General features: G+C 63.7%; 192 protein-coding genes, 3 pseudogenes and 1 riboswitch (2 of these 196 cut by a window edge). Of the genes and pseudogenes, 85 read left to right on the forward strand and 110 right to left on the reverse strand.

All coding sequences use genetic code 11. The annotated features are described in order from the left end of the window. Nucleotides 1-59: the 3' end of an SDR family oxidoreductase gene (locus tag LJX93_RS15525; protein ID WP_227696158.1), read on the forward strand. The gene continues 799 nt to the left of window position 1, outside the view; only the last 59 of its 858 coding nucleotides appear in the window; its start codon lies beyond the left edge, outside the window; its stop codon occupies nt 57-59. 21 nt (nt 60-80) lie between these two features. Here LJX93_RS15525 and LJX93_RS15530 read toward each other — a convergent pair whose 3' ends face one another. Beyond that, nucleotides 81-314 (reverse strand): hypothetical protein, encoded by a 234-nt coding sequence (locus LJX93_RS15530; RefSeq protein WP_033698508.1) that lies wholly within the window; start codon nt 312-314, stop codon nt 81-83. 244 nt (nt 315-558) lie between these two features. Here LJX93_RS15530 and LJX93_RS15535 point away from each other — a divergent pair, with 244 nt between their 5' ends. Next, nucleotides 559-867, forward strand: coding sequence for a hypothetical protein (locus tag LJX93_RS15535; protein WP_033698510.1), 309 nt, complete (start codon nt 559-561; stop codon nt 865-867). Between the two features lie 57 nt (nt 868-924). On the opposite strand, the gene LJX93_RS15540 is transcribed toward LJX93_RS15535, so the two are convergent. The 8 genes from LJX93_RS15540 to LJX93_RS15575 all read right to left on the reverse strand — a co-directional run bounded on the left by LJX93_RS15540 (nt 925) and on the right by LJX93_RS15575 (nt 8,814). Further along, on the reverse strand, nt 925-2,472 hold the full coding sequence (locus LJX93_RS15540; protein WP_033698512.1) for a sensor histidine kinase: 1,548 nt from the start codon (nt 2,470-2,472) through the stop codon (nt 925-927). Nucleotides 2,473-2,672: 200 nt separating this feature from the next. Continuing rightward, nucleotides 2,673-4,610 carry a response regulator gene (locus LJX93_RS15545; protein ID WP_227696159.1) on the reverse strand — a complete coding sequence of 646 codons (1,938 nt, stop codon included), beginning with the start codon at nt 4,608-4,610 and terminating at the stop codon, nt 2,673-2,675. Next, entirely contained in the window at nt 4,600-5,475 is an 876-nt protein-coding gene (locus tag LJX93_RS15550) for a sensor histidine kinase (protein ID WP_227696160.1), read from the reverse strand. Before LJX93_RS15550 ends, LJX93_RS15545 begins: the two co-directional genes overlap by 11 nt. After that, on the reverse strand, nt 5,468-6,484 hold the full coding sequence (locus LJX93_RS15555; RefSeq protein ID WP_227696161.1) for an ATP-binding protein: 1,017 nt from the start codon (nt 6,482-6,484) through the stop codon (nt 5,468-5,470). Before LJX93_RS15555 ends, LJX93_RS15550 begins: the two co-directional genes overlap by 8 nt. Continuing rightward, the gene (locus LJX93_RS15560; RefSeq protein WP_033698519.1) at nt 6,475-6,879 is read right to left on the reverse strand and encodes an ATP-binding protein; all 405 of its coding nucleotides are present in this window, start codon (nt 6,877-6,879) and stop codon (nt 6,475-6,477) included. Before LJX93_RS15560 ends, LJX93_RS15555 begins: the two co-directional genes overlap by 10 nt. Next, nucleotides 6,876-7,238, reverse strand: a complete 363-nt coding sequence (locus LJX93_RS15565) for an STAS domain-containing protein (protein WP_033698520.1) — start codon at nt 7,236-7,238, stop codon at nt 6,876-6,878. The genes LJX93_RS15560 and LJX93_RS15565 overlap by 4 nt, the downstream gene beginning before the upstream one ends. Before the next feature lie 4 nt (nt 7,239-7,242). Continuing rightward, the gene (locus LJX93_RS15570) at nt 7,243-8,094 is read right to left on the reverse strand and encodes an STAS domain-containing protein (RefSeq protein ID WP_033698521.1); all 852 of its coding nucleotides are present in this window, start codon (nt 8,092-8,094) and stop codon (nt 7,243-7,245) included. 255 nt (nt 8,095-8,349) lie between these two features. After that, entirely contained in the window at nt 8,350-8,814 is a 465-nt protein-coding gene (locus tag LJX93_RS15575; RefSeq protein WP_081874722.1) for an Lrp/AsnC family transcriptional regulator, read from the reverse strand. Between the two features lie 154 nt (nt 8,815-8,968). Between LJX93_RS15575 and LJX93_RS15580 the strand changes: the two are divergent. Beyond that, nucleotides 8,969-9,202: pseudogene (locus tag LJX93_RS15580) on the forward strand (branched-chain amino acid ABC transporter permease); the annotation flags it as partial. Next, the gene (locus tag LJX93_RS15585) at nt 9,187-9,384 is read left to right on the forward strand and encodes a hypothetical protein (RefSeq protein ID WP_050506073.1); all 198 of its coding nucleotides are present in this window, start codon (nt 9,187-9,189) and stop codon (nt 9,382-9,384) included. The pseudogene LJX93_RS15580 and the gene LJX93_RS15585, both read left to right, overlap by 16 nt. On the opposite strand, the gene LJX93_RS15590 is transcribed toward LJX93_RS15585, so the two are convergent. The 5 genes from LJX93_RS15590 to LJX93_RS15605 all read right to left on the reverse strand — a co-directional run bounded on the left by LJX93_RS15590 (nt 9,370) and on the right by LJX93_RS15605 (nt 14,135). Next, nucleotides 9,370-9,912 carry an AAA family ATPase gene (locus LJX93_RS15590; RefSeq protein WP_033698523.1) on the reverse strand — a complete coding sequence of 181 codons (543 nt, stop codon included), beginning with the start codon at nt 9,910-9,912 and terminating at the stop codon, nt 9,370-9,372. The genes LJX93_RS15585 and LJX93_RS15590 overlap by 15 nt on opposite strands. A 96-nt stretch (nt 9,913-10,008) precedes the next feature. After that, the gene (locus LJX93_RS15595; RefSeq protein WP_227696162.1) at nt 10,009-11,190 is read right to left on the reverse strand and encodes a M20 aminoacylase family protein; all 1,182 of its coding nucleotides are present in this window, start codon (nt 11,188-11,190) and stop codon (nt 10,009-10,011) included. Nucleotides 11,191-11,205: 15 nt separating this feature from the next. Further along, nucleotides 11,206-12,414, reverse strand: coding sequence for an APC family permease (locus tag LJX93_RS15600; protein ID WP_265106047.1), 1,209 nt, complete (start codon nt 12,412-12,414; stop codon nt 11,206-11,208). After that, nucleotides 12,384-12,836 (reverse strand): APC family permease, encoded by a 453-nt coding sequence (locus LJX93_RS27315; RefSeq protein ID WP_265106048.1) that lies wholly within the window; start codon nt 12,834-12,836, stop codon nt 12,384-12,386. Before LJX93_RS27315 ends, LJX93_RS15600 begins: the two co-directional genes overlap by 31 nt. 75 nt (nt 12,837-12,911) lie before the next feature. After that, on the reverse strand, nt 12,912-14,135 hold the full coding sequence (locus tag LJX93_RS15605) for a diaminopropionate ammonia-lyase (RefSeq protein ID WP_033698526.1): 1,224 nt from the start codon (nt 14,133-14,135) through the stop codon (nt 12,912-12,914). Between the two features lie 249 nt (nt 14,136-14,384). Between LJX93_RS15605 and LJX93_RS15610 the strand changes: the two genes are divergently transcribed. The 6 genes from LJX93_RS15610 to LJX93_RS15635 all read left to right on the forward strand — a co-directional run bounded on the left by LJX93_RS15610 (nt 14,385) and on the right by LJX93_RS15635 (nt 22,014). Next, entirely contained in the window at nt 14,385-14,849 is a 465-nt protein-coding gene (locus tag LJX93_RS15610) for an Lrp/AsnC family transcriptional regulator (protein WP_227696163.1), read from the forward strand. A 208-nt stretch (nt 14,850-15,057) separates the two neighbouring features. Next, nucleotides 15,058-16,404 (forward strand): OprD family outer membrane porin, encoded by a 1,347-nt coding sequence (locus tag LJX93_RS15615; RefSeq protein WP_033698528.1) that lies wholly within the window; start codon nt 15,058-15,060, stop codon nt 16,402-16,404. A 37-nt stretch (nt 16,405-16,441) separates the two neighbouring features. Continuing rightward, on the forward strand, nt 16,442-17,785 hold the full coding sequence (locus LJX93_RS15620) for an amidohydrolase (protein WP_050506074.1): 1,344 nt from the start codon (nt 16,442-16,444) through the stop codon (nt 17,783-17,785). An 80-nt stretch (nt 17,786-17,865) separates the two neighbouring features. After that, nucleotides 17,866-19,293 (forward strand): amidase, encoded by a 1,428-nt coding sequence (locus tag LJX93_RS15625; RefSeq protein ID WP_033698530.1) that lies wholly within the window; start codon nt 17,866-17,868, stop codon nt 19,291-19,293. 4 nt (nt 19,294-19,297) lie between these two features. After that, a complete protein-coding gene (locus LJX93_RS15630) occupies nt 19,298-20,347 on the forward strand; it encodes an ornithine cyclodeaminase (protein WP_033698531.1) in 1,050 nt (349 codons plus the stop codon). Between the two features lie 104 nt (nt 20,348-20,451). Then, nucleotides 20,452-22,014, forward strand: a complete 1,563-nt coding sequence (locus tag LJX93_RS15635; RefSeq protein WP_227696164.1) for an APC family permease — start codon at nt 20,452-20,454, stop codon at nt 22,012-22,014. Here the strand turns inward: LJX93_RS15635 and LJX93_RS15640 are convergent. The 7 genes from LJX93_RS15640 to LJX93_RS15670 all read right to left on the reverse strand — a co-directional run bounded on the left by LJX93_RS15640 (nt 22,011) and on the right by LJX93_RS15670 (nt 32,335). Further along, complete coding sequence (locus tag LJX93_RS15640) at nt 22,011-22,901, reverse strand: LysR family transcriptional regulator (protein WP_095064545.1); 891 nt, start codon at nt 22,899-22,901, stop codon at nt 22,011-22,013. The two genes, LJX93_RS15635 and LJX93_RS15640, sit on opposite strands and share 4 nt — an antisense overlap. Nucleotides 22,902-23,072: 171 nt before the next feature. Further along, nucleotides 23,073-24,719, reverse strand: a complete 1,647-nt coding sequence (locus tag LJX93_RS15645) for a fatty acid--CoA ligase (protein ID WP_227696165.1) — start codon at nt 24,717-24,719, stop codon at nt 23,073-23,075. A 45-nt stretch (nt 24,720-24,764) separates the two neighbouring features. Further along, nucleotides 24,765-27,290 carry an efflux RND transporter permease subunit gene (locus tag LJX93_RS15650; protein ID WP_033698536.1) on the reverse strand — a complete coding sequence of 842 codons (2,526 nt, stop codon included), beginning with the start codon at nt 27,288-27,290 and terminating at the stop codon, nt 24,765-24,767. A 29-nt stretch (nt 27,291-27,319) separates the two neighbouring features. Further along, on the reverse strand, nt 27,320-28,399 hold the full coding sequence (locus LJX93_RS15655) for a WD40/YVTN/BNR-like repeat-containing protein (protein ID WP_033698538.1): 1,080 nt from the start codon (nt 28,397-28,399) through the stop codon (nt 27,320-27,322). A 65-nt stretch (nt 28,400-28,464) separates the two neighbouring features. Beyond that, complete coding sequence (locus LJX93_RS15660) at nt 28,465-29,823, reverse strand: DUF1329 domain-containing protein (protein ID WP_033698539.1); 1,359 nt, start codon at nt 29,821-29,823, stop codon at nt 28,465-28,467. A 32-nt stretch (nt 29,824-29,855) separates the two neighbouring features. After that, nucleotides 29,856-31,721: a DUF1302 domain-containing protein gene (locus tag LJX93_RS15665; protein ID WP_156311477.1), complete on the reverse strand. Its 1,866-nt coding sequence runs from the start codon at nt 31,719-31,721 to the stop codon at nt 29,856-29,858. A gap of 47 nt (nt 31,722-31,768) precedes the next feature. After that, complete coding sequence (locus tag LJX93_RS15670) at nt 31,769-32,335, reverse strand: RBBP9/YdeN family alpha/beta hydrolase (protein ID WP_047583380.1); 567 nt, start codon at nt 32,333-32,335, stop codon at nt 31,769-31,771. Nucleotides 32,336-32,595: 260 nt separating this feature from the next. Here LJX93_RS15670 and LJX93_RS15675 point away from each other — a divergent pair, with 260 nt between their 5' ends. Beyond that, nucleotides 32,596-33,651 (forward strand): AraC family transcriptional regulator, encoded by a 1,056-nt coding sequence (locus LJX93_RS15675; RefSeq protein ID WP_033698543.1) that lies wholly within the window; start codon nt 32,596-32,598, stop codon nt 33,649-33,651. A gap of 462 nt (nt 33,652-34,113) precedes the next feature. On the opposite strand, the gene LJX93_RS15680 is transcribed toward LJX93_RS15675, so the two are convergent. The 10 genes from LJX93_RS15680 to LJX93_RS15725 all read right to left on the reverse strand — a co-directional run bounded on the left by LJX93_RS15680 (nt 34,114) and on the right by LJX93_RS15725 (nt 43,037). Then, nucleotides 34,114-34,440 (reverse strand): Rieske (2Fe-2S) protein, encoded by a 327-nt coding sequence (locus tag LJX93_RS15680; RefSeq protein WP_033698544.1) that lies wholly within the window; start codon nt 34,438-34,440, stop codon nt 34,114-34,116. Next, nucleotides 34,437-35,105, reverse strand: a complete 669-nt coding sequence (locus LJX93_RS15685) for a DsbA family oxidoreductase (protein WP_033698547.1) — start codon at nt 35,103-35,105, stop codon at nt 34,437-34,439. The genes LJX93_RS15680 and LJX93_RS15685 overlap by 4 nt, the downstream gene beginning before the upstream one ends. Then, nucleotides 35,102-36,436: an MFS transporter gene (locus tag LJX93_RS15690; protein ID WP_047583383.1), complete on the reverse strand. Its 1,335-nt coding sequence runs from the start codon at nt 36,434-36,436 to the stop codon at nt 35,102-35,104. Before LJX93_RS15690 ends, LJX93_RS15685 begins: the two co-directional genes overlap by 4 nt. Nucleotides 36,437-36,593: 157 nt before the next feature. Next, nucleotides 36,594-37,646 (reverse strand): 3-keto-5-aminohexanoate cleavage protein, encoded by a 1,053-nt coding sequence (locus LJX93_RS15695; RefSeq protein ID WP_033698550.1) that lies wholly within the window; start codon nt 37,644-37,646, stop codon nt 36,594-36,596. 29 nt (nt 37,647-37,675) lie between these two features. Beyond that, nucleotides 37,676-38,524 carry a TauD/TfdA dioxygenase family protein gene (locus tag LJX93_RS15700; RefSeq protein ID WP_033698551.1) on the reverse strand — a complete coding sequence of 283 codons (849 nt, stop codon included), beginning with the start codon at nt 38,522-38,524 and terminating at the stop codon, nt 37,676-37,678. Nucleotides 38,525-38,536: 12 nt separating this feature from the next. Continuing rightward, complete coding sequence (locus LJX93_RS15705; RefSeq protein ID WP_033698552.1) at nt 38,537-39,517, reverse strand: quinone oxidoreductase family protein; 981 nt, start codon at nt 39,515-39,517, stop codon at nt 38,537-38,539. 181 nt (nt 39,518-39,698) lie between these two features. Next, a complete protein-coding gene (locus tag LJX93_RS15710) occupies nt 39,699-40,901 on the reverse strand; it encodes an acyl-CoA dehydrogenase family protein (RefSeq protein ID WP_156311553.1) in 1,203 nt (400 codons plus the stop codon). Nucleotides 40,902-40,922: 21 nt separating this feature from the next. Further along, nucleotides 40,923-41,633, reverse strand: a complete 711-nt coding sequence (locus tag LJX93_RS15715; protein WP_095064548.1) for a histidine phosphatase family protein — start codon at nt 41,631-41,633, stop codon at nt 40,923-40,925. Next, nucleotides 41,626-41,991, reverse strand: a complete 366-nt coding sequence (locus LJX93_RS15720; RefSeq protein WP_156311552.1) for a DUF6285 domain-containing protein — start codon at nt 41,989-41,991, stop codon at nt 41,626-41,628. The genes LJX93_RS15715 and LJX93_RS15720 overlap by 8 nt, the downstream gene beginning before the upstream one ends. After that, nucleotides 41,988-43,037, reverse strand: a complete 1,050-nt coding sequence (locus tag LJX93_RS15725; protein ID WP_227696166.1) for a phosphotransferase family protein — start codon at nt 43,035-43,037, stop codon at nt 41,988-41,990. Before LJX93_RS15725 ends, LJX93_RS15720 begins: the two co-directional genes overlap by 4 nt. 575 nt (nt 43,038-43,612) lie before the next feature. Here LJX93_RS15725 and LJX93_RS15730 point away from each other — a divergent pair. The 11 genes from LJX93_RS15730 (at nt 43,613) to LJX93_RS15780 (ending at nt 60,643) form a co-directional block, all read left to right on the forward strand. Then, nucleotides 43,613-46,270, forward strand: a complete 2,658-nt coding sequence (locus tag LJX93_RS15730) for a LuxR C-terminal-related transcriptional regulator (RefSeq protein WP_227696167.1) — start codon at nt 43,613-43,615, stop codon at nt 46,268-46,270. A gap of 109 nt (nt 46,271-46,379) precedes the next feature. Beyond that, entirely contained in the window at nt 46,380-48,167 is a 1,788-nt protein-coding gene (locus LJX93_RS15735; protein WP_033698559.1) for an acyl-CoA dehydrogenase C-terminal domain-containing protein, read from the forward strand. A gap of 84 nt (nt 48,168-48,251) precedes the next feature. Further along, nucleotides 48,252-50,351 (forward strand): 3-hydroxyacyl-CoA dehydrogenase NAD-binding domain-containing protein, encoded by a 2,100-nt coding sequence (locus tag LJX93_RS15740; RefSeq protein ID WP_227696168.1) that lies wholly within the window; start codon nt 48,252-48,254, stop codon nt 50,349-50,351. A 33-nt stretch (nt 50,352-50,384) separates the two neighbouring features. Then, entirely contained in the window at nt 50,385-51,569 is a 1,185-nt protein-coding gene (locus LJX93_RS15745) for an acetyl-CoA C-acyltransferase (RefSeq protein ID WP_156311471.1), read from the forward strand. Nucleotides 51,570-51,622: 53 nt separating this feature from the next. Then, the gene (locus LJX93_RS15750; protein WP_033698563.1) at nt 51,623-52,396 is read left to right on the forward strand and encodes an SDR family NAD(P)-dependent oxidoreductase; all 774 of its coding nucleotides are present in this window, start codon (nt 51,623-51,625) and stop codon (nt 52,394-52,396) included. A gap of 12 nt (nt 52,397-52,408) precedes the next feature. Continuing rightward, on the forward strand, nt 52,409-53,992 hold the full coding sequence (locus LJX93_RS15755) for a sigma 54-interacting transcriptional regulator (protein ID WP_227696169.1): 1,584 nt from the start codon (nt 52,409-52,411) through the stop codon (nt 53,990-53,992). 118 nt (nt 53,993-54,110) lie between these two features. Then, nucleotides 54,111-55,616 (forward strand): PLP-dependent aminotransferase family protein, encoded by a 1,506-nt coding sequence (locus tag LJX93_RS15760; protein ID WP_227696170.1) that lies wholly within the window; start codon nt 54,111-54,113, stop codon nt 55,614-55,616. A 113-nt stretch (nt 55,617-55,729) separates the two neighbouring features. Continuing rightward, complete coding sequence (locus tag LJX93_RS15765) at nt 55,730-56,791, forward strand: sugar phosphate isomerase/epimerase family protein (RefSeq protein ID WP_227696171.1); 1,062 nt, start codon at nt 55,730-55,732, stop codon at nt 56,789-56,791. A 33-nt stretch (nt 56,792-56,824) separates the two neighbouring features. Next, a complete protein-coding gene (locus LJX93_RS15770) occupies nt 56,825-58,090 on the forward strand; it encodes an MFS transporter (RefSeq protein WP_227696172.1) in 1,266 nt (421 codons plus the stop codon). Between the two features lie 106 nt (nt 58,091-58,196). Continuing rightward, nucleotides 58,197-60,050 (forward strand): ABC transporter ATP-binding protein, encoded by a 1,854-nt coding sequence (locus LJX93_RS15775; RefSeq protein ID WP_033698570.1) that lies wholly within the window; start codon nt 58,197-58,199, stop codon nt 60,048-60,050. A 128-nt stretch (nt 60,051-60,178) separates the two neighbouring features. Continuing rightward, entirely contained in the window at nt 60,179-60,643 is a 465-nt protein-coding gene (locus tag LJX93_RS15780) for a MarR family winged helix-turn-helix transcriptional regulator (protein WP_033698571.1), read from the forward strand. 167 nt (nt 60,644-60,810) lie between these two features. Here LJX93_RS15780 and LJX93_RS15785 read toward each other — a convergent pair whose 3' ends face one another. The 8 genes from LJX93_RS15785 to LJX93_RS15820 all read right to left on the reverse strand — a co-directional run bounded on the left by LJX93_RS15785 (nt 60,811) and on the right by LJX93_RS15820 (nt 71,351). Continuing rightward, complete coding sequence (locus LJX93_RS15785) at nt 60,811-62,553, reverse strand: acyl-CoA dehydrogenase (protein WP_047583395.1); 1,743 nt, start codon at nt 62,551-62,553, stop codon at nt 60,811-60,813. Nucleotides 62,554-62,566: 13 nt separating this feature from the next. Next, nucleotides 62,567-63,808, reverse strand: coding sequence for a thiolase family protein (locus LJX93_RS15790; protein WP_227696173.1), 1,242 nt, complete (start codon nt 63,806-63,808; stop codon nt 62,567-62,569). Next, nucleotides 63,805-65,664, reverse strand: a complete 1,860-nt coding sequence (locus LJX93_RS15795) for a feruloyl-CoA synthase (RefSeq protein ID WP_033698575.1) — start codon at nt 65,662-65,664, stop codon at nt 63,805-63,807. Before LJX93_RS15795 ends, LJX93_RS15790 begins: the two co-directional genes overlap by 4 nt. Nucleotides 65,665-65,742: 78 nt before the next feature. Then, nucleotides 65,743-67,191 (reverse strand): aldehyde dehydrogenase, encoded by a 1,449-nt coding sequence (locus tag LJX93_RS15800; protein ID WP_227696174.1) that lies wholly within the window; start codon nt 67,189-67,191, stop codon nt 65,743-65,745. A 47-nt stretch (nt 67,192-67,238) separates the two neighbouring features. Further along, complete coding sequence (locus LJX93_RS15805) at nt 67,239-68,069, reverse strand: p-hydroxycinnamoyl CoA hydratase/lyase (RefSeq protein WP_227696175.1); 831 nt, start codon at nt 68,067-68,069, stop codon at nt 67,239-67,241. Nucleotides 68,070-68,158: 89 nt separating this feature from the next. Continuing rightward, nucleotides 68,159-68,698, reverse strand: a complete 540-nt coding sequence (locus LJX93_RS15810; RefSeq protein ID WP_033698580.1) for a DUF3237 domain-containing protein — start codon at nt 68,696-68,698, stop codon at nt 68,159-68,161. Continuing rightward, complete coding sequence (gene mhpT / locus LJX93_RS15815; RefSeq protein ID WP_033698581.1) at nt 68,695-69,927, reverse strand: 3-(3-hydroxy-phenyl)propionate transporter MhpT; 1,233 nt, start codon at nt 69,925-69,927, stop codon at nt 68,695-68,697. Before mhpT ends, LJX93_RS15810 begins: the two co-directional genes overlap by 4 nt. Nucleotides 69,928-69,959: 32 nt before the next feature. Continuing rightward, nucleotides 69,960-71,351: an alginate export family protein gene (locus tag LJX93_RS15820; RefSeq protein WP_227696176.1), complete on the reverse strand. Its 1,392-nt coding sequence runs from the start codon at nt 71,349-71,351 to the stop codon at nt 69,960-69,962. Between the two features lie 283 nt (nt 71,352-71,634). Here LJX93_RS15820 and LJX93_RS15825 point away from each other — a divergent pair, with 283 nt between their 5' ends. Both LJX93_RS15825 and LJX93_RS15830 read left to right on the forward strand, forming a co-directional pair. Further along, nucleotides 71,635-73,299, forward strand: a complete 1,665-nt coding sequence (locus LJX93_RS15825) for an arylsulfatase (RefSeq protein WP_033698584.1) — start codon at nt 71,635-71,637, stop codon at nt 73,297-73,299. Between the two features lie 20 nt (nt 73,300-73,319). Continuing rightward, entirely contained in the window at nt 73,320-74,333 is a 1,014-nt protein-coding gene (locus LJX93_RS15830; RefSeq protein WP_227696177.1) for a formylglycine-generating enzyme family protein, read from the forward strand. 4 nt (nt 74,334-74,337) lie between these two features. On the opposite strand, the pseudogene LJX93_RS15835 reads toward LJX93_RS15830, so the two are convergent. Further along, nucleotides 74,338-75,822, reverse strand: a pseudogene (locus LJX93_RS15835) (PLP-dependent aminotransferase family protein); the annotation flags it as partial. Between the two features lie 90 nt (nt 75,823-75,912). Between LJX93_RS15835 and LJX93_RS15840 the strand changes: the two are divergent. Beyond that, on the forward strand, nt 75,913-77,613 hold the full coding sequence (locus LJX93_RS15840) for a M24 family metallopeptidase (RefSeq protein ID WP_156311464.1): 1,701 nt from the start codon (nt 75,913-75,915) through the stop codon (nt 77,611-77,613). Between the two features lie 370 nt (nt 77,614-77,983). On the opposite strand, the gene LJX93_RS15845 is transcribed toward LJX93_RS15840, so the two are convergent. Then, nucleotides 77,984-78,754 carry a helix-turn-helix domain-containing protein gene (locus LJX93_RS15845; protein WP_052040678.1) on the reverse strand — a complete coding sequence of 257 codons (771 nt, stop codon included), beginning with the start codon at nt 78,752-78,754 and terminating at the stop codon, nt 77,984-77,986. 175 nt (nt 78,755-78,929) lie between these two features. On the opposite strand from LJX93_RS15845, the gene LJX93_RS15850 reads away from it, so the two are divergent. The 4 genes from LJX93_RS15850 to LJX93_RS15865 all read left to right on the forward strand — a co-directional run bounded on the left by LJX93_RS15850 (nt 78,930) and on the right by LJX93_RS15865 (nt 83,651). Then, the gene (locus tag LJX93_RS15850; RefSeq protein ID WP_227696178.1) at nt 78,930-79,880 is read left to right on the forward strand and encodes a PDR/VanB family oxidoreductase; all 951 of its coding nucleotides are present in this window, start codon (nt 78,930-78,932) and stop codon (nt 79,878-79,880) included. 31 nt (nt 79,881-79,911) lie between these two features. Then, entirely contained in the window at nt 79,912-81,021 is a 1,110-nt protein-coding gene (locus LJX93_RS15855) for an aromatic ring-hydroxylating dioxygenase subunit alpha (RefSeq protein ID WP_033698592.1), read from the forward strand. Between the two features lie 46 nt (nt 81,022-81,067). Further along, on the forward strand, nt 81,068-82,318 hold the full coding sequence (locus LJX93_RS15860; protein ID WP_227696179.1) for an OprD family porin: 1,251 nt from the start codon (nt 81,068-81,070) through the stop codon (nt 82,316-82,318). Nucleotides 82,319-82,424: 106 nt separating this feature from the next. Beyond that, the gene (locus tag LJX93_RS15865; RefSeq protein ID WP_371925449.1) at nt 82,425-83,651 is read left to right on the forward strand and encodes an MFS transporter; all 1,227 of its coding nucleotides are present in this window, start codon (nt 82,425-82,427) and stop codon (nt 83,649-83,651) included. 56 nt (nt 83,652-83,707) lie between these two features. Here the strand turns inward: LJX93_RS15865 and LJX93_RS15870 are convergent, their stop codons facing one another. Beyond that, entirely contained in the window at nt 83,708-84,205 is a 498-nt protein-coding gene (locus LJX93_RS15870) for a RidA family protein (RefSeq protein ID WP_033698594.1), read from the reverse strand. Between the two features lie 81 nt (nt 84,206-84,286). After that, on the reverse strand, nt 84,287-85,702 hold the full coding sequence (locus LJX93_RS15875) for an NAD(P)/FAD-dependent oxidoreductase (protein ID WP_033698595.1): 1,416 nt from the start codon (nt 85,700-85,702) through the stop codon (nt 84,287-84,289). Between the two features lie 746 nt (nt 85,703-86,448). Here LJX93_RS15875 and LJX93_RS15880 point away from each other — a divergent pair. After that, nucleotides 86,449-86,859: a c-type cytochrome gene (locus tag LJX93_RS15880; RefSeq protein ID WP_152604614.1), complete on the forward strand. Its 411-nt coding sequence runs from the start codon at nt 86,449-86,451 to the stop codon at nt 86,857-86,859. Here the strand turns inward: LJX93_RS15880 and LJX93_RS15885 are convergent. The 20 genes from LJX93_RS15885 to speB all read right to left on the reverse strand — a co-directional run bounded on the left by LJX93_RS15885 (nt 86,845) and on the right by speB (nt 111,831). Further along, complete coding sequence (locus LJX93_RS15885) at nt 86,845-87,243, reverse strand: MerR family transcriptional regulator (protein WP_033698596.1); 399 nt, start codon at nt 87,241-87,243, stop codon at nt 86,845-86,847. The genes LJX93_RS15880 and LJX93_RS15885 overlap by 15 nt on opposite strands. Then, a complete protein-coding gene (locus tag LJX93_RS15890) occupies nt 87,182-87,895 on the reverse strand; it encodes an NAD(P)H-dependent oxidoreductase (protein WP_227696181.1) in 714 nt (237 codons plus the stop codon). Before LJX93_RS15890 ends, LJX93_RS15885 begins: the two co-directional genes overlap by 62 nt. 72 nt (nt 87,896-87,967) lie before the next feature. Continuing rightward, nucleotides 87,968-89,392, reverse strand: coding sequence for an aldehyde dehydrogenase family protein (locus LJX93_RS15895; protein ID WP_033698599.1), 1,425 nt, complete (start codon nt 89,390-89,392; stop codon nt 87,968-87,970). Between the two features lie 10 nt (nt 89,393-89,402). After that, a complete protein-coding gene (locus tag LJX93_RS15900) occupies nt 89,403-90,443 on the reverse strand; it encodes a homoserine dehydrogenase (protein WP_095064563.1) in 1,041 nt (346 codons plus the stop codon). 234 nt (nt 90,444-90,677) lie between these two features. Beyond that, nucleotides 90,678-91,115 (reverse strand): Lrp/AsnC family transcriptional regulator, encoded by a 438-nt coding sequence (locus LJX93_RS15905; protein WP_227696182.1) that lies wholly within the window; start codon nt 91,113-91,115, stop codon nt 90,678-90,680. Further along, on the reverse strand, nt 91,112-92,500 hold the full coding sequence (gene thrC, locus LJX93_RS15910) for a threonine synthase (RefSeq protein ID WP_156311136.1): 1,389 nt from the start codon (nt 92,498-92,500) through the stop codon (nt 91,112-91,114). Before thrC ends, LJX93_RS15905 begins: the two co-directional genes overlap by 4 nt. A gap of 15 nt (nt 92,501-92,515) precedes the next feature. Then, complete coding sequence (locus tag LJX93_RS15915) at nt 92,516-93,406, reverse strand: LysR substrate-binding domain-containing protein (RefSeq protein WP_033698604.1); 891 nt, start codon at nt 93,404-93,406, stop codon at nt 92,516-92,518. A 49-nt stretch (nt 93,407-93,455) separates the two neighbouring features. Then, entirely contained in the window at nt 93,456-94,895 is a 1,440-nt protein-coding gene (locus LJX93_RS15920; protein WP_033698605.1) for an amino acid permease, read from the reverse strand. A gap of 123 nt (nt 94,896-95,018) precedes the next feature. Beyond that, nucleotides 95,019-96,278: a cystathionine gamma-synthase family protein gene (locus tag LJX93_RS15925; RefSeq protein ID WP_227696183.1), complete on the reverse strand. Its 1,260-nt coding sequence runs from the start codon at nt 96,276-96,278 to the stop codon at nt 95,019-95,021. Nucleotides 96,279-96,537: 259 nt separating this feature from the next. Continuing rightward, nucleotides 96,538-97,512 (reverse strand): lipoyl synthase, encoded by a 975-nt coding sequence (gene lipA, locus LJX93_RS15930; protein ID WP_095064565.1) that lies wholly within the window; start codon nt 97,510-97,512, stop codon nt 96,538-96,540. Nucleotides 97,513-97,580: 68 nt separating this feature from the next. Beyond that, the gene (gene glyA, locus LJX93_RS15935) at nt 97,581-98,837 is read right to left on the reverse strand and encodes a serine hydroxymethyltransferase (RefSeq protein ID WP_047583408.1); all 1,257 of its coding nucleotides are present in this window, start codon (nt 98,835-98,837) and stop codon (nt 97,581-97,583) included. A 66-nt stretch (nt 98,838-98,903) separates the two neighbouring features. Further along, nucleotides 98,904-101,774: an aminomethyl-transferring glycine dehydrogenase gene (gene gcvP, locus LJX93_RS15940; RefSeq protein ID WP_227696184.1), complete on the reverse strand. Its 2,871-nt coding sequence runs from the start codon at nt 101,772-101,774 to the stop codon at nt 98,904-98,906. A gap of 14 nt (nt 101,775-101,788) precedes the next feature. After that, nucleotides 101,789-102,166, reverse strand: a complete 378-nt coding sequence (gene gcvH / locus LJX93_RS15945) for a glycine cleavage system protein GcvH (protein ID WP_033698613.1) — start codon at nt 102,164-102,166, stop codon at nt 101,789-101,791. A gap of 260 nt (nt 102,167-102,426) precedes the next feature. Continuing rightward, nucleotides 102,427-103,959 (reverse strand): sigma-54-dependent transcriptional regulator, encoded by a 1,533-nt coding sequence (locus LJX93_RS15950; protein ID WP_095064567.1) that lies wholly within the window; start codon nt 103,957-103,959, stop codon nt 102,427-102,429. Nucleotides 103,960-104,040: 81 nt separating this feature from the next. Further along, entirely contained in the window at nt 104,041-105,465 is a 1,425-nt protein-coding gene (gene cycA, locus LJX93_RS15955; protein ID WP_047583411.1) for a D-serine/D-alanine/glycine transporter, read from the reverse strand. A gap of 435 nt (nt 105,466-105,900) precedes the next feature. Continuing rightward, nucleotides 105,901-107,589, reverse strand: a complete 1,689-nt coding sequence (betA, locus tag LJX93_RS15960; RefSeq protein ID WP_095064568.1) for a choline dehydrogenase — start codon at nt 107,587-107,589, stop codon at nt 105,901-105,903. Nucleotides 107,590-107,593: 4 nt separating this feature from the next. Further along, on the reverse strand, nt 107,594-109,063 hold the full coding sequence (locus LJX93_RS15965; RefSeq protein WP_033698617.1) for a cytosine permease: 1,470 nt from the start codon (nt 109,061-109,063) through the stop codon (nt 107,594-107,596). Continuing rightward, nucleotides 109,060-109,239, reverse strand: a complete 180-nt coding sequence (locus LJX93_RS15970; RefSeq protein ID WP_033698618.1) for a hypothetical protein — start codon at nt 109,237-109,239, stop codon at nt 109,060-109,062. The genes LJX93_RS15965 and LJX93_RS15970 overlap by 4 nt, the downstream gene beginning before the upstream one ends. A 96-nt stretch (nt 109,240-109,335) precedes the next feature. After that, nucleotides 109,336-110,844, reverse strand: coding sequence for an aldehyde dehydrogenase family protein (locus tag LJX93_RS15975; protein ID WP_227696185.1), 1,509 nt, complete (start codon nt 110,842-110,844; stop codon nt 109,336-109,338). A gap of 15 nt (nt 110,845-110,859) precedes the next feature. Then, nucleotides 110,860-111,831 (reverse strand): agmatinase, encoded by a 972-nt coding sequence (speB, locus tag LJX93_RS15980; RefSeq protein ID WP_033698620.1) that lies wholly within the window; start codon nt 111,829-111,831, stop codon nt 110,860-110,862. Between the two features lie 289 nt (nt 111,832-112,120). Between speB and LJX93_RS15985 the strand changes: the two genes are divergently transcribed. Then, nucleotides 112,121-113,032 (forward strand): LysR family transcriptional regulator, encoded by a 912-nt coding sequence (locus tag LJX93_RS15985; RefSeq protein ID WP_047583414.1) that lies wholly within the window; start codon nt 112,121-112,123, stop codon nt 113,030-113,032. An 11-nt stretch (nt 113,033-113,043) separates the two neighbouring features. Here the strand turns inward: LJX93_RS15985 and LJX93_RS15990 are convergent, their stop codons facing one another. Next, a complete protein-coding gene (locus LJX93_RS15990; RefSeq protein WP_095064569.1) occupies nt 113,044-113,943 on the reverse strand; it encodes a LysR substrate-binding domain-containing protein in 900 nt (299 codons plus the stop codon). Nucleotides 113,944-114,068: 125 nt separating this feature from the next. Between LJX93_RS15990 and LJX93_RS15995 the strand changes: the two genes are divergently transcribed. Both LJX93_RS15995 and LJX93_RS16000 read left to right on the forward strand, forming a co-directional pair. Then, on the forward strand, nt 114,069-114,704 hold the full coding sequence (locus LJX93_RS15995) for a glutathione S-transferase family protein (protein ID WP_156311142.1): 636 nt from the start codon (nt 114,069-114,071) through the stop codon (nt 114,702-114,704). A gap of 23 nt (nt 114,705-114,727) precedes the next feature. Next, the gene (locus LJX93_RS16000) at nt 114,728-115,756 is read left to right on the forward strand and encodes an LLM class oxidoreductase (protein WP_156311143.1); all 1,029 of its coding nucleotides are present in this window, start codon (nt 114,728-114,730) and stop codon (nt 115,754-115,756) included. A 183-nt stretch (nt 115,757-115,939) separates the two neighbouring features. Here the strand turns inward: LJX93_RS16000 and LJX93_RS16005 are convergent, their stop codons facing one another. The 3 genes from LJX93_RS16005 to LJX93_RS16015 all read right to left on the reverse strand — a co-directional run bounded on the left by LJX93_RS16005 (nt 115,940) and on the right by LJX93_RS16015 (nt 118,065). Beyond that, nucleotides 115,940-116,644 carry an SDR family oxidoreductase gene (locus LJX93_RS16005; protein WP_156311144.1) on the reverse strand — a complete coding sequence of 235 codons (705 nt, stop codon included), beginning with the start codon at nt 116,642-116,644 and terminating at the stop codon, nt 115,940-115,942. 122 nt (nt 116,645-116,766) lie between these two features. Then, the gene (locus tag LJX93_RS16010; protein WP_152604615.1) at nt 116,767-116,964 is read right to left on the reverse strand and encodes a hypothetical protein; all 198 of its coding nucleotides are present in this window, start codon (nt 116,962-116,964) and stop codon (nt 116,767-116,769) included. Between the two features lie 132 nt (nt 116,965-117,096). Continuing rightward, nucleotides 117,097-118,065: an AraC family transcriptional regulator gene (locus LJX93_RS16015; protein ID WP_047583417.1), complete on the reverse strand. Its 969-nt coding sequence runs from the start codon at nt 118,063-118,065 to the stop codon at nt 117,097-117,099. Between the two features lie 103 nt (nt 118,066-118,168). Between LJX93_RS16015 and LJX93_RS16020 the strand changes: the two genes are divergently transcribed. Then, nucleotides 118,169-119,419 carry an MFS transporter gene (locus LJX93_RS16020; RefSeq protein ID WP_033698644.1) on the forward strand — a complete coding sequence of 417 codons (1,251 nt, stop codon included), beginning with the start codon at nt 118,169-118,171 and terminating at the stop codon, nt 119,417-119,419. A 181-nt stretch (nt 119,420-119,600) separates the two neighbouring features. Here LJX93_RS16020 and LJX93_RS16025 read toward each other — a convergent pair whose 3' ends face one another. Then, a complete protein-coding gene (locus LJX93_RS16025) occupies nt 119,601-123,992 on the reverse strand; it encodes a response regulator (protein ID WP_227696186.1) in 4,392 nt (1,463 codons plus the stop codon). A gap of 43 nt (nt 123,993-124,035) precedes the next feature. Beyond that, nucleotides 124,036-125,193, reverse strand: a complete 1,158-nt coding sequence (locus LJX93_RS16030; RefSeq protein WP_033698641.1) for an HD-GYP domain-containing protein — start codon at nt 125,191-125,193, stop codon at nt 124,036-124,038. A 315-nt stretch (nt 125,194-125,508) separates the two neighbouring features. Between LJX93_RS16030 and LJX93_RS16035 the strand changes: the two genes are divergently transcribed. The 5 genes from LJX93_RS16035 to LJX93_RS16055 all read left to right on the forward strand — a co-directional run bounded on the left by LJX93_RS16035 (nt 125,509) and on the right by LJX93_RS16055 (nt 130,046). Beyond that, nucleotides 125,509-126,087, forward strand: a complete 579-nt coding sequence (locus LJX93_RS16035) for a TetR/AcrR family transcriptional regulator (RefSeq protein WP_227696187.1) — start codon at nt 125,509-125,511, stop codon at nt 126,085-126,087. A 63-nt stretch (nt 126,088-126,150) separates the two neighbouring features. Next, on the forward strand, nt 126,151-127,254 hold the full coding sequence (locus LJX93_RS16040; protein WP_095064576.1) for an alkene reductase: 1,104 nt from the start codon (nt 126,151-126,153) through the stop codon (nt 127,252-127,254). Between the two features lie 139 nt (nt 127,255-127,393). After that, a complete protein-coding gene (locus LJX93_RS16045) occupies nt 127,394-127,780 on the forward strand; it encodes a nuclear transport factor 2 family protein (protein ID WP_047583420.1) in 387 nt (128 codons plus the stop codon). A gap of 259 nt (nt 127,781-128,039) precedes the next feature. Continuing rightward, on the forward strand, nt 128,040-129,173 hold the full coding sequence (locus tag LJX93_RS16050; RefSeq protein WP_047583421.1) for an aminotransferase class V-fold PLP-dependent enzyme: 1,134 nt from the start codon (nt 128,040-128,042) through the stop codon (nt 129,171-129,173). Between the two features lie 321 nt (nt 129,174-129,494). Then, a complete protein-coding gene (locus LJX93_RS16055; RefSeq protein WP_033698634.1) occupies nt 129,495-130,046 on the forward strand; it encodes a hypothetical protein in 552 nt (183 codons plus the stop codon). 140 nt (nt 130,047-130,186) lie between these two features. Here the strand turns inward: LJX93_RS16055 and LJX93_RS16060 are convergent, their stop codons facing one another. Together LJX93_RS16060 and LJX93_RS16065 are read right to left on the reverse strand one after the other, a co-directional pair. Continuing rightward, complete coding sequence (locus LJX93_RS16060) at nt 130,187-131,083, reverse strand: LysR family transcriptional regulator (RefSeq protein WP_033698646.1); 897 nt, start codon at nt 131,081-131,083, stop codon at nt 130,187-130,189. Between the two features lie 164 nt (nt 131,084-131,247). After that, nucleotides 131,248-132,240: a zinc-dependent alcohol dehydrogenase family protein gene (locus LJX93_RS16065; RefSeq protein ID WP_033698647.1), complete on the reverse strand. Its 993-nt coding sequence runs from the start codon at nt 132,238-132,240 to the stop codon at nt 131,248-131,250. Nucleotides 132,241-132,663: 423 nt separating this feature from the next. Between LJX93_RS16065 and LJX93_RS16070 the strand changes: the two genes are divergently transcribed. Together LJX93_RS16070 and LJX93_RS16075 are read left to right on the forward strand one after the other, a co-directional pair. Beyond that, complete coding sequence (locus tag LJX93_RS16070) at nt 132,664-132,948, forward strand: hypothetical protein (protein WP_227696188.1); 285 nt, start codon at nt 132,664-132,666, stop codon at nt 132,946-132,948. 418 nt (nt 132,949-133,366) lie between these two features. Then, the gene (locus LJX93_RS16075; RefSeq protein WP_095065522.1) at nt 133,367-133,876 is read left to right on the forward strand and encodes a ProQ/FinO family protein; all 510 of its coding nucleotides are present in this window, start codon (nt 133,367-133,369) and stop codon (nt 133,874-133,876) included. Between the two features lie 21 nt (nt 133,877-133,897). Here LJX93_RS16075 and LJX93_RS16080 read toward each other — a convergent pair whose 3' ends face one another. After that, nucleotides 133,898-134,614 (reverse strand): tellurite resistance TerB family protein, encoded by a 717-nt coding sequence (locus LJX93_RS16080; RefSeq protein WP_033698659.1) that lies wholly within the window; start codon nt 134,612-134,614, stop codon nt 133,898-133,900. A gap of 108 nt (nt 134,615-134,722) precedes the next feature. Beyond that, a complete protein-coding gene (locus LJX93_RS16085; RefSeq protein WP_095065560.1) occupies nt 134,723-135,271 on the reverse strand; it encodes an adenylate kinase in 549 nt (182 codons plus the stop codon). Between the two features lie 222 nt (nt 135,272-135,493). Between LJX93_RS16085 and LJX93_RS16090 the strand changes: the two genes are divergently transcribed. From LJX93_RS16090 to LJX93_RS16115, 6 genes are all read left to right on the forward strand, one after another. Continuing rightward, nucleotides 135,494-136,720, forward strand: coding sequence for an MFS transporter (locus tag LJX93_RS16090; protein WP_095065562.1), 1,227 nt, complete (start codon nt 135,494-135,496; stop codon nt 136,718-136,720). 461 nt (nt 136,721-137,181) lie between these two features. Next, complete coding sequence (locus tag LJX93_RS16095) at nt 137,182-137,424, forward strand: hypothetical protein (RefSeq protein WP_227696189.1); 243 nt, start codon at nt 137,182-137,184, stop codon at nt 137,422-137,424. A gap of 833 nt (nt 137,425-138,257) precedes the next feature. Beyond that, nucleotides 138,258-139,244: a DUF1852 domain-containing protein gene (locus LJX93_RS16100; protein ID WP_227696190.1), complete on the forward strand. Its 987-nt coding sequence runs from the start codon at nt 138,258-138,260 to the stop codon at nt 139,242-139,244. Nucleotides 139,245-139,270: 26 nt separating this feature from the next. Further along, a complete protein-coding gene (locus tag LJX93_RS16105; protein ID WP_033698666.1) occupies nt 139,271-140,302 on the forward strand; it encodes a methionine synthase in 1,032 nt (343 codons plus the stop codon). A gap of 25 nt (nt 140,303-140,327) precedes the next feature. After that, a complete protein-coding gene (locus LJX93_RS16110; RefSeq protein ID WP_033698668.1) occupies nt 140,328-140,837 on the forward strand; it encodes a flavin reductase family protein in 510 nt (169 codons plus the stop codon). 16 nt (nt 140,838-140,853) lie between these two features. Next, a complete protein-coding gene (locus tag LJX93_RS16115) occupies nt 140,854-141,768 on the forward strand; it encodes a LysR family transcriptional regulator (RefSeq protein WP_095065527.1) in 915 nt (304 codons plus the stop codon). Nucleotides 141,769-142,174: 406 nt separating this feature from the next. On the opposite strand, the gene LJX93_RS16120 is transcribed toward LJX93_RS16115, so the two are convergent. Continuing rightward, nucleotides 142,175-142,408 (reverse strand): hypothetical protein, encoded by a 234-nt coding sequence (locus LJX93_RS16120; RefSeq protein ID WP_095065529.1) that lies wholly within the window; start codon nt 142,406-142,408, stop codon nt 142,175-142,177. 215 nt (nt 142,409-142,623) lie between these two features. On the opposite strand from LJX93_RS16120, the gene LJX93_RS16125 reads away from it, so the two are divergent. Then, nucleotides 142,624-143,529, forward strand: coding sequence for an alpha/beta fold hydrolase (locus LJX93_RS16125; RefSeq protein ID WP_047583784.1), 906 nt, complete (start codon nt 142,624-142,626; stop codon nt 143,527-143,529). Nucleotides 143,530-143,545: 16 nt separating this feature from the next. On the opposite strand, the gene LJX93_RS16130 is transcribed toward LJX93_RS16125, so the two are convergent. Genes LJX93_RS16130 through LJX93_RS16145 form a run of 4 tightly spaced genes read right to left on the reverse strand, consistent with a single transcriptional unit; the run spans nt 143,546 to nt 148,497 of the window. Next, nucleotides 143,546-144,565: a FecCD family ABC transporter permease gene (locus LJX93_RS16130; RefSeq protein WP_047583783.1), complete on the reverse strand. Its 1,020-nt coding sequence runs from the start codon at nt 144,563-144,565 to the stop codon at nt 143,546-143,548. Next, on the reverse strand, nt 144,562-145,530 hold the full coding sequence (locus LJX93_RS16135) for an ABC transporter substrate-binding protein (protein WP_033698675.1): 969 nt from the start codon (nt 145,528-145,530) through the stop codon (nt 144,562-144,564). The genes LJX93_RS16130 and LJX93_RS16135 overlap by 4 nt, the downstream gene beginning before the upstream one ends. After that, entirely contained in the window at nt 145,527-146,312 is a 786-nt protein-coding gene (locus tag LJX93_RS16140; protein ID WP_047583782.1) for an ABC transporter ATP-binding protein, read from the reverse strand. Before LJX93_RS16140 ends, LJX93_RS16135 begins: the two co-directional genes overlap by 4 nt. Before the next feature lie 46 nt (nt 146,313-146,358). Continuing rightward, complete coding sequence (locus tag LJX93_RS16145) at nt 146,359-148,497, reverse strand: TonB-dependent receptor (protein ID WP_033698677.1); 2,139 nt, start codon at nt 148,495-148,497, stop codon at nt 146,359-146,361. A gap of 107 nt (nt 148,498-148,604) precedes the next feature. Further along, nucleotides 148,605-148,812, reverse strand: a riboswitch (cobalamin riboswitch). 125 nt (nt 148,813-148,937) lie between these two features. Here LJX93_RS16145 and LJX93_RS16150 point away from each other — a divergent pair. Then, nucleotides 148,938-150,284 carry a cation:proton antiporter gene (locus LJX93_RS16150; protein ID WP_095065531.1) on the forward strand — a complete coding sequence of 449 codons (1,347 nt, stop codon included), beginning with the start codon at nt 148,938-148,940 and terminating at the stop codon, nt 150,282-150,284. Between the two features lie 46 nt (nt 150,285-150,330). Here LJX93_RS16150 and LJX93_RS16155 read toward each other — a convergent pair whose 3' ends face one another. The 4 genes from LJX93_RS16155 to LJX93_RS16170 form a co-directional block, all read right to left on the reverse strand. Further along, on the reverse strand, nt 150,331-151,137 hold the full coding sequence (locus LJX93_RS16155) for a DUF3618 domain-containing protein (RefSeq protein ID WP_227696191.1): 807 nt from the start codon (nt 151,135-151,137) through the stop codon (nt 150,331-150,333). After that, the gene (locus tag LJX93_RS16160; RefSeq protein WP_033698681.1) at nt 151,134-151,562 is read right to left on the reverse strand and encodes a phage holin family protein; all 429 of its coding nucleotides are present in this window, start codon (nt 151,560-151,562) and stop codon (nt 151,134-151,136) included. The genes LJX93_RS16155 and LJX93_RS16160 overlap by 4 nt, the downstream gene beginning before the upstream one ends. Then, nucleotides 151,562-152,161 carry a hypothetical protein gene (locus LJX93_RS16165; protein WP_033698683.1) on the reverse strand — a complete coding sequence of 200 codons (600 nt, stop codon included), beginning with the start codon at nt 152,159-152,161 and terminating at the stop codon, nt 151,562-151,564. Before LJX93_RS16165 ends, LJX93_RS16160 begins: the two co-directional genes overlap by 1 nt. A 240-nt stretch (nt 152,162-152,401) precedes the next feature. Beyond that, complete coding sequence (locus LJX93_RS16170; RefSeq protein WP_227696192.1) at nt 152,402-153,172, reverse strand: IclR family transcriptional regulator C-terminal domain-containing protein; 771 nt, start codon at nt 153,170-153,172, stop codon at nt 152,402-152,404. A 172-nt stretch (nt 153,173-153,344) separates the two neighbouring features. Between LJX93_RS16170 and LJX93_RS16175 the strand changes: the two genes are divergently transcribed. From LJX93_RS16175 to LJX93_RS16190, 4 genes are all read left to right on the forward strand, one after another. Beyond that, a complete protein-coding gene (locus LJX93_RS16175; protein WP_033698685.1) occupies nt 153,345-154,154 on the forward strand; it encodes a shikimate dehydrogenase family protein in 810 nt (269 codons plus the stop codon). 86 nt (nt 154,155-154,240) lie between these two features. Then, nucleotides 154,241-154,561 (forward strand): NIPSNAP family protein, encoded by a 321-nt coding sequence (locus LJX93_RS16180; protein WP_033698686.1) that lies wholly within the window; start codon nt 154,241-154,243, stop codon nt 154,559-154,561. Between the two features lie 33 nt (nt 154,562-154,594). Next, entirely contained in the window at nt 154,595-156,274 is a 1,680-nt protein-coding gene (locus LJX93_RS16185) for an FAD-dependent oxidoreductase (protein ID WP_033698687.1), read from the forward strand. A 166-nt stretch (nt 156,275-156,440) separates the two neighbouring features. Further along, on the forward strand, nt 156,441-157,766 hold the full coding sequence (locus LJX93_RS16190; RefSeq protein ID WP_033698689.1) for an MFS transporter: 1,326 nt from the start codon (nt 156,441-156,443) through the stop codon (nt 157,764-157,766). A 111-nt stretch (nt 157,767-157,877) separates the two neighbouring features. Here the strand turns inward: LJX93_RS16190 and LJX93_RS16195 are convergent, their stop codons facing one another. The 3 genes from LJX93_RS16195 to LJX93_RS16205 form a co-directional block, all read right to left on the reverse strand. Next, a complete protein-coding gene (locus tag LJX93_RS16195; RefSeq protein ID WP_227696193.1) occupies nt 157,878-158,693 on the reverse strand; it encodes a sugar phosphate isomerase/epimerase family protein in 816 nt (271 codons plus the stop codon). A 55-nt stretch (nt 158,694-158,748) separates the two neighbouring features. Then, nucleotides 158,749-159,801, reverse strand: a complete 1,053-nt coding sequence (locus LJX93_RS16200; protein WP_227696194.1) for a Gfo/Idh/MocA family protein — start codon at nt 159,799-159,801, stop codon at nt 158,749-158,751. Nucleotides 159,802-159,964: 163 nt separating this feature from the next. Then, nucleotides 159,965-160,741, reverse strand: coding sequence for an IclR family transcriptional regulator (locus LJX93_RS16205; RefSeq protein ID WP_033698693.1), 777 nt, complete (start codon nt 160,739-160,741; stop codon nt 159,965-159,967). 184 nt (nt 160,742-160,925) lie between these two features. On the opposite strand from LJX93_RS16205, the pseudogene LJX93_RS16210 reads away from it, so the two are divergent. The 3 genes and pseudogenes from LJX93_RS16210 (at nt 160,926) to LJX93_RS16220 (ending at nt 172,172) form a co-directional block, all read left to right on the forward strand. Continuing rightward, nucleotides 160,926-162,638 (forward strand): annotated as a pseudogene (locus LJX93_RS16210) (FAD-dependent oxidoreductase). A 90-nt stretch (nt 162,639-162,728) separates the two neighbouring features. Continuing rightward, a complete protein-coding gene (locus tag LJX93_RS16215; RefSeq protein ID WP_227696195.1) occupies nt 162,729-171,365 on the forward strand; it encodes a GH36-type glycosyl hydrolase domain-containing protein in 8,637 nt (2,878 codons plus the stop codon). 75 nt (nt 171,366-171,440) lie between these two features. Beyond that, nucleotides 171,441-172,172 carry a Crp/Fnr family transcriptional regulator gene (locus LJX93_RS16220; RefSeq protein WP_033698699.1) on the forward strand — a complete coding sequence of 244 codons (732 nt, stop codon included), beginning with the start codon at nt 171,441-171,443 and terminating at the stop codon, nt 172,170-172,172. 199 nt (nt 172,173-172,371) lie between these two features. Here the strand turns inward: LJX93_RS16220 and LJX93_RS16225 are convergent, their stop codons facing one another. Continuing rightward, nucleotides 172,372-172,620 (reverse strand): hypothetical protein, encoded by a 249-nt coding sequence (locus LJX93_RS16225; protein WP_033698701.1) that lies wholly within the window; start codon nt 172,618-172,620, stop codon nt 172,372-172,374. 187 nt (nt 172,621-172,807) lie between these two features. On the opposite strand from LJX93_RS16225, the gene LJX93_RS16230 reads away from it, so the two are divergent. The 3 genes from LJX93_RS16230 (at nt 172,808) to LJX93_RS16240 (ending at nt 176,815) form a co-directional block, all read left to right on the forward strand. Further along, nucleotides 172,808-173,329, forward strand: coding sequence for a sigma-70 family RNA polymerase sigma factor (locus LJX93_RS16230; protein ID WP_033698703.1), 522 nt, complete (start codon nt 172,808-172,810; stop codon nt 173,327-173,329). Beyond that, on the forward strand, nt 173,326-174,300 hold the full coding sequence (locus tag LJX93_RS16235; protein ID WP_033698704.1) for a FecR domain-containing protein: 975 nt from the start codon (nt 173,326-173,328) through the stop codon (nt 174,298-174,300). Before LJX93_RS16230 ends, LJX93_RS16235 begins: the two co-directional genes overlap by 4 nt. 172 nt (nt 174,301-174,472) lie before the next feature. Continuing rightward, nucleotides 174,473-176,815 carry a TonB-dependent siderophore receptor gene (locus LJX93_RS16240; protein WP_084213372.1) on the forward strand — a complete coding sequence of 781 codons (2,343 nt, stop codon included), beginning with the start codon at nt 174,473-174,475 and terminating at the stop codon, nt 176,813-176,815. Nucleotides 176,816-176,855: 40 nt separating this feature from the next. Here the strand turns inward: LJX93_RS16240 and LJX93_RS16245 are convergent, their stop codons facing one another. Both LJX93_RS16245 and LJX93_RS16250 read right to left on the reverse strand, forming a co-directional pair. Next, nucleotides 176,856-178,955: a putative bifunctional diguanylate cyclase/phosphodiesterase gene (locus tag LJX93_RS16245; protein WP_033698706.1), complete on the reverse strand. Its 2,100-nt coding sequence runs from the start codon at nt 178,953-178,955 to the stop codon at nt 176,856-176,858. A 315-nt stretch (nt 178,956-179,270) separates the two neighbouring features. Next, the gene (locus LJX93_RS16250) at nt 179,271-180,758 is read right to left on the reverse strand and encodes an aldehyde dehydrogenase family protein (RefSeq protein ID WP_033698707.1); all 1,488 of its coding nucleotides are present in this window, start codon (nt 180,756-180,758) and stop codon (nt 179,271-179,273) included. Nucleotides 180,759-180,959: 201 nt separating this feature from the next. On the opposite strand from LJX93_RS16250, the gene LJX93_RS16255 reads away from it, so the two are divergent. The 8 genes from LJX93_RS16255 (at nt 180,960) to LJX93_RS16290 (ending at nt 187,888) form a co-directional block, all read left to right on the forward strand. Further along, the gene (locus tag LJX93_RS16255; RefSeq protein ID WP_186666466.1) at nt 180,960-182,111 is read left to right on the forward strand and encodes an amine dehydrogenase large subunit; all 1,152 of its coding nucleotides are present in this window, start codon (nt 180,960-180,962) and stop codon (nt 182,109-182,111) included. Nucleotides 182,112-182,126: 15 nt separating this feature from the next. After that, nucleotides 182,127-182,663 (forward strand): MauE/DoxX family redox-associated membrane protein, encoded by a 537-nt coding sequence (locus tag LJX93_RS16260; protein WP_033698710.1) that lies wholly within the window; start codon nt 182,127-182,129, stop codon nt 182,661-182,663. A 3-nt stretch (nt 182,664-182,666) separates the two neighbouring features. Beyond that, entirely contained in the window at nt 182,667-183,296 is a 630-nt protein-coding gene (gene mauD / locus LJX93_RS16265) for a methylamine dehydrogenase accessory protein MauD (RefSeq protein ID WP_095065553.1), read from the forward strand. A gap of 14 nt (nt 183,297-183,310) precedes the next feature. Beyond that, on the forward strand, nt 183,311-183,832 hold the full coding sequence (locus tag LJX93_RS16270) for a methylamine dehydrogenase light chain (RefSeq protein ID WP_027595339.1): 522 nt from the start codon (nt 183,311-183,313) through the stop codon (nt 183,830-183,832). A 4-nt stretch (nt 183,833-183,836) separates the two neighbouring features. Continuing rightward, nucleotides 183,837-184,355, forward strand: coding sequence for a cytochrome c (locus LJX93_RS16275; protein WP_033698713.1), 519 nt, complete (start codon nt 183,837-183,839; stop codon nt 184,353-184,355). A gap of 571 nt (nt 184,356-184,926) precedes the next feature. Continuing rightward, nucleotides 184,927-185,841 carry a transcriptional regulator FeaR gene (feaR, locus tag LJX93_RS16280; RefSeq protein ID WP_047583773.1) on the forward strand — a complete coding sequence of 305 codons (915 nt, stop codon included), beginning with the start codon at nt 184,927-184,929 and terminating at the stop codon, nt 185,839-185,841. A 145-nt stretch (nt 185,842-185,986) separates the two neighbouring features. Next, nucleotides 185,987-186,385 (forward strand): c-type cytochrome, encoded by a 399-nt coding sequence (locus LJX93_RS16285; RefSeq protein ID WP_033698716.1) that lies wholly within the window; start codon nt 185,987-185,989, stop codon nt 186,383-186,385. A gap of 183 nt (nt 186,386-186,568) precedes the next feature. Beyond that, entirely contained in the window at nt 186,569-187,888 is a 1,320-nt protein-coding gene (locus LJX93_RS16290) for an alginate export family protein (protein ID WP_227696196.1), read from the forward strand. A gap of 52 nt (nt 187,889-187,940) precedes the next feature. Here the strand turns inward: LJX93_RS16290 and LJX93_RS16295 are convergent, their stop codons facing one another. Both LJX93_RS16295 and LJX93_RS16300 read right to left on the reverse strand, forming a co-directional pair. Continuing rightward, nucleotides 187,941-188,450 carry a nuclear transport factor 2 family protein gene (locus LJX93_RS16295; protein ID WP_047583771.1) on the reverse strand — a complete coding sequence of 170 codons (510 nt, stop codon included), beginning with the start codon at nt 188,448-188,450 and terminating at the stop codon, nt 187,941-187,943. Between the two features lie 13 nt (nt 188,451-188,463). Beyond that, nucleotides 188,464-189,588, reverse strand: a complete 1,125-nt coding sequence (locus LJX93_RS16300; RefSeq protein ID WP_033698721.1) for an amidase — start codon at nt 189,586-189,588, stop codon at nt 188,464-188,466. Nucleotides 189,589-189,762: 174 nt separating this feature from the next. Between LJX93_RS16300 and LJX93_RS16305 the strand changes: the two genes are divergently transcribed. Further along, nucleotides 189,763-190,242, forward strand: coding sequence for a MarR family winged helix-turn-helix transcriptional regulator (locus LJX93_RS16305; RefSeq protein ID WP_033698723.1), 480 nt, complete (start codon nt 189,763-189,765; stop codon nt 190,240-190,242). Between the two features lie 29 nt (nt 190,243-190,271). Here the strand turns inward: LJX93_RS16305 and LJX93_RS16310 are convergent, their stop codons facing one another. From LJX93_RS16310 to iacA, 7 genes are read right to left on the reverse strand one after another with little or no spacing between them, the layout of a single operon-like run. After that, nucleotides 190,272-190,769 (reverse strand): flavin reductase, encoded by a 498-nt coding sequence (locus LJX93_RS16310; protein ID WP_033698724.1) that lies wholly within the window; start codon nt 190,767-190,769, stop codon nt 190,272-190,274. Nucleotides 190,770-190,780: 11 nt separating this feature from the next. Continuing rightward, a complete protein-coding gene (locus LJX93_RS16315; RefSeq protein ID WP_033698726.1) occupies nt 190,781-191,740 on the reverse strand; it encodes a PDR/VanB family oxidoreductase in 960 nt (319 codons plus the stop codon). 49 nt (nt 191,741-191,789) lie between these two features. Then, the gene (locus tag LJX93_RS16320) at nt 191,790-192,542 is read right to left on the reverse strand and encodes an SDR family NAD(P)-dependent oxidoreductase (protein ID WP_033698728.1); all 753 of its coding nucleotides are present in this window, start codon (nt 192,540-192,542) and stop codon (nt 191,790-191,792) included. A gap of 10 nt (nt 192,543-192,552) precedes the next feature. Next, complete coding sequence (locus tag LJX93_RS16325) at nt 192,553-193,029, reverse strand: aromatic-ring-hydroxylating dioxygenase subunit beta (protein WP_227696197.1); 477 nt, start codon at nt 193,027-193,029, stop codon at nt 192,553-192,555. Between the two features lie 14 nt (nt 193,030-193,043). Beyond that, complete coding sequence (locus LJX93_RS16330; protein WP_033698731.1) at nt 193,044-194,318, reverse strand: aromatic ring-hydroxylating oxygenase subunit alpha; 1,275 nt, start codon at nt 194,316-194,318, stop codon at nt 193,044-193,046. Nucleotides 194,319-194,333: 15 nt separating this feature from the next. After that, on the reverse strand, nt 194,334-194,696 hold the full coding sequence (locus tag LJX93_RS16335; protein WP_033698732.1) for a hypothetical protein: 363 nt from the start codon (nt 194,694-194,696) through the stop codon (nt 194,334-194,336). A gap of 17 nt (nt 194,697-194,713) precedes the next feature. Then, a complete protein-coding gene (iacA, locus tag LJX93_RS16340; protein WP_227696198.1) occupies nt 194,714-195,883 on the reverse strand; it encodes an indole-3-acetate monooxygenase in 1,170 nt (389 codons plus the stop codon). 522 nt (nt 195,884-196,405) lie between these two features. Between iacA and LJX93_RS16345 the strand changes: the two genes are divergently transcribed. The 7 genes from LJX93_RS16345 to LJX93_RS16375 all read left to right on the forward strand — a co-directional run bounded on the left by LJX93_RS16345 (nt 196,406) and on the right by LJX93_RS16375 (nt 204,633). Next, nucleotides 196,406-197,323 carry a LysR family transcriptional regulator gene (locus LJX93_RS16345; RefSeq protein WP_047583997.1) on the forward strand — a complete coding sequence of 306 codons (918 nt, stop codon included), beginning with the start codon at nt 196,406-196,408 and terminating at the stop codon, nt 197,321-197,323. Nucleotides 197,324-197,762: 439 nt separating this feature from the next. Further along, nucleotides 197,763-199,037 (forward strand): aromatic ring-hydroxylating oxygenase subunit alpha, encoded by a 1,275-nt coding sequence (locus LJX93_RS16350; RefSeq protein ID WP_227696199.1) that lies wholly within the window; start codon nt 197,763-197,765, stop codon nt 199,035-199,037. Nucleotides 199,038-199,051: 14 nt separating this feature from the next. Beyond that, nucleotides 199,052-199,528 (forward strand): aromatic-ring-hydroxylating dioxygenase subunit beta, encoded by a 477-nt coding sequence (locus LJX93_RS16355; protein WP_227696200.1) that lies wholly within the window; start codon nt 199,052-199,054, stop codon nt 199,526-199,528. A gap of 10 nt (nt 199,529-199,538) precedes the next feature. Continuing rightward, nucleotides 199,539-200,498 (forward strand): PDR/VanB family oxidoreductase, encoded by a 960-nt coding sequence (locus tag LJX93_RS16360; RefSeq protein WP_227696201.1) that lies wholly within the window; start codon nt 199,539-199,541, stop codon nt 200,496-200,498. 111 nt (nt 200,499-200,609) lie between these two features. Continuing rightward, the gene (locus tag LJX93_RS16365) at nt 200,610-201,854 is read left to right on the forward strand and encodes an OprD family outer membrane porin (protein ID WP_033698740.1); all 1,245 of its coding nucleotides are present in this window, start codon (nt 200,610-200,612) and stop codon (nt 201,852-201,854) included. A gap of 22 nt (nt 201,855-201,876) precedes the next feature. Next, a complete protein-coding gene (locus tag LJX93_RS16370; protein WP_052040608.1) occupies nt 201,877-203,184 on the forward strand; it encodes an MFS transporter in 1,308 nt (435 codons plus the stop codon). A 90-nt stretch (nt 203,185-203,274) separates the two neighbouring features. After that, nucleotides 203,275-204,633: a spinster family MFS transporter gene (locus LJX93_RS16375; RefSeq protein WP_033698743.1), complete on the forward strand. Its 1,359-nt coding sequence runs from the start codon at nt 203,275-203,277 to the stop codon at nt 204,631-204,633. Nucleotides 204,634-205,012: 379 nt separating this feature from the next. Here LJX93_RS16375 and catA read toward each other — a convergent pair whose 3' ends face one another. From catA to LJX93_RS16390, 3 genes are read right to left on the reverse strand one after another with little or no spacing between them, the layout of a single operon-like run. Continuing rightward, complete coding sequence (gene catA / locus LJX93_RS16380) at nt 205,013-205,948, reverse strand: catechol 1,2-dioxygenase (protein WP_033698744.1); 936 nt, start codon at nt 205,946-205,948, stop codon at nt 205,013-205,015. A gap of 43 nt (nt 205,949-205,991) precedes the next feature. Continuing rightward, nucleotides 205,992-206,282 carry a muconolactone Delta-isomerase gene (catC, locus tag LJX93_RS16385; RefSeq protein ID WP_033698745.1) on the reverse strand — a complete coding sequence of 97 codons (291 nt, stop codon included), beginning with the start codon at nt 206,280-206,282 and terminating at the stop codon, nt 205,992-205,994. Nucleotides 206,283-206,313: 31 nt separating this feature from the next. Next, a complete protein-coding gene (locus tag LJX93_RS16390) occupies nt 206,314-207,435 on the reverse strand; it encodes a muconate cycloisomerase family protein (RefSeq protein WP_033698746.1) in 1,122 nt (373 codons plus the stop codon). Between the two features lie 134 nt (nt 207,436-207,569). On the opposite strand from LJX93_RS16390, the gene LJX93_RS16395 reads away from it, so the two are divergent. From LJX93_RS16395 to LJX93_RS16405, 3 genes are all read left to right on the forward strand, one after another. Further along, nucleotides 207,570-208,442, forward strand: a complete 873-nt coding sequence (locus LJX93_RS16395) for a LysR family transcriptional regulator (RefSeq protein ID WP_047580946.1) — start codon at nt 207,570-207,572, stop codon at nt 208,440-208,442. A gap of 144 nt (nt 208,443-208,586) precedes the next feature. After that, nucleotides 208,587-209,354, forward strand: coding sequence for an SDR family NAD(P)-dependent oxidoreductase (locus tag LJX93_RS16400; RefSeq protein ID WP_033698749.1), 768 nt, complete (start codon nt 208,587-208,589; stop codon nt 209,352-209,354). Nucleotides 209,355-209,382: 28 nt separating this feature from the next. Continuing rightward, nucleotides 209,383-210,654: a D-arabinono-1,4-lactone oxidase gene (locus LJX93_RS16405; protein ID WP_033698751.1), complete on the forward strand. Its 1,272-nt coding sequence runs from the start codon at nt 209,383-209,385 to the stop codon at nt 210,652-210,654. 59 nt (nt 210,655-210,713) lie between these two features. Here LJX93_RS16405 and LJX93_RS16410 read toward each other — a convergent pair whose 3' ends face one another. Together LJX93_RS16410 and eutH are read right to left on the reverse strand one after the other, a co-directional pair. After that, nucleotides 210,714-211,514, reverse strand: coding sequence for a helix-turn-helix domain-containing protein (locus tag LJX93_RS16410; protein ID WP_227696202.1), 801 nt, complete (start codon nt 211,512-211,514; stop codon nt 210,714-210,716). Between the two features lie 116 nt (nt 211,515-211,630). Beyond that, nucleotides 211,631-212,863 (reverse strand): ethanolamine utilization protein EutH, encoded by a 1,233-nt coding sequence (gene eutH / locus LJX93_RS16415; protein WP_033698753.1) that lies wholly within the window; start codon nt 212,861-212,863, stop codon nt 211,631-211,633. 184 nt (nt 212,864-213,047) lie between these two features. On the opposite strand from eutH, the gene LJX93_RS16420 reads away from it, so the two are divergent. Continuing rightward, on the forward strand, nt 213,048-214,379 hold the full coding sequence (locus LJX93_RS16420) for a D-serine ammonia-lyase (RefSeq protein WP_033698754.1): 1,332 nt from the start codon (nt 213,048-213,050) through the stop codon (nt 214,377-214,379). On the opposite strand, the gene LJX93_RS16425 is transcribed toward LJX93_RS16420, so the two are convergent. Together LJX93_RS16425 and LJX93_RS16430 are read right to left on the reverse strand one after the other, a co-directional pair. Continuing rightward, entirely contained in the window at nt 214,376-215,773 is a 1,398-nt protein-coding gene (locus LJX93_RS16425; RefSeq protein WP_227696203.1) for an amino acid permease, read from the reverse strand. The two genes, LJX93_RS16420 and LJX93_RS16425, sit on opposite strands and share 4 nt — an antisense overlap. Before the next feature lie 82 nt (nt 215,774-215,855). Then, complete coding sequence (locus tag LJX93_RS16430; protein WP_033698756.1) at nt 215,856-216,887, reverse strand: histone deacetylase family protein; 1,032 nt, start codon at nt 216,885-216,887, stop codon at nt 215,856-215,858. Between the two features lie 123 nt (nt 216,888-217,010). On the opposite strand from LJX93_RS16430, the gene LJX93_RS16435 reads away from it, so the two are divergent. Continuing rightward, nucleotides 217,011-217,493 carry an Lrp/AsnC family transcriptional regulator gene (locus tag LJX93_RS16435; RefSeq protein WP_033698757.1) on the forward strand — a complete coding sequence of 161 codons (483 nt, stop codon included), beginning with the start codon at nt 217,011-217,013 and terminating at the stop codon, nt 217,491-217,493. 313 nt (nt 217,494-217,806) lie between these two features. On the opposite strand, the gene LJX93_RS16440 is transcribed toward LJX93_RS16435, so the two are convergent. Then, a complete protein-coding gene (locus LJX93_RS16440) occupies nt 217,807-218,718 on the reverse strand; it encodes a LysR substrate-binding domain-containing protein (RefSeq protein ID WP_033698758.1) in 912 nt (303 codons plus the stop codon). A gap of 98 nt (nt 218,719-218,816) precedes the next feature. On the opposite strand from LJX93_RS16440, the gene LJX93_RS16445 reads away from it, so the two are divergent. From LJX93_RS16445 to LJX93_RS16465, 5 genes are all read left to right on the forward strand, one after another. Next, complete coding sequence (locus LJX93_RS16445) at nt 218,817-219,908, forward strand: tartrate dehydrogenase (protein WP_033698759.1); 1,092 nt, start codon at nt 218,817-218,819, stop codon at nt 219,906-219,908. Nucleotides 219,909-220,101: 193 nt separating this feature from the next. Then, entirely contained in the window at nt 220,102-221,700 is a 1,599-nt protein-coding gene (locus LJX93_RS16450; protein WP_320326830.1) for a BCCT family transporter, read from the forward strand. Nucleotides 221,701-221,827: 127 nt separating this feature from the next. Continuing rightward, nucleotides 221,828-222,949, forward strand: coding sequence for an aromatic ring-hydroxylating oxygenase subunit alpha (locus LJX93_RS16455; protein ID WP_156311223.1), 1,122 nt, complete (start codon nt 221,828-221,830; stop codon nt 222,947-222,949). A gap of 76 nt (nt 222,950-223,025) precedes the next feature. After that, nucleotides 223,026-223,997 (forward strand): PDR/VanB family oxidoreductase, encoded by a 972-nt coding sequence (locus LJX93_RS16460; protein WP_033698763.1) that lies wholly within the window; start codon nt 223,026-223,028, stop codon nt 223,995-223,997. Nucleotides 223,998-224,103: 106 nt separating this feature from the next. After that, nucleotides 224,104-225,183, forward strand: a complete 1,080-nt coding sequence (locus LJX93_RS16465; protein ID WP_033698764.1) for a helix-turn-helix domain-containing protein — start codon at nt 224,104-224,106, stop codon at nt 225,181-225,183. 105 nt (nt 225,184-225,288) lie between these two features. Here LJX93_RS16465 and LJX93_RS16470 read toward each other — a convergent pair whose 3' ends face one another. From LJX93_RS16470 to LJX93_RS16490, 5 genes are all read right to left on the reverse strand, one after another. Then, nucleotides 225,289-226,122 (reverse strand): helix-turn-helix transcriptional regulator, encoded by an 834-nt coding sequence (locus LJX93_RS16470; protein ID WP_033698765.1) that lies wholly within the window; start codon nt 226,120-226,122, stop codon nt 225,289-225,291. Nucleotides 226,123-226,175: 53 nt separating this feature from the next. Then, nucleotides 226,176-227,588: an aminotransferase gene (locus LJX93_RS16475; protein WP_033698766.1), complete on the reverse strand. Its 1,413-nt coding sequence runs from the start codon at nt 227,586-227,588 to the stop codon at nt 226,176-226,178. Between the two features lie 34 nt (nt 227,589-227,622). Further along, entirely contained in the window at nt 227,623-228,726 is a 1,104-nt protein-coding gene (locus tag LJX93_RS16480; RefSeq protein ID WP_033698767.1) for a polyamine ABC transporter substrate-binding protein, read from the reverse strand. A gap of 232 nt (nt 228,727-228,958) precedes the next feature. Beyond that, nucleotides 228,959-229,660 (reverse strand): NAD(P)H-dependent oxidoreductase, encoded by a 702-nt coding sequence (locus LJX93_RS16485; RefSeq protein WP_033698768.1) that lies wholly within the window; start codon nt 229,658-229,660, stop codon nt 228,959-228,961. Between the two features lie 63 nt (nt 229,661-229,723). Then, nucleotides 229,724-230,686, reverse strand: the 3' portion of a protein-coding gene (locus LJX93_RS16490; protein WP_227696205.1) for a pyridoxal phosphate-dependent aminotransferase. 228 nt of this gene lie beyond the right edge of the window; the window shows 963 of its 1,191 coding nt (coding positions 229-1,191); its start codon lies beyond the right edge, outside the window; the stop codon is at nt 229,724-229,726.

Genomic DNA, 230,686 nt, shown 5'->3' on the forward strand with positions numbered 1-230,686 from the left:
AGGCCAGCTATATCTCTGGCGCGCGCTACGCAGTAACGGGCGGCAAGCCTGTGCTGTGAAATGCCCTGGCCTTTGCCAGCTCAACCGCTGCCGGCGAAGTTCACATCATTGGCATCGTCGTAAGTGTTGCGGGTTGCACATTCGAACTCGGCTTCGGCGCGTGTTGAAAAACTCAAACTGAGGCGGATCTTGTCTTGTGTGTCGTATAAGTCGTAGCCCTCGCCCAGGGCACTGGGGAAACCGATGCGCCGAGGCAAGATCTCTTTCTGACGAGGTACGGCGGGAACCACAACAAATCGCCTATGCATGATCAGCCCTCTTCCGGCAGTTCTTTAGTATTAGTCTGACTATGACAAAGACTCAAGACGACTCATGCAAAGTTTTTTAATTCGCAGCCTCCAATGCCAACAGCACCGAGGCTATTGGAGCCACAAATGCCGCTCCCCCAGTTGTTCAGGCGTTTTGTCTGAATCTGGCGCAATAAATGAACAGCCTCAAACGGTCACGGAGTCACAACTGAACACAGACCTTCCTGTGTTCGAATAGAGGTATGCGGTCATGGCTAACAATCAGGACAGGGGCGCAAATCAAGGCGACAACGCCGACTCCAAGGCCGGCGATGCAGGCCAAAGAGGTGGCCAGGGTGCAGGCGGTGACATGCCCGACAAACAAAAAGGCAGCCAGCAACCTGGGCAAAAGCCTGAAGACAAGATGAACAAGGATTGGGAACGCTCCAGCGACACCGGTAGCAAGGGAGGTCAGGCAGGTACTGATCAACCCACCGGGCAAAACCCGTCTGACCCTGGCCGTATGGGCGGCGGTCAAGCCGATCAAGGCGATACGCAGCACCAGGACAAAAATCGTTGATGCCATTGACCCCGGGGTGGCATTGCTGCCCTGGGGCCAGAACGCAGGCGCATGTCGCTAGAGTTTGAAGCGCACGTGAATCGTGCTTTTACGTTCACTGCGATCCACCGTGATCGCCAGGCTGCCATAGCCCGAATAGCTTTTTACCAGGCGCATGCCCAGCCCGGTACCGGTAGGTTTGGGGTAAGACTCCGGAAAGCCATCGCCCTCGTCCGATACCGTGATCAGGGCATGATCACCGTGGCCCATTACGCTGACATCCACCGTGCCTCTTCCATACTTCAGCGAGTTAGTGATCAGTTCGGATATCACCAGGCCCAGTGGCGCCATTCTTTCGGGCGCAAGAATGAACGTGTCAGCATGCAGCACTATCTTGCGGTCGGCCAATGCCTTGCCCAGATCACCCAGTAGCGCCTCTAGATAATCCGAGACGCGCACGTGTTGCGTTTCAGCATTCTGATAAAGACGCTCATGGACGCTGGCAATGGTCAATACCCGGGTCGCGGCTGTTTCCAGTTGCAGTTTGACCGCTTCATCAGCGGCCATGTTTGCCTGCAACAGCAATAAGGTGTTGACCAAGTGCAGGCTGTTCTTCACCCGGTGGTGGATTTCTTCCAGGTGCAGGTCGGTTTTATTCAACTTGGTATTTTGTGCATCGATCAACGATAACAATTGGGCTTCATGATGCCGACGTTCGGTAATGTCACGCGACACGGCAATAATCTTTGCAAATTCGCCCTGCTCGCCAAATATTGGCGCCACCGTCACATCCCACCATTTCGGCTCATTCTGCAGGGTCGGGCAGAACGCCTCGAAGCGCGCTGACTCCCCACCCGCTACTCTTCTGATAGCGTCCAGCACCACACTGCGGGATTCATCTGGCCAGATCTGCGGCCACGCCACCCCACGTATCTGAGCGAGGTCGCCGATGTGCAACAGGCACATGCCAGCATCGTTCATGAACTCGATATCGCCGCTCGCCGAGAGGATTTTCACGCAGTCAGGGCTGGCGTTCAGCACACTTTCGGAATACGGGTCCGTAGACTGCATTTCTGCGCCTGCCGTGATCCTTTCCACCGCCATGGAGATGACATTGGCAATGCCTTCCAGGAACACCAGGTCGCTTTCGATGAAGTCTTCGCCATTGCTGCTGTCCGCTTCGAGTACACCAAAGGGGGCGGTGGTGCCTCGAATAGGCACGTTGATCGCTCGCTCGATGCCGTATTTCTTGAGCAGCGAGGGGGTTCTGAAACGTTGCTCCTGCCCCAGATGGTTCGACAGCACAGGCCTGTAGGTCGAGATGGCGTAGCCCGCAGGGCTGGCGATATCGCCACCCACCGTGGCGTGCCCGATATCAGCGTCATCCCAACCCACACCATGGGACAGCAAAAACTCATCGCTGTCGGGTATCGGCGTAAGCACCTTGGCAAAGCGGGTGTCCATGCCCTTGGCCACGGCAGAGCAGGCTTGGGTCAGCAACGTATCCAGGTCAGACGACTTGAGTGACATGACGCCGTACTCGACCACCAGTTCATGCTGGCGATGAAGCCTGGCGTGCGACTTCTGCAACGCGGCGCGAATCGTTTCGTCAGGGGTTTGATGCATGGGGACGATATCCAAAGCTGGTTGAGATGCACGCTGAAACGGTTGCGCCGCTGTGCCAGACGTCACGTAACATAGCAGCAGATGCCAAGCTAAGAACATGGCTGACAGACGTGAATTCAGCTATCTGGTTTATCACCGCTCATCGCCTGGGCGCAACGACGAAAACAGTCTAACTGCGCGGCAAGCAGATGCGCCCTGCGCTACCCAAGGCCTATTCGCACCTTATGGAGCAGGTCACTGACCTGAAACGGTTTGATCAGCAGGTCCATCCCGGTATCCAGGAACGCCTGACGATCCAGCGCAGTCTCGGCGTAGCCGGTTATGAACAGCACCGGTAGCGCCGGGCGGTAACTACGCGCCATATCCGCCAGTTCGCGGCCGCTCATGCCTGGCAGCCCGACATCGGTCAAGAGCAATTCGATACTGGCGTCTTCACGCAAGCAGTCCAGCGCCTGTTCGGTGGTTTCCGCCAAGGTGCAACGATAACCCGCATCGGCCAGCACTTCTGCCACCGACAGGCGTACCGAGGCCATGTCTTCGACAACCAGCACATGCTCGCCGGCGCCCTGGTGGTTCAACGGCGACGCTTGCTCCTCACAGGCCACCTGACGGCTACTGGCCGGCAACATCAACGTCACCTCGGTGCCCTGCCCTGGCACGCTGCGGATCGACACATGCCCGCTCGATTGGCGGGCAAAGCCGTAGATGGTCGACAACCCCAGCCCGGTACCTTGGCCGACCGGTTTGGTGGTGAAAAAGGGGTCGAAGACCCTTTCCAAAACCTCAGGCTCGATGCCAGCGCCATCGTCGCGTACGGTCACCGCCACATAGGGGCCGTCTTGCAGGTAGGCATTGCCGTGCGACCAACTCGCGGCAGTGTTGACCCAGATATGCCCACCCTGGGCCAAGGCATCACGGGCGTTGATCACCAGGTTGAGCACTGCGCTCTCCAGCTGGATCGGGTCGACCAGGGCAATCGTCGGCTCGCTGGAAAGCGCCAGCTGCAGCACGATACGTTCGCCAATGGTGCGGGTGATCAGCTCTTCAAGCGAACGAACCCGTTCGTTGACGTCCACTGGGCGGGTGTCGAGCGGTTGCTGACGTGCGAACGCCAACAGCCTGTGGGTCAGCGATGCCGCGCTCATGGCCGAACTGAGCGCAGCGTCTGCGTAGGTGGGGATTTTCTCCAGTTGGTTCTGCCCCACCCGTTTGCGGATCAGTTCCAGGCTGGTAATGATACCGGTCAGCAGGTTGTTGAAATCATGGGCGATCCCGCCTGTGAGGCTGCCCAGGGCATCCATCTTCTGCAATTGCAGCAATTGCGCCTCGGTCTGCGCCCGCTGCGCCATTTCCCGCGCCAGGCGGGTATTGGCGTCGTCCAGGCGCGCCAGGTGCGAGCGCTCACGGTGGCGATGCTCGGTGACGTCCTCGACAAACACCAGGCATAACCCCGGCGCCCGGTAGGGCGAGAGCTGCCATTCGGTGTCGCGTTGCAGGCCGCGCACGCTCATGCCCAGGGTGCCACGCCAGCGCCGGCCATCGGCCATGTGCTGGCGCAAGGCGACAATGGCGGCATGCTGGCCGTCGACAAAGCACTCCTGCAGTGTGTCGGGGTTGCGGTTGTCCTGGATCAGCTGGGCAAATGCACGGTTGCACTCATGCACCTTGAGCCCGGCATCGAGCACGGCGATCGGTGCCGACACATTGTTGAAAATTTCCCGGAAGTTGGCCTCGCTTGCGCGCAGTGCCCGCTCGGTATCGCGCACCCGCATCAGGGTCCGCAGGGTGGCGACCAGTACATCCGGGTCCACCGGGTGCACCAAGTAGGCGTCGGCACCGGCATCGAGCCCGGTAATGATGTCGCCGGTCTGGATCGACGCCGCCGACACGTGAATCACCGGCAGCAAGGCGGTCTCAGGGTCGGCACGGAGCAACCGGACAATATCGAAGCCGCTCATGTCGGGCAGGTTGACATCCAGGATCAACCCATCGATCTGCTCACTGTGGATCAGTGTCAACCCCTCGCCACCGGTGCCCGCTTCGAGGATCTGGTAGCCATGCAACGCCAGGCGCCGGCGCAGGGCATAGCGGGTGGCTGCGTTGTCGTCGACGATGAGCAGGCGAATGTCAGGGTTCATCAGCGCCCTCCTGAGCCAAAGCCAGCGGAATGATGACAAAGAACGTGGAACCGGCGCCCGGCACGCTCTCCACCCCCACCTCGCCGTCCAGCAAGGCAGCGAAGCGTTTGCACAGTGACAGACCAAGGCCGGTGCCGCGCAGGCGTTTTTGCAGCGGCGAGTCGATCTGGGCGAAGTCTTCGAACAAGCCACCCAGCAGCTCAGGGGCGATGCCGATGCCGGTGTCGGTGACAGCGAAACGGATCTGGTCGCTGCCCAGCAGTTGCGCCGACACCCGCACCTCACCGCGGGTGGTGAACTTGAGGGCATTGGCGATGTAATTGCGCAGGATCTGCGCCAGTTTCTTGTCATCGGTGTAGATCCGCGGCAACCCCTCCGGCTCTTCGAAGATCAGGTCCACGCTACCGGTGTCGACAATCGGCCGGAACATCCCGCGCAAGGCGGCGAACAGGTCGAGCATGTCGAACCAGGCTGGCGAGATGGTGATACGCCCGGCCTCGATCTTGGCCAGGTCGAGCAGGTCGTCGACCATGTCGCTGAGTTCGCGCGTTGCAATGCTGACGAAGGCCACCTGCAATTGCTGCTCCTTGCTCAGCGGCCCGTCCACCTCATCGGCGAGCAGGCTGGTGATGCTCAGGATCGAGCCCAGCGGCGTGCGGAACTCATGGCTCATGTAGGAAAGGAAGCGGCTTTTCAGGTCCGATGCCTGGCGTAACTGCTCGGCTTGGGTGTCCAGCTCTGCGTAGAGCGCCAGCACCCCCTGGTTGGTTTCTTCCAGTTCTGCGCGCAGCGCTTCATTTTCGGCCTGCAGGCGTGCCACACAGGCAGCCTGCGCGGCGCGGTTTTCGGGCGTTGACTCAGGCATGCACGGTCTCCAGGTCGAGCAGCAGCACAGTCACATCGTCCCGCCCACGGCAGAAGTCGCGATGCAGTACCGCAGCGATCACGGCCGGGTGGCGGTGCACCAGGCCCGGGTAGGCTTGGAGGTTCCAGCGAGATTGCAGGCCGTCACTGAACATGATCAACAGATTCCCCTTCACATGAGCGTAGTCGAACACTTGCCCCTTGCGGTACTGACCACCGACGATGCCCGGGTGAGAGGCCAGGCCACGCGGTCTATCGCCACCGACCAATGTTGCGCCAATGTTACCGATGCCGATGAACTTCACGCTGTCGTGCCCCCCTTCATACTGGGCAATCGCAACAGCCCCACCGCGCGTACCTGCCATGGCCTGGTGCAATTCGCCCAGCAGATGAAGCGGTGCACTGAACGGGCTCTGGGCGAACGCCTGGGCACCGGCCTTGGCGGCGCGTTCAGCCTCCTCGCCATGGCCCAGGCCGTCGATCAGCAACGCACTCAAACGCTGCTCGCCGAGCGTCACGTGCCACGTATCACCGCAGGCCGGGTCGTCATGCAGCGAATGCTGGCTGATACCCAGGCGAATGTCCCTGGGCGTATCAGCCTGTTTATAAAGGCGCGCCAGCACCACGGCCCCTTGGGCATCGCTGTGCACATCGAATACCTGCGCCAAGCGGCTGACAGCGCCCAGGCCAATACCCGCGGTTGCGCCGGTGGAGTAACCGTCGACCAGGCAATGGTTGAGGTCGAAACCTTGGCCGCGATCCACCGCCATCAGTTCGATGCCAGGCTGGCTGGCAGGGCCAAGCACGCGCAGGTGCAGTTCGCCGCATTTGGCATGCTTGAGCACATTGCTGGCCAGTTCGGTCGCGACAATGGCCGCCCGGCCCGCATCGGTGGCGTCAAAGCCCTGCTGTTCGGCGAGTTTCTGCACGACCCGTCGGGCGTGCCCGACCTGGGTAGCATCGTCAATGCGCAGGACCTGGGTCAGGCTTGCAGTCAGGTTCATATCCATCGGGTGATCATTACCCGGGTGCCTCGCCCGGGAGCGGTATCCAGCTCGAACTCATCGACAAGGCGTCGCGCCCCGGTCAGGCCCAGGCCCAAGCCACTGCCGGATGTCCAGCCATCGGTCAACGCCAGTTTGATGTCGGCAATGCCTGGCCCCTCATCCCGGAAGACCAGACGTACACCCGTACGGCCGGCCTCTTCGATGACCTCCCAGTCCATGTCGCCACCCCCGCCGTACACCACGGTATTGCGGGCCAGTTCACTGACGGCCGTGACCAGCTTGGTCAGGTCGACCAGGCGCATGCCGCAGTCACTGGCGAGCTTGCGCGTCAATTGGCGGGCCAGCACGACGTCCTGTTCGATGCGTACCGGCTGGCTGCCATGCTCGCGAATGGTCATGGGCGGCCTACCCGCTTGCGCAACAGGTGCATGCCACGATCGACATTGAGTGCAGTGCTGACCCCGGGCAGGGTTAGCCCGAGCTCCACCAAAGTGATCGCGACCGCTGGCTGCATGCCGACCAGGACGGTCTCGGCATCCATGATCCGTGACAACCCCGAAATAGTGGCGATCATGCGGCCGATGAACGAATCGACCATGTCCAGCGCCGAGATGTCGATCAGCACGCCCCGGGCGCTGGTGTGTTCGATGCGATCGGTAAGATCGTCCTGCAGGCGCAGTGCCAGTTGGTCATGCATGTCGACCTGGATGGTCACCAGCAGGAACTCGCCCATTTGCAATATGGGGATACGCTCCATTGCCTCACACTCGCTCGCCAGCAGTGGTACCCAGGCGCGACAGCGCCAGTTTCAGCGCATCGGCCAGGTTGGACTTGGTGGTCAGGGTGCCCAGGTCCAGGCCCAGGTGCACGATGGTTTGCGCAATCTGCGGGCGCACGCCGCTGATGATGCAGTCGGCGCCCATCAGGCGGATGGCGGTTACGGTCTTGAGCAGGTGCTGGGCCACCAGGGTATCGACCGTCGGCACACCGGTGATGTCGATGATGGCGATTTCCGAGCCTGTGTCGACGATGCGTTGCAACAACGACTCCATCACCGTCTGGCTGCGCTGGGAGTCAAGCGTGCCGATCAATGGCAGCGCCAGTACGCCCTCCCACAGTTTCACCACCGGGGTGGACAGCTCCAGCAGTTCCTCTTGCTGACGCTTGATCACTGCCTCGCGGTTTTTTTGGTAGGTGCGGATGGTGTGCAGCCCGAAGGCATCGAACAGTGAAGATATTTCCCAAAGCTGTTCGGCCAGCAGCGCGGGCTGCTCGCGGTAATGGGCTTGAAGCAGGTCGAACAGCGGCCCTTTCAGGGCAAAGATGAAGAACGCGGTCTGGTGGGATTCCTGACCGACCTGCGCACGGCTGGCAGAGAGTTTTTCCAGGAAGCGGCGCGTCTCCTCCCAGCCTTCGGCGCCAATGTGGGTGCTGCTCTCACGGCCCAGGCCGTCGATCACCAATTGCAGGAAATCACGGGTCTCCTGGCGCAGGTCCTGTTCACGGATATTACGCGCCGCCCCCTTGGCTTCGAGAGCTTCAAGCCAACTACGCTGCAACTGCGCCTGATTGCCGACAATCGCTTCCAACGTACTGCTTTGCAGTGCTGCCATGTCAAGTTCGCTCCGATATGCCTAGCCGGTGCCCCGAGAATCGTGCCGGCTCCGGAAAGTGACATTTGCCGATGAGAATAGTTGTGGCGATCGGCAAATAATTGCATTGCGCCACCGTGTGTGGGACTAACTTTAGGCCAAGTTTGTGGGGTGCGTTGGTGGCGACCGTCTTCGAGATAGGGTGGCGGCGGCTAGTGTTCTCCCCTTATCTCCCGCCAAGCACATCGCAGCCCTACTACCTTTCCGAAGCGCCTTTCAAACCGGCAACTCGGTCGTCAACTTGATCTTCTCCATAGGCACTTCAGTCTTGACGTTCTGCACCACGCTCAGGCTGGTCAGGTGCGCGATCTGGAACCGACGGTAAGCGTCCAGGTCCGCCGCGACCACCCGCAGCAGCAAATCGCAATCGCCCGCCATCACATGGCACTCCACCACTTCGGGCAGCAGGCGCACTGCCTCGACGAATTCATCGGTGGTCTGCTGGTCCTGGCGCTTGAGCCACACCCGCACGAACAGGGTCAGGCCCAGCGCCACCTTGGCCGGGTCCACCAGCGCCACGTAGCGCTCGATCACCCCCGCTTCTTCCAGCAGGCGCACCCGCCGCAAGCACGGCGAGGGGGATAGCCCCACCTGCTTGGCCAGCTCCTGGTTCTGTAGACGGCCGTCGCGTTGCAGCGCCCGCAGGATACGGCGATCGATAGCGTCGAGTTTGATTGGCATGCAAAACCTTTAAATGGAGTTTCTCGGCATCTGATGCCAAATCCTCGGCGCATGCGCGCAACTACGCAAGCCAATTTCAGCGATACATTGAAATAATTTGCCTCCACTGGAGGAAGCCATGACAACCCTTGAACCCTTACTGAACGCTTCACCCGCGCTGGTGCTGCCGCTGCTGGGCGACCTGCGCAGCTACGGATTGGACATGGCCTTTAGCGCAGTCTTGCTGGTGCTGCTCAACGGCATGTGGCGAGGCGTGCACGCCGCCATGCCCTGGCTGTTCAGCCTGATCACGGCTGACCTGTTCTACCTGCTGATTCCCGGTGCCTGGTACGTGCTGGCGGGTACGCTGGCGGGCCTGGTCGGCGCTTATCTATGGGCAAAGCCATGATCGGCGCCGCGCCGGGCTGCCTGCTGGTCGCCTTGCTAGCGCCCTGGTTGGTCTCTGGCTCCCCAGCCGACCTCGTCGCCCTGGCGCTCACCGCGTATGCCGCTTCACGGTATTGCCTGTTACCGGTGGTGCTGTTCGCCATCATCGTGACCGCCGCGTTGCGGGCGCTACTGCCCGCCTGAGGCGAGCATGCCGGCTGCGGGCAAGCTTTCTAGAAATGCATCGATCTGCCGGCCGCCGCGCAAGTGCACGGTAGGAACATCGGGCCCGAGCGCCTGGCGCAGTGCATCGATACCTGGGCGGTAGCCACGGTCGAACTGCCACACGAAATTCAGGAACGTCAGGAACGCCCGGTCGAGCTTCTCTGTACACCCCGCGGGCAGGTCCGACCGGGGCCGGTTCATCACGCTGCGTACGATCACCCGCTTGAAGCAGGTCAGCCGAGGCGTATCGAGCCAGATGACCAGGTCGGCACGGGGCAGGCGCAGGTCGAAGGTGCGCCGGGCATAGTTGCCTTCACACACCCAGGCCTGCCCCGCAATCGCTGCACCCACCCGGGTGCGGAACTGCTCGGCGTCAGGCTCGACCCAGCCGGGCTCCCAGAACAGGGTGTCCAGGTGAACCACCGGCAGGCCGAGGCGCTTGCCCAAGGCGCGGGCAAGGGTCGATTTGCCGCTGCCGGCATTTCCCAGAATCACAATCCGTTGCATGGCGGCTTCCTGTGGCGAAAAAAGCCGGCGATTGTGCGGGTTTTGGTCGGGCAACCCAAGACCAGAATGCGATCACAGGCGCCGAATTACACTTTCTTACTCTTTCACGTGTGTTCCAGGAAGACTGACCCTCACCAACTCGGCAAAGTACCGCGCACCGGTCACCAGTATTTCATCGTTGAAGTCATAGCCGGCATTGTGCAGGGGCGTCGCTCCGTCCTGCCCCTCTGCGCCGTTGCCAATGAACACGAAGTTGCCTGGCACCGTCTGGAGGAATGCGCCGAAGTCTTCGGAAATCATCATGGGTGACACCTCTGGGTCTACGGCCTTGTCACCCACCACATTGCGTGCAGCTGCAATGGCAATGTCGGTATTGTTCGCCCAGTTCACGGTCGGCGCAAACTCGTGGCTGTACTCGAACCTGCAGGTGGCGCCATGCATTCGGCAGATGCCTTCACTGATCTCGCGCATGCGCTGCTCAAGCAGACGCTGCACCTCAGGGCTGTAACTGCGGGTGTCCCCTTTGATCGTCACATGCGTGGGGATGGCGTTGCGAATACCGTCGGTGATGAATTCGGTGCAGGAAACCACTGCAGGCAAGCTGGGGTCGACGTTGCGCGAAACGATGGTTTGCAACGCCAGTACGATCTCGGCGCCAATCACCAAGGGGTCGATACCCATGTGCGGCCGAGCCGCATGGGTGCCCCGCCCTTGGATATGGATGACGAAGTTATCTTCGCTGGCCATGATCCCCCCGGCGCGCGTGGCGATATGGCCTGCCGGCATGCCTGGCATGTTGTGGGCACCGTAGATGGCATCCACCGCAAAGCGCTCGAATAACCCGTCCGCCATCATCGCCTTGGCACCGCGGCCGTGCTCCTCGGCCGGCTGGAAGATGAACCTGACGGTACCCTCGAAGTCGCGCCGACTGCACAGAAGCGCTGCAGCGCCCAGGACCATTGCCATGTGCCCGTCGTGGCCACAGGCATGCATCTTTCCAGGGTTGCAGGACGCGTGAGCGCGCCCTTTCGCCTGCTCGGTGATGTTCAAGGCATCCATGTCGGCGCGAATGCCGATTACCCCACGCCCTTCCCCGACTGTCAGGCTTGCGACAACCCCTGTTCCGCCTATTCCCCTGTGCACTTCCAGGCCTAGACCTGTGAGGATGCTGGCAACCTCGTCTGCTGTCGTGAACTCTTCGAATCCGGTTTCAGGGTGGCGATGGAAGGTGTGCCGCCATTGCTTGATGCGCTGCTCGAATGCTTGCTCGTTGCTCATGCTGGAAGTCTCCTGTTACTGGGTCAGCGAAGGGTGTCGATCAGACGGTTGAGGTATCGAGTGCGCCGCGTCGTCGTTGTGCCAGACACTGCTCTCGGCCAGATACGGGGTGCGGTAGCCACTGCGAACCCCCAAGCGATAGAACGCGAATGCGACAGCTGCCACGACGGCCATGTCCACACCCTCAGGCAAGATGCCAAGCCCGCCAAATGCTTCACTGCCGATGCAGGACACCAGCGCCATGGCCGGCAAATAGCCGATCAACCACACTGCGGCACGCACCTCACGAGCAAACCCCGTCCAGCCGCTTTTGGCCTGGTAGTAGAAGTACAGGGGCAAAGCACCGATCACCAGCAGGATGACCTGGCCGGTCAATGGCCAGCGCGCCCAGTACAACACCAGCGATGCACAGATGAAGGCAAATGGCGCTATGACGGGCATGCCATTCAAACGCAGAGGGCGTTTGACATCGGCTGCATGCACCCGCAAGGACATCACGCTGACGGGGCCTGTCAAAAACGAAATGATCACCGCGACAGAAATCACCGCAGCCAGCGTGCCCCACCCCCGGAAGAAGAACAGGAAGACAAAGCTCACCGCCAGGTTCAGCCACATCGCCTGACGCGGGACGCCATACAGGGGGTGGAGGTTGCCGAACACCTTGGGCAGCGTGTTGTTCTTCTCCATCGCATAGATCATTCGCGCAGTGGTCGCGGTATAGATTGCCCCCGTACCCGATGGGCTCACGAACGCGTCCAGATAAAGCAGCATCGCCAGCCAGTTGAGGTTCAGCGCCAAGGCCAGCTGCGCCAACGGCGAGTCAAAGTTCAGGCTGTGCCAGCCCGAAGCAATGCTTTCAGGGCTTACTGCCCCGATGAAGGCCACCTGCAGCAGCACGTAGATGATCAAAGCGATCAGCACCGAGCCGATCAACGCGAACGGGATGCTACGCCCCGGGTTGCGGGCCTCCCCGGCGAGGCTGACCGGGCTCTGGAAACCGTTGTAACTGAATACGATGCCGCTGGCGGCAACGGCCGTGAACACGGCTGACCACCCATAGGGGGCGAAACTGGAGACTGAACCGTCACCAAAGTTCTCGCTGTTGAAGCAGGCCATGCTCAACGCCACCGCAGTCAATGCAGGCACCACCAGCTTGAACACGGTAATGGCCGTGTTGGTCTTGACGAACAGTTTCACCCCCCAGTAATTGAGGGCGAAATACACCAGACCAATGCCCCGCTGCCGACCAGCCCTGTGCTGGTCAGTTCACCCTGATGCACCAACGCCCTCGCCCAGGGGAATGGCCAGGAGGCCATGTACTGGACCGAGGCAATCGCTTCGATGGGGATGACTGAAACGATCGAGATCCAGTTTGCCCATGCGGCCATGAAACCCACCAGCGATCCATGCGAGTACCGTGCGTAGCGCACCATGCCGCCTGATTCCGGGAACATGGCGCCCATTTCGGCATATGTGAGGGCGATCGCAAGGACGACGACTGCACCAATCACCCATGCCAGGATTGCAGCCGGCCCGGCAATGGCCGAAGCGTGCCAGGCGCCAAACAGCCAGCCTGAGCCAATGATGGAGCCGAGGCCGGTCAGCATCAGCGACCACGGGCTGATGTCTCGTTTTATCGTGTTCATGGAGTCTCCGATTGTTGTTCTTGTGTGGAGCACCCAAGCGCTTGGCCCAAGCCCTTGGGTAAACCTGCCTAGGGCTCAGGCGGCGGGCGCCCAGGCGCTCTGGCGGGCCAGCACCGACTCCGCGCTCTCGCCGAGCAGCTCGGCGTAGACACCGGGGGCGGTGGCGCCTTCGGTGCTGATCAACAACACCCGTGAATTGGCGTTGATGCCCAGGTCTGTAGCGCGGCCTGCGCCTTCGACCAGGCAACCGAGAGCAGCCAGCCCGGCGACACTCGATTCACCCGCCACCAGTGGAATGTCCCGCGCACTGCCAGCGGCCAGGCGGCGCATGGCTGCGATGGCCTGGTCATCTTCGATGGTCATGAAGTAATCGACACTGGCGGCCAGGAACCGCCAGGCCAACGGCGAGGTTTCGCCACACGCCAGCCCGGCCATCACCGAGTCCACCGAGCCGGTCGCCCGTGCCGGTCTGCCGGCAAGCGCACTTTGGTACAAGCAATCGGCCTGCACCGGCTCAACCATGATGAAGGTCGGCCGGTCTGCCCCGTACCGCTCCCACAGGTAGCTGACGATGCCTGCCGCCAGGCCACCTACCCCGCCTTGCAGAAAAACATGGGTGAAAGCAGGTTGTGCCGCAGCCGTAGCCGTCGCCTCGACGATTTCCGCCGCGATAGTGCCGTAGCCCTGCATGACATCACGGGGGATCACCTCGTAACCGTCGTAGGAGGTATCGGAAACCACCACCCAGTGGTTGCTGGCGGCCAGGGCAGCAGCGTGCTCGACAGATTGGTCATAGTTGCCAGTGATCCGCACGATCTGTGCGCCGTAGGCGGCGATGGCCTGCTCGCGCTCGATACTGACCTGCGCATGCAGCACGATCACGCAGCGGCAACCCATGCTTTGCGCGGCAGCCGCCAGCCCTTTGCCGTGGTTGCCATCGGTGGCACTGACCACGGTGAAGTCCGCCAGCACCCCGGCGTATTTACCGTCCAGCAGCCCATGCGGGTCAAACTGCTGTTCAGGGAAGGTCCGCAAGACCAGCCGCACCAGCGCGATGGGTGCGCCCAAAGCCTTGAAACTGCCCAACACCGAGCGCACGGATTCGTCTTTCACCATGATCTGCGCCACACCAAGCGCACCTGCCAGGTCAGGCAGGGAATACAAGGGTGTTGCTCCCGCATTGAGCTGTGACCAGTGGGACAGCCACTGGCGGCTTTCATGGGCCTTGGCGATGCTCATGACCGCTTTTAGCGAGTCCGGGTAAGGCTGGCGGCTGGCCTTGGGGTTGGCGATAAACATGCAGCACTCCTTTCAACAGGCAACAAGACGCCCCTACCGCTGCATTCAGGCCTCAGCGGGTTGGGATCGAGAGAAGGAATCAGCCGATGGTGCGCAAACGGTGCCGGAAGCCCCGGTCTTGCACCCTGATCAACCTATGGAGAAATTCTATTCAGCTGCTGCGCACTAGAATCTTGATTTTCAGTGAAGACATGAACTTCTATTACGATTTACATCACTCCACACCCTTTCCATTACGGACTATTCACCATGCCCCTCGATCACTTCGACCTGGCCTTGCTCGACGCGGTGCAGCGCGACGCTGGTACTTCACAACTGGACCTTGGCAGCCAGGTCAATCTCTCCTCCGCAGCGGTAAACAGGCGGCTGAAAAAGATGACCGAGGATGGCGTCATTCGCGGCACCGTTGCACAGGTAGATGCGCAAAAGCTTGGCTACACACTCACGGTCATCGCTCAGGTGGAAGTCGAGAACGAGCGACTGGATTTACTCGACGCCATGAAAAAGACCTTTCTGGCCTGCCCGCAGGTGCAGCAGTGCTTTTATGTCGCCGGCGAGTGCGACTTTGTGCTGATCCTGCTGGTGCGCGACATGGAGCAGTACACGCAGCTCACGCGTGAACTGTTTTTTCAGAGCAACAACGTGAAGCGGTTCAAGACGCTGGTCTCGATGAGCAATGTGAAGACGGGAGTATTCGTACCTACCCTGGATTGAGGCGCGCACAGGTGCGCGGCGACTCTGCCCCCTAGGTACCAACCTGTATGCCGTAACAGCATGGTAATAAAAGAATATTGGTATTAGACGGCATAGTTATGCCGTTTTAGTCTTCCCCTCACCCGGCGGCCTTGCATGTGCACACATGTTCCTAGCCCGCCCCTCCCTGTTGCGCCCTGCCACAAAAATAACTAACAGGCACTCACCGATGCTTAACAAACAGGCTAACGCTCGCTGGCTTGCCGGCACCCTTGCGACTTTTTTCTCCCTCTCCCCGGTTATGGGCAAGGCCCAGCCAGGCTTGCTCGAAGACAGTTCGCTGACCATGAACCTGCGCCATTGGTACTCCCATGAGACAGGCCATAAAAGCACCTATTTCCTGGCTCCAGACAAAGGAAGCGCGAAGCCGGTCAACGACCGTACGGCTTGGTTGCAAGGCGCCAGGCTCGATTTCGTCTCAGGCTATACCCAAGGCCCGGTTGGCCTGGGTATCGACCTGTCGCTGTATGGCGCGGTAGCGCTTGAACGCAGTGGGTTGGCGGCAGCCGGCGGCAGCAGCAGGCTGCTCGTGGAGCGCGACGGCGATGTGGTCGACGACTGGGGCAAGGTCGGTATCGCAGCGGCCAAACTCAAGGCCGGCCAAACCGTGATCAAGGTCGGCAGGCAGCAGGTACGCACCCCCGTCATGGACTATGCGGACACCCGGACCTTACCTGCGTCGTTCGACGGCGTGTCGCTGGAAAGCCACGACCTCGGCGCACTGACGCTCAAGGCGGGCTACTTCGACCGGGCCACGCCACGCACCGGCGCAGGCAGCGAAGACCTGACGTCGACCATGACCACGCGCAAGGTTGAAAGCGATTGGGTTGCCTATGCCGGCGGCGATTACAACCTGAACACGGCAGCAACGGCCAGCCTCTATCTTTCCCGCTTCGATGCCATATGGGACCGCGCCTATCTGGGCTTCAACTCCCGCCACGAGTGGAACGCTGCCTGGGCTAGCGAAGTGCAGGCCGACCTGTATCACACCCGTTCCAGCGGGCGTGAACTGGCCGGGGCAATCGACCAACAGGTCTACGGCCTGAGCCTGACCCAGCGTTACCTCAACCACTCGGTGAAGTTCGGGCTGCAGCAGGTGGTCGGGGACGAGTACTTCGATTATGTCGGCGAATCCAACGCCATTTCACTGCCCAACACCATGCTCTCTTACTACAACGGCCCCAACGAGCGTTCGTTTCAAGTCAAGTACACCAATGACTTCACCGCCTACGGCGTGCCCGGCCTGAAAACCATCCTCTGGTACATCAAGGGCTGGAACATCGACGGCACCGCTTACGACGGCGGCGCCAACGCAGCCTACGGCTGGGCGTCGAGCCAAAACGGCGAGAGCCACTACGAAGTGGGCGCCTTTCTCAACTACGTGGTGCAGTCCGGGCGCATGAAGAACCTCAGCGTCCTCACCGGCAACGCCTGGCATCGCGCGAGCCGCAACCAGATCGAAGGCAATCTCGAAGAGTTCCGCCTCATCGTCAACCTGCCAGTGAAGCTCTTCTGAGCGCTGCAGCAACGCCCCCCTTCTAAGGAGAACCTCCATGAAACCCTTGTTTGCCGTACTGATCGGCTCCCTGCTAGGCGCGCCAAGCGTGCAGGCCTGGGCCAGCATGCCTGATGGCACCTGGGTAAAGCACGCTGCCTTGAAGGTCGAGGACGAGGTCGTGCGGATCCGGCGACAGATTCACCAGCATCCGGAGCTGGGCAACCAGGAGTTCCAAACGGCCCAGCTGGTTGCCAAGCAGCTACGTGAACTGGGCATCGAGGTGCGCACCGGCATTGCCCGTACCGGCGTGGTCGGCGTGCTCAAGGGCGGTAAGCCTGGGCCGGTCATGGGCTTGCGTGCCGACATGGATGCTTTGCCCGTGCAGGAACAGACCGGCCTGCCGTTTGCCAGCAACACGGTTGCCCAGTACCAGGGCAAATCATCCCCAGTCATGCATGCCTGTGGCCACGATGCCCACACGGCCATGCTGCTCGGGGCGGCACGGTTACTGGCCGAGCATCGCGAACAGGTGGCCGGGACCGTGGTGTTCATCTTCCAGCCGGCTGAAGAAGGTGGCGCGGACATCGACAATTTCACCCAGGGTGCCGAGGTGGGGGCACGCAAGATGATCGCCGAAGGCGTGCTGACCGACCCGCCGATCGAGGCGCTGTTCGGCCTGCATGTGGTGGCTGGCATCCCGACCGGTGAGCTGCGCTACCGCCCCGGCGCGACCATGAACAGCGCCGATGGGGTGCGTATATCGCTGCAAGGTGTGCAGGCCCACGGCTCGATGCCGTGGAAGAGCAAGGACCCGGTAGTCGCCGCAGCGCAGGTGGTCACCAGCTTGCAAACCCTGGTAAGCCGCCGGGCAGACCTGACCCAAGGCATGGCAGCTGTCACCATCGGCAGCATTCACGGTGGCACTGCGCCGAATGTCATCCCGCAGGACCTGACGATGCTGGGCACCCTCCGCACCAGCAACAACGACATCCGCAAGACCCTGCTCGGCGACTTGCCAAACCTGGTGGAGCACATCGCCCTCGCCCACGGGGTGGCCCCCAAGGTGGAGCTGTCGGAATACGCCCCCGTGCTGATGAACGACCCAGCGCTGACCCAGGCAATGGTTACGGCGCTGCAGCGCGCCTCCGATGGCAAGGCAGCGCGGCTGGATTACACATTCTCCGCCAGCGAAGACTTTGCCCACTATGCCACCCAGGTGCCCAGCCTGTTCGTGCTGCTGGGTGCCACCCCTGCCGGCCAGGACATGAGCAGCGCACCGGTCAACCACAGCCCGTCGTTCACTGTGGATGAAGCCACGCTGAGCACCGGTGTACGCGCCCACGTCGAGTTTGTGCTGGCCTACCCGGCCTACGCCCAAGCGCGCCAGGCCGTGCGTTGAGTTTGCTTCAAGCCCACCCGCTACGCGCGCGCTATCACCCCGGGTGCCGCGCCGCGCAGCTTTGATCAGAGAGATGAACAATGCAAATCTGGAAGTGGAGTGCCACCGAAACGCGTGCACGGATCGCGGCAGGTGAAGTCAGCTGCACAGAAGTCGTCACGCAGCACATCGATCGCTGCGAGGCGATCAACCCCAGCATCAACGCTGTGGTCACCCGCAACTACGAACAAAGCCTCGCGCAGGCTCGGCGGATGGACCAGCAGCGCCGCGCCGGTGACACGCTGCCGCCACTGTTCGGCGTGCCGGTCACGGTAAAGATCAATGTCGACCAGGCAGGCTACGCTAACTCCGATGGGGTTCCCGCCCTGGCCGCGCAACGCTGCGAACACGACGCACCCGTAGTGGCCAACCTGCGCAAGGATGGGGCGATCATCATTGGCCAGACCAACACGCCGGAGTTCAGCACCCGCTGGTTCACTGACAACCCGCTGCACGGTGCCACCTCCAACCCCTGGAACGCGGCGCTGACGCCGGGTGGCTCGTCAGGTGGCGCAGCGGCGGCCGTGGCGTCAGGCATTGGCTGTATCGCCCATGGCAACGATATGGGCGGCTCGCTGCGCTACCCGGCGTACTGCTGTGGCGTGACCACCTTGCGCCCGTCCATGGGCCGCATCGCGAACGGTTCGCCCGCCTGTGAACAGGGCCGCCCGCCGATTTCCCAACTGTTTTCGGTGCAGGGTCCGATCGCGCGCAATGTGCAGGACTTGCAACTGGCGTTTGCGTCGATGAGCCAGCCCGCCGCCCTCGACCCGGACTGGCGCGCCGGGCGCAACGCCGGGCGCATCGATCGCCCCATGCGCGTGGCCTGCTGCATCGACCCGTTCGACAGCGGTGTCAGCCCGGCAGTGGAACGTGCCATAGCCACCGCGTGCCTGGCGCTGACCGAGTCCGGGCACCAGGTAGAACAGGTTCGCCCGCCACTGGCCCTGGAAGGCGCGATGCTTTGGGGGCGATTGGTCGCCGCCGAATCCACTGCATTGTTCGTAGAGGGTGTCGCACGCCATGGCTCAGCGCAGATCAACGAGGTGGTCAACGGCATGAATGCCCACTTCGGTGCCTCCGATGCCGGTCAGCTGCTGCGCGACTTGCGCCTGCGCAACCTGATCCGTCGCCAATGGAACCTGTGGCTGCAGGCCTACGACGCCGTGCTGATGCCGGTCTCGGCCCAGGCGCCGTTCGCGGACAACTATGACCTTGGCGCCCCGGCACAGCTTGAAGCGCTGCTTGAGGCCCAACGCGCGCTGTACTTGGTGAACCTGCTGGGTTTTCCAGCGGTTGCCGTGCCGACCGACGTGCAGGCAGACGTACCGCAAGGTGTGCAACTGATCGGCGCCCCCCTGGAAGACGAGCGCTGCCTGCAACTGGCAGCAGACATCGAACGCCACTGCGGGGTGTTCACGCCCGCACTGTGGAACAAGCAACAATCCTTCAGCAACAAGAGCCTTTGACATCATGACCCGATTCATCAGCGTTTCAGACCTCAGCGAGTACTTGTCCGGTCATGGGGTCGATACCCTGCTGCGCCGCCTGACCGACTACATCGAAGATGATTTCCGTCGATGGCAGGCCTTCGACAAGTCTGCACGGCTGGCCAACCATAGCGATGTCGGCGTCATCGAACTGATGCCCATCGCCGATGCCGGGCGTTATGCCTTCAAGTACGTCAATGGCCATCCAGGCAACATCGAGCACAACTTGTCCACGGTCATGGCCTTCGGCGTGCTGGCCGATGTCGCCACCGGCTACCCGCTGCTGCTCTCGGAACTGACCCTGACCACTGCAATCCGCACCGCTGCCACTTCAGCACTGGCGGCCAGGTACCTGGCCCGTGACGACGCGAAGGTGATGGCCTTGATCGGCAATGGCTGCCAGAGCGAGTTCCAGGCCATCGCGTTTCACACCCTGCTGGGTATTCAACGGGTGCAGTGTTTCGATGTGGACCCTCGCGCCACGCAAAAGCTGCTGCACAACCTCAAGGACTATCCAGGCCTTGAGGTGGTTGCCTGTGAATCGGCCGAGGCGGCCGTGCACGGCGCGGATATCATCACCACGGTAACCGCCGACAAATGCCTGGCCACCATCCTCACCTCGGACATGGTGGCGCCAGGCATGCACATCAACGCCGTGGGCGGCGACTGCCCCGGCAAGACCGAGCTTGACCCGCAGGTGCTGCGCCAAGGCACGGTGTTCGTCGAGTACGAGCAACAGACGCGTATCGAAGGCGATATCCAGCAACTGCCCGGTGATTTTCCGGTTACCGAACTGTGGACCCTGATCGCCAATGACCGACACGGTCGCACGAGCAAGGACGAGATCACCGTGTTCGATTCGGTGGGCTTCGCCCTTGAGGACTACTCGGCCCTGCGCCTGCTCTACGAGCTGAGCAGCCAGGAAGGCCTTGGCAGCAGCATCGAACTGGTCCCTGAACTGCCCGACCCCAAGGACCTGTACAGCCTGACCAAAGATGGCCGGGCAACGCGCAGCCTGCACAAGGTTGCCTGACTTCCGGCACACGTGCGACCGAGGCCCACGTGCCCGGTCGCCGACAATCAGCGCTTTGCCTGCGTCGCCAACAAGAACAACATATTCCAAACAGTGGGGCATCCATGAGCAATACGGCTACCTTCAAGCGCAACCTGGGGCTGCTCGACCTGACCCTGATCGGCGTCGGGTCAATGATTGGCTCAAGCTGGCTGTTTTCATCGCTACTGGCGGTGAAGATCGCCGGTCCGGCCGCCTGGATTTCCTGGCTGATCGCTGCATTCGCCAGTTTCTTCATCGCCATGACCCTGGCCGAACTGGGCAGTGCGCTGCCCAAGACCGGCGGGTTGGTCCGATACCCGGCCATGACCCACGGGCCTCTGATCGGGTTTATCGTCAGCTTTGCGGCGTTCATCATGTACTCGTGCGTGGCCGGGCTCGAGGCCGTGGCGGTGCGCACCTACGCCAGCGCCTGGCTGCCCGCGCTGGGCGGTGCAGAACCCACCCTGCTCGGCTGGTGGTTCCAGGCCGGCTTGATCGGGGTGTTCTTCCTGATCAACTACTTCGGGGTCAAGTCGTTCGGCAAGGCCAATTCGCTGGTAACCGTCATCAAGCTGGGGGTGCCGGCGGTGGTGATCGTGACCTTGGCCTTGCATTTCGAACCCAGCAATTTCACCGCCCATGCGTTCGCGCCAAACGGCGTCAGCGGTATCACCGCCGCCGTTTCCACTGCGGGGCTGATCTTTGCCTTTGGCGGGTTCCAGAACATCGTGATGTTCAGCGCCGAGGTCAGGAACCCCTCGCGCACCATTACCCTGGCGATCTTCTTCTCGTTGCTGATCACCACGCTGGTGTATGTGCTGCTGCAAGTGACCTTCATCGGGGCGGTGCCCAGTGCAATGCTGAACCAAGGCTGGGGCGCCCTGCAGATGAGTACGCCATTCGCCGACCTGGCCAGCATGCTGGGCCTGGCATGGCTGGTCAAAGTGATCATGGCCGATGCCCTGATCTCACCCGCCGGCACCGGCAACGTGTACCTGGCGGCAACCGCACGACAGGTGTATGCATGGGCGCGCAATGGCACGTTCTTCAAACGCTTCACCGCACTGGACGCCAACACCGGCGTCCCCCGGCTGGCCCTGTGGCTGTCGCTGTTCATGGCGCTGCTCTGGACGTTGCCGTTTCCCTCCTGGGAGGCCTTGGTGCAGGTGAACTCGGCAGCTGGGGTGATGCTGTTCACGCTGCTACCCATCTGCGTGATGACCCTGCGCCTCAACGCGCCCGACCTGCCGAGGCCTTATCGGATCCGCGGCATCGGCCTGATCGCGCCACTGGCATTCGTGAGTGCAACGTTCATCTTCTATTGGGTGGGCTGGAAGACCCTGTCGTGGATGCTCGGCGCGTTCCTGCTATTGATGCTGGTCTATTGCCTGGTGGCCCGAGGCAGACAAGTCGCGGGGGTTGGCTTTGCCCAGCAGCTGCGCTCAAGCGCCTGGATCGTCGCCTACTTCCTGGGCTTGATGCTGATCAGCTGCCTTGGCAACTTCGGTGGCAGCGGGCTCATGCCGGCGCCGTGGGACCAGGCCTTGGTTCTGGTGTTGTCGCTGGCATGCTTCTATTGGGGTGTCGTGTCTGGCATCGCGCGCGCGCCACAGCAGGTGAGGCTGGCCACCGTGCCCGGCGCTTAATCGATGCTTTGCAGAAAGCCTGCCAGCCGCAAGGCGATGGCCTCCAGGGCTTGCGGGCAGTAATGTTCAGCGCTCCAACCGGCGTGCAGGTCAATGCCCAGGTAAGGTTGCGCAGGGCTGGGTAGCGGGTCAATGACCCGCAGGCTGTACGCACCGAAGCGCGGCAGGTCGGTCACGATACCAATGCCGCGCCCGGCTGCGCACAGCGCTTGCAACACAGTGGCGTGGCCACATTCGCTCACCCCACGGTAAGCCAGCCCTGCACGAGCCACCGCCAGGTCCAGCTGGATGCGGCTGATGTTCTGGCTGCCGAGCAGCAGCAAGTCGTGTTGCAGCAGCTCGGCCAAGGCTATCTCGCTGCGCCCTTCGAGCGCCCATGGGTGCGCTGCCCAGACATAGGCGCGCAAGGGCGCCCGTCCCAGGTAAAGGCTACGCAGGTCGCTGTCGAGGGCGCTGGGTGTAACCACCATGTCCATGCCTTGATGAAAGCGCTCAAGCAGATCGGCATGAGGCGCATCCACGGTGAGGATCATCGGGTCGTCCCTGCCCAGCGTAGTGATGAATGGCGCGATCAACTCACTGATGGTGGCAGGCGTGGCGGCGATGCGCAGGTCGCGCAGTTGGCCGCTGGCCAGGCTTTGCGCGGCAATGCGGATACTGCGCGCCTTCTCCAGCAACTGCCGCGCCAGCGGCACCAGGGTATGGCCCGCAGCAGTCAGGGCCAAGCGGTTGCGATGGTGCTCGAACAGCTGCAGGCCCAGCTCCTGCTCCAGGGTCTGGATCTGACGGCTCAGCGCTGGCTGAGCCAGGTGCAGTTTATGAGAGGCCGCGGTCACGGTGCCTAGATCGACCACTGCAAGAAAGCACTCGATCCGCCTGATATTCACTGTGCAGGTACTCTTAGGCCAATGCAGAACGTGCCCATGAACAGGTCATCACAGCTAGGAAGTCATGGGCTCGCATGGCGCGCATCATAACGGGCTTTGCAACATTGCTACAGAGGCTTGCGGATACGCCGACGGCGCCACCTTGAAGGCAGCACCGCCTGCAACGGCGCCTCAAGCCCCCGTGTGCATCTCGCGAATCAGCTTCTTGTTGATCTTGCCAATGCTGGTCTTGGGGATATCGGCAACGAAATGCACCTGTCGCGGAATCGCCCACTTGTTGATCTGCCCGCAGTCGACGAACTGCTTCAGGTGCGCCTCGAGCATCGGCTGGTCAAGGCTGCCGCCTGATGCACGCACCACCAGGGCGATAGGCCGCTCGCCCCACTGCTCGTCAGGGATGCCGACCACCGCCACGGCGCTGACCGCCGCATGCTGGCTGATCAGGTTTTCCAGGGTCAACGAGCTGATCCACTCCCCGCCGGTCTTGATCACGTCCTTGATCCGGTCCTTGATCTCCAACACCCCGTGGCGGTCGATCGAGCCCATGTCACCGGTGTGCAGCCAGCCGTCCTGCCACAGTTCGGCGCCTTTGAGCGGCTCGTGCAGGTAGCCCTGGGTCAACCAGGGTGAGCGCACCACGATTTCACCCAGCGACTCACCGTCGTGGGGCATGGCGTAACCCTGGGCATCGATGATGCGCAGGTCGACCATCGCCACGGGGGCGCCGGTTCTGATCCGCTGCGTGACCTGCTCGGCCATGGGCAAGGCCAGGTCGGCTTCGCGCAAGTGGGTCAGGGTCAGCAGCGGGCAGGTCTCGGACATCCCGTAGCCACTGTAGATCAACATGCCACGCTCGCTGGCCTGGCGGGCCAGGCCGTGGGTCAACGCGCTGCCACCGAGCAGGATCTTCCAGCGGCTGAAATCGGTGTGCTGGCCTTGCTCGCAGTCCAGCATCATCTGCAACAGGGTCGGCACGCAGTGGGAGAACGTCACCCCTTCGTCGCGGTACAACCGCACCAGGGTGTTCGGCTCGTAGCGCCCGGGGTACACCTGCTTGACCCCCAGCATCGTGGCCACGTAAGGCACGCCCCATGCGTGCACATGGAACATCGGCGTGATGGGCATGTACACGTCGCTGGACCGTAACAGTGGCTGGCCATCGTAGGCGGCGAAGGTGCCCAGTTCGTTGAGGGTGTGCAGCACCAGCTGGCGGTGGGAGAAGTACACCCCTTTGGGGTTGCCCGTGGTGCCGGTGGTGTAGAACAGCGTCGCCACCGAGTGCTCGTCGAAGTCGTCGAACTCGGCTTCAGGGCTGGCGGCGGCCAGCAGCGCTTCGTACTCGCCCAGCACGGGCAACGAAGTGGCCGGCGCCTGCGCGTCCGTAAGCTGCACGTAGCCGCGCACGGTCCCCAGCTGACCGTGAATCTGCTCCAGCAGCGGCACGAAGTCGTCATGCACCAGCACCACTTCGTCTTCGGCGTGGTTCATGGTGTAGGCAACCTGCTCGGGGGACAGGCGCACGTTCACGGTGTGCAACACCGCACCCAGCATCGGCACGGCAAAAAAACACTCGAGCGAGCGGTGGCTGTCCCAATCCAGTAGCGCCACGGTATCCCCGGCCTGCACCCCGGCCGCACGCAGCGCATTGGCCAGGCGCCGGACCCGCTGGTCGAGGTCGCGGTAGGTGTAGCGCAGCTTGTCGGCGTAGACGATCTGCTGTTCCGGCTGGTGGCGGACCCCTGACATCAGCAGGCGTTTGATCAGCAGGGGGTAGGCATAGGCACCGGCTGCCGGCGGCATTATTTTTGTCTTGGCCATGTAGGTAGCTTCCAGTTATTCGTGTTCGGTTCGACTAAAAGGCACTCACGCGCTCATCCGCGTGGGCGCCTGGGGTTGGCACACGCGCTCGTCAGGTGGCGTCGGCGCAGCACACGTCTCGGGCTCGGCGGCAACAAAGCGCTTGTCCGGCAGCAGGAAGTACGACAACGCCGGGATCAGCACCAGGGCACCCAGCATGTTCCACAGGAACATGAAGGTCAGCAGGATGCCCATGTCGGCCTGGAACTTGATCGGCGACCAGGCCCAACCGACCACGCCCGCCGCCAGCGTGATGCCGACCAGGCCGACCACCCGGCCTGTGAAGGCCACGGCGTTCTGGTAGGCCTCGCCCAACGAGCGGCCCTGGCGCTGGTAGTGCAACTGCACGCTGAGCAGGTACAAGGCGTAGTCCACGCCAATCCCGACACCCAGGGCGATGACCGGCAACGTGGCCACTTTCACGCCAATGCCCATCGCCACCATCAAGGCCTCGCACAGCACCGAGGTCAGCACCAGCGGCAACAGCGCCACCAAGGTCGCCCGCCAGCTGCGGAAGGTGATCAGGCAAAACAGCGTGACCGCCAGGTAGACGAACAGCAGCATGGTGCGGTTGGCGTCACGGACCACGATATTGGTTGCCGCCTCGATGCCGGCGCTACCGGCCGCAAGCATGAACTGGCGCTCTGGGGTGCTGTTTTCGCGGGCAAAGCGGTCGGCGATAGCCACCACATCGTCGAGGGTCTGGGCCTTGTGGTCCTTGAGGTAGGCGATCACCGGCATCAGCGAACAGTCGTTGTTGAACAGCTCCGGGGCGTTGACCGACGCTTGTTGGGCGGCATAGTTGAGCATGTCTTGGTTGCGCTGCAGGCTGCTCATCTTCGGGTTGCCCTCGAACGAGCCTGCGGTGATCTGGCGCACGGCGTTGACCAACGAAACGGTGGTCTGCACGCCCGGGTACTGCTGCAGCTCCCAGGCCAGGCGGTCGGCGAGCATCAGCGTCTGGTAGCTCAGGCAGCCTTCGGGTGGGGTCTTGATCATCACCGCAAACAGGTCGCTGGACAGTGCGTAGTGGCGGGTGATGTAGGCGTTGTCGCGGTTGTAGCGCGAGTCGGCGCGCAGCTCCGGCGCGCCGCTGTCGAGGTCGCCGATCTTCAGCTGCAGGCTTGCCCAGAAACCAACTGCGCCCATCAGCACGGCCACCAGCACCGCGCCGGTCGCCCACTTGCGCGTGGTGAAGCGGTCGAGCGCATCCCACAGCTTGCCGAAGCCGCGGTGCTCGGCGGCGCGGCGGTCGATGCGCAGGGCGCGCTCGGCGGCCTTGCGGCCCACGCCGACATACGACAGCGCCACCGGTATCAACAGCAACGAGGTGAAGATCAGTACCGCAACCCCAATGCTCGCGGTGATCGCCAGGTCCTTGATCACCGGGATGTCGATCAGCATCAGCACGGCAAAGCCCACGGCGTCGGCCAGCAGCGCGGTGACCCCGGCCACGAACAGGCGCCGGAAGGTGTAGCGCGCGGCTACCTGCCTGTGCGTGCCGCGGCCGATGTCCTGCATGATGCCGTTCATCTTCTGCGCCGCATGCGAGACGCCGATGGCGAAGATCAGAAACGGCACCAGGATCGAATAAGGGTCGATGGCATACCCCAGCCAGCCGACGATACCCAGTTGCCACACCACCGCCGCCAGCGAACAGCACACCACCAGCAAGGTACTGCGCACACAGCGGGTATACAGGTAGATGATCAGCAGCGACGTGCCCACCGCCAAGGCGAAGAACATCATCACCTGGACCAGCCCGTCGCTCAGGTCGCCCATCAGCTTGGCAAAACCGATGACCCGCACCTTGTACTTGCCGTGGCCCTCCTCGCCTGCCCTGCGCGCCTTGCTGTCGCCGGCGTACTCGTACTTGTCGCGCAGTTGCTGTTCGAGCATCTGCGAGAACTGCCGGTAGTCGATGCCGCGGCCGGTGGCCAGGTCGTGGTCGAGCAGCGGCACCACCAGCATGCTCGACTTGAAGTCGGTCGCCACCAGGCTGCCGACGATGCCGGCACGGTTGATGTTCTGCCGCAGCTGCTCGATGTCGGCCGGCTTGCCCTGGTAGTCGTCGGGCATCACCGTGCCGCCCTGAAAGCCCTCCTCGGTGACTTCGGTCCAGCGCACCCCGGGGCTCCACAACGACTTCATCCAGGCGCGGTCCACGCCCTGGGCGAGAAACAGCTCGTCGTTGATCTGCTTGAGCACAGTCAAGTACTCAGGGTCGAAAATGTCGCCCTGGGTGTTCTCCACCACCACCCGCACCGAGTTGCCCAGGCCGCGCAGCGATTTGCGGTTGTCCAGGTAGTTCTGGATGTAGGGTTGGCTCTGCGGGATCATTTTCTCGAAACTGGGCCGCAACTCCAGGCGGGTCAGCGCCAGGTAGCCCAATACCCCCGTGACCAGCACCATGAACAGCATGAACAGCGGGCGGTAGTTGAAGACCATGCGCTCCAGCAGGTTGCCGGAGCGGGGATCGAAATCCTTCAGGTCGCGGATCACCGGCAGGGTGTCTTGCTTGATGTTGGCCATCACGAGTTCTCTTCGAATGCTTGGGGTTGTTATCGGGCCGGCAGCACGCGTACACCGCGTTCACCCACCAGTACGGTGCCGTTGCTGCGGGCCTGCACCGCAGCGGTCACCGGCGCCGGCGGCACCTGCGGCTGCACGGCAAAACTCAGGCCGCCGTCGCGGCTGCGCAGTACCTGGCCGGCCTGGCTGAACAACCAGTAGTCGCCGTTGCTGTCGATGCTGGCAGCCGTGATGCTTTGCGTAACCCCCGTGTTCACCCGGGCCCAGCTCTGCCCGCCGTCACTGCTGCGCGCCACATGGCCACGCAGGCCATACGCAAGCACTTCGCCGGGTTTACCGAGCACCCCGAACCAGGTCCCTTGGTAGGGGCTGGGCAAGCTGACGAAACGCTGTTGCCCAGCCTGCCACTTGAGCAGCAAGCCCTGTTCACCGGCCACGTACAGCTCATCACCGATTGCATGGATGGCATTGAGGTGCAGGCCTTGCGGGTTGTCGGTGCGGTCCTGCATCGGCACCCAGCTGTTGCCGCCGTCGTCGGTGCGCAGGATCAGGTTGAACACGCCCACTACGTAACCGTGCCGGGCGTCGACGAACCACACGCCAAGCAAGGGTTTGTCGGCGCCCTCCTCCACCAGCCGCTGGCCTTCGGCGGCAAATGCCGGCCATTGGGGGTCGTCCGGATGCGCCTTGGCCAAGGCCTGGTAATGCGCCTCGACCAGCGTGCCGATCTGCCGGCCGTCAAGCTGCCGGGCCCAGCTCGCCCCCCCGTCGCGGCTGTGCAGGACCACGCCATCGTTGCCCACCGCCCAGCCTTCGCGCGCATTCGCAAACACCAGGGCGTTGAGGTCGGCACTGACCGGCACACTGGCCTGGTGCCAGTCCTGGCCCTGGTTGTCGGAATACACGATGTGCCCACGCGGCCCCACCGCCACCAGCCGATCCCCCGCCCGCGTCACATCGCGCAAGGGGCTGAGCACCGCCAGCGCGCTCGGCTTGGCCGGCAAGTCCAGCACATCGACATACCCAGCCGCCCGCGCCGGGCCTTGAACGCCAGCCACAGCCATGGCCAACGCCAGCGCCCAGGGCGCCCATTTTCTTGAACAAGCCATGCCACATCCTCTGCAGACTCTGCCGGCTGCCCTTCTGGCGCGGCCGGCAGGTTGATCGTCGGGGGTCAGCGAATACCGGCGCCGGCGAGGGCTTCGGGCGACCACTGCGCCTTGGACAGAGGGCTGATGTACTCGATACCACCGTGCGGGCCGATCAGGCCGTTGATGTTGTAGCTGCCGCCGACCAGGTCGTAGACCACATGCGGGTTGTTGTTGGGGATCTGCACGTCGTAGCTCTGCGTGAAGAAGCTGTAGGAGCCGCGATACAACTGGCCTCGGGCGTCGTACTGGTCGGACGCCAGGGCGAACCAGCTGTCCTCGTCCAGGTAGAAGCGGCGTTTGGCATAAATGTGCCGGGCATTGCCCTTGAGGGTGCCCTCGACCACCCAGACCCGGTGCTTCTCCCAGCGCACCTGGTCTGGCGCCAGGTGGTTGGGCGTGGTCAGGCTTTTCGGGTCGTGGATGTAGGTCAACCGGTAGGTGTTGTACGGCACGTACATTTCGCGCTTGCCCACCAGGTGCCAGTCATAGCGGTCCAGCGCACCGTTGAACACATACACATCATCGAAGGTACCGGAGCCGGCCGTACCGGGGTTTGGCGTGTCGTAAGCCAGGTTCGGTGCCAACTTCACCCGGCGCTGGCCCGGCAGGTACTGCCAGGCGCGGCGTTCCTGCACCAGAGGGTTGGCGGCATCCTTGAGCATCATCGACTCACCGGCACGGCGTGCCGGGCCTTCGAAGTACAGCTTGGTCTGGAAATAGATGTCCTTGGCTCCGATGACCTTGTTCAGGTCCTCGTAGATCGGGTAGGCGTTGTAGGCCAGGCCCGTGGTGGCCAGGGCTGCCACACCGGCTGCGTCGACGTTCCACGAATCGTACTTGGCCTTCTGCGCTACGCCCTGGTAGCGCAGCAGGTGGTTCCACATGGCTTCGGCGCCCGACTGCGGGATGGGGAACGGCACGCCAGGCAACACATTCTCGATGGCCAGGCCATCCTCTAGCGACTTGGCGTTGGCGGCATTTTTCAGGGTGTTGTCCAGCAGCGCCTTGGGCAATGCCGCCGTACGGTGGCTCGGGTAGACCTCGATGCGGAAGGTGGGGAAGCGCTTGGCCAGCTCCACCGTGGTGGCGGTCAGCGAGCCCTGATACTGCTCGACGTTCTTGCCATCGATCACCAGCAGTGGCTTTTCCGCCGTGTAGGGGTCAGGCCGCAGGGTATCGCCTTGCTTGAAACCGGCAGGCGGGGTGTTCAGGCCGCCCTCGTAGGGCGGGATGGAGCCGTCGGCGTTGCCCGCCTGGTCGGCCCCCACCACGGTCAGGTCCTTGCCCAGCCGGGCGACGTCCTGGGCCGGTGCGCCCGCGTGGGCATGCCCGGCGAAGATGACCGCCAGCGAGGCGCACAGCAGGCTGTTGAGATGCTTCATCGCGTTTCTCCGCTTGTTGTTGTAGTGGCGTTTCAGAAGGTGGTCTTGAACGATGCGGTGACCATGCCGCGGTCCTTCAACAACGGCGCCAGGCCTGCCTGCGAGGTAATCTGGCCGGGGATGCACTGGTAGCGCCCGTTGGTGCCTGGGGTGTTGTTGTCGGTACCGGTTTCGCAGGTATCGAACTTGCCGAAGGAGTCGACATACTTCAGGTCGAACTTGTACTTCTGGTAGACATCGGCGGCGATGCCCACCGAGTAGCTGCCCGAATCCTCGTTGCCGCCCAGTTGCACGGCAGAGTTGCCCTTGAGGCCAACGTTGTAGGACAGCGGCATGGAGATATCGACCCCAGGCAGCGCCTGGAACCAGGTCGGCGTGAAGTTGACCGCCAGGGTGTAGGCGTTGGTGGTGACCTTGTCGACACCCTCGTAGCTGGAATCACCCTTGAAGGTCTGCTCACCCTTGTCGACGCTGACCAGGTGGGTCATGGCGCCCTCCACCGCCAGCGACGAGGCGTCCCACAGTGGCGTGGCACCGAACGTGACCAGGCCGTTGAGCACCACATGCAAGGTCTTGCCGCGGGCCAGGCCGGTCTCGCCGTTGCCCGGCACCTCGCCGATCAGGTTGGTGCCGCCCGCCGTGCCCACCAAGGCCTGGTACAGCGGCCCGTTGATGGTGGTGAAGTTGCTGATCAGCGGCATGTTCTCGCGGTAGTTGACGTCCAGCCCGACACTCACCGGCCCGACGTTCTTCGCCAGGCTGATGCCGTAGATATCGATGTCGTCGGCGTAGGCCGCCATATAGCTGGTACCGTCCAGGCTGCCGGTGTGCAGGTTGGGCGCATTGATCAGCACGGCCGGGGTCGGGTCGGAGGTGTTGCGGTAGTAGAAGCCCAGGGTGCCGTCGAGCCATTCCGGGCTCCACTTGGCCATCAGGCCGAAGTCGCCCGCGTTGCGTGGCCGGATGTCATGCCCGCGGGGTGCACCGTAGAACGCACCGGCCCCGCCAACGGCATTGGGCACCGGCAGCCAGAAGATATCGCCACCCTCGCCGAGCATGTCGTAGGCGCCCATGTAGGTACCGCCTTCGGGCAGGCGCGAGTTGTCGAACTCGAGGAAGTACTGCGCCGCCAGCGTCAGCTCGGGGTTGACCGTGAAGCTCAACGACAGCTGCTTGCGCGGCAGGAACAGCTCTTTGGTTTCGGTGCCCGGCACGTTGTACAGCTTGGCCAGGTCCAGTGCCGACTGGCCATAGTTGATGCCGTTGGCGGCGTTGAACAATGTCTCGCCCCAGTACACTGAGTGCCAGCCAAGCTTGCCACTCAACATCGACTCGTCGCCGATCTCGGTGTTGTAGAAGACGAAGGCATCGAGAAACTCGCCGGACGGCCCATTGTAGTAACGGTCGCTGTAACGGCTCAGGCCATGATGACGCGCCGGGCCGCCGGCCAACACGGTGCCCGCCGGCAAGCCTGCGGCCGGGCGCGCCAGCACCAGGTTGCCGGCATTGCCCTGCTGGCCGGGGAACGGGTTGCTGTTCGAGCCGACGTCGTCATAAGCATGGTCGTACCAGCTCGCGGCGCTGACGCGCATGCCCATGCTGCCCTGATAGACGATATCCAGCTCGGTGAGCAGATCCAGGCGCTGGGTAACCGCGCTACCCACACTGAAATTCTTGTCGCCGTCATTGAGATTGGAGGTGCGGGCGACCTTGGCGTTTTCGCCTTCGACCCGCTGGCCGTAGCTCAGCTTGGCGGTGTTGTCGAAGCGCACGCTCCAGTCGGGGTCGGCGATGTCCAGCTGAAATGCCTGGGCAGCGGGTGCACCGGCGATCAGCAGCAGCGTGGCCATGAGGTTACGGCGGGGAAGGCAGAAGAGAACGTTCTTATTGTTGTTCATGCGATGTCTCTGCTTGGGTGAGTCTCTGCTTGGGTGATAGATGCGCCCTAGTAATCGAGTTGCCGGATCAGGGCCTCGGCATGGGGCCATGGGCCGTAGCCCGAGGCAGGGTTGAGGTGGCCGACGGCACCGAGCTCGACCAGCTCGCTGCCCCACTGCGCGGCCATGCCGGCCACTGCGGCGGGGCTGGCCAGGTGGTCATTGCTGCTGGCCGCCAGCAGGCTTGGGAAAGGCAGCGGGCCGCCCGGCAGCGGCGCCCAGCCGTGGGCGCGCAGGCTGTCAGGGCTGGGGTAGCCTTGCGGCCAGTCGCTTTGCAGGTCAGGGGGGGCGGCGAGCAAGGCGCCCTTGATCGGGCGCTGATAACGTGCGGCCCAGTGCACCACCATCAGCACACCGGCACTGTGCGCGACCAGGATCACCGGGCCATCGATTGCGGCCAGTTCACGCTCGATCGCCTCGACCCGCGCCGTGCAACTGAGCGTGTCGGTTGTCAGCGGCGGCACGGCACGCACCTTGGCCAGGCGAGCCTGCAACAGGGTTTGCCAATGTTCTGCCACATGGTCGCGCAGACCGGGAACGATCAGCACGGTAGCGGCGGTTTGCAGTTTTTCCATGTCAGGGCCCTTTGCTCTGGATCACTCGGTCGATTGCCGACTGCTTGAGGGCCAGAGTAAAGCGTCGTTCCGGCACACGCTTTACATTGCGCGTCAGCCATTTTTCAGTTGATGACACAGTTGGCATGGCGGCCCGCACGCCCTTGGTGAGTGGGACCAGCGGTCTGAAAATGGCTTTGCATCCGATGACACAAACGCTATAAGTGACTACCCGCCAGCGCAGCGGGACGCCCATCAAGAACACGTGGAAAACAACAAATATGACCGTGCTCGCCCGTGCTGCTTCGCTGACCAATTACCTGGAAGTCTCCCGCCATCTGGGCCTCAATGGCCATGGGCTGCTGGCCCAGGCTGGCCTCAGCGCTTCATTGCTCGAAGCCCCCGACCAGCGCATTCCAGTCGCTGCTGCCATCAACGTGCTCGAAGAGTCGGCGCGCCTGAGCGGCTGCGAAGCCTTCGGCCTGCGCATGGCCGAACTGCGCCAGTTGTCGGATTTTGGTGAAGTCAGCCTGCTGATCAGCCACCAGCATTCGCTGCGCGATGCGCTGCAGGTGATCGTGCAATATCGCCATGTGCTCAACAATGCCCTGGCGATTCACGTCGAAGAAACCGGCAAGACGGTGATCATTCGCCAGGAAGTCATCACCGAGCAGCCCATGCACAGCCGCCAGGCCATCGAGCTGGCCATTGGTGTCATGCACCGCTTCTGCTCGGCGTTGCTGGGCGCGCACTGGCACCCGGTCAGCGCCAATTTCACTCACGCTGCCCCCGCCGACCTGGCCATCCACCGCCGCATCTTCGGCTGCAAGCTGGAGTTCAACAGCGACTTCAATGGCATCGTCTGTTCCGCCGCCGACCTGGACACGACCAACCCACAGGCCAACGAAGCCATGGCGCGGCTGGCCCAACGCTACGTGTGTGCCCTGCAGGATGACGGCAACCCTTCGCTGGTGCACGAGGTGCGCAAATCGATCTTTCTGCTGATGCCGATGGGCCGCGCCACCATCGAGCACATCGCCCAGACCCAGGGCATGAACGTGCGCACCTTGCAGCGCCGCCTGGAAGAGGATGGCGCCACCTTCAGCGAGCTGGTCAACAGCGTGCGTCGCGACCTGGTGCTGCGCTACCTGGAAAGCCCCGGCTATTCACTGGGGCGTATCGCCGACATGCTTGGCTATTCCATGCACAGTTCATTCACCCGCTGGTTCATCAACCAGTTCGGCCAGCCACCGGCCACCTGGCGTGTGCAGCATGACCTGCACACGCCGCACAAACGCGCCCGCAGCGCCGCGCAAGGGCCTGTCACCACGCGTTGAGCGCCTGGTGTAGTGGGAGTTGTGGATGCCTGGAGATTGTATTTGGGGCCACCAGGTGCCTGGCTTGGCATTTTCAGCGCTTATCAGATCGAGCGCCGCCCGCGCGGCGCATCGCGACGCAAGGCCGCTCCTACATCTGTTTCGGGCCAATTATTCCTGAGGCATTTGCGCGCGGCCCCTTGGTGCCCGCCTCAATGTTGCGTCGAACAAACAAGGCGGTCGCGCGCTTTTGTCACAGGCATAACTGGCCCGAAACAGATGTAGGAGCGGCCTTGCGTCGCGATGCGCCGCGCGGGCGGCGCTCGATCTCCGCCCCACCTCCAAAGCGAAGACAGGCACCTAGCCGCCATCATCCTATCTCCCGACAAGCACCTACCAGCCCCACTTCCCCAACATTCCGTGAAGAAACCTAAAAAGCCGAGGGCATCCTGGCCTCCATCGCCTGGGCAAGCGCCAGGCTGTTCATGACAGGGTCTCCTGGCAGGCCATCACGATGAACACCCGGTCACCCTCCACCTCCACGGGGTAGCTGGCCACCTTGAGCGCCGTGGAATTGAGCAGGTAGCCGCTGGCCAGGTCAAAGCGCAGGCCATGGGCCCGGCACTGGATCACACCACCGTCCAGCTGGCCGGCGCACAGCGACGACCCTTGGTGCGGGCAGTTGTCGTCAATGGCCAGCAAACGCCCGGCGATATTGAACAGCGCCAGGCTTTTGCCTGCATGCTCGAACAACGCGCGCCCGCCGACCGTGGGCACGCGCTGGGCCGGCACCTCGATACGCTGCGTCATGCGCCGGCCCCCGCTGCTGCCGAACGCGACAGCGCCAGTTGCATGGCGTCGAGCAACGCCTCTGGCGGCTGCGCACCGAACACGGGCAGATGATCGTCGAACACGAAACACGGCACACCCCGGCTGGCGATGTTCGCGCTGGCACTGGCAAACGGCCGGCCATCGCCGCGCAGGCTGCCGGCCAGCGCGGCAGGCGCAAAACCGCACTGCTCGGCAATACGCAACAGCGTGGCGCGGTCGCCCAGGTCTTCGCCCAGCCGGAAATACGCTGCAAACAGCCGCTCCAGCAGCGCTTCGAGCTGCTGCTCGCTGCCCAGGTCGGCAGCATGCAACAGCAAGCGATGGGCGTCTGCAGTGTTGGGCATGCGCGCAATGCGGCTGAAATCGAGCTGTTCACCTACCGCACTGGCGGCCTCCTGTACCTGGGCCTGGCGTTGGCGCACCGCCTCGTCACTGCCCAGGCGGCGCCGGTAGAACGCGGCGAACGGCTGGCCGGCCACAGGCAGGTCGGGCAACAACTGCACGCCCTGCCAAGCCAGGTTGATCACGACCTCTGGCCGCGCTTCGCGCAATTGCGCCAACGCACGCTGCAATTGCCGCTTGCCGATCAGGCACCACGGGCAGATGAAATCGACGTACACATCAATCGACAATGAAGGGTTCACGTTCGGGCCTCCAGTACAGGCTCGACAGGCGCTGGCATGCTTTCGCCCAGGGCCAGGCGCGCCATGTCACGGTGGTAGTGGCGCTTGGCGTAGAAGAACACCGCCGCGGCGGCGATGCTGATCAACGGCACCAGTTCAAAGGCGGCCTGCAAGCCGATCAGGTCGGACACCTTGCCGGTGATCAACGGGCCGGTGGCCAGGCCGAGCAAGTTGTTGCTCAAGGTCAGGGTGGCGAAGGCAGTGCCATGCACCGTGTAGTGGGTCAGGTTGGCGACCATGGCGCTGGACGGGCCATTGGTGCCGGCGGCTATCATCATGCCCAGGCAGATGAGCACCAGTTGCGGCATGCCCGCCGGCAAGGCGAAGGCCACCGACAGCAGCACGCAACTGCCCAGGCAATAGGCGATGGCCAGGCTGATCTTGCGATCAGGGCGGTTGCGCCCCATGCGGTCGCACAGCATGCCGCACAGCACGATGCCCACCCCACTGCACAGCACGATGAGCGCCGCCACCGCGCCGGCCTGGTCGGTGCTCATGGCGTAGTAACGGTTCAGGTAACTGGGGAACCAGACGATCACCGTGCCGCCGACGAACAGCTGCAAGCCGCTGCCCACGTAGGCGCTGATGACCGAACGGCTGGAATACAGCGTGCGCAACGGCCGCAATGCCTTCAGCGCAGCCTTGTCGGCGGCATCGGCCAGGCCCCTCGGGGCAATGCGCGCCTCACGCACGATCAACGGGTAGAGCACCGCCAGGGCCAGGCCAAAGAACGCCATGCCGGCAAACGCCCAGCGCCAGCCCAGGTGCTGGGCCATCACGCCGCCCAACGCCATGCCCAGCACCGAGCCGAACATGCCACCGGCCATGAACGAGCCGGCCAGGGTGGCGCGCATCTCGCGCGGGAACACCGCCACCACCACGGCGATGCCGACGCTGCCGTAAGCGGCCTCGCCGACGCCGACCAGAAAGCGCGCGATGAACATCTGCTGGTAGTTCTCGGCGACAGCGCAGCCCAGCGTGGCCAGGCTCCACATCACCGCCATGAAGGTCAGGCTCTTGATCCGGCCGATGCGGTCGGCGAGCAAGGACAGCGGAAAGGTCAGCAGGCCGACCATCAAGGCGACGATGCCACTGAGCAGGCCGAGCTGGCTGTCGCTGAGCTGCCACTCCTGCTTCAGCAGGGGGAACACGGCATTCAGCACTTGCCGCGACATGTAGTCGGAGATCAACAAACCGAAGGTCAGGGCAAAGACGATCCAGGCGTAGCGCCGGGGGATGCCCAGTGATGTATCAGCGCCGGGTTCTGACGCACTGGCGTGGTAGGTGGCCATGCTGCCTCCTCGGGTATCTGGCTTGGGTTGTTTTTGTTGTTATGGGTAACAGCCGATCAGGTACTACTGGAAGAACAACAGCGCTCTATGGGCCCTGCAAAAACATGTGGGAGCAACTGCCTTGCTCAAGCGGCTCCCACAAGCCCCTGCTCATTCATCACGCGCGCTGTGGCACGCCCTTCTGCCCTGGCCGGCGGTTCGGCGCCATGCCGTTGGCCAGCAAGGTCTGCTCGACGGTCGCGTACTGCTCGCCGATGCGGTAGATGGCGCGCGCTTCCTTGCCGCTGGCCACCTCACGCCCCAGTTCGTGCGCCACGCGCACGGTCTGCTGAATCTGCTGCACCGAGGTGAACGGCTTGCCGTGCTGGTCGATGATGGTGTCTTCGATGCCACAGCGCGGGTGCAAGCCCATGGCCAGAGCCATGGTGTTGAACGGCAGCACGTTCTTGAGCAACGACTCCGCAGTCAGGGTGCAACCGTCCGGCGCCCGGTGCACGAAATTGAAGAAGTTGAACGGGTTGGGGCCGTCGAAGCCGCCACCAATGCCGATCCAGGTCAGGTTCAGCGGGCCTTTGTAAACGCCCTTGCGCACCAGGCGCTCGAGGGTTTCCAGGGCATGCATGCCAGTCAGTTGGAAGTGCGGCTGGATGTGGCTCGCCTGCAGGCGGCGCAGGTGCTCTTCGACCCAGGCCGGCCCCGCAGGCACGGTCATTTCACTGTAGGCGGCCTGGATCCCGGGGCTGGCCAGCGATGTGCCTTCCAGGTACTCCGGGTACAGCAGCTCCATGATGTTCATCTGGGTGGTGTTGATCGCCACCGTCACCTGGTCAGGCTTGGGGGTCAGCTCGGCCAGCATGTGCCGGGTGTCGTCGCTCAGCCACTTGGCCGCTTCGCCTTCGCCTTCGGGCGCAAAGGAAATCGAGCCACCCACCTGGATGATCATGTCCGGTACCGCTTCGCGGACCCCGGCGATCAGTTCGTTGAACTTGGACAGGCGCTTGGAGCCGGTGCCATCGAGTTCGCGCACGTGCAGGTGGAGCACCGTGGCGCCCGCTTCATAGCAGTCGACTGCCTTTTGCACCTGCTCATCCATGGTGACCGGGATGTCCTGCGGGAAATCATCCGGCATCCACTCGGGGCCATAGGGCGCCACGGTGATGACTACCTTTTCCATGTTTTCCGGGTGCAGCGAGTCGTCGAAGAATTGCATGTCTGATCCTCAGTCTTGTTCTTGTCTGTTCAGAAGGTGCTGTCGCCCATGATCCCGGCACGCTCCATCTTGCGATGGCAGGCCGGGTAGTCCATGACGGCGTAATGCTGGGTGCTACGGTTGTCCCAGATGGCGATGCTGTTGGGTGTCCAGCGCCAGCGCACCTGATACTCGGGGATATACACTTGGCTCACCAGGTAGCGCAGCAGGTCGGCGGCACCGGGGTTGGCGTCCTGGCCGAAACGCACGCGTTCGGGGGTGTGGTAATTGCTGAAATGGGTGGCGAAGGCATTGACGAACAGCACCTTCTCGCCGGTTTCCGGGTGGGTACGCACCACCGGGTGCTCGGCGTCGGGGTAACGCGCCTTGAGCGCAAGGCGCTTGTCCAGCGGCATGGCCGCACCAAAGCTGGCCTCGATGCTGTGCCGGGCGCGCAGCCCTTCGACCCTGGCCTTGATCTCGGCCGGCAGGTTGTCGTAGGCCAGCACCATGTTCGCCCACATGGTGTCGCCGCCTACCGGTGGGCATTCGACGCAGCGCAGCACGCAGCCCATCGGCGGCGCTTCGCGCCAGGTGGCGTCGGTGTGCCAGGCGTTCTCATAGCGGTCGGCCGGCTGGTCGGGGCGCTTGTAGATCTGCACCAGGCCAGGGTGCTCCGGGTCGCTGCCGGCGACCGGGTGGTCTTCCAGCTCGCCGAAGCGGCGGGCAAAGGCCACATGCTCGGCGCGGCTGATGGCCTGGTCACGCAAGAACAGCACCCGGTGCCTGAGCAGTTGGGCGCGGATCTCGGCGAACAGGCCGTCATCATGAATGGCATCGGCCAGCCTGACGCCCACCAGTTCGGCACCGATGGCGCAGGTCAGTTGTTCGACTTGCATGGCAGTGCCCCCTCAGATGACGAAGATCGACGAACCCGTGGTCTTGCGTGACTCCAGGTCACGGTGGGCCTGCACCGCATCCTGCAGGGCGTAGTGCTGGTTGATCTCGATGCGGATGCGGCCACTGCTGACATGGTCGAACAGCTCGCTGGCCAGGCGGGCTTTTTCCGCCGGCTCGGCGATATAGTCGGCCAGGGCCGGCCGGGTCATGAACAGCGACCCCTTGATCGCCAGGATCTGCGGGTCGAACGGTTCGATGGGGCCGGACGCAGTGCCCACGCAGACCATCAGGCCGCGGCGCTTGAGCGAGTCCAGCGAGCCCATGAAGGTGTTGCGGCCGACGCTGTCGAAGACCACGTTGACGCCCACGCCGTCGGTCAGCTCACGCACGCGGCTGGCCACATCCTCGTGGCTGTAGTTGATGGTGTGGTCGCAACCATGGGCGCGTGCCACCTGGGCCTTGGCGTCGGTGGACACCGTGCCGATCACGGTCAGGCCCAGCAGTTTGGCCCACTGCGAAACGATCAGGCCGACGCCGCCCGCCGCAGCGTGCAGCAGGATGCTGTCACCCGGCTTGAAGTCGTACAGGCGGCGCATCAGGTACGACGCCGTCAGGCCGCGCATGGTCATGGCGGCGGCGGTCTCGAAGGATAGGGTTTCCGGCAGTTTGATCAGTGCTGCTGCGGGGATCAGGCGTTCGGTGCTGTAGGCGCCGAGGGTGTTGATAAAGCCGGTGTAGGTCACCCGGTCGCCAACGGCCACATGGCTGACGCCCTCGCCCACCGACTGCACCACACCCGACGCTTCCACGCCCATGCCATTGGCCAGCGGGATCGGGTAGGTGCCGTTGCGAAAATAAGTGTCGGCGTAGTTAAGGCCAACCGCCACGTGGCGCAGGCGCACCTGCCCAGGGCCCGGCTCGCCGACTTCGACGTCTTCGTAGCGCAGGACCTCAGGCCCTCCGGTTTCGTAGAAACGTACCGCTTTGGCCATGCCAATCTCCTTTCTTGTCGTTCTTGTTAACCGATAAACCGCGTGTTGAAGGGCAATTTAGGCCGTTGCGCCAAGCGGCGCTTATCATCGGACGACAACGGTTTTTCAGTTGATGACAGCGCGCATGGCACAAGCGCTCAGAGCGCTGAAAGGCCACCATCGACGGCGATGGCCTGGCCGGTCATGTAGCTGTTTTCGCGGGCACACATTGCCCGCCCCCCGTGGCGGCACGGGCGAGGATCTTCTTCGCCAGGCTCATCCGGTGCACTTCGTTGGGGCCGTCATAGATACGGAAGCTACGGGCATCACGGAAGATCCGCTCGACAATCGATTCGCCCGTGACGCCCTGCCCGCCCAGCACCTGCACGCAGCGGTCGATCACCCGCCAGATGGCCTCGGAGCTGAGCACCTTGGCCATGCTCGACTCGAAATTGCCACGCTCGCCCTGGTCCAGTACCCAGGCGCAATGCCAGATAGCCAGGCGCGTGGTATGCAGGTCGATTTCGTTGTCGGCGAGCATGAAGCCCACGCCCTGATGCTCGCCCAGCGGCTTGCCGAACGACATTCGCCGGTTGGCATAATGGCAGGCCTCGTCATGGGCGCGGCGGGCCTGGCCCAACCAGCGCATGCAGTGGGTCAGGCGGGCCGGCGCCAGGCGCACCTGGGCGTAACGGAAACCTTTGCCCACCTCGCCCAGCACATCGCTGGCCGGCACCCGCAGGTTGTCGAAGCGCAACACCGCATGGCCGCCGGCAAAACAGCTGTCCAGCGAGCCCATCATGCGTGCCAGGATAAAGCCCGGGCGGTCGGTGTCGGTCAGGAACATGGACGCGCTACCGTCCTCCATGCGCGCCATGATGATCGCCAGCTCAGCGCCTTCGGCACCGGTGATGAACCACTTCTGGCCATTGATGACGTAGTCGTCACCGTCACGCACGGCCTGGGTGGTCAGCATCGAGGGATCGGAGCCGGCACCTGGGCTGGGCTCGGTCATGGCGAAGCACGAGCGGATGTGGCCCTGCACCAGTGGCCGCAGCCAGCGGTCTTTCTGCGCCGGCGTGGCAACGTGTTCCAACAGGTGGATATTGCCTTCGTCGGGCGCGTGGATGTTCAGGGCGACGGGCCCCAGTGGCGAATAGCCCGCCTCTTCGAAAATGATCGCCTTCTCGATATGGCTCAAACCCAGGCCGCCCATTTCACGCGAGGCATGCGGGGTCAGCAGGCCGTGTTCACGGGCCCTGTCGAGCAGCGTCTGGCGCAGCTCAGGCGATGGACCATGGGCTGTCTGGCGGGGGTCATGCTCCATCGGCAGTACCGATTCGGCAATGAAGTGCCGGACTTTGGCTTGCAGGGCGAGCTGTTCAGCTGGGAGGGCAAAATGCATGGTGGGGTTCCTTGTAGAGGCTCAGGCGTGCAGGCGACGCGGGTCGATGGCGGCATGCAACTGCTCCATGACGGTCTTGTCGATCGATGCCTTGCCGGGGTCGTAGGGGGTGTAGTTGAGGGTGCGTATGCACGCGTGGGTTACCTGCGCGCCCGCCATGTCGATATCGACGATGTTCAGGCAGGCAGGGTCTTGTTCGAAGGCGGCAAGCCCGCCCAGCCCGGCTCCGCTGGCCCAGGCCAGCAGGATGCGGTTGACGGCGTCGTGGCTGACCAGCAGCAGCGATGCCCAGCCGGGCTCAGCCAGCAATTGCTGGAAACTGTCTAATACCCGTTGCTGGAACGCCGCCCAGGGTTCACCGCGCAGAAAGGCAGCGCCGTGGTGGTCGGCCATTTGGTAGGCCTGGGCCACTTCGCGGTACAGGCAATCCAGGGGGATTTCCCGCAGGCGGCCGGCCCGCACCTCGCGCAAGGCGGCGCGCTGTTCCACCTCCAGGGCGCGGTGGCCCAGCAGTTGGTCGAGGGTCTGGCGGGTGCGCGGGTAGTCCGAACACACCGCACGGTCGAACCGAGTGTGCGCCAGCACACGGCCCAACGCCTGGGCCTGGGCCACGCCTTGCGCCGACAACGGTACAGTGCGCGGGTCGAGTGGGCGGCCGTCGGCGTCGAAGTAATCGACATGGCCATGGCGAACCAGATAGCAGCGGCGACGCTGTACGGGCAATTCAGTCATGGGCCAGCACCTTGGGGTTGCTGATGCTCAACTGCGCCCGGTTGATTGCCCGCAGTGCCTCCAGCAAGCGCGTAGCGTGCTGATCGTAGGCCCCTTGGCGAATGTTCCGCGCTAGCCACTCGCGGGCCAGCTCAAGCTCGGTCACTGCCTGGCCGCCCTGTGCCAGCAAGGCCTCCAGGGCCTGGCGCTCGACCTCGGTACAGTCCGCTGCCTGCGCCAGTTCGCGGCTGGCGATCAGCATGGCGCTGGCGACCATCCGCCCTTCGTAGTGCAACCCTTTCGGCAACGCCGGCAGCAAGTGCGTGAGCAGGGCTTCGTGCGCCGTCACAAGCAGGTCATGGGCATCAGGCTGGTTCATGCGTGGCCTCCACGGGTGAGCAAGATGATTTCCTGTTCCAGTTCACTGACCATCCGCCCGGTCAACGCCAGCTCCAGCGAACGTTGCTGGCCCGACACGTGGCGTTGAGCCTGCTGCAGGGCGATCACTGCCCAGCGCAGGTGGGCCATGACTTGCCAAAAGCGCAGCGCCTGGCGGTCCAGTTCCAGCGCCGACACGCTGCGGTACCCGGCGAGCAGGTCATCCAGGCGGCCGACGCCGCCGGCCTCCAGGTCCGGCCGGCCGAACCGCCAGCAACGTGCGGTGAACCAGCCCAGGTCTTCACGCGGGTCACCCCAGCCGGCGAACTCCCAATCCAGCACGCCGGTCAACGCGCCGGCCTCGACCAGGTAGTTGCCGGTGCGGTAGTCGCGGTGGATCAGGCACGCGGGCAAGGGCGCAGGCTTGTTCAGCTCGCACCAGCGCAAGCCCCACTCCAGTGTCGGATGGCTACCTGGCAAGGCATCCAGAAAGCTACGGTACTGATCGACGCTGGCCTGCACCGCGTCAGGCGCTGCAGCGGGCAGAAACGCCAGCCCCGGTTGCGGCGGACGCAACTGATGCAGGCGCGCGAGGTTGGCACCCAACTGCCGGCATAGCGCCGAGTTGCCCTCAGGCGCGGCGTGGTCGTGGGTGAGGCGGTGGCCGCTGGCATTGCCATCGAGGGCCTGCATGATGAAGAAGCTGCGGCCGATCACCTGCACGTCCTGGCACAGCCAGAGTGGCTTGGGCACCTTGACGCCGGCCTGGTGAACGGCGCTGAGCACCGCGAACTCTTGCGCGCGGCTCAGGCTGGCGGCCACAGCGGACACCGCGTCAGTGCGCAGGACCCAACGCTGGGGCTTGCCGGCGACATCGGCTTCGAGTAGCCAGTTTTCCTGGATGGCACCGCCTGACAATCGCTCACTGCGGGTGATGTGCACTGGCGGGGTGTCGAATTGCTGAGTCAGGTAGGTAGACAGTGGCTCATGGGCGCTGGCGATGTCGAGGCGAGCGCTGGGTTGCGGCGCGTGGTGACGGGTTGGCATAGGCGGTCCGGTTGGCTGTTCGTAGGTGAACAGGGCAATAGCAAGATGACTGCCAGGTTTTTTGATATTTAGTTAAGTCTTGTTTATCAATGGGTTGGGTATGGTTTTGCGGGGTGTTCTGGGCAGGTTTGAACGGGGCGGTTTCATTTTTGAAACGGTTGTTCAGGGGTGCACGCTCGACACGACATCTTCAGCGCCTATGAAATCGAGCGCCGCCCGCGCGGCGCATCGCGACGCAAGGCCGCTCCTACATCTGTTTCGGGCCAATTATTCCTGAGGCATTTGCGCGCGGCCCCTGGGTGCCTGTCTCAATATCGCGTCGTACAAACAAGGCGTTCGCGCGCCAATGCCACAGACCTCACTGGCCCGAAACAAATGTAGGAGCGGCCTTGCGTCGCGATGCGCCGCGCGGGCGGCGCTCGATTTACGCCCCACCTCAACACCTGAGCCAAGCGCCTTGCAGCCCCCTGATCCCCCGACTACACCCCGCCCCCCCAACCAACAACCAAAATTCCCACGCACCAAGCGCCCCCTCGGCTAGGATGTCTGGCTGACCCGACGGAGCACTGCTTGCCATGCACCTTCCCGCGCTCAAACCGAACCAGCTGCGCCCGCCCGCAGATCCCCACAAGGGCCTACTGCGCATACGGTTGCTCGACCAGCTGACCAGTGCGCTGGACGACGGCGCTGTCATCCTCCTGCAAGCGCCCTTGGGCTATGGCAAAAGCACATTGCTTGGCCAGTTCGCCCGCCGCCTGGCAGGCCCCTTCGCCTGGCTGCGACTGACCCGTGCCGAGAACCAGCCCCTGGCCCTGCTGCTGCACCTGCACGCAGCGCTGCAGTTGCCCGCGCAAGCGCGCGACACGCCCCAGGGCGAACTGCTGTGGAGCCAGATCCTGGCCGACCTCGAAGCCCGCCAGGCACCCGTGACCTTACTGATCGACGACTTGCACCTGCTCAACGCCGCCCAGGCCTGGCACTACCTCGACACCCTGCTGCACGACCCGCCCGCGGCACTGCGCCTGATTGCCGCCAGCGAAGGCCCGCCGCCACTGCCGCTGGCCCACCTGCGCCGTAACGGTCGGCTGGTGCTGCTGGGCGCCCGTGAACTGGCCCTGGACAGCGAAGAGACCCGGCAATTGGCACTGGCCCGCGATGTCAGGCTGGGCAGCGATGCGCTGTACCAACTGCGCGCTGGCAGCGAGGGCTGGCCCAGTGGCGTGCTGTTCTGGTTCGAGGCCTACCGCGAGGCACTGCACAGTACCGGCCAGCCACCCGCCGACCTGCGCCCGATCACCCGCCAGGCCTATGCCCATGCCCGGCAGTTTCTTGAAGAAGAACGCCTGCGCCACTTGCCCACGGCGCTACGCAGCTTTCTCGAACATACCGCCGTGGCCCAGGTGTTCGATGCAGGCCTCGCTCGCGAACTGGCCGCCGACACCGATGTCGCGGCCGCGCTGCGCCAGTTGCAGCGCCTGGACCTGATCATCGAAGTGCCGCACGCCAGCCACGCCGAATACCGCTACCACCCTGCCCTGCGCAACAGCCTCTACCAGCGCCTCGAACAACGCGACCCGCAGCGCCTGCGCCTGCTGCATCGCCAGGCGGCAAACTGGCTGCTGGTGCAGCGGCGCTACACCGAGGCGATCTACCAGTTCGGCCGGGCCAGAGACCTGGATGCCGTGCTCGGCATCGTCGACCGGCATGGCTTCGAGCTGTTGCGCGAGGGCAAGGTCAACACCCTGGTCGATGTACTCGACGAAGTGGCCGGCCATGCCGGCAACGACAGCTTCACCCTGGCGGTGACCGAAGCCTCCACGGTGATGGTCACCAACGATATCGCCCAGGCGTGCCAATGCCTTCGCCAGCTGTACGCCCTGCAGCGTCGCCAGGCAGTGCCGCGGCACCCCGAGCGGGTACAGCAGACGGTGATGTTCCTGCGCAGCCGCCTGGCCTACCTGGGCGGCAACCTGGCGCACGGCCTGGCCCTTGCGGCGCGGGCACTGCAGCAATTCGGGCAACACAACGCGGCGCGTTCGGTGCTGTATTTCGACCGGGCCAACTGCCTGGCGGCCCTGGGTCAATTGCAACCGGCCCACGCCGAAGCCAGCCGTGCCCTGGTCGAGTTGCAGGGCTTCGGCCTGAGCGGCTACACCAACTTGCTGCAACTGCTGCTGGGCCAGATCGAGCTGGCCCAAGGTGCCAGCGAAGCGGCCTGGGCGCGCCTGCAGAACATGGCCGAACTGCCCGCCGCCGGCAGCTCGGGGCGCTTCTACGAACTGTTCCGGCACTTGGGTAAAGGGCTGGCGCTGCTGCAGGCCAACCAGCTGACCCAGGCGCGCCACGCCTTGGCCCAGGCCGAAGTGCTGGCCCTGGGTTTCCCGCACAGCGCCGCGCTGCCCTGGGTGTTCCACCACCAGGCCTGCCTGCACTGGGCGCTGGGCGAGACCAGCCAGGCCAAGGCGCGCTGGGCCGAAGTGCGGCGCCTGGCCCTGCAGTACCGCTTGTTCACCCTGTATCGCCAGGCCGGGGCCTGGCTGGCGCGCCTGGCGCTGCGCGACAACGACCCGGACTACCTGCCTGGCTGGCTCGACCAGTGGCACTGGTGCAACCGCCAGTATGACCAGCAGCTGCTGCCGGAGGAGTGGCTGGCCTATGTCTGGGTGCAGCGCCACCTGGGGCAGCGGGACAAGGCGCGGCAGATCCTGGCGACACTGCAGGCTCAGGCCCAGGCCCAGCTGAACCGCCGGCTGTTGCTCGACACCCTGTTGCTCGACGCGGCCCTGCACCAGGACCGCGGCGCCCACGACGACGCCCTGCACAGCCTGGAACAAGCATTGCAACTGGCGTGTCAGCACGGTTTCGGGCAACTGTTGCAGTACGAGGGCGACGCCTTCCTCGAAGCCTTGCGCCAACTGCTGCTGCCGCAGGTTCGCGAACGCCTGGCCCTGGCCGCCCCGGCACCGCCACGCGAACGCCTCAACAGCCTGTTCCGCCCGTTGCTGGCCGGCCGAGAGCACGCCGACAGCGCGTTGATCGTGCCATTGTCACGCCGTGAGCTGGAGGTGCTGCAACGCATGGCACGTGGGCAGAGCAACGGACAGATCGCCGAAGCGATGTTCATCAGCCTGAGCACGGTCAAGACCCACATCAACAACCTGTTCCGCAAACTCGACGTGGTCGACCGTGACAGCGCCTTGTGCTCGGCGCGCGAACTGCAACTGCTGAACTGACTCCACCCCGTGCAACGCCGATTCCACCCCCCATTCCACCGGGGGGGTGGACGCGGCACCCAGGCCTGCCTGCTACAACATGCCGAATCCACCCAGCCAGGAGTCCGGCATGCCCAGCTACAAAGCCCCGTTGCGCGATATCACCTTCGTTGCCCAGGAACTGCTCGACCTGAGCAGCCACTATCAACAGCTGGCCGGCTGCGAAGCCCCCGACGCGGCCACCTTCGCCGCCATCGTCGAGGAAGGCGCCAAGTTCGCCGAACAGGTACTGGCGCCGCTCAACGCCGTCGGCGACCAGCACGGTTGCCAATGGCAGGATGGCAAGGTCAGCACCCCGCCGGGCTTCGCCGATGCCTTCAAGCGTTTCGCCGCCAATGGCTGGCTGGGCCTGGACAAGGACCCCGCCTACGGCGGCCAGGGCCTGCCGCCTTCGCTGGGCTTCGTCAACCACGAAATGGTCTGCAGCGCCAACCACGCCTGGGGCATGTACGGCAACCTCACCGGTGGCGCCATCAGCACCCTCAGCGAGCATGCCGACGCGGCGCTGCGCCAGCGTTTATTGCCGCCGATGATTGCCGGCCGCTGGAGCGGCACCATGTGCCTGACCGAGGCCCACTGCGGCTCGGACCTCGGCCTGCTGCGCACCAGCGCCCGGCCCGAGGCCGACGGCAGCTACCGCATCAACGGCAGCAAGATCTTCATCTCGGCGGGTGAGCACGACCTGACGGAAAACATCGTGCACCTGGTGCTGGCACGCATCGAAGGCGCGCCAGCGGGGGTCAAAGGCATTTCGCTGTTCGCCGTGCCCAAGCGCCAGGTGGATGAAGCCGGTAACCTGGGCCAACCCAACGGCGTCAGCTGCGGCGCCATCGAGCACAAGATGGGCATCCACGGCAACGCCACCTGCGTGCTCAATTTCGATGGCGCCACCGGTTACCTGCTGGGCGAGGCCAACCGTGGCCTGAACGCCATGTTCACCTACATCAACGAGTCGCGGCTGGCCGTATCACAACAAGCCCAGGCCCACGCTGAAGCTTCGTTCCAGGGTGCCCTGACGTATGCCCGCGACCGCCTGCAGATGCGCACCACACCGCGCCTGCGGGCCGACCAGCCGGCCGACCCGATCATCGGCCACGCCGATGTACGGCGCATGTTGCTGACCCAGAAGGCCTACGCCGAAGGCGGTCGCATGCTCGCCTACACCTGTGCCAAAGGCGTCGACCTGCTGCACCACGGCGCCACCCCGGGCGTGCGCCAGGCGGCAGCACGCCGGTTGGCCCTGCTCACGCCGATTGCCAAGGGCTTCCTGACCGAGACCGGCAACGAGGCGGCGCAGCTGGGCATCCAGGTATTCGGCGGCCACGGTTTCATCCGCGAATGGGGCATGGAGCAGATCGCCCGCGATGTGCGCATCACCGCGATCTACGAAGGCACCAACACCATCCAGGGCATCGACCTGCTGACCCGCAAGGTACTGGCCGATGGCGGCGAGGCCTTGTCCGAACTGCTGGCTGAAATCGAAACCTTCATCCACACCACTTCGGCGTCGGCCGACCTCGCCCAGGCTTTGCACGACCGTGTGATCGCCTGGCGCGAGGTCAGCGAGTGGCTGCGCGACGCCAGCGCCACGGATGCCAACCTGGTTGGTGCCAGCGCGTACGACTACCTGATGCTCTGCGGCTACACCTTGATTGGCTACTTGTGGTTGCGTGCCGCCTGCGTCGCCGAACAGGCACTGGCGGCCGGCAGCGAGGACGTCGCGTTCTACCAGGGCAAACGCGAGACCGCGCGCTTCTACCTGCAGCGCCTGCTGCCCAGGGCAAGCCTGCACGAAACGCTGATCCGCACCGGCAGTGACAACCTGATGCGCATCAGCGACAGCGCCTTCGCCCGCTGACCCTGCACGGCAGCGGTTTTTCCGGTGGTGGCCAAGGCTCCGGGCCACCACCTGTTTTTCCAGGACACTCACAAGAAGGTTCCCATGCAGCTGATCGACTACCGTCGCGACAACCAACTGGCCCTGATCGGCCTGTGCAACGCCCCGGTCAATGCCCTCGGCCACGGCCTGCGCCAGGCGCTGATGCAGGCTTGCACACGGGCCGCCGCCGACCCTGAAGTGAAGGCCATTATCCTGCATGGGCACCACCTGCCGTTCAGTGCCGGCGCCGACATCAGCGAATTCGGCAGCCCACGCACCTGGCAGCAACCCGCCCTGCCCCAACTGCTGGATGAACTGGCCCGCTTCAGCAAACCGCTGATCGCCGCGCTCGACGGTGTGGCCCTGGGTGGCGGCCTGGAACTGGCCCTGGCCTGCAGACACCGGGTCGCCAGCGCCACTGCCCGCCTGGGCTTGCCGGAGGTGCGCCTGGGCCTGCTGCCCGGTGCCGGGGGTACCCAGCGCCTGCCACGGCTGATCGGCGTGGCACCCGCCCTGGCACTGATGCTCGGCGACGAGCCGATCGATGCCCGCCAGGGCCTGACGTTGGGCCTGGTGGACCACCTGGTAGAGCCCGGCCACGACCTGCTCGAACAGGCCTGCGCCTTTGCCCGCAGGCAGCTCGCGCACCCCGCCCCTGCGCTCACGCCTGCGCCGCTGTCACAGGGCCTGGCCGATGACTTCTTCGACACGCACGCGGCGCAACTGGCTGCACGCAAACCCGGCCAACGGGCACCGCTGCGGGTGCTGGCAGCGCTGCGCGCGGCCTGCGAGCTGCCCTTGGCCGAGGGCCTGGCACGCGAGCAAGCACTGTTCCGCGAAGCCCTGCAAGACCCCCAGGCCACGGCATTGCGTCACCAGTTCTTCGCCGAACGCGAGGCTTTGCGGGTGCCGGGTATCGACGCTGCCACCGCGCTGCGCAGCATCGCTCAGGTCGCCGTGATCGGCGCCGGCACCATGGGCGCCGGCATCGCCATGAACTTCATCAACGCGGGTCTGCCGGTGCGCCTGCTGGAGCTCAAGCCCGAGGCGCTGGACCGTGGCCTGGCGCAGATCCGCAAACACTACGAAAGCAGCATCACCCGCGGCAAGCTGACCCCCGCGCAACTCGAACAGCGCATGAGCCTGTTGCAAGGCACCCTCGACTATGCCGACCTGGCTGACGCTGACCTGGTGATCGAGGCAGTATTCGAGGACCTGTCGATCAAGCAGTCGGTGTTTCGCACCCTCGACCGGGTGTGCAAGCCCGGCGCGATCCTGGCCAGCAACACCTCGACCCTGGATGTCGACCGCATCGCCGCCAGCACCCGCCGCCCGCAAGACGTGGTCGGCCTGCACTTCTTCAGCCCGGCCCATGTGATGCGCCTGCTCGAAGTGGTACGTGGCCGGGCCACGGCGCCCGACGTACTGGCCACCACGCTGAAAATCGCCAAGCGCATCGGCAAGCTGCCGGTGGTGTCTGGCGTGTGCTTCGGCTTCATCGGCAACCGCATGCTCGAACCCTACGCCCGCGAAGCCCATCGCCTGGTGCTCGAAGGCGCCTCGCCGGCCCAGGTGGACAAGGTGCTCACCGACCTGGGCCTGGCCATGGGGGTATTCGCCATGTACGACCTGGCCGGCATCGATGTGGGCTACCTGGTGCGGCAGGCGCGGCGCAACGAACTGGCCCACGATCCGAGCTACTTCCGCCTGGCCGACGAACTCTACAGCCTGGGCCGCCATGGCCAGAAGAGCGGGCGCGGGTTCTACCGCTACGAAGGCCGCGAGCGCATCGAAGACCCCGAGGTGGTGCAGATCGCAGCGCGACTGGCCGGCAAGCTGGGCATCAACCGGCGCAGCATCAGTGACGCAGAAATCCACGACCGCTGCCTGTTCACGCTGATCAACGAAGGCCTGCAACTGCTCGACGAAGGCATTGCCTTGCGCAGTGGCGACATCGACCTGGTCTGGACCAACGGCTACGGCTTCCCTGCCTGGCGTGGCGGCCCGCTGCACTATGCCCGCGACCTGGGCCTGGACAACGTGCTGGCAGGCATTGAGCAACTGCGCGAGCGCCTCGGTGCCTATGGCCAACTGTGGTTGCAGCCAGCGCCCTTGCTACGGCGCCTGGCCGGCAGCGGCAAGCTGCGCGTGCAAGGCCACTGAGCTGCAAAAAAACTCGCCAACAAGGAAACCCTGATGAAAGAAGCCGTCATTCTCTCGACCGCCCGCACCCCGATTGGCAAGGCCTTTCGCGGTGCCCTCAACAACCTGCGCTCACCCAGCCTGGCCGCCCATGCCATCAAGGCTGCCGTTGCCCGCGCCGGCATCGCCGCCGACGAAGTGGAAGACCTGGTGATGGGCACCGCGATGCCCTCTGGCACCGCCGGCTGGAACCTGGGCCGCATGAGCGCGCTGGCGGCCGGCCTGCCGGTTTCGGTGAGTGGCCAGACCCTGGACCGGCAATGCGCCTCCGGGCTGATGGCGATTGCCACCGCCGCCAAGCAGATCATTGTCGATGGCATGCACGTTACCGTCGGCGCCGGCCAGGAAAACATCAGCGCGGTGCAGGTGCGCAACCTCGAATGGGCCTTGGCCGAGCAAGACAACGCGGTCATCCAACAGGTACCGCACGCCTACATGCCGATGCTGCACACCGCCGAGCATGTTGCCCAACGCTACGGTATCAGCCGTGCTGCGCAGGATGCCTACGCCCTGCAATCGCAGCTGCGCACTGCCGCCGCCCAGCAAGCCGGGCTGTTCGAGGCCGAGCTCGTGCCAGTGACCGCCCAGCAGATGATCAAGGACAGGCACACCGGCGAAGTCAGCTACCGCCAGGTGACCCTGACGCAAGACGAAGGCAACCGCCCGCAGACTCGCCTTGACGACCTGGCAGGCTTGCAGCCGGTGGTCGAGGGCGGCTGCATCACCGCTGGCAATGCCAGTCAGCTGTCCGACGGTGCCAGCGCCTGCGTGCTGATGGATGCGCGCCTGGCCGAACAGCGCAACCTCAGGCCGCTGGGCCTCTATCGGGGTATCGCCGTAGCCGGCCTGGCGCCGGAAGAGATGGGCATCGGACCGGTGTACGCGGTGCCGCGCCTGCTCAAGCACCACGGGCTGAAGGTCGCCGACATCGGCCTGTGGGAGCTGAACGAAGCCTTTGCCTGCCAGGTGCTGTACTGCCGCGACAAACTGGGCATCGACCCGGCGCGCCTGAACGTCAACGGTGGGGCCATCGCCATCGGTCACCCCTATGGCATGAGCGGCGCGCGGATGGTCGGGCATGCCCTGCTCGAAGGCAAACGGCGCGGGGTGCGCTATGTGGTGGTGACCCTGTGCGTAGGCGGCGGCATGGGTGCGGCCGGCCTGTTCGAAGTGCTGTGAAGAAGCCCCAGCCGTCCACAAGTCCCAGCTTGATCATCGAACAAGGAGAAACCATGCTAGCTACCCCCTTTACCCTGGCCGGCAAGACCGTGCTGGTGACCGGTGCCTCCAGCGGCCTGGGTGCCCACTTCGCGCGCCTGGCCCAGGCCGCAGGCGCCCGCGTGGTGCTGGCGGCGCGCCGGGCCGAGCGCTTGCAGGCGCTGGTCGAACAACTTCAAGCCCAAGGCGGAGAAGCGTTGGCCGTGGTGCTCGATGTCACCCGGCGCGACAGTGTCGAACAGGCGTTCGACCAGGCCGAGGCGCGTTTTGCCGTGGTCGATGTGGTCATCAACAACGCCGGCATCGGCGACCCTGGGCGCTTCCTCGAACTGAGCGGGCAGGACTGGCAGCACATGCTCTCGACCAACCTCGACGGCGTGTTTCATGTGGCGCAATGCGCCAGCCAGCGCCTGGTGAAGGCCGGCCGCGCCGGGAGCATCATCAACATCGCCTCGATCCTGGGCCTGCGTGTTGGCACCGGCCTGAGCCACTACTGCACGGCCAAGGCCGGTGTGGTGCAGTTGACCAAGGCCATGGCGCTGGAGCTGGCCCGCCACCGGATCCGGGTCAATGCCATCGCCCCGGGTTACTTCAAGACCGAAATGAACGAGGCCTACTTCGACAGTGAGGCCGGCCAGGGCTACATCAAGGATCACGTGCCGATGCGGCGTCTGGGCCAATTGAGCGAGCTGGACGGACCTGTGCTGTTGCTGGCCAGTGACGCCGGTGGCTTCATGACCGGCAGTGTCCTGGCCGTGGATGGCGGGCACCTGGTCAACCCGTTATAGCAAGGAGCCTGCATGCCCGTTGCCGCCTACCTGCCACGCGTGCTCGCGCTGGTCACCCACTTGCGCCAGCCACCGGCCCCCAGCCGCATGGCGCGCCTGATCGAACAGGTCAGCGCCGACTACCGCCAGCAGGCCCATATCGAGGTGATCGAAACCACCCTGGCCGAACTGCTGCCGCTGGCGCGCGACCTGGACCGCCACCAGCGGGCAGACATCATTTTGTGTTCCGGTGCCGTCGCCGAGTACTTGCGCCAGCACCTGACGACCAAAGTGCTGGCCCTGCACCCAGGCCAATGCGACCTGGCCCGCGCCCTCACCCTGGCCCGCCGCCGCGCCAAGCGGGTCGGCGTGCTCAACTTTGGCCAGCACCCCGGCCCGGCCACCCCGCCGCCACTGTTCGACCTGCGGGTTCAGCAACATACCTATACCAGCCTGGAACAAGCCCGGGCGCAGGTCGAGCGCCTGGTGCAGGACGGCGTCGAAGTCATCATCGGTTCGCCTACGGTCTGCCAGCTGGCTGATGCGGCCGGCGCCGAAGGCGTGCTCGCCCTGGACAGCGACAGCCTGCGCCAGGCCTTCGACCGCCTGCGCGCGCGGTCCCGGCGCGCGCGCAAGCCGCCCACCCCACAGCCGTTCACCACCCGCTATCGTTTCGATCAGTTGCTCGGCGACGCCCCGGCGTTTCGCGCGACCGTGCAGTTGGCGCAGCGCTACGCCACCAGCAACGCCACGGTGCTGATCACCGGTGAAAGCGGCACCGGCAAGGAATGGCTGGCGCAGAGCCTGCACCACGCCAGCGCCCGCCAGCCGGGGCCGTTCGTGGCCATCAACTGCGCGGCCTTGCCTGAGTCGTTGCTCGAAAGCGAGCTGTTTGGCCATGAAGATGGCGCGTTCACCGGCTCGCGCAAGGGCGGCAAGCCTGGCCTGATCGAGCTGGCCCACGGTGGCACGCTGTTCCTCGACGAAGTCGGCGACATGCCCGTGGCCCTGCAAACCCGCCTGCTGCGCGTGCTGCAGGAGCGCGAGGTGCTGCGCCTGGGCGCCTGTGAGCCGACACCGGTGGATATCCGCGTGATTGCCGCCACCCATTGCGACTTGCCTGCGCGCATCGCCAGCGGGCAGTTTCGCGCCGACCTGTTCTACCGGCTGAACATCCTGCGCCTGGTGGTGCCGCCCCTGCGTGAGCGGGTTCAAGACATCCTGCCGCTGTTCGAAGCGCTGCTCGCCCGGCACGGCACAACACGGCTTGGCGCACCGCAGTTGCAGCCGCTGCTGCCCATGCTGCTGCGCCACAGCTGGCCGGGCAACATCCGTGAGCTGGACAACATTGCCGAGCGCGCCGCCCTGTGTGCCCCCGCCCTGGAGGGCGCCGATGGCATCGCCCTGGCCAGCCTGTTCCCGGAGTTTTTCCAACAGCCGCAGGCCCCCACCCAGCCACTGACCGTCAACGACAACCTGCGCAGCCTGGGCAAGGCCGCCGAGGCGGCGCATGCCCGGCGTACGCTGGCCAGCTACGACGGCAACATGGAGCAAGCCGCACGTAGCCTGGGCGTCAGCCGCAGCACCCTGTGGCGGCGGCTGCGGGCGCAGCCCTGAGCGGCGAGCACAGCCATGCTCAGCTTACGGATGACTTATCGCGTAACGCCCGATACCCTTGGCTTCTGCAGGCCTGAGGGTTTCAGGCTCAATTACTTCCCCCGCAGACGAACATGCCATGAAAACTGCCGCAGGTTTGCTGCTGTCGGCCATCGAGCTGGACCGCGCCAGCACCCTTCCCCTGTACCGCCAACTGTACCTGCAGATTCGCAAGCAGATACTCAACGGCAGGATGCAGGGCGGCGTCCGCCTGCCCTCGACCCGTACGTTGAGCCACGAGTTGGGGCTGTCGCGAATCACCATTCTCAACGCGTTCGATCAGTTGATTGCCGAAGGTTTCCTGGCCTCGCGCACCGGCGCCGGCACCTATGTCGGCAGCGAGTGGGAGAGCCGGGGCGGCCAGGCCGAGCAACAGCAGCCGCCACCGCGCCTGTCCGACCTGAGCCAGTCGATGCTGTCGCTGCGTAGCGACCATTTTCGCGGCATTTCGTACGCCGATTGGGACCCCGCCACACCGACGTCTTTCCTGCCCAGCCACAGCACCTATGAAGCGTTCCCCCAGGCGGTCTGGCGACGCCTGATGAACCAGCACCTGCTCAAACCCACCAAGGCGATGCTGGGGTACGGCGAGTTGCAAGGCTTGCACGCCCTGCGCAGCGCGATCGCCGAGTACGTGTTCGATGCCCGTGGCATTGACTGCGAGGCCGCGCAGGTGGTGATCGTGTCCGGCGCGCAGCAAGCGTTCAACCTGCTGGGCATGCTGTTGCTCAACCCTCAGGACAGCGTGTGGATGGAAGACCCGGGGCACATCGCCGCGCGCATTGCGTTGCAGGCGCAAGGGGCACGGGTGACGGCGTTGCGTGTCGACCCTGACGGAATCGATGTCGAACAAGGGCTGAGCGAGTGCCCTGAGGCGCGGCTGGTGTTTTGCACACCCTCGCGCCAGCACCCGCTGGGCGTCACCTTGAGCTATGCGCGGCGCCAGGCACTGATCGACTGGGCCGCACAGCAACAGAGCTGGATCATCGAGGACGATTGCGACAGCGAGTTGCGCTACAGCGGCCGCCTGCTGCCCGCGCTGTACGCCCTGGACCAGATGGCCCGGGTGATCTATGTCGGCACCTTCAGCAAAGTGCTGTTTCCATCACTCAGGCTGGGCTACGTGATTCTGCCGCCGGCGCTGGTCGAGCCCTTCTGCACCCTGCGTGCAGTCATGGACCGCAGCCCGCCGACGCTGCTGCAGGCAACCACCGCAGACTTCATGGCCCAAGGTCACTTCATTGGCCACATCCGCCGCATACGCGGCCTGTACAAGGCGCGCCAGCAGGCGTTGATCGAACAACTTGAACTGCAGGTTGGCGGCTTCTTCACCCTCACCCCGGCCGATGCCGGCATGCACTTGATCGCCTGGTTGCCCACCCACCTCAGCGACGCAGACATCGCCCGGCAACTGGCCGAGCATGGCATCCACACCTACCCCTTGAGCGACTACAGCATCGCCCATGCGCAACCGCCGGCGCTGCTGATCGGCTTTGCCGGCACGCCTGAAAACCAGGCCGCGACGCGGGTCGAGGCGCTGGCCCGGGCCCTGCGCGCACTGGGGTATCTGCCCGGCAACGCTTGAGGCCGGGCAAGTGGTCCTATCGATTGATGGATAATGGATCTATCGAACGTTCCTGACTGGCGCGATAAAGGCTGGGCCGGCAAAACCCGGCGTCTGAACCAGGAACGACGCTAATGAACAATAAGATCCAGGAACGTTTCAACGCCTTGCTCAGCCACAAGGTGGTCGAACACGCGGCAGCCCCCATGCTGACGCCCGCCTTGGCCCAACGGTTGCTCGAACGCCTTGCACAGGTGCGCCTGTTTGCCCACGCCTATCCGCTGTTGACCAACCTCACCCACGGCCACGTCACCCCCGCCGACCTGCTGGACTTCGCCTATCGCCACGAACTGCAAGGCCTGAGCCTGCACGTGCTCGACGGCGAGCAGAACAGCCTGAGCCAGATGTCCCCCGGCCAGCTCCAGGCGTTTGCCGACAAGGCCCAGGCACTGGGGCTGGACGTGCACGTGGAAATCAGCAGCACGCTGAAACAGGATGTCGACCAGGTGATCGCCATCGCCAAGGCCCTGGGGGTACGCAACATCCGCGTCTACTCGCGTTACGAGGGCACGCTGTCGCGGGTCATGGACATCATCGAGAGCGACCTGCACTACCTGGCGCAACAGGCCGACGCCCACGACCTGTACTTTGACTTCGAGCAGCACGAAGAGCTCAAGAGCGACGAGATCGCCCAACTGCTCAAGCGCCTCGACCACCCACGCCTGCATGCCCTGTTCGACTTCGGCAACATGATCAATGCCTGCGAACAGCCGCTGCAAGCCCTGCGCAACCTGGCGCCGCACATCCGCCAAAGCCACCTCAAGGGGGTGCGCATCGTCGCCGAACAGAACGGCTTCGGCCATTACGGCGTGCTGCAGGGCAGCGCCGAGGACGACCTGCCCAGTGCACGCATGCTGTACGAATTGCTGATGCTGGGCGACACAGCCCCGCAGGTGATCGCCTTCATCCTCGAACAGGAAAACCACTACGTGGCCCCGGCCTTCCGCCAGCAGCAGGAAGCGGCCGACCCCTTCATCGCTTATCGGGAAATGAGCGAAACCCCGCTGCCTGCCGGTTTCACCCTGGCGCGCATGCTGGCCGACGAACACCGTTGGGCCAACAACCAGGTGGCCTACGTGCGCGGCCTGCTGGGCGAATTTCGCACCCTGGCCGAGCTGACCTTGGCCAACGCTTGACCCTGGCGACCCGATTACCTGCGGAGAACAACAATGACATCCCAGAACAAAGCCAAATGGCTCCGATTCCTGATCCTCATCCTGGGCGGCGGCACCGTCTACAAGCTGGCGAACCTGAAGGACGCTTTCTACGTTCCCATGCAGGAATTCATGGGCCTGAGCCACACTGAAATCGGCCTGCTGCTCAGTGCCAACGCGGTCATCGCCACAGCCCTGTTCGTGGTTGGCGGCCTGCTCGCCGACCGCTTCGAGACGCGCAAGCTGATCCCCCTCGGGCTAATCGGCACCGGTTGCCTGGGCGTGTACCTGGCAACCTTCCCCCCGTTCAGCAGTTTGTTGATCGTGTTCAGCCTGCTGGCCGTGTGCGCCGATTGCCTGTTCTGGCCCTCGCTGCTCAAGGCTATCCGCAACCTGGGTAACGACCAGGAGCAAGGGCGCCTGTTCGGCCTGCTCGAAGGCGGGCGTGGCGTTGTGGATACACTGGTCGCCTTTGCCGCACTGGGGGTGTTCGTTGCCATGGGCTCGGGCGAAAACGGCCTGAAGTCGGCGATCCTGTTCTACTCGGTGATCGACTTGCTGGCCGGCACCCTGACCTGGTTCCTGCTCAAAGGCGGCAACGCGCCGTCGGTGGCCAAACCGAAAAACGGCCTGGCGAACCTGATGGAAGCGATCAAGGTACCGGGGATCTGGCTGGTCAGCCTGAACGTGTTCATGGTCTACATCGTCTACTGCGGCCTGACCTACTTCATCCCCTACCTCAAGGAAATGTACGGCTTGCCCGTGGCGTTGGTGGGTGCCTACGGCATCATCAACCAGTACTTCCTGAAGATCCTGGGCGGGCCTGCCGGCGGTTTCATTGCCGACAAACAGTTCAAAAGCACCAGCCGCTACCTGAAATGGGCATTTCTGGCGCTGTTGCCAGTGATGGCAGTGATCCTGCTGATCCCCAAAAGCCCGGGCTTCATCTATGCCGGCATGGCCGCCACCCTGTCCTTTGCGCTGATCGTGTTCTCCATGCGCGGCGTGTTCTGGGCGCCCATGGGTGAAGTCGGCATACCCCAGCACATCACCGGGTCCGCCTTCGGCATCGGTTGCCTGATCGGCTACGCACCCGGCATGTTTGCCTACGTCATCTACGGCGCGATCCTCGACCACTTCCCTGGCCAGCAGGGTTATACCGTCGTCTTCATCTTGATGAGCCTGCTGGCCCTTGCAGGGTTCATGGTGTCCAGCCTGCTCTATCGGGCAGTGCGCAAGCAATCCGTGGCCTCTGATGGGATGCGTGCGGCGCAGGCCTGACCCGCGCAGCGCATGGGCCAGTGGCAAGCCTGAGGGGTTCGGTTTCCATGTCGGTCTGGCATCTGACGCCAGCGCGCGGTACAACTGAACCTTTTGGGAGCCCACCATGCTTGGTGTTTTTGAACGACGGCTAGACCCCTTCCCACCCGACGAGGCGCCGCCGCCACCGGTCGGCCTGCTGCGCTTCCTCTGGGCGTGTACGCGTGGTGCCCGTGGCTATGTGCTTGCGCTGGCCTTGCTCAGCGCGGCGGTGTCGATCTACGAAGCCTGGTTGTTTTCCTTCCTTGGCCAGGTCGTCGACCTGCTCTCGACCTGGCAGGCCGGCGGCGCTGCAGCCGGGCAGGAACGCAGCGTGCTGTGGGGTATCGGCATCGTGCTTATGACCAGTATCGGGCTGGTGGCACTGCGCACGATGGTGCAGCACCAGGTGTTGGCGATCAATTTGCCGCTGCGCCTGCGCTGGGACTTCCATCGCCTGATGCTGCGGCAAAGCCTGTCGTTCTTTTCCGACGAGTTCTCTGGCCGGGTCACCACCAAGGTGATGCAGACGGCGCTGGCAGTGCGCGAAGTGCTGTTCACCCTCATCGAGATCGCCCCCGGTATCGGTGTGTACTTCATCGCCATCATCGCCCTGGCGGGCGGCTTCGCCTTGAAGCTGATGCTGCCGTTCATTGCCTGGGTCGCGCTATTCGGGCTGGCGATGGTGTACTTTGTGCCACGCCTGGGCAAAGTCGGCCAGGAGCAGGCCCATGCGCGCTCATCGATGACCGGGCGAATTTCCGACGCCTACACCAATATCACCACCGTGAAGCTGTTTTCGCACTCCAAGCGCGAAGCGCACTTCGCGCGTGCGGCGATGGAGGATTTCAAGCAAACCGGCTTTCGCCAGATGCGCCTGGTGAGCCAGTTCGAGATCGTCAATCAGGCCCTGGTGGTCGGTTTGATCCTTGGCGCAGGCGGCTATGCCCTGTGGCTCTGGCACCAGGGTGAGGTAGGCACCGGCGCCGTGGCGGCGATTACCGCCATGGCCTTGCGTGTCAATGGCATGTCGCACTGGATCATGTGGCAGATGACCGCCCTGTTCGAGAACATCGGCACCGTGCAGGACGGCATGGCCACCTTGACCCGCGGCCCCAAGGTGCAGGATGCGCCGAACGCGAGCGTGCTGGAAACCCGCGGCGGCGCAGTGGCCTTCGACAAGGTCAGCTTCAACTACAACGGTGAACGGCAGGTGCTCGACGGCCTGAGCCTGAACATTCGCGCGGGCGAAAAAGTCGGCCTGGTGGGGCGCTCCGGCGCCGGCAAGTCGACGCTGATCAACCTGCTGCTGCGGTTCTATGACGTGGACAGCGGCGAGATTCGCATCGACGGGCAGAACATCGCCCAGGTCACCCAGGACAGCCTGCGCAGCGCCATCGGCATGGTCACGCAAGACACTTCCCTGCTGCACCGCTCGATCCGCGACAACATCGCCTACGGCCGCCCCGACGCAACCGACGCGCAAATCCGCACGGCTGCGGCCAATGCCCAGGCCGACGGCTTCATCGAACAATTGAGCGACCGGCAAGGCCATAGCGGCTACGACACGCTGGTGGGTGAACGCGGTATCAAGCTCTCCGGTGGCCAACGCCAGCGCATTGCCATTGCTCGGGTGATGCTCAAGAACGCGCCGATCCTGTTGCTCGACGAAGCCACCAGCGCGCTGGATTCGGAAGTCGAAGTCGCCATCCAGGAAAGCCTCAACGAGATGATGCAAGGCAAGACCGTCATCGCCATCGCCCATCGGCTGTCCACGATCGCGGCCATGGACCGGCTTATCGTCATGGATGAGGGGCGCATCATCGAGCAAGGCACCCACGCCGAACTGCTGGCCCGCAACGGCACCTACGCCAGGCTCTGGCAGCACCAGAGTGGCGGGTTCCTGGGTGAGGACCAGGGGGTGGCGGAGGCCATGGAGTAAGCCTGAGCGGTGGCAGCCGGTTGCGAAGGCTGCCCCTCACCCGGAAGGTGGCGCTGTTTGCAGGCGCTCGGCATCGGTTATACTTGTTAATCATTTTTGTCCCTACCACCCCTGACACACGAGACCGCATGAAGACTTCCCCTGCACTCCAATCGGGCGCCGACGGCAGCGAGGCCAGCGCGCCGGCAGACCTCAATGACCTGGTTGGCTACGCCTTGCGTCGCGTGCAGATGAAGGTGTTCCAGCACCTTGTCGATTGCCTGACACCGTACGAACTGCGGCCTGCACAGTTCTCCGCGTTGGCGATCATCGCGCAGAACCCCGGCCCCACGCAGGCCGAGCTGGCCAAGGCGCTGAACATCGAGCCGCCCCAGGTCGTGCCCCTGCTCAACAAACTGGAAGAAGCCGGGCTGGCCCTGCGGGTGCGCAGCAAGGCAGATAAGCGCTCGTATGGCCTGTACCTGAGCAAGGCGGGTGAAAAGCTGCTGAAAACGCTGTACGGCGTCGCCGAAGAAAGCGACCGCGCCGCCACTGCCAACCTGAATGATGACGAGCGCCAGCAGTTGCTCGCCCTGCTGCGCAAGGCTTATTAGGCTGCCGGAAGGGTTGCCCAGCCCTTTGAACTGCGCTGTCGCGCAGAGAACCTGTGGGAGCGGGCTGGTCCCGCGAACACCGGCTAAGCCGGTGCCAGGCACCGCGTGGCCCCATTCGCGGGACCAGCCCGCTCCCACAGGTTCCAGAGCGGGCTTGAAGGGTGGTGTCAGCCCACGAACGGCAATGGCAGCTGCGCCGCGTGCAGCCGCTGCAGCCGATAGGCAAAACGCAACCACAGATGGTCAAAGAAATACGCCGCCGTCTGGCGTTTGCGCCGGTAGAACGGTTGATCCGCGTGCACCAGTGCCAGGCGTGCCGACCGGGCCCAGGCATGGCCCAGCAACAACATTGCCAATGCCTGGAGAAAATCACCCGCAGCGCGGTAGGCGTACTCCTGGTCATCGTGCTCGACAAGCCCACCCACCCACGCCTGCAAGCCGTCGCTGGCAACGCGCAGCTGCTGCGCCCAGCGCATGCCTTCAGCGTCGCTGGCCAGGCCTGCTTCTTCCAGCACGTGGGCCAACAGTGCTTGCAGGGCCTCGCCACCATCGCCCAAGACCTTGCGCAGCAACAGGTCGTTGGCCTGGATCTCGTTGGTGCCCTCGTAGATCATCGCCACGCGGCTGTCGCGCACGGTTTGCTCGATGCCCGACTCGGTAACATAACCGTAACCGCCGAACACCTGCAGCGCGTCACTGGCCAGTTGAAACCCTTGCTCGGTGAAAAAGGCTTTGACCACCGGGGTGAGCAAGGCGATGCGCGCCTCCAGCGCTTGCCGGGCCATGCCTTGCGCCTGCTCGGCAAGGTCAATCAGGTGGGCGCTCCAATAACCGATGGCCCGCATGCCTTCGGTCATCGCCCGAGACTGCCAGAGCACCTGGCGCACGGCCGGGTGAAAAGCCACAGGGTCCGCCGCAGCGGCCAATGCACCTTCGGGGCGTAGCACCGCGCGCATCTGCAGGCGCGCCTGCGCATACGCCAAGGCGCGCTGGCCAGCGCTTTCGGCATGGGCCAAGCCCTGCAGGCCCACGTAGGTACGGGCACTGTTCATCATCACGAACAACGCTGCCAAGCCACCCTGCGGCTCGCCGACAAGCCAGCCTTCGGCCTGGTCGAAGCTCAGGCTGCAGGTGGCGCTGGCGTGAATACCCATCTTGTGTTCGATGCCGGTGCAATGAACGCCATTGAGCCGGCCTTGCTCAGTCAGCTTGGGTACCAGAAACAGCGAAATCCCACGGCTGCCTGCGGGCGCATCGGGCAACCGCGCCAGCACCAGGTGCAGGATATTGTCGGTCAGGTCGTGCTCGCCGCCGGAAATGAATACTTTGTTGCCGGTCAGCCGATAAGCCCCGGCTTCATCTACCCGCGCCTGTGTGCGCAGCAGCCCCACATCGCTACCGGCCTGGGGTTCGGTCAGGCACATGGTGGGCAGGCACTCACCGCTGACGATTTTGCCAAGCCAGGCCTGGCGAAGCTCGGCAGAGCCAAACTGACGCAGGCATTCGTAGGCGCCATGGGCAATGCCGCTGTACATGGCCCAGCCATGGTTGCAGGCGTAGATCACTTCGTGCAGCGCAGCGCCGAGCAGCAGCGGCAGGCCCTGCCCGCCGTGCGCCTGCGCGCAGGCCAAGCCTGGCCAGCCGCCGTCCACATAACGCTGGTAAGCCTGGCGAAACCCGGTTGGCGTGCTCACATGGCCGTCCTGGAACCGGCAGCCTTCGCGATCACCGGGCCTGTTCAGCGGCACTAGTTGCTGTTCTGCAAAGCGCGCGCCCTCCTCCAGCAACTGTTGCGCCAGGGCACTGTCGACGCCAGCGAAGCGCTCGCATTCGGCCCACGCCGCCGGTGCCTGCAGCCAATGATCGATCACAAAACGGATGTCTTGCAGCGGAGCGCGATAGCTGTGCACGTGAAACTCCTTGTCAAACCATGGCCAGCGGGTTTTCCAGCAGCAAGGCCATGCCCTGGCCGCCACCGACGCAGGCCGAGACCACACCAAAACGCTGGCCACTGGCGCGCAGTTGCCGGGCCACACTGATGACCAGGCGCAGGCCGGTAGCGGCCAGCGGATGGCCCAAGGCGATGGCGCAGGCATTCAAACGCTCAGGGGCAATGCCCAGCGCTTGCTGCACCGCTACGATCTGCGCCCCCTGGGCTTCATTGATTTCAAAGCAGGCAATGTCGTCCAGCGCCAGCCCAGCCCGCGCCAGCAGCAAGCGGATGGCCGGTACCGGGCCCAGCCCCATCACCTCGGGCGCCACGCCCACCACACTGCTGGCCCGCAACCAGGCCAAAGGCGTACGCCCGGCCAGCGCGTCGGCCGAACACATCAGCACCGCCGCCGCCCCATCCACCACCGCACAGCTGTTGCCCGCAGTCTGTACCCCCTGCGGGTAAAGCGCGGGCAGTTGCTGCAGACGTTCGAACGCGGTCGCACGTGGGTGGCTGTCTTCAGTGACAGCTTCAACGCCACGTGGCAGGCGAATACCGCGCGCCAGCAAGCCGGGCGCTTCGAACACTTCGCTGCAGACGCTGACGCATTCGTCGCTGAACCACCCGCGCGCCCGCGCCTCCATGGCCCGCGCAAAGCTCATGGCAGCCCAGGCGTCTACGGCCTCGCGGGGGATGCGGTATTGCCGGGCGATATTCTCGGCGGTCTGGATCATGCTGATGCCCACCGCAGGGTCGAACAATGCCTCCCACAGAAAGTCCTTGAAGCCGACCTCGCCGCCCAGCTTGAACCCGCCACGGTGGGTGTAGGCGACAATCGGGTTACGCGACATCGACTCGGTGGCCACGCACAGCACGGTGCCCGCCTCCCCCGCCTGAATCTGCTCACCAGCCTGGCGCAGCAGCTCGAAACCGGTGGCGCAGATCCGTTGCACCATCAGCGCCGGCACTGCCTGGTCGACACCGCAATAAAGCCCGATATGCCTGGGCAGCATGTAGGCATCGAAGTCTGCCTGGGCCATGGAGCCGGCCAGTACGCTGTCGACTTCGCCGGCATCGAGCCTGGCACGCTGCAACACCGCGCGGCCGGCCTTGATGCCCAGGTCGGTCGGCGAGACCAGGCCGAATGCGCCATTGATATCGACCCACGGCGTACGGATGCCCTCTAGCAACGCGGTCGCCGCAAACGTGCGGAACTGCCCCCGGGCCGTCATGGTGCGTCTACACGCAACGGCCCAGGCCCTGCATACAGGCTGTCGATCAGGCCGTGCCGCAATTGCAGGACCACGCGCTGGTTGAGCGAGCCCTTGTCGGTGATCTCACCACGGTCGATGGACGGTGCTTCGGCGGCCAGGCCGGCGAAGCGGATGTAGCTGGCGTTGCCTGTCGCGCCCCGGTTGAGCGTGGCCAGCAGGCTGGCCAGCCAGTCACGCACGGCGGGCGATGCCAGCACCTGGGCGTCACTGGCCTGGGCGCCAAGCCCGGACAACTGCCGGCATTCCGGCAAGCGCGGGAAGATCAGCAAACCCAGGCATTCGCGGTCCGGGCCCAACACCACCACATCCAGCACATAGGGCGCACCCTGCAAGATCACCTGGGTGCGCATCGGCCCAACGCTGACGAACACCCCGGAGGACAACTTGAAGTCCTCGGCAATGCGCCCGTCGAACATCAAACCCAGCTGCGGATTGCCGGGGTCGCACAGGCGCACCGCATCACCGCTGCGGTAGAACCCCTCTTCGTCGAACGCCTCCTGGGTCTGCTGCGATGAGCGCCAGTACCCCGGCATCACGTGGGGCCCGCGAAACCTCGCCTCGAGCTTGCCGTCCACCGGCACCAGCTTGACCTCGCACCCCGGAGCCGGCAGGCCGATGTAGCCGGCCACCGACAGCGGCCCGGTGGTGAAGGTGCACGACGGCGAAGTCTCGGTCATGCCCAGCCCCGCCATCATGCGGATGCGTTCGCCGCAGTGGGCCACGGCCACGGCGTCAAGGCGGTCCCAGATGGCCTGGGACAAACCGGCACCGGCGAAAAAGAACAGCTTCATGCGCTGGAAGAACCGCTCGCACAGGGCGCTGTCCTGCTCCAGTGCCTTGACCAGTTCCTCCCAGCCTTTGGGCACGGTCAGGTACGCCGTGGGGGAAATGTCCTTGAGGTTGTGCAGCGTCTGGGCAAAGCCCTGCGGCGTCGGCTTGCCATCGTCGATGTACAGCGTGCCGCCGTTGTACAGCACGATACCGACGTTGTGGCTGCCGCCAAAGGTGTGGTTCCACGGCAGCCAGTCGACCAGCACTGGCGGCACTTCGGCGAACTCCGGGAAGGTCTGCAACAGCATCTGCTGGTTGGCACACAGCATGCCCTGGGTGGTGACCACCGCCTTGGGCAGCTTGGTGGAGCCGGAGGTGAACAGGAACTTGGCCAGGCTGTCCGGGCGCAAGGCGGCAAAAGCCTGGTCGGCACAGGGTTGGGCGACGGTGGCCAGTACCTCGGCGAATGGCGTGCTCGCCCAACCCGCCAGCTCGCCCTGGCCCAGCACCAGGTTAATCGAGGGTTCGAACACCGCATCGATGGCCCTGCCGTAGGCGGCATCAGCCGCGAAGACCAGGCCCGGTTGCAGTGTCTGGACGATATGGCGCAGCTTGCCAAAATCCTGGGACAACAGTGAATACGCTGGCGATACCGGGCAATAGGGAATACCGGCATACAGCGCGGCCGTGGCCAGTTGCACGTGCTCAAGGTCGTTGCCCGAGAGGATCAGTAGCGGGCGTTCGGCGCTCAGGCCTTGGCCCAGCAGCCACGTGGCGATCCGTCGAACACGCTGCAACATGGCGGCGTAAGTGATGTGCTGCCACTGCCCGTCGGCAGCGCGGCGCGCGACAAACGTCTGCTCGCTGCGCTGCTGCGCCCAATGCAGCAAGCGCTCCATCAGCCGTGCAGGGTAGGCATCGAGCGTTTCCACGGGGTCCAGGTACAGCACGTCGCCCTGTTGGCGCACCTGTACCTGGGGCTGCCCGATCTTGACGGCGCGCAACGGCGCACGCTGGGCAACGGAGAGGGTTTCGCAGTCCATGAAGGCTACCTCTGCGTGAGTGCGCCAAGGGCCGAGGGGCGCCAGGCGCATTCGCTATTGTTGTTGTGAGGTTGTGGGTCAAATCGGGTAGTGCCGCGCGCCATGTTGCACGGTAACCCAGCGCAACTGGGTGAAGGCATCGATAGACGCCGTGCTGCCGAAGCTGCCGTAACCGCTGGCCTTGACCCCGCCAAACGGCATCTGCGCTTCGTCATGCACCGTCGGGCCGTTGATATGGCAGATGCCCGACTCCAGGCGCTGGGCAAGGGCCAGGGCACGTTGGGTATCACGGCTGAAGATCGCCGCGCTCAGGCCGAACTCGGAGTCGTTGGCCAGGGCCAGCAGCGCTTCGTCGCCGCTGGCGCGCAGCACCACTGCCACCGGCCCGAACGACTCTTCGCGGTACAGCTTCATGCCCGCATTGACGTGGTCAAGCAGTACCGGCTGCATGACGCTGCCCGTACGTTCGCCACCTGCCACCAGGGTCGCACCCTTGCCAACGGCATCATCGACCAGCGCCTGTATGCGCTCACCAGCCCCGGCATCGATCAATGAGCCCAGCGGCGCGTCAGGTTGCGAGGGGTCAGCCGCACGCAAGCGGCGCACCTTCTCACCCAGCTTGGCCACGAACTCATCGGCCACCGCCTGGTCGACGATCAGCCGCTCGGTAGACATGCAGATCTGGCCCTGGTTGAAGTAGGCACCAAAGGCCGCCGCATCGACCGCAGCCTCGAGGTCGGCATCGGCCAGGACCAGGAACGGTGCCTTGCCACCCAGTTCGAGCACTGCAGGCTTGAGGTGACGCGCCGCCAGTTGCCCAACGATGCGCCCGACATGGGTAGACCCGGTGAAATTCACCCGCCGCACCGCCGGATGGGCGATTAGACGCTCAACCACTGCCGGTGCATCGTGCGGGGCATTGCAGATGACGTTGACCACACCGTCGCCCAAACCGGCCGCCTGCAATACCTGACCGATCAGGCCATGCACCGCCGGGCTGGCTTCGGAGGCCTTGAGCACCACGGTATTACCGCACGCCAGGGGCATGGCAATAGCGCGTGTGGCCAGAATCACCGGGGCATTCCAGGGGGCGATACCCAGCACCACCCCACAGGGTTGGCGCAGGGCCATGGCAAAGCTGCCAGGCACGTCGGAGGGGATGACACTGCCCTGTATCTGCGTGGTCATCGACGCCGCTTCACGCAGAATATTGGCCGCCAGCATCACATTGAAACCGTACCAGTTGGCCTTGGCCCCGGTTTCCCCGGCCATGGCCAGAAATTCGTCGCGCCGGGCATCCAGCGCATCGGCTGCCTTGAGCAAGCGCGCACGGCGCTCGCCCGGCCCCAGCGCGGCCCAGGCGGGAAACGCCGCCTGCGCCGCTTCGACCGCCGCGTCGGCGTCGGCCAGGGTGGCGGCGGCCACCACCGACACCACCTCGCCGCTGACAGGATGGCGACGCTCGAACGTGCCGCCGTCGCTGGCCGCACGGGCCTTACCGCCAATTAACAAGGGCACCTCGAACATCAGGCATTCCTCTTTTCTGATTGTTCGGGAATGAAAACCGCGGCCGCTCAGCGCTTGTAGGCTTGCAGGCCTGGCTTGATGCTTTTGTCGTCGAGGAACTGCTTCAGGCCTTGCGCGCGGCCGTGCTCCGGGTCACGCAGCTGGGCCTGGTCCAGCTTGGCGTACAGGTAGTCCTCGTTCTGCTCCCAGGTCAACTCGCGGCAGCGCTTGAAGCCGTTTTTGGCGGCGCGCAGCACAACCGGGTTCTTGTCGAGAAGGTCCTGGGCGAGCAGCACCACTTCATCGCGCAACTGCGCCAACGGCACGCTCTTGTTGACCAGCCCCATCTGCGCGGCTTTGTGCCCGTCGAAGGTCTTGCCGGTCATGATGTAGTACAGCGATTCACGGTGGCCCACGGTGTCGGCCATGGCCTTGCTGACCAGGTTGCCCGGTGGAATACCCCAGTTGATTTCAGACAGGCCGAAGGTGGCCTCGTCGGCGCAGATGGCCAGGTCGCAAGCGACCAGCGGGCTGAAACCACCGCCGAAGCACCAGCCGTTGACCATGGCGATGGTGGGTTTGCTGTAGAAGCGCAGCAGCTTCCACTGCCATTCCGAGGCATCGCGACGGATACGCTCCTGAAGGATCTCGGGGCCTGCGTCCACCTCGCGGAAGTACTCCTTGAGGTCCATGCCGGCGGTCCAGGCGCTGCCCTCACCGGTCAACACCAGCACGCGTGCGTCGGCATCCTGCTCGACGGTTTCCAGTACATCGCGCATTTCACGGTTGAGCGTTGGGCTCATGGCGTTGCGCTTTTCAGGACGGTTGAAGCTGACCCAGGCGATGCCTTGCTCGACGGTGACTTTCACGGTCTGCCAGCGGTTGTCGTATTGGCCCATCACACACCTCTTGTACTGATTGTTCTTTGTGGTTGGCCGAACATTAGCCCGGCCAGATAGTTAAGTCAATTAACCATTAATGAAATTATCTATTTTACTTCGAATGCGTCGTAGACCACGGCATTGCCCAGGCGCATGGCGCTGCCCACGCCCACCGTGCGGTTCAGCCAGGCGTATTGCGGGGCCGAGGTTTCAAAGCGCAGCGTGATGCGGAACTGGTACAGGCTGGGGTCGACGTCCTCGCCGGCGGCGACTTTCTTCATTACCTCGGGCGGGCCGAAGCGGTAGCCCTCGGTGCGCAGGTAGATCAACGCACCGTCATCGGTCTGCAGCAGGTAACGGGTGTCGATAATGGCCACCCCCTCTGGGGTGACCACTTGCCAGTCCGCGCCGTTGTTGAGGATGGTGCCCTTGAGCCGAGCGCCCTCGAAATGCCCACCCGTGATGGGGATGATGCGCCGCTTGCCCTGCCCGCTGGTGCTGCCCAGCTCCCAGATGGGTGCCACCAGGTCGACACTGAAGCGCGCCAGTGGCTCAAGCTTGAGCGGCGGCGGTTCATAGCTGGCCGCCTGGGCCAGTGCGGCGCAACCGCTCAACAGCATGACGGCAAGTGCTTTACCCAGGCTCATGGCGCAACACCTCCCGAGGCTGCAGCTTCGGCCTGCGCTGCACCGCGCCCCAGCAGTGCCATCGCCGCTACGGCAGCCACCACCAGCCCCGGTGAGGCCGCCAGCAACAAACCGCCTACGCCTGCGCCGGCAGCGAGGATCTGCCCGGCCGCCAACGGCCCGGCCATCGACCCCAACCGGCCCACGGCCACCGACGCGCCCACCCCCGTGGCGCGCACGTGTGTCGGGTACAGCGTGGGGGCCAGCGCATACAGCACCAACTGGCCGCCGATGGCGCAATAGCCTGCGGTAAAGCCCGCCAGCAAGAGCAAGCCGAAGCTGGTGGACAGGCCCAGGCCTGCCAACGAGGCGAGCATGCCGGCATAGGCGATGCACACCGCACGCCCCGCATGGCCACGGTCCATCATGCGCCCGGTGAGGAATGACCCCGCCGCGCCGCCCAGGTTGAACAGGATCTGCACCGCGCCGGCCTGCGGCCGCGTATAGCCCTGGCCAATCAACAGCGAAGGCAGCCAGTTGAGCAGCATGTACAGCACGGTCAAGGTAAAGAAGCACGCCAGCCACAGCAGCAGCGTGCGGCTCGCCCGGCCTGGGCCGAACAGTTGCGCTGCCAGCCCGTTCTGCGTGCCCGTGGTCGCGGCCTGGGCACGAAACGCCTGGGATTCAGGCAGCCAGGCCATCAGCACGAAGGCAATCGCGATCGGTGCGAAACCGCCGACATAGAACACCAGGCGCCAGCCCTCACCCAAGCCTGCCATGCCAATCACCGACGCGATGGCGCCGCCTAGGGGGACACCGCAGTAAGTCAGGCTGACGGCCGTGCTGCGCAAGCGTTCGTGGGCCGCTTCACTGGCCATGGCGATGAGGATCGGCAATGCCGCCCCCAGCCCCAGCCCGGTCATCAGCCGGGCAACCAGCAGCGAGGCATAGTCCCAGGCATGTGCGGTGCCCAGGGAGAACAGCCCGAACAGCAACACGGCCATGATCAGGATGCGTTTGCGGCCCAGGCGGTCAGCCAGCCAGCCGCCAACGAAGGCGCCAGGCAACAGGCCGAGCAAGCCGGCACTGAACACCCACCCCAGCATCGCCGGAGTCAAGGCGAATTCCTTGGCCATGTGCGGCGCCGCAATACCGGTGGCTTGCAGGTCGAGCCCTTCGAGCAGGGCGACGAGAAAGCACAAACCGATAGTCAGTACCGGTCGGTGCGAATGTGCGATTGAACCACTCATGTGCAGCCCTCTTGTTGTTATGCGTAAGGTAATCAGAGCCTGAAGGTGGCGCGCATGGACACGAACGAGGCGTCGTCGCCCCCGGCATCGCGAATGGCAGCGCCTATGTCGTAGTACTTCAGGTCCAGGTCGAGCGTCAGGTTAGGCGTTGGCAACCATCGGGTGTTGACCCGGTAGATGGTGCCCACGTGTCGGCCAGTGCCGCGGGTGTTGGCAAGTACGCTCATGCCAGGCATGTATACCCCGTCGCTGGTGTTCTGTTTCCACACTTCGAACACGCCGGGCTCGAAGCGCAGGCTGCGCCAAGGTGAAAAACCGAAGGTCGGGCCAATGACGATGACGTTGCTCAAGGTGGTCAGGCTGGCCTCGCCGTAGACGCCATTGCGCGGGTACAACGGGTCGAAGGTACCGACCTTGCCATCGCCCACCTCGCTGTCACCACTGGCGGCGTCCAGGCGCATGGCCAGGCGCGGGTTCCACAGGTGACTGAAGGTGTACCCGGTGTCGCTGGACACCGCCCAGGCCCGAATGTCGGCGTTGCCCAGGTGCCCGCGCTGGGCCGCCAGGTCCCAGCTCCAGTCGATGGCCTGGTAACGGCCGAACACGCGGGTGCCGAAGGTGTAGCGTTTCTCGTCACCGGTTTCCCCCGCCAGGGTGCGGTCGTCGGTTTCCAGGCCGAAGGCGAACAGGTCGATGTTCCACGCCTGGGTCAGCGGCTGCGTGCCATACAGGCCATAGAACTTGACTGCATTGTTGCTGCCGTCATCCCAGCTGTCCTCGCCGGTTTCTACGGGCCGCACGGCAAAGGCATCGAGCTTGCGCCCGTCCTTGAGGTTGAGGCTGGCGCGCAGCCCATCGAAAGTCTGGCGGATGTTGGGCGAATCGCGGTAGGTCACGAACACCTGGTTGCCATAGGCCATTTCCTGGCGGCCGACGCGTGTGGTGTAGCGCCCACCGGTAAAGTCATGGTTCAGGTCGATAAAGGCCTGGCGCACTTCATTGCGGCTTTCGTCATTGGGCGAGTACAGGTCTTTGCCGAAGGCGCGGGTGTTCTCGACCTGCACGAAGGCGCGCAGCGCATCGTCGAACAGGTGCAGGTCGGCGTGCGCCTGCAGGCGCTGCATCAGGTAGGAATCGTCCTTGATGCCGCGCAAGCCGAAGAACGGTTTGTCCATTGCATCGGCGCGGTAGCGCGCCTCTGCGCCCAATTGCAGCCAAGCGCTGTCGGACAAGCGATGGTAGCGCAGGCCATCGAACGGATCGGTGGCTTTGCCCGGTGCATCCAGAAAGCGGTAGTCCTCGACCCAGCGCGGCGCGCCGGGACGCCCCGGCCGACTGTCCTCCAAGGGGCTGGCAGCCTGTGAAAGCGGAGCGATTGATAACAGCGCCAGGGACAGACATGCCCCCGTCAACGGCTTGGTCATCAGAATATCCTTTCTTGTTGCTGTGAAAATGGATAACTCTGTTAACGATTATTTTGATTAACGATGATGCCGTCAATAGGCGCCAGCGCATATCACCGCTGCGGCTGCGCGATCAGTGTTCGCTGATCGAACACTTTTGAAACCCCCGATTCAGGGCCGTTGCCTGGCAAAGCCCGTAAAGAAGCGTTTCAGCCACGGGCGCCTGCGGTTTGCATTCCTTGACAAGATCATTAAATAAAAAAATCATGTGGTGCATTCCACCCACAATAATAAAGAGAACCCCATGACACCCTCTAAGCCCTTGCTTGCTTTCGGCCTGCTTCTGCTCGGCGCGAGCCAAGCGTTCGCCGCGCCAACCGTTAAACAACCCAACATTCTGCTGGTGGTCGCGGATGACCTGGGGTTTTCCGACCTGTCTGCGTTGGGCAGTGAAATCGCTACCCCCCACCTGGACAAGCTGCTGGCGGACGGGCGCCTGATGCTGGACTTTCACGCCGCACCCAGCTGCTCCCCCACCCGCGCCATGCTGATGTCCGGCAACGACCCGCACCTCTCCGGAGTTGGCATGATGGCCGAGTCGCGCGGGCGGCTGCCGGCGGGCAGCGAAGTGCAACCGGGGTATGAAGGTGTGCTGGGGGCCAACGTGGCCACGCTCGCCGAGTTGTTGCGCGATGCCGGCTACCGCACCTACATCGCCGGCAAATGGCACCTGGGCATGACCCCGGCGCAGCAGCCGCAGAACCGCGGTTTCGACCAGGCTTATGTACTGCTCGAAGGGGGGGCGGCGCACTTCAAGCAAACCAACATGGGCCTGCTGCCTAACTACAGCTGGACCTTCCGCCACAACGGCGAGCCGGTGGAGCTGCCTAACGATTTCTACTCGACCCGCTGGTTCACCGACCGCCTGATCGACGCCATCGACCAGGGCAAGGCCAGCCACAAGCCGTTCTTCGCCTTTGCCGCCTACACCGCACCGCACTGGCCGCTGCAGGCACCCGACGCGTACCTGGCGCAATACCGCGGCCGCTATGACCAAGGCTATGAGCAGATTGCCCGCGAACGGCTTGAGCGCCAGCGCAAGGCGGGGTTGGTGCCCGCCGACTTCCCGATTGAGCCGCAACTGGAAGGCGTGCCGGCCTGGGCGTCGCTGAGCCCTGAGCAACAGCAGCAGTCAGCCCGCACCATGGAGGTTTACGCAGCCATGGTAGCGGCGCTGGACGCCGAGGTCGGACGCTTGGTGGAGCATCTGCGGGCCACGGGCGAACTCGACAACACCCTGGTGTTGTTCATGTCCGACAATGGCCCGGAAAATGCCAACCGTGTAGACCCGGCGTGGATCAAAAGCAACTTCGACAACCGCCTGGAAAACTACGGCCGGCCCGATTCGTTCCTGATGATCGGCTCGGCCTGGGCCCAGGTCAGCGCCCTGCCCAGCCGCCGCTACAAGATGACCACCTACCAGGGCGGAATTCGCGTACCGGCCTTCGTCCACTACCCGGCGACGATAAAACCCGGGCGCAGCGAAGCGCTCGCCAGCGTCCGCGACATCATGCCGACCTTGCTGCAACTGGCCGGTGCGTCCTTGCCAGGCATCAAGTACCGCGACCGCGATATCGTGCCCCCCCAAGGCACATCAGCTTTGGCTTACCTCGAAGGCAAGGACACCCAGATCCACCCCCGCGACGAGGCCCTGGGCTGGGAAATCAACGGGAATGCCTCCTTGCGCAAGGGCGACCTCAAGCTGTTGTTCGATACCACCGACGCAGCGCCGGCCTGGCGTTTGTTCGATTTGAGCAAGGACCCAGGCGAACGCCATGACCTGGCCCCGCAACAGCCCATGCAAGTGGCAGAACTGCTGCGCGACTGGAAAAGCTACGCCCAGCGCAACAACATCGTGACCACGGCCGAGGGGCGGCCTGTTTCCCCCGCGTTGGTCCGCAAGCCATGACCCCCCGGAGGCTCGGGGGTGTGGTACTCGCCCTCGGCGTGCTTGCCGCCGCGTATGCCGCCTGGCCGGTGCCCCCTGCACCGGCGCTGCTATGCAGCAGTTACAGCGGCGTGCCAGAGCCCCACCAGGGGCCTTGGCGAGACGGTATGGTCCGCGTTGCCGGGGGCACGTTCAGCTTCGGCTCAGACCGCTTCTACAGCGAAGAAGGCCCGCCGCACCGGGCCAAGGTCTCGGCCTTCTGGGTCGACGTGCACCCGGTCACCAATGCCCAGTTCGCCCGCTTCGTACAGGCCACCGGCTACGTGACCCAGGCCGAACAGGGCATCGACGCACAGGCCGCCCCCGACCTGCCAGACCCGCTGCGGGTGCCAGGCGCAATGGTGTTCAAGCAAGGCGCGCAGGTGTTGCGGCCCGGCTGGCAATTCGTTGCCGGGGCGAACTGGCGCCACCCCCTGGGGCCCGGCAGCCACTGGCACGATCGGGCCAACCACCCGGTGGTGCAGGTGACCCTGCGCGATGCCCAGGCCTACGCCCGCTGGGCCGGGCGCACACTGCCCAGCGAGGCGCAGCTGGAATACGCGATGCGCGGTGGCCTGCAGGATGCGGACTTCAGTTGGGGCACGGCTGAGCGGCCCAACGGCAACCCCATGGCCAATACCTGGCAGGGCCAGTTCCCGTATCACAATCAAGCGCTCGACGGTTTCACCGGCACCTCCCCGGTGGGCTGCTTCGTGGCCAATGGCTTTGGCCTGTTCGACGCGGGCGGCAACGTCTGGGAGCTGACGCGCAGCGGCTATCGCCCCGGGCATGATGAGGCACGCGACGCCGCCCTCGACCCCACGGGCCCGGCGCTGGGCGACAGCTACGACCCCGTACAACCCGGTACGCCGGTGGTGGTGATCAAGGGGGGTTCACACCTGTGCTCGGCGGATGCCTGCATGCGCTACCGGCCTTCGGCACGGCAGCCGCAGACGGTGTACCTGGCAACGTCTCATGTGGGGTTTCGGACGGTGCGGGCAGCTGCGGCCGACTGAGGCTGCCCAGGTCGCTTGCCGCCTGTGCCAGCCGCTGGGTCGCACGGCGGATCTCGTCCACATCGAGCGAGGCGAAGCCCAGGCGCAAGGCATTTTCGCGGTGGCCGAACGGTGAAAACTGGCCGCCGCCGCGCAGCACCAGGTCCAGCTGCAACGCTTTGGCCGCCAACTGGTCGACATCGATCGCATCGTCGAACGTCACCCACAGTGCCAACCCGCCTTCCGGTGCCTGCACCGCTATCTGCTCGCCAAAGGCATCGCGCAGGCAATTCAACAAGGTCTCCCGACGCCGACGGTACTCGCTGGACACCCGCCGCAGGTGCTTTTTCAGCTCGCCGTCATTGATCAGGTCCGCCAGCATCCGTTGCATGACCGCATCCCCCTGCCCCAAGGTCAGCACCGCGGTACGCTCAAGCACCTCGATCACATTCGGCGGCGCCACGATAAAGCTGCAACGAAAGGTGCTGCCCAACGACTTGGACAGCGAACCGATGTAGATCACATGGCGCTGCGAAGGGTCGCTGGCCAGCGGCAAGTAGGGGCGTCCGGCAAAGTGATACTCGTGGTCGTAGTCTTCTTCGATCACGCAAAAATCATGCAGCCTGGCCAGCTCCAGCAATTGCTGCCTGCGTGCGGCATGCAGGCTGACCGTGGTCGGGAACTGGTGATGCGGGGTGAGGTACATCATGCGAACGTCGTGTGCCCGGCACAACGCGTCGACCTGATCGACCCGGCAACCCTCCTCGTCCAGGTCGACGGTAACCAGCCGCGCCCCCAACTGGCGGAATATCTCCCACGCCGGCGGGTAGCTCAGGCGCTCGACCAGCACCACATCACCCGGCTTGAGCAATGCGCTGGCCGTCAGGTACAGCGACATCTGCACGCCTTGGGTCAGGCAGATGTGTTCTGCTCCCACGTTCAGGCTGCGGTTATGGCGCAGCATGTCGGCCAATGCGCTGCGCAGGTATTGGCTGCTGCCCTCGCAGCCATGGCGCACGGTGTTGGTGGTGAAACTGGTGCGCAAGGCCTTGCGGTAATAGCGATGCAACACAGCCTGGGGCAGCAGGCGATGGTCACAGGCGCCGTTATCGAAAAACAGCGCGCCCGGCCGATGGTGCAGCGTCGTCACCTGCTCGCTGTGGGTGAAATACGCCACCGCTGGCGCGTCGTTCAGCGCCAGGGCGAAGGTCGGCGGCGCGCCGCGCGCAGGCAGCGTGCCCGCGGCGAGCCGGGTACTGACGAAGGTGCCCCGGCGCTGCACGCTCTCCAGCCAGCCTTTGGTGACCGCCTCTTCGTAGGCGAGGATCACCGTCTTGCGATTGACGTCAAGCAGTTGCGCCATCTCCCGCGTGCCGGGCAACAGTGTGCCGGGGCGCAGGCGGCCCTCGACGATGGCGGTCACCAGGCCTTCGACGATCTTGCGGTACGAGGCCTGCGGCTGAGCCCCATCGAGCTTGAGCAGCGGCCGCCATTTGCGAAGCTGGACCATGTGAATTATCCAGAACTGGAGGTTCTTGTGGTCCTAGTCTAAACGCAACAATCAGGCCTCTCCAGCCCACCCTTGCGCCCTGAGGTCTGTATGCACGATCGCCATGTCATTGAACTCTCGCCCTCGGGCAAGCGCTTCGAAGCCGCCGAAGGCTTGCTGCTCGATGCAATGCTCGCCAGCGGCCTGTCCGTGCCCTTCTCGTGCCGCCGCGGCGCCTGTGGGTCGTGCAAGGTCAAGGTGGTGGCGGGCCAGTATCGGGCCAAACAACGCAGCGACGACACGCCCGCGCCCTGCTACCCCCTCGCCGCCAACGAGATGCTGCTGTGCCAGAGCCATGCCTGCAGCGACATGCGCCTGGAAATACCCGGCTGGTCAGTGGACACGCCGACCCTGCAGATCAGCGCCCATGTGCTGAGCAAACGCGCCCTGAGCGTGGACATCACCGAACTGGTGCTGCAACCCACGCAGCCCCTCGAGGTACGCGCCGGCCAGTACCTGAGGTTTTGCCTGGCCAACGGCGACAGCCGCTGTTTCTCCATCGCCAACCTGCCAGCGCAGGACCAAGGGCGGTTGGTGTTTCATATTCGCACCCTCAGCGGCGGGCTGTTCACCGCAGGCACCCTGCCGTCCCTGCAGGTGGGCGACGCGCTGCAGCTCGAAGGGCCCGTGGGCGCCTGCACCTGGCAACACGAAGGTGAACGCCCCGTGGTGTTGTTCGCCACCGGCACCGGCTATGCCGGCATCAAGCCGTTGTTGCTGACGGCCCTGTCTGGCACTGCCCAGGTCACGTTGTATTGGGGCGGTTCAGCGCAGGCCGACTTCTATGACAGCGCGTTTCTCGACCAGGCCAGCCAGGCCCATCCACGGTTTCGCTGGCACCGGGTGCTGTCGGCACAAGCCCGCGTGCAACAGGTTGCGCTGACGCACGCTCACCCGTGGGCCGACACCCAGGTCTATGCCTGCGGCAACCCTGCGATGATCAGCCAGGCCCGCGCGCTGTGCCTTGCAGCGGGCGTGCAGGCACACCGTTTTGTCGCCGAAGCGTTTGTACCCAGCGGCGCATCGGTACCGGCGACCGCGATGCTCGACACGCTGGACCCGGTACTGGAAAAAGTCGGCCCGCGCTACTCGCTGGACGGCATGCTCGCCGCCCGCGAGCAGTCGGTGCGGGCCCTGGCGGCCATCGCCAGCCAGCTGAAAGTCGGCATGACCACCGCCGAGGCGTTGCACATGGCAGGCCAGACGTTGCAGGCAATGGGCGCGTCGCACACCTGGCACCCGACCTATATCCGCTTTGGCGACGACACCATCCGCACACCGCGCCAGGGCATCGACCTGCAGCGCCGGCTGCGTGCCACCGACATCGCCGTGGTCGACCTCGGCCCGGTGTGGGATGGTTATGAAGGCGACTATGGCGACACCTTCGTGTTCGGCGAGCACCCGCTGTATCAGGCCTGCGTCACCGCCCTGCACGAGGTGTTCGAAGAGACGCGCCAAGCCTGGTGCGACGGGCTGACCGGCCGTGAACTGTACGACGTCGCCGAGCGCAGCGCCCTGGCCAAAGGCTGGCAGCTGGAGCGCAACCTGGCCGGGCACCGCATCGCCGACTTCCCCCATGCGCTGTTCGGCCAGGACAAACTGGCCGACCTGGACATCGTACCGAGCGAGATGGTCTGGGTACTGGAGATTCAGCTGTGCCACCCCACGGAGCCGGTCGGGGCGTTTTTCGAAGACATTCTGGTTGGGCAAGCCAGGCCGGCCAAATCTGTGGTGCTTCAGAAACACCAATGAAACGCCTGGAGATTCTATTCGGGGCCACCAGGTGCCTGGCTTGGCATTTTCAGCGCCTATCAGATCGAGCGCCGCCCGCGCGGCGCATCGCGACGCAAGGCCGCTCCTACATTTGTTTCGGGCCAGTCATGTCTGTGCCAGCGCGCGCGAGCCCTTGTTTGTACGGCGCGAAATCGAGGCGGGCGCCAAGGGGCCGCGCGCCAATACTTCAGACGTAACTGGCCCGAAACAAATGTAGGAGCGGCCTTGCGTCGCGATGCGCCGCGCGGGCGGCGCTCGATATCTGCCCCACCTCCAAACCCAAGACAGGCACCTAGCCGCCATCACTCCATCTCCCGACAAGCACATTTGATCGTGCTGCCAGGGCGCCCTACCCCTGGGCCGAGAACAACGCGAACAGCTGGCTGCGAAAGTGGATGCCTAGCCGGTCGAACGCCCGGTTACGGTAAGTCTTCACGGTACTTTCCTTGATGCCCAGGTCGGCGGCGATGCCGGCATGGGTCATGCCCTGTAGCAGGCGGGCACAGATGTTCAACTCTTGCGTGGTGAGCTCGGGGCAGCGCTGCAGCAACTGCTGCTGAGGGTTCTTGACCGGGTTCAGGCTGTTCAGCGCCAGGTGCCCGCGCAACAGCTGCAGCAGCGCCGGGCTGAGCGCTTCGCACATCTGCAATTCCTGGTCGTTGAAAAAACCCTGATCGTGGTGCCGGTAGAGGTTGAACTGCACTGGGCGCGCCTGTTCGTCCAGGTACACGCTGGACAACCGTTCGATCATGCCATTGCGCTGGTAGATCGCCTCGCGGTATGGCCCATGGCGGATGTCCTGGGCCAGCAGGTGGCCGACCTGCCCGGGGGCCTCCTTCAACGGCTCGAACAAGGGGTCATAACGATGGTAGTGCTCGATGTACGCCTGGCCGCAGCGCAGCACCAGGCTGGCGTCAGGGTGGCGGGTGCCGGCCGCCAGCAGCTGCGGCCGCGCGCCGTCCATGCGCAACACGGAAAAATGCTCGCAGGCCGCCCACTGGCCCAGGCAGTCCAGCAACGCAGCGGGAAAGCCAGGCGTGCCCAACGCGCGGGTCAGGTCGCTGAAAGCGCGAATTTGCGCGGGCAAGGTCGATGCCTGTGGGGTGCTGAGACGAATCATGGCGGCACTCGGATATTTATTGTTATTGGCTCGGGCGAACAGCGCCCGATAAATAGTTAACCTATTAACTATCAGTCTGCCGCCAATCCACGACCTTGTCCACCTCACGGGTGACAGCCCTGGCAAACGCGCGTCCGTAAGCTGACCCCGACAACGACAATGATCGGGAACACCCATGAACCAGCACCCACTGAACCTGCGCGTCACGCGCTACGCCGCAGAAGCCAAGGACGTGGCACTGATCGAGCTGCGTGCAGACGATGGCCGGGCACTGCCGCCCTTCAGCGCGGGTGCCCACCTGGAAATCCTCGTCGCAGGCGACCTGCCGCGCCACTACTCACTGCTCAACGCGCCCGATGAACGCGACCGCTACCTGATCGGCGTGGGCCTGGCACCTGATAGCCGCGGCGGCTCGCGTTTCATGCATCAGCAACTGCGCCTGGGCGACACCCTCGCCTGCAGCCTGCCGCGCAACCACTTCGGGCTGGACGAGCACCTGCAACGCTATTGCCTAGTGGCGGGCGGCATCGGCATCACGCCGATACTGGCGATGCTGCGCTGGTGCCAGGCGCACGACAAGGACTGGCGATTGGTGTACAGCGCCCGCAACCGGCAACGCGCCGCGTTCTACGAAACCCTGCGCGCACTGGACCCTGCCCGGGTGCAACTGCACTTCGACGACGAAGCGGGCGGCCATCTGGATACCGCGCAACTGCTCGACACCCTGCGCGATGGCGAGCACCTGTACGCCTGCGGGCCAGCGCCGATGCTCGACGCCTTGCAAGCCGCTGCCGGGCCACGCGCCGAACGCCTGCACAACGAACGCTTCAGCGCCGCACCGGCCAGCACCGAGGGCGACCGTGGCTTCACCGTGCACCTGAACCTCAGCGACCGCAGCATCTGGGTCGCCCCCCAACAAAGCATCCTCGAAGCCCTAGAGGCCCACGGCATCGAGCTGCCGTTTTCATGCCGGGCCGGCATCTGCGGCAGTTGCCAGACCCGCGTCTGCGCAGGCGTGCCAGACCACCGCGACCTGATCCTCTCGGATGCCGACAAGGCCGCAGGCCAGAGCCTGATGATCTGCGTCTCGCGTGCCCTGGGCGACAGCCTGGTGCTGGACCTCTGAACCGCCTCACCCTTTTTCAAGGAGCATCCCCATGTCACTGCCCACCAGCAACCTGATTGCGCATGCCCGCAAAGCCAGCGAACCGATGGCCAACCGCGAGACCCCGTTCATCTACAACGAGTGGTATGTCGCCGCCTTTGACGATGAAGTCGGCCGGCACTTGCTGGCCCGGCGCCTGCTCGACCGCCGCGTGGTGATGTACCGCACAGAGGCAGGCGAGCCGATCGCCCTGGAAGACCGCTGCGCGCACCGCTCGTTCCCGCTCTCGCGCAGCCATCTGCAAGGCGACACCATCGTCTGTGGCTACCACGGCTTCCGCTACGACGCCGCCGGCGACCTGACCGAGGTGCCGTCACAGAAAAACTGCCCACGTGGTATTGGCGTACGCCGGTACCCGCTGGTGCGCCAAGGGCCGTTACTGTGGATCTGGCTGGGCGAGGAGGCCCTCGCCGACGCGGCGCAGATCCCCCATCAGGCATGGATCGACGACCCGGCCTGGGCCTGCACCTCCGGGTATTTCCATCACCCGGGCAACTACGTCAGCCTGCATGAAAACCTCATGGACCTGACCCACCTGAGCTTCCTGCATGCCAACACCATCGGCACCCCGGACTACGCCAGCGCGCCCTACAAGCTGGACCTCAAGGAAGGCCATTACACCCTGATCCGCGAAGTGGTGCCGACCACCCTGTCGCCAGTGTGGGGCAAGACCACAGGGCTGGAAGGCTGCCCCAGCGCGGCACGCATTGCCACGTCGGAGTTTCTTTCGCCGGGGCTGCACCGGGTCAGCGTGACCTTCTACGACAGCGCCCAGCCGCTGGAGCAGCGCCAGCAGTTCCACATCCGCACCGCGCATATCCTGACCCCGGAAACCGCCAACAGCCTGCACTACTTCATCGTCCATGGGCGCGACTTCGCCCAGCACGACGAAGCCCTGGGTGAGTACATGCACGAGCAGCTGTTCGCCGCCTTCAACGAAGACGTGGAAGGCCTCGGTGCACTGGAGGCCGCGCTCGACGACCGCGACGACCATCACTACGAAATATCCGTGGCCAGCGACGCCCCTGCCGTCGCCACCCGCCTCTACCTGAAGAAACGCGCCGATGCCGAGCGCCAGCACGACAGCCGCAAGGTCGGCTGAAGGCAGCGCTGGCCGCCGTCCATAACAACAATAAAAGGGACATCACATGTTCAAGCCTGAACCGGCTATCACCTGCCTGCGCCTGGCGCTGGTGGCAGCGCTGGCCTTGCCACTGCCCGCCCGCGCCGACTTCATCGGCGACAGCCAGGGCAGCCTGGAGCTGCGCAACTTCTACCAGAACCGCGATTATCGCCAGCACGGGGCCCAGGCTTCCCAGGTCGGCAACTGGTCGCAAGCCTTCATGCTGCGAATGCAATCGGGCTTCACCGAAGGGCCGGTCGGCGTTGGCCTGGACTACCTGGGCCTGCTGGGGGTCAAGCTCGACTCGGGGCGCGGCCGCAGCGGGGACGGCACGCTGCCCTTCGGTTCGCAGTCAGGCCGGCCGGTGGACGACTTCAGCCACATGGGTGTCACCGGCAAGCTGCGGGTGTCGAAGACCCGCCTTGATGTCGGCATCCTCACCCCGACGCTGCCCGTGGTCTTTCGCGATGACATGCGCCTGATGCCCCAGACGTTCGATGGCGCGCTGCTGCAATCGCAGGACGTCGAGCGGCTGACCCTGACCGCCGGGCAGCTCTGGCGCTCGCGCACCCGTGAGTCGTCGGGCAGCGACCGCATGTACCTGGCCGGGCGCAGCGCCGCGTTCGACAGCGGCGCCTTCGATGTGCTGGGCGCCAGTTATGACGTTGGCCACGGCTTGATCGCCAGTGCCTTTCGCGGCGAGCTGCGTGACGTGTACCAGCAAGACTTCTACGGCCTGGTGCACACGCTGCCATTAGGGCCGGGGTTGTCGCTGCTCACCGACCTGCGTTACTTCGACAGCACCAGCGCCGGCACTGCCAAGGCCGGCAGCGTCGACAACCGCAACTTCAACATGATGAGCACCCTCAGCGTGGGTGCGCACAAGGTCGGCGTGGGCTACCAGCGCATGTACGGCAACGATGCCTTCCCCACCCTGAACGGCTACACCCCGCCCTACACCGCCAACTTGGTCACGATCGGCACCTTCACCAGCGCTGGCGAAGTGTCGTGGCAAGCCCGCTATGACTACAACTTCGCCGCCCTCGGGCTACCCGGGCTGAGCTTCATGACCCGCTACGTGCGCGGCGACGACATCCGCACCCGCGCGGCCGACGGCCATGAGTGGGAACGCGACACAGACCTCGCCTACGTCATCCAGGCCGGCTACTTCCAAGGGCTGGGCGTGCGTTGGCGCAACGCGGCCTATCGCTCCAGCTACGCCAGCGACATGGACGAGAACCGGCTGATCCTCAGCTACACCCTGAAACTCTGGTGACCCCCTTACACCTGCCCTTCGAGGTAACCCCATGAGCCAGACCTTCGAGTCTCTGCAACACGCGCAGAGCACTGCCAATACCCACCGCCAGATCAGTTGGCGGATCATGCCGCTGCTGCTGATCAGCTACGTTTTCGCCCACCTGGACCGCATCAACATCGGCTTCGCCAAGCTGCAGATGAGCAACGACCTGCAGTTCTCCGACACCGTCTACGGCCTGGGTGCCGGGCTGTTCTTCGTCGCCTACGCGATGTTCGGCGTGCCGGCAAACCTGGTGCTCGACAAGCTCGGCCCACGGCGCTGGATCGCCCTGATGATGGTGACCTGGGGGCTGCTCTCCAGCGCCATGCTGCTGATTGAAAGCGCCCACGGCTTCTATGCCCTGCGTTTCGGCCTGGGGGTGGCCGAGGCCGGTTTCTTCCCGGGCATTCTGGTCTACCTCTACCGCTGGTTCCCGGCCGGGCGCCGGGCCTCGATCACCGCCCTGTTCACCCTGGCAGTCCCCATGGCCGGCGTGGTCGGCGGCCCGGTATCGGGCTGGATCCTCGAACACATGCAAGACACCGCCGGGCTGCGCGGGTGGCAGTGGATGTTTTTGATCGAAGGCCTGCCGGTCGTGGCCTTGGGCCTGGTGATACTGGCGCGGCTGGACGACCGCATCGAAGACGCACGCTGGCTCAGCGACGAACAGAAGCACGCCCTGCGCCAGACGCTGGCCCGTGAAGAAGCACGCAAACAGATCAGCTCCTGGCGCGGGATCTTTGCCAATGGCCAGGTCTGGCTGCTGGTGGCGATCTATTTCGCGGTCATGCTGGCGGTCAACACCCTGGCGTTCTGGATGCCGACCCTGATCCACGGCGCGGGCGTTGCCCACGACAGCCAGATCGGCCTGCTCAGTGCACTGCCCTATCTGGCCGGGTGTTTCTTCATGATTGCCGTGGGGCGCTCTTCCGACCACCACAAAGAACGGCGCTGGCACCTGTGCGTGCCGATTCTGATGTGCGCGGTGGGGTTGACCCTGACCGGCCTGCAGCCGCAGTCACCGCTGTGGGTGATGACAGGCCTGGCCATTGCCGGCATGGGTGCCAGCAGTGCGTTGCCGATGTTCTGGCAATTGCCTCCGGCCTACCTGGCCGGGCCGATACTGGCGCCTGGGTTGGCCCTGATCAGCTCGCTGGGCAGCGTGGCGGCGTTTGTCGCGCCTTACCTGATCGGCTGGATGCGCGACAACACTCAAAGCGCCAGCCTGGCGCTCTACTTGTTGTCGTTGGTGATCGCCTTGGGCGCCTTGCTGGTGCTGCGCACCTCGGCTGCCGTGGTCAACCCACGCTGAGGCAAGGTACGCAGGCAGGCGTGGCTGGGCCACGCCTGCTTCAAGCAACGGTCTTGTCAGGGACGAACCGCCGTGACTTCGATCTCGACGCGCCAGGCTGGGTGTGCCAAGCCTGCAATCTGGAACGCCGAGCGGGCAGGCAGTACTGGCTGCTTGGCCGCTGGCCCGAAGAACTGGGTGTAGCCGGCCATGAAGCCGTCGAAGTCCATCTTGCCGCCGTTCTCCGGCCCGCCTACCAGGAATACCTGCATCTTCACCACATCCTTGAGGCCCAGACCGAGGTCTTTGAGCTGCTTCTGGATGTTTTCAAGCACATTGATGGTCTGGGCTTTGGTATCACCGAAGGATTCCAGCGAATCCTTGGCGGCGTCGGGGTGGATGACCGACGGAACGGAGCCGCTCAGGTAAACGACTGTCTTGCCAGCAGGCACTTCCACAGCGGCCGAAATGGGGAAACTACCTGCGCTATGGCGCACAACATCCTGTGCATGAACGCTCCCGGCACCGGCGATCGTCAGGGCCAATGCAGCAACGGTCTTGAAAGCGACCTTCATGTGTTTCTCCTAAATGATTACCAAGGGTGATGCGCACGCATCGATGACGCGTGCACGGGTCATTCCATTGTCGTAGCAGGTTTAGAATCGGTACAAGCTAAACGGCTCTGGATCAAGCACTGGCGCCTTGCCCAGCAGCAGGTCAACCGTCAACTCGGAGGACACCGGGCTCTCCGTCATGCCCCAGCCGGTCGCGGTGTTGATGACCAGGCCTGGGTACTCTTTGACCGTCGAAATGATGGGGTTCTCATCCGGGGCGATGGCCATGGCGCCGCTCCACTGATCGATCAACTTCGAGTCGTTGAAGGCAGGGAATTCGACCTTGAGTTTGGCCAGGGATGCATCGAGCTCTGGAATATCAGGGGCCGCGGTCATCAGCCTGTTCTTCTCGAACGGCGACACCTCATCCAGCCTCCAGCTGGTTGGCTGAGTGAACGAGTCGATCAGCTGCTTGTTCAGCGAGATGTGTACCGGGAAGTCGGGGATGGCCAGCAGTGGCAGGTACTTGTAACCATACATGAACGACTCTTTGACCACCGGCGCAACGACAACGCGCGGCGAGGTGGCGTAGGTGCCGTCAGCCTGCTCGCGGAAGTAGATATTCCCCGGCAATGCAACGTTGCCACCCGGTGCGCGGGGCGCAGCGCTGATGATTTGCTGGGATTGGTAAGCAGGCAAGGTCGGCACGTCGACGCCCAGGTTCTGCATGAACAACCGGGACCAGGCACCGCCCGCGACGATCACGCGAGACGCGCGAATGGCGCCCTTCTCGGTCACCACATCAGAGATGGCACCTGCCTGGGTTTCCAGGCCCCTTGCCGCGCAGTGGGTGTAGATACGCACACCCATTTTCTTGGCGTACTCGGCCATGACGTACGACGCGCGCTCGGCGTCCAGGCTACCGGAGTCTTCCTCGAAGCCTGCGACCTTCCAGCTGGAGGCTGAACCGCGCAGCCGTTGATCGAGCTCATTGCCTTGAATGATGCGCGTCTTGAAGGGGATGTCCGAGCCGACTTCGCGGGTTTTCAGATCGATCCACTTTCTGACGCCTTCCAGGTCTTCTTCATCGAAAGGCACTTCGACCCGGCCTTGTGTGCGATAGCTGGTATCCGCACCTACTTTGGCGTTCATTTCACGCCAGCGTTGCTTGGCCAGGTGGTGCAACTGGAACGTCGCATCAGGCATCTTGTAGGTCATGACCTGACCATAGAACCGGCACGACTGCTCGCCGGCAATCTCACCTTTTTCGACGACAACGACGGAGAGGCCACGCTCGACGAGGTTGATCGCGGTCATGAGCCCCAGAATGCCAGCGCCAACGACGACCACGTCCGCTTGCTTGGGCAGCGTGCCCTCGGTGCCCTGTACAAAACCGAAGCGCGGTTTGCCGGGGATCAACCGACCTTCGCGCGTCAGCATAGGCGTCAGAATACCCGCACCCGCCGCAGCGGCCACGACGCCGCCGCCAATCAAAAATTTACGCCTTGTCATTCCCATGACACTTTCCTTTCCAAGCATTCGGTGTGGGTTGCATCAGCCCAGACAATGGGCCATAGGCTGGCCGACAGCCCCCGTGGCCAACTTTGTGGCCATCGCGTCAGGCTGACGGTTCAAATTGAGGGCGGGCATTCTGGTGATGCTGTTCAGACTGTGGAATCGCTGAGGACAAATAATTAGTTCAGGGATTTCGTAACTATCATGGAGGGGACATATAAAGTTGATATGGCGACACGCCATATTAGTTATAGGGGATTAGTTCGGGTGAAGTAACTGGATGGTTAATTGTTATTTGGGTAAGGGCTGCCAGGTGCCTGTCGTGGGATTAGTGGTGGGGCGTACATCGAGCGCCGCCCGCGCGGCGCTTCGCGGGGCAAGCCCGCTCCCACATCTGTTTCGGGCCAGTTATGCCTGAAGCATTGGCGCGCGGCCCCTTTGGTGCCCGCCTCGATATCGCATCGTACAAACAAGGTGTCGCGCGCCTATTTAACAGGACTCATTGGCCTGAAACAGATGTGGGAGCGGGCTTGCCCCGCGAAGCGCCGCGCGGGCGGCGCTCGATCTCATAGGCGCTGTAAAAACCAAAGACAAGCACCTAGCCGCCCTCACCCGATCTCCCGACGTACATTCATTCCCTCAGAATGCCGGTACACTAACGCCCCTATCAAACCCTACAGAACAATCGCCACAACGCATCTTCGGACTGTTCGGTATTGCCCCTGCACTGTCACCCAAGGAAGAACGGGATGCTGCAAAACCAGATTCAACACCACCACCCCATTAAAGTATCCCTCATCGCGTTACTAGGGGTTTTCTCACTCACGCAAACACCGCACGCCGTCGCCGACATGACCAATGGCAAAAACCTCTACGTACAACGATGTGCCGTGTGCCACGGTGCCGATATCAAGGGAACAGGGCCGCTGGCCAATAAAAGCAACCCGCCAACCCCCGACCTTACAAGCGCTGCCTTCAAAAAGCGGCTGAGCAATTATCCAGGCGTTATCGTCGCGTCGGTGATACTTCGCCCCAATGGCAACTTGATCCCAAAGACGCTCCAGCAGAACGGTGTAAAAATACCGCCGCACGCCTGGAGCGTTAACGATTTTCGCGACCTGAACCAATACATGACCGGTGTGATTTCAAGAACCCCCTGATCCTGAAATGACTGGCAGGCGCTCAGCGCCGCACTGATAGCTGGCACTCTCAAGGCTGGCTTCAAACGCTTCAAGCCCCGCGTACACCTGCTGCAACCCACTGATCTGCGCCATCACTTCAAGCTTCTTGTCGGCAATGGCCTTGCCCACCAGCGCCCACGGCAATGCTTGCCCACGGTGCCCCTGGAGGATCGCCTGCATTTCCTTGAGTTTGAAGCCCAACTGCTGCGCGCATTTGATGAGCGTCAGCAGCTCAACGCTTTGCTGGTTGTAAACGCGGTACTTTCCCTGACGCTCGGGCGGCGGCAGCAGGCCAATCGCTTCATAGTGGCGGATGGTCTTGACCGTGGTGCCCGACAGCTGGGCGGCTTTGCCGATGTACATGAACGTCCTTTTTCGTTCGGGTGCGCCGCATCTTCACATAGCGCTGCCGGATCGGGAACCACCCGGGCCTGGTCAGCGGCTGGCGATACTGTTGGCCTTCGCAAGCCAGGCTTCGCGTTGCCGCGGGCTGGAGCCGAGCAGCGGCCCGAACGTCAGGGGTCTTCAAGGGTTTTATGCCGCAGAACTGCAACGTCGTCTTGCGTACCTGATGAAGGCCAGGCATGCGGTAAACCCATCTGTAATACCACGGGGGAGTGTCCATCGTTACCAGCAGATGCGCCGTTCGCCCTTTCAGGCGTTGCTCGGGGAAGGCCTTGCCTGCGCGGTACTGGAAAGCAAAACCGGGCAGGAACACCCGGTCGAAAAAACCTTTCATCAAAGCGGGAATGCCGCCCCACCAAATCGGGTAGATGAAGGCCAGGTGCTCAGCCCAGGTGATGTCTGCCTGGGCCTTGAGCAGGTCGGGCTCCAGTGGCTGAACCTGCCTGTAGCCTTCGCGCAACACCGGGTCGAAGTTCAAGGCACCAAGGCGTAACACCCGTACATCATGCCCGGCACTGCTGGCTGCCTCGACGTAACGCGCGGCCAAAGCACCGCAGAAACTATCGCCAGAAGGGTGGCCCAGCACCACCAGTACGCGCTTACTCATCATGACCACATCCTGAACGTGAAGCCTTCAGGGTAAAGGCTGCCCGTAACAGGAGAGTCAAGGCCAGCCAGGCCGTTACTGCGAATCCAGATGGTTGATGCACACCACCTTGGGCTGGGTCATGTCTTCATAGGCAAAGCGCACCCCTTCGCGGCCGAGGCTGCCGTACTTGAAGCCGCCAAACGGCATGGCGTCGAAGCGGTAATCGGACGAGTCGTTGATCATCACGCCCCCCGCCTCGATCCGCCGCGCCAGCTTCAGCGCCGTCGACAGGTCCCGGGTAAACACTCCCGCATGCAGGCTGTATTCCGGCGCATTGGCCAGGGCAACGGCCTCATCCAAGGTGTCGAACGGTTCAAGGATCGCCACCGGCGCGAACACTTCCTGTAGCCAGATACGGCTGCTGTGGCTGACCTGCTCCAGCACAGTGGGCGCATACAGGGCGCCTTGCCGGCGATGGCCACAAAGCAGCGTTGCACCCTGCCCCAGCGCCTCGTCCACCCACTGCTCGGTGCGACGGGCCGCCTGTTCGGTGACCATGGGGCCGACATCCGTTTCCAGGTTCGCCGGGTCACCCAACTGCAACGCCTTGGACTGCGCCACGAACTGTTCGCGAAATGCCGCGTACACCGCGCGCTGCACGAGGATCCGTTGCGTGCCGATGCAGTTCTGCCCCGCCGCCCAGAAGGCACCCGAGACACATGACTCTACCGTCTGCTCCAAGTCGCAGTCCGCCAGCACCAGCACAGGCGCATTGCCGCCCAGGTCCATGGCAAGTTTTTTCAACCCTGCGCTGCGGGCGATCGACTCGCCGGTCGCAAAGCCGCCGGTGAAGGAAACCATGCGCACCTCGCGCAGTTCGACCAGCGCCTTGCCCAGTTCGACACCGCCGGTGGCGGTAGTCACCACGTTTTCGCCGAGCCCGGCCTGTACCAGGCAATCGACCAGTTTCAACGCCGACAGCGGCGCCAGTTCGGACGGCTTGAGGATCACCGCATTGCCACCGGCAATCGCCGGGCCCAACTTGTGCGCCACCAGGTTCAGCGGGTCGTTGTAGGGTGTGATCGCCACAATCAGCCCCAGCGGTTCGCGGCTGAACCAGCCCTGGCGGGCCTCGGAGCCTTCATAGGCTTCGAACGGCACCACTTCGCCGGCATTACGCCGCGCCTCCTCGGCGGACAGCTTCAGCGTGTTCACACAGCGCTTTACCTCCTTCTGGGCCTGACGCAGGGTTTTACCGGCTTCGGCCACGATCAGCTCGGCGAACGCGGCAGCATCGGCTTCCACCAACCGCGCCGCCTCTTCCAGAATGCGCGCGCGACGGTGCCGGGGCATTGCTGCACTTTCAAGGCACCCCGCCCGTGCACGCGCCAGCAAGGCGGGCACTGCACTGGCGTCCAGGCAGGGCACACGTCCCACCAGGCGGCCGTCAAAGGGGCTGAACACGTCTATGTGGCTTGGCGCTACAGCGTGAACACTGGCCATGCGAGATACGCTCATAAAGGCTCCGTTACTGACGGTGGGTGGTGTGCAGGGCAATGATGTCGGAGAGCAAGGCGTAGGCCGTCTCGATGCGCCCTGCGCCCGGCCCGGACACCGTGACAGCACCCAGCAGCCCGGTGTCGAACGACACCGCATTAATTGCGCCGCTGATGCCGGCAAGCGGATGCTCAAGTGGCAGCAAGCGGGCTTCGACACTCGCAGACACCGCACCGTCAGCCGCCTTGCTGGCAGCACCGATCAGCTTCCAGCACTGGCCGGTGGCCTGCGCCTTGACGATGTCCGACGCGCTGATGCCGCTGATGCCCGAGCACGTCACATCGCTGACGCTCAAGCGTGCATCCAGCAACTCATTGGCCAGGATCACCACCTTCAGGCGCACGTCATAGCCTTCGACGTCGGCCGTCGGGTCGGCTTCGGCATACCCCAGCTGCTGCGCCTGGGCCACCGCATCGGCGAACGACAAGCCGTCTTTCATGCGGGTCAGGACATAGTTGGAGGTACCGTTGAGAATGCCCTCGAAGCCTTGTATCTGCGCACCCGCCAGGGCCTGTTTGGCCAGGCGAATCACCGGCGTGCCGCTCATTACTGCGCCTTCGTATTCGAACGCAACGTTGTGCCGCTGGGCCAGCGCCTTGAGTTCGGCACCGTGCAAGGCGATCGGCCCTTTGTTGGTGGTCACCACATGGATGCCGCTCTCCAGCGCCCAGCGGCAGAAGGTGGCGGCCGGCTCACCATCGACCGGGTTGGTGAAGGTGGCCTCGGCGATGATGTCGGCGCCGGACTGCTTGATGACGGTTTCGTTGAACGCCTCGGCGGTGCCGCCTGGCAGCTGTGCAAACGCGCCCTTTTCGGCTGGCAAGGCCGCCAGTGCGGCAGCGTCCAGGCCATTGCGGTCGACCAGCGAGCCGAGGAACAGGTCGGTGACGCCGACGATTTTCAGGCTGAAGCCGAGGGTGGCCTGCCAGCTGTCGTTGCTCGTTGCAATCAGTTGGGCCAGGCCTCTGTTGACACCGCCAAAACCTACCAGGGCAATTTTGTATTCAGTCACGAAGGCGTTCCTTTTTGCTGTTGTTTGATGGGCTCAGCGTACGAGGTGCCGGCGGGCAGTAGAATTGGCCAAAACGCCGTATTTATTGGGCGATCTGCACAGGCTCGCAGGCCCGCGAATGGGGCCACGCGGTAGCTGACACCGGCTTTGCCGGTGTTCGCGGGGCAAGCCCGCGCCCACAGGGTCGCTGCGTAATCAATGAGATAAATTTTGTTCGGGGGGATAGAAGCAGGGTTAAAAGACGGCGGAGAGGACGAAGGAGGTGACGGTGTTTTCAACACCCTTGATGCCGGCGATTTCTTTCCACACGGCGTGGACCCGCTCCGGGGTAGCGGCATCGACCCTGAGCATCAGGTCAAACTCGCCGCTGAGCACTTCGCACTGCACCACCTCGGGGATGCTCCGCAAGGTGGCCAGCACGTCGTCACCGCGCATGCGGTCGTAGCGATAGACGAAAATCACCGCACTGATCAACGACGATGGCCGGCGGGCGTCCCCCAGCCTAACCGTATAGCCCTGTATCGCACCGTCGCGCTCAAGCCGTTCGATACGCTGGCGCACCGCATTGCGCGACAGGTTCACCTTGGCCCCGAGCTCGGCGTGGGCGAGGCGTGCGTTGGCGGTCAGTTCGGCAAGGATGCGCTCGTCCAGCGGGTCGAGAATACGCTTCATGCGGGCCTCGACTGCGCCGCCAGCAAGGCCTTGCACAAGCCATCCAGGTCACCCCGATGCAACGCCGGTGGGCCCTCTTGCACCGGTGGCAGGCAGGCCAGCTCACCCTCCCAGACACCCAGCTGCGCCAGCAGCGCGGCAGACTTGCTTGGCGCGATCTGGCCCAGGGTCACCATCGGCGCACCCAGGCTGCGCCGATGCATGCGGCCCGCCAGTGCGCCGACGGCCGTATGAGGGTCGACCAACGTTGCCGCTTGCTCGCGCAGGGTGATGACTTCGCGGCGTACTTCGGCTTCGTCCACCGCATAGGAGTCGAACAACACCCGCGCCTCAAGCCATTGCGCATTGCCGATGCTCAATTCACCACAGGCCTCGAAATGCTCCATCAGCGCTGCGACACGGCTGCCGCTGCGCCCATACAGCTCCCAGATGAAGCGCTCCAGGTTCGAATACAGCGAAAAGTCCATGGCCGGTGACGACGTGCGCTGACTGGCATGGGGGGCGTAGCGGTTGCGATGAAGGAAACGGTGAAGGGCATCGTTGCTGTTGGTCGAAACGATCACCTGGTTGATCGGCAACCCCATTTTCTGCGCAATGAAGCCGGCGTAGATTTCCGCGAAGCTTGCCGCCGGTACGCTGAATGCAACCGGCCGGGTGCCGCCACCCAATTGCAGGGCCGCGTGGAAGTAGAACACGATCTGCGCCAGCACCCCTACCCAGTTGGTCGAGTTGAAACACACCGGTATCAAACCCTCCAGCGGCCAAGCACGAAACAGCCGCGCCACCAGGGTCTGACAGTCGTCGAAACTGCCCTCGACCGGCAGCAGCTGAACACTGGCGGGGTCCGCCGCCTGCAAGGCGACCAGGCGGTCTGCCGGGACCTCGCCCTGCGGGTAGAGAATGGCCAGGCGCACATTGGGCCTGGACGCAAAGGCCTCGATCGCGGCAATGCCGGTATCACCATTGGTGGCCCCGACCACCAGTGCCTCGCCGCCGGAGTGCGCCAGAAAGTGGCTGACCAGCCGTGCCTGGAGCTGCGCGGCGAAGTCCTTCGAGGTGCGTGTGGGGCCATGGAACAACTGCAGGATCCATTCGTTATGGCCAATCTGCTGCAAGGGTGTGATCGCGCGGTGGCTGAAGGCCTGGTAGCTGTCGCTGAGCAGCACGCGCAAGCACGGGTCATCAATGGCATCGCCGACAAAGGGCGCGATGACCCGCCAGACCAGCTCATCGAAGGGCAGCCAGGACCAACTGGCAATTGCCTCAGGGCTGATTACCGGCAAGTACGCCGGCACATACAGCCCGCCATCGGCGGCAGGCCCCGACAGCACGACTTCACGGAAGTCCGCTCGCACATCAGCGTTGCGGGTACTGACGTAATGCATGAAAACTCCCCAGGGTTACGAAGGCCGGTGCGCGTGTGCCACCAGCCAGGATGAAAACAGCGCAGCATCGGGTGGCAGTGGCCGCCCTTGCTCGCGTACCAGGTAAAACGATTCGCTCGCTTCGATGCGCTGGCTGAAGGGTGCGACCAGCTGGCCGTCCCTGAGCAGGTCCTCGACCACGGACGATCGCGCCAGCGCCACCCCCTGCCCCAGTTCGGCCATGCGGATGGTGGACACCAGCGTGTCGAACTGCAGCCCCCGCGAGTAGTCGACATCGTCCGCGCCTACCCGCTTGAGCCAGTAGCCCCAGCCCTCCTCGTAGCCCAGCACATGCAGCAGCGGGTGGTGCCTGAGGTCGCGCGGCTGGCGAATGGGCGAGCGCGCCATCAGCGCCGGCGAACAGACCGGCACCAGCACGTCCCAGGTCAAGCGTTGGGCATGCAGCCCGGGCCATTCGCCATTGCCCCAGCGCACCTCCAGGTCGTCCTCGCCATCCGGCGCCTTGACCCACAGGTTGCTGATATAGCGGATGTCGATGTGCGGGTGCTGGCGGCTGAAGTCGGGCAGCCGCGGGGCTAGCCAGTACTGCAGGAACGACAAGCTGCCGCGCACCTTCACCGGCCCGCGCTGGTGCTGACCGAAGATCTCGTTGGTGCCCACCGCCAGGCGGCTGATCGCATCCTGCACCACCGGCAGGTAGGACTGCCCCTCTTCGGTCAGGCCCAGGCCCCTGGGCAGGCGCTTGAACAAGGCCACGCCCAGGTGGTGTTCGAGTTGCCGGATCTGCTGGCTCACCGCCCCCTGGGTGAGGTGCAGCTCCTCGGCTGCGTGAGTAAAGTTCAAGGCGCGTGCCGACACTTCGAAAGACCGCAGCCAGTTGAGCGGCGGCAGGGTTTTTTGCTTCATCGACACGACCTCGTTCACAGTGGGGTCCGTGCATCATGAACCGGAAGGCTCAGCTCACGCCAACACTCGAACCTGCCGGCGCCAGGGCCGCCAGCCGCTGTGCACGCTTGTTGCGGGTAACCCAGTAGACGAAGTAGCACCAGCCAATGAACGGGATGCCGAAGTACAGGGCGACGCGTTGTTCGGGGTCGAAGGCGATGCCGACACAGGCCAGCACGCAGCAGGCAATCGCGCCCAGCGGCACCCAGGGGTAGCCGCGCACCCTGAAGTGCAGGTCTTCGACCCGCCCGCCATTGGCCACGTAATGGCGGCGGAAGGCGATCTGGCTGCCGGCAATGCTCATCCACACCACCACCACCGCCAGGCCGGAAATCGACACCAGCGCCAGGTACACTGTGTCCGGTGCCAGCACGCTGCTGAGCAACGACGCCGCAGCCCCGGCCATGCTCAGCACGATCGCGTTGACCGGCGTGCCACGCGGCGACAGGCGGGCGAAGCACTTGGGCATATGGCCCTGGTCACTGAGCGTCCACAGCATCCGCGAGGCCGCGTACAGCCCGGAGTTGGCGGCCGACAGCAAGGCGGTGAGGATCACGAAGTTCATGATGTCTGCCGAATACGGGATGCCGATCAGGTCGAAGACCATGACGAACGGGCTTTCGACCAGGCCTGCCTGTTCGCGCGGCAGCAAGGTGGCCAGCACGATGATGGTGCCGACGAAGAACAGCGCCAGGCGCACGACCGTGGTCCGAATGGCCTTGGGCACGCTCACCTGCGGGTCTTTTGCCTCGCCGGCGGCAATGCCGATCAGTTCGGTACCGGAAAACGCAAAGGACACCGCCAGAAGCGTCATCGCAATCGGCAGCACGCCGGTCGGGAACAACCCCTCACGGGTGAAGTTGGACAGCCCGATACCCTGCACATGCTGCACATCGAACAGGCCGAAGATGGCGCCAGCGCCGATGGCGATGAAGGCAATCACCGTCAGCACCTTGACCAGCGACAGCCAGAATTCGGTCTCGGCGAACAGGCGCACCGACACCACGTTGCTGACCAGTACCGTGATGGCGAACAGCGCGCTCCAGATCCACACCGGCGTGTCGGGAAACCAGCGGACCATCAGGATGCCCGCCGCGGTGAACTCCGAGCCGATGGCCACGGTCCAGGTCAGCCAGTACAGCCAGGCCACCGTGTAGCCGGTGCCTGGCCCCAGGTAGCGGGTGGCATAGCTGCTGAACGAGCCGGTTTCGGGCATCTGCACCGCCAGCTCACCCAGGCAGACCATGACCAGGTAGACCATCACCGCGCCGACGCAATACGCGATCACCGCGCCCAGGGGGCCAGCCTGGTTGACCGTGTAGCCCGAGGTCAGAAACAGGCCCGTGCCGATCACCCCGCCCAGCGCCAACATGACGATATGGCGGGTGTGCATCTCTTTCTTGTACCCGGCCGCGTGGGCCGACGCCGGCTTTGATTGTTCGGTGGACATAATCGAGTTCTCATGAAGTGGCTGGCAATCGACCGGCAAGCGGCCCTGGGGCCGACCCCGTCGATGTGTCAGCGGCTGTTATTGTTATGGCTTTCATGAATCAGGAAGGGCGCGCCCAACGCCTCAGGTCGACACTTCAACGTGCCGATCGCAGCGGTCGCTGCCCTGCCCCTGCTGGGCGCGCACTGTCGCGAACGCCTGGCGCAGGTCTGCCAGCAGGTCAGCGGTATCCTCGATGCCGACCGAAACCCGCACCAGGCCTTCGGAAATGCCCAGTGCCTGGCGCTCTTCCAGGGTGTTTTCCACGTGGCTGGTTGTCCGTGCCGGCCCGTAGATGGTTTCCACTGCACCGAGGTTGCCGGCGCGGTGGGCATAGCGCAGCTTAGGCAGCAGCGCGACGACGGTGTCCATCCCGCCTGCCAGGACGAAACTGACGATCGCGCCAAAACCGCGCATCTGCGCGTTGGCGATCGCGTGGCCGGGGTGCTGCGGCAACCCGGGGTAGTTGACCGCCTCCACCAGCGGCTCGGTGCACAGGTATTCGGCCAGGGCCTGGGCGCTGGCCTGTTGCTGACGCAGGCGCAGCGCCAGGGTCTTGATGCCGCGAATGATCAGGTAGGCGGAGAACGGGTCCAGCGAGGCGCCGTTGATTTCACGGTAGTGACGCACCTGCGCCATCAAGGTTTCGGCGCCGCAGACGACACCGCCCAGCACATCGCCATGCCCGGACAGGAATTTGGTCGCGCTGTGCACCACCACGTCGACGCCCAGCAGCAGCGGGTTCTGGTTCAGCGGCGTGGCGAAGGTGTTATCGGCAACCACCAGTGCCCCCACACGCTTGGCGGCGGCTACCAGGCGGCGGATGTCGAGGATTTTCAGCGTCGGGTTGCTCGGCGTCTCCAGGTAGACCACATCGCAACCGCGAGCGATTTCACGCTCCATGGCTTCGCTGTCGAGGGTGTCGCACAGCGTCACCTCGATGCCCTGGCGGGGCAGAAACTCTTCGAAGATCTTGTTGGTGCCGCCGTAGCTGTCGCGGGTCGAGACCACACGCTTGCCGTTGCACAGGAAGGTATGCAGTACACCGCTGATGGCGGCCATGCCGGTGCTGAAGGCCACGGCCGACTCGGCGTGTTCCAGGGCGCACAGTTTGTCTTCAAGGACCGCAACCGTCGGGTTGCTCATGCGGCTGTAGATGAAGCCAGGTTGTTTGCCCAGGACGATGTCGTACCAGGCGTCGATGTCCTGGTAGCCGTAGGCGGCACTGGCGATGATCGGGGTTTGGGTGGCGTTGTAGGGGTGCTCGACCTGTTCACCCTCCCACACCACCTGGGTACCGATACCGGGCTGCACGCCGTGGGCGACCTTTGCTTGGTTATTCATGTAATTGTCTCGCATCGATGAAACACGACGGTGTTTCGACTGGTCTGCGAGGACTATAGAGCGCACATACGCCCCTGAAAAACGATGCAATAAGGGCCTTAGGGGCGCTTTTTTTAATGGCTTCTGGGGGGCCGCTTTGCGGCCCATCGCGGCACAAGGCCGCTCCCACACTGGCCGCACCTACCCTGTGAATATGGGCATACACCGTCAATGTGGGAGCGGCATTGCGCCGCGATGGGCTGCGCAGCAGCCCCGGCGTTTACCGAATCGCGTGCAAGGCTTGCTGGTCGGCATGGTAGGACGAGCGTACCAGCGGCCCCGACGCCACATTCCTGAAGCCCATCGCCACAGCCTGCTCGGCGAACCAGGCAAAGGTATCCGGGTGCACGAACCGTTGCACCGGCAGGTGGCTGCGCGAAGGCTGCAGGTACTGCCCCAGGGTCAGCATGCCGACCTGATGCTCGCGCATGCGCTGCATCGCTTCCAGCACCTCCTCGTCGGTTTCCCCCAGGCCCAGCATCAGCCCGGACTTGGTCGGCACCCCGGGCACCCGGCGCTTGAAGTTCTCCAACAGGTCCAGCGACCACTCGAAGTCCGACCCCGGCCGTGCCGCCTTGTACAAGCGCGGCACGGTCTCCAGGTTATGGTTGAACACATCCGGCGGCGCCTGTTCGGTGATGGCCAGGGCCACGTCCATGCGCCCCCGGTAATCCGGCACCAGGGTTTCCAGCTTCGTGCCCGGCGACAGCTTGCGGATTTCGCGCAGGCAGTCGACGAAGTGCTGGGCACCGCCGTCGCGCAGGTCGTCACGGTCCACCGAGGTGATTACCACGTACTTCAGGCGCAGCTCGGCAATGGCGATCGCCAAGTGCTTCGGCTCATCGGCATCCAGCGGTTTCGGCCGGCCATGGCCGACGTCGCAGAACGGGCAACGCCGGGTGCAGATGTCGCCCATGATCATGAAGGTCGCCGTACCACCGGAAAAGCACTCGCCCAGGTTCGGGCATGAGGCTTCTTCGCAGACGCTGTGCAGCTTGTGCTTGCGCAGCAGCGCCTTGACCCGGGCGACCTCGGGTGACGTGGCGATTTCCACGCGGATCCAGTCGGGTTTGCGCGGCACTTCCTCGGTGGGCAGGATCTTCACCGGTATGCGCGCCACCTTTTCGGCGCCGCGCAGTTTCAAGCCGGCTTGCAGGGGCTGCGGGCGCGTGGCCGCAGTCAGGGTCTGGTTCATGTTCATGCTCCGCCAGTCAGGGCTTCATCCACGGTTGCTTCATCCACGAGGCTTCATCCACGGCCGATTCAGGCGCGGTAGACCGGATATTCCGCACACAGCTTGGCCACCGACCCGGCCACCTGGGCCTCGACATCGGCATCACCAAGGTGGTCGAGGATGTCGCAGACCCAGCCCGCCAGGGCCACGCACTCTGCAACCTTGAAGCCGCGGGTGGTGACGGCCGGAGTGCCGATGCGCAGGCCCGATGTCACGAACGGCGACTGCGGGTCGTTGGGCACGGCGTTCTTGTTGACGGTGATGTGCGCGCGGCCAAGGGCGGCGTCGGCGTCTTTTCCGGTGAGGCCCTGGCGGATCAGGCTGACCAGGAACAGGTGGTTGTCGGTGCCGCCGGACACCACGTCGTAACCGCGTTCGATGAACACCTGGGCCATGGCTTGGGCGTTTTCGATGACCTGTTGCTGGTAGCGCTTGAACTCAGGCGCCAGCGCTTCCTTGAAGCACACGGCCTTGGCGGCGATGACGTGCATCAGCGGGCCACCCTGGGCGCCAGGGAATACGGCAGCGTTGAGCTTTTTCTCGATCGCTTCGTTGGACTTGGCCAGGATCAGGCCGCCACGCGGGCCGCGCAAAGTCTTGTGGGTGGTGGTGGTGACCACGTCGGCGTACGGCAGCGGGTTGGGGTACAGGCCAGCGGCAACCAGGCCGGCGACGTGGGCCATGTCGACGAACAGCAGCGCACCGACCTTGTCGGCGATAGCGCGAAAGCGTGGGAAGTCGAGGGTCTTGGAGTAGGCCGAGAAGCCGGCAACGATCATCTTTGGCTTGTGCTCGACCGCCAGGCGCTCGACTTCGTCGTAGTCGATCAGGCCGGTGTCGGTGTTGATGCCGTACTGCACAGCGTTATAAAGCTTGCCCGAAGACGACACCTTGGCGCCGTGGGTCAGGTGGCCGCCGTGGGCCAGGCTCATGCCCAGGAGGGTATCGCCAGCTTGCAGCAGGGCCAGGTACACCGCGCTGTTGGCGGAAGAGCCAGAGTGCGGCTGGACGTTGGCGTAATCGGCACCGAACAGCAGCCTGGCACGTTCGATGGCCAACTGTTCAACCACATCGACGTGTTCGCAGCCGCCGTAGTAGCGCTTGCCCGGGTAGCCTTCGGCGTACTTGTTGGTCAGCTCGGTGCCCTGGGCCTGCATCACTTGCGGGCTGGTGTAGTTCTCCGAGGCGATCAGCTCGATATGGTCTTCCTGGCGCTGCACTTCGCGGCTGATGGCCGCTTGCAGTACAGGGTCGAAATCGGACAGGGTCAGGCTTTTATGGAACATGCGTGTGCTTCCTTGTTGTTGTGGGCAGGCAAGGCCCGGACCGGGACCGGGTCCGGGCCCGAGCGGTCAGGCATCCTGGTAGAGCGACAGGGGTGGGCAGGCGCACGCCAGGTTGCGGTCACCGTAGACGTTGTCCACGCGCCCCACCGGCGGCCAGTACTTGTTATCGCGCAGCGCTGGCAGCGGGTACACCGCCAGCTCGCGGGCATAGCGATGGGGCCATTCGCCGACCAGTTCGCTGGCGGTATGCGGTGCGTTCTTCAGCGGGTTGTCGAGCTTGTCGAGGATGCCGTTCTCCACCGCGCGGATTTCCTCACGGATACAGATCATGGCCTCGCAGAAGCGGTCGAGCTCTTCCTTGGACTCGCTCTCGGTCGGCTCGACCATCAACGTGCCCGCCACAGGGAAGGACATGGTCGGGGCGTGGAAGCCGAAATCGATCAGGCGCTTGGCCACGTCTTCGACGCTGATGCCACTGCTGTCCTTTAGCGGGCGCAGGTCAAGGATGCACTCGTGGGCCACCAGGCCGTTCTCGCCGGTGTACAGCACCGGGTAGTGCTCCTCCAGCCGCCGGGCAATGTAGTTGGCACTCAGAATGGCCAGCTGCGAGGCGCGCTTGAGCCCTTCCCCACCCATCATGCGGATGTACATCCAGGTGATCGGCAGGATGCTCGCGCTGCCATAAGGCGCCGCGCAGACAGCGCCCTCTTTGTGCGCCATGTGCGCGTGGCCGGGCAGGAACGGCGCCAAGTGCGCCTTGACACCGATCGGGCCGACCCCGGGGCCGCCGCCGCCGTGGGGGATGCAGAAGGTCTTGTGCAGGTTCAGGTGCGACACGTCACCACCGAACTTGCCCGGCGCGCAGAGGCCGACCATGGCGTTCATGTTGGCGCCGTCCAGGTACACCTGGCCGCCGTGCGCATGGATGATGTCGCAGATGCGGGTGATGCCCGCTTCGAACACACCATGGGTCGAGGGGTAGGTGATCATCAGCGCGGCCAACTGGTCGCGGTGCTGCTCGGCCTTGGCTTGCAGGTCGGCCACATCGACGTTGCCACGCTCGTCGCAGTTGACCACCACCACACGCATGCCGGCCATCTGAGCCGTGGCCGGGTTGGTGCCATGGGCCGACGACGGGATCAGGCACACATCGCGGCCCGCTTCGCCGCGGCTGGCATGGTAGGCGCGGATGGCCAACAGGCCTGCGTATTCACCTTGGGAGCCGGCGTTGGGCTGCAGCGACATTGCGTCATAACCAGTGGCCTCGCAGAGCATGGCCTGCAGTTCATCGGTCAACTGGCGGTAACCGAGTGACTGTTCGGCCGGGGCGAACGGGTGCAGGTTGCCGAACTCGGGCCAGGTGATCGGGATCATCTCACTGGCGGCGTTGAGCTTCATGGTGCACGAGCCCAGCGCGATCATGGTGCGGTCCAGGGCCAGGTCCTTGTCGGCCAGGCTACGCAGGTAGCGCATCAGCTCTGTTTCAGAGTGGTAGCGGTTGAACACCGGGTGCTGTAGGAACGCGGTTTCGCGCAGCAGTTGCGCCGGCAGGCGATCGCCACTGTCAGCGGCCAGGGCGGCGAAATCGGGCAGCGCCTGGCCAGGGGCGGCGAACACCTGCCACAAGGCCTCGACACTGGCCTGCTCGCAGGTTTCATCCAGCGACAGGCCGACGCGGGTCTGGTCAATCAGGCGCAAGTTCAACTGCGCACCGTGGGCGGCGGCCAGCACCTCGGCCACAGGCTGGGCAGTCACCACGCTAACGGTGTCGAAGAAGTGCGCCTGCTCCACCAGGTGCCCAAGCTGCTGCAGCCCTTGCACCAGGATCGCGGTCAGGCGGTGTACCCGCCGGGCAATCTGCGCCAGCCCCGCGGGGCCATGGTAGACCGCATACATGCTGGCAATGTTGGCCAGCAGCACCTGCGCGGTGCAGATGTTGCTGGTCGCCTTCTCACGACGGATGTGTTGCTCGCGGGTCTGCATGGCCAGGCGCAGGGCCGGCTTGCCGAAGCGGTCGATGGACACACCGACCAGGCGGCCAGGCATGTCGCGCTTGAACGCATCGCGGGTTGCAAAATACGCCGCGTGCGGGCCACCGAAGCCCAGCGGCACGCCGAAGCGCTGAGCGCTGCCCAGCACCACATCGGCATCGAATTCACCCGGTGGGGTCAGCAAGGTCAGCGCCAGCAGGTCGGCAGACACCGCCACCAACGCACCGACGGCATGGGCGCGTGCTACCAGGCTGCGGTGGTCGGCGATGGCGCCGGTGCTGGCCGGGTACTGCAGCAGCAGGCCGAAGTACGGCTCAAGGCTTTGCCACTGCAGCGCCGCTTCATCACCGATGACCACTTCTATGCCCAGGGGTTGGGCGCGGGTGCGCAGCACGTCGAGGGTCTGCGGGTGGCAATGGTGGGAGGCAAAGAATGCCGGCGCCTTGCTCTTGGCCAGGCGTTTGCAGAAGGTCATGGCTTCGGCGGCGGCGGTGGCCTCGTCGAGCAAGGAGGCGTTGGCGATCTGCATGCCGGTGAGGTCGCTGACCAGGGTCTGGAAATTGAGCAGCGCTTCCAGGCGGCCTTGAGAAATCTCTGGCTGGTAAGGCGTGTACGCGGTGTACCAGGCCGGGTTTTCCAGCAGGTTGCGCAGGATCGGCGTCGGCGTATGGCACGGATAGTAACCTTGGCCGATGTGGTTGCGAAACAGCTGGTTCTTCGCGGCGATGGCCTTGAGTGCTGCCAGGGCTTCAGCCTCGCCCTGCCCTTTGCTCGGCGCGAGCACGCTGGTGCCCTTGATGCTGTCGGGGATGACGCTGTCGATCAGGGCATCCAGGGTGTCGTGGCCGGTCAGCGCCAGCATCGCCTCGATGTCGTGCTCGCGAGGGCCGATGTGACGTGCGATGAACGCGTTATCCGTGGTCAATGCGACAGGTGCGTTGGTCATGTCGATACCCTGGTTCAGGCGTTGTCGGCCAGGAAGCGCTCATAGCCTTCCTGGTCCATCAAGGTGTCGAGGTCGGCGATGTTGGCGACCTGGATGCGGAAGAACCAGCCGTCCTTCATCGGTGAGGCATTGACCAGTTCCGGGTCGTCGGCCAGGGCCTGGTTGACCGCCACCACGCTACCGTTCAGGGGCATGCTGATGTTGCTGGCGGCCTTCACCGACTCCAGCACCGCGACTTCATTGCCCTCGGCGTACTCGCCCGGCTCCGGCAACTGCACGAACACCACATCACCCAGCGCCTCCTGGGCATAGGTGGTGATGCCGACGGTCAACTCGCCAGTCGCTTCCAGACGCAGCCATTCGTGCTCGGGGGTAAAACGCAGCGTGCTCATGGGTCTTCCTCTCTTGTTATCAGGTGGGTCCCGGTCCAGGACTGAAACCACAAGAGCAAGGGCGATGCCAACTTGTATAAAGCCTTTAATTTCAACTAGTTAGTTGAACATCGAGGTCATTTTCAAACGGCTTCTGCGGAACGAAACAGCTCCAGTGCGTCGCGCCGAGAGGCGCCCTTGAAGGGGCGTGCCAATGAATGTGGGGGCCCCGTTCCAGTGGAGTGCATTCACTCCACTGGAACGTATTGGCACCAGGGCGGCTACGCGGGCCGGCTGGCGATGCCGTATTTGCGTAAGCGCTGGCCGATTGCGGTGTGCGAGGTCTGCAGGCGCGCAGCCAATTGCCGGGTCGAGGGGTACGTCGCATACAGGTTTTCCAGCAGGGACTTTTCAAACCCCTGCACCGCTGCTTCCAGGCTGATGACCGCTTGGGCGTCAGGCTGCTGGCTGCTCAAGGCGGTGCCGGCCAGTTCCAGGTCGTCGCAGTCGATCACCTCCCCTTCGCTGATGGCTGCCGCACGGAACACCACGTTCTGCAACTGGCGCACGTTGCCCGCCCAGCGGTTGCCCAGCAGCAACGGGTGGGTGGCCAGCGCCAGCCGGCAGGGCGAGCGCTGGATCTGCGCGCAGGCCTGGCGCAGGAAGTGCTCGGCCAGCAGCAGGATGTCCTTGCCACGCTCGCGCAAGGGCGGCACCTTCAGGTTGAGCACGTTGAGGCGGTAGTAGAGGTCTTCGCGAAAGCTGCCTTCGAGCACCATGTTTTCCAGGTTGCGGTGGGTCGCACAGACCACTCGGACATTCACCCGCACCTCACCGCCGCCGCCCACCCGACGGAAGCTGCCGTCATTGAGAAAACGCAACAGCTTGGCCTGCAGGTAGGGCGACATCTCCCCCACCTCATCGAGAAACACCGTGCCGCCATCGCCCAGCTCCAGCAGGCCAGGCTTGCCGCCGCGCTGGGCGCCAGTGAAGGCGCCGGCGGCGTAGCCGAACAGTTCGCTTTCGGCCAGGCTCTCTGGCAGTGCAGCACAGTTGAGCGCCAGAAACGACGCATCACGCCGGGCGCTGAGGGCATGGCAGGCACGGGCGACCAGCTCCTTGCCAGTGCCTGTCTCACCCTGGATCAGCAGCGGCGCTTCAAGGCCGGCCACTTTGTGCAGGCGCACCTTGAGTTCCTTGAGCGCGGTCGAGTCACCAAGCAGCCCGTCCAGCCCTTCACCAGGGTCGTGCAGCAACGACGCCAGGCGCTCGCCGATGCGGCTTGGCGGGTAAAGGGTGAGCAGGCCGCCGACCAGGGCCTCGGCACCGCCACTGATGGGCGTGGCTTCCAGCAACAGCGCCTGGCCCTGGAAACCCACCTCGCACATGGGCAGGCGAAAGCCCTTGTCGATCAAGGTTTGGGCCAGGTCTGCCTCGGCAAACAGCCGCGATAACGGCTCACCAGCCGGCTCGCGGCCAATCAGGCTGACCAGCGTGGGGTTGGCCAGCAGCACATGGCCGCCAGCGTCCACCGCCAGCACCGGGTCACTCATCGCCGCCAGCAGCGCCTCCAATTGCAGGCGTCGGCGATGGCCGGGCAGGAAGTCGACCAGCTCGACCGCCTGCACACCGGCCACCCGCAACAGCGCAGCATGCAGTTCGTCCAGCACCGCCTGCTGCAGCGCCGGGGCGTCGATGTAGACGTTGGGCGGGATCATTTCCACCGCATCCAGGTTGAGGTTGCGCGCCCCCAGCAGTGCCAGGATTTCCTGGGTGATGCCGACGCGGTCGATGAAGGTGACGTGGATTCTCATCGTGATTCCCTGGTTGGCAAAACGACAACAGGGGGACGGCGCACACTGCGCTGTCCCCCTGGGTAAACGTGACGTTGGCGATCAATCCGCTTCGAAGGACAACGCAGTGTTCCCCTGTCTTTTCTGGCGGACGGACCGGTAGAACAGGCCCAGCAGCGCGAACCACACCGGCATGGCGAACAACGCCATGCGGGTGTCCGCTTCCAGGGCCAGCAAGCCGAGGATGAAGGCGAAGAACGCCAGGCACACCCAGCACATGATGGTGCCGCCCGGCATCTTGTATTTCGACGCACGGTGCAGGTGGTCGCGCCGCTTGCGGTACGCCAGGTACGACAGCAGGATCATCGACCAGACGAACATGAACAGCAGGGCCGACACCGTGGTGATCAGGGTGAAGGCGTCGAGCATGTTGGGCACCAGGTAGATCACCAGCGCACCGGCGGTCAGGCACACACAAGAGAAGATCAGGCCGTTGGACGGCACGGCGCGGCACGACAGTGCGCTGAACGTGCCCGGTGCATCACCTTCCATCGCCAGGCCGTAGAGCATGCGGCTGGTCGAGAACACGCCGCTGTTGGCCGAAGACGCCGCTGACGTCAGCACCACGAAGTTGATGATGCCTGCTGCGGCGGGTAGCCCGGCCAGCACGAACAGCTCGACGAAGGGGCTCTTGTTGGCCACCACATCTCGCCAGGGGGTAACGGCCATGATGGCGATCAACGCCAACACGTAGAAGACGATGATGCGCAGCGGAATGGAGTTGATGGCACGCGGCAGGTTGCGTTCCGGGTTCTTGGTTTCGGCAGCCGTGGTGCCGACCAGCTCGATGCCGACGAAGGCGAACACCGCAATCTGGAAGCCGGCGAAGAAGCCCATGAGGCCATGGGGGAACATCCCGTCGTCGTTCCACAGGTTGGCCAGCGTGGCGACGTTGCCAGCGGGCGACTGGTAGGCTGCCGCCACCATGTACACCCCAGTGCAGACCAATGCGCAAATGGCCACGATCTTGATCATGGCGAACCAGAACTCCAGTTCACCGAACATCTTCACCGTCATCAGGTTGAGGCTCAGCAACAGCCCGACGCAGCCCAGCGCCGGCAACCACAAGGGAATATCCGGGAACCAGAATTGTGAATAGGCGGAAATGGCGATCACATCGGCAATCCCGGTGACAATCCAGCAAAACCAGTAAGTCCAGCCCGTGAAAAAGCCTGCCCACGGGCCTAACAAATCGGCGGAAAAATCGATGAACGACTTGTACTGCAAGTTGGACAAGAGCAGTTCGCCCATGGCCCGCATGACGAAAAACAGCATGAAGCCGATGATCATGTAGACGAAGATGATCGAAGGCCCAGCCAGGCTGATGGTCTTGCCAGAGCCCATGAACAGGCCGGTGCCAATCGCACCGCCGATGGCGATCAACTGGATGTGGCGGTTGGAAAGATTACGCTTGAGTTCGTGCGTGTCACCCTCAGGCGGACAGTGACCCTGCGGCAGGTTATTCATTGTTATTTACCTTGCTAGTTTAATTGTTTTTATAACGTCACAAGTTCAACTTTCTGCCCGGATATGCCGTGGAGCATCCGGACGAGCACAAGGGAATCAGCAAGGACTATGCCAAGGAGTACAGGCCACTAAACACGGGGTTTTGTGCAACTATCATCTTTTGCCACTGTAATGAAGCCACTCCAGTGGCAAGGCTAAAGGGCACGGTGTACGACACCGAGGCGTCGTATACCGTGCCCTGCCCTGCGCTGTATTGATATCACTACAATGGAGCGCTATCAGTCCAAGCCTTGCTTTAGCGTCTAAAACAGGTGTGCCCCCGCGAATACCGGCGAAGCCGGTGCCATACACCGCGCCGCGCCATTCGCGGGGCGAGCCCGCTCCCACAGCAATAGCGCGTCCGCTGGGGTTCCTACAGTCCGTTCTAGGGATGTTTCAACCTGTGCGCACCTCGCGCCGTGGTGCGCGGCTGCGCTGTTGATCCTGCCAATCCTCTACCAACCCGACCGGCACATCGGCCGGCGCCAGCGGCTCGCGCCCGCGCACCAGGTCGGCAGCGCGCTCGGCGAGCATGATGGTCGGCGCATTGAGGTTGCCGTTGGGCTCGCTGGGGAACACCGACGAGTCGATCACCCGCAGCCCCTGCAAGCCATGCACACGCAACGCCGAGTCGACCACCGCCATGGCGTCCTCGCCCATGCGGCACGAGCCACAGGGGTGCATGGTGCTTTCCATGTTGGCACGCACGAAGGCATCGATCTGCTCGTCGGTCTGCACCTGCGGCCCCGGCGCCAGCTCCTCGCCGCGGAAGCGGTCCATCGCCGGCTGGGCGATGATCTCGCGGGTCAGGCGCACGCAGCGGCGGAAGCCCTCGCGGTCCTCTTCACTTTGCAGGTAGTTGAAGCGGATTTCCGGGTGCTGGTAAGGGTCGGCAGACAGCGCCCGCACATGCCCGCGGCTCTTGGGTTTGTTCGGCCCGGTCAGCACCATGAAACCATGGCCTTTGAAGGGTTTGTCGCCGTCATAGCGCATCGCCGCCGGCAGGAAGTGGAACTGAATGTCCGGCCAGCGCAGCCCCTTGGCCGAGCGGATGAAACCACCTGCCTCAAAATGGTTGCTGGCGCCCAGGCCATCTTTGAACAGCAACCAGCGCAGGCCGATCATCGCCTTGCCCAGCAGGCTCATCTTGCCGTTGAGCGTCACCGGCTCCTTGCAGGCGTACTGGATGTAGATTTCCGAGTGGTCCTGCAGGTTCTCGCCCACACCCGGCAGGGCATGAAGCATCTTGATCCCGGCCTTTTTCAGCACCGCCTCGGGGCCGATACCCGAGCGCTGCAGCAGGTGCGGCGAGCCGATCGGGCCGGATGCCACCAGCACTTCGCGGCTGCAATGAACCGTGTGGGTCTGGCCGCCTTCGTCGTACTCGACCCCAACCGCCCGCTTGCCATCGAGCAGGATGCGCCGGGTCATGGCGTGGGTCACGACGGTCAGGTTCGGCCGGCTCATGGCCGGGCGCAGGTAGGCATTGGCGGTGGACCAGCGCACCCCGTCCTTCACGGTCATGTGCATGGCGCCGAAGCCTTCCTGCATGTAGCCATTGCAGTCGTCGGTCTTGATGTAGCCGGCCTCGGCACCGGCTTCTATCCAGGCGCCGTACAGCGGGTTCTGCATGTTGTTGCCGTTGTTGGTGGCCAGCGGCCCGGCGCCACCGCGGTAGTCGTCGCCGCCGAACTTGAAGTTTTCGGCGCGCTTGAAGTACGGCAGGCAGTTGCGATAACCCCAGCCGTTCGCGCCCAGGCTTTCCCACTCATCGAAGTCGCAGGCATGGCCACGGATGTAGACCAGGCCGTTGATCGAGGACGACCCACCCAGCACCTTGCCTCTTGGGCAGTGCAAGCGTCGGCCGTCCAGGTGGGTTTCGGCGGCGGTCTCGTAGCGCCAGTTGTACTTCTTGGTGTTCATCGGCAAGGAAAACGCACTGGGCATCTGGATCAGCACACTGCGGTCGCTGCCGCCGAACTCCAGCACCAGCACCGAGGTGGCAGGGTCTTCGCTGAGGCGGTTGGCCAGGACGCAGCCGGCAGAGCCTGCGCCGATGATGATGTAGTCGTATCGTTTGTTCATTGTTCTAGTCCTGTACGCGAAGGCCTGCGGCCTCGATGGTGCTTTCATTGCCCTTTGGGTAGCCGCCCCAGCCCAGGCGCGTAGCCAGCAGACGGGTCAGCCCGTAATGCACCAGCCCGGCCAACAGGCAGGACGGCAGCGAGGCGGTGGCGAAGGTGAAGAAGTCGGTATGGGCCAGGGTCTGCGGGTTGAACACCACCACGTAGATGGCAAAGCCTGCCACCAGCGCCAGCAGCGCGATGGGGTTGAAACCCTTGCAGAAGCGCAGCGGCGAGCCGCTTTGCTCGGCATACAGATGGCGTAGGTTCAGGCGCTGCTTGCGCAGGAAGAAGTAATCGGCAATGCCAATGCCGGCCAGGGCGCTGTTCAGTGCCGACGTCCACACCAGGAAGATGAAGAAGCCGTCGTAGATACCCGGGGCCAACAGCACGATCACCACCGGTATGATGCAGAACAGCCCGATCAATACCCCCCAGCCCAGGCTGCGCAAACGCTCCCCGGCCAGTTGCCGCAGGCCGATCACCGCGGTGTAGAGGATGTTGACCATGCCGGTCAGGTTGGCCAGCGCCAGGAAGCTCAGGGCGATGACGCCGAATGTCATGCCGCCGGCCAGCCGCATCCAGGCCGTAGGGTCGCTGCTGCCCAGGGTGGTGGCGGCGAACAGGCTGACCGACTCGCCCAGCGAAGCAGCGCCGAAGATGCCCACCAGGTTGGGCCAGAAGGCCGTGCGCTGGTTGCTGCACAGGCGCGACAGGTTGCCGATGTAGGGCCACCAGGAGAACCCTGCGGCGATGTTGATTTCCACCGCGATCATGAAGTTGACGTGCGGGTTTTCGAAGGGTGGCTGCAAAGGCGGCATCGCCAACAGTTCGCCGAAGCTGTAACGGCGGGAGATGAAGTACATCAGCGCCAGCATGATCAGGATCAGGCTGGGCGCGATCACCGCGCTCAGGCGGCGGATCATGTCGGGCCCGCGCATGGCCACCAGCGCCGCCAGCACGATGGCCAGCAGGGCCCCGGCGGTCACCAGCCAGTCGCCGGCGTCGGGCTCGCTGTGCTGTACCAGGGTTTCCAGGTTGTCCAGCGCCCGCCCGCACATCAACCCCAGCACCGCCAGCCAGCCCATGGTCAGTATCACCACCGAGAGGATGTACACCAGGCGGCTGCCATTGACGCCGAACATGCTGCGCAGGAAGGTGAACTGCTCGACGCCATATTTGCCACACGGCAGGCAGGTGGACGATGCCGCCAGTACCACGCCGATGATGTTGCCGATGATGATCGCGGCAATCCCTTGCAACGGCCCGACGAACAGCGCGGTGGCACCGCCGATCAAAAACACCCAGGTGGCCACCGCCAACGCCGAGTTGGCGTAGGCATAGCCCCAGAAGCCCCAGACCCGTTCACCCGGCAGCAAGGGCGTGTCGCCGCGTTCGGCGGCCAGGCGAAATTCCTGCTCTCTGGCCCGGCTCATGGCTGGCCCCCCAGCACATACGCGCCGACCACCATGACCAGGGTCAGCACGGCAAGGGCGATGACGTCCGTTGCCTTCAGCGCGCCGGGCCAGTGCGCCCTGCCCTCCAGTTCTTCATAGGCGCGCAGGCGCCGTTCCAGGTCTTGTGCACGCTCGGTATCCACTTGGCTGTTCATGGGCATCACCTCGACGGGTTCTTGTTCTTGAAATTCGATGCGTTCGTGTTGCCTGCGTCGCTCGCCAAACCAGGCGACGCAGGCCGGCCCTGTCCCTCAGGGCAAGGTGATCCAGACCGCCTTGGTCTCCAGCAGAAACTCCAGTTGTTCGGCGCCCATGTCCTTGCCATAGCCCGACTGCTTGTAGCCACCGAACGGCATGGACGGGTCGAGTGTGCTGTGGGCATTGACGTAGACCGTGCCGGCACGCAGGCGCGGGATCAGCCCGTGGACCTTGCCCAGGTCGTTGGAGTAGATCGCCGCCGCCAGGCCGTACTGCGAATCGTTGGCCAGCGCCAGCGCCTGTTCCTCGGCGTCGAAAGGCATGGTTACCAACACCGGCCCGAAGATTTCCTCACGGACGATGCGCATGTCGTTGTTGCAGTGGGCAAAGATGGTCGGCTGCACGAAGAAGCCAGCGCCCTCGACCGGCTCACCGCCGTAGTACACCTGCGCCCCTTCGGCCTTGCCCAGGGCGATGTATTCCAGCACCCGCTGCTGTTGCTGGCGCGACACCATGGGGCTGATGAAGCAGTCCGGGTCCAGCCCCGGGGCGATCTTCAACGTCGCCGTGTAGCGCGCCAGCGCTTCGAGGAAGGCCGGGTAGACACTGCGCTCGACATAAGCACGGGTACCGGCATCGCACACCTGCCCCGAGTTGAAGAACACACCGTTGGCGACCGCCTCGGCCGCAGCAAAGATATCGGCATCGGCGAACACGATCACCGGCGACTTGCCGCCCAGTTCCAGGGTCAGGCGCTTCATCTGGTCCATCGCCGCCTTGCCCACCGAGCAGCCCACCGGGGTCGAACCGGTAAAGCTCAGCTTGTCGATGCCCGGGTGGCTGGACATCGCCGTGCCCACCACGCTGCCGCGCCCGGTGACAATGTTCAGCACACCGTCGGGGATGCCCGACGCCTGCACCAGCTCGGCAAAGCGCAAGGCCGACAGTGAGGTCAGCTCCGCCGGTTTGACCACCACGGTGCAGCCGGTCGCCAGCGCCGCGCCGAGCTTCCAGGCCATGGTTTGCAGGGGGAAGTTCCAGGGCACGATGGCCCCTACCACGCCGACGGCCTCCTTGCGGGTATAGGCCAGGTAGTTGCCCGGCAGCGAAGGCTCGACGGTGCGCCCATGGATCTTGCTGGCCCAGCCGGCAAAGTAGCGCAGCGTATCGACGGTGCCCTGGATGTCCACGGCACGGGCCTGAGCGACCGACTTGCCCATGTCGATCGACTCGATCTGCGCCAGCTCATCGCCATTAGCCTCGACCAGGTCGGCCAGGCGATGAATCAGGCGCTCGCGCTCCAGCGGCTTGAGCTGGCTCCACGGGCCGCCATCGAATTGCGCGCGGGCGGCACGCACCGCACGGTCCAGGTCGTCCGGGGTGCCCATGGGGATGCGCGTCAGCACGCCCTCGGTGGCCGGCTCGATGACCTCGGCGCTGGCACCATCACTGGCCTCCAGCCAGGCACCGCCGATGAACATGCGCTGGGGCTTGCAGAGAAAACGCTGGGCGGCCTCTGAAACCCCGAAGGCCTGCAGGTAGGCTTTTACCTTGTTGTCCACGGTACAGTCTCCGGATCAGCGGGCGTTGGCGCGCGCGTGGAAGATGAAGCCGATGCTGTTCATCAGCAACTGCGCGGCAAGAATCGAGGTCACGCCTGCCGGGTCGTAGGCCGGGGCCACTTCCACCAGGTCCATGCCGACGATCCGCCCCTGGCTGCGCCGGGCCAGCGCCTGGATGATCTCCAGTACTTCGTAGTAGAAGAATCCGCCATGGCTCGGTGTGCCGGTACCTGGGGCGATGGACGGGTCGAAACCGTCGATGTCGATGGTGATGTAGTAGTCGCGGCCTTCGGGGATTTTCGCCATCACGCCTTCACAACCCAGGCGGCGCACGTCGCGTACCGAAAGGATCTGCGAGCCGGCGTCGCGCGCGGCGTCGTAGTCATCGCGGTTGGAGGACGACACGTTGCGGATGCCCATCTGGGTCATGCCGACGATGTGGTCCAGCTCCGAGGCGCGGCGCAGGGGGCTGCCGTGGCCGTAGCGCACACCATGGCGCTCGTCGACGAAGTCCAGGTGGGCATCGAAGTGCACGATGTGGATCGGCCCATGGCCTTCGAAGGCCTTGATCACCGGCGCATGGATCGAGTGGTCACCGCCCAGCACCACCGGCATGGCGCCGGCCTTGAGAATCTGGCGCACGGCCGACTCGATGTTGGCATTGCTGCTGGCCATGTCGGTGTGCACGATATCGGCGTCACCGACATCGACCATGCGCAGTTGGTCATCGGTCAGGTAGGTGGCGTCATCTTCGAAGTCGTAGGCGCCGGCATGGCCGAACGAGAACAGGGTTGATGCCTCGCGAATGCCGCGCGGTCCGAAACGTGCGCCAGAGCGCCATTGGGTGCCCATGTCGTTGGGCGCACCGAGGATCGCCACATCGGCGTCGATGGCATCCCAGTCGGTGCAGATGGGCGATTTGGCGAAGGTGCAATGCCCGACGAAGGGCAGGTTCAGGCGGCCGGATTCATAACCGTGCTTTGCCATGTTCAGGTTTCTCCACTTATTGTTCTGGTCAGGAGACGGGGCGACTGCTCGACCGCCGTTGCAGCCACTATGGCGGCAGGCCAACAGCGGAAAAATGCGCAAGTGCAGATGCATACATCGGGCAACCCGAAGTATTCGCCCGAATGCCAAAGGCCCGCCGGCATTTCCAGGCGCCAGGCATTGCAGTGATCACGGGTGCGTGGTTAGCTTGAAAAAAAACAATGGCCGGACGCTCATATCAGCCAGCGCGATGTGACGCAGCGATGTGAAGCACCGCCAGGAGGCCACAGTGATCCAGCTCCACGATGTCGATCTGAAGCTTCTCAGGGTGTTCACCACCATCGTCAGGTGCGGGGGCTTTTCCGCCGCGCAGGCAGCACTCAACGCCGGCCAGTCGACCATCAGCGAACAGATGACGCACCTGGAAACCCGCCTGGGGGTCAAGCTTTGCCAGCGCGGGCGCAGCGGCTTTCGCCTGACCGAACAGGGCGTGGCCATCCATGAGGCCACCTTGCGCCTGCTAAGCGCGGTGGAGAGTTTCTGCATGGATGCCGACGTGCTCAAGCAGCACATCAGCGGCAAGCTCAACCTGGGCATCATCGACTCCACCCTGACCGACAACGCCTCGCCCCTGCCGCGCACCACCCAGCGCTTTGTCTCACGCGGGCACGATGCCCACCTGCACATTTACATCGGCGCCCCGGCGGAGCTCGAAGAGCGGGTACTGGACAGCCGGCTGCACCTGGCCATCGGCCACTTCCCGTTGCGCGTGCCGGGGCTGTCGTACCTGCCGCTGTACGACGAAGCCCTGGGGCTCTACTGTGGCCGCCGCCATCCGCTGTATGCCAGCAAGGCGGCCAACGGCCGCCTGCTTGAAGAAGTTCGCCAGTGCCACATCGTCGTGCGTGGCTACATGCAGCAGTACGACCTGGAGCAATTGGGCATCAGCAAGGCCGCCGCAACCGTGGAGAACATCGAGGCAGCGGCGATCCTGATCATTTCCGGCGCCTACATCGGTTTCCTGCCCGTGCACTTCGCCGAGCAGTGGGTCAAGACCGGCGAAATGCGCCGCCTCGGCGCCAGCACACTGGACCTGACCTCCCCCTTCGATGTAATCACCCGGCGCGGCGTGTCGCCGCCACCGATCCTGCGGGCGTTTCTTGAAGACCTGAACACCTGCATCCACCAGGCTGGCGTCTGACCACGCTCGGCTTACCCTGTACTACGGCTTCCCGCAAGCTGCCCCTCGATCCAGTCGATGAAGGCACGCACCTGGGGCCGCTTCAACTGCTCCTTGCGGGCGACCAGGTAGTAGGCAAAGCGTGACGGCCAGGGCCGATCCACGGCCACTACCAGGCTGCCGTCACGCAGCCCGTCCTCGGCATGCTGCGCCTGGACCAGGGCGATGCCTTGACCGCTCGCGGCCGCGCGCAGCAACAGCAGCTCCTCGTCAAAGCTTGGCCCACGCCGGCTGCGGCTGTCAGGCTCGAAGCCGTGGGCCTGCAACCACAGCGTCCAGTCGGCACGGTCGGCATCCTGCAGCAGCGGGTACTGCAGGCAATCTACGGGTTCATCCAGTGCCGGCCCACTGGCGAGCAGCGCCGGGCTGCAAACGGGGAGCAGCACGGGCGCCAGCAAAGGCATCGACTGCAGCCCCGGGTAGTCGCCCAGGCCATGGCGCAGGGCAATGTCGACACGCTCACGCTGCAGGTCGACCAGTGCCGCGGTGGCCTCGACACGAACCTCGATACCAGGGTGCAGCGCGCTGAAGCTACTGAGGCGCGGCACCAGCCAGCTGGACGCGAAGGAAGGTTGCGTGCTGATGGTGAGGGTGCTGGCCCGTGCCAACGCTTCAAGGTCGAGCAAGGCGCTCTCGATTTCGCCGAAACCGCGCGAAACGCCGGGGTACAGGCCCGCCCCGGCCTCGGTGAGCTGCACGCCATGGCGGCTGCGTGTCAGCAAGGTGACGCCGAGGCGGTCCTCCAGCAGGCGAATCTGCTGGCTGATGGCTCCCGGCGTAACCCCCATGCGCTCGGCGGCAGCCTTCAGGCTGCCCAGGCGGGTGGTTTCGCTGAAGGCGCGCAAGGCAAGCAGTGGCAGAACGGCACCCATGGAATTCCTCGATTTAGAAAAACTAACGCTGGCGTAAGAAGCAATCGTTTTAGTATCGCGCTCAATCTGCATAGCATAGCGCTCAGGCCAAACAACTTGCGTTAGTTTTCCTGAGGTTATTCGACATGCATGATCCCTCGCTGGTGCTGTACACCGACAGCTCGCCCAATGGCTTCAAAGCCACCATCGCACTCGAAGAGATGGGCCTGCCCTATCGCCTGGAGCATGTTCGCATCGAGCACGGCGAGCATTTGCAACCGGGCTTTCTCGCGCTCAACCCGGCAGGCCGCATCCCGGTCTTGGTCGACCATGCTGCCAACATCGTGCTGTTCGAGTCTGCTGCCATTTTGCTGTACCTGGCACAGCTCAGCGGCCAATTGCTCGACCCAGCGCCGCAGCCGCGCTGGGCGGCGATCACTTGGTTGATGTACCACAGCGCCAGCATGGGGCCGCTGCTCGGCCAGCGCGTGCACTTCGAATGCTTCGAGGCCACGCCCAACCCTGCGGCGCTCAAGCGCTACCGCAGCCTTACCGAAGGCACCTTCAGCGTCCTCGACCGGCAGCTTGCCACCCAGCCATGGCTGGCCGGAGAGCGCTATTCGATCGCAGACATCGCGACCTTTGCCTGGCTGCACATCGCCGCCCTGGTGGGCTTCGACTTCAGCCCCCACCGCCACCTGACACGCTGGTACCGCCAGGTCGAGCAACGCCCCGCCGTGCAACGGGGTATCCGCCTGCCCGCCCCGGCCACTGGCCCATGAAATCGCCCACCCAAGGAACGGCCATGAACCCTACAACTCCCACCTGCGGCGCCAACGCCAGCGCCTTCGCCCAGCACCCCGGCTACCGGCGCATGTTCGCGCCCGATCAACTGACCTTGGGCATCTTCATGCCGCTGCGTTTCTACGACGGCAACATGCAGGCACTGGCCGGGCAGGCACGGCTGGTCGGCGACATCGACCGCCTGGGCTTTGCCGCCGCCTGGGTGCGTGATGTGCCCTTGTTCGACCCGGCCTTCGGTGACGCCGGACAGGTATTCGACCCGTTCACCTACCTGGCCTACCTGGCCGCGCAGACTCAGCGCATTGCCCTGGTGACCGGCAGCGCGATCTTCGCCTTGCGCCACCCGATCGACCTGGCCAAGGCCGCTGCCACCCTCGATACCCTGTCGGGTGGGCGCCTGGTGCTGGGCATCGCCTCGGGCGACCGGCCCGTGGAGTTTCCAGCCTATGGCTTGGACCACGACACCCGCGGCGAGCGCTTTGCGCAAAGCGTGGACTACTTCCGGCAACTGTTGGCCGAGCACCCCGGGCCGATCCAGTCGCCGCTGGGCCAACTCGGCAGCGCCCGGCTGCTGCCAAGGCCAGTGTCAGGGCGCATCCCATTGGTGGTGACCGGCTCGTCACGCCAAAGCCTGCAGTGGCTGGGCGAACACGCCGATGGCTGGCTCACTTACCCCGACGCCACCCATAACGTGCTTGGACCACGACGGTTGGCCGAAAAAATCCGCGCCTGGCGCGCAGCGATACCGGGCGGTGGTTTCCGCCCGCACATGACCAACGAATGGATCGACCTGGACGACGACCCGAACTTCCCGCGTACACCGCTGCAAGGCGGCTACGTGCTGCGCACCGGGCGCAACGGGTTGATCGACCTGCTCGGCGAGTGGCGCGAGGCCGGGGTCAACCATGCAGCATTGGGGGTGCAGATGGCGCGGCGCCCGGCCCAGGACATCCTTCAGGAACTGGCCGAAGAGGTACTGCCGCTGTTTCCGGCGCTGGCAGGGCCAGCACCGCATTCGCAGGACTGGTAGCGCGCTGCTCAGTTGCACAGTGGGTCGCGCAATTCATTGGCAGGCCAGTTGCATCAAGCGAAATGGATTGGGAACACCGCCAACAGGTATAGATAAATCCGACCATACCTTGGTCAAGATCAGATCAAGCATGGCAATCGCCCAAAATGAAAAAGGGCCGCGTACGGTGTGCGGCCCAGAGGCTCAGACGCTGCGGGTAACGCCGCCGTCGACCTTGATGTTCTGGCCGGTAATGTAGGCTGCCCCTTCGCTCGCCAGGAAGGCGATAGTGGCGGCAATCTCCTCACTCGTGCCATAGCGCTTAAGTGGCACACCTTCTCGACGCTGCTCGGTAGCAGGGAGACTGTCGATCCAACCCGGCAGCACGTTATTAATGCGAATGTTGTCAGCGGCGTACTTGTCAGCAAAGATTTTGCTGAACGACGCCAAACCGGCACGGAAAACTGCCGAGGTAGGGAAGAGTTCGCTTGGTTCGAACACCCATGCAGTAGAAATGTTGATTATTGCACCGCCGTTCTGGCGCTGCATGTACGGCGTCACCAATCGCGTAGGGCGAATGACGTTGAGCAGGTAGGTCTCCATACCCAGGTGCCAGTCTTCGTCGCTGATCTCAAGGATCGGTGCCCGCGGGCCATGGCCGGCGCTGTTAACCAACACATCGATACGGCCCCATTTCTGAATGACTGCATCGACGAGGCGCTGCAGATCTTCGTTTGACTGGTTACTGCCGGTTACGCCGATACCGCCTAACGCTTGCGCCAGGGCCTCCCCCTTGCCAGAGGAAGAAAGAATACCCACCTTGAAGCCGTCGGCAGCCAGTCTACGTGCTGCTGCCGCTCCCATGCCGCTACCACCGGCAGTGACTATTGCTACTTTTTCTACTGACATACATCCTCCTGAGTGAGGCGTGGATGGGTGGTTGGTGAAATGAGACTAGCACCGCTCAGCACCGCTCAGAGAGACAGCAACGCTTGTTCATGTCAGTAGATAATCTATAGCCTCGCCTGTTGTCATTGGAACAAGCCCTTGAGTCCGCGCGTGTCGATTACGGTATTTTGCGGGCCGATTGGCGTGCATGACGGGCCGTTATCGACCCTGAGCGGACGGTAGGTGTTGGGCATAGAGGTGACAGCTTTGATATTTTCAACGTCTGTCAGATCGAGCGCCGCCCGCGCGGCGCTCGATCTGGTAAGCGCCAGAAATGTCATGACGAACACCTCCCGGCCCACTCCGAACGCAACGCCATTACCGTCCGCTCAGGGTCGAAAGCTGCCGTTCGTGGAAGGCGGCTTTTCGACCCAACGCCGCCCATTATGCCCCCCCACTAATTCCACTCAGTTTCAGGTGGCAGCGGACTGCCTCAACCTGCGACTCGACCCAGGCGTCTTACCCGTAACACGCTTGAACGCCCGACTGAACGCCGCCTGAGACGTATAGCCCAAACGCTGCGCGACCTCTTCAATCGGCACCCTTTCCAGCGTCAGCCACTGGCTGGCAAGCCGCATTCGCACTTCGGTGACATAGCGCAGCGGGGTCATGCCAATCGTCAATTGAAAACGCTCCGCAAAGACCGAGCGGGACGTATTGCATTGCTCCGCCAACTGCTCGACGGTCCAGTCGCGACCCGGTTGTTGATGCAGCGCCAGAAGTGCACCTGCCAGCCGCGGATCGCGCAGGGCGGCAACCAGGCCGGAGGCGTTGCCGCAGGCGCACTCGACCCAACCACGAACGACCATCGCGGCGACCACGTCGGCCAATCGCGCGAGGATGCCGGCGAAGCCGACGCGTGCGGCGCTGACCTCGCGCTCCATGGTGGTGAGAATAGGCACCAGCCCGGGGTAACGCTGGCCGCCGGCATCAATCAGCATCAGGCCCGGCATCAGCTTGCCAAGGCCATGGAGGCTGCCCAATTCGAATTCCATGCATCCACTGAACAAAAGCGTGGTCGGCATGGGGCCGGCATCGGTTCCGGTGGCCACCGCGCTGACGGTGTCGCCCAGAGGCTCGCCGCCCAGAAGGTCGATGTCCTGCACGGGCACGTGCGTATGCGAGAGCAATTGATGGGCCGCGCCATGGGAGATGAAGACGGCGTTACCGGCGCACAGCGCATACGTTGTCCCGTCTTCCATACGCAGCACCGCGTTGCCGACCGCCAGGAAGTGGAACCAGGCATGCCCGGGTTTGGCAGCGAAGCCCAAGCCGAAGGCCGGGCCCGCCTGGATACGCCGGTACTCGACACCGCGCAGGCGCATGCCGCGCAACAGTTCGTTGATGAGGTCGGAAGAAAGGGCAAATTGGTCTGTCGACATTGCTCAGGTGTTTTCGTCAAAAAATTGAGTTTTTCGATCATAGATCATCCGGATTCTCGCGCCTAGACTACGGGTCGCAATTGAAGATTGGGAGATCCATGCAATGACTGACCTTGTATGCAATGCCGTACCCGACAGCCGTCCCGGCGCCGGGCCGGATGCAGAACCTGCAACCCCCGCGTGGATGGCCGTATTCTCGTTGGCCATGGGCGTGTTTGGCTTGCTGACCGCTGAGTACCTTCCGGCCAGCCTGTTGACGCCGATGGCGACCGAGCTGGGGGTATCCGAAGCGCTGGCTGGCCAAGCGGTAACGGTGACAGCCGTGGTGGCGCTGTTCGCCGGCCTGTTGGTGCCAGGCCTGACTCGCAGTATCGATCGCCGCTGGGTGTTGCTGGGTTTTTCCACGTTGATGATCGCGTCCAATCTGTTGGTCGCCGTTTCCTCCAGTTTCGCGGTGCTGTTGTTGATGCGTATCTTGCTGGGCATCGCACTTGGCGGGTTTTGGAGCATGGCGGCGGCGGTGGCGATGCGCTTGGTGCCGGGGGCTTTGTTGCCGCGCGCGCTCTCGATCATTTTCAGCGGCATCGCCATCGGGACGGTGGTTGCGGTCCCGCTGGGTAGTTATCTGGGCGGGCTATATGGCTGGCGCAGCGCGTTCTTTGCAGCGGCCGCGGTGGGGGTGGTGACCCTGGCTTTTCAGTCACTCACGCTGCCGAGCCTTGCGCCACGTCGGCCGGCACGCCTGCGCACGGTGCTTGAAGTGTTGCAGCGCCCAGGCATCGCGATGGGGATGTTCGGTTGTGTGCTGGTGCACAGCGGCCACTTCGCGATGTTCACGTATATTCGGCCATTCCTCGAAGGTACGACCGGCATTGGCCCGCAGGGGCTGTCGCTGATGTTGCTGGGTTTTGGTGTGGCTAATTTTGTCGGCACGTTGGTGGCCGGGTGGATGCTGACTCGTCACCCGTTGGCAACCCTGGTGTTGATGCCCGCGCTGGTGGGCGTTGCGGCACTGGCGCTGGTCCTGTTGCCGGCGTCGGTGCCAGGGCAGGCCGTACTGCTGGCGGTCTGGGGCCTGGCCTTTGGGGGTGTGCCGGTGGCGTGGTCGAACTGGGTCGCCAGCGCGGTCCCTGACCAGGCGGAAAGCGCCGGGGGCATGGTGGTAGCGTCTGTACAGTCGGCCATCGCCACAGGCGCAGCCGCGGGCGGGGCAATGTTCAGCCTCGGTGGCAGCGCAGGCGTATTCGTGGCGGCGGCCGTGCTGATGCTGCTGGCCGCGTTGCTGATTGCACTGCGTGTGCGAGTGCCTTCGGTAGATGGCGCTGTACTGAACGGGTCGGCACTCCACCTGTGATTTAGCTCTCCAAGCAGCGCCGATCCGCTTCCAAACGGCTTAACCCATGCTGCAGCACCGGCAGCATGTGCGGGATTTATCAGCGCGGGAACAACAGCGTCACAGCAAAGCGAAAGCCCCAGTCTTCTGGGCCATTATCCGGTGATTCGAGCCAGTAGCGCGGCCCAGCCTGGAGGGTGACCTATCGTTCCTGCAAGAGTTCCAGGGCCCGATCAAACTCGAAAAGTTCAACCTGTTCGGTCACCAGCGCCAGGCGTTTCGCCAGGCCCTGCTCCAGTGACAGCTTGCGCAGTTCGGCCAGCGCATTCACGGCCGCCGTGTCGCTTTCAGCCAGCAAGCCTTTTAGCCTGCTCAATTGCTCGCTCAACATACTACTGTCCCGCACGCCCTCCCCCCCCAGCGTGGGTGTGTGTACGTCCAAACCCGCCAGGGCAGATAGTGTCGGCAGCAGGCATCGTTCAACCGCGGCAGCCCTAGCCTGTATCACTGCAGCGGGATCACCGTTCTGACAGGCCTGCTCCAAGGCAGCGGCGGCCTGCGCCACGGCCCTGGCACCGAGGTTGCCGGCGGTGCCTCGCAGGCTGTGAGCCACACGTGCCGCCGCGCCAGGGTCGGAGTCAGCCAGTGCGGCCTGAAACTGCTGGGCAAAATCGGCCTGGTTGTTGCGGAAATTGCAGAGCAAGCGCAGGTAAAGCTCTCGCCGCCCCATGCAGGTTGCCAGGCCGCTCTCCAGGTCAATACCCTCCAGGCGATCCGGCAGCTCTTTCGGCTGGCCTGCACCGGGCGGTTCGGCAAGCGCTGGAATCACGGCGCGAGGCTTGATCCACCTGGCCAGGGTGGCGAACATGACATCGACATCGAGCGGCTTGGATATGTGGTCGTTCATGCCACTGCTCAGCGCCCGTTCTCGATCACCGTCCATGGCGTTGGCGGTCATGGCGATGACCGGCAAAACGTCGAACCGCGGCTGCTGACGAATGTGCTGAGTGGCCGTGTAGCCATCCATCACCGGCATCTGGCAATCCATAAGCACGCCATCAAAGTCGCCATCTTCGGCAAGAATATCTAACGCCTCCTGGCCGTGAACAGCGAAACGCAGACGAATCCCGACACTTTCAAGCAGCTCAGTGGCCAGCTCTTGGTTCAGTTCATTGTCTTCCACCAAGAGAAGCCGAGCGCCGTTGAGGCTGTACAGCGTGTTTGCACTCTGCTTCGCACGCTCGCCAGCGCGAGTATCGGCCTGCGGTGCTGTGCCCAGCACCCCGCCAATGGCTTCCAGCAATGAAGATGGGGTGACCGGTTTGGTCAATACCACTGGCAACGGCATGCCTTGACGTTGCGCTTCTTCGCGCGCTTCCTCGCGGCCAAAGGCAGTGACCATAATCACCGACGGGGTATGCTTCAGGCTTGCGGTATACATACGTTTCATGGCTTCAATGCCGTCCATTCCGGGCATGCGCCAATCCATTAGTACCAAATCGTAGGGCAACGTCCTGTGCTCGGCATTAGCCAGCATTCGCAGCGCGTTACCACCATCCTGCGCTACATCCACTTCCAGGCCGAAGCTACGCGCCATGCCCGAGAGGATCTGCCGAGCACTGGCGTTGTCGTCGACCACCAATACTCGCATACCCCGTAATTCGTCGGCCTTGAACATGCGACGCGGCTCGATACCTGGCTGAACACCAAGGCGCACCTGGAAATGAAAGGTGGAGCCGACCCCCAGCTCGCTTTCAACCCAGATTCGGCCATCCATCAACTCCACCAACTTCTTCGAAATGGACAAGCCCAGGCCGGTACCGCCGTACTTGCGCGTGGTCGAGCTATCGGCCTGGCTGAAAGACTGGAACATGCGCGAGCACTGCTCGGCGGTCATGCCGATGCCTGTGTCGCGTACCCAGAAGTGCAGCTGCACGTGCTCCTCAGGCGAGTCGACTGCCTCCACGCCCACTACAATCTCGCCACGCTCGGTGAACTTGGCAGCATTGTTGCCCAGGTTGATCAGCACCTGGCCAAGTCGCAGTGAGTCGCCAAGCAGTGCGGTAGGCAAATCGGGCGGGGTCTGGAATAACAACTCCAAGCCCTTGCCCTCGGTTTTCAGGCCGATCATGGCAGCGATACTGTCGAGTACATCCTCCAGGCGAAAAGGCGTGTGCTCAAGGCTCATCCTGCCGGCTTCGATCTTGGAGAAATCGAGGATGTCGTTGATGATCCCCAGCAGGTTCTGCGCCGAACGGTGCACTTTATCAATGTAGTTGCGCTGGCGCTTATCCAGCTCTGTCAGCAGCGCCAGGTGGCTCATACCGATGATGGCGTTCATGGGCGTGCGGATTTCATGACTCATATTGGCGAGAAACTCGCTCTTGGCCTGAGTAGCCTGCTCGGCGGCGGCGCGTGCCTGCGCCAAAGCCGTCACATCGATATTGATGCCGGTTGCGCGCAGTGGCCTGCCGTCAGGGGTGCGCGAGAAGCGATTGAGCGATTTGAAGGTGCGCACCCCACCATCATCTTGCCGCACGATGCGAAAGTCGAGTTCTAAACGATCACCGCCACTGTGGACGGCGTGCTCGAAGGTACTGCTGACGCGCGCGACGTCATCAGGATGCAGCAGCGCCTGCCAGTGCTCCACGGTGCCACCGAAGGCGCCTGGCTCAAGGCCGAACATCGCTTCGAGCTGCGGCGTCCAGTAGTTTTCCCCGCTGACCAGATCGACATCGAACAAGCCGATGTCGCCGGCCTCCTGGGCCAGGTTCAATCGATCGCTCGCAGTGCGCAGCCTGGCTTCCATCATCCTGCGCTCATTCACGTCACGCACCGAGGCACACACACAGACGCCTCGCCCCTCAAGACGCGGTAGATGGGACAGGCCTATTTCTACAGAGAACAGGCTACCGTCCTTGCGCACGCCGCGCAGGTCATCCTGGTCCCCGCCCATCTGCCGGGTGCCGCCACTGGCAAGAAACGCGTCGCGCTGCTTGATATGCCGTTCGCGGGCGGCATGCGGTACCAGCCGCTCAATGCTGGCGCCGATCAACTCACCCGGTTCATAGCCAAACAGGGCATCCATCTGCGGATTGGTCATCAGAATGTGGCCATCGTCGCCCAGCACCAACATGCCATCGGGCGCCGCTTCGATAATGCCGCGGTACCACGCCTCGGTTTCACGCAGTGCTGCCTGCTGGGCCTCCAGCGTTTGAGCCTGGTGCTCCAATTGCAGAGCCTGGGCACTCATCTCGTCCGCCTGGCGGCGAGTTTCCAGCAACAGTGCCTGGGCGGCCTCGCTGCGCTCCATAATGGCCATGGCCCCGGCGAGGATGGGCAATACCTCTTGCAGCAACAGCGCCTGGTTCAGCTCCAGAGGGCGCAAACCAGCCATTTCCAGTACCCCGTGGAGGCGCTCTCCGCGTAGTACCGGCTCAACCAGCAGAAGGCTGGCGCACGCCTCGCCCAACTGTGCGCGCACCCGCCAGAACGGCTCAGGCAAATCGGTGAACTGTCGGGGTTGGCGATCCACGGCGCACTGCCCCAGTAGCCCTTCACCTAACTCAACCTCAGCGCGCAAGGGGCGCTCGCTGTCCACGGCGTAGCCACCGAGCAATTGCAGGCGTGGCGCCTCCTCGTACAGCACGTACAGCGCGCCCTGACAGATGCCCAACTGAGGGGCGATGCGGCAAAAAAACGCCTGGGCTAGCTGCGAGGGGGTTTGGGCCTGCAGCAGGTCCACCTGCAACAACGAAGCATGACCTTTGACCCAGCGCTGGCTTTCAAGTTGGCGGGCCTCCAGTTGCAGCGTGGCGATTGCCCGGGCAAGGTCACCGGTCTCGTTGCTAAGGTCGGTGTGAGGGATCTGGCTGTCCAGCTTGCCGGAAGCCAGCTCGTCCACCGCTATGCGCACACGGTTAAGCGGTACGCGGATTGAGCGGCTGACCAGCCAGGCAAGCATCAAGGCCAGCGTCGAGCCCCCCAGCAGCAGTATGTAAGTGAGTACGCTGCTGTGCTGCGCATAGTCGGCTAGGCTCTTCGCCGTATCATGAATATCCGCTTGCTTGTTGTTCTCTATCCGGATGAGCAGATCGTCGCACTCCTGTTCAAGTGCGATAAATGCCTGGCTCGTGAGGACGGTCAGCGCCCTGCCCAATTGACCGGTGCCCACCAACTCAAGCGCTTCATCGCCTTGTTTCTGCAGGCGCTGCAACGCCACTTCAAACTCCACCAGGCTGGTGACGCTGCTTTGTCGCCGCAGCGTCGGGCGCACTTGTGCAAGGGCCTCTTGCAGACGCTGCTGCGCAATGTCCATCTGCGTCCTGGCACTGACGCGAGTCTCGGCGTTGCTCGTTGCCACCGCGCGTTGAAGCGCCTGCACCAGGTGTGGCAACTGAACCCGGACTTCCTGTACATGCTGGATGCCGACCAGATCCTGCTGGTAGAGCTGTTGCATCTCGCCCCTGAGCGAAAACTGCGTGCGCAGGCTCTGCACGCCGAGCATCAGGAAAAGTGTCAACAACGCAGCAAAGCCGATAATCAATTTACTGCGCAGAGACAATCGCTCGAACAGCTCAAACAGTCTGTGCATACACCGCCTCAGTTCGTGTGACGTGCAGATTGGTACAAACGGCTTAATGCTTTTCAGCGACAGACTTGGCTTCAGCTAACTGCTTGACCAGATCCTGGTCGCTGTCGGCGAACTGCGCTGCAATTGCCAGAAAGCGCTCGGAATGGGCAAGGAATGCGTCGCAGATATCCGGGTCAAAATGCGCGCCGCGGCCTTCGCGGATAATCTCCACCGCCTGAGCGTGGGGCATGCCTGGCTTGTAAACACGGCGGCTGATCAGCGCATCGTAGACATCCGCCAGCGCCATCAAGCGAGCGCTGATGGGGATATCATCACCCGCCAAGCCCTGCGGATAACCGCTGCCATCCCATTTCTCCTGGTGGCTATAGGCGATTTCCTTCGCCAACTGAAGGAAGTCGACCGTTATGCCCAGCTGGTCCTCGGCGTGCTGAATGGCATCGCGCCCCAACGTCGTGTGAGTCTTCATTATTTCGAACTCTTCGGCGGTGTAACGTCCTGGTTTGAGCAGGATGCGATCAGGAATGCCAATCTTGCCGATATCGTGAAGTGGTGCCGATTTGAACAACAGCTTGATGGTTTCCTCATCGAGGAAGTGTCCAAAGCGCGGGTGCTCGCGCAGCAGCTCGGCCAACAACTTGACGTAGTGCTGAGTGCGACGGATGTGGTTGCCTGTTTCGTTGTCGCGGGTTTCAGCCAGCGATGCCATGGCGTGGATGGTGACGTCCTGGATGGCGGTCACCTCGCGGGTGCGGCGCTGCACTTCTTGCTCCAGGAAATCGTTCTGGTCGCGCAGGAAGTCCGCAGCTGCCTTGACCTTGATTTGTGTCTCAACCCTGGCCAAGAGGACAGGCGGGATGATCGGCTTGGTGATGTAGTCGGCAGCCCCCAGGCCAAGCCCGCGAATTTCGTCCTCGGCAGCAGCCATGGCGGTCAGGAAAATGATCGGGATGTTGCGGGTACGGGGGGCACGCTTGAGCTGCTTGGCAACATCGTAGCCCGACAAGCCCGGCATCATGATGTCAAGCAGGATCAGGTCGGGGAGTGCGTCGCCCTGCAGTAGGCGCAATGCTTTCTCGCCACTGTTGGCTGCTTTGACCCGATATCGATTCCTGAGCAAGTCGGCGATCAGCATCAGGTTGTCGGGCGTGTCGTCGACCACCAGAACCGTGGCTGATGGGTAAATGTAGTGCATGCCATCCATTGCCGTTGGTCCCTTGTTGGACGATTAATAGAGGGGCAGTCAGCATCGACCCCTGGCAAAGCGTAGCAGTGAAACTTGCTGGCTGGCCGCGGCCTGTCGTTGACTGCGTTGCTATATCCATTTCGAACCGCGGCTTTGTTTAAAGGGTTTGGCGATGCATTGCATGCCTGCGGCGAACACCCGCTTTGGGTCGATCGCTACCGGTCACGACAGACCGCTTTCGACTCAAAGCAGTCGCTGATGCAAGAAGGAAAACGTGCCTCCCCGCCCACACCAGTAGACGACTGGTCTAATCTACGTTAGGCTTCGCTCACCATGAAGAAACCAGCCAACGAAATGCGTGAGCACATCCTCGATGTTGCCAGAGCACTAATGACCCACAAAGGCTATACGGCTGTCGGTCTCAACGAGGTGTTGAGCACGGCCGGAGTACCCAAGGGCTCGTTCTACCACTACTTCAAGTCCAAGGAAGAATTTGGCCAGGCATTACTCGACGTTTACTTCGACGAGTACCTGTCCCGTATCGAGCCGATCCTCAAGCAGCAGGCGAATGGTGCGCAAAGTCTTCTGAAGTACTTCCAGTACTGGAGCGAAACCCAATATGACGAGGCCGTGGATAACAAATGCCTGGTGGTCAAGCTCGGCGCTGAAGTCTGCGACCTTTCTGAAGTGATGCGCCACGTGCTGGATAAAGGCACGTCCCGCATCATCAGGCTGATCAGCGATAGCATCGAGCGTGGTATCGCTGATGGCAGCATCGTTACCCAAGACAGCAAGGCGCTGGCCGAGTCGCTGTATCAACTGTGGTTGGGCGCATCGTTGATGGCAAAGGTGAACCGTTCTACCCAACCCTTCCAATCGGCGCTGGCCATGACGAAAAGCCTGCTCGGTTGAGCGGCTTTTTTTAACCAATTAATAGACGACTGGTCTACTTAGATGAATTTGATGGAACCACTCATGACTGATAACAGTACCCGTACCGACTTGTTCGAACCCACCCGGATGGGTGCCATCGAACTCACCAACCGCATCGTCATGGCACCCGTGACGCGCAGCCGTTACGCCGAGGATGGCGTGCCCAATGAACTGCATGCTACCTACTACGCTCAGCGCGCCTCCGCTGGCCTGATCATCGCCGAGGCGACCAACATCAGCGCCCAAGGCCGTGGCTACGCTGCGACGCCCGGTATCTGGAGCGCAGAACAAACGGCTGGCTGGAAGAAAGTCACCGAAGCTGTGCATGCCAAAGGCGGCAAGATCGTGTTGCAGCTGTGGCATGTCGGCCGCTTCTCAAGCGTCGAACTGCAGCCTGACGGTCAGGCACCGGTAGCACCCTCTGCGATCCGGGCCGAGGGCAATACCTACACGGTCGACGGTTTCGTGCCAGTGTCCACACCGCGCGCGCTGGAAACTGACGAGATAGCCGGTGTTATCGAGCAATACCGAGTTGCCGCGCGAAACGCCATGCACGCGGGGTTCGATGGCGTGGAAGTGCATTCTGCCAACAGCTACCTGCTCGATCAGTTTCTGCGTGACTCTACCAATCAGCGCACCGACCAGTACGGTGGCTCGATCGAAAATCGAGCACGCCTCACCCTTGAAGTCACCCGCGCAATGATCGAGATATGGGGGAGCGACCGGGTCGGCATCCGACTTTCACCGGTGACCCCGGACGCCGGTAACACACCTCCCGACAGCAACGTCATGGGCCTGTTCGGTTACTTGGTGCCCGAGCTGAACAAGCTCGACCTGGCCTACATGCATTTCGTGGAAGGCGCCACTGCGACTAGCCGCGATATCCCTGCGGGCGTTGATATGGATGCCCTCAGCGGCCTGTTCGCAGGGCCCTATATCGGTAACAACAACTACGACCTGGAAATGGCCATCGAGCGCCGCGCTCAGAACAGGATCGATGCAGTGGCCTTCGGCCGCTTGTTTATCTCCAACCCAGACCTGGTTGAACGCCTGCGCCATGGTGCAGAACTGAGCACCGCTCCCAGAGAGAGCTATTACGGCGGTGGGGCCAAGGGCTACACCGACTGGCCGAATGGCAACTACTGAAGCACCCGCAGTGGTACAGCGTTATCCGTCACAGATGCCCAGTTGGGCGTGAGACATGGCATTCGTGCAGGCGACTGCGGGGCTGCTTCTCGCGTAAACGGGCTGGCGCTTCCTAAATCTCACAACAGGGAAAAACACCATGAGCAACCCCACCTATGTACAGGAATACAAAGCCATCGTCGAAGTGCTGAACCGGTACAACGAAGGCGGCAAACAGGCCAATAGCAGCATCATGAAACCAGCTTTCAGCGGGCAGGCGACCATCTTTGGCGTGGATGCTGACGCCAAGCTGGTCGGCGGGCCGATTCAAGGCCTGTTCGACACCATCGACAACCCCCCTTTCCGCCCGTCCCCCGAGGCTGTGGGCGTGATCGTCAGTATCGATATCGTTGGCACCGCCGCCAACGCCCGTATCGACACCAACGATATCTCCGGTTTCTGCTTCACCGACTTTTTCAACTTACTAAAAGTCGAGGGTAAGTGGACGGTGGTCAGCAAGATCTACCACACCCACATCGCGCCCTGAACTGCGCGCTTCCGGGCTCCCGGTCCTCCGAAACCGGGCAGTCTTTCGGCGCATCATGCGTCTCCCAGCACCTGGGTAGCTAACCATGAGCAAAAACATCAAGACCGTTGCCATTGCCGAATGTAGTGCTTACGCCATGATCACATGCACGAACCGAGGCAGATATCTGGGCCACTCGGGTAAGGCGCCAAGTCTTGTCATTTGCCAGGGCTTGAGGCAGGGTCGATACCACTGACATCTCTGCCAAAGGAGTCACCCCATGTCGACGCTTTATCCCAGTATTGATCCTGAGGGGCTGGTCGAGTACTCGGTGGTCTACACCGACCGCTCGCTCAATCACATGTCACAGACATTTCAGGGCGTGATGAAGAACATTTCCAAGACCTTGAAACAGGTCTATGGCGCCGAAGCTGTTGCGGTAGTGCCGGGCAGCGGTACATTCGGCATGGAGTCGGTAGCGCGACAGTTTGCCACCGGCCAGCAATGCCTGGTGATACGCAACGGCTGGTTCAGTTATCGCTGGAGCCAAATCCTTGATACGGGCAACATCCCGGCGGCCACCACGGTGCTGAAAGCCCGACCGGTCGACACCGGGCGCCAGGCTGCCTACGCGCCCCCGCCGCTGGAGGAAGTGCTGGCGGCCATTCAGGCGCACAAGCCTCAGATTGTCTTCGCCCCCCACGTTGAAACCTCGTCAGGGATTATCCTGCCCGACGAGTACCTGCGGGCCGTCGGCGACGCCGTGCATGCGGTGGGTGGCCTGTTCGTGCTGGACTGCATCGCCTCTGGCACGCTTTGGGTTGATATGCAAAAGTGCGCAGTCGACCTGCTGATCAGCGCACCGCAGAAAGGCTGGAGCGCCTCCCCTTGCTGTGCCCTGGTGATGCTCAGCGCATTGGCCCTCGAGCGCATCGAGCACACGCAGAGCAGCAGCTTTGCCTGCGACCTGAAAAAGTGGCTGCAGATCATGCAGGCCTACGAACAAGGCGGACACGCCTACCATGCAACCATGCCCAGCGATTCGCTCGCCCGATTCAACGACGTGATGAACGAGATGCAGGCCTACGGTTTCGACAAGGTCCGCGACGAACAACAGGCGCTGGGTGATCGGGTGCGCGCCATGTTGACCGGTAAAGGTTTCAAGAGCGTGGCCGCAGCCGGCTTCCAGGCCCCAGGCGTCGTGGTCAGCTACACCGATGATGCCGACATCAAGAGCGGCAAGAAGTTTGCCGCTCACGGCCTGCAGATAGCCGCCGGCGTGCCGTTGCAATGCGACGAGCCGGCCGACTTCCAGACCTTCCGCATCGGCCTGTTCGGGCTCGAAAAACTGCACAATATCGAGCGCACAGTCAGCACCCTTGAGCAGGCACTGGAGGAAGTGATGGCGAACTAAGCCATCAACCTCCTACCGTAAGGTGAATTTCAGGAAGGTAGCCTGCCAGGGTTACGGAGCGGCATTCGCTTCGTACGGCAGTGTTGAGCGCAGCAAGCTGCGAAGTGGCCCATAGCAGTCACCTTTATGCCGGGGCCGTTTCGCGGCCCATCGCCGGCAACAGAGCTTTGGGTCAGGTCCGCCTTGGGTCGAGAGCAGCCGGTCCCGGCTGGCCGCTTTCGACCCAAAGCCGACACTTGGATCTTGCGGCTGTTTAGCGGCCCATCGCCGGGAAGCGCGGCTCTAGGTGTACAATCGAATGCCCTAGTTCAGGAGAAGCCGATGCTGTTTACCATCGCCCCAGAGGACTGCCAACGCATCGGACAGAAGCTGGCATTGAAACTCGACATCACGAATGACCTTCCCGCGCGCGTCTTCCTTCAGCCAAACCTAGATTATTGGTTCTTTGAACGGTCGCTTCTTTCTGACTTGGGCCTGCTCGAAAGTCTGTTGATCGAGAGCCATCGGCAATTCTCAAGTGGAATGGGAGTTCTGTTTTCATGGGGTACCCCTGATTGCACAGGCAGGCTGTTCGATGGTAGCTCCACAGAGGAGAGTGTGTTTGAGCTTCAGCGCCAATCATTCCGCCCACCAAACACGCCGCTGGAACTGCCGCACTTGGTATTCAGCCCGACCCATGAATGGCTTGCCTATGAAAGTGCTTTCGAAGAGTGGGGCGTGTTGGCAATGGACCGCTCCCTGATAAACACTGAATTTGCAGGGTATCTTAATCGTGAATTCATCAGCATCGGGGAAGCGTGGAGGCTCAGCAAGCTGGAGGACTTCAATGGTATGTTGGCTAGGGCTTTCCTCCGCAATTACGGCTGCGTTTGAGGATTGATCAGTAATCTACCGGCATTATTCGCTGGGAAACCAACGCCGTGAGTTGCTCACTTCAAAGGGCTGCTATGGGTCGGAAGCGGTCATCTGCGACCGACCGCTATCGACCCAACGCTGACGTTCGATAACCGCCCCTAATACCTTTCCTCTTGGAACAACCCACTCACCCACTCGACAAATACCCTCACATTGGGTGACAGATGACGGCGATCTGGAAACAGCACGGAAACGGTCTTCGGTTCGACTGGAACATCCGGCAGAACCTCCACTACACGCCCGCTATCGATGTATCGCTGCAACGCCGGGCGCAGCCCCTGTACCATCCCGATCCCCGCCAGTGCGCAGTAGAGCAAAGCCTCGGCATTGTCGACGACGATGCCGCTGCGCATCTTTACGCTAATCATTTTACCGTTGGCCCTGAATCGCCAAGGCATGATCTGGCGGCGCTGCTCAACCATGAAGTTGACTGCCAGGTGCGCCTGCAGATCATCCAGCGTGCCGGGTAAACCATGTTTCTTTACGTAGGCGGGAGCCGCGCAGGTCACCAAAGCGACCTCGCCGATACGTTTGGCAACCAGGCTCGAATCATCCAGATCACCGAGCCGCACGGAACAATCGATGCCTTCCGCGATAAGGTCGTTCAAGTTGTCAGAGGTTGCCAGAGATATTTCCAGGCCAGGGTAGCGCTCCATGAACTCGGGCAGTCGCGGGATTATCACCGCGTGACCGAGTACGGTCTGCATGTCGATCCTGAGCTTGCCTCGCGGCGGACGAGTCGGCGAAAACCAGTCCAGTGTGTCCGCTAGTTCAGCGAGTAATTTCAGGCTGCGTTCGTAGAACTCATCGCCAGCGGGCGTGGTGTTTACTCTGCGCGTGGTGCGGTGTAACAGCTGCACTCCCAATTCGTGCTCGAGATTTTGGATGAGCTTGGAGAGTGCCGGGCGATGTACATTGAGTGCCTCGGCCGCTTTGGTGTAGCTGCCATGCTCAACCACCGCCACGAACATTTGCATGGCTTCAATCAGGTTCATCGCCATCTTCCAGTTACCTGTGCATTGGGACAGACGTACTCTGCACTGAGGACGATAGCGAAGCTAGGCTCCCTCTCTCAGACACCAAAACAAAGTAAGCCATCACTGCTTGGAAGCAAACAGCGATGGCGTACGACGCCAGTCTCACTGCCGCAGGATGTTATTTAGTCAACCACGACGACGATCTTGCCGATCTGCGAATTCGACTCCATTCGGCGGTGTGCTGCCGCAATTTCATTGAGCGGGAAGACTTGGTCGATGACGGGCTTGAGCTGACCACCTGCCAAGCCTTTGGCAACGAATGCCTTGGCATTGGCCAGCTTTTGAATATCTGTGGTGATTTCGAACAGCTCGTAGCCGCGCACGGTCAGGTGTTTGCCAAGAATGTCGAAGACGGGAACCGGGATATCGCGATGATCGAGAGCGCCGTACTGGAAGAAAATCCCGTTGTTGGCCATGGACTTGATCAGCTTGGTTGCCTCGGGGCCACCAACCGGATCGAAAACAATACGCGCACCTTTGCCCTCGGTGATCGCTGCCACCTCGGCAATCAGATCCTCTTCCTGGGTGGCGATGACATGTTTTGCACCTGCATGCAGCAACGCCTGACGCTTGGCACTTGTGCGGGTAAGGGCCACCGGGATGGCTCCCTGCATGTTGGCGATCTGGATCGCTGCCAGGCCGACACTGCTCGACGCAGCCGGGATAAGCACGGTTTCGCCAACCTGTAGATTGCCGTACTCAATCAGGGCGCCGTATGCAGTAACAAACATCATCCAGCTGGCCGCTGCCTCCACGAAACTGAGGTTGGACGGATGCTTGACGACAGCATGCGCAGGCGCATTGACCACCTCGCCATACATGCCGTAATCAGCGAAAGAGAATGCCGGCACGACGCTAACTACGTCACCGGGAACAAGGTCGCGGACGTCACTGCCAACCGCGCGTACAATGCCGGCCGCTTCATAGCCCAGCTTCGCTGGGAACTGGGGATCAATCACGTACTGCCCAGTGCGGTACATGATTTCTGCACGATTCAAACCGATAGCTTTTACTTCGATCTGAACCTCGCCGCTTTTCGGCGTGGGTACTGCGACTTCATCGAGGATCAGAACATCAGCGTCACCGGTACGGTGAAAGTGAACAACCTTGGGCATGGCACACCTCATTAACGACAAGAGATAACGGTTCCTTCTGGAAGGCTGTGTTGATCCTACCCACCCTCTTGCCTGCGATAGAGAGCTGATCGGCTCATAAATTGGTACTCAAGAAGAACCAATCCCTAGCTGATCGGCAAACAGAAAGGCACGGATCCGCGAAGCGCAGCCATAGGTCGAAAGCGCCCGTTCATGGATAACGGCTATCGACCCAGAGCAGACCCTGGGTGCTGGGGCACTTCACAGCCCACCGCCGGCAAGCCCTGCCCCCACATGCACAGCGCAGGCGTGTAAGCTGCTTCCATGTCATGGACGGCAGGTCCTGCCACCTGCGTCATCGCTGATTCACAACGGAATCTATATGGAAGCCAAACTCCGCACCGGCGTACACGGTGGCTATTGCACGCTTGACTGGAACAGTGGATGCGACGTATCGCTCAATTACCCACGCCAGGCTTTGATGAGTGGTATGTCTTTGAGCGCTTGCCAGACTGGACGAAGCTCTCGAAATTCAGAAGCGCAATCGCATTTCAACCTTTTGCCGATGGGGTCAAGGCCGACGAGTTCTGGTCGCAAATTGAAGATCTGCAACCTGAGCACGCCCTCTTGGGCGCATGCCCAAGCCTGCTGCTGATAACTAGGGACGAAGCTGTTTACGAGCGCACTCTGGCGCTCTATTCCACATCGGTGTTTCCCATTGGTGGATGATGCCTCTCGCATCGCCTGCGACGCTGATCTGGCTGCAGAAAAAGGGAAGTAGCGACCATTCGCAACGCGTCAGGCGCAGGTCTGACAACGCACAGCGACGGGCGAAACACGGCCGTCGCTATCCACCCCAAGGCGTCTACGGCCGAAGGTCGGGCGCAGGCTGGCGGAAACCTCGTGTCAGCCAGGTGAGGAAGACCACAGGGTTGAGCGTGCCGAAAAACTGCTTTGGGCGGTTTGTCGGCCCGGCCCATGAAGTCAAGCAGGCGGCTGGTGCACGGCCTCTGAAAGGCAGAATCTGCCGAGCCGGTCATGGCGCATTCACGGAAACAACAGCGATTCATCCTGTTTGGGCTGCTCCCAAGCGCTTTATGGAATATCCTTGCACCACGCAATCAACTTCGAAGCAGTGAATTGAACGATGGGTTTTGAACAACTAGCTGAGCTACGTGACCGCCTCAGGTCGGAAAAACAACAGGTCAAGGCCGATAGCGCGAAACACCCCAAGCGCAAGCCTTCCCCGCAGGCGAAGCCTCGTGCCCAGGATCCGGCGGTGGAAGCGATCTGGCCATTGCAGAAGCATTTTCCGTTGGCCTTCCCTGTCAACCCTGCCCCCAAGGTGCCGCTCAAGGAGGGTATTTTCAAGGATGCCGAGCAACACCTGGAGCTGCTGGGTCTGACCCGCGAGCAGCTTAAGCTGGGCATCTCTACCTGGTGTCGCGGAGCTCGATACTGGGCAAGCATGGTGGAGGGTGCGCCGCGTTTGGACTTGAGTGGACAACCCTCTGGCACCGTGACCGCCGCACAGGCGCTGCACGCGAAGCAACAAGCTTCGCGGCAACGCAGCCAGGGCCGACGTGATCGTATGAAGCCAAAAGCGAGCGCCCCGGCCACTGCCGCCGATACCACAGCGCAACAGACTACAGACTGAGTTCAGTCGCGCTCAGCCCGGTCAGGCGGCTCTCTTTGCCTGCTGTTCCAGGTGCACCTGCAATGTCGGATCGATTTGCAGTGCGCCGGCCAGCTCGTCAAGGTAGGCCCGCTCTGCGGGCTGCTGGTCATCCACCAGCATCACACTGGCCAAGTACATTTCCGCGGCCATGGCCGGGTCCTGAGCCGACTGTGCCACTTCTGCAGCATCGAGTGGCTTGCTGACTTCCTCATCCAGCCATTGCTGCAGCTGCGGGTCGCTGGTGTGACGTTTGATTTCGGCGTAGATCAACTGTTGTTCTTGCTCGTCGATGCGACCGTCGGCCTTGGCTGCCGCAATCAGCGCGCGCAAGATCGCATGGCTGTGGTCTTCGGCCTCGGGGCCGCTCAATTGATCCACAGTGCGCACAGCTTGTTGCGGAGCGGCCGCCTGGCTGCGCTGCCAGCTTTGATAGGCCTGGTAAGCCATCATGCCCAACGACGCCAGGGCCGCATAATTGACGCCACCTGCGGAGCGCCCTTGGCTATTGCCGCCCGCGCTGCTGCCCCCACGGCCACCCAACAGGCCGCCCAGTAAACCACCCAGGCCACCGCCGCCGTCCGTTGCATTGCCGCCGCCAAGCAAACCGCCCAGCAAACCACCCAGGCCGTCTTGCGACGACATGCTGCCACTGCCTTGTTGCGCCCGTGAGCCCTGCCCGGCGCGAAGTAACTGTTCGAGTAAATCACTAGTGTTCATGGCACCGCCCTCGGTCGGTAGTCGTTGCCCAACCCAGCAACGATAGCCCCCTCAAGGTGATCCGCCATGACCGTTTGGCCGACGGGTGGCCTGGGGAGTACCGAGCAGTCAGGTAGACTGCGCTGCTTGCGTCAACCTCTGCATCACCTGCGCAACCATCTGCTCAGCACTACTCACGCCATCCACCCGTAAAACCGCAGACGTCCGCGCCGCCAACCACGCCTCATGCCACGCCCGGTTGCGGCCAGAAAAGCTCGGGTCGTCATACTGCGAAGCCCATTCGCGGAAGGCCACATGGATCGCGTGCATGTCACCGCCCGGTGCAATCCGCTCGCCAAAGCGCGCCTTTTCACGTGCGGCCAGCCGCTCAAGGCGAACCGGCGTTGGTGTGACAACGAACACCGTAAGGTCTACAGTGGCAACCAGCGCATCGCCCCAGCCCAGGCACGAACCGGTCAGCACCCAATCGTCGCCACCCAGCCTTTGCTGCAACAAAGCCACGCGCTCATCGACAGGCCGCTTGGTGGTAAATTGAGGGTTGGTGGGCATCCAGTAAAAATCGTCGACATCGACATGCTGCAAGCCGAGCTGCCTTGCGAGGTTTTGACCCAGCGTGGTCACACCGGCGCACGATGCCCCTGTAATGTAGATACGCAATTTATCCTCCATGAATGTAAGCCGAATTCGGGGCCGCACCATACACCATAGCCCTCGGCAGCAAACAGCAGGCGCTCTGCACTGGGCGTCTTATCGATCGTACTGATGATTACTATCGAGCCGCGCGCCTGTGTGGTGGCGCCAACCCCCTCGTATAATCGCCTTCAATTTTCGCCCTCTCCTCGCCTGCTGCAGGCGACATCCCCCTTGGAACCCAGCATCATGCCAAGCGACAGCCAGGCCCCTAGCGGCCTTCCCGAACATAACCAACAAAGCGTCAAACAGCAGTGGCTGGCGATTCTTTCGGTCGCCGTGGGTGCCTTCGCCCTGGTCACCAGTGAGTTTCTGCCGGTGGGCGTGCTCAACGACGTTGCCAGCGACCTCGGCATCAGCGCAGGCCAGGCCGGCCTGATGGTGACCCTGCCCGGCATCATGGCCGCCCTCGCCGCCCCTTTGCTGTCGGTGGGCATTGGCGCCATGGACCGCCGTTACCTGCTGATCGGCCTGACGCTGATCATGATCATCGCCAACGCGGTGGTGGCCTACGCCAGTGACTTCAGCCTGCTGCTGTTCGGCCGCGTCCTGCTGGGCGTCAGCATCGGCGGTTTCTGGGCCACGGCCATTGCCCTCAGCGGCCGCCTGGCACCCAAAGGCGTGGGCGTTGCCCAGGCCACCTCGATCATCATGGTCGGGGTAACCCTGGCCACCGTGCTGGGCGTGCCCGTGGGCACCTGGCTGAGTGGCCTGATGGGCTGGCGCATGACCTTCCTGGTTACCGCGCTGGTGGGCGTGCCGGTGCTGCTGGCGCAGGTCCTGCTGCTACCGCGGCTCAACCCGGACAAGGCCATCCGCATCAGTGACCTGCCGGCCCTGTTCATCAACCCACAAGCGCGGGTTGGGTTGATTGCGGTATTGCTGATTGGCCTGGCGCACTTTGCCGCGTACACCTATGTGGCACCCTTCTTCAAACAGAACGCCGGCTTCGATGGGCCGACGATTGGCTCGCTGCTGTTGCTGTATGGCGTGGCCGGGGTAATCGGCAACATCTTCGCCGGCTTCGCCGCCAACCGCAGCGTGCGCCACACCCTGATGCTGGTGGCCGTGATGATTGGCGTCAGCACCGCCCTGTTCCCCCACTTCGCCACGGGCATGACCGGCGCTGCAATGCTGATCGCACTGTGGGGCTTCGCCTTCGGCGCCTTCCCGGCGTGCGCCAGTATCTGGATGTTTGTGGTCGCGCCCAAGGATGTCGAACGCGGCATGCCCCTGTTCGTGGCGATGTTCCAGGTGATTATTGCGCTGGGCTCGTTCTTTGGCGGGCAGATCGTCGACCAGTTGGGCAGCTCGGTGCTGTTGAGCCTGGCCACGGTGCTGGTGGGCTGCGGCTTTGTCACAGTGCTGGTGTTGGGGCGTAGCGTCACTAACCGATTGGCCGTTCAGCCCTGCTGACAGGCCGCAGTAAAAAACCGGCATCAATCCGCGAGCGGGTACTCACCCGCTCCGGTTCAACTGGGGCAACCTGCCGCTGGTCGACAGCACGGGCGATGGAGCGCCGCGCAACGTGACGGCGTCGGTGACCTGGAAGTATTGATCGGGGGTTTGCTTTTCAGTGATGAATAATCAGATTTAACCCCTTCCTTGTAGGCCTTTTCCCAAACATACTCCTGCCGCCTTTTTTCCGTTGCGGCCGCTCAGGCACCGCTCTAGTCTCGGCCTGTCGCTGCAAACAGCGATCGGCTTTGACAGGCCGCGACGGTACATGGCACAGCTCGTCCTTATGGCGGCTGTACGTGCGGGCACGCTTGCGTGCGCCGGAACTTGCTATGTCCGCCGGTCTGTCAACCCACGTCCAGCTGCCACCCTTCTGTTTGACAGCAGGCAGGTGACCGCATCTCTAAAAGGACGTAGTCATGCTCAAGATCGTTCCCGATCCACCCCACAACCACCACTCTCTCGAAGACACCCTCATCCTGGCTGCGGACTACGCGTTGTGCGCACAGACCGTGGCCCATCAGGCGATTCTGCTGCAGCCCAAATCACCCGTGTCGATCCTGATGATGACGACCATGCATGAGCTGGAGGCGCTGCGTGTGCTGCTTGAGTCGGCGTTGATTCAGGTGCAGATGCCTGCCGAGCCGCGTACTCAGCATTAATGCCTATTGATGTGATGTGTTGCCTGGTCTGGCCTCTTCGCGGGGCAAGCCCGCTACCACAAGTACACATCAGGCTCGAGTCTGTGGTGATCCTGTGGGAGCGGGCTTGCCCCGCGAAAAGGCCAGACCAGGCTGCAAAACTTCAGCGCATTGGCCAAGCCGCTGATGGACGACGCGGAACTGGGCATGATGCATTGAGGCCCGTGTAGACTAGTGTGGTGTTTCAGAATACCAATGAAATTACGTGCCCAAGGCCTGTCCTGGACGGATGACTGGGGCCAGAATGGCCTCCGCTTTTTAAGGGGGGGGTGGATGCCTGGAGATTGTATATGGGGCCACAAGGTGCCTGGCTTGGCATTTTCAGCGCCTATCAGATCGAGCGCCGCCCCACCTCCAAACCCAAGACAGGCGCCTAGCCACCATCACCCTATCTCCCGACAAGCACATAGCGGCCCCACATTGGATAACCTCAAGCACAAAGCGGCCAATGATTCAGAGCGGGTTCCAGAAATGCTTCAACAGTCTCAGGCCCTGTGGGAGCAATACGCCGAGGCGGAATGCAATGGGTGATACGAACAGAGTATCGCTGGGACTATTCGGGGTTCCGTTTCGCAATATTGCAGATACCGCATGGCCCTCCAGCGCCTGACTGAATTGGACGAATGGTGAGTGGTCAGATTTTTTACCGTACAAGGATGTCACGATCATCGCCACCGCCATCATGAAGATGGCTAAAGCCCCTGTGAAATCAATTCAGTACCCCTCGATCAGGCCCCAACCTAGAATACGTCTCAACTAGAGAGCCTATAAATATTCGAGTGGGACAGCCGACCATGACGAACACAGATTTCAACTTTTCCATCAAGACCATTCGTTTCGACGAACATTATCACCCCGCCGAAAACACACGCCTCACGACCAACTTCGCCAATCTGGCGAGGGGCGCGAGCCGCCAGGAAAACTTGCGCAACACCCTGGGGATGATCGACAACCGCTTCAACGCCCTGGCGCATTGGGACAACCCAAAAGGCGACCGTTACAGCGTCGAGCTTGAGATAATTTCCGTCGCGATGACGATCGATGCTGAACGCAGCGATCACGCCCTGCCCTTGATTGAAATATTGAAAACCCACATCGTCGACCGAAAAACCGGCGAGCGCATCGCCGGCATGGTGGGGAATAATTTTTCGTCCTACATGCGCGATTACGACTTCAGCGTACTGCTACTGGGGCACAACAAGAACCAGCCAGCGTTCAGCACACCTGAGCATTTTGGCGAGCTGCATGGCAAGCTGTTCAAGCGCTTCGTGAACTCCGCCACCTACAAACAGCACTTTGACAAGCCCCCGGTCATCTGCCTGAGCGTGTCGAGCAGCAAAACTTACCATCGCACTGAAAACCAGCACCCGGTGCTGGGCTTTGAATACCAGCAAGATGAATATTCCTTGACCGATGAATACTTCGGGAAGATGGGATTGAAAGTGCGTTACTTCATGCCTGCGAACAGCGCTGCGCCGTTGGCTTTCTATTTTTCCGGCGATTTGCTCAGTGACTACAGCAACCTTGAGCTGATCAGCACCATCAGCACCATGGATACCTTCCAGAAAATCTACCGCCCCGAAATCTACAATGCCAACTCGGTGGCAGGAAAGTCCTACCAGCCCAGCTTGAAGCACGAAGATTATTCGCTGACACGCATTGTTTATGATCGGGAAGAACGTAGCCGGCTGGCTATTGAACAGGGACGATTTGTCGAAGAGCACTTCATCAAACCTTACCACGCCATGCTTGAGCAGTGGTCCGCCCACTACGCTTCCTGACTTACGCAAATACAAGGTCTTCTTTCATGAAAAAGCTGTTACCCACGTCGACTGCCGGCAGTTTGCCTAAACCCTCTTGGCTCGCACAACCCGAGACACTTTGGTCCCCCTGGAAGTTGCAGGACGAGGCGTTGACCGAAGGCAAACAGGATGCACTGCGCCTGTCATTGCAAGAGCAGCAACACGCCGGCATTGATATCGTCAGTGATGGCGAGCAAACGCGCCAACACTTTGTGACGACCTTCATCGAGCACCTCAGCGGCGTTGATTTCGAGAAACGTGAAACCGTGCGCATCCGCGATCGCTACGACGCAAGCGTACCGACGGTGGTGGGTGCTGTCGCTCGGCAAAAGCCAGTGTTTGTAGAAGATGCCAAGTTTTTGCGTCAGCAAACCCGGCAGCCCATCAAATGGGCGCTGCCAGGCCCCATGACCATGATTGATACGCTGTACGACAACCATTACAAAAGCCGCGAAAAACTGGCGTGGGAATTCGCCAAGATTCTCAACCAGGAAGCCCTTGAGCTAGAGGCTGCCGGTGTGGACATCATCCAGTTCGATGAACCCGCCTTCAATGTCTTCTTCGACGAAGTCAATGACTGGGGTGTGGCCACGCTGGAAAGGGCCATTGAAGGCCTCACGTGTGAAACGGCCGTGCATATTTGTTATGGCTATGGCATCAAAGCCAACACCGACTGGAAAAAGACCCTGGGCAGTGAGTGGCGCCAATATGAAGAAGCGTTCCCCAAACTGCAAAAATCCAGCATCGATATCATCTCGCTGGAATGCCACAACTCGCACGTCCCGCTGGACCTGATGGCGCTCATTCGCGGTAAGAAAGTGATGGTAGGCGCCATTGACGTGGCAAACCACACCATTGAAACCCCCGAGGAAGTCGCTGCTACCCTGCGCAAAGCACTGCAATTTGTAGATGCCGACAAACTCTACCCGTGCACCAACTGTGGTATGGCCCCCTTACCTCGCCAGGTCGCCAGGGGCAAGTTGAATGCGCTGAGTGCAGGCGCAGACATCGTGCGCAGAGAACTCCTGGCCCATTAAAGGCCCCCTCACGTCAGGACCTACCATGTCACTTCCCAGTACTGTCATCGCGCCATCGAGCTTTCGCGAAGCGCTCGGGCACTACGCGTCCGGTATCACGGTGATCACCTCGCTCATTGATGGCGCGCCGATTGGCTTCACCTGCCAGTCGTTCTATAGCGTGTCGATGAGCCCGCCGCTGGTGTCATTCAGCGTGATGGCCAGTTCGGCCAGCTACCCCGGCATTCGCCAGGCGGGCCGCTTCGCGGTCAATATCCTTTCGGGTGAACAGGTGGGGATTTCCAACCAGTTCGCCCGCAAAGGCGCGGACAAATGGCATGGGGTCAAGTGGCAGGCGTCGCCGCTGGGTAATCCGGTCATTGCCGGCAGCCTGCACTGGCTGGATTGCGAGATTCACGCCGAACACGCAGCCGGTGACCACGTGATCGTGATTGGCGAAGTGAAAGCGCTGAACGTGCAGGACGCCGCAGCTACGCAACCCTTGCTGTATTTCAAAGGACAATATTGCAACCTCGCCGCGCATTGCGCGGTTTGAGCGTTGCCCTCTTCTCATGATCGACTTGAGACACCTACGCACCCTTCATGCCCTGCGCGAAACGGACAGCCTACCCGAGGCCGCCGAGTTCCTGCACCTGACGCAATCGGCGCTGTCGCACCAGTTCCGGGAGCTGGAAAGTCGCCTCGGCATGCCCGTGTTCGTGCGCAAGTCCAAGCCGGTGCGCTTCACCACGGCCGGCCTCAAGCTGTTGCAACTGGCCGACCAGGTGCTGCCGCTGATTCGCACCACGGAGCGCAAGCTGAGCAAACTGGCTGGCGGTACGGCCGACCGGCTGCACATCGCCATCGAGTGCCACAGTTGCTACCAATGGCTGATGCCCTCGGTGGACGATTTCCGCGAGGTATGGCCAGAGGTTGAACTGGACCTGGCCTCAGGGTTGTCGTTCGCGCCACTGCCGGCCCTGGAACGGGGGGACCTCGACCTGGTGGTGACCTCCGACCCGGTGACCTTGCCAGGTATCACCTACGTACCACTGTTCGGCTACGAGGCAATGCTGGCCATTGACAAGCACCATCCCCTGCGCGAAAAGCCCTACCTGGAACCCGCCGACATCGCCAGCCAGACCCTGATCACATACCCGATCGAGCGCAACCGCCTGGACATCTTCACCCGCTTCTTCGACCCCGCCGACCTCGAGCCCGCCCAGGTACGCACCGCCGAGATGACCGTGATGATGATGCAGCTGGTGGCAAGCGGCCGCGGGGTTTGCTGCCTGCCGAACTGGGCGGTGCATGAATACACCTCGCGCGGCTATGTCATTGCCAAGCGCCTGGGCGAGAAAGGGCTACAGGCCACGCTATTCGCGGCGGTTCGCAGCGATATGCTGGAAATGCCTTACATGAGGGACTTCCTGCTTACAGCAAAAGACATTTCCTTTGCGACTTTGGAGGGTGTCAATGCGGTGTAAGGCCCGTTGCCTGATAGCTATGGCTCGTAAGCTGTTGCTCAACACAGGCTAGTGTGGTGTTTCAGAAATACCAATTAAGATTACTTACCTAGGGCCCTTTCCGCACGGGCGACTGAGGCCAAAATGACCTCGGCTTTTTTATGGTCTTCACGGAATGTTGGGGAAGTGGGGCTGCCATGTGCTTGTCGGGGTATAGGGTGAGGGCAGCTAGGTGCCCTCACCCTATACCCTGACACGGCTCACCATCGGCAGTCCATTTTGTGGGAGCGGGCTTGCCCCGCGAAGAGGCCGAGCCAGAAAATGGGGTTGACTGGCACGGGCTACGCCCGTGTTCGCGGGGCTAGCCCGCTCCCACAGACGGCAGGAAGAACGACTACGGCCAGGCGTAGGCAGCATGTGAGCCGCCCTAGCCGTCCCCCTCCTGCACAGTAACCCTCACCCCCGTGCTTGCAATTTCGTACTCGGATTCAGAAATCCTACGCACCGCCCCACCAAACTGCATCTCGAAATGCTTCAGCCCTTCATGCCGAATCATGCCGTTTGGCGAGCGTTCAATCGTCTCGTCCTGATAAATGTTGATCACGTAGACCACGTTGTCCGTACCCACCCCGACGATCTTCCCAACATATTTATCTGCCATGTCCGCACTCCCTGAGTAAACCCCACAGTTGCTGCAACTGAGATGCTGACTGTTCAAGGATGTGCGCAATGGCGGTAAGGGTCTGTACGCTACCGAACAGACCCCTCACGTCATTCTGCCAGCCGACGCCGAAGACGCAGGGCTGGATGTTATCCTCGACACTTCAACCCGTTTGGCGGTATTGGACGGCGAACGAAGGACAAAAGGAAAATGTCATGCGCACACGCACCCTCCTCGCGGCAATCGGTACCGCTTTCACCTTGATCTCAGCCCCGGCATCAGCCACCCAGCCCGCATCGCAGGCGTCGGCAACGTTGAGCAAAGACCGCATCTCGGTAACCGTTGAGGGCGCCGGCCCGGATGTCATCCTGATCCCGGGCTTGGCGTCTTCCCGCGAAGTGTGGCAAGACCTGGCCGCCAGGCTAAAGCATAGCTACCGCCTGCACCTGGTGCAGGTCGCAGGCTTTGCTGGAGCACCGGCCGTCTCCAACCCGCAAGGCAACGTGGCCGCCCCAACGGCCGAGGCCATCGCTGACTACATCCGCACCCAGCACCTCAAGGCCCCGGTGATCATTGGCCACTCGCTGGGTGGCGAGGTGGCGCTGATGCTCGGTGCGCGTCATCCCGACCAGGTCGCACGCCTGATGATCGTCGATGCCCTGCCCTTCTACACCCTGCTGATGGACCCCGCCGCCACTCGCGAAACTGCCGCACCGCATGCGGCGGCGTTCCGTGATGCGCTGCTGGCGTCACCGCCGGCGCAAACCGAGGCCATGCAGCGCGCCTCCATAGCCCGCCTGGCAAAAAGCGAAGCGGCCAGGCCTGCACTGCTCGCGGCGGCATTAGGCTCGGACCGGCAGACCACGGCCGATGCCACCTATGAACTGATGACCACCGACCTGCGCCCTGAGCTCGGTCGCATCCAGGTGCCGGTAGAAGTCGTCTATGCCTACGACCCTCTCTACGGCATACCCGCTGCCAACGTCGAGGCCACCTTCCGCAACGCCTACGCCACCACCCCGCACATCCGCTTCAAGCGCATCGACGACAGCTTCCACTTCGTCATGCTCGACCAGCCACAGGCGTTCGCCAACGCGGTCACCGATTTTCTGAAACCGTAGCGTTTGCCACAGCCGTTCAGCGCTTGAGCAGGGCAATGAAAAACAACCCGCCAAGCGCTGCGGTGGCAATGCCGATGGGCAAGTCTTGCGGGGCGATCAAGGTGCGTGCAGCCACATCCACCCAAACCAGAAAAATCGCCCCAAGCAGTGCACTGACCGGCATCAGCCGGCGGTTTTCCGCGCCCACCAGCGCCCGCGCCATGTGCGGCACCATCAGGCCGACGAAGCCGATGGCGCCCGACAGCGATACCAGTACGCCGGTCAGCAGCGAGGTGCAGGTGAACACCTGCAGGCGCAGGCGTCGGCCGTTGAAACCCAGGCTCAGCGCCGTCTGCTCACCACTCATCAGCGCATTCAGGCCGCGCCCCAACATTTGCAGCGTGACCAGCCCCAGCACCACGCACAGCGCCGGCAGCCAGATGACATGCCAGCGCGCCGCGCCCAGGCCACCCAGCATCCAGAACACCACCGAAGCGGCGGCATGCTGATCGCCCGTGTACAACAGCAGGTTGACCACCGCCATCAGCACGAACGACACGGCGACGCCCGCCAACAGCAGGCGGTCGGTTTCCATGCGGCCATTGCGCCGGGCCACGCCGATCACCAGCAACATGCTCGCCGCCGCGCCCATGAACGCCGCCAGTGGCAAGCTGAAGACCCCGATGAATTCGCCCAGGTAGAGCATCACCAGCACTGCCCCCAGCGCCGCCCCCGAGCTGACACCCAACAGGTGCGGGTCTGCCAGGGGGTTGCGGGTCACGGCTTGCAGCGCGCTGCCGACCAGCGCCAGGCCGGCACCCACCAAAGCCCCCAGCAACACCCGGGGCGCGCGGATCAGCCAGATGATATGGGCCTGGCTCTGGCTCCACTCACCCGGCATGTCGATGCCCAGTTGCTGGCCGACAATACCGGCAACCTTGGCCAGCGGCACCGACGCGGGGCCAAAGGCAAGCGCGATCAGGCACGACAGCAGCAACACGACGCTCAGCAGCACGATCAGCCACCGGTACGCCGCAGTGCTGTGCCCAACCCTCATCGGGCAGCACCTTGGAGCAACGGGGGATGCAATGCATCGGCAAGCTTTTCGATGGCCACTGCGTTCTCCACGGACGGCGTCACCTCTAGGTAGGTCAGCACAATGAAGCGCTGATCACGAATCGCCCGCACGTCTTTCAACGCAGGTTGGCGCACCAGGAAGTCGCGCTTCTGCTGCCAACTGCTGGGGCCGTAGTCGACGATCAGAATGACCTCCGGGTCGCGCTCCACCACGCTTTCCCAGTTCACCTCGGTCCAGCTGGCGGCCACATCGTCCATCACGTTGCGCCCGCCGGCGGCTTCGATCAGGGCCTGGGGCACGCCAAGCCTTCCCGAGGTGGTGGGGCGGTCTTCGCCACTGTCGTAAAGGAACACCCGTGGCATGTACCGCGCCTGCCCGACCCGATGCTGCACTTCACCGATACGCGCGCGCATGCTGGCGATCACGCGGTCGGCCTGGGGCTCGACCGAGAATATCCGCCCCAGGTTGCCCAGGTCGCGGTAGACATCGTCCAGGCTGGCCCGCTGCTGGGCCATGACCCACGAGCACGACTCGCTCAGCTCGTACACCGGGATGGCAAATGGCGCAAGGGTGCTGGGGGTCACCGGGCCGCCAACCTGCATGCCGTAGTTCCAGCCGGCAAAAAACAGATCGGCTTCAGCCGCCAGCAAGGTTTCGATGGCCGGGTAGCGGCTGGCCAGCTGCGGCACGCCCTGCAGCGCCGTGTCCAGCCACGGGTCGCGGTGCTTGCGGGCGCTGAAACCGGTGTAGCCGACGATGCGCTCGCGCAGCCCGAGGTGCAGCAGCATTGCGCTCATGTTCACATCGTGCACCACCACCCGCTGCGGTGCCTGGGTGAACGTCACGTCGCGGTCACAGCTGCGCACGCTCAAGGGGTAGTCGCTGGCCGTGGCAGGCAGCGCGGTCAGGATCGACAGCAAGCCGATCAGGTAGCGAAGGGTCATGGTCGTGTGATCCAGGTAATACGTGGGTAAGTGTGCAGGGGGTGGCGGTCGACCAGCGCCTCGACACCGAAGACCTGCCTGAGCAGGCCGGGGGTCAGCACCGCTTGCGGCGTACCGCTGGCAACAAGGCGTCCGCCGTCGATGACGTACAGCCGATCACAGAACGCGGCCGCCAAGTTAAGGTCATGAAAGCTGGCCAGAATGCTCAGGCCCAGGCTGCGCAGGTGCTGGAGCAGCTCCAGCTGGTAGCGTGGGTCCAGGTGGTTGGTCGGCTCATCGAGCATCAGCAACTGCGGTGCCTGCACCAAGGCCCGGGCCAGCAGCACGCGCTGTTTCTCGCCTCCTGACAGGCTGGCAAACGCCCGCTCGCGCTGCTCGGCAAGGCCCACCTGCGCAAGTGCCTGCACCACGTGCCGGGCATCCTCGGCACTGTCGCCATCGAACAGGCCCTTGTGCGGCGCGCGGCCCATGGCAACCACCTCGGCAACGCTCAAGCCGAACTCATCGGGAAACTCCTGCAGCACCACCGCGATGCGTTGTGCGCACCATCGCGCGCTGCGCTGCCAGATGTCATCCGCGCCAAGGCTCACCCGGCCTTGGTCAGGTGGGTTGGCGCGGTAGGCGCAGCGCAGCAGGCTGGTCTTGCCGCTGCCATTGGGGCCGATCAGGCCGACGAACTCGCCCGGCCCCACGTGCAGGTCCACGCCTTGCAACAGCGGGCGCGGTGCCCGCCCCCGTTCCTGCGGGGCCCAGGCGAGGGCCTCGATGTGCAGTTGCGTCATGGGCATCACCTCCAGGAGGCACCGGCCAATGGCCGGTGCGGCAGGCTCAGAAGCTGTAATCAGCCGTGACGAAGAATGAGCGCGGCTCACCCAGGTACCACTGCCGGCCGTTGTTGCCGGTGGTGATGGCGTACTGGCGATCGAACAGGTTGTTCAACTGCAGGCCCAGGGTCAGGTCCGGTTGCACGTGCCAGTCGACAGTGGCGTCGACCACGGTGTAGCTGGGCACCTGAACGGTATTGGCGTTGTCGGCGTAACGGCTGTCGACATAACGCGCCCCGGCACCGGCACTGAAGCGTTGGCCGAAATCCTTGCTCAACCACAGGTTGGCGGAACGGCGAGGCACCTCGGTGGGCTGGTTGCCGGAGTAGTCGTCGGTACCATTGGTAAATTCGTCATACTCCGCCCGCACCCAGGCGGCGTTGGCGGACAGCTGCACGTCGTAGGGCAGGCGCAGTTCGAGGGTGGCTTCGATACCGTCCGACGACTGCTGGCCGACCTGCTGTTGCAGCGTCGGGTTGAGCGGGTCGGTGCTTAGCAGCTTTTTCTTGACGATGTGGTACGCCGCCAAGGTCCACTCCCCTCGCCCCTCGGGCAGCATCTGCTTGATGCCCACTTCGGTTTGCTTGGCGGTGCTCAGGTCCCACTGCTGCTGAGCGGCGTCGAGGGTCAGCAGGTCGCTTACGCCTTCGGTACTGGTGGCGTACTGGCCGTAGACCGACAAGTCCTCGGTAACCGCGAACACCAACCCAGCGCGCCAGTTGTTGCCGGACAAGCTGCGGTCGGTGCGGGTATCGGTATCCAGGTCGTCGCTGTGCAAGTGCACCTGGTCGCGGCGCACACCGGTGATCAGCGACAGGCGCTCGGTCAACTGCGTGCGGTTCTCGGCAAACAGCGAAAACTGCTTGGCCTGGTTGGCTTCGCGCGAGCGGAAGGGGTCGTTGCTGATGTATTCGCCGCCCCCCGACCCCGACAACGGCACCGTATCGGTCAGGGTGTTGCCGAAGTCGTGTTTGCGCACGAAGCGGATCGTGTTGTAGTCGGCGCCCACCACGGTCTGGCTGTCCAGGCCGAACAGCGAGTGTTGCAAGGTGAACGACTGGCGGTCACCGAGCTGTTCCTGGGTCTGCTTGATGCTGATGAAGCTGCTACGGCGCACCTGGTCACCTGGCAACCAGGTGTAGGTCTCGGCGTTGCGCCAGCGACGCTGGGCCTTGAGGAAGTACAACTGGTTGCTGGCGGTCAGGTTGTCGTTGATCACCCAGTCGGTCACCAGGCGCGTGGACTGGTCGTTGTAATGCAGCTCGGCGTTGTCGACGTTGTAGTTGTGGTCGCGCAGCGACTCGCGGTAGTGCCCACCCACCAACGGCGTACCCATGTACTGCTGCGGGTTCTGGTCACCGTAGTCGTGGCTGAGGGTGAAGCTCAGCTCGTCACTGGGCTGCCAGCGCAGCGAGCCGCTGATGGCGAGGCTCTGCGAGTCGCCGCGGTCGACCCAGCCGTTGCTGGCCTGTTTGTTCAGGTTCAGGCGATAGCTCAAGGTATCGGTCAGCGAACCGCCGCTGTCCAGGGCCATCTGCCGGCGGTCATCCGAGCCGTAGCCCAGGCGCAGGTGGTTGCGGATTTCACCCTCGAACGGCTTCTTCGGCACCACGTTGATCACCGCGCCGGTGGCGCCCTCCCCGTACAGCACCGATGCCGGGCCGCGCAGCACATCGATGCGTTCTACCGACCAGGTGTCCACCGGGAAGGTCACCGTGCCGGCGCCTACGTACAGCCGGGTGCCGTCGTACAACTGCATGGTCGAACTGTGCCCGGTAAAACCGCGGGCCGACAACGCCGTGCCGCCGTTGCCGGGGGTACCGATGAAGGTGATGCCGGGCGAACGGGTCACCGCGTCCTGAACTGTTGCGTTGTTGCGCTTGAGGATTTGCTCGGCACTGATGCTGGTCACGCTGGCGGGTGTTTCCAGCGGCGTCAGGCCAAGCCGCGAGCCACTGGTGCCTGGGGTATGCAGGTCGGGCTGCGGGTTGCGCTCGGCCGTGCCGGTAATGTCCGTGGCCGGCAGCGCCAGGGCGTTATCCGCCTCGGCGGCGTGGGCGGCAACGCTAATAAAAACACAGGGCAGCAGGCTTGCATGCAGCAGCGAGCCTGGCAGAGAACTGAACAGCGAATAACGGGACATGTCGTTCCACTTGAAGCAGGAATGAAAGAATCCCGGGGGAACAACGCAAAGGGGCATCGCAGGCGCACACGCCTACGGAAACCGGCCTGCGCCCGCCCACCGCGGGTTTGCCAAACGATGCTTCAGGCCGGTCTCCGGGCTCGCGAGGGGCATGAAGCATTCACCTTCCCATGCCGGGGCACAGTGGTGTCTTGAATACTTCTCTCGCATACCGTTGCGGGGGCAGCGCCGGACTGATCATCGCGCGATGACGAACCGGCTTCCCGTTTCACCCCATGCACGGCGGCAGGGGGCACCTGAAACAGGCGCGCAGATGACCATCAAAATGCCGCTACGTCAACCGCCCTGTACAGCGCAAAGGCGCTGCTTCGCGACAGCAACGGCTAGACTCACTGTCTGTACCCGCGTCACAACCCGACTCGCTGGAGGCACCTGCGCACATGAGTTTCATTGTCTGGGTGGCCATGCTCGGCGCCGTCTTGCTGCTGCTGGCGCTGACCTCCTCTTACCTGCGCTGGATCCCTGTCACTACCTCGGTGGTGTGCCTGGGGCTGGGCGTAGGCCTTGGCCCGGGTGGCCTCGGGCTGCTGCAACTCGACCTGCCCCAGGCCAGCGGCTGGATGGAGCACCTGACCGAGGTCGCTGTGTTGTTTTCCCTGTTCGTCAGCGGCCTCAAGCTGCGCCTGCCGCTGAGCAGCCGCAGTTGGCGGGTGGCCTTCTTCCTGGCCGGGCCCGTGATGCTGGCCTGCATCGCGGGGGTCAGCCTGGTGCTGCACTACGGCCTGCAACTGGGTTGGGGAGTATCGGTGCTGATTGGCGCCATCCTGGCCCCGACCGACCCGGTGCTGGCCACGCTGGTACAGGTCAACGACGCGCAGGACTACGACCGGGTGCGCTTCAGCCTGTCGGGCGAAGCGGGGCTCAACGATGGCATCGCCTTTCCGTTCGTGATCCTCGGCCTGCTGCTGGTGCAGGGCGCCGAAGGCAGCCAGTGGCTTACCGACTGGCTGTTGCAGGACGTGCTGTGGGCGGTACCCGCAGGCTTGCTCAGTGGCTACTGGATGGGCCGCGGCCTTGGGCACTTGAGCCTGTACCTGCGCACCCAGCATGCCGACAGCACGCTTTCGCCCAACGACTACCTGGCACTGGCGCTGATTGCCATGGCTTATGTGGTCGCCGACCTGATCCATGGCTATGGCTTTCTTGCGGTATTCGCGGCGGGGCTCGGCCTGCGACAGGCCGAGGTGCACACCAGCCCCACCCCGCAAGCGCCCGCCGAGCACCTTGTACAGCCCGTCGTCGGTCACCAGCATGTCGCCCCGGAGCATGCGGTGAAAGGGGATATCGCCGCACTGGAAGACACCCAGGTCGCAGCGGGCATCATGCTCGGCGACATGCTCTCTTTTGGCGGGCTGGTGGAGCGGGCGATGGAGGTCTTTCTGGTGACCTTGCTCGGGGTCGTGTTGATCGAGCACTGGGACTGGCGAGCGCTGGTCGTCGGCGCGGCGCTGTTCGTGATCATTCGGCCACTGAGCACGCTGCTGATCCCCGGGCGCGACCTGCTGGACCTGCGCCAGCGCGGCCTGCTTGGCTGGTTCGGCATACGCGGCATCGGTAGCCTCTACTACCTGTTCTACGCGCTCAATCACCCGATGCTGCCCAGTGTTGCCGCGTCGAGTACCAACCTCACGTTGTCGGTGGTGGCGCTGAGCATCGTGGTGCATGGGCTAAGCGTCCAGCCCCTGCTGGCGCGCTACGAAGCCGGCCGAAAACGCCGCGGCCAATAGCCCCTCAGGGGGCGTCGCCCGCTGGCAGCGACGCCCCCTGAGGTTTTCAGGACGGGAAGCCCAACCCCGAAGACAAGTCAGTGTCCGCCGTTCGATGCGTGCCCGTGGGCGCCTCTTTCGCGGTGGCTTCCCTTACCGACTCTTTTACCGCCTCCTTGGCTTGCTCACCCTTGGCCTTCAGCGTGTCGGTCAAGCGGTCACTGCTGGCGCCCATCAGCTCATCCTCTTTACGGGTGCCGGGCAATGCCGCGCCCAAGGCTGCACCCAACGCGATGCCTAGCGCCGCCAGCACCAAAGGCTGCTCCTTGAGCAACTGATCGAAGTGGCCCTTCAGGGCTGTGGCCTGGTCACCGATCTGCTGGGCGCTGCCGCGCAGGCTGTCAGCCGAGCCGTGCACCGTGTCGCGCGCGCCCTGCCCCAGCTCGCCAGCCCGGTCACGCAGGTCATGGGCCTTGCTGCTCACCGCGTGGCCGGCATCGTGCAGCGCCTCTGTGGCATGGGCAAAAGCCCCCTTCACACTGTCGACCGCATCACCCAGTTTTTCGCCCAGGCCTGGGCCGGTGTGCGCAGGGCCAGGGTTGAACGGGCGATTCTGATTGAAGCCCAGCCACGCCAGGCCAAGCACCGTGAGGGCGGTCGGCACCGGGTTGTTTTTCAAGGTGGTGCCCAGGTTATGGAAGAACTCCCCGCCGCTGCCCTTGCTGTAAGCCAATACCTGGTCCATCAGTTGGCCGGGGCTCAGGCGCTGCTCCAGGGCATCGACCAGGTCACTGATATGCTCGCGCTTGGCATTGATCTGTTGCTCGAGCAGGTCAGGGTCTTTCTGCGTTTCTTGTTCGAAAGAAGTGCTCATGGCAGTTTCCTCTTCAGCGCATCCTTGTCCTGCTGCAGGGCATGCAGCGTGCGATCCGGGGTCAGTTGAGCTGGCTCGAACTGCTTCTTGCCGGCCTGCAGCATGATGAACCCGATGATCACCGTTACCGCCCCGACGATAAGCGCTGCAAGCCAGGGCACGAGCACCATCGACAAGGCATACACCGCTGCCAGCAGCAGGATGATGAAGCCCGCCAATAGCACGATGGCCCCTACCGCCACCGCTGCCGTACCGGCCTTCAAGGCGTTGAGATTGCGCTGCAGTTCGGCCTTGGCCAGGGCCAGCTCCTGGGTGAACAGTTCTGGGATTTCGCGCATCAACTGACGCAGCAAACCGCCCACCCCGACCGTGTCCTCTGCCGGGGTATGTAGCCCCGGCGCAGGTTGTAGAGGGTCTTTGTTCATCATTCACCTCCTTTGAGCGGGTCACGCTCCAATGGGCCACCGCTTACCGGCGTGCCGCCGCCCATGCCGACAGGGTCGACCGGGGTGTAGGGTTTGTGCGTGGACACGTCGCTGGCGCGGTCCGGCATCGGCGCAGCGGCGTGCCTGGGCTCGCTGCTGCCTTGCCCTGGCACCGGCGACGGCGCCGTAGTGGCGTGGCTGGCGCTGGCGCGCAGAAAGCGGGACAAGGCAAACCCTGCCGCCACACTGCCAGCCAGGAACAGCGCCGGGTTGTCCCGCGCCAGGCGAGACCCTCGGTGCAGCAGGTCCTCAGCACTTTCATGGCGGATTTGCTCGGCAAAATTGCCCATCCACTCGGCAGCTTCGCCCAGGTAATGGGAAAGCCCCAGGCTGTCGTTGCCCTGCAACGCGGATGCAGCCGAGCGTGCACCTTGTTGCAAGGAGTCAAGTTGCTCGGCGGCTGTGGTGCGGTAGTGCTCGTACTGCTCGGTGCCCTGGTGCTTTGCCTCGCTCAGTAGGGCGCCGGCCTCGTCGGTAATGGCGTGCAGGTGATCCTGGGGGCTGCTCGGCGGTGCCGCCGAGCCTTGATCGCGTTCCATGGTCATATCCCTCGCAAATGAACAACCGGCAGGTGCCGGACTGTGTGCCTTCATTCGGGGGACGTAGCGCTGGGGCCGGGAGTTCAGTCAGAGTGATCGGCAGCCATTGCCCTCTGCACCAATGGCCTGCACGGGGTTTACTGGGGGGCAAAGCTTAAGTTTGTCGGGGCCGCCAGGTGCTTGGCTTGGTTTATCCGCCCCCCTGAATAAACCAAGCCAAGCACCTAGTCAGACTGCAGATCAACCAACCACTGGCCTCAACAACACCTGCGCTTCATACAGCGGCGGCAAATAGCGCAGCCGTATCTCGTCAACGCTCAACCGTGAGGCGTGGGTGGTGACCGTCAGGGTCGCCTTCAATTCACCGCTGCGGTCCAGCAGCGGCACGCCCAGCACGCGCATGCCGACTTCATACTCCTGGTCGACGATGCAGAAGCCCTGCTGGCGTACACGTTGCAGCGCTTGCTCCAGTAGCGCCCTGTCTGTCTGCGTGTAGGGCGTGAGCTGGCGTAACGGGTTGCGCGAGAAATACGCGTCGCGCGCTGCCTCGCTCAGCGCGGCCAGCCAGATTCGCCCCCCGGCCGTGCAGTACATCGGCACCCGCGAACCGGGCCTGATCGACAACGAGGCGATGTGGCTGTAGCGGCTGCGCACCAGGTGGATGATTTCATCGCCGTCTCGGGTGCCGACCGAGACATGTTCCTGGGTCTGCCGGGCAACCTGCTCGACGATAGGCCGCAGCATGCGCGGCAGTTGCGCCGAATCCACGTAGGCCTGGCCAATGCGCAGCGCCTTGGGCGTGAGCCAGTAATGGCGGCTGTCGGTGTCGGCAAAGCCTTCGTGTACCAAGGTCAGCAGGAAGCGCCGCGCAGCGCTGGGGGTAAGGCCTGACTGCCTGGCCGCCTGTGGCACGGTCAGGCGCGGCTGATCGACGCTGAACAGCTGCATCAACGCCAGGCCTTTCTGCAAGCCGGCGATCAGGTCGCGGGGGTGGATCTGCGGTTTGTCCATGCCTTCACCTCGTGCGGTCTGTCGTGATCCGGGCTGTACATTGTTCAGCACTCTGGTTCGATAATCGCCAGGCAACTGCGATTATCGCACTACTTGCCCGACAAGCGCATTGTCCCCCACCCCCTCGCACGCCACCCTTGCCTGCACAACAACAGCAAGCACGGAGGTCAGCATGATTCGGGGTTCGACAGAACTGGTCGCCATCGTCGGTTCACCCATCGCCCAGGTGAAATCGCCTGAAAACTTCAACACCTGGTTCGCCAGCCATGGCTGCGACCTGGCGATGCTCCCCATCGACTTGCAGGAAACGGCGCTGGACGCCTTCGTCGACAGCCTGCGGGGCTGGCGCAACCTGCGCGGTTGCGTGGTCACCGTGCCCTACAAACAGGCGCTGGCCACGCGCCTGGACGGCCTGAGCGAGCGCGCTGGCGCACTGGGCTCGGTCAATGTGGTGCGGCGCGGCAGCGACGGGTGCCTGCTGGGCGACAACGTCGACGGCGCAGGCTTCCTCAGCGCCGCGCGCAAGCAGGGCTTTCAGCCAGCGGGCAAACGCGCACTGGTGATCGGCTGTGGTGGGGTCGGCAGCGCCATCGCTTATGCCCTGGGTGAGGCTGGCGTGGGCCAGGTCACCCTGAGCGACCCCTGCTCGGCACGGGCGGGCGCGCTTTGCGAACTGCTTGGCAACACCTTCCCCAACCTCGAAGTCGCTACCCAATACCACTCGCTGGAGGCGTTCGACCTGCTGGTCAACGCTTCGCCCATCGGCATGGGCGGCAGCGACGAGCTGCCTCTGCCTGGCGCCCTGCTGGACACCCTGCAGCCCTGCACCCTGGTTGCCGACGTGGTCACTTCGCCAGAGATCACCCCCTTGCTGCACAGGGCACGCCAGCTCGGTTGTGCGATCCAGACCGGGCCACAGATGGCCTTTGCCCAACTCGGACTGCTCGGCGCCTTCATGGGCGTCACCCCGCTGGAGATCTGAGGCCCTGCCCTCACCGTCGGCTGGCTCGTCGCCAGCCCTATTGCCGAACGCCTGCAGGCGTCGGCCCCTCATCCGGAGACTGTCGCATGTATTTTGAACTGAGAACCTACACCCTCGACCCGCTGAAATTGGCCGACTGGCTGGCCCTGTACCAGAGCCATGCGCTGGCGGTGCAGAGCGAACACCTGGGCAACCTGGTCGGCTTTTTCACCAGCGAATTCGGCGAGGTCAACCAGGTGGTGCACCTGTGGGGCTATGCCAGCCTCGACGAGCGCATGCAGCGCCGCGCAGCGATGGCTGCGGACCCGCGCTGGGCGGAGTTCTCCAAGCGCAATCGCGAACTGGGCGCCGTGCTGCGATTGCAATCGCGGCTAATGCGCCCGACCGGCTTTTCGCCCCTGCAGTGAATGCCTTGCCCCCCACCTGACCGGAGCGCACCCATGCAATCCCTGGAATGTGACGTACTTGTCCTCGGCTCCGGTGCCTCTGGCCTGGCTGCCGCAGTAACCGCCGCGCATCATGGCCTGAAGGTGATCGTCGCCGAAAAGGCCAGCCAGTTCGGCGGCACCAGCGCCTGGTCGGGGGGGTGGTTGTGGATACCCCGCAACCCGCTGGCCATCGCCGAAGGCATCGTCGAAACCGACGACGCACCCGAACGCTACCTGCGCGCGCAAACCCACGTCGCCGAGCTGGACTTGCGCCAGCAGGCGTTCTTGCGCCATGGGCCGGAAATGGTGGCGTTCTTCCAGCAGCACACCGCTGTGCAGTTCCAGTCCGGCACGAAGATGCCCGACATGCACGAGGGCGACGGCAGCGCACCGGGTGGGCGCTCCCTGTGCGCGCAGCCATTCGACGGGCGCCTGCTCGGGCACTGGGTGCACCGCCTTCGCCCCCCTTTGGACATCGTCAGCCTGGCCGGCATGGGCATCGCCGGTGGGGCGGACATGGCCGCGTTCTTCAATGCCAGCCGTTCGCCCAAGGCCGCCTGGCACGTCGGCAAGCGCCTGCTGCGCCATGGGCGCGACTTGCTGCTGCATCGTCGCGGCCTGCACCTGGTCAACGGCAATGCGCTGGTGGCGCGCCTGCTGCGCAGCGCCCTCGACCTGGGCGTGACGCTGTTGCATGCGCGACAGGCCACCGGGTTGCTCAGGGATGGGCGCATCACTGGCGTTCAGTTCAGCGATGGTCAGGTGATCCACACACGACGCGGTGTGGTGCTGGCCTGCGGCGGATTCCCGCATGACCGCCAGCGCATCGCGCAACTGATACCCCATGCGCCCGAAGGCGATCGCCACTACTCCGCTGCACCCTTACAAAACAGCGGCGACGGCCTGCGCCTGGGCGAGCAGGTTGGCGCACAAGTCGCCACCACGGCGGCCCACGCCGGGGCCTGGGCGCCGGTGTCACAGGTGCCACGAAGCGACGGTAGCCTCGGCCATTTTCCGCACCTGATCGACCGTGCGAAGCCCGGTTTCATTGCCGTGCGCCGGGACGGCCGGCGGTTCGTCAACGAGGCCGACAGCTACCATGCCTTCATGAATGCGCTGTTCGCGGCCACGCCGCCAGGCGAGGCACCTGAGGCCTGGCTGATCTGCGATCACGCCGCGCAGCGCCGCCATGGCATCGGCTGGGCCAAGCCGTTCCCCTTCCCTACCGGCTTCTATGAACGGCGTGGCTACCTGTTCAGCGGCCCTAACCTGGCGCAGTTGGCCGCACGCTGCGGGATCGACGCCCAGCAACTGCAGCGCAGCGTGGCCCGTTTCAACTACCACGCAACGCAGGGCACAGACCCGGACTACCAGCGCGGCGCCTCGCGCTACAACTGCGCGCAGGGCGACCCGCTGCAAGCGCCCAACCCGTCACTGCGGCCCCTGCTGCACGGCCCCTTTCATGCGGTGAAGCTGCTGCCGGGCAGCCTGGGGACGTTCGCCGGCCTGTGCACGGAGGCTTCTGCCCAGGTCCTGGACAGCGAACAGCGCCCGATACCCGGCCTCTATGCAGTCGGCAACGATATGCACAGCATCATGGGCGGGCACTACCCAAGCGGCGGCATCACCCTTGGCCCCGGCATGACCTTCGGCTACCTGGCGGGCAAAGCGCTGTGCGGCCCCGCAACTTAGCGCAGCAGCACTTTTGTTCGATCAGCGAACAGTAGCCCCATCTTTGAATTGACGCTCAATCATTCACTGCTCACCATTAAATGACCTTGCGTGCCCATCCTTGCCATGGGCAAAACCGCGTTCCAGACGCACTGCCGTTCAAAACAATTTCAAGAAACGACCTCACATGACCCCTTCCAAGTTCAACACTGCCACCCCCCGCCTCGCCCATGGCTCCATCGGTGACAAGGTGCGTGGCGCCTTCGCCGTCGGCAAGACCCGCTGGGGCATGCTGGCCCTGGTGTTCTTCGCCACCACCCTGAATTACATCGACCGCGCCGCCCTCGGCATCATGCAACCGGTCCTGGCCAAGGACATGGGCTGGACGGCGATGGACTACGCCAACATCAATTTCTGGTTCCAGGTCGGCTACGCGATCGGCTTTCTGCTGCAGGGCCGGTTGATCGACAGGGTTGGGGTCAAGCACGCCTTCTTCGTTGCGGTGCTGCTGTGGAGCCTGGCCACCGGCGCCCACGGCCTGGCCACCTCGGCGGCCGGCTTCATGGTCTGCCGCTTCATCCTCGGCCTGACCGAGGCGGCCAACTACCCGGCCTGCGTGAAGACCACGCGGTTGTGGTTCCCTGCCGGCGAACGCGCCATCGCCACCGGCCTGTTCAACGCCGGCACCAACGTCGGTGCCATGGTCACCCCGGCGCTGCTGCCGCTGATCCTGGCCGCCTGGGGCTGGCAGGCCGCGTTCATTGCCATGGGCAGCCTTGGCCTGGTGTGGGTGGTGTTGTGGGGGTTGAAGTACTTCAACCCGGAAGCGCACCCGCACGTGCGCCAGAGCGAGCTGGACTATATCCAGCAGGATGACGAGCCCGAAGCGAAGCCGATGCCATTTCGCCGCATCTTGCGCCAGCGCGGCACCTGGGCCTTCGCCGTGGCTTACTCGATCACGGCGCCGGTGTTCTGGTTCTACCTCTACTGGCTGCCACCGTTTCTGAACCAGCAGTACGCGCTGGGCATCAGCGTGACGCAGATGGGTATCCCGTTGATCCTGATCTGGCTGACTGCGGATTTCGGCAGCATTGGCGGCGGGATACTTTCGTCGTGGCTGATCGGCCGCGGCGTACGTGCGATCCGCGCACGGCTGATCTCGATGCTGATCTTTGCCTGCACCATTGTCAGTGTGGTCTTTGCTGCCCACGCCAGTGGCCTGTGGGTCGCAGTGCTCGCCATTGCCGTGGCGGTCGGCGCGCACCAGGCCTGGACCGCGAATATCTGGAGCCTGGTCATGGACTACACACCCAAGCACCTGGTGAGCACGGTGTTCGGCTTTGGCAGCATGTGTGCGGCCATCGGTGGGATGTTCATGACGCAGATCGTCGGCAGCGTGCTGACGGTTACCCACAACAATTATGCGGTGCTGTTTACCATGATCCCGGTGATGTACTTCCTGGCGCTGGTGTGGATGTATTTCATGGCGCCGCGTGGGGTTGAGGGGGCTTAGTGCCTGGCATTGGATGTGTGTTGGTGCATAGATCGAGCGCCGCGCGGGCGGCGCTCGATCTATGCCCCACCTCAAAACCCAAGCCAGGCACTAAGCCGCCCCAACCCTATCTCACACCCGCGCCAGCACCGCCTTGGCCTTCTCCAGCGCCAGCCGCGCCCGCTGCTCGCCGCTGACACCTTGCTCCAGCAACTGCCGCGTCGGAATCTCCAGGCTCAGCGGCACGCTTGCCGGCAAGCCGCGCAACAACCCGACCAGGTCAGCATCGCCATCACCGGGGAAGCGCCGTTCATTACGCGCCTGGCGCAATATCTCGCCCATATCCTCCGGCACCGGGCCGGCCACGTCGCACAACTGGGCGTAACGCATGCGCTGTGGTGCCAGGCGCGCCAGGTCGTCGAGCGAGGAGGCAGAGCGGTTGAAATGGAACGCGTCCACCAGCACACAGCCATTTTCCCGGCCAGCGTTGGCTACCACACGCATGGCCTGGCGCAAGTCGCGAACGTCGGTCCAGGGCATGAACTCCAGGTGCGGATGGATACCGTAACCCGCCGCCAGGTCGCACAGCTCGGCAAAGCGCTCAGTAAGGCGGGCCTCGTCCGGGTCGTTGCCGGCAACCAGCAGTTCGGTACCCCCCAACTCGGCACCCACCGCCAGAATGGCCTCGAAATCAGCCACACAGGTTTCAGGCTTGAGGCGCAGGATTTCCAGGTCGAGCACCTTGATACCGGTGTCGCGCAGGCGCGCCTGGGTCTGGCGACGCAACTCGGCATCGGCAACCAGCGGGAAGTGCTGTTCCTCCGGGGTGGCCGCGACCAGGCGCAGGCCCACGTGGCTGTAGTCGGCTCGGGCGGCAGCTTCCACCATGGCGGGCGGCGAAAGCTCGAGCACCGTCAGCGCGGCAAGGGAAAAAATACGGTCAGTCATGTTCGTTACCTGAAAGCAAAAAAGGTGTGATCGAAGGTCGCGCTTTGCTCGCGCGTCAGTCGATGATCGCGGGGGCACACGCTCGGCCGCTTTCGGCGGCCTGGCGGATCGCCTCGACCAGGGCCAAGGTACGGGCGCCGTCTGCGGCGTCGGTCAGCGGTGCTTCTTCACCGCGGGCAACGCGCACGAAGTGCTGCAGTTGCAAGGTCAATGCCTCGCCCACCGGGGTGCCAGCCTCGCTTTGCAGCAACGGTGTATGCCAACCCGAGCCGGCTTCGGCGTACTGCCAGCGCTTGAGCTGCGGAATACTCAGCGCCCCCTGGGTGCCCGCCAGCAGGAAGCAGGGCTGGCCATCCTGGCGCGGGTAGATCGGGCTCTCGCCAGACGTCAGCTCCCAGCTCCAGGGTGCAGCCACCGCGTCGGAGCCCGTCAGGCTGCCCAGCGCGCCGTTGGCGAACTGCAGCAGTACCGCTGCGCTGTCTTCATTGGCATAACCGCGTACATCGTTGCGGGTGAACGCCTGTACCTGCACCACCTCGCCGCACAGATAACGCAGCAGATCCAGGTCGTGGATCAGGTTGGTCAACAAGAAACCAGCGCCTGGCTGACGGCGCCAGGGGGTGTCGAAGTAGCTGTCGGGCTTCTGCAACTGCCACAGCGCGGTGACGTTGATCAGCCTGCCCAGGGCGCCGTCGGCGATCATCCCACGGGCACTGGCGATCAGAGGGTTATGCCGTCGGTGGTGGCCGACCAGCACGGGCACGCCACAGCGCCGAGACGCCTCCACCAGCGCACGGACTTCATCCAGGTGCACGCCCACCGGTTTTTCCAACAGCACCGGCACACCGGCCTCGATGCAATCGAGCGCGGTGGCCACATGCAGGTTATTGGGGTTGGCGACGATCACCGCCTCGGGCTGGACTACCTCCAGCATGCGGCGGTGGTCGGCAAAACAAGGCACCGCGCATTCGGCCGCGAAGGCCTCGGCCTGCGGGCCAGGGTCTGCCACCGCGCACAACTGGGCTTGCGGGACCTGACGCAGGTGCTGGTAGTGCTGGCGGCCCATGATGCCGGCGCCAATCAGGGCGATACGAAGCGGTGCGTTCAACGGACTGTCCTCTTGTCATTGTTGTCATTATTGTCGGATCACGGATTACGGAACGCCGTTCCAGAATCCACAATCAACAATTTAGAACCCCGTTCCGCTTTACAGAAGCACCGCACGCACAGACTGTGCGGTTATCGACCACAAATGCACAGGCCTGCGCATGTCAGGCAAACAGTTCGCTGGCCTGGCTGGCGGCGGACAGCTCGTCGGCTGCGGCCAACAGCTGCGCCGCCAGTTCAGGCAAACGCGTAGGCGCCAGCCGTGCGCTGGGGCCTGCAATGCTCAGCACGCCAATCACTTCATCGGTACGGGGGCGCCGCACCACGGCGGCCAACGCCGACGTGCCCACTGCCGAGGTTTGCTCGACCCAGGCATAGCCCCGCTCGCGTGCCCGTTGCAGGTAGCCCAGCAGCTCGTCCGTGGAGCGCGGTGCATTCGGGCCGAACTGCGCGGGGTCGGCAATGCCCTGGCGCAACACCATCTGCACGGCATCGGCATCGCTCAGGCTGGCCAGCCAGGCATGCCCGGAGGCGGTGTAGAACAAGGGCGCATCGCGGCCCATGTCGGGGTCGTAGCGCAAACCCGAGCGCGCTCCCTGGGACTTGGCGATCCAAGTCTGGCGGCTACCGTCGATCACACCGAGGCGCACCAGCTCGCCGCTGTCCTGGGCCAGGCGGTCGAGAATCGGCTGGATGATGTCGGCACCACTGCTGGAGAGGTAGCGAAAGCCCAGCGCCACCAGCTTGGCAGACAACTGGTAGCGGCTGTTGTCGCGGTTCTGCCGCACGTAGCCCAGGCGAATCAGCTCGGCCAGCATGCGGTGGGTGGCGCTCTTGGGAATCTCCAGGCGCTCGGCCAGGGTCTGCAGGGCAAGGCCTTCAGGCTCGCCGGTAAGGCTTTCTACAAGACTGAAGGCGCGTTCGATCTGACTACCAGCCATGACTAAGGTCCCTGAAAATGTGGCGAATTCTGGAAGATGATTCCACAACCAAGGCCACCGTGCAGCAGCGCTACGCTGAAGTGTCCGGTAATCGACCATTACCACGCGGCGCGGCTTGCAACTTAAGTCGTCACACGGGAAAAATATGGAATCACATTCCAATAATAGCCCCGGAGACCCTGCAATGCCCACCGACACCTTGCAAGCCGAATACGACGTACTGGTCATTGGCTCCGGCGCAGCCGGCCTGGCCGCGGCAGTAACGGCTGCCTGGCATGGGCAACGCGTGCTGCTGGTAGAGAAGGCGCCTGTGTTCGGCGGCGCCACCGCCTGGTCCGGCGGCTGGTCCTGGGTGCCACGCAACCCGCTGGCGCGCCGCGCCGGTATCGAAGAAGACATCGAGCAGCCGCGCACCTACCTGCGCAACGAGCTGGGCGCGCATTACGACGCTGAACGGGTGGATGCCTTCCTCCAGGCCTGCCCGCACATGGTCGCCTTTTTCGAGCAACACACCGCCCTGCAGTTCGTCGACGGCAACGCTATCCCCGACATGCACGGCGACACACCCGGCGCCGCCACCGGCGGCCACTAGGTCATCGCCGCCCCCTATGATGCCCGTGAGGTTGGCGCGCTGTTGCCGCGCCTGCGCAAGACCCTGCGTGAAACCTCGTTCATGGGCATGCCGATCATGGCCGGTGCCGACCTGGCCGCCTTCCTCAACATGACCCGCTCGCCACGGGCCTTTGTGCAGGTGTGCAAGCGCTTTGGCCGCCACCTGTACCACCTCGCCCGATATGGCCGGGCCATGCACCTGGTCAACGGCGTGGCGCTGGTGGCGCGCCTGGCCAAGTCGGCCGAAGACCTTGGCGTGCGCCTGCTGGAGTCTGCCCCGGCCAAGCGCCTGCTGATCGAGGACGGCCAGGTGCGCGGGGCTGTGATAGGCACACCGCAGGGCGATATGACGGTGCGGGCGAAAGCCGTGGTACTCGCCGCCGGTGGCTTCCCCCACGACAGTGCGCGGCGCCAGCAGCTGTTTGCCGGTGACGCCACCGGCCATGACAACCTCGCCCTGCCCCCGCCGTCCTGCTCGGGCGATGGCCTGCGCCTTGGCGAGTCGGCTGGCGGCGTCGTCGCCACCGACCTGAAATCAGCGGTGGCCTGGGCACCGGTCTCCAAGGTGCCGCACCGCGACGGCAGTGTCGGCCACTTCCCGCACATCATCGAGCGCGGCAAGCCGGGAGTTATCGGGGTACTGGCCAGTGGCAAACGCTTCGTCAACGAGGCGCACGGTTACTACGACTATGTATCGGCCATGCTCGAGGCGGTGCCGCAGGGCGAGCAAGCCTGCTCGTGGCTGGTCTGCGACCACCGCTTCTTGCGTCGCTACGGCCTCGGCCACGCTCGCCCCGCGCCGCTGCCGGTATGGCCGCACCTGCGCAGCGGCTACCTCAAGCGCGGCGCCAGCCTCGAACAATTGGCCAGCGCCTGTGGCATCGACCCAGCCGGGTTGAGTGCCACCGTCGCTGAGTACAACCGCTATGCGCGCCTGGGCCAGGACCCGGCATTTGGCCGCGGCTCCACGCCGTTCAACCGCAAACAAGGTGACCCGGCTTACAGCGGGCCTAACCCCTGCGTCGCACCGATCGAACAAGGGCCGTTCTATGCGGTGAAGGTGCAGCCAGGTTGCTTTGGCACCTTCGCCGGCCTGCGCACCGACGGCCACGCACGCGTGCTGGATGACCAGGGCCAACCGATCGGCGGCCTGTATGCGGCGGGTACCGACATGGCCAGCGTGTTTGGCGGCTGGTACCCCTCCGGCGGTATCAATCTGGGCCCGGCGCTGACCTTCGGCTACGTGGCCGGGCGGCATATTGCCGGGGCTCACGCACCGCAATGAGGCGGGTCTGTACGCTACCGAACAGACCGGCACGGCCTGGCCGGCGCACACTGCCCACCTGACCGGCCAGCTCACGGCACCCGACTCACCATGGACAACCCTTGGCTTCGCGCACTCACCTACGTGCAACGCCTGGCCAACCGTGCCCGGCGCTGGCGTGCGCCGCGCCACACGTTCACCTACGAAAGCCTGCTGCGCTCGGAGCTCTACAGCGCCCAGCAACTGGCCGACCATGGCAACTGGCTGGCCAGCCAGCACCGTTTGAGCAGACTGCCGGCCGACGACTCGCTGCTCGAACGCCTGGCCGACAACGAACGCATGCTCTACGCCAGCTGTTCGGCCCTCGCCAGCGCGCTGCCCGACGCGCGCCCGACCTTGCCTGCAGCGCAGTGGCTGCTCGACAACTTCTACCTGGTCGAAAGCCATATCCGCATTGCCAAACGCCACCTGCCGGCCGACTACAGCCTGCAACTGCCACGCCTGGACACCGGCGCTTCGAGCGGCTTGCCGCGGGTCTATGACATTGCCCTGGAAACCATCTGCCACGGTGATGGCCGGGTCGATGCCGAGAGCCTGAGCCATTTCGTCGAGGCGTATCAGCATACCGCCACGCTGACCCTCGGCGAGCTGTGGGCGATCCCGATCATGCTCAGGCTGGCGCTGATCGAAAACCTGCGCCGCGTCGCCGCCCGGGTCATGGCCAGCCTGGCAGACCGCGACCTGGCCAATGACTGGGCCGACAAGCTTGGCGAAACCGCCGAACGCGATGCCAAGAGCGTGGTGCTGGTGGTGGCCGACATGGCCCGCTCGGACCCACCCATGACCACCGCCTTCGTCGCCGAACTGGCCAGGCGACTACAGGGCCACAGCAGCACGCTCACCCAGCCGCTGGCCTGGATCGAGCAGTTGCTCAGCGAGTCGTCCTTGAGTATCGAGCGCCATGTGCAGCTCGATGCGCAACAGCAGGCCATCGACCAGGTGTCGATCAGCAACAGCATCGGCAGCCTGCGCCTGCTGTCGACCATTGACTGGCGGCTGTTCGTCGAACACCTGAGCCACGTCGAACACATCCTCGGCGAAGACCCGGCGGCAGTGTATGCCGCCATGGACTTCGCCAGCCGCGATCACTATCGGCACATCGTCGAACAGCTGGCACGGCATAGCGCCTTCAGTGAAGAACAGGTGGCGCGCACGGCGATCGAGCTGGCGCAGGCCGCACACGCACAACCACGCGAGCAGGCAGCGCATGTCGGTTATTACCTGGCTGGCGATGGCTTGCTGCTGCTCGAACGGCAGCTGGCTGCGCGGGTGGCACTTGCCGAGCGCTGGCAGCGCCTGTTGCACCGGGCGCCGCTGGCCTTCTACCTGGTGCCGGCGGCGCTGCTGTCGTGCCTGCTGGCCTGGGGCTTCGTGGCTGGCATTGCCGCCGAAGGCTGGCCCACCTGGGTGGCAGCGGCCATGGCGTTGCCGGTGCTGCTGACCACCAGCCGGCTCGCCCTCGGCCTGGTCAACTGGCTGGTGACGCTGACCGTGAAGCCTGCGTTCCTGCCCCGGCTGGACTACACCGAAGGGATTCCCGTCGAGGCCCGTACCCTGGTCGTGGTGCCCAGCATGCTGGGCGCTGCCGGCGATGTCGAGGAACTGGTCGAAGGCCTTGAGGTGCGCTTTCTGGCCAACCGTGACGAGCACCTGCATTTCGCCCTGTTGACTGACTTCATGGATGCCCCCGAGCAGACCCGGCCCGACGACATGGCCCTGCTCGACCTTGCCAGCGACGGTATTCGCGCGTTGAATGCGAAGTACCCGAGCGGCGCCGAGCGCTTCTTCCTGCTGCATCGCCCCAGGGAGTGGAACGCCACCGAGCGCTGCTGGATGGCCCGTGAGCGCAAGCGCGGCAAGCTGGCTGAGCTCAATGCCCTGCTGCGTGGGCGCGGCGCCGAGCGTTTCATGCGCATCGTCGGCGACCTGCGCGCGCTGGACCGGGTGCGCTATGTCATCACCCTGGACACCGACACCCAGTTGCCGCGCGATGTGGCGCAGCAGTTCGTCGGCGCCATGCAGCACCCGCTGAACCGCGCACGTTTCGATGCCACGAGCGGTCGCCTGCAGTCAGGCTACGCGATCCTGCAACCACGGGTGGGCATCAGCCTGCCCAGCGTGTCGCGCTCAACCTACGCGCGGCTGTTCGGCAGCGATGCCGGGGTCGACCCCTACACCCTGGCCGTGTCGGATGTGTACCAGGACCTGTTCCTCAGTGGCTCGTTCATTGGCAAAGGCATCTACGCAGTGGATGCCTTCGAACGCGCACTGGAGGGGCGCTTTGCCGACAACTGTGTACTGAGCCACGACTTGATCGAGGGCTGCTACGCCCATGCCGGCCTGCTCAGTGACGTGCAATTGTTCGAGGCCTACCCGGCACGCTACAGCGCCGATGTGAAGCGCCGCCACCGCTGGATACGGGGTGATTGGCAACTGCTGCCCTGGCTGCTGCCGTGGTCGCGCACCGGGCTGCAAGGCCAGGCGCAAAGCGGGCTGAGCGCGCTGTCGCGATGGAAGATTGTCGACAATCTGCGCCGCAGCCTGGAGCCGGCCGCCCTGCTGAGCGCGCTGCTGTGGGGCTGGCTGGCCAGCGCCTCGCCGCTGCTGTGGACGCTCGCGCTGCTGGGCCTGCTACTGACCCGCCCTGTGCTCGATTCGCTGCTCGAGCTGCTACGCAAGACCATCGATGTGCCGCTGGCCGAACACCTGCTGGCGGCTCTGCACACCTCAAGCATCTATTTCGTGCGGGCTGGGTTGTCGCTGGCCTGGTTGCCGTTCGAGACCCTCTACAGCCTGGATGCGATTTGCCGCACGCTGTGGCGCCTGGCCGTGAGCAAACGCCGGCTGCTGCAATGGAACCCCTCGCGGGATGACGAACGCACCAGTGCCGATACCCTGCAAGCGTTCTATCGCGAACAATGGGTACAACCCGGGCTGGTGCTGTTGCTGGTGGGAGCATTGGCGATGCGCCCGAGTGTGCTGTTGCTGGCCGCCCCCATCCTTGCCCTGTGGCTGCTTGGCCCGGCCCTGGCCTGGTGGCTCAGCCGCACGCGGGGGCGCAGCGCGTTCGCGCCGCAGGCACAGGAGCTGCGGTTTCTGCATCGGCTGGCCCGGCGCAACTGGGCGTTCTTCGACCGGCATGTCGGGCCTGATGAAAACTGGCTGCCACCTGACAACCTGCAAGAGCCGCCTTTCCCCAGCATCGCCCACCGCACGTCGCCGACCAACATCGGCATGGCCCTGCTTTCGCACCTGGCAGCCCATGATTTCGGCTACCTGACTGCCGCCCGACTGTTCCAGCGCCTGACCCAGATGCTCGACAGCATGGGCCAGCTGGAGCGCTACAAGGGGCACTTCTACAACTGGTACGACACCCAGACCCGAACACCATTGCACCCGCTCTACATCTCTGCGGTGGACAGCGGCAACCTGGCCGCCCTGCTGCTGACGCTGCGGCCAGGGCTGCTGGCGATGGCCGATACCCCTGTGCTGGACCGCCGCCTGAGCCAGGGCCTGCTGGACACGCTGGACATCCTGCGCGAAGCGTTCACCACCGCGGGCCGTGCCGACGAGCCGCTCCAGGCCCTGGGCAAACAGCTCTGGCAAGCCCATGAACAGCCAGGCCCGCTGCCCGCCTCGCTGCTGGAACAGCTCGCCGAGCAGCTACAGGGGCTGATCCAGCAGTACGCGCCACGCGCGGGCGAGGCCGACGACTGCCTGTTCTGGTTGCAGGCGATGCACCAGCAATGCCTGGACCTGGGCGGCGAAGTGCAGGCCTTCCAGTTGCCACCTGGCAACGACGACCCCACGCTTCAGGCGCCATTGAGCTGGCGCCAGCTGGCCGAACTGCTGCCAGAGCAGTGGCCTGCCGCCGAACGTCCGGCCGTGGCCGACATACGCACGCTGGCCCGCCAGCGCATCGCCCAGTCGCAAAGCCTGGCGCTGCGCATCGCCGCCATGGCCGACATGGACTTCACCTTCCTCTACGACAACCAGCGTGACCTGTTCGCCATCGGTTACAACGCCGATGAACATCGCCTCGATTCAGCCTTCTATGACTTGCTGGCATCGGAGATGCGCCTGACCAACTTCGTGGTCATCGCCCAGGGCCAGGTGCCCCAGGCCAGCTGGTTCGCCCTGGGCCGGCTGCTGACCAGCAATGCCGGGGTGCCGGTGCTGTTGTCCTGGTCGGGTTCGATGTTCGAATACCTGATGCCGCTGCTGGTGATGCCGAGCTACGAAGGCACCCTGCTCGACCAGACCTGCCAGGCCGCCGTCGAGCGGCAGATCGACCACGGCAACGTGCTGGGCATCCCCTGGGGCGTTTCAGAGTCGGCCTACAACGCCCTGGACGCTCACCTGAACTACCAATACCGGGCGTTTGGCGTACCGGGCCTGGGCCTCAAGCGCGGCCTGGGTGAAGAACGGGTGGTCGCCCCCTACGCCAGTGCACTCGCCCTGCTGGTGGCGCCAGGCGCCGCCTGCCGAAACCTGCAACGCCTGTGCACGCTGGGGCTGGCCGGCCGCTTCGGGTTGTACGAGGCCATTGACTACAGCGAGTCACGGCTGCCCCCCGGCCAGCAGGCCGTGGTGATCCGCTCGTTCATGGCCCACCATCAGGGCATGAGCTTGCTGGCCCTGACCTCCCTGCTGCTGGACAAACCCATGCAACGGCGCTTCGCCTCAGACCCGCAATTTCAGGCGAGCATGCTGCTGTTACAGGAGCGCGTACCGAAAACGGCCGCGCCCTACCTGCACACCCTGCAGGCCCCGGCTGTGGACGCTGCGGGCCAATCCGGCGAGACACGCTTGCGGGTGTTCAGCGAGCCGAATCGGCGCCACCCCGCCGTGCAGTTGCTGTCCAACGGCCGCTACCACGTCATGGTCAACCATGTCGGCAGTGGCTACAGCAAGCGCGACGCGATGGCGCTGACACGGTGGCGCGAGGACGCCAGCTGCGACGCCCTGGGCAGCTTCTGTTACCTGCGTGACGTCGCCAGCGCAGCGTTCTGGTCAACCACCTACCAACCGACGCGGCATCGCGGCAAGAACCAGGAGGCGATCTTCAGTGATGGCCGCGCCGAGTTCCGCATCCGTGAAGGCGACTTCGACTGCCACACCGAAATAGCCGTTTCCCCCGAGGACGACATCGAACTGCGGCGCCTGCACCTGACCAACCATGGTGACCAACAGCGCACCCTGGAGCTGACCAGCTACGCCGAGGTGGTGCTGGCACCCGCCCTTGCCGATGCGTTGCACCCGGCGTTCAGCAAGCTGTTCGTGCAGACCGAACTGGTCCGCCCGCTGCAGGCCATCATCTGTTCCAGGCGGCCGCGCTCGCAGCAGGACGCCGTGCCGTGGATGTGCCATGTGCTCGCGGTGCATGGCGCCGACATCGATGCCGTGTCCTACGAAACCGACCGCGCCCGCTTTATAGGGCGCGGCCGCACGCTGGTCGCCCCGGCGGCTCTGGACGCGCAGACAGAGGCCTTGTCCGACACCGCCGGGGCGGTGCTTGACCCGATCGTGGCGATCCGCTGCCGTATCAGCCTGGCACCCGGCCAGAACGCCACGGTCGACCTGGTCACAGGGGTGTCCGACAGCCGCGACGCCTGCCTGCAGCAGATCGCCAAGTACCGCGACCGGCACCTGGCCGACCGGGTGTTCGACCTCGCCTGGCCACACAGCCAGGTGCAGTTGCGCCAGCTCAACGGCTCGCTCAACGATGCCAGGCTGTTCGAGCAGATGGCCGCTTCGGTGATCTACCCCAACGCGGCGCTACGGCCCCGCGGCGTCCCGCTGGCCGACAACCGGCGCAGCCAGTCAGGCCTGTGGGGCCAAGGGCTGTCGGGGGACCTGCCAATCGTGCTGGTGCAGATCAGCGACCCGGCCAACATCAACCTGGTCAAGCAGATGGTGCTTGCCCATGCCTATTGGCGACAGAAGGGCCTGGCGCTGGACCTGGTGATCTGGAACGAAGACCAGGCCGGTTACCGCCAGCAATTGCAGGATCTGATCATGGGCATCGTCACCTCCGGCAGCGAGGCGGCGCTGCTCGACCGCCCCGGGGGCATCTTTGTGCGCCCCGCACAGCAGCTGTCGGCAGAGGACCGCACCCTGACCCTTTCGGTAGCGCGGCTGGTGCTCAGCGACAGCCTTGGCACCCTCGCCGAACAACTGCACCACCGCCGCACACCGCCCGCACCCGCCGCGTTCGAGCCAGCCCCGGCAGCCCCGCAGGCGAAAGCCGATGGCCACGCGCCGGCCCCCGCACCCGCGCTGATGCTTGCCAACCGCTACGGGGGGTACAGCAGCGACGGCCAGGAATACGTCATCCACCACGACCAGGCTCAGCCACCCCCGGCGCCCTGGGCCAATATCCTTGCCAACCCGCAGTTTGGCAGCGTGCTGTCGGAGGCCGGCAGTGCCTATACCTGGTACGAGAACGCGCACGAGTACCGGCTGACACCCTGGCACAACGACCCAGTCTGCGACCCCAGTGGCGAAACCCTCTACCTGCGTGACGAGGACAGCGGCCAGTACTGGTCACCCACGCCGATGCCGTGCCCCGGCCCTGGCCGCTATCGCACCCGCCATGGCTTTGGCTACAGCGTCTTCGAATACACCGACGACGGCCTGGACAGTGAGTTATGGGTACATGTCGCGCTGGATGCACCAATCAAGTTCAGCCGGCTCAAGCTGCACAACCGCTCGGCGCAGGCGCGGCGGTTGTCACTGACCTGCTACGTCGAGTGGGTGCTGGGCGATCTGCGCAGCAAGTCGGCCCTGCATGTAGTCAGCGAGATCGACCCGGTCAGCGGCGCCTTGTTTGCCCGCAATAGCTATGCCGAGGGGTTTTCCAGGCATGTGGGGTTTGTCGATTGCGACCTGCCCTTTTACGGCATTACCTGCGACCGCAGCGAGTTCCTTGGGCGCAATGGCGATTGCCAGGCGCCGGCCGGCATGCACCAGGCACGGTTGTCGGGGCGCACGGGCGCGAGGCTGGACCCGTGCGCGGCGGTGCAGGTCAACGTGCTGCTGCAGCCTGGCGAACGCCGAGAGGTGGTGTTTCGCCTGGGTGCCGGGCCCAACGCCGAAGCCGCCAGCCGCTGTGTACAGCAATACCGCGGGCTGCGCGCGGCCATGGATGCGCTGGAGAAAGTGCGTGCCTACTGGCGCCAGACCTTGGGCAGCGTGCAGATCGAAACCCCGGAGCCGTCGCTGGACGTGCTGGCCAACGGCTGGTTGCTGTACCAGGTGATTGCCTGCCGCTTCTGGGCGCGCAGCGGTTACTACCAGTCTGGCGGTGCCATTGGCTTTCGCGATCAGTTGCAAGACAGCATGGCCATGCTCCACGCCGCCCCGGCCCTGGCGCGCCAGCACCTGCTCGACTGCGCCGGTCACCAGTATGCCGAAGGCGATGTGCAGCACTGGTGGCACCCCCCCCTGCAACGGGGTGTACGCACCCGCTGCTCGGATGACCTGCTGTGGCTGCCACTGGCAACCAGCCGCTACGTGGCGCTGACCGGTGACCGCTCGGTGCTCGACGAGCCGGTCGGCTACCTGGAGGGGCGTGCGCTGAACGCGGGTGAAGAGTCCTATTACGACTTGCCCACCCAGGCGAACCTGGTCGAGAGCCTGTACCAGCATTGCCAGCGCGCCCTCGGGCATGCCCTGCAGTATGGCGCCCACGGCCTGCCGTTGATGGGCAGCGGGGACTGGAATGACGGCATGAACCGCGTCGGTGAACAAGGCCTGGGCGAAAGCGTGTGGCTGGGGTTCTTCGGCCACGAGGTGTTGCGGGCATTCGCCAGCGTTGCCCTGCGCCACGGCGACAGCGCCTTCGCCCTGCAGTGCAGCCGGCAGGCCGCCACCCTGGCCGAGCACCTGGAGCAGCATGCCTGGGACGGTGACTGGTACCGCCGCGCCTGGTTCGACAACGGCCAGCTACTCGGCTCGGCAAGCAACCAGGAATGCCGCATCGACTCCGTGGCGCAGAGCTGGGCGGTGCTTTCCGGGGTTGCCCCGCCGGCACGCGCGCAGGCCGCCATGGCGGCGCTGGACAAGCACCTGGTGCGCCGCGACATCGGTATTGTCACACTGCTCGACCCACCCTTCGACCACGGCGACCTGGACCCCGGCTACATCAAGGGCTACCTGCCCGGCGTGCGCGAAAATGGCGGCCAGTACACCCACGCGGCCATCTGGGCGAGCATGGCCTATGCCCGCCTGGGCGATGCCGCCAAGGCCTGGGAACTGCTGCGCTTGATCAACCCGGTGCGCCAGGGTGCTAGCGGGCTGATCGAAACCTACAAGGTCGAACCCTATGTGATGGCCGCCGATGTCTATGCCGTCGCCCCCCATGCAGGGCGCGGTGGCTGGAGCTGGTACACAGGCTCGGCGGGCTGGATGTACCGGCTGATCGTGGAAAGCCTGCTGGGCCTGCAACGCTGCGGTGACACCCTACGGATCGAGCCGCTGCTGCCGGCGGACTGGCCAGGTGTAACCCTGCACTACCGTTTTGGCAGCACCCCGTACCGCATAGAAGTGCGCAACGGCGCTGACACCGAACTGACCCTGACCCTCGACGGCCAGCAACTGGCCCAAGCGGTGCTGCCACTCAAGGATGATGGCGTGTTGCACCAGGTGATCGCCGAGTACCAGCCGTCAGCCTTGCCCACCCATTGAGGCCTGCCGCACGGCAGCACCTGCGCGCTGGGCTAACCTTGTTGCTTCAGCCGCAGCCCTCGACGGTGCCAAGCAATGCCCCCTACGTCCAGCCCCCTGCACAATCACTTGTTGGCCGCGCTTTCGGCAGAAACGTTCGGCCGCCTGCAACCGCACCTGGAACGCAGCAACCTGCCGCTCGGCAAGGCGCTCTACGAGTCCGGCGACACCCTGCGCCATGTCTACTTCCCAACCGATGCAATCGTCTCGCTGCTGTATGTGATGGAGAACGGCGCCTCAGCGGAAATCTCGGTGGTGGGCAATGAAGGGCTGGTCGGCATCGCCGTGTTCATGGGCGGCGAGAGCACCCCCAGCCGGGCGATCGTGCAAAGCGCTGGGCATGCCTACCGCCTGCCCGGGCAGCGCCTGAAGGACGAGTTCAACCGTCATGGCGAGCTGATGATGCTGATGCTGCGCTACACCCAGGCGCTGATTACCCAGATGGCGCAGACGGCGGTGTGCAACCGGCATCACTCCATCGACCAGCAACTGTGCCGTTGGCTGCTGCTATCGCTGGATCGGCTGCCGGGTGACCGGCTGTGCATGACCCAGGAGCTGATCGCCAACATGCTGGGCGTACGTCGCGAGGGGGTGACCGATGCCGCTGGCAAACTCCAGCGGCTGGGGGTGATCGAATACAATCGAGGGCACATCCGGGTGCTCGACAGGGCGCACCTGGAACAGCTCAGCTGCGAGTGCTACGCCGTGGTCAGGAAAGAGACCGAGCGCCTGCTCCCCTATCTGCCACAAGCACGCCCCACCGTTTAGCTAAGGGTCACGGATAACAGGCCTATGGCCCAATGCTGTCCACTCAAGATCGCCAACGCCGCTCTGCGGCCCTTTCGCGGCACAAGGCCGCTCCTACAGTGTCCGCGTGAGGCCTGTACATGTTGGCTTGCGCGGTCGTTGTAGGAGCGGCCTTGTGCCGCGATGGGCTGCGAAGCAGCCCTAAGTGAGCAGCATTAGCCTATGGCCTTATCTTCTGCTGTGGCTGATAGCTGTAGCGCTCAGCCGCCGAGGCTCTGGAGGGGTCGGGACGACCTGAACCTTTTTCGCTTTCCCTGGGCGACTCGTCGAGGTAGTCATCGCGATCTTCGGGTCGAGAACGCTTGACGTCCTCGCTATCGTCTTCATCTTTCCCGGTTGGCCAGTCTTCGTCTTGCCCAGGTTCGACACCCGTGGCATCGACATCTGTGAAGCGCTTGCCAGTGGTCATACGCACCTCTCAATGCTCAGAAGTCCTGAGCTAAGACGAGTGTGCGCCTTCCAGGCTCAGCGCAGTTTTATATCGGACCAGTTGCCGTCGCGGCATTTGTCGCGCGCGCGTGTTGCAGGGCCGCTAGGCATGTATATATGATAAGCATTATCGTTTGCAGTAATGACTCACCTGGCGGCCGCACACCATGCTCCCTTCCTCTGATCCCCTTTTGTGCGATGTCGCGCTGCTCTACCGCCAGCAGCACAGCTGGTTGACGCGCTGGCTCAGGCAGCGCCTGAATTGCTCGCAAAGCGCAGCGGACCTGGCCCAAGACACCTTCATCCGGCTGTTGAACAAGGAGCAGGTGCCGCAACTGCATGCGCCGCGTACCTTTCTGGCCAAGGTGGCGCAAAGCGTGTTGTGTAACCACTACCGGCGGCAAAAGCTCGAACGCGCCTACCTTGAGGCGCTGGCGATGCTGCCTGAGCCGGTGGTGCCAAGCCTGGAGACCCAGGCGATCCTGCTGGAAACCCTGATCGCCCTCGACGCGGCCCTCGATGGCTTGGAGCGCCCGGTGCGCGAGGCGTTCCTGTTGTCGCAGGTGGATGGCCTGGGGCACACCGAAATCGCGCAACGGCTGGCCGTGTCGGTCACCACGGTCAAGCGCTACATCATCAAGGCAGGTGCACTGTGCATCATGCTCGACCACAGCCTGGACCTGCCATGAACGGCCAGGGCGCAACGTCGATCCCGGGCGAGGTGGCCGAGCAGGCCATGCACTGGCACCTCGAACTGCAAGAGCCGGCCGTCAGTGCCGCCACCCTGGCCGCCTGCATGAGCTGGCGCCAGGCGCACCCGCTACATGAACATGCCTGGCAACGGACACAAGTGTTTGCCCAACGCCTGCGCGAAATGCGCAGCCCGGGCCAGCGCCCCTTGGCCCATGCGGCGCTGCGGCCGCAGCAGTCGCGGCGCACTGCGCTCAAGCAATTGTCGCTGCTGATGGCCGCAGGCGCAGGGGCCTGGTACTTGAAGGACGCCGCGCTGGTACAAGACTGGCGCGCTGATTACCACAGCCGCATCGGCGAGCAGCGGCGCCTGACCCTGGCCGATGGCACCCAGGTACAGCTGAACACCGACAGCGCCCTCAATGTGGCATTCGACCAGCAGGCACGCCGCCTGAGGCTGCTGCGCGGCGAGATGCTGATCACCCGCCCCGCCCTCGCCGATAGCCGCCCACTGTGGGTAGACACCGAGCACGGCCGCCTTGAGTCGACGCTGGCGCAGTTCAATGTGCGGCTGCACGGCCAACACACCCAGGCCACCGTGTATCAGGGCAGCGTGGCGCTGCAACCAGCCCTGCATGCCTACCCGCCCATCCTGCTGGGCGCCGGTGAACAGGCCAGTTTCAACCAGCAGGGCTTGCTGGCGCGGCAGGCCGTGGCCGCTGTCGCCCCCGCCTGGAGCCAAGGCATGCTGGTTGCTCAAGGCCAGCCCCTGGCTGCGTTTATCGAAGACCTGGCCCGCTATCGCCGCGGACACCTCGCCTGCGACCCGGCCTTGGCCGGCCTGCGTGTATCCGGCACGTTCCCGCTGGAAAACACCGACAAGATCATTGCTGCCGTGGCAGAAACCTTGCAGTTGGAGGTGCAGCATTTCACCCGCTACTGGGTGACATTGAAGCCGCGCATGGCCTGACGCAAAAAAAGTTGCGCAGGGGTGGTCCGATTTCGCGCCTCACGAGACTTAACCCTCAGCACTTCAAATCAATGGGGGAACACTTGTGAATCACACCGCACGCAAACGTCAGGGCTGGCAACGCTCAGTCTCGCAGAAACTCGCCGGCGCCGTGGCCCAGGGCATCGCTTGCATGGGCGCAAGCGCCCCGCTGCTGCTGATGCCCGCCTGGGCCACGGCCGCCGCACAGGCGCAGGCAGACTTCGACATCCCCGCAGGCCCCCTGGCGCCGGCATTGGCCCACTTCGGCCAGAGTGCGCACATTCTGCTGTCCTACCCCACCGCATTGACCGAGGGCCGCAGCACTTCCGGGCTTGCTGGCCGCTTCGACATCGACCAGGGCCTGGCGATACTGCTCGCCGGCACAGGGCTTGAGGCCAGCCGCGGCGCCAACGGCAGCTACTCGCTGCAAGCCAGTGCCAGCACAGCCGCCCTGGAGCTGAGCGCGGTGTCCATTTCTGGCAAGGCGCCAGGCTCGACCACAGAAGGCACCGGGCTCTACACCACCTACTCGTCGAGCAGCTCGACGCGCCTCAACCTCACCCCACGCGAGACGCCACAATCGCTGACGGTGATGACCCGCCAGCGCCTGGACGACCAACGCCTGACCAACCTCACCGACGCACTGGAAGCCACCCCAGGCATCACCGTGGTGCGCGATGGCCTTGGCTCGGAAAGCGACTCGTACTGGTCGCGCGGCTTTGCCATTCAGAACTACGAGGTCGACGGTGTTCCGACCAGCACCCGCCTGGACAACTACTCGCAAAGCATGGCGATGTTCGACCGTGTCGAAATCGTGCGCGGCGCCACCGGCCTGATCAGCGGCATGGGCAACCCTTCGGCGACGATCAACCTCATCCGTAAACGCCCGACTGCCGAGGCCCAGGCCAGCATCACCGGCGAGGCCGGTAACTGGGACCGCTACGGCACAGGTTTCGACGTGTCCGGGCCGCTGACCGAAACCGGCAACATTCGCGGGCGCTTCGTCGCCGACTACAAAACCGAAAAAGCCTGGATCGACCGCTACAACCAGCAGTCGCAGCTGATGTATGGCATTACCGAATTCGACCTCAGCGAAGACACCTTGCTGACGGTGGGCTTCAGCTACCTGCGCAGCGACATCGACTCGCCCCTGCGCTCCGGCCTGCCCACACGCTTCTCGACCGGTGAGCGCACCAACCTCAAACGTTCGCTCAACGCCGCGCCGGACTGGTCCTACAACGACCACGAGCAAACCAGCTTCTTCACCTCTATCGAACAGCAACTGGGCAACGGCTGGAGCGGCAAGATCGAGCTCACCCATGCCGAGAACAAGTTCGACGAGCTGTTCAACTTTGCCATGGGTGAGCTGAACCCGGATGGCAGCGGCCTGTCGCAGTTGCCGGTGCGCTTCTCGGGCACGCCGCGCCAGGACAACCTCGACCTGTACGCTACCGGGCCGTTCAGCCTGTTCGGCCGCGAGCATGAACTGATCACCGGCATGACCCTGTCCCAGTACCGGGAAAACACCCCGAGCTGGGGCGGCTGGCGCTATGACTACGCAGGCTCGCCCGCTGGGGCCATCGACAACCTGTTCAACTGGGACGGCAAGTCGGCCAAGCCGGCCTTCGTCGAAAGTGGCAAGTCGTCGATCGACGAAGACCAGTATGCGGCGTACCTGACCTCGCGTTTCAGCATCACCGACGACCTCAGCCTGATCCTCGGCAGCCGCCTGATCAACTGGAAACGCGACACCTCGGACCGGCCTTATGGCGGCGAGGAAACCGAAGTGAATCGCGAGGAAAACGGCGTCTTCATCCCCTATGCCGGCGTGGTCTACGACCTGGACGACACCTGGTCGCTGTACGCCAGCTACACCAAGATCTTCAACCCGCAAGGGTCGTGGGTCACCGACGAGAGCAACAAACCGCTCGACCCCATGGAAGGCGTAGGCTACGAGCTCGGCATCAAGGGCACTCACCTGGATGGCAAGCTCAACTCCAGCCTCGCGGTGTTCAAGCTGGAGCAGGACAACCTGGCCATCTGGCAACACGACAACGTCTACAGCGCCGAACAGGACACCACCTCCAAGGGCATCGAGCTGGAGCTGAACGGGGAACTGGCCGAAGGCTGGCAAGCGTCGGCCGGTTACGCCTACTCGGTCACCACCGATGCCGACGACCAGCGCATCAACACCAACCTGCCGCGCAACAGCTTCAAGACCTTCACCAGCTACCGGCTGCATGGGCCGCTGGACAAGATCACCATCGGCGGTGGGGTGAACTGGCAGAGCAAGGTCGGCGCCGACCTGCATACCTTCAGCCAGGGCAGCTACGCGGTCACCAACCTGATGGCGCGCTACGACATCAACCAGCACTTGAGTGCGTCGGTGAACCTGAACAACGTGTTCGATCGCGAGTACTACAGCCAATCGGGCTTGTACGGGGTTTATGGTACGCCGCGCAATGTGATGACCAGCTTCAAGTACAGCTTCTGAACCCAGTGAAGCCGGGGCGCAAAAGCGCCCCCGGCTTCAGCTAGTCCGCAATCACTACCACCTCTTTCAAGCGCTCGCTCGCCGGCGCCGGGCGCCCGTACAGATACCCCTGAAAATGCGAGCAGCCCTCCGCTGCCAGCCGCCGCATCTGCTCTTCCGACTCCACGCCCTCGGCCGTGGTCTTGATCATCAAGCTGTTGGACAAATCGGTAATGGCCCGAATGATCGACATCGCCTCACGGCTGTCGCACATGTCGTGCACGAACGACTTGTCGATCTTGATCCGGTCGAACGGGAACGAGCGCAGATACCCCAGCGACGAATAACCCGTGCCGAAGTCATCCAGCGAAATGGAAACGCCCAGGTCTTTCAGTGCCCGCAGGGTGCGCACATTTTCTTCACTGTTGCCCAGCAACACCGACTCGGTGATCTCCAGCTCCAGGCGCCGCGCCGGCAACCCCGAGTCGGCCAGGGCCAAGGCCACGGTGTGGACCAGGTTGGCATTCTTGAACTGCACCGGTGACAGGTTGACCGACACCGTCTGCTCGCTGTCCCAGCTGGCCGCCTCCTGGCAGGCCAGGTTCAACGCGCGGATGCCCAGTTCATGGATCAGCCCGGTCTCTTCGGCGATGGGGATGAAGTCCATGGGCATGACCATGCCGCGGGTCGGGTGCTCCCAGCGCAGCAGCGCCTCGTAGCCCGTCACGCTGCTGGTCTGCTGGTCGACCACTGGCTGGTAATGCAGCTCCAGTTGGCCCAGGTGCAACGCCGTGCGCAGGTCGGTTTCGACCAGGCGGCGCTGGCGGGCGGCGACGTCCAGCTCGACGTTGAAGCACTCGTAGCGGTTGCGGCCATTGCGCTTGGCCTCGTACAAGGCCATGTCGGCATAGCCGAGCAGTTGCTCCGCCTGGTCGTTGTCGTCCGGGGCGATGGCCACACCGATACTCACACCCACGGTGAACTGGTGCCCCTCGATCTGAAACGGCGGGCAGATCGCGTTGATGAGGCGCTGGGCGGTGTTGCACGCGGCATCGCGGCCATCCAGGCCGGTGAGCACCACGGCAAACTCGTCGCCGCCCAGGCGGGCCAGGGTGTCGTGCTCGCGCAGTTCGCGCCGCAGGCGCTTGCCCAGGGCACGCAGTAGCTTGTCGCCGAACGCATGGCCGAGTGAATCGTTGATGTTCTTGAAGTTGTCCAGGTCCAGGCACAGGGCTGCGGTCAGCTTGGCATTCTCGTCACCGCGCACCAAGGCTTGGCGCAGGCGCTCATGGAACAGCGTGCGGTTGGGCAACCCGGTGAGGGCGTCGTGGTGTGCCATATGGTGGATCTGCGCATGGGCGGCCAACTCTTCGGTGGCATCTTCGGCCACGAACAGCACGTAGTCGGCCTGGCCCTCGCGGTTCTGGCTGAGCAGCGTACGGCTGCGCAGGGTGCGTGGGCCACGCAGGGTGTCGACCCGGGTCTCGGCGGCGTAACCTTTGCTGCTGCGCGCGCCACGGGCGAGCTGCTGCTCCAGGTACTCGGCAGCGGCCGGCGCCAGGCTGTCGGCGGGCCGTTGCCCGATCATGCGCGTGCCTGGCCCACCGAACAGGCGCTCGGCCTGCTGGTTGGCCAACAGGATGCGTTGGCTCTCCAGGTCCTGCACGATGACACTGGCGGGAATGTTGGCAATCACCGAGTCGAGAAACTGCGACAGCTTGGCCATTTCCTGGCTGTACTGCTCGGCCAGTTCCTTGGCCTTGAGCAGTTCCAGCTCCTGGTGGTGGCGTTCGGAGATGTCACGGGTGACCTTGGCAAACCCCACCAGGCGGCCGTCATCGTCGTGCACCGCGTCAATCACTACATGCGCATGGAACGCCGAGCCATCTTTGCGCAGGCGCGAGCCGACCTCTTCGAAACGCCCTGTGCATCGCGCCTGTTCAAGGTTGTATTCGGGCAGCCCGGCAGCCCGTTCGGCATCGTTGTAGAACACCGAATAGTGCTGGCCGACGATCTCGTCGGCATGGTACCCCTTGGCCCGCTGGGCGCCGGGGTTCCAGTTGGCGACGATGCCTTCGGGGGTGAGCAGGTAGATGGCATAGTCCACCACGCTCTGGATCAAAAACCGGTACATGATGTCGGGGCTTGCGACTAGCGACATGAAATTAACCTGAACCTTCGACGGGTACGAAAAGGAACCCCGGCAGTTGCGCGGTGGGGTCTTGTACAGAGGTAGTGGCATTATGCCGCCCACCTGGATTTTGTGAAGTGGTTCACAAAATTTTGCTGCACGGTTCTTTGGTGTTTGAAGGTTTGGAGGCGGCTAGGTGCTTGTCTTGGGTTTGGAGGTGGTGCATAGATCGAGCGCCGCGGGGGCGGCGCTCGATATCCGCCCCACCTCCAAACCCGAGACAAGCACCTAGCCGCCTCCCCTCTATCTCCCGACGAACAAACCGCAATCATCCCTGACCATTGATCAATACCTGATCATCACCGACTTGAGCTCGGTGTAATCCTCGATGAACGCACTGCCAAACTCGCGCCCGACCCCCGATGCTTTGGTCCCACCAAACGGCACCGCAGGGTCGAGGAAGGTGTGCATGTTGACCCAGACCGTGCCCGCCTCGATCTGCGGAATCAACCGCAGCGCCTTGGACAGGTCATTGGTCCACAAGCTCGCGGTCAAGCCATAGGGGCTGTCGTTCATCAACGCCAGCAGCTGCTCCTCGTCATCGAACGGCAGCACACAGACGATCGGGCCGAAGGTTTCCTCGCGCAGCAACGGGTCGTTGGCATCGTTCGCCAGCACCACCGTGGGCTCGACGAAATAGCCCGGCCGATCGAGCGCCCTCGCCCCGCAGATCACCGTATTGCTGGCACGCGCACGCGCGAAGAAGCCAAGAATCTTCTCAAAGTGCGCAGCATTGGCCAGGGGGCCGAACTGGGCCTCGGGGTCCAGTGCCGAACCTATCTTCAACTGCCCCAGTGCCTCCCCCAGCTTGCGGGTGAAGGCCTCGACCTTGCTGCGGTGCACATACACCCGCTCCGGTGACGCACACACCTGGCCCTGGTGCACAAAGGCCGTTTGCAGGATGCCCGCCACAGCGCTGTCCACATCCACATCGGCCAACAACGCTGCCGGGTTCTTGCCGCCCAGCTCCAGCGTGGCGCGGGTCAGGTTGGCCGCCATTGCGGCCTTGCCCACGGCGATACCGGTCGGCACCGACCCGGTGAATGCCACCTTGGCCACCTGCGGATGCTCGATCAACCACTGGCCCGCCTGCCCGCGCCCGTTGACCACGTTGAACGCACCCGCCGGCACCCCCGCTTCCACCGCTAGCTCAGCGATGCGTAGCAGCGTCAGCGGCGTGAATTCGCTGGGCTTGACCACAATGGTGCAACCGGTCACCAGGGCCGAGGCGATTTTCCAGATGCCGATCATCACCGAAAAATTCCACGGCACGATGCCTGCCACCACACCCACCGGCTCGCGCAAGGTGAAGGCGGTATAGCGCTCGCCGCCGAATGACGGCAGCGACGGGGTCATGGTCTGGCCGGTGATCTTGCTTGCCCAACCCGCGAAGTAACGCAGGAAGACTACACTTTGGGCGATCTCCAACCCGCGCGAGAGGTTGATCGACTTGCCCGAGCACAGGGTCTCCAGCTGTGCCAGCTCCTCGGTATTGGCCTCGATCAGGTCGGCCAGGCGGTTGAGCACCACGCCTTTCTGATAGGGCGAAACCTGCGCCCAACTGCCCTTGAAGGCTTGCCGAGCGCTGAGCACCGCACGCGCCACTTCCGCCTCGCTGGCCTCGGCGACACGGCTGATGACGGCGCCGCTCGACGGGTCGTGAATGTCGACCGAAGGCCCCGCTTCACCCGCCAGGTACTGGCCATCGATGAAATGGCCGTGGGGCCTGGCGAGGAACTCGACCACGGCAGGTAACAGCTGGATATCGCTCATGAGATGACTCCTGGAGGGCAGCGCAAAAGTAGGTGCGGGCCGATCTTCAGGCCCTTGCCCACCCGCCTGCCAGCCCCGAAGGGCGTTTTGTCAGGGAGCCTCAAGAGAATGTCACGCTGGCCAAATCACCACCACGGCCCAGGCGGCACACTGCGATCACTGCGATTTCTGCATAATCCATAACAACATCGGAGATAGCCAATGCGTCGCGTAGACAGGCTTAGCATCTCGGCAGCCCTGGCCTTGGCCCTGGCCGCGAGCACAAGCGCGGTGCGGGCCGACCTGCCCGCCGAAGAGATCGGCCAGAACAGCCTGCCGTTCCCGCCGGACCCACACCGTGTGTACATCCTCGATGTGGACTTCAAGAACCCCATCGCCGGCAAGGTGGTGGTGGTCGACCCCAAGGCCAAACGCATGCTCGGCATGACCACCAACGCCTTTGTCGCCCCCACCGCGCTGAGCCCGGACAACCGCACCCTGTACTCGGCCAACCTGTTCTACTCGCGCGGTACCTACGGCGAGCGCACCGACGTGCTGGTGGCCTGGGACACCCAGACCCTGCGCCCGCAATGGGAAGTGGTGCTGCCCACCAAGCGCGCCTCGACGCTCACTGAGAAGTACGCCATGGGCGTCAGCGCCGACAGCAAGCTGGCCTACGTCTTCAACCTCACGCCGTCGACCTCGGTGACCGTGGTCAATACCCAGACGCACAAGGTCGCCAGCGAAGTCGCCATCAGCGGCTGCGTGCTCAACTACCCGGTCGGCAAACGCAGCTTCGCCTCGCTGTGCGGTGACGGCCAGCTATTGGTGGTGACGCTGGATGACGAAGGCAAAGAGGTCTCGCGCACCCAAACGCCCTTCTTCGACCCGAACAAGGTCCGCCTGAACGAGCGCGCCATCGCCAATGGCGACACCTACTACTTCACCACCACCCACGGCGAGGTGTACCCGGTGAGCTTCGAAGGGGGCAAGGCCAAGCCGCAGCCCACCTGGTCGCTGGTCAGTGACCAGGAGCGCCAGCAAGGCTGGGCACCGGGTGGCTGGCAAGCCCTGGCCCTGGCGCCGGGCCTGAACCGCTTGTATGCGCTGATGCATGACCAGCACACCGATGGCAAATGGGAAGACCCGAGTACCACCATCTGGGCCTTCGACCTGAAGACCGGCAAAAAACTCGGCACCCTCGACTCACCCAAGCCGGTCTGGAGCCTGCAGGCAAGCCATGACCAGGCGCCCATCCTGGTGGCCACCGACCTGGAAGGCGGCGTGCAGTTCTTCGACCTGACCACAGGCAAGCACAGCGGAGCCATGGACCAGATCGCCGACACACCAGTGCTTACCTTCGCCCCTTGGTAAACAGGAGACCCGACCATGCTCGACCCTGTCCTCGTGATTGCCAGCAGCACAGCCCTGGCGGCGCTGCTGGCCAGCGCCGCCAGCCACAAGCTGCGCGACCGGCGCGCCTTCAGCGCCATCGTGCGCGCCTACCAGGTGCTGCCCTCGCCCCTGGCCCCCGCCGCCACGGCAAGCCTGGTGCTGGCTGAGCTGGCCCTGGCGCTGGCCCTGCTATTACCCGCCTGGCGCGCCAGCGCAGCGCTGGGGGTAGCCCTGCTGATGGCGCTGTATGCCGGCGCCATCGGGGTCAACCTCTGGCGCGGGCGCCGCGACATCGATTGCGGCTGTTCAGGCCCCGGCGCCACCCAGCCCCTGCGCCCGGTGTTGTTGCTGCGCAACCTGGTGATCGCCGTGCTGGCCGGCCTGGCGGCATTGCCCATGGCAGAGCGCGCACTCGGTGGCCTGGATATTTTCGTGGTGATCGCGGCAAGTGCCGTGGCGCTGCTGCTTCATGTCGCGGTGGATGGCCTGCTGGCCAACCAGCCGCGTCTTGCCAAATTGACGGGGAGATAACCCATGCAACTGCTCATCGCATCGAACATTCTGCTCTGGCTGCTGCTGATTGCAGTGGCCTTCACGGTCATGGCCCTGGTGCGCCAGATCGGCGTACTGCATGGCCGTATCGCCCCGGCCGGGGCGCTGATGGTGGACAAAGGCGTAACCGTCAACGACCCCGCGCCGCAGGTGACGGCCGCCGACCGCCACGGCCGCCCGGTGAACATCGGCTACCACGGCGAGCGTTCGCAATTGCTGTTCTTCCTCGCCCCTGGCTGCCCGGTGTGCAAATCGCTGTTGCCGGCGGTCAAGTCGATCGCCAAGGACAACAACGGCGCGCTGGACGTGATCTATGTCAGCGACGGTGATTTCGCCGAACAGCAAGCGCTGATCGAAGCCAACGATTTGCAGCAGGCCACCTACGTGGTCGGCCCCGAGATCGGCATGACCTACCAGATCGGCAAGCTGCCCTACGCCGTGTTGATCGACCCGGCCGGCATTCTGCGCGCCAAGGGCCTGGTCAACTCCCGCGAGCACCTGGACAGCCTGTTCGAGGCCGTGCACCTGGGCAGCGCCAGCCTGCAGCAGTACCTGCACGGCAACCACGCGCATGGCCACGACCACGCCCACCCACACAGCGCGCAGCACTGATCGCGGAGCACACCATGAGTTTTCTCGACAAACTGTTTGAACGCTCCAGCCGCCACGTTGCCGACACCACCTCACGGCGCAAGGTGTTGGCGCGCCTGGGCTCGCTGATCGTCGCGGGCGCGGCGCTACCGGTGCTGCTGCCGATCGACCGCACCGCCAAGGCGCTGGCCGCCGAGCAACCGAAGATGGGTGACCCTGGCGACCCGACCAGCTGCGACTACTGGCGCAACTGCTCGATCGACGGCTTTCTGTGCTCGTGCTGCGGCGGCTCGATCACTTCATGCCCGCCCGGCACCGATGCCTCGCTGGTGACCTGGATCGGCACCTGCCGCAACCCGGCCGACGGCAAGAACTACATCATCTCGTACAACGATTGCTGCGGTAAGCACGCCTGCGGCCAGTGCGCCTGCTCGCGCAACGACGATGAACAGCCGTTGTATCGGCCCTTCAACAACAACGACATCAACTGGTGCCTGGGTGCGGAGTCGAAGATCTACAACTGCACCGTGACCATCATCCGCGGCGTGGCGGTATAGCGCCGTGAAGGGTTTGACGGCGCTGTTGCTTCTGTGCCTGCTGGCGCCCGTCGCCCAGGCCAGGACCCTGCCCAACCCCAACCAGCGCCCGGCTCAGGGTAACGAGGTGCCACCGGTGCCGATTGCCCAGGCCGGGTACTCGGTGCCGGTCAACTACCAGTTGCAGTGCGCCGGCTGCCACCGGGATCACGGCGAGGGCTCGGCGGCCAACGACACGCCGCGCATGCAGGGGTTTGTCGGCAACTTTCTGAGGGTACCGGGTGGGCGCGAGTTTCTGGTGCGGGTGCCGGGGATTTCACAGTCGGCGCTCAACGATCAGCAGATAGCCGATTTGCTGAACTGGCTGCTGGCGCGGGACGGGATGGCTGGCAACAGTTCACCCGAGCAATGGCCACCGTACAGCGGCGAAGAGGTGCGCCGGGTGCGCCAGAGCAGCATGCTCAACCTGCCGGATGTGCGGGGCGGGTTGATTGACGCGATGCGGGCTGAGGGGATTGTTATTGGGGATGGGCTTGGGCGCTGAAGTGTGGTTGTTTTGGTGGGGGTTCGCCATGACGGTTTTAGCGCCTGTGAGATCGAGCGCCGCCCGCGCGGCGCATCGCGACGCAAGGCCGCTCCTACATCTGTTTCGGGCCAATTATTCCTGAGGGATTGGCGCGCGGCCCCTTGGTGCCCGCCTCAATATCGCGTCGTACAAACAAGGCGGTCGCGCGCAAATGCCACTGGCCTCACTGGCCCGAAACAAATGTAGGAGCGGCCTTGCGTCGCGATGCGCCGCGCGGGCGGCGCTCGATCTCATAGGCGCTGAAAATCCCCAGCCATGCACTTCGACTGCAACATCTAGAAACACCCCTGCCCCGAAATTGATACCTCCCGACGCATCCCACCCAAGAAAATCCTCCAATCCCCCCCGCCACCCTCATCCCTAAAAATTAAATTCATTAAAAAACAAATAATTAGCAAATTAACCCCTCCACCCCCACAAATCCCAGGCCCGTTTTTTGCTTGAAATTTCAAGTGAATTGTAATGCTTTACCCACCATCCAAGAGTTCGCCCAAGCGATCCGTTCCACGTCTTACCGTGCGAGGCCCCCATGACACCAGCGACCCGTGTTTGCGACGATCACTTCCAGGCCTGGCTCAGCCAGGTCAACGAAGCCTGCGGCCACTTCAACGCCCGCAAGCTCGACGCAGGCTTCGTCGGCCAGCTCGAAAAGTGCCAGGTAGGCCAGATTTCCATGAGCATCGTCGACATGACCCACGTCCACCTGTTCCGCAGCGCCCGGGAGATTCGCGCCAGCGGCGCCGACAACTACTACGCCGTGCTGCAGATGGCCGGCACCTCGCATATCGAACACCAGGATGCCCGCATCGAGCTGCGGCCCGGCGACCTGACCCTGGTCGACGCCAGCGCCCCACTGGACATGCACTTCCACCAACGCTCACGGCAACTGTCGCTGATCCTGCCGCGCCCCCAGGTGCAGAGCGGTACCCGCGGCGTGAGCGTGGCCTGCGCAAAACGCATCGAAGCGCAAACCCCATTGGCCAGCATGGCCCGGCAGATGATGCTCGAGGCCGGCCGCACCCAACACATGGCCAACAACGAAAGCCAGGCCGTGCTCGATGCGCTGATCGCCCTGCTGCGCCCGGCCATCACCCATGACTCGGTGCCCGGCAGCCATGAACGGATGTTCCGCAAGGCCCTGGCGCTGATTGACCAGCGCATCACCTGCGAGCAGCTGACCCCTGAACTCATCGCCCACGAAGTGGGCATCTCCATGCGCAGCCTGTACCGCATCTTCGCCAAGCACGACCTGGTCATCGCCCAGTACATCCGCAACCGCCGCCTCGACTTCTGCGCCGAAAGCCTGCGCAACCCGGCGATGGACCAGAAAGTATCGTCGCTGGGTTATGCCTGGGGCTTTTCCGATTCGAGTTACTTCAGCACAGCGTTCAAGGGCCGCTTTGGCATGACCCCGGGCGAGTACCGCAAGCGTCACGCCAATTGACCCCTGTGGCGGGCCACACGCAACTGACAAGCCCAGCAAACACCCTGGCAGGCACAACAAAACCTGCCGGCCGGCACTGGCACACAATCAAACCGAACACCAACAAGAAGCAGCCCGGCGCTGCCTTACCCAGGAACCGTGCATGATGTCGACCGTCGTATCCAGCAAGTTCGTAGTGCCCTTCCTGCTTGCCGCCCTGGCCAGCCCGCTGGCCTTGGCCGAAGACTGTGCAGCCCCGCAACGCCAGCAAGGCGAACAGGTATTCGCGCGCGACTGTGCGGCGTGCCACTCGGCGCAAAAGGATGGCCCGACCCTGATGGGCCCCAACCTGCACGACGTGGTGGGCCGCACCCCCGGTAGCGTGCCAGGGGCCAATTACTCCCAGGCCATGAAAACCCGCCAGGCGGCCTGGACGGCACAAGCCATCGGCGCCTTCATCGCGCAGCCACAAGCCGCGGTGCCCGGCACCTACATGCCTTACGCAGGGCTGCCGGATGCCGGTGAGCGCCAGTCGGTGACGTGCTTCCTCGCCGGCCTCAAGTAACGCTACCTGCCCACGAAGGCCCCGCAACGGGGCCTTCTGCGTTTTCCCACCCCCTCGCATCAGCTTGGCACAACGCCAAAGGCAACTGGCAGCCAGGGCAAAAGCCCGTGCCGGGGCTTGCTTCATGATCATTGGCATGTCTTCGGAACTTCTGCCAAAAACCATGACAAAGGAAGCCAGACCATGCACCACCGCCCGTACCGCCGTACCTTGGCCGCACTCCTGGCCGGGGCTTCGCTGGGTGCGTCCGCGCACGAGCTGTACAGCGATGCCGAACGCCACCTGAACGCCAATGTGGAAGCCGTGTTCGGTGCATTCCACAGCGAACGAAGCTACGTGATTGGCCGTGACCAACCCGGCTCTACCTCCTGGCAGGAGGGCTACATCAAGTATGGTTTGAGTGCCGACCAACGCCTGGGGAGCATGGGGGCGTTGTATGGCGCCTTTGCCCTGCTCAGCTCGGCGACCTGGGGGGACGGTGACGCTGCAGGCTTCAGCGACGGCAGCGAACGCACCAGCAAGGTCGAAGATGCCTACCTGGGCTGGAAGTCCGGCAACCTGGTACCGCTGCTAGGCGAGGACGGTATCGACCTGTCGTTCGGCAAACAAATGGTCGCCGTGGGCGATGGTTTCCTGCTTCAGGGGGACTCGCTGAACGTTGGCCATGGCCTGGCCGATGGGCAGTTCAACCGGGGTGGCGCCTACTACCTGGCGGCGCGCAAGAGCTTCGACAAGACCGCCGTGCTGCGCCTGGGTGGCAGCAGCGGCTGGCGCGGCGACCTGATGTGGCTGCAATCGGACAACCGCGCCCAGGCCAACACCGAAATGCACGTCGCCACCCTGGAACACGTGGCGGACGCCGGCACGGTCGGCCTGACCTACATCGCCACCACCCATGTCGACGAGCAATACGCCTCGCCCCAGCAACTGGAACGCGACGGCATGAAAACCTACAGCCTGCGTGGCCAGGGCAATGCCGGGGTAGACAACCTGTTCCTGTCCGGGGAATACGCCAAACAGGACAAGCCCCACACCGCCACCGAGGATGCCTGGTACCTGGAAGCAGGCTGGACCTTCGCCAACCTGCCCTGGCAGCCGAACCTGAGCTACCGCTACAGCCGCTTTTCAGAGCAGTACGACACCCTGTTCTACGGCCTTGGGCGCGGGTTGGGGACGTGGTTCCAGGGCGAAGTGGCGGGCAACTATGCCGGGCCGTTCAACAGCAATGCGCGGGTGCAGAAGGTTGGCCTGGTGGTCAGCCCGAGCCCCACGCTGAACCTCGGGGTGATGGCGTTCAACTTCGATACCATCGACCGCAGGTTGGGCAATGTGGACGGGCGTGAGCTGGATATCTATGCCGAGTGGACCATCAATGATCACCTGATGGTCGTGCCCTTGGTGGGGTTGTATCAGCCGGATCGCAGTGCCGAGCAAGGGGGGACGCAGTTGGGCAGCAACAATGACAACCTGTATGGGCAGGTGGTGTTCGTCAGTACCTTTTGAGCGGGAGATTGCCGGGGCTGCTCTGCAGCCCCAGCAACAATGGCCCTACGCTCTACTCAGGCACCGGCAACGGCGCCTCGCTGTTCCACCCCGTAACCGGCCGGCTGAACAGGTTCTCGGTCTGGAAATGCGCCATGCGCCAGCGTCCCTCTTCCAACGCAAAGCGCACCGTCAACCGGGCGGCATTCAGGTGCGACGCGCCGTCGGCAAAGGTACTGGTCTGCAACATCACCCAGCGCCCAAGCCCTTCATCACCGGCCACCTCGATCACCTCGCTGGTCAGGAAGTGCACATTCAAGGCAAAGTGCGCCGGCGTCTTCATGTAGGTGGCAAACATCGCGCGGATCGCCTCGCGGCCACGGTAGCCGCCAAAGCTTTCGGCGTACTTGGCGCCCTTGCCTTCCCACACCGCCTCACGGCAGAACAACCCCGCCAGTTCATCGAGCGGTGAGCTGGCGTCCAGCTGGTCGCACAGCGCCATGTAGCGGTTCATGCAGACGCGGATGGCCTGCTGGTGTTCGAAGCAGAGCAGCCGGGCCTGCAGTTCAAGGATATCGGTCATGGCTACGCTGGCCTCAGTGCTCGTTACCGGCATACAGGTTCAGCAGCAAGCGCTCGGCCACCGCCAACAGTTTTTCGTCGGCGCCCTTGGCCGCCACCAGTTGCAGGCCGACCGGCAAGCCGGCCTCGCTGCCCAGCGGAATGCTCAACGCCGGGTGCCCCGACAGGTTGAACGGCCGCACCAGCGAGGTCATGCCCAGCACCGCCCGGGTGTCGGCGGCATCCTCCAGGCGCAGCGGGAAGTCCGGCATGGTCGGCAGGGCCAGGACGTCGAAGCTGGCCAGGGCCTGGTCGACTTCATCGGTAAACCTTCGACGCACCTCTTCAGCCTCGGCCAGCGCCGAGTCCGTGGTCTGCCCCGCTGCCGCCAGGCGCCCGGCGATATCGCTGCCGACCTTGCCGGTTTGTAGAAGGTGGCCACAGCCTTCGAACGTTTCGCGGTTAATCACCACCATGCCAGCGTCGTAAGCAGCGCCAAAATGCTTGAGCTCGACGTTGCCCAAAGGCAAGCCACTGGCCGTCAGCGCCCCGTGTACCACCTTGTGGATGGCAGCCTCGGCGGTCACCCGCAACACACCGATGCGCGCCTTGCTCGGCACCTGGGCGGGGACGAAGGTGGGGTCGATCATGCTCATGGCGCGCACCAGCATCGGCAGGCTCGCGGCGAACGGGCCAACGCAGTCGAGGCTGGTGCGCGCTGGCATCACGCCTTTGCGGCTTACCCGGCCAAACGTCGGCTTGAGGCCGAACACCCCACAGCAACAGGCCGGGACGCGCACCGAGCCGCCGGTGTCGGTACCCAGGCTGAAGTCTGCCAGGCCCGCCGCCACCGCAGCGGCCGAACCGCTGGACGAGCCACCAGGAATGCGCCCTGGAAAACGCGGGTTGGCCGCCGTGCCGGTATAGCGGTTGATCCCGGTGGTGCCAAACGCCAGCTCGTGCAGGCTGACCTTGCCGGTGAGGCGGGCACCGGCGGCCAGCAACTGGCTGACCACCTCGGCATGGCGCTCGGCCAGCGGCGCATCCTCCAACGCCTGGCTGCTGGCGCGGCTGGCGGTACCGGCGACATCGATGGTGTCCTTGACCACGACCCGGGGGCCGGTGCCGCCCAGATCAAGGGTTTCTACTATGATTGTCATTGTTGTGCAGCCCTCTTCAAGAATGGATGCCGGGCCTTTGCCCAGCCGCTAAAATGCGGGTCGATTACTTGAAATGTCAACTGAATATTCCAGTAATTCCCGACCGTTTCGCGGTAGCCAAATACGCGGAAACGGCTATGATGTCGCGACTATTTCCGCACAAGTAGTGAACCGATGAGCAACTCGAAAAACAAAGGCCACAGCCATCACGACCCGGCCAGCGATGAATTTCGCAAGGAGGATTTCCCCTTCTACTGGCTGGCCCGTGTGCATGGCCGTTACACCCAGAACATGGAGCGTCTGCTCAAGAAGATCGACCTCGACGTGCCGCGCTGGCGCGTGCTGTGGATCCTCAACGAGAACGGTGAATCGAGTATTTCCGAGATCTCCACCCATGCCATTGCCAAACTCTCGACCATCACCAAGATCGTCTACCGCATGAAAGACGATGGGCTGGTCGATACTGCGCCAAGCCCTGAGGATGGGCGCGTGACCCAAGTGCGCATCACCGAGGTCGGCCTGCAGAACATCGAGCGCATGCAGGACGTGACCCGCGAGCTATTCCAGCGCAGCTTCAAGGGGCTGACCGAGGCGCAGGTGCAGCGGCTGAACCGGATGCTGGAAGTGGTGTTTCACAACCTCGAGACACCGTGAAAGCTGGGGCCGCGTGGCGGCCCCCTAATTCAGCAGGCTTTAGAGTCCTCGCACACCCGGTGATAGGCCCGGTTGAAATACACCAGCCCATCGTCCGCCCCGCCATGGCGGATATCCTGGATCTCGCAATAGAAAATGCTGTGCGACCCCACTTCATGCACCTGGGCAATACGGCAGTCGAAGTTTACCAACGCCTCCTGCATCACCGGCGCGCCGCTTTCCAGCACGGTCCAGTGGGTGGTCGCAAAGCGTTCCTCCGTGCTCAGGTTACGGTTGGCAAACGCCCCCGACAGTTCCTGATGGGTACCGGCCAGCACGTTCACGCACAACGCGCCGTTGGCCTTGAATTGCTCGTTGGAGTAAGACGCGCGGTTCATGCACACCAGCAAGGTAGGCGGTGCGTCGGTCACGCTGCACACTGCCGATGCGGTGAAGCCGAAACGCCCTGCAGGGCCATCGGTTGTGATGACCGATACGGCGCCGCCGAGCAGCGCCATTGCATTGCGAAACTGGTTTACGTCTACCATGGTCATGCTCCTCAGATATCCAGCACCAGCTTGTTGGACTTGGCCCGCGAGCAGCACACCAGGATCTGGTCGTTCGCGGCTTTTTCGTCATCGGTCAGGTACACATCGCGGTGGTCCGGCTCGCCTTCGAGCACCTCGCACATGCACGTCCCGCAGACGCCCTGCTCGCAGGAAATATCAATCTTGATGCCGACCTGCGCCAAGGCTTCGAGAATCGTCTGCCCCTCGCCGACCTGCACGGTCTTGTTGCTGCGCGCGGCCACCACTTCAAAGCCTTCGCCACTGGCATCGACCTCGACCTGGAAGTACTCCTTGTGGATATGGTCTTCGGCATAACCCTGCCGGCGAGCCCCTTCGATCACCCAGTCCATGAAGCCGGACGGGCCGCAGGTGTACAGGTGGGTACCTGGGTTGGCAGCGCCTAGCACCGCCACCAGGTCAAGGCGCTGTGCCGGGTCTTCGTCGTCGAAGTGAGTCACTACCCGTGCGGCAAACGGCGCCGCCGCCAGTGCCTCAAGAAACGCACTGCGGCTGCGCGAGCGCCCGCAATAATGCAGTTCGAAGTCAGCGCCCTGCTGGTGCAGGGCATGGGCCATGGCGATCATCGGCGTGATGCCGATACCGCCACCCAGCAGGATCGAGCGGCGCGCCTGCGCCGCCAGCGGGAACAGGTTGCGCGGCGCGCTGATCTGCAATGCGCGCCCTTCCAGCAAGGTCTCGTGCACCCCCACCGAGCCGCCGCGTGAAGCGGGGTCTTTGAGCACGCCCAGGCGATACACCGTGGCATCGGCCGGGTCGCTGCACAGCGAGTACTGGCGCACCAGGCCAGGCGCGACGTGGATATCGACATGCGCCCCCGCCTCGAAGGCCGGCAACGCGGTGCCATCGGCACGCCCCAGGTCGAGGACGACCACGTCGGCCCCTTGGATCTCGCGCTTGCGCACGACTACGTTCAACAATTGTTCATTCATGGCCGGTGTCCCGTGTAACGACAGGAGGCGCGCTGCGCCCCCGAAAATTTCAACGCATGAACAGGCCGCCGTTCACGTCCCAGGTTGCCCCGGTGGTGAAATAGGCCTCGGGCCGCGCCAGTTGCACGATCAGGTCGCCAAGGAAGCCGGCGTCACCCAGGCGCTGCACCGGGATGTTCGCCAGCAAGCCCGGCAGGCGCTCGGCCGGTACCGCGGCATGCACCGCCGGCGAATCGATCGGGCCGGGGGCAATGGCGTTGACCGTGACACCGCGGGCGGCGAATTCCTTGGCGAAGATCTTGGTCAGGGTGATGATCGCGCCCTTGCTCGCGGCGTAATGGGCACCCGTGGCGGTGCCACCGTTCTGCCCGGCCAGCGAGGCCATGTTGATGATCCGCCCGTAACCGGCCTCGGCCAGGTGCGCGCCAAACACCTGGCAGCCGAGGAAGACGCTGCGCAGGTTGAGCCCGACCACTGCGTCGAGCTCCTCCGGGGTGATTTGCATCAGCGGCGTGGTCTTGGTCACGGCGGCGTTGTTGACCACCACGTGCAAGGCGCCAAAATGCGCCAGTACCTGGGCCAGGGCCTGTTCGAAATCGGCCTTGCTGGCGACGTCGAGCTTGACCGCCAGGGTGCGGCCGCCCTGCCCTTGCTGCGCTTGCTGCAGGTGTGCGGCGCTGGCCTGGGCCAGTGCCAGGTCGCGGTCCGAGACCACCACGTCAAAGCCCGCGGCAAGCAGTTGGGCGCAAAAGCGCTGGCCCAAGCCCTGGCCGGCGCCGGTTACCAATGCAACTTGGTTCATGGCCAGTTCCTCAAAGGATGTAGCCGATACCGGCAAGGGTATCGTCGCTGTTGATCAGGCTGATCACCTTGCGGTGGATCTTGAAACTGCCCGCCGCCCGCACCAGGGTGTAGGTCAGGTCGGCGCTGTAGTGCTTGAGGCTTTCTTTGCGAAATTCCCGCACGTTCTGCGCGCAGCGCACGGTGACGTTGACGCCGTCGTCGCTCAGCACCCGAAAGCGCGACAGCGTGCGCACGGTACGCGGTTGCGGGCTGGTGGATATCGACTCGCCGCCGATCAACCGCTGCACCCGCAGGCCGCGCATGTGGTGGTCGTCATAGGCGTAGTTGAGGGTGTTCTCGTAGTCGCTCTGCTTCGGGTCGATGGGGATGATGTACGTGCCTTTTTCGGTCCATTGGCCGAGCCAGGTGTCGTACTCGCCGTGGTCGAGCATGTCGCCTTCCTGCCAGATGAAGGCGGTGACTTCTTGCAGCAATTGCAGGTTCATAGGGTTCTCCATGCTCACGCCGACATCATCTTTTTCCACTGCTGGTAGGCCGCGCGCATGCCGGTTTCGGCACTCACGTCGGACACCAGGCCGTCTGCGCTGGGCGTCTCGCCGGGCAGGCCGCGGTTGAGCATGATCCACAGGTCTTCACCGGCCCGGGCGCCTTTTTGCACCCGTTCCCAGGCTTCGGAATCGTCCGGGGTGCCGAAGCCCATCGGGCCCTGGAAGTGCTCGTGCAGGCGCAGGCGGTAGCGGTTGGCTGCGGCCGGGCCGCCGTCCATGGTGATCACCGAGTGATGGATTTCGGTCTCGGTCACCGAGATCGGCTGCAGCACGCGGAAGAACGCCATCGAGCAGGCGACGTTGGGGAACAGGTTGAGGTTGAAGCCCGAACCGCCGACGGCGCGCACGATGCGGCGCACCTGTGGCTCGTCGATGCCCTCGTCGCGCAGCTCGGCGGCCAGGGCCTCGAAGCGCTCCGGGATCGGCTTGTCGAGGTCGGCTTCCAGGTCCACCAGCTCGGGGATCATCACCATCACGCTGTGGCCGTTGCCCAGGTCCTCGACGTAGCCGGGGCCTTTGACGAAGTCGAACAGCTCCAGGGTCTGCTCGTCGACCGAGGACAGGAAGCTCTTGTGCACCAGCGGGAAGTGGTAGGCGTCGGTGGTGTTTTCCAGCTGGATCTTCCAGTTGCCGGGGAAGCGGAAGCGGTGCTCGCCGGGGACTTTGATGCCGTAGCCGGCGCCCTGTTTCATGAACAGGTCCATCCACTTCCTGGCAGCGCCGAGGAAGTCTTCGAGCGGCTCGATGTCGTCCTTGAAGGTGGCGAAGACCATGCCGGCGTAGCTTTCGGTGCGCAGGCTGACCAGTGGCAGTTCGGCCTTGTCGATGCAATCGCCGTAGCTTTCCGGGTGGGGAATGCCGCGCAGCGAGCCGTCGAGGGCGTAGCCCCAGCCGTGGTAGGGGCAGACGAAGCTGTTGGTCTTGCCCTTCTTGTGCTCGCAGACCGTGGCGCCGCGGTGGCGGCAGCGGTTGAGCAGCACGTTGATGGCCTTTTTGCGGTCACGTACCACGATCACCGGCTGCTTGCCGATGAAGGTGGTCTTGTAGCTGCCCGCGTCCGGGACTTCACTCTCGTGGGCGACCCAGACCCAAGTGCTGTGGAAGATCTTCTGCAGCTCGGCGTCGAACAGGGCCGGGTCGGTGTAGAGGGAGGTGTGGACGCGGTCGTGCTGCACCAGCGCGGCCGGGTCGACCGTCAGGTTGACGGCGGGGATCAGATTGCTCACGGGGGCTTCCTCTACTCAGGCACGCTGGATGATCAGTTCGCGGCCGACACGGGCCTCGACCTTGGCATAGCGCCACAGCTTGTACGGCCCCTCGCCCACGGCCGTGGTGCGGAACAGGTTGCAGGCGGCGTGCACGGTCTCGATGTCCGGTACGTCAGCCAACAGGTAGGTGGTCCAGGGGAAGCCGTCGGACGGGCCGACCATGCCCTGGTCATCGTCCATGTTGCCCAGCACGTTCACCCCGGCCAGGTCGTGGATGCCATTCCACATCGCACTGAAGGCGGCCCACACCTGAAGCTGCTCCTCGCGAGGGGCATCGAAGAAGTTCTGGTTGATGCCCATGCAGAACAGCACGCGCAAGGTTTTCTTATCGCTCATGACAAATATCCCGAAAGTTACAGGTAGCCCGGAAGGGGCTGTTTACCGAAGAACATCGCCCCGGCGTTCTGGTAGGTGACGTCGCCCATGAAGGCGTGCTGGGTCACCACCTGCGCATCGTTGACGTAGCGGGCCAGCGGGCTTTCGTTGTAGATGCCGGTCATGCCCGAGAGCATCTGTACACTGCGCGCCACTTCGGCGGCCACGCGGGCGGCATGAGTGGAGGACAGGCGCAACAGGTTGGTGACCTCGACCGGTACCGGGTCGCCCGCCAGGACGTGCTCCCAGGCGCGTTCGATGGACTCGTAGAAGAACGCGCGAGCCGAGCGCAGCGCCGCCTCGGCCTTGGCCACATCGACCTGGGCCAGCGGCCGGTCAGCCAGTGCCGGGGCGCCGGTGACCGAAATGCGCCCACTGGCCATGCCCGACAGTTCGTCGAGCGCGGCGCGGGCGATGCCCAAGCCGACCACCGAGAGCACCTGGGTGGCGAACGACAGCGAGGGGTAACGGAAAAACGGCTCGTCCAGGTTGGGCTTGCCACCGCGCACGAAGGTCCATTGCTCGCCGACCACCACGTCCTCGACCACCAGGTCGTGGCTGCCGGTGCCGAGCAGCCCGACGGTGTCCCAGGTCTGCTCGATGCGCGCTTGCTGGCGCGGCATCACTGCCAGGCGTGGCAGGTCAAGCTTGTCGCCATTGCGCGGGGCGATGCCGACACCGACGATGTCGGCGCCCATGGAGCCGCTGGAGTACTTCCAGCGGCCGTTGACCTTGAAGCCGCCGGGCACGATCTCGGCGGGCTGTGGCGGGAAGATGCCACCGGCGAACACCGTGTCGGGGCTGTTGCCGTAGATCTCGGCGATGGTTTCCAGCGGCAGCGCCGCCAGGTACACAGGGCTCATGCCGAAGCTGGCCACCCAGCCGGCGGAGCCGTCTGCATGGGCGATGCGTTCGACCATTTCACAGAAGGCACCCGGCGAGCATTCAAGCCCACCGAAGCGTTTGGGCACCAGGGCGCGGTACACGCCATGGGCCTTGAACGCGTCGATCACATCGCGGGATATGTGGCGCTGGCGGTCGAACTCACCGAGGCGAGCCCGATCACGAACACCGTCAAGCAAGGCCTCGAAGGCAGGGCCAGAGGCGAGCGCCGACACAGGCGCGGCACGCAGGCAAAGCGATTCCATGGACTTTCTCCGTCTCAGGCGCGGTTTTTGTACTGATGCTTGTGGGGGGTGTTGGCTGGGCTCGGTGAAGGCAAGCACTGGCCATGCAGAGGGGCGTAGGCAGGTTTGGGCGGCATGGTCTGTCTCTCTTGTTTTAGGTGCCGATGACAAATATTTGCGGCGATTTACGTGAATTGTCAATTGAATTTTCACGCTAAAACCCACGAAAAATCTGCTAGCAGCACCCAGAAGCATCCAGAAAAAACCGCTTATCTATCTGATTTAAATGAATTTAAAGGCAGAGATAGGCTGACCTGAACAGCGCAAAAAAAACTAAAGACCAACGCTGATATCACGAAAAATTTTTAGTGCCTTTTTCACATGATTTCTGCCAGAAAAAAACGCGTGTAGGATGGCCTGGCATGGAGCGCGACAACGCCGGCCAACCCACGCCGAGCAGACAAGAAAAACATCAAGCCAGCGCCCCACCAGGATCGATGGGGACACGCCAATGCCTGCCGTGATTACCCCGAGGTCGAGGTCATGCCCACCCGCCATATCGATCTGCAGGACCATCGCCTGCGCTACCTGCACCTGAGCCATGACAAGGGCTCGATGCGCGCCGCTGCCGAAGTGCTCGGTGTCGCCACCTCATCGGTCAGCCGGCAGATCGCCCGGCTGGAAGAAGAACTGGGCATCGAACTGGTCCGCCCCGGCACCCATCGCATCAGCCTGACCGCCGCCGGCGAAGCGGCCGTGGACTACTACATCGAGCGCACCCGCCAGCACGCGCTGCTGGTCAACCGCCTGGACGAACTGCGCGCCCGCCAGCAGGCGTCGACGGTGATCGCCATTGGCGAAGGCCTGCTGGGAGCCCGGGCGATCAATTCGTTGCAGGGCTTCTTGCATGCGCACAATGCGCACAAGGCCGAGATCATCAGCGCCCCGTCCTTGGAGGTGCAGCGCATGGTGCTGGCCGACGAGGCGCATCTGGGCGTGGTGTTTGCGCCCAACCCTGCAGCCCGCCTGACGCGGCTGTTCAGCCTGGTGCAGCCACTGCGGATGATCGTGCACCGCGACAGCCGCATGGCCGAACGCTCCACGGTCAGCCTTGCCGAAGTGGCCCGGGAATCGCTGGTGCTGCCCGGTGCCAATTTCCGCGTGCGCGAGTTGGCGGATGCCGCGTGCAAGGACCAGCCGTTTGCCATTGTGCCGACCCTCACGTCCAACTCCCTGGCGGTGATTCTGGATTTCGTGCGGTCGGGGCTGGGGGCCACGTTGCTGGCTGAGCTGCCGATCATCGACGAGCTCAAGAGCGGCACCTTCAAGGCCCTGGCCATTGATTGCGAGGCGATGAACGCGACCGATATCCAGATCGTCACGCGCCGGGGCCGTACCCTGGATGGCATGAGCCGGGAATTGGCGACCGAGATGGCCAAGGCGGTGCGTATGGCGTTGTGATGTGTGCCAGGGTGCTTGCCGTTGTTTTTGTGGCGCTGCGGAGATCGAGCGCCGCCCGCGCGGCGCTTCGCGGGGCAAGTCGGATCGCCGCACCGCCGCTCCCACATCTGTTTCGGGCCAGTGAGGTCTGTGGCATTTGCGCGCGACCGCCTTGTTTGTCCGACGCGATATTGAGGTGGGCACCAAGGGGCCGCGCGCCAATGCCTCAGGAATAATTGGCCCGAAACAGATGTGGGAGCGGCGGTGCGGCGATCCGACTTGCCCCGCGAAGCGCCGCGCGGGCGGCGCTCGATCTCCGCCGCGCCACAAAAACAACGACGTACGCACCGCCCCCGCCCGTTGCACAAAACGCAACGACATTGATCGCCCCTGTCATTGAGCCCCACCCCCCTGCCCTTTAGCGTTGCTCCCATAAGAAAACGCCCCATAGGTGACCCCCGTGAGCAACCTGATCCCCGCCGTCAACCTGACGGTCGACCCGGCCGCGCTGGTGCAGCACGACCGCGTCCACACCTCCCTCTACACCGACCCGGCCCTGTTCGACGCCGAGCTGCAGAAGATCTTCCACAGCACTTGGGTCTGGGTCGCCCACGACAGCGAAGTCCCGGACGCGGGCAGCTACAAGACCACCTTCATCGGCAAGCAGCCGGTGATCGTGGTACGTGACCGCAAAAAGGCCATCAACGTGCTGCTCAACCGCTGCCGCCACCGCGGCGCCACGGTCTGCGAGCACAAGAAGGGCAAGACCAACAGCTTCGTCTGCCCCTACCACGGCTGGGGCTACGCCCTTGACGGCTCGCTGCGCGGCATCCCCCACCCGGAAAGCTACGGCGATTGCATCGACAAGGCCGAACTGCCACTGGTCAGCCTGCGCACCGAAAGCTACGCCGGCATGGTCTTCGCCACCTTCAAGGACGACATCGAGCCGCTCGAAGACTTCCTCGGCGCGGCCAGGAAGTGGATGGACCTGTTCATGAAACAGGGCGCCGGCTACGGCATCAAGGTCCCCGGCGAGCACCGCTTCCGCTTCCCCGGCAACTGGAAGATCCAGCTGGAAAACACCACCGACGCCTACCACTTCCCGCTGGTGCACAAGAGCTTCCTGTCCTCGGTCGACGAGCAGACCCTGGAGCTGTTCGACTTCGTCAAAGGCCCCGGCTACGTCGAGGACCTGGGCAACGGCCACAGCGTGATGGTGATGATCCCCGAGCTGGTGGACCTGGAAGCCGACCTCGACAAGCCGATCCCGGAGCGCTTCGAGGCCCTGGCCGCCGAGCTGCGCGACGAGGGCATCGACGAGCCACAGGTGCGCCGCATCGTGCGCGCCGTCGGCGGTTCGGGCTTCAACCTCAACCTGTTCCCCAACGTCGCCTGCTCGATGGCGTTCTTCCGCGTGCTGCAGCCGATCTCGGTGACCGAGACCGAAATCCATCACTCGGTGATCACCATGGACGGCGGCCCGGCCGCAGCCAACCGCTACCGCCTGCGCCTGCACGAGCACTTCCAGGGCCCGATGGGCTTCGGCACCCCGGACGATTCCGAAGCCTGGGAACGGGTGCAAAAAGGCGCCCGGGCCGGTGAAGACCTGTGGATCATGCTCAACCGCGGCCTGCCCGGCGAAACGCCCAGCGCAGACGGCCTGGTGTCCGACGTGAGTGCCGAAACCGGCATGCGCGCGGCCTACCAGCAGTGGAAAAAGATGATGTCGGCGTGAGCATGGAGAACCCTATGAACCTGCATTTGCTGCAAGAAGTCACCGCCTTCATCTGGCAGGAAGGCGACATGCTCGACCACGGCGAGTACGACACCTGGCTCGGCCAATGGACCGAAAAAGGCACGTACATCATTCCCATCGACCCGAAGCAGAGCGACTACGAGAACACCCTCAACTACGCCTATGACGACCACCACATGCGCGGCCTGCGGGTGCAACGGTTGATTGGCGGCGAGTCGATATCCACCAGCCCGCAACCGCGTACCGTGCGCACGCTGTCGCGCTTTCGGGTGCTGAGCGACGACGGCGTCAACGTCACCGTGCGCTGCGCGCAGAACGTGCGGGAATTTCGCAAGGAAAGCCTCAAGCACTACAGCGCCGACCTGACCTACACCCTGGTGCGGGCAGCGGGCAGTTTCAAGATCCACCGCAAGGTGATCAGCCTGATCAACAGCGACGATACCCTTGCCGGTATCGGCTACATCCTCTAGGGCCACCGGCATGATCGACCCACTGCTCGAAGTGATCGTGCAAGCCCGCGAGGTGCAAGCCGGCGACGTGCTGGTGCTGGAGCTGGCCGCAGTCGATGGCCAGACCCTGCCGCGTTTCGCGGCAGGTGCCCACGTCGACCTGCACCTGGCACCCGGCCTGGTCAGGCAGTACTCGCTGTGCGGCGATCCCGCGCACACCAATGTCTACCGCATTGGCGTGCTCAAGGACAGCCAGTCCCGCGGCGGCTCGGTGGCGGCGCACGAGCACCTGCTGCCCGGCACGCCGATGCGCATCAGTGCGCCGCGCAACCTGTTCCCGCTGGCCGGCGACGCCACGCGCTCGCTGTTGCTGGGCGGCGGCATCGGTATCACCCCGATGATCGCCATGGCGCATGCCCTGCATGCCCAAGGGCAGCCGTTCGAACTGCACTACCGCGGCCGCTCGCGCAGCCGCTGCGCGTTCGTCGACGAACTGCTCGCCGCACCGTTTGCCGCCAGCGTGTTCACCCACTTCAGTGACGAAGGCCCTGAGCAGCAACTGGACCTGGCCCAGGTACTCGGCCCGGCTACGCCAGGTGTGCACCTCTATACCTGTGGCCCGGCGAGCTTCATGGACTGGGTGATCGAGGGCGCACGCCAGCAAGGCTACGACGACGCGCATATCCACCACGAGTACTTCCAGGCCGAGGTCGACACCTCGGGCGGCAGCTTCGAGGTGGTGGCCGCGCGCAGCGGCAAGACCGTGCAGGTGCAGCAGGGCCAGACCCTGACCGCAGCGCTGCGCAGCGTCGGCATCCAGGTCGAGGTGTCGTGCGAGCAAGGCGTGTGTGGCACCTGCCTGTGCGACGTGCTCGAAGGCCAACCCGACCACCGTGACCACTACCTGACCGACGAGGAGAAACACGCCAACGAACAGATCGTGTTGTGTTGTTCCCGGGCGCGCGGCAAGCGCCTGGTGCTGGATATCTAGAAAAACAAAAACAAATACGTGACAGACAAGCGGGCGCAAGACCTGCAGCCCCTTCTGCCCAGTTGAACAACTGCCCAGGACTTGTACTGATCACACTTCCAGGATTACCCCATGGAACTCAAATGGCCGTTGCGTGCGAAACCGTTTTGCCTGTGTGTGGGCGCTGTATTACCCCTGACCTGCTTGGCCGACGTGGTGGATGACAGCCACCTCTCGCTCAATTTCAGAAACCTCTACCTGAACCGTAACTTCACCAACCCCAGTGCACCGGTGTCCAAGGTCGGCAACTGGTCGCAGGGCTTCGACCTGCAGTTCGAATCTGGCTACACCGATACCCCATTGGCAGTCGGCCTCGACCTCAACGGCCAGTACGCCTTGCGCCTGGACGCCACCGGCAATGATGGCTCACTACCCTACAGCCGCCATCGCCAGCAGGCCGCCGACGACTACAGCCGCGGCGGTGCGACGCTGAAGCTCAAGTACGCCAAGACCAAGGTGCTGATCGGTGACCAGAAACCCTTCTACCCAGTCGCCTCCAACGACCCCAGCCGCCAGCTCGACACCCTTTACCAGGGCGCGGTAATCGAATCACGCGACATCGACAACCTGACCCTCGTCGGCGGGCGCTTCTGGTCGATCGTCACCCGCGAGTCGTCCAACCACGAGCGCCTGTACCGCTACGGCACCCGCGACGACCAGGACAGTGATGGCCTGGACTTCGCCGGCGCCACCTATGCGCTGACCCCGGACCTGCAAGCCAGCTACTTCCATGGCGTGCTCAACGACATCTACAAGCAGGACTACGGTGGCATCAAGCACGCCCTGAAGTTTGCCGATGGTTACCAGTTGAAAACCGACGTCGGCTATTTCAACAACCGCGAAGACGGCGCCGCGCGCAGCGGCGCCGTGGATAACCGCGCCTACTTCGGCCTGGTCACCCTGGAAAAAAGCGGGCACATGCTGGGCCTCAGCTACCAGCGCATGACCGGCGACACCGTGTTCCCGACGCTCAACGGCTACGTGCCGCAGCTGTGGTTGCCGAACTGGGCAGGCCTGCCGTTCATTCGCCCGGACGAACGCAGCTGGTCGGTGCGCTACGGCTACAACTTCGCCGCCATCGGCCTGCCCGGGCTGAAGCTGTTCACCCGCTACATCAAAGGCACCGACATCGACCGCGGCCCGGGCCTTGCACGGGACCAGGAAAGCGAGCGCGACATCATGCTCAGCTATGTGGTCCAGAGCGGCCCGCTCAAGGACCTGGCCTTCGACCTCAAGAACATGCGTACCCAGCAACAGTACGGCAACGACTACAACGAGTATCGCCTGATCACTTCCTACACCTGGAAGTTCTGGTGACCGGCCCGCATGGAGATGGCTCATGAGTAACCTGAACACTAACATCACCCGTGATACCGACCCGCGCACCATGCGCCGCATCGTCATTGCCTCGGTCCTGGGCAACGCCCTGGAATGGTATGACTTCTTCCTCTATGGCACGGCGGCGGCGCTGATTTTCGCCCCGCTGTTCTTCCCCGCCGGCACCGACCCGGTGCTCGGCACCATGGCCTCGTTCGCAGGCTTCGCCGTGGGCTTTCTGGCACGCCCGCTGGGTGGCCTGATCTTCGGCCACATCGGCGACAAGGCCGGGCGCAAGAAGGCCCTGGTGATGACCCTGGCGATCATGGGTGCGGCAACCTTTGCCATGGGGTTGCTGCCCACCTTCGAGCAGGCCGGCTACCTGGCCCCCGCCTGCCTGGTCATTTTGCGCGTGCTGCAAGGCGTCGCGTCGGGCGGCGAATGGGGCGGCGGCGTGCTGCTGCTGAGCGAGAATGCGCCCAAGGACCGGGTCGGGTTCTATGCGGCCTGGAGCCAGTTGGGTGTTTCCGGCGGGTTCGTGATGTCTGCCGCAGCGTTCTACCTGGTGCAGATGCTGCCGGTCGACGACATGATGAGCTGGGGCTGGCGGGTGCCCTTCTTGGCCAGCATCCTGATCTTTGGTGTGGGCGTGTACATCCGCCGCAGCCTGCCAGAGAGCAAGGCCTTCGTCGAAGAGCAGGCCCAGCAGGACAAACCCGAGCACATGCCGGCCATGGAAGTGCTGCGCAAGCACCCCAAGGCGGTGCTGCAGGCCATGGGTATCCGCATCGCCGAGAACGGCAGTGCCTACCTGTTCCTGGCCTTCACCATCGCCTATGCCAAGTTCACCGGGCTGGATACCCAGCTGGTGCTGGCCAGCGTGATGGTGGCGATGATCGTCGAGGCCGGCACCATCGTGTTCTGGGGCTGGCTGTCGGACATCATTGGCCGGCGGGTGGTGTATGCCATTGGTTCGGTCGGCTTGATGGTGCTGGCGTTCCCGTTCTTCTGGATGCTCGATACCCACTCGCCAGTGTGGGTGTACCTGGCGGCGCTGCTGGGCATGGCCTTCTGTCACGGCGCCATGATCGGCACCCAGCCCGCGCTGATGGGTGAGCTGTTCCCGGCCAAGGTGCGTTATTCGGGGCTGGCCATGGGGCACGAGATTGCCTCGATCTTCTCGGGTGGCCTGGCGCCACTGGCGGCGACCGCACTGTTCAGCGTGTACAAGGACGCCTGGCCGGTGTCGGTGATGCTCATGGTGATGGGCGCGATTACCACCCTGGCGGTGATTTCCATCAAGCCACAGGCCGCTGCAGAAAATAACTGACGGTAGCCCCCTTGGCAGGAGCAGCCTGCTCCTGCGATGAGGCCGTCAGGCTTTCCACATCAGGGCTGTCCAAATCAGGAGCTCGCGTGCATGAACACCCTCACCCAAGCGCAACACCTCAAGCCAAGCAAAAAACGCTACGTCTACGAATGGTATGTGGTCCTGCTGTGCATGGTGGCCTACATCTTCTCGTTCGTTGACCGGCAGATCCTGGCCTTGATGATCGAACCGATCAAGGCCGACCTGCAACTGAGCGATACCCAGTTCAGCCTGCTGCACGGCCTGGCGTTCTCGCTGTTCTACGCCTTCATGGGCATGCCCATCGCCTACTTGGCCGACCGCTTCTCGCGGCCACGCATCATCGCGGTCGGGGTGATTTTCTGGAGCTTCGCCACGGCCGCCTGCGGCCTGAGCAAGAATTTCACGCAGATGTTCCTCGCCCGTATCGGCGTAGGGGTCGGCGAAGCGGCGCTGTCGCCTTCGGCCTATTCGATGTTCAGTGACCTGTTCCCCAAGGAAAAGCTCGGCCGCGCAGTGGGCATCTACTCCATCGGCTCGTTCGTTGGTGGTGGCATTGCCTTTCTGGTCGGCGGCTACGTGATTACCTTGCTCAAGGACGCACAAACCATCGAGGTGGCGTTCCTGGGCGCCATGAAGGCCTGGCAACTGGCGTTCTTCATTGTCGGCTTGCCCGGTGTGATCGTTGGCCTGCTGATCTGGCTGACGGTGCGCAACCCGGAGCGCAAGGGCGCGCAGCTGGATGCAGACGGTAACGTACGCAAAGTGAAACTCACCGATGGCCTGCGTTTCATCGGCCGTCACCGGGCGACCTTCAGCTGCCACTACCTGGGCTTCTCGTTCTACGCCATGGCACTGTTCTGCATGATGAGCTGGACACCCGCGCTGTACATCCGCAAGTTCGGCATGAGCCCTGAGCAGGCCGGTTTCATGCTCGGCACCATCTTGCTGTTGGCCAACACCACGGGGGTGGTATTCGGCGGTTGGCTGACCGACCACCTGGCCAAGCGTGGGCGTAGCGATGCGGCCATGCGCACCGGGGTGATTGGCGCGTTGGGCATGATCGTACCGGCCGTGCTGTATTCGCAGGTGGACCAGCTGTGGCTGTCGGTGACCTTGCTGGTGCCGGCCATGTTCTTCGCCTCGTTCCCTATGCCGGCGTCCACTGCAGCCATGCAGATCCTCTCGCCGAACCAGGTACGTGCGCAGGTATCGGCGGTGTTCCTGTTGATCAGCAACCTGCTGGGTCTGGGGTTGGGGACCACGTTGGTGGCGCTGATTACCGACCGCTACTTCGGTGTGCCGGCAGCAGTCGGTTCGTCGATGTCGATCGTCAGCTTCGCCGCGTCGTTGCTGGCCATCGTGCTGCTGGCCAAAGGCTGCAAGTGCTTCCGGCAGAGCATGCAACGCGAGCATCCGGTCGGGGGCTGAGGGGTTGGGGGCACCGGGTGCCTGGCTTGGCATTTTCAGCGCCTATCAGATCGAGCGCCGCCCGCGCGGCGCTTCGCGGGGCAAGCCCGCTCCCACATCTGTTTCGGGCCAATGCGGCCTGTGGCATTTGCGCGCGACCGCCTTGTTTGTCCGACGCGATATCGGGACAGGCACCAAGGGGCCGCGCGCCAATACCTCAAGAATAACTGGCCTGAAACAAATGTGGGAGCGGGCTTGCCCCGCGAAGCGCCGCGCGGGCGGCGCTCGATAACCCACAAAAAAGCCCGGACCCTCCCCGCACGGAAAGGCCCAGGCACAAACGATAAATCCTGTAGAAACGCGCTTGCGGTCATCTCACAAGCGCACGCAACCCCTGATCTCAGCCGTCTTGCAAGGCACGCGGCCGATGGCTGCGGATTTCCGCCTCAGGCGCCTTGGCAGGCTGCAACTGGAAGTCGAACGCCAGCTCGGCAAAGCGGTCACCTTGCACGCCTCGGTCACGCGCCGTCGCTGCATCCTCGACAAAGCGCAGGTCACCGATCAGCCCGTCGCGGGTGGCATAGGCGAAGTCGTCCCACAGGTACTGATCACCCGCGAAGTTGATCTGCGTGGTCAGGTGGCGATGCCCCGGCGCCGAGATGAAGAAATGCACGTGCGCCGGGCGCTGGCCATGGCGGCCGAGCAGGTTCAGGCATTCCTGGGTCGGCCCTTGTGGGTCGCAGCCATAGCCAGACGGCACGATCGAGCGGGCGCGGTAGCGGCCTTCGGCATCGGTGATGATGCGCCGGCGCAGGTTGTACTCGGACTGGCTCGAATCGAAGTACGAGTAGGTGCCCTGGGTATTGGCGTGCCACAGGTCGACGGTAGCGCCCGCCAACGGCTTGCCCTCGGTATCGAATACCTGGCCCTGGAGGAACATCACCACGCCCGGGTCGGTGCCGTCGTCCATGCGCGCTTCGCCTTGGCTGACAGGCGCACCAGCAACATACAGCGGGCCTTCGATGGTACGCGGGGTGCCGCCGGTGAGGCCGGCTTCGGCATCCTTGGCATCCTGCAGCAGGTCGATGAAGTGCTCGATACCCAAGCCCGCCGCCAACAGCCCTGCCTCATTGCGACCGCCCAAGCGGTTGAGGTAGTCCACGGCATGCCAGAACTCATCCTCGCTCACTTCCAGGTCTTCGATCAGGCGGGCAGTGTCCTGCAGCACGCGCAGGATGATCTGCTTGAAGCGCGGGTTACCCTCGGCGTGCCCAAGGCCTGCGGCCCTCTCGAAGAACGACTGGATCTCGGCAGTGTGGGAAATCTTCACGGTCATTTTGCTTACCTCGTATTGTTCTTGTCAGGTAGTCAGGGACGACTCAACGGTCGTCGCTGTGGATCGACGAAGGGTGCCGGCACAGGCCGTCCACTTCAATCTCCATGTAGGGGAACAGCGGCAGTTGCATCAGGGTATCGTGCAGGGCCTCGACGCTGGGGACGTCGAACACGCTGTAGTTGGCGTAGTGCCCGGCGATGCGCCACAGGTGGCGCCAGGTGCCATCGCGTTGCAGGCGCTGGGCCAGTTCCTTTTCGTCGGCCTTGAGCTGGGCGGCCTTGGCCGGGTCCATGTCGACCGGCAGTTTCACGGTCATCTTCACGTGGAACAGCATGCGGGTTCTCCTTAGGCGTTCAGTTGCAAGATCAGCGGCGGGCGAAGCGCGCCAGGCGCTGCTCGTCCAGGGTCAGGCCAAGGCCCGGTGTGTGTGGAATGTGCAGCTGGAAGTCGTGGTACTGCGGTGGCTCGTTGACGATTTCTTCGGTCAGCAGCAGCGGCCCGAACAGCTCGGTGCCCCAGGTCAATTGGCGCAAGGTGAGGAACGCGTGGGCCGAAGCCAGGGTGCCGATCGAGCCTTCGAGCATGGTCCCGCCGTACAGGGCGATACCGGCTGCTTCGGCGATCTGCGCAGTGCGCAGCACCGCACGGGGGCCGCCGTTCTTGGCAATTTTCAGGGCGAAGATGCTGGCCGCGCCGTCGGCGGCCAAGCTGAAGGCGTCCTCGACGCTTTCGATCGATTCGTCAGCCATGATCGGTGCCGGGCTGCGCTGATTCAGGCGCACCTGACCGCCCCGGTTGATCCGCGAGATCGGCTGTTCGATCAGGTCGATGCCGTTGTCGCCCAGCACCTGGCAAGCGCGCAGGGCCTGGGACTCGTCCCAGTACTGATTGACGTCGACCCGCACGCTGGCGCTGTCGCCCAGCTCGCGCTTGATCGCCACCACGTGCTTGAGGTCCTGGTCCACCGGGTTGGCGCCGATCTTCAGCTTGAACACGCGGTGGCGGCGGATTTCCAGCATGTGCTGGGCTTCGGCGATATCGCGGGCGGTGTCGCCGCTGGCCAAGGTCCAGGCCACTTCCAGGCTGTCACGCACGCGGCCGCCCAGCAGTTCGCTGACCGGCAGGCCCAGGCGCTTGCCCTGGGCATCGAGCAAGGCACTTTCGATACCCGACTTGGCAAAGGTGTTGCCCTTGGCCAGCTTGTCCAGCTTGAGCATGGCGGCATTGATGTTGTCTGCCGGCAGGCCGATCAGGGCCGGCGCCAGGTGCGCGTCGATGTTGGCCTTGATACCCTCGGGGCTCTCGTAGCCATAGGCCAGGCCACCGATGGTGGTGGCCTCGCCGATACCTTCGACGCCGTCGCTGCAGCGCAGGCGCAAGACCACCAGGGTCTGCTGCTGCATGGTGTGCATTGCCAGCTTGTGTGGGCGGATGGTCGGCAGGTCGACGATAATGGCGTCTACACGTTCGATCAGGGCGTTGGTCATGGTCGGCAGGTCCCGTCTGGTCGGGCCGCACACTGCGGGCCCGACACTGCATTTACTTGATTAATCAAGCATTGCGCGACAACCTGCCGGCCGTCCAATATCAAATGAATCTCCCACCATACCCTGGAGGTCTGATGGAGCTGCGCCACCTTCGCTATTTCAAGGTGCTGGCCGAAACACTGAACTTCACCCGCGCCGCCGAGCTGCTGCATATCGCCCAGCCGCCGCTGAGCCGACAGATCAGCCAGCTCGAAGACCAGCTCGGCACGTTGCTGGTGGTGCGTGAGCGCCCGCTGCGCCTGACCGAGGCCGGGCGGTTTTTCTACGAGCAGACCTGCACCGTGCTGCAGCAGTTGGAGAACATCAGCGACAACACCCGCCGCATCGGCCAGGGGCAACGCCAGTGGCTGGGCATCGGCTTTGCCCCCTCGACCTTGTACACCGTGCTGCCAGAGCTGATCCGCGAGTTGCGCCAGGACAGCGAGCTGGAGCTGGGCTTGAGCGAGATGACCACGCTGCAGCAGGTCGAGGCGCTCAAGAGTGGCCGCATCGATATCGGCTTCGGCCGTATTCGTATCGATGACCCGGCCATCCTCCAGCAGGTGCTGTGCGAAGACCCACTGGTCGCGGTGTTGCCCAAGGGCCACCCGCTGACGGGCAACCCACTGACCCTCGCCCAACTGGCCAAGGAGCCCTTCATCCTCTACCCGGCCAACCCCCGGCCCAGCTACGCCGACCATGTGCTGGCACTGTTCGCCCATCACGGCATGACCCTGAAGATCAGCCAATGGGCCAACGAACTGCAGACCGCCATCGGCCTGGTCGCGGTCGGGCTCGGCGTTACCCTGGTGCCGTCTTCTGTGCAACAGCAGCACCGCACCGACATCGCGTATGTCGGCTTGCTCGACAGCAGTGCCGTCAGCCCGATCATTCTCAGCCGTCGCAAGGGCGATGTGAGCCCGATCGTGCAGCGCTGCCTGGCGTTGATTGCCCAACAGACCCCCTGACCTGCCCCGTATACCCTTCGGTATATGGAGGTTCCCGTTGAAGTGTTTCATGCTCCGACACGCGATCGCACAGTGCCGAGGCATCACAAACACTCAATAGAAAACCATTGCTGCGCCGGTTTCCGGCGCAGCGCGGAGTCGAACATGACGGGACGTCTCAATGGCAAGGTCGCGCTGATTACAGGCGGCGCGGGAGGGTGCGGGTTGGCCGCATCGCAACTGTTCGCGGCAGAGGGGGCGCGGGTCGGTATCGTCGACTTGCCGGGCAGCAAAGGCGCCGAGGTGGCTCGGCAATTGCGCGATGCCGGCCATCACGTGCTGTTCGCACCCGCCGATGTGTCCGACGCGCAGCAGGTCAAAGCCGCAGTCGCGGCCGTGGAACAAGCGTTCGGGCCAATCACCGTGTTGCTCAACCACGCCGGCATCCTGGCCGCCGTGCCCTTCCTGGAAACCAGCGAAGAAGAGTGGGACCGGATCATGGCCGTGAACGTGAAAAGCATGTTCCTGGTCACCAAGGCGGTATTGCCGGGCATGCTCTCGGCGGGCGGTGGCAGCATCGTCTGCACGTCGTCGATTTCGGCGGTGGTGGGCACGCCCATGGAGGTGCTGTATTGCACCAGCAAAGGCGCCACGCACATGTTCGCCAGGGCCATCGCCGTGGAGTTCCGCGACCGCGGCATCCGTGCCAATGCGATCTGCCCGGGCTTCATCGCCACCGACCACGGCCTGCGCGAAATCGACATGCTGCGCAAGCACGGGGTAGATGTCAGCGAACACGCGATCGCCGCGGCCCAGGGGCGCTTGTGCCAACCCTCGGAGGTGGCCACCGCGGCCTTGTTCCTGGCCAGCGACGATGCCAGTTTCGTCAACGGCACCCACCTGTTTGCCGACAACGGCTACACCGCCATCTGATCACAATAATAATGGGCAGGAGAGCAACGTGAGCACCTCATCGAACAACATGCACATCAACGAGTTCGGGCTCGACCAGGCGCACTGGCGCAACTGGGCGGGCAACCAGTCGTGTATCCGCGCGGCACGTGGCGCCCCCTCCAGCGAAGACGAGCTGTGCACCCTGGTCAGCCAGGCGAGCGCCAATGGCATGAACGTGCGCGTGGCGGGTTCCGGGCATTCGTTTACCCCGGTGGCGCTGACCAACGGCCTGCACCTGTCGCTGGGCAACATGAGCGGTGTGCGCCACATCGACCTTGAGCAAAAACGCGTTACCGCAGCCGCCGGCACCACCATCAACGCCTTCGGCAAGGCGCTGCGGGCGGCCGGCCTGTCGATGGTCAACCAGGGCGACATCGACAGCCAGTCGATCGCCGGCGCCCTGACCACGGGCACCCACGGCACCGGCCTGACCTTGGGCAACCTGGCTTCGTCGATCGTTGGCCTGAAGCTGGTTCAACCCAATGGCGAGATCATCGTGGTGGATGAAAGTACGCCCGACCTGCTGCAGGCGAGCCGAGTATCGCTGGGCGTGCTGGGGATCGTGTCGGAACTGACCTTGCAGGTGACCGACAGCTTCAACCTGCACGAACGCATCTGGCGTGAAGACTTCGAAAGCGTGATGGACAAGCACGATGAACTGGCGCGCACGCACCGCCACTTCAGCTTCTTCTGGTGCCCCTACGAGCAGAGCCGGCACTGCTACTGCCTGCCGGACACGGCGGTAACCTCCACCAGTGGGCGCACCACCGATGTGTGCGAGGTGAAAGTCATGGACATCACCGACCGCCCGGCCTGGGAAAGCGAATTCGAGAAAGTCGCCTACAGCTCGGACGTGTACCCGATCGAGTACCTGCCCAACTTCCATGAACTGGAATATGCCGTGCCCCTCCGGCACAGCAAGGAAGCCTTGCGGGCCGTGCGCAAGCTGATGCTCGAGGACTTCCCCGAGGCGATTTACCCCATCGAGTACCGCTTCACCGCCGGCGACGGCGCCTGGATGAGCCCGTTCTTCGAGCAGGACAGCGTGACCATTTCGGTGTCTGGCCAGCCGGGCACCGACTACTGGGACTACCTGCGTGCGGTCGACCAGATCCTGCGCGCATACGGCGCTCGGCCGCACTGGGGCAAGCTGCACTTTCTGACCGGTGACGACGTCAGTGCCCTCTACCCCCGTGCCCAGGATTTTCGCAACCTGCGCCGCCAGCTCGACCCCCAGGGTATCTACCTGAGCGAGCACCTCAGCCCGCTGTTCAAGTAAGCCGCAACGCTTGGCACAACGCCCGAGGCAGCCCCTCGGGCGTTGTGCGTTTCAGGCGTTCAGGCCTTGGCCAGGTAATCGATGAACAGGCGAAACAGTTCGGCGTTGGTGGAGATCTCCAGCCGCTGGTAGATATTGTGCTTGTGCACTTTCACCGTGCCATCCGAGATGTTCAGTTGCCTGGCAATCGACGCATTGCTGTGCCCCTGCAACAGCAACTTGGCGATGTAGCGCTGGGTCTCGGTCAACTGCCCCTGCAAAATCTCGACAAAGGCATCTTCCAGCACCCCGCCCTCGGCAGGCGCATCGCGCAGGTAATCGGCGTAGCGCAGCCGACAATGCTGGCCCAGCACCGAGGCCAGCACGGGCGCCATGGCAGCCAGCACCTGCATGTCGTCTTCGCTGAAGCTGCCACTGCTGAAGTTGCGCATCAGCGAGTAGACGACGGCCACCTGAGGCCGCAGCGCAATGATGAAGCCCACCTCCTCCACCGAGGTGCCGTAGTCGGACGACACGCACGGGTGGATGTCCTTGGAGATGGAAAAGCCTGAAGCATAGAAACTGTCGGGCGCCAGCTCGCTCATGCGCCAGAGCCCGCCTGGGTGCTCGTTGACGCAGGCGACATAGAACGGGTCGAGCAGGTAGCCGCCCCGCACGTAGGCGTTCAGGGTGCGCTCGGACACCGAATCGTTGTAGCCGTTATGCACCAGCAGCGCATGCTGGTTGAACTTGAACAGATAACCACAGCTCATCTCGAATGCCAGTTTTGCGCGCAAGAGCGCATCGATGGCCGGCCCCAAAGCCTCCGTGCCGATCGCATCGATCACCGCCGCCAGCCTGTTCGCTTCTTCCAATGTCATCACTCACCCCGCTGTCGTGCACACAAGCCCCTGGGCAACTTACCGCCCTGCACCGCAAAAAGCACAAAATCCGGGGCGCCCTGGGCGCTCCGGATCATGTCGGCGACGTTTTTCGGTCAGGACGGTTCGGCGGCTACCTTGTAGGCACTGGCGGCATCGTCCTCGCGCCCCATCTCCACAGCCTTGGGTACGGCCAGCCAACTGGCGAGCAGCATGGCGAACAGGCCACCGCTGAGCTTGCCGATGATCAGCGGCAGAATCAGCGAGGGCTGGAAGTTGGCGGAGAAGGCCATGTGGTCGCCGAAGGTGAAGGCGGCGCACACCGAGAAGGCGATCACCAGCACCTTGTCCTTGGGCGGCATCTCGCTCACCAGCCTGAACATGGCCAGAATGTTGGCCGAGGCGGCCAGCACCCCGGCGGCGCCGACCCCGGACATGCCGAACCGCGAGGCGACCCGCTCGATGGGCCGTGCCAGAAAGCGCTTGAGCAGGTGCACCATGGGGAACGCCCCACACAGCATCAGGCCAACGTAGCCGGCAATTTCCAGCGCGCGGAACTGGTCGTCAGCATCAGCGATGATCGGGGCGAAGCCCCAGCTACCGAACACAGCGCTGAAAAAGCCGGTGAAGTACTGGACGATGGAGGCCACCAGCACCAGCACCACACCGATATACATGAACTGACCGAGCTTGAGGAACAGGTACACCATCAGCGTCGGGAAGTAGCGCAGCGCGGCGGCCAGCACGATACAGAACAGAATCAACGGCATCAGGTTGCGCACCAGCATCGGCCAGGTGAAATGCAGCGCCTGGGTGGCCGCGCCGGTGGTGGCGATGTCCGGCCGAACATCCAAGCCGAGCAGTTGCATGGTCATGGCGATTACCATGATGCTGACGGGAATGGTCAACAAGCCGGCCATGATCCCCAAGGCCATGTACTTGTGGTCGACCTTGCGCAGCATGGCCAGCCCCACCGGGATCACGAAGATGATCGTCGAACCGGACTGGAAGCCGGTGATCAGGCCGAGGATCCAGCCTTCCGGGCTTTGCGCCAGGGCCTTGGCCAACTGGTAGCCGCCCATGTCAGAGGCGATGAAGATCGGCCCGGCAATCCCTGGGTCGGCGCCCAACGCCAGGAACAGCGGCGCGATGAGCTGGCTGATGCCTGCGGATATGTACGGGATTGCCGCCATGATGCCAGCCACGGGGATGAAGATCGGGCCAATGCTGTGCAGGCCGGCGATGAATTCCTGGCCCAGTTCACCCTCCGGGTTGTAGATGGATGCCACGGCGCCCAGTACCGCGCACACCATGATGACGTAGATGACATAGGTGCCGATGTTTTCCATTTGCCGCCTCATTCTTGTAAGCGTTATAGGGTTGGCAGGACTGAAAGACACGGGGGCGTAATTGTTTTTATCGCGCATGCAAGGTGCGCCCCGTCGACGGTTAAGCTATTCGGCAGGCAGCGGGCTGTCCATATACCGGGAGGTATATGCAGTTCCCAGACAGCAACACCACAGGAGCAATGGAATGATTCACGGCAAAACACTAGACGCCTGGTACGCCTCCCACCCCTTGGTCGAGGACCTGGTGGCACTGCGCGAAACCTGCTGGTTCAACCCTGGCATCGCGCCAACCGCAGAGGCCTTGGAAGACGTCGGCCTGACTGCCGCCGACGTGCACGCAGCCAGTGCCCGGCTGCTGCGCTTCGCTCCGTACCTGGCCACGGTGTTCCCAGACACCGCCGCCTCTGGCGGCATCATCGAATCACCGATTCGCCCGCTGCCAACTTTGCAACACGCCTTGCAGCAAGCAGCCGGCCTCGCGCCCAGCGGCTCACTCTGGCTCAAGGCCGACAGCGAGCTACCCATCTCTGGCTCGATCAAGGCCCGCGGCGGCATCCACGAAGTGCTCAAGCATGCCGAAGACCTGGCGCTGGCGGCCGGCCTGATCACCCTGCACAGCGATTACCGGGTACTGGCCAGCGACCCAGCCCGGCAGTTCTTCAGCCAGTACAAAGTGGCCGTCGGCTCCACCGGCAACCTGGGCCTGTCGATCGGCATCATGAGTGCCCGGCTGGGCTTCCAGGCCACGGTGCACATGTCTTCCGATGCGCGGCAGTGGAAAAAGGACAAGCTGCGCGCCAACGGCGTGAACGTGATCGAGTACCCGTCCGACTACAGCGTTGCGGTGGAGCAAGGCCGCCAGCAGGCCGCGGCAGACCCTGCGTGCTACTTCGTCGATGACGAAAACTCGCCGCACCTGTTCCTCGGTTATGCCGTGGCAGCCGAACGCTTGCTGGGCCAATTCAACGCCGCCGGTATCAAGGTCGACGCCGAACACCCGCTGTTCGTCTACCTGCCCTGCGGCGTGGGCGGCGGGCCTGGCGGAGTGGCGTTTGGCTTGAAGCTGGTGTTTGGCGACCATGTGCACTGCCTCTTCGCCGAGCCGACCCATTCGCCCTGCATGTTCCTTGGCGTTTACACCGGCCTGCATGACCAGACCAGCGTGCAGGACTTCGGCATCGACAACGTCACCGCCGCCGACGGCCTGGCGGTGGGCCGCCCTTCCGGTTTCGTCGGCAAGGCCATGCAACGCTTGCTGGATGGCTACTACACGGTAACGGACGAGCGTCTGTACCAACTGTTGGTACTGGCCCATGACCTGGAGCAGGTACGGCTGGAGCCCTCGGCGCTGGCCGGCATGCCCGGCATGCTGCAGGTGCTGCAAGCGCCGCAGTACCTGGCGCGCAGGGGGCTGACGGCGCAACGCATGGCCAACGCCACGCACCTGGTGTGGGGCACCGGTGGCAGCATGGTGCCGGATGAGGAGTATGCCGCCTACCTGGCCAAGGGGCGTTAAGCCGTGCGCCGGCGATAGGCCAGCAGCAGGAAGACGAACCACAACGGCATCACGCACAGCGCCATCCGCGTATCCGGCTCCAGGGCCAGCAACACCAGCACGAAGCCGAGGAAAACCAGCGACGTGACGGCCATGGGTACGCCACCTGGCAGCTTGAGCGTCGACGCCTGGTGCGCGGCCGGGTTGCGTTTGCGGTAGGCGAGGTACGCGGCAAGAATCATCGACCAGGTGAAGATCACCAGGATCGCCGAGATGGTCGAGATCAGCGTGAACACCGTCATCACCTCGGGGATGATGAACAGCAAGGTCAACCCGGTCAGCATGCACACCCCGGAGAACAGCAAGCTGTACACCGGCACGCTGAGTGCCGAAAGCCTGGCGAAGATGGCCGGTGCGTTACGCCGCTCGGCGAGGCCGAAGAGCATCCGGCACCCGGAATAGACGCCGCTGTTGGCTGAGGACGCCGCCGAGGTCAGCACCACGAAATTGAGCATGCCGGCGGCAGCCGGGAAGCCGGCCAGCAGGAACAGCTCGACGAAGGGGCTGCGGTTGGCCGGTACTTCTGCCCACGAAACCACGCTGATGATGCACACCAGTGCCAGGATGTAGAACAGCAGGATGCGCAAGGGAATGGTGTTGATGGCCTTGGGCAGCGAGCGGTGCGGGTTCTTTGCCTCGGCCGCAGTGGTACCGATCAGCTCGGTGCCGGCGAAGGAAAACACGGCAATCTGGAACCCTGCAAAAAAGCCGCTGATGCCATGGGGCAGCACCGTGCCTGGCGCCACCACATTGGCAAGCGAGGCGACCACCCCATTGGGTGATACATAGGCGGTGGCGATCATTACGGCTGCAGTGATGATCAGCAGGACGATGGCGACGATTTTGATGATCCCGAACCAGAACTCCACTTCGCCGAAGATTCGCACCGCCAGCATGTTCAGGCCCAGCAGCACGAACAGGGTGAGGAACGCCGGTATCCAGGCGGGCACGTCCGCATACCAGTACTGGAAGAACCCGGCCACGACCACCACATCACCGACCACCGCCACACTCCAGCTCAACCAGTACGACCAGCTCAGCACGAAGCCTGCGCGCGGCCCCAGGTAATGGGCGACGATGTCGGCGAAAGATTTGAAACGCAGGTCGGATAACAGCAGTTCGCCCATCGCCCGCATGACGAAGAACACGAAGAAACCCAGGATGGCGTAGACCAGCAGGATGGAGGTGCCGGACAGCGCGATGACCTTGCCCGACCCCATGAACAAGCCGGTGCCGATGGCGCCACCGATAGAAATCAACTGGATGTGGCGGTTTTCCAGCGTGCGTTTCAGGTGCCCGTCACGGGGCGAATCTGCAGGTTTGCTTTGCTCAAGGCTTGCGGACATGTCTTGCATGAGCGACCTCTTTTTATTGTTGGAATGGGTGCCAGGGGCAAGGCCCGCACAGGCCTTGCCCCGGTGCTATTTGCACGTGCTATCAACAGGCGCTTTCGAAACCTTGCAGGGTGTTGACGGCATTGATGCCGATTTCGTCGACCATGTAGCCGCCCTCCATCACGAACAGCGTCGGGATACCCGCACGGGCGATCTCGGCGCCCAGGCGCAGGAAGTCTTCGCTGGTGAGCTTGAAGTGGCTGATCGGGTCGTCCTCGAAGGTATCGACGCCAAGGGATACGACGAGAAAGTCGGGCTGGTGCGCGACAACGCGCTTGAGCGCCTCCTGCAAGGCCTGCCGATACTGCGCCCAGGCGGTGCCCTTGTTCAGCGGGTAGTTGGCAGTGAAGCCCTCGCCCGCCCCCGAGCCCTGTTCGTGGGCATAGCCGGAGAAGTACGGGTAGCAGAAGTGCGGGTCACCGTGGATCGACGCGAAGAACACATCGGGGCGGTCGTAGAAGATGTTCTGCGTGCCGTTGCCGTGGTGAAAGTCCACGTCCAGCACGGCCACCCGCTGCGCGCCCTGGCTCAGGCAGCGTTCGGCGGCAATGGCGGCGTTGTTGAGGTAGCAGTAGCCGCCCATGTACTCACGGGCCGCATGGTGCCCGGGTGGGCGACACAAGGCGAAGGCGCTGTGCGCGCCATCGATGACCCGTTGCATGCCGGTCAGGGCCACGTTGGCGCTGCTGCGCACGGCCTCCCAGGTGCCGCCGGTAATCGGCGCGCCGGCGTCCATGGCGTAGAAGCCCAGCTTGCCGTCGATGAAGCCCGGTTCTCGGTCGATGGCCAGGTCGCGCACCGGCCATACCAGCGGTAGCGCATCATGGGTCTTGCCGGTGGCCGTCCATTCTGCCCAGGCATTTTCCAGAAAGCTCACGTAGCGCTCGCTGTGCGCCGCGACGTAGCAGGCACGGTCGAAGGCCTGCTCGGCGATGACATCGCCCAGGCCCGTGGCCTGGACACGAGCCAGCACCGTGTCGGCACGCTGGGGGTTTTCGAATGAGGGTGTGATTGCCCCGTCCTTGAGCTCGGAGCCATGGTGCAAGCGATGATTGTGGCTAAAGACTGTCAGCACGCGAATGTCCTTTTTCAAGGTGTTATCGGATAACCAATTTTCGCGAGAGAGCAGTGAAAATGCTTTGCTTTATGCTCAGGCAAACCGGATGCTTGAGCAAAATATTCAGCCGGTAGCCACAAGATGAGCAAAGCTTTTGCTTACGAAGAACTGGACGAGGTAGACCGCGAGCTGCTGCGCTTGCTGCAGGAGGACGGCACCTTGTCCAGCGCCGCCCTGGGCGAGCGCTTGTCGATGACCGTCACGCCCTGCTGGCGCCGGCGCAAGCGCCTGGAGGAGTTGGGGCTGATCAAGGACTACCAGGCCAACCTGGACCGCAAGAAACTGGGGTATGACGTCATGGCGTTTGCCCAGGTGCGCTTTGGCAACCATTCGGCCGAAGCGCCTGATGACTTCGAGCAGGTGATCTTGAAGCTGCCGCAGGTGTTGTCGTGCCACAAGGTGACGGGTGAGGCTGACTATGTGCTGACGGTGCTGGCGACCGACCTGGAGAGCTATGGGCGCTTTGTCGAGGAAGTGTTGCGTCGGCAACCGGGCATTGCTTCGATTCAGTCGAGCTTGGCCTTGCGGGAAATCAAGGCGGTTAGCCGGGTGCCTGTCAGGTAAGGGCGATGGGGGGGCGGGTGCATGCCTTGGTTCTTACAGCGCCTGGGAGATCGAGCGCCGCCCGCGCGGCGCTTCGCGGGGCAAGCCCGCTCCCACATCTGTTTCGGGCCAATTATTCCTGAGGCATTGGCGCGCGGCCCCTTGGTGCCCGCCTCAATATCGCGTCGTACAAACAAGGCGGTCGCGCGCAAATGCCGCAGGCCTCATTGGCCCGAAACAGATGTGGGAGCGGGCTTGCCCCGCGAAGCGCCGCGCGGGCGGCGCTCGATCTCCCAGGCGCTGCAAGAACCAAGGCATGCCCCACCCCCACCCCCTACTCCGGCAAGCTATACCGCTCGGCAAAATACCGACGGAAGAACTCAACCGCCACCCGCACCTTGGCCGAGCTTGCCAGTGGCGAGGTGTATACGGCCCAGATATCCGCCGGCTGGTGATAGTCCGCCAACACCTGCACCAGCCGCCCATCCAGCAAGCTGTCGTGCACATCCCACCAGGACCGCAGCAAGATGCCGCGCCCATCCAGGCACCACTGGTGGGCCACCTCGCCGTGGTTGCTCGACAAGCCCCCGGTCACCCGCACGCTCTCTTCGCCATCAGGGCCCTCCAGCTGCCAGATACCAAACGGGTGGTCACGTTCCTTGATCACCAGGCAGTCATGGCTGCCCAGGTCGGCCAGCACTTTCGGCGTGCCGTGGCGCGCCAGGTATCCCGGCGCGGCACAGAGTACCCGGCGGTTCCTGGCCAGGCGCTTGGCGATCAGGTTGGGCGCAATGGTATTGCCCACGCGGATGTCCAGGTCGACCCCCTCTTCGATCAAGTCCACCAGGCGGTCATGCACATCCAGGCGAATATCCAGACGTGGGTAGCGCTCGGCCAGCTCCGACAAGGCCGGCGCCACAAACCGCCGACCCAGGCCCAAACTGCTGGCAATGCGCAGTTGCCCCGCCGGTTCGCGGTGCTGGGCGCTGATGTCATCCCCCATGCGCTGCACCGCGTCGAAAATCTGCAGCGCCCACTGGTACACCCGCTCGCCCTCCTCGCTGACCGTCACCCGCCGGGTGGTGCGGTGCAACAAGCGCACCTCGAGGTTTTGCTCAAGCAGGCGAATGCGTTTGCTGATGTACGCCGCCGACATGCCCAACTCGTCGGCCACCGCAGCAAAGCTGGCGCGTTTGGCCACCAGGAGGAAGATATTGAGGTCGTCGAGGTTTGGCAGATTATTCACACTTCGTGTTCCAAGAATCCATGAATGGCTAGATTATCTCCGATTCAAGGCCTTATAGCATGGCCCGCACCTGTTCCCTAGACAACGAGTGCGCCCCCATGAGCAAGACATTTAGAATTGCAGCAATCCCTGGCGATGGCATCGGCATCGAAGTACTGCCAGAAGGCATCCGCGTGGTCGAGGCTGCTGCCCGCAAGCATGGCCTGGACATCAGTTTCGAATTCTTCGAGTGGGCCAGCTGCGATTACTACCTGGCCCACGGCAAGATGATGCCGGACGACTGGTTCGAGCAGCTGAAGGGCTTCGACGCCCTCTACTTCGGCGCGGTCGGCTGGCCAGACAAGGTACCGGACCACATTTCCCTGTGGGGTTCGCTGCTCAAGTTCCGCCGTGACTTCGACCAGTACGTGAACATTCGCCCGGTGCGCCTGTTCCCGGGCGTACCCTGCCCGCTGGCAGGCCGCGAGCCCGGTGACATCGACTTCGTGGTGATCCGCGAGAACACCGAAGGCGAATACTCGTCCCTGGGCGGGCGCATGTTCGAAGGCACCGAGAACGAGTTCGTGCTGCAGGAATCGGTGTTCACCCGCCGCGGTGTCGACCGCATTCTCAAGTACGCATTCGATGTCGCGCAAACCCGCGAGCGCAAGCACGTTACCTCGGCGACCAAGTCCAACGGCATGGCCGTGAGCATGCCGTACTGGGACGAGCGCACGGCGGCCATGGCTGCCAATTATCCGGAAATCAGCTGGGACAAGCAGCACATTGATATCCTCTGCGCCCGCTTCGTCCTGCAACCGGACCGCTTCGACGTGGTAGTGGCCTCGAACCTGTTCGGCGACATCCTGTCCGACCTCGGCCCGGCCTGCGCCGGCACCATCGGCATCGCCCCGTCGGCCAACCTCAACCCCGAGCGCAAGTTCCCGTCCCTGTTCGAACCGGTACACGGCTCGGCACCGGACATCTTCGGCAAGAACATCGCCAACCCGATCGCGATGATCTGGTCCGGTGCGCTGATGCTCGAGTTCCTCGGCAACGACGGCGCCGACCCGCGCTACCGTGCGGCCCACGATGACATCCTCACGGCCATCGAACAGGTCATTGCCGCCGGTGACACCACCCGCGACATGGGCGGGCAGAAGTCCACCCAGGAAGTCGGCCGGGCCATCACGGCCTTGATCGAAGCCTGACCCGGCCGGGCCGATTAGCACACGTGTCTGACAATCGGCCCTCCCCCTCTTGCGAGCGGCGCGGATTAAATGCAAAATCTGTTAACCATTAGATGTACGTTAACCTTTAGTTAACAACCAAGGAAGGAGTGGTACTGCAACACCCCGGATGCCTGCCGGGTATAACAAGTACGCCAACGTCCAGGAGACGATGATGTCGCACAAGAATAAAAAGATTGATGTGTTCCTGATTACCATGAGCCTGATCGCCGTGCTGCTCACGGTGCTGGGCCTTGCAATGTTCCCCGCCGAAGCCGAACACGCGGCCAACCAGCTGTTCGAACTGTCCACCCGTACCTTTGGCACCAGTGTCCAGGTGCTGGTGTTCGGTAGCACCCTGGCCGTGCTGTACCTGGCCTTCAGCAAGTACGGCAATATCCGCCTGGGCAGTGGCAAACCCGAGTACGCCACCGCGACCTGGGTGTTCATGTTCATCTGCGCCGGCATGGGTTCCTCGACCCTGTACTGGGGCGTGATGGAATGGGCCTACTACTACCAGACTCCCGGCCTCAACATCGCCGCAGCTACCCCCAAGGCGCTCGAGTACAGCATTGGCTATTCGTTCTTCCACTGGGGCGTCAGCGCCTGGTCGATCTATGCCCTGGCCTCGCTGGCCATGGCTTATCACTTCCACGTGCGCAAGAAGAGCGGCCTGAACCTGGCCTCGATCATCGAAGCGGTGACCGGTTTCAAGGCGACCGGCCCCGTTGGCCGCAGTGTCGACCTGATCTTCCTGCTGACCATGATGGGCGCCCTGACGGTATCGCTGGCACTTACCGCCTCGACCTTGACCCGCGGCCTGCATGACCTCACCGGCACCCCCGACACATTCACCGTGCAATTGCTGGTGATCGGTGCCGTCGCGGTGATGTTCTCGCTCAGCTCCTACATCGGTATCGATGGCGGCCTGCAGCGCCTGAGCAAGATGGTGTGCATCGGCGCGCTGGTATTTGCCGCCGTCATACTGCTGGTTGGCCCGACGCAGTTCACCATCAACAATACGGCCAACTCGATTGGCCTGATGATCCAGAACTACGTGCACATGAGCCTGTTCACCGACCCGGCCGGCGACGGTGCCTTCACCCGCAACTGGACGGTGTTCTACTGGCTCTGGTGGGTGTCGTACGCACCGGGCGTGGCGATGTTCGTGACCCGCGTGTCGCGCGGCCGGCAGATCAAGGAAGTGGTCATGGCCCTGCTGATGGGCGGCAGCTTCGGTTGCTGGTTCTTCTTCGGCGCGCTGGAAAGCTACAGCATGCACCAGTTCATCACCGGTGCCATCGACGTGCCGAAAATGCTCAGTGAACAAGGCGGCGAATCGGCGGTGACACACCTGTTGCTGGCCTTGCCATGGGGCCAGGTGTTCCTGGGTGTGTACCTGTTCATCATGGCGATCTTCTGCGCCTCGCACATGGACGCCGCCGCGTATGCGGTAGCGGCCACCAGCACCCGCAACCTGCGCGAAGGCGATGACCCGACACCGACCCATCGCCTGTTCTGGTGCGTGGTGCTGACCCTGGTGCCACTGGCCATGCTGTTCGCCAAGGCATCGCTGTCGACCATGAAAACCGCGGTGGTACTGACGGCGATCCCGTTCATGGTGATTCTGCTGGTGAAGATCTACGGCTTCTTCAAGTGGATGTTCGAAGACTACGGCCAGGTCTCGGCCTACCGCATCGAGGAAGAGGCAGCGCGCCTGGCCGGTGAAACACCTGCCAAGCATGCCCCGCGCAGTGCCGCCGCCGTGCATTGAAACGAGTGAACTGAACTGGCCTGTGTGGGGCGGCCTCGCCCCACGACGGCAAATTTTTTTGCCCGGCCTGTTAACCAATAGATACGTGTTAACCAATAACTATAAACCGAGCTTGTGAGATCCCGTCATGAATGACTTCAAACGCCTGCCCGCCGATTTCTGTGCGAACGCCGAAGAGGCGTTCACTATCCCTGCCAGCTTCTACACCCAGGCCTCGGTTTTCGAGCACGAGAAGGAAGCCATCTTCGCGCGCAGCTGGATCTGTGTCGGCCACCGCAGCGAAGTGGCGCAGAACAATGCCTACATCACCCGCGAAGTGATTGGCGAGAGCATCATCGTGGTGCGCGGTCGTGACAGCGTGCTGCGCGCGTTCTACAACGTCTGCCCGCACCGCGGCCACCAGTTGCTCAGCGGCAGCGGCAAGGCCAAGAACGTCATCACCTGCCCGTACCACGCCTGGACCTTCAAGCTCGACGGCGAGCTTGCCCACGCCCGTAACTGCGACAACGTGGTGAACTTCGACAAAGAGAACTCCACCCTGGTGCCGCTGCGCGTCGAAGAATACGCAGGCTTCATCTTCATCAACATGGACATGGACGCAGGCTCGGTCGAAGACCAGTTGCCGGGCCTGCAAGCGCGCATGCGTGAAGCCTGTGGCGTGATCGACGACCTGCACCTGGCCGCACGTTTCGTCAGCGACACCCCGGCCAACTGGAAGTCGATCGTCGACAACTACCTTGAGTGCTACCACTGCGCCCCTGCCCACCCCGGCTTCTCCGATTCGGTAGACGTCGGCCAGTACAGCCACAGCATGCATGGTAACTGGACCCTGCAGTACGGCCTGGCAAAACCGTCGGAGCAGTCGTTCACCTTCGATGAAAGCGTGAAAGACCCGTCCTTCGCCGGCTTCTGGGCCTGGCCGTGCACCATGTTCAACGTGCCGCCAGGAGCCAACTTCATGACCGTGATCTACGAGTTCCCGGTGGATGCGGAAACGACCCTGCAGCACTACGACATCTACTTCCTCAACACGGACATCACCGAGGAGCAACAGAAGCTGATCAACTGGTACCGCGAAGTGTTTCGCCCAGAAGACCTGCGCCTGGTCGAAAGCGTGCAGAAGGGCCTGAAATCCCGCGGCTACCGTGGCCAGGGCCGGATCATGGCCGACCGCGAGCGCAGCGGCATGAGCGAGCACGGCATTGCCCACTTCCACAACCTGATCGCCGTGGCCCACCTCGACGATTGATCGCTACCGCTTGAGTCATTTGCACGTACTGGTGCGCGGCACGGCCTGCCGCGCGCCCTGGCAGTCGAGGTGAACCATGGCCAACAAATATGAAATGTTCAGCGTGTGCGTGACCGAAGTGGAACAGGCCACGCCGCTGATCAAGCGCTTTACCCTGGCCCGCGAAGATGGCGCGGCGATGCCGGCCTTCTCCGGTGGCAGCCATGTCATCGTGCAGATGCAGGGTGCCGACGGCAGCCAGTTCAGCAACGCCTACTCGTTGATGAGCGACCCGCGCGATACCCGCAGCTACCAGATTGGCGTGCGCCTGGAGGAACAATCCAAGGGCGGCTCGGCCTTCATGCACCAGCAGGTGCAGGTCGGCACCCGCCTGACCATCTCCTCGCCCAACAACCTGTTCGCCCTGGACCCAGCGGCCGGCCGCCATGTGCTGATTGCCGGCGGCATCGGCATTACCCCCTTCCTGGCACAACTGCACGAGCTCGAAGGCGGCGCCGCCGACTACGAACTGCACTACGCCTTCCGCGCCCCGGAACATGGCGCGTTCCAGGCCCAGTTGGCCAACGGCCCGCATGCCGACAACACCCACTTCTACATCGACAGCCTCGATCGCAAGCTTGACCTGGCGGCCTTGTGCGCGGGCCTGGATGCGTCCGCGCACCTGTACGTGTGCGGCCCCAAACCACTGATCGATGCAGTCATCGCCTGCGCCGCCAAGGCCGGTATTGCCGAGCAACGCGTGCATTGGGAGCAGTTTGCCGCAGCCCCGGTGACCGGTTCGGCATTCACCGTGGTGCTGGCGCAGTCGGGCATCGAGTTGCAGGTGGAAGAAGGCATGACCATTCTTCAGGCCATCGAGAAGTCCAAGGCCGCCAAGGTCGAGTGCCTGTGCCGCGAAGGCGTCTGCGGCACCTGTGAAACCGCCATCCTGGAAGGCGAAGCCGAGCACTTCGACCAGTACCTGAGCGATGACGAAAAGGCTGCCCAGCAGAGCATCATGCTGTGTGTGTCGCGGGCACGCTCGGCACGCCTGGTGCTGGACCTGTAACGCGCGATCGGGGCTGCGGGGCGGCCCCACGGGTTTCACCGTCAACCAAAAGTTGACAGCTTGAGTATACTGGCAGGCTCTTGGCCCCGATCAGGACACTCTGCCGATGTTGGAAAACAGCTTTGCCTTTCGCCTCAAGGAACTGCTCGAGCATCACAAGCTGACCCTGCAAGCCGTGGGCACGGCCCTGGGTATTTCCCGCACAGCGGTGCACAAATGGACCCGCGGCGGGGAGATCGACTACGACAACCTGCGTAAATTGGCCGACTTTCTCAAGGTCAACTGGATCTGGCTGCGCTATGGCGACGAAGCCTTGCAGAACATCCAGCAGCCACAGGTGGTCGAGTTGCCGATGACCGACCTGCGCAGGCGCTACACCGCCGAAATCATGGAAAGCGAAACGCGCATGAAACTGGCCCAGGAAGGTGCGCGTATCGTGACCTGGGAATGGAACCTGATCAGCGACGAGGTCACCTATTCGCCAAACGTCGAACAGGTGTATGGCTGGCCAGTGCACCGCAACGAAGACTTCTGGCGCCATCTGCCGGATGAAGACGTGGCGCACATGCAGGCGATGTACGCCCAGGCCGTCGCCGAGGGCAGTGGCTGCGAGTGTGATTTCCGTATCACCCGGCCTGAGGGTGAAGTGCGCTGGATTTCCTCCCGCGCCACGGTGGTACGCGACAGCGCCGGGCGCTCGGTGAAGATGGTCGGCATCAGCATGGACAACACCGAGCGCCAGGTTGCCCAGCAGGCGTTGCGCAACAGCGAAGAACGCTTTCGCGCGATCTTCGAGCTGGCCTGGGGTGCCCTCGCCTACATCGACCCGGACGGCACCTGGCAGCGGGTCAATAACAGCCTCTGCGAGATGCTCGGCTACCGCGCCGAAGAGCTGTACGCCATGACCTTCCAGCACATCACCCATGCCGACGACCTGGCGCTGAACCTGCAATTGCTGGCGCGCATGCTGGCGGGTGAAACCGAGCGCTACGAGGTGGAAAAACGCGTGCGCCACAAGAGCGGCGAATACATCTGGGTGCGCGCCCGCACCTCGCTGCAGCGCCGCGACAACGGTGAGCCGGAGCACCTGATCAGCGTGTTTGAAGACATCACCGCCGAGCGGCAGGAGCATGAGCGGTTGCAGGCGCACATTGCGGCGCTGGAGGCGAAGCTGAGGGGGTTGTGAGGGCTGCCAGGTGTTTGACGTGAGGTTTGTGGCGCCTATGAGGTCGAGCGCCGCGCGGGCGGCGCTCGACCTCATAGGCGCCACAAACCTCACGTAATACACTTATCAGCTCGCAACCGCCCCCTGCCGTAACCAGTCGATAAAGCGCGCAAACAACTCCGACTGTGAATTGATCTCAAGCTTCAGATACAGGTTCTTGCGGTGCATCCGCACCGTCTCCGGTGAAATCCCCAGCTGCACCGCCGTGGACTTCACCGAATGCCCCCGCAAGATCATGTGCGCCACCTCTCGCTCCCGATCGGTAAGCACCTGGCAACCAAAACTCTCGAACGCCGCCTGAACGCTGCCGCGCTCGGCCGAAGCCGTGGCGGCTTCAAGGTTGTAACGGGCATAACGCCCCAGCACTTCGCGCACCATCGGCTCGACCGCCCGCAGCAAGTCGATCTGCCCGCTGCTCAAGCGCGTGCCACTGCACCCCTGGAACAGGCTGAAGGACAGCTTGCGCCCCTGGCTGAGGTCGACGATGTAGTAGCTGTCTTCGCTGCAGCCGGTGCCCAGGTAATAGGCCTTGTAGTAGTCGCTGTCGAAGAAGTGGTCCGGGGCGATTTCTTCGAGGTGATAGAACCCCTCGGCCAGGCCACTCTGCACGGCCAGGCAAAAGGGGTCGAGCAGATAGCCGGCGGCGAAATAGCGCTCCAGCACCGCAGCACGGTGCACTTCGGGGATGCCCTGCTGATACAGCAGCTGCGGTGCCTGCCCCTGGCATTCGAGGCTGATCATCATCGACTCCACCTGCACCAGTTCGCCAATCGCGGCGGCCACGTAGTGCAGGGCATCGGCCGTTTCGCTGTGGCTCAGGGCACGCTGCAGCGCCGCATGCCATTGCTGCAGTGCCCCCAGCGAAAGGGTGAGCGGAGTGTCGGGAGAGGCTTGGGTCATGCCCGGCAGTCTAGCCTGCCAGGCACGGCCACGCACAGCCCTTTGCGCCAGGCTCATCGGCCTTGGTACAGCCCTTGCGCGGTGAGCTCACGCGCCGTTTCGATGATGCACTGGCGCAAGGTTTCGACGATTTCATCCACTTGCGCGTGCGTGATGATCAACGGCGGCGACATCACGTTCAGGTGCATGATCGGCCGCACCAGCAACCCCCTGGCCTGGGCTTTGCTATGGATACGCTCTCCGATGTTGACCGCGTCGGGGAACAACGCCTTGCTGGTTTTATCGGCAACGAACTCGACACAGGCCATCAGCTTCATGCAGCGCACATCCCCGACCAAGGGCAGGTCGCGCAGGCTGTGCAGCCGTTGTTCCAGGTAGCTGCCAACATCCTTGACGTGCGCCAGCAACTGCTCGCGCTCGATGATCTCGATGTTCTTCAGGGCCGCTGTGCAGCACACCGGGTGCCCGCTGTAGGTGAAACCGTGGGTGAAGCAGCGGCCCTTGCCTGGCTCGGCGATCACCTGCCAGATCCGCTCCGAGAAGATGCACGCACCCAGCGGCAGGTAGGCCGAGGTCAGGCCTTTGGCGGTGGTGATGATATCCGGGGTTACCCCGAACAGCTCCTCGCTGGCGAAGAAGGTGCCCAGGCGACCGAACGAGGTCACCACTTCGTCGGCGACGAACAGAATGTCGTAGGTCTGACACACCTGCCACATGCGCTCGAAGTAGCCCTTGGGCGGGATGATCACCCCGCCCGAACCCATGATCGGCTCGGCGAAGAACGCGGCCACGTTGTCGGCGCCCAGGGAAAGGATCTTGTCTTCGAACTCGGCCACCAGGAAGTCAAGGAACTCGGCCTCGTCCATGTCGTCCGGCGCACGGTACACGTTGGGGTTGGAGACGTGGTGGATCAGCTCATGGGCGTAGTCGAACTCAGGCACGCGGTCGGCCGCCTTGTTGCCGATCGCCATGGTCAGCGTGGTGGAGCCGTGATAGGCGTTGTAACGGGCGATCACGTGCTTTTTGTGCGGCTTGCCACGGCAGTTCTGGTAGTACTGGATCAGCCGGTAGGCGGTGTCGACGGCAGTGGAGCCACCGGTGGTGAGGAACACGTGGTCGAGGTCGCCCGGCGCCAGTTGCGCAAGCTTCTGGCACAGCGCGATGGCGACGTCGTTGGCCATGTCGGAAAACGGATTGGAGTAGGCCAGCTTGCGTACCTGGTCGGCGATGGCCAGGGCCATCTCTTCGCGGCCCAGGCCGATATTGGTACACCACATGCCGCCGACCGCATCGAGAAAACGGTTGCCGTGAGTATCGCGAATGTAGGCGCCTTCACCTTCGACAATGTTCAGCGCGCCCTGTTCGCGGTGCTCGTCGAACACATGGTAGCCGTGCATGTAGTGGGCCTTGTCGGCGTCCACCAGTGGGTCGTGGGCGATGGCGAATGCTTTGCTTGGGGTGGCCATGGGCAGCTCCTTGGCGGGAATCGGTTGGCAGTGTTCAGAAACCGGTCTTGACCGTGCTCCAGACCCGGGTGATGGCGCGCATGTCCTTGGGGCTCTGGGTCTTCTGGGCGAACAGGCGTTCGCGGGTCTTGGCATCGGGGTAGATCGCCGGGTCCTGGCGGATGTCGGCCTGTACCAACGCCGTGGCAGCGGCATTGCTGTTGGCGTAGTGGATGTAGTCGGTGACCTTGGCCATGGTTTGCGGCTGCAGCAAAAACTCGATGAAGCGGTGCGCGTTGGCCGCGTGCGGCGCGTCCTTGGGGATGTACAGGTTGTCGAACCAGATCAGCGAACCTTCCTGGGGGATGAAGAACGACAGCTTGATGGCCTTCTTCGCCTCTACTGCACGGGCCTGGGCAGTGGCGTAGTCACCTGACCAGGTCAGTGCCAGGCAGACATCGCCATTGGGCAGGCTGGTGAGGTAGTTGACCGAATCGAACTTGCGGATGTACGGGCGAATGCCCATCAGCAGTTGCTCGGCAGCCTTCAGGTCGGCCGGCGCTGCGCTGCGTGGGTCCTTGCCCAGGTACTGCAGGGCCAGCGGGATCACCTCGGTCGGCGCGTCCATCAAGGTGACGCCGCAGTCGGCGAAGCGCGAGACGATCTTGGGGTCGAACAGCATGGCCAGCGAGCCGATCGGTGCATCGGGCATGCGTGCGGTGATCTTGTCGACGTTGTAGGTGATGCCTGAACTGCCCCAGGTGTAGGGTGCCGAGTATTTCAGCCCCGGGTCGTACCCTTGCAGGTTGCTGACCACCTGCTCATCCAGGTTGTGCCAGCTGGGCAGTTGCTGCTTGTCCAACGCCTGGAACACGCCAGCCTGGATCAAGGGGGGGACCAGGGAAGCGTTGAGCATCACCAGGTCATAGCCGGAGCGGCCGGTCAGCAGTTTGGTCTGGACGGTCTCGTAGCCATCGAAGGTGTCGTAGACGACCTTGATGCCGGTGGCCTTCTCGAAGTCGGCCAGGGTGGTCTCGCCGATGTAGTCGGTCCAGTTGTACAGCCTTAGCGTGTTCGCGCTGCCCTCCTCCACCGCCAGTGCCTGCGTGGCGGCCGACGCCAGCAGCAGACCGCCAATCACCTTCAGTGCCTTGCGCATAGCAACTCCATCGTGTGACTGCTCCGGATCGAGCCGATGGGTTCACTATCGGGGGATTTGCTTGAGGGCAACATACCCCGAATGTGTGGGTGGCCGTTTGTAGGAGCGGCCTTGCGTCGCGAAAGGGCTGCGCAGCGGCCCCTCGATTTCAGCGTCACCGCACATATCCGGGGGCCGCTGCGCAGCCCTTTCGCGACGCAAGGCCGCTCCTACACACACATACACAACCGCGTTACCTCAGCGGATACAACGCCTCATCGAACTGCGCCAAGCGTGGGAACACCAGCGGCTGGTCGTCTGCCAACTGCTCCAGACGCTGCTGGTATTGCTGCAAAAACCCCTGGCGGGCCTCGGCGCTGATGTACGGCACGTGCCAGGCCACGAACGGTGGCAGCACCTCGAACCCGACATAGGCCAGCGTCCCCCGCAGAATCGGCCGCAACATGTCCTCGAGCGGCCCGTGAATCGCCCCTTCGCCAAACATGTGCTCACGCCCGCCCAGGGTCACCGTCACCAGCGCCTTCTTGCCAGCCAGCCCGCCCTGATCGTAGAAGCGCTTGCCGCCATAGCACACGCCCGACACCAGCACCCGGTCGATCCAGCCCTTGAGCATGGCCGGCGCCGAGAACCAGAAGATCGGGAAGTTCAGCACCAGCAGGTCCGCCCATAACAGCTTGTCCAGCTCTTGCTGGATATCCGCAGCGATAGCGCCGCTCTTGACCCCCAGGCGCTGCTCCAGGGCGTAGACCAGGTACTCGGGGTTCTCGCGCTGGGCGAAATCATCAGCACTGGCCACCGGGTTCCAGCCCATGGCGTACAGGTCGCTGACCTGCACCGGGTGGCCCTGGTCGCGAAAGGTGGCCACGGCCTGGTCACGCAGGGCTGCGGTGAAGGATTGTGGCTCGGGGTGAGCGTGGACGATCAGTACATTCACAACGTTTCTCCTCACACAAAACGGGATGCGTCAGCGACGGCGCAACACTCGATACGCGCCTACTCACGCAGGGGCCTGCTGTTGCATCAGTGCCTGGGCACAACGGGCAATGCGCCGGCAGGCATCGACCAGCGCCTCGGGGCCCACCACCAGCCCCAGGCGGATGTGCCCGGCGGCGCTGGGGCCAAAGGCCTCGCCGGCCAGCACCGACACACCTTCGCGGTCCAGCAGGCGGTCGGCAAAGGCCTGCGCGCTGAGGCCGGTTGCGCGAATATCGACCATCACGAACATGCCGCCATCGGGTTTCAGGGCCTTGACGCCCGGGCAACCCGCCAAGTGTTCGCACACCAGGTCGCGGCGCTGGCGATAGGCGTCGCGCATGGCCTCCAGTGCTGGCATCGGCTGGGTCAAGGCCACCACGGCGGCGTCCTGGATAAAGTCCGGCGAGCCATACAGCATGCACAGGGCCAGGTTTTCCAGGTGCGTGGCCAGCTCAGGCGAGCTCACTACCCAGCCCACCCGCCAGCCAGTCATGGCGTGGGATTTCGACAGGCTGTTGAGGGTCGCGGTGCGCTCGGCCATGCCCGGCAGGCTGCCAGGGCTGACATGCTCGCCGTCGTACAGCAGCTCGCTGTACACCTCGTCAGAGATCAGCCACAGGTCGTGGGCGATGCACAGCGCTGCCAGTGCCTCCCAGGTCGCGCGCGGCAAGCTTGCCCCCGAGGGGTTGTGCGGGCTGTTCAGGGCCAGGGCGCGGGTACGCGGGGTGATGCGCGCCTCGACGTCCTGCGGGCACACCCGAAAACCGTTCTCCGGCTTGACCGGCACCGGTACCACTTTGGCGCCGCAGGCACCGAACACCGCCTCGTAGGTGACGTACATGGGCTCGGCGACAATCACCTCGTCGCCGGGGTCGAGCACGCACTGGGCCACGCAGAACAACGCGCACTGCGCACCCGCCAGCACCGTGACCTGCTCGGCACTGACGGCCTGGCCGCTGCGTTGCCGGTGGCGATCGGCGATGGC

The organism is Pseudomonas sp. HN2-3 (assembly GCF_020691745.1).
Classification (GTDB): Bacteria; Pseudomonadota; Gammaproteobacteria; order Pseudomonadales; family Pseudomonadaceae; genus Aquipseudomonas; species Aquipseudomonas capeferrum.

Coding starts and splice junctions, on each gene's coding strand:
- LJX93_RS16255 (WP_186666466.1), top strand. CDS start 180,960: ATGCGTCGCGTAGACAGGCTTAGCATCTCGGCAGCCCTGGCCTTGGCC.
- speB (WP_033698620.1), bottom strand. CDS start 111,831: ATGGCAAAGCACGGTTATGAATCCGGCCGCCTGAACCTGCCCTTCGTC.
- LJX93_RS16455 (WP_156311223.1), top strand. CDS start 221,828: ATGAATGACTTCAAACGCCTGCCCGCCGATTTCTGTGCGAACGCCGAA.
- LJX93_RS16040 (WP_095064576.1), top strand. CDS start 126,151: ATGACTGATAACAGTACCCGTACCGACTTGTTCGAACCCACCCGGATG.
- LJX93_RS16070 (WP_227696188.1), top strand. CDS start 132,664: ATGCGACGTATCGCTCAATTACCCACGCCAGGCTTTGATGAGTGGTAT.
- LJX93_RS16285 (WP_033698716.1), top strand. CDS start 185,987: ATGTCGACCGTCGTATCCAGCAAGTTCGTAGTGCCCTTCCTGCTTGCC.
- LJX93_RS15905 (WP_227696182.1), bottom strand. CDS start 91,115: ATGAAGCGTATTCTCGACCCGCTGGACGAGCGCATCCTTGCCGAACTG.
- LJX93_RS16360 (WP_227696201.1), top strand. CDS start 199,539: ATGATCGACCCACTGCTCGAAGTGATCGTGCAAGCCCGCGAGGTGCAA.
- LJX93_RS16030 (WP_033698641.1), bottom strand. CDS start 125,193: ATGGATGGCATGCACTACATTTACCCATCAGCCACGGTTCTGGTGGTC.
- LJX93_RS16050 (WP_047583421.1), top strand. CDS start 128,040: ATGTCGACGCTTTATCCCAGTATTGATCCTGAGGGGCTGGTCGAGTAC.
- LJX93_RS15730 (WP_227696167.1), top strand. CDS start 43,613: ATGCACCTTCCCGCGCTCAAACCGAACCAGCTGCGCCCGCCCGCAGAT.
- LJX93_RS16150 (WP_095065531.1), top strand. CDS start 148,938: ATGAGTTTCATTGTCTGGGTGGCCATGCTCGGCGCCGTCTTGCTGCTG.
- LJX93_RS16005 (WP_156311144.1), bottom strand. CDS start 116,644: ATGTCAGTAGAAAAAGTAGCAATAGTCACTGCCGGTGGTAGCGGCATG.
- LJX93_RS16065 (WP_033698647.1), bottom strand. CDS start 132,240: ATGCCCAAGGTTGTTCACTTTCACCGTACCGGTGACGCTGATGTTCTG.
- LJX93_RS16400 (WP_033698749.1), top strand. CDS start 208,587: ATGACGGGACGTCTCAATGGCAAGGTCGCGCTGATTACAGGCGGCGCG.
- LJX93_RS16295 (WP_047583771.1), bottom strand. CDS start 188,450: ATGACCGATATCCTTGAACTGCAGGCCCGGCTGCTCTGCTTCGAACAC.
- betA (WP_095064568.1), bottom strand. CDS start 107,589: ATGAACAAACGATACGACTACATCATCATCGGCGCAGGCTCTGCCGGC.
- LJX93_RS16125 (WP_047583784.1), top strand. CDS start 142,624: ATGCGCACACGCACCCTCCTCGCGGCAATCGGTACCGCTTTCACCTTG.
- LJX93_RS16230 (WP_033698703.1), top strand. CDS start 172,808: ATGCTCCCTTCCTCTGATCCCCTTTTGTGCGATGTCGCGCTGCTCTAC.
- LJX93_RS16010 (WP_152604615.1), bottom strand. CDS start 116,964: ATGACATTTCTGGCGCTTACCAGATCGAGCGCCGCGCGGGCGGCGCTC.
- LJX93_RS15880 (WP_152604614.1), top strand. CDS start 86,449: ATGCTGCAAAACCAGATTCAACACCACCACCCCATTAAAGTATCCCTC.
- glyA (WP_047583408.1), bottom strand. CDS start 98,837: ATGTTCCATAAAAGCCTGACCCTGTCCGATTTCGACCCTGTACTGCAA.
- LJX93_RS16045 (WP_047583420.1), top strand. CDS start 127,394: ATGAGCAACCCCACCTATGTACAGGAATACAAAGCCATCGTCGAAGTG.
- LJX93_RS16090 (WP_095065562.1), top strand. CDS start 135,494: ATGCCAAGCGACAGCCAGGCCCCTAGCGGCCTTCCCGAACATAACCAA.
- LJX93_RS15540 (WP_033698512.1), bottom strand. CDS start 2,472: ATGCATCAAACCCCTGACGAAACGATTCGCGCCGCGTTGCAGAAGTCG.
- LJX93_RS16120 (WP_095065529.1), bottom strand. CDS start 142,408: ATGGCAGATAAATATGTTGGGAAGATCGTCGGGGTGGGTACGGACAAC.
- LJX93_RS15735 (WP_033698559.1), top strand. CDS start 46,380: ATGCCCAGCTACAAAGCCCCGTTGCGCGATATCACCTTCGTTGCCCAG.
- LJX93_RS27315 (WP_265106048.1), bottom strand. CDS start 12,836: ATGAACACGATAAAACGAGACATCAGCCCGTGGTCGCTGATGCTGACC.
- LJX93_RS16355 (WP_227696200.1), top strand. CDS start 199,052: ATGAACCTGCATTTGCTGCAAGAAGTCACCGCCTTCATCTGGCAGGAA.
- LJX93_RS16245 (WP_033698706.1), bottom strand. CDS start 178,955: ATGTCGCTAGTCGCAAGCCCCGACATCATGTACCGGTTTTTGATCCAG.
- LJX93_RS15820 (WP_227696176.1), bottom strand. CDS start 71,351: ATGACCAAGCCGTTGACGGGGGCATGTCTGTCCCTGGCGCTGTTATCA.
- LJX93_RS15590 (WP_033698523.1), bottom strand. CDS start 9,912: ATGCAACGGATTGTGATTCTGGGAAATGCCGGCAGCGGCAAATCGACC.
- LJX93_RS16270 (WP_027595339.1), top strand. CDS start 183,311: ATGAGTTTTCTCGACAAACTGTTTGAACGCTCCAGCCGCCACGTTGCC.
- LJX93_RS15890 (WP_227696181.1), bottom strand. CDS start 87,895: ATGATGAGTAAGCGCGTACTGGTGGTGCTGGGCCACCCTTCTGGCGAT.
- LJX93_RS16460 (WP_033698763.1), top strand. CDS start 223,026: ATGGCCAACAAATATGAAATGTTCAGCGTGTGCGTGACCGAAGTGGAA.
- LJX93_RS16310 (WP_033698724.1), bottom strand. CDS start 190,769: ATGGTAGACGTAAACCAGTTTCGCAATGCAATGGCGCTGCTCGGCGGC.
- LJX93_RS15965 (WP_033698617.1), bottom strand. CDS start 109,063: ATGAGCCGGGCCAGAGAGCAGGAATTTCGCCTGGCCGCCGAACGCGGC.
- LJX93_RS16450 (WP_320326830.1), top strand. CDS start 220,102: ATGTCGCACAAGAATAAAAAGATTGATGTGTTCCTGATTACCATGAGC.
- LJX93_RS16470 (WP_033698765.1), bottom strand. CDS start 226,122: ATGACCCAAGCCTCTCCCGACACTCCGCTCACCCTTTCGCTGGGGGCA.
- LJX93_RS15855 (WP_033698592.1), top strand. CDS start 79,912: ATGTCACTGCCCACCAGCAACCTGATTGCGCATGCCCGCAAAGCCAGC.
- eutH (WP_033698753.1), bottom strand. CDS start 212,863: ATGGAAAACATCGGCACCTATGTCATCTACGTCATCATGGTGTGCGCG.
- LJX93_RS16165 (WP_033698683.1), bottom strand. CDS start 152,161: ATGGAACGCGATCAAGGCTCGGCGGCACCGCCGAGCAGCCCCCAGGAT.
- LJX93_RS15695 (WP_033698550.1), bottom strand. CDS start 37,646: ATGCAATTCTTCGACGACTCGCTGCACCCGGAAAACATGGAAAAGGTA.
- LJX93_RS16110 (WP_033698668.1), top strand. CDS start 140,328: ATGTCACTTCCCAGTACTGTCATCGCGCCATCGAGCTTTCGCGAAGCG.
- LJX93_RS16205 (WP_033698693.1), bottom strand. CDS start 160,741: ATGGCTGGTAGTCAGATCGAACGCGCCTTCAGTCTTGTAGAAAGCCTT.
- LJX93_RS15550 (WP_227696160.1), bottom strand. CDS start 5,475: ATGCCTGAGTCAACGCCCGAAAACCGCGCCGCGCAGGCTGCCTGTGTG.
- LJX93_RS15605 (WP_033698526.1), bottom strand. CDS start 14,135: ATGTTTATCGCCAACCCCAAGGCCAGCCGCCAGCCTTACCCGGACTCG.
- LJX93_RS15895 (WP_033698599.1), bottom strand. CDS start 89,392: ATGAGCGTATCTCGCATGGCCAGTGTTCACGCTGTAGCGCCAAGCCAC.
- LJX93_RS15670 (WP_047583380.1), bottom strand. CDS start 32,335: ATGGAAAAACTGCAAACCGCCGCTACCGTGCTGATCGTTCCCGGTCTG.
- LJX93_RS16035 (WP_227696187.1), top strand. CDS start 125,509: ATGAAGAAACCAGCCAACGAAATGCGTGAGCACATCCTCGATGTTGCC.
- LJX93_RS15970 (WP_033698618.1), bottom strand. CDS start 109,239: ATGAACAGCCAAGTGGATACCGAGCGTGCACAAGACCTGGAACGGCGC.
- LJX93_RS16170 (WP_227696192.1), bottom strand. CDS start 153,172: ATGGACAAACCGCAGATCCACCCCCGCGACCTGATCGCCGGCTTGCAG.
- LJX93_RS16475 (WP_033698766.1), bottom strand. CDS start 227,588: ATGGCCACCCCAAGCAAAGCATTCGCCATCGCCCACGACCCACTGGTG.
- LJX93_RS16235 (WP_033698704.1), top strand. CDS start 173,326: ATGAACGGCCAGGGCGCAACGTCGATCCCGGGCGAGGTGGCCGAGCAG.
- LJX93_RS16325 (WP_227696197.1), bottom strand. CDS start 193,029: ATGAACCTGCAATTGCTGCAAGAAGTCACCGCCTTCATCTGGCAGGAA.
- LJX93_RS15925 (WP_227696183.1), bottom strand. CDS start 96,278: ATGAATAACCAAGCAAAGGTCGCCCACGGCGTGCAGCCCGGTATCGGT.
- LJX93_RS15700 (WP_033698551.1), bottom strand. CDS start 38,524: ATGCAAGTCGAACAACTGACCTGCGCCATCGGTGCCGAACTGGTGGGC.
- LJX93_RS15720 (WP_156311552.1), bottom strand. CDS start 41,991: ATGAACCAGCCTGATGCCCATGACCTGCTTGTGACGGCGCACGAAGCC.
- LJX93_RS16420 (WP_033698754.1), top strand. CDS start 213,048: ATGATTCACGGCAAAACACTAGACGCCTGGTACGCCTCCCACCCCTTG.
- LJX93_RS15710 (WP_156311553.1), bottom strand. CDS start 40,901: ATGCATTTTGCCCTCCCAGCTGAACAGCTCGCCCTGCAAGCCAAAGTC.
- LJX93_RS16465 (WP_033698764.1), top strand. CDS start 224,104: ATGTTGGAAAACAGCTTTGCCTTTCGCCTCAAGGAACTGCTCGAGCAT.
- mhpT (WP_033698581.1), bottom strand. CDS start 69,927: ATGAGTGGTTCAATCGCACATTCGCACCGACCGGTACTGACTATCGGT.
- gcvH (WP_033698613.1), bottom strand. CDS start 102,166: ATGAGCACGCTGCGTTTTACCCCCGAGCACGAATGGCTGCGTCTGGAA.
- LJX93_RS16060 (WP_033698646.1), bottom strand. CDS start 131,083: ATGAACCTGATTGAAGCCATGCAAATGTTCGTGGCGGTGGTTGAGCAT.
- lipA (WP_095064565.1), bottom strand. CDS start 97,512: ATGAACCAGACCCTGACTGCGGCCACGCGCCCGCAGCCCCTGCAAGCC.
- LJX93_RS16130 (WP_047583783.1), bottom strand. CDS start 144,565: ATGAGGGTTGGGCACAGCACTGCGGCGTACCGGTGGCTGATCGTGCTG.
- LJX93_RS16135 (WP_033698675.1), bottom strand. CDS start 145,530: ATGACCCTTCGCTACCTGATCGGCTTGCTGTCGATCCTGACCGCGCTG.
- LJX93_RS15570 (WP_033698521.1), bottom strand. CDS start 8,094: ATGGCAGCACTGCAAAGCAGTACGTTGGAAGCGATTGTCGGCAATCAG.
- catC (WP_033698745.1), bottom strand. CDS start 206,282: ATGCTGTTCCACGTGAAGATGACCGTGAAACTGCCGGTCGACATGGAC.
- LJX93_RS16105 (WP_033698666.1), top strand. CDS start 139,271: ATGAAAAAGCTGTTACCCACGTCGACTGCCGGCAGTTTGCCTAAACCC.
- LJX93_RS16195 (WP_227696193.1), bottom strand. CDS start 158,693: ATGACTGACCGTATTTTTTCCCTTGCCGCGCTGACGGTGCTCGAGCTT.
- LJX93_RS16410 (WP_227696202.1), bottom strand. CDS start 211,514: ATGACATTGGAAGAAGCGAACAGGCTGGCGGCGGTGATCGATGCGATC.
- LJX93_RS15560 (WP_033698519.1), bottom strand. CDS start 6,879: ATGACCATTCGCGAGCATGGCAGCCAGCCGGTACGCATCGAACAGGAC.
- LJX93_RS15680 (WP_033698544.1), bottom strand. CDS start 34,440: ATGACGCAGCGTATCGAGGTGCCGGCCCAGCGCGTGCCCACGGTCGGC.
- LJX93_RS16145 (WP_033698677.1), bottom strand. CDS start 148,497: ATGTCCCGTTATTCGCTGTTCAGTTCTCTGCCAGGCTCGCTGCTGCAT.
- LJX93_RS15595 (WP_227696162.1), bottom strand. CDS start 11,190: ATGAGCAACGAGCAAGCATTCGAGCAGCGCATCAAGCAATGGCGGCAC.
- LJX93_RS15690 (WP_047583383.1), bottom strand. CDS start 36,436: ATGGCCACCTACCACGCCAGTGCGTCAGAACCCGGCGCTGATACATCA.
- LJX93_RS15860 (WP_227696179.1), top strand. CDS start 81,068: ATGTTCAAGCCTGAACCGGCTATCACCTGCCTGCGCCTGGCGCTGGTG.
- LJX93_RS15705 (WP_033698552.1), bottom strand. CDS start 39,517: ATGGCCAAAGCGGTACGTTTCTACGAAACCGGAGGGCCTGAGGTCCTG.
- LJX93_RS16395 (WP_047580946.1), top strand. CDS start 207,570: ATGGAGCTGCGCCACCTTCGCTATTTCAAGGTGCTGGCCGAAACACTG.
- LJX93_RS16225 (WP_033698701.1), bottom strand. CDS start 172,620: ATGACCACTGGCAAGCGCTTCACAGATGTCGATGCCACGGGTGTCGAA.
- LJX93_RS15770 (WP_227696172.1), top strand. CDS start 56,825: ATGACATCCCAGAACAAAGCCAAATGGCTCCGATTCCTGATCCTCATC.
- LJX93_RS15665 (WP_156311477.1), bottom strand. CDS start 31,721: ATGAACAACAATAAGAACGTTCTCTTCTGCCTTCCCCGCCGTAACCTC.
- LJX93_RS15870 (WP_033698594.1), bottom strand. CDS start 84,205: ATGAAGGTCGCTTTCAAGACCGTTGCTGCATTGGCCCTGACGATCGCC.
- LJX93_RS15920 (WP_033698605.1), bottom strand. CDS start 94,895: ATGTCCACCGAACAATCAAAGCCGGCGTCGGCCCACGCGGCCGGGTAC.
- LJX93_RS16175 (WP_033698685.1), top strand. CDS start 153,345: ATGATTCGGGGTTCGACAGAACTGGTCGCCATCGTCGGTTCACCCATC.
- LJX93_RS15760 (WP_227696170.1), top strand. CDS start 54,111: ATGAAAACTGCCGCAGGTTTGCTGCTGTCGGCCATCGAGCTGGACCGC.
- LJX93_RS16375 (WP_033698743.1), top strand. CDS start 203,275: ATGAACACCCTCACCCAAGCGCAACACCTCAAGCCAAGCAAAAAACGC.
- LJX93_RS16480 (WP_033698767.1), bottom strand. CDS start 228,726: ATGCGCAAGGCACTGAAGGTGATTGGCGGTCTGCTGCTGGCGTCGGCC.
- LJX93_RS16020 (WP_033698644.1), top strand. CDS start 118,169: ATGACTGACCTTGTATGCAATGCCGTACCCGACAGCCGTCCCGGCGCC.
- feaR (WP_047583773.1), top strand. CDS start 184,927: ATGACACCAGCGACCCGTGTTTGCGACGATCACTTCCAGGCCTGGCTC.
- LJX93_RS16215 (WP_227696195.1), top strand. CDS start 162,729: ATGGACAACCCTTGGCTTCGCGCACTCACCTACGTGCAACGCCTGGCC.
- LJX93_RS16305 (WP_033698723.1), top strand. CDS start 189,763: ATGAGCAACTCGAAAAACAAAGGCCACAGCCATCACGACCCGGCCAGC.
- LJX93_RS15805 (WP_227696175.1), bottom strand. CDS start 68,069: ATGGGCCAATACGACAACCGCTGGCAGACCGTGAAAGTCACCGTCGAG.
- LJX93_RS16180 (WP_033698686.1), top strand. CDS start 154,241: ATGTATTTTGAACTGAGAACCTACACCCTCGACCCGCTGAAATTGGCC.
- LJX93_RS15535 (WP_033698510.1), top strand. CDS start 559: ATGGCTAACAATCAGGACAGGGGCGCAAATCAAGGCGACAACGCCGAC.
- LJX93_RS16445 (WP_033698759.1), top strand. CDS start 218,817: ATGAGCAAGACATTTAGAATTGCAGCAATCCCTGGCGATGGCATCGGC.
- LJX93_RS15615 (WP_033698528.1), top strand. CDS start 15,058: ATGCTTAACAAACAGGCTAACGCTCGCTGGCTTGCCGGCACCCTTGCG.
- LJX93_RS16160 (WP_033698681.1), bottom strand. CDS start 151,562: ATGAACAAAGACCCTCTACAACCTGCGCCGGGGCTACATACCCCGGCA.
- LJX93_RS15645 (WP_227696165.1), bottom strand. CDS start 24,719: ATGGCCAAGACAAAAATAATGCCGCCGGCAGCCGGTGCCTATGCCTAC.
- LJX93_RS15840 (WP_156311464.1), top strand. CDS start 75,913: ATGCACGATCGCCATGTCATTGAACTCTCGCCCTCGGGCAAGCGCTTC.
- iacA (WP_227696198.1), bottom strand. CDS start 195,883: ATGGAATCGCTTTGCCTGCGTGCCGCGCCTGTGTCGGCGCTCGCCTCT.
- LJX93_RS15865 (WP_371925449.1), top strand. CDS start 82,425: ATGCCGCTGCTGCTGATCAGCTACGTTTTCGCCCACCTGGACCGCATC.
- LJX93_RS16345 (WP_047583997.1), top strand. CDS start 196,406: ATGCCCACCCGCCATATCGATCTGCAGGACCATCGCCTGCGCTACCTG.
- LJX93_RS15810 (WP_033698580.1), bottom strand. CDS start 68,698: ATGAGCCTGGGTAAAGCACTTGCCGTCATGCTGTTGAGCGGTTGCGCC.
- LJX93_RS15795 (WP_033698575.1), bottom strand. CDS start 65,664: ATGGACTGCGAAACCCTCTCCGTTGCCCAGCGTGCGCCGTTGCGCGCC.
- LJX93_RS15850 (WP_227696178.1), top strand. CDS start 78,930: ATGAACCAGCACCCACTGAACCTGCGCGTCACGCGCTACGCCGCAGAA.
- gcvP (WP_227696184.1), bottom strand. CDS start 101,774: ATGACCAACGCACCTGTCGCATTGACCACGGATAACGCGTTCATCGCA.
- LJX93_RS15585 (WP_050506073.1), top strand. CDS start 9,187: ATGGGCAAAGCCATGATCGGCGCCGCGCCGGGCTGCCTGCTGGTCGCC.
- LJX93_RS15630 (WP_033698531.1), top strand. CDS start 19,298: ATGACCCGATTCATCAGCGTTTCAGACCTCAGCGAGTACTTGTCCGGT.
- mauD (WP_095065553.1), top strand. CDS start 182,667: ATGCAACTGCTCATCGCATCGAACATTCTGCTCTGGCTGCTGCTGATT.
- LJX93_RS16435 (WP_033698757.1), top strand. CDS start 217,011: ATGAGCAAAGCTTTTGCTTACGAAGAACTGGACGAGGTAGACCGCGAG.
- LJX93_RS15725 (WP_227696166.1), bottom strand. CDS start 43,037: ATGCCAACCCGTCACCACGCGCCGCAACCCAGCGCTCGCCTCGACATC.
- LJX93_RS16140 (WP_047583782.1), bottom strand. CDS start 146,312: ATGACGCAACTGCACATCGAGGCCCTCGCCTGGGCCCCGCAGGAACGG.
- LJX93_RS15715 (WP_095064548.1), bottom strand. CDS start 41,633: ATGACTGAATTGCCCGTACAGCGTCGCCGCTGCTATCTGGTTCGCCAT.
- LJX93_RS16370 (WP_052040608.1), top strand. CDS start 201,877: ATGAGTAACCTGAACACTAACATCACCCGTGATACCGACCCGCGCACC.
- LJX93_RS15655 (WP_033698538.1), bottom strand. CDS start 28,399: ATGGCTTGTTCAAGAAAATGGGCGCCCTGGGCGCTGGCGTTGGCCATG.
- LJX93_RS15545 (WP_227696159.1), bottom strand. CDS start 4,610: ATGAACCCTGACATTCGCCTGCTCATCGTCGACGACAACGCAGCCACC.
- LJX93_RS15875 (WP_033698595.1), bottom strand. CDS start 85,702: ATGGGAATGACAAGGCGTAAATTTTTGATTGGCGGCGGCGTCGTGGCC.
- LJX93_RS16115 (WP_095065527.1), top strand. CDS start 140,854: ATGATCGACTTGAGACACCTACGCACCCTTCATGCCCTGCGCGAAACG.
- LJX93_RS15625 (WP_033698530.1), top strand. CDS start 17,866: ATGCAAATCTGGAAGTGGAGTGCCACCGAAACGCGTGCACGGATCGCG.
- LJX93_RS15790 (WP_227696173.1), bottom strand. CDS start 63,808: ATGACGGCCCGGGGGCAGTTCCGCACGTTTGCGGCGACCGCGTTGCTA.
- LJX93_RS15565 (WP_033698520.1), bottom strand. CDS start 7,238: ATGGAGCGTATCCCCATATTGCAAATGGGCGAGTTCCTGCTGGTGACC.
- LJX93_RS15765 (WP_227696171.1), top strand. CDS start 55,730: ATGAACAATAAGATCCAGGAACGTTTCAACGCCTTGCTCAGCCACAAG.
- LJX93_RS16185 (WP_033698687.1), top strand. CDS start 154,595: ATGCAATCCCTGGAATGTGACGTACTTGTCCTCGGCTCCGGTGCCTCT.
- LJX93_RS15885 (WP_033698596.1), bottom strand. CDS start 87,243: ATGTACATCGGCAAAGCCGCCCAGCTGTCGGGCACCACGGTCAAGACC.
- LJX93_RS16080 (WP_033698659.1), bottom strand. CDS start 134,614: ATGAACACTAGTGATTTACTCGAACAGTTACTTCGCGCCGGGCAGGGC.
- LJX93_RS16220 (WP_033698699.1), top strand. CDS start 171,441: ATGCCCCCTACGTCCAGCCCCCTGCACAATCACTTGTTGGCCGCGCTT.
- LJX93_RS15995 (WP_156311142.1), top strand. CDS start 114,069: ATGCATGATCCCTCGCTGGTGCTGTACACCGACAGCTCGCCCAATGGC.
- LJX93_RS16290 (WP_227696196.1), top strand. CDS start 186,569: ATGCACCACCGCCCGTACCGCCGTACCTTGGCCGCACTCCTGGCCGGG.
- LJX93_RS15845 (WP_052040678.1), bottom strand. CDS start 78,754: ATGATTCGTCTCAGCACCCCACAGGCATCGACCTTGCCCGCGCAAATT.
- LJX93_RS15780 (WP_033698571.1), top strand. CDS start 60,179: ATGAAGACTTCCCCTGCACTCCAATCGGGCGCCGACGGCAGCGAGGCC.
- catA (WP_033698744.1), bottom strand. CDS start 205,948: ATGACCGTGAAGATTTCCCACACTGCCGAGATCCAGTCGTTCTTCGAG.
- LJX93_RS15610 (WP_227696163.1), top strand. CDS start 14,385: ATGCCCCTCGATCACTTCGACCTGGCCTTGCTCGACGCGGTGCAGCGC.
- LJX93_RS15775 (WP_033698570.1), top strand. CDS start 58,197: ATGCTTGGTGTTTTTGAACGACGGCTAGACCCCTTCCCACCCGACGAG.
- LJX93_RS15660 (WP_033698539.1), bottom strand. CDS start 29,823: ATGAAGCATCTCAACAGCCTGCTGTGCGCCTCGCTGGCGGTCATCTTC.
- LJX93_RS15635 (WP_227696164.1), top strand. CDS start 20,452: ATGAGCAATACGGCTACCTTCAAGCGCAACCTGGGGCTGCTCGACCTG.
- thrC (WP_156311136.1), bottom strand. CDS start 92,500: ATGCATTACGTCAGTACCCGCAACGCTGATGTGCGAGCGGACTTCCGT.
- LJX93_RS16000 (WP_156311143.1), top strand. CDS start 114,728: ATGAACCCTACAACTCCCACCTGCGGCGCCAACGCCAGCGCCTTCGCC.
- LJX93_RS15950 (WP_095064567.1), bottom strand. CDS start 103,959: ATGAGAATCCACGTCACCTTCATCGACCGCGTCGGCATCACCCAGGAA.
- LJX93_RS16260 (WP_033698710.1), top strand. CDS start 182,127: ATGCTCGACCCTGTCCTCGTGATTGCCAGCAGCACAGCCCTGGCGGCG.
- LJX93_RS16190 (WP_033698689.1), top strand. CDS start 156,441: ATGACCCCTTCCAAGTTCAACACTGCCACCCCCCGCCTCGCCCATGGC.
- LJX93_RS16425 (WP_227696203.1), bottom strand. CDS start 215,773: ATGCAAGACATGTCCGCAAGCCTTGAGCAAAGCAAACCTGCAGATTCG.
- LJX93_RS16025 (WP_227696186.1), bottom strand. CDS start 123,992: ATGCACAGACTGTTTGAGCTGTTCGAGCGATTGTCTCTGCGCAGTAAA.
- LJX93_RS16100 (WP_227696190.1), top strand. CDS start 138,258: ATGACGAACACAGATTTCAACTTTTCCATCAAGACCATTCGTTTCGAC.
- LJX93_RS16390 (WP_033698746.1), bottom strand. CDS start 207,435: ATGACCAACGCCCTGATCGAACGTGTAGACGCCATTATCGTCGACCTG.
- LJX93_RS15575 (WP_081874722.1), bottom strand. CDS start 8,814: ATGCCAATCAAACTCGACGCTATCGATCGCCGTATCCTGCGGGCGCTG.
- cycA (WP_047583411.1), bottom strand. CDS start 105,465: ATGAATAACCTGCCGCAGGGTCACTGTCCGCCTGAGGGTGACACGCAC.
- LJX93_RS16095 (WP_227696189.1), top strand. CDS start 137,182: ATGCTCAAGATCGTTCCCGATCCACCCCACAACCACCACTCTCTCGAA.
- LJX93_RS15800 (WP_227696174.1), bottom strand. CDS start 67,191: ATGTTCGAGGTGCCCTTGTTAATTGGCGGTAAGGCCCGTGCGGCCAGC.
- LJX93_RS15555 (WP_227696161.1), bottom strand. CDS start 6,484: ATGGATATGAACCTGACTGCAAGCCTGACCCAGGTCCTGCGCATTGAC.
- LJX93_RS16015 (WP_047583417.1), bottom strand. CDS start 118,065: ATGTCGACAGACCAATTTGCCCTTTCTTCCGACCTCATCAACGAACTG.
- LJX93_RS15740 (WP_227696168.1), top strand. CDS start 48,252: ATGCAGCTGATCGACTACCGTCGCGACAACCAACTGGCCCTGATCGGC.
- LJX93_RS16320 (WP_033698728.1), bottom strand. CDS start 192,542: ATGAACCAAGTTGCATTGGTAACCGGCGCCGGCCAGGGCTTGGGCCAG.
- LJX93_RS16250 (WP_033698707.1), bottom strand. CDS start 180,758: ATGAGCGATATCCAGCTGTTACCTGCCGTGGTCGAGTTCCTCGCCAGG.
- LJX93_RS15620 (WP_050506074.1), top strand. CDS start 16,442: ATGAAACCCTTGTTTGCCGTACTGATCGGCTCCCTGCTAGGCGCGCCA.
- LJX93_RS16300 (WP_033698721.1), bottom strand. CDS start 189,588: ATGACAATCATAGTAGAAACCCTTGATCTGGGCGGCACCGGCCCCCGG.
- LJX93_RS16075 (WP_095065522.1), top strand. CDS start 133,367: ATGGGTTTTGAACAACTAGCTGAGCTACGTGACCGCCTCAGGTCGGAA.
- LJX93_RS16155 (WP_227696191.1), bottom strand. CDS start 151,137: ATGAGCACTTCTTTCGAACAAGAAACGCAGAAAGACCCTGACCTGCTC.
- LJX93_RS15750 (WP_033698563.1), top strand. CDS start 51,623: ATGCTAGCTACCCCCTTTACCCTGGCCGGCAAGACCGTGCTGGTGACC.
- LJX93_RS15990 (WP_095064569.1), bottom strand. CDS start 113,943: ATGGGTGCCGTTCTGCCACTGCTTGCCTTGCGCGCCTTCAGCGAAACC.
- LJX93_RS15825 (WP_033698584.1), top strand. CDS start 71,635: ATGACACCCTCTAAGCCCTTGCTTGCTTTCGGCCTGCTTCTGCTCGGC.
- LJX93_RS16365 (WP_033698740.1), top strand. CDS start 200,610: ATGGAACTCAAATGGCCGTTGCGTGCGAAACCGTTTTGCCTGTGTGTG.
- LJX93_RS16315 (WP_033698726.1), bottom strand. CDS start 191,740: ATGAATGAACAATTGTTGAACGTAGTCGTGCGCAAGCGCGAGATCCAA.
- LJX93_RS16335 (WP_033698732.1), bottom strand. CDS start 194,696: ATGAGCGATAAGAAAACCTTGCGCGTGCTGTTCTGCATGGGCATCAAC.
- LJX93_RS15745 (WP_156311471.1), top strand. CDS start 50,385: ATGAAAGAAGCCGTCATTCTCTCGACCGCCCGCACCCCGATTGGCAAG.
- LJX93_RS16055 (WP_033698634.1), top strand. CDS start 129,495: ATGCTGTTTACCATCGCCCCAGAGGACTGCCAACGCATCGGACAGAAG.
- LJX93_RS15675 (WP_033698543.1), top strand. CDS start 32,596: ATGACCGTGCTCGCCCGTGCTGCTTCGCTGACCAATTACCTGGAAGTC.
- LJX93_RS15755 (WP_227696169.1), top strand. CDS start 52,409: ATGCCCGTTGCCGCCTACCTGCCACGCGTGCTCGCGCTGGTCACCCAC.
- LJX93_RS16240 (WP_084213372.1), top strand. CDS start 174,473: ATGGGCGCAAGCGCCCCGCTGCTGCTGATGCCCGCCTGGGCCACGGCC.
- LJX93_RS15650 (WP_033698536.1), bottom strand. CDS start 27,290: ATGGCCAACATCAAGCAAGACACCCTGCCGGTGATCCGCGACCTGAAG.
- LJX93_RS15915 (WP_033698604.1), bottom strand. CDS start 93,406: ATGAAGCAAAAAACCCTGCCGCCGCTCAACTGGCTGCGGTCTTTCGAA.